Genomic DNA, 225,282 nt, shown 5'->3' with positions numbered 1-225,282 from the left:
CCAGCAACCCCGCGTCCACCATCGAGGGGTCGGACACCGCCGGCAACAGCCCCCACGCCCCGAGACTCTCACCGTAGACGAGCAGTTCGGGACGCTCGCCGGCCGGGAGCCGGTCGATCCGCTCCCGCATGCGCCGCACCAGTTCCGACGTGGTGTCCCGCACCCCGTCGCCTCCGCGCAGAAAGGCCAGCCAGCTGGGCGATTTCGAGTACTGCACCACCACGGTCGTCAGGTCGCCGCCGTAGAGCTGTTCCAGGGCCCCGGTCATCCGCTGGTTCACCCAGCCCGAGCCCGTGGGCACGGCCACGAGAATCGCCGCCGAGTCCAGCCCGCCCGCCTTCTCGGTCTCGGTCACGGCCCGCTGGGTTCGAATGGTGGACGTGGTGGCCGCGTCGAGCGGTACGTACACCCGGTGTGCACCGGGAGACGTTGCCCCGCCCAGGAATTCGGTCATCTTGGCGTTCGGGTCGGGGGTGTTGCGCGCCGAGGCCAGGACCAGGGCGATGGCCGGTACGGTCACCACGACCGCGATCCGGCGCCAGGACAGGCGGGACATCGCGACCGCTCCGGCGGCGATCGTCAGCGCCCCCAGCACCGCGAGAGCCGTGTGCATCAGCGGGTTGCCGGGCAGGCCGACGGCCTCGCGCACCTGGTGGGTGCGGTATCCGGTGCGCACCGCCCCGGCCCCGAGAACGGCTGCGGCCAGGCCGGTTCGGGGGTGGCTGCCCAGTCGGGACCAGGGGAGCCGTTCCAGCAAGGCACCCACGGTGTACCCGATGAGCAGCGCGATCGCCCCGATCGCCACGTCCACGACCAGCGGGTGGGGGAGCATGCGTGGGGGCAGCACCAGGGCCAGCATCAGCGCCGCGGCGGGGAGTCTCATCGGGCCACCGCCGCCCGGCCGCGCGTCAGCAGCCCACCCGTGACCGCGATCCCGGCCAGCACCGGCCCGAACAGCTGCAGCGGTGACTCATGGCGCGGCACCCCGTACCCCTGACGCCAGGAGTTGAACGCCACCGCCCCGCTGTAGACCCGGGCCATCGCTCTGCAGCCCACCCCGTCGCATCCTTCCAGTGTCTGCCGGGCGAACTCGGCGTCCACCGCCCGGCGGGCCCAGGCGCCGAGCGGTTGCCCCCGGTCGTCCGCGTACCGCAGGAGGTCGTAGCCGACGTCGTGCCGCACACAGGCGGGGGTGAAGCCGTACGGCGAACCGCCGATCGGCGAGGAGCAGCCGCCCGCATGCGTCACCAGGTCAACGGGGAGGGGTCCGTCCGGTGATCCCCAGGTGCGCACCGCGTTCGCCGCGCCGGCCTGCCCGGGCCCCACCACGTCCACCGTCCGCCCCCACCCGCCGATGGCGAAAACCACCAGCACACCGGCCAGAACAGCCAGGATCCGCGTCGACACCGTGCCTCCAGGCCACGCGGCCGGACGGTCCGGCAGCGGGGCAGGCGGTGAAGGTAGGAAGGAGGTGGGGTCGGGATCGTCGTGCCGGGGAGCGAGATCGCACCCGCTACCCAGGGGTGATGCGGCCCCTCACGGGTCACTCCGCAGAGGGACGCCGCACCGGCCTGTGCGCCCCTAGGGTCGGGGCATGCGCCTTCATCCGGTCCAGGCTCTGGCCAGGGTCACCGAGCCGGTCGTCGACCAGATCGGTTCCGCCGACGGCCGCCCGGTGCCGCGCTGGGCGCTGCGGCTGGTTCTGCTGATCACGTTCGTGCTGTTCTGGATCGCCTTCGGCACCACCCAGGTCACCTACCGCACCGAGTCCACCGGCATGGGCTCGATGTTCTTCATCGCGATGGTGGTCGCGCTGCCGTTCGCCCTGGTGCTCACCCGGCCCCTGCCGGCGCTGGTGTTCAGCGTGGTCAGCGCCTTCGTCACCGGGGCCTCGCTGCCGTCGCGCCACCCCGGCAGCGACGAGTGGCCCTGGCTGGTGGTGCAGGGCCTGATCATCTTCGCCCTGCTCTACGCCACCGGTGTCCGCGCCGAGCTGCGCAACAGTGCAGGCGCCTGGATCCTCACCTCGGCGCTCTTCTCCTGGGGCGTGGCGCCGCCGCAGCGCACCGGCTGGATCGTGGCGCTCGGGGCGATCGTGCTGCTCGGCGTGCTCACGGGCCGGCTCGGCCGCACCCGCCGCGACCTGCGCGCCCAGACCCAGGTGAGCGAGGAGGAACGGGCCCGCCGCGTGGTGCTGGAGGAACGCGCCCAGCTGGCCCGCGACCTGCACGACATCGTCGCCCACCACATGTCGCTGGTGGTGGTGCAGGCCGAGACCGCGCCCTACCGGGTGCCCGAGCTCGGCGACGCCGCCCGCGACGAGCTGCTCTCCATCTCCGGCACCGCCCGCAAGGCCCTCACCGAGACCCGGGCGCTGCTCAACGTGCTGTGGCAGGAGACCAAGGAGGCCGAGGCCGCGCCCCAGCCCGGTCTGCACCTGCTCGGCGAGCTGGTCGAGAACACCCGCCGGGCCGGGGTGCAGCTCGACGCCCACATCGACGGTGACGTCGACGGACTGCGAGAAGGCCGGTCCCTGGCCGGTTTCCGGATCGCCCAGGAGGCGCTGGCCAACGCGTCCCGGCACGCCCGGGGCGAGCCCGTGACCCTGGAGGTCCACGGTTCGGCCGAGGGAGTCAGACTGTCGGTGGTGAGCGGTACAGACGGCGAGGTGGTGGGTCAGGCGCCCACCACCGGGCACGGCATCGTCGGTATGCGCGAGCGCTCGGCCGCGGCCGGGGGCACCCTCGAGGTCGGGCCCACCGCAAACGGTTTCGCCGTGCGCCTGTTCCTGCCCCGTGACCCGGGAGACCCGTCATGACCCTCGACCCGAAAGACCAGCCATGACCAGGCTCATCGTCGTCGACGACCAGGCGATGGTGCGCGAGGGGTTCTCCGCGCTGCTCGCCGCCCAGCCCGACTTCGAGGTCGTCGGGGCCGCCGCCGACGGGCTGGAGGCCGTGCACGTGGTGAAGACGATGCTGCCCGACGTGGTGCTGATGGACGTGCGCATGCCCAACCTCAACGGCATCGAGGCCACGCGCCGCATCATGGCCCTGCCCGGTGACCGGCACCCGAAGGTCCTCATCCTCACCACCTTCGACCTCGACGACTACGTGTTCGAGGCGTTGCGGGCCGGGGCCAGCGGGTTCCTCCTGAAAGACGCCCGCAGCGCCGACCTGGTGCAGGCCGTCCGGGTCGTCGCGGCCGGCGACGGGCTGCTCGCCCCCACCGTCACCCGCCGCCTGATCGAAGAGTTCGCCCGCCGCCCGGCCCCCGACACGCGTCCCGCCCTGAAGCTCAAGGCCCTCACCCCGCGCGAGACCGAGGTCCTCGTCCTGATCGCCGGGGGCCTGTCCAACGCCGAGATCGCGACGCAGCTGGTGCTCGGCGAGCAGACCGTGAAAACGCACGTCGGGCGCATCCTGGCCAAGCTCGACCTGCGCGACCGGGCGCAGGCGGTGGTCACGGCCTACGAGAGCGGGCTGGTACGGCCGGGCGCTTCCCAGTGACCTGCGATTCACAGTGATGTGGGGCAAGCTCACAGATTGAGATGAAGAACAACCAACTCCTGATCGCCGCCGGAGCGGGCCTGGCCTCCGGCGTCCTCGCCCTGGGCCTGGCCGAGGTCGTCGCCGGCCTGGTCTCCCCGTCGGCCGCCCCGATCATCGCCCTGGGCGACGTCGTCGTCGACAACGTGCCGGCCTGGCTCAAGACCTTTGCTGTCAGCACGTTCGGCACCCACGACAAGGTCGCGCTGCTGACGGTCGCCTACCTGATCGCCGCCGCCCTCAGCGCTCTCGCGGGCGTGCTCGCGCTGAAGGGCCGACTCGGCACCTGGCTCGTCCTCGCCCTCGGGGCCCTGGCCGCGCTCGCCGCCGCCACGCGTCCCGAAGCCTCTGCTCTTTCGGCCCTGCCCAGCCTGATCGGGGCGGCGGCCGGGATGTTCGTGCTCGACCGGCTGATCCGCACCAACCGCAGCCGGCCTCCCGACGACCGCCGGGCCGTCCTGGGTCTCGGTGTCGTCCTCGGCGTGGGCATCGCCACCGGCGGCATCGGTAACTGGCTGGGCGCCCGGTTGCGCGGGGCCACCGCGTCCCGCGAGGCGATCAAGCTCCCGGTTCCCGCCGATCCCGCTCCCGCGCTGCCGAGCGGCGTCGAGGTCGGCGTCGACGGGATGGAACCGTTCCTCACCCCGAACGCCGACTTCTACCGCATCGACACCGCCCTCAGCGTGCCGCTGCTCAAGGCCGAGGACTGGGAGCTGCGCATCCACGGCCTCGTCGACTCCGAGGTCACGCTGACCTGGGCGCAGCTCGTCGCGGGCGACCTGATCGAGCGCGACCTCACCCTGATGTGCGTGTCCAACGAGGTCGGCGGCGACCTGACCGGCAACGCCCGCTGGATCGGCCTGCCCGTCGCCCCGCTGCTCGAGCGGGCCGGGGTCCGGCCGGCCGCCGACATGGTGCTGTCCACGAGCTCCGACGGCTGGACCGCGTCCACCCCGCTGGAGACCCTGACCGACGGCCGCGACGCGATTCTCGCGATCGGCATGAACGGCGAGCCCCTGCCGCTCGAGCACGGCTTCCCGGTGCGCATGATCGTGCCCGGTCTCTACGGCTACGTCTCGGCGACCAAGTGGGTCGTCGATCTCGAGGTCACCCGCTTCGACGCGGTGGAGGCCTACTGGACGCCCCGGGGCTGGTCGGAGCGCGGCCCGGTCAAGACGGGTTCCCGCATCGACGTCCCCTCGAACGGCACGACGGTGGACGCGGGCAAGGTCGCGGTCGCGGGGATCGCCTGGGCCCAGCACCGCGGCATCACGGCGGTGGAGGTCCGCGTCAACGAGGGGGCCTGGCAACCGGCCACCCTGGCGGCGGAAGACAGCGTGGACACCTGGCGCCAGTGGTACTTCGCCTGGGAGGCATCCTCCGGCGAGCACCGGCTCCAGGTCCGGGCCACGGATGGTGACGGCATGACTCAGACCGGTGACGAAGCGCCACCCGCTCCCGACGGGGCCACCGGCTGGCACGAGATCAACGTGTCCGTTCGGTGACTTTGGGCTATTGTTCGTGCCTGAAAGCGCTGAAACAGGCACTGAGAGTGCGCGTGTCTCGCTAGGGTGAACTCGTTCGACGACGACCGATCGACACCTGCTTCACCCCAAGAATCTGTCCCGCCCGCTTTGGCCACACCTGGAAGCCGCCGATACGTTGCGTATGCAAGAAGAGGTGGTGGGCCGTTCGGGTGCGGGCCGAACGGGTGACGGAACGGCAGCCGGTGACCAGACTCCCGTCCGCACGACCGTTCTCGGCCTGCTCGTCGGGTTCGGTGTCCTCATCGCCGCGATCTGCCCGGTGCTCGGGGCGACTCAGGGGCCGGTCCCCAGCTTCGGCCTGTGGGGATCCGGCCTGATCGCGGTGCTGTCCGGTGCGGTCGTCGCCCGGGCCGGGCGGGAGCCGTTCCGGCAGCTGCTCGGCTGGGCCGTGGTGCTCTGGGGCACCGGCCAGCTGATGATCGGCGCCGACCTGCTCGACGGCGCCGTCGCCTACCCGGCCGTGGGTGACATCGTCTCCGCCCTCGCCGCCCCGCTCGGTGTAATCGCCCTGATCCGGGCTCCGCGCAGCTCCCGTTCCGACTGGCCCGGCGTGCGTCTCGGCCTCGACGCCCTGCTGCTGGCGGCCGGCCTCACGCTCCTGGTCTGGCGCACGATGCTCTCCGCCCCCGATGACATCGTTGACGCCGGGGCCGTGGTCAACGGCCTGATCTGCTTCTTCGACCTCGCCATCATCGGCATCGTGCTGCTCGTCTGCCTGCGCGACACCGGTTGCCGCCTGTGGCCCGCCGTCCCGGGCGTCGTCCTCCACGCCGTCGCCGACGTGACCGGCATGCTCCTGGACCCGGGCACGGCGGTCGGCGATCGCGCCCTGCACTGGCAGTCGATGGCGCTCTGGGCGATCGCCTGGCCCCTGGTCGCGATCGGCCTGATCCGCTACCGCCGCTCCAACCCGACCGCCGACTCCGACAGCGTCCGTGATCGCCAGGAGGTGGTGGCTGCCCAGGTCACCGTGCTGCTGACCGCCGTGACGGTGGTCGCCGGAATGCTGGTCGGACGCCACCGCGGGCTGGCCCTCGACCCCGGAACCGTGCTGCTCCTCACCGGTCTCGGCCTGCTGCTCCTGATCCGCGAGCTCACCAGTGCCTACCTGCGTCTGCGCCTCACCGAACGGCTGCGCACCCAGGCCTTCTACGACGCGCTCACCGGCCTGCCCAACCGCCGGGCCCTGATCGACCGGATCACCGAGCTGCGCCACGGAACCACCCCGTGGGCCGTGCTCACCCTCGACATCGACGGGTTCAAGGAGATGAACGACCTGCTCGGGCAGAGCGGGGGAGACCGTCTCCTGGTCGCCGCGGCGGGCGCCCTGCGCGAGTTCGCCTCGTCCGACGTCACGGTCGCGCGCATCGGGGCCGACGAGTTCGCGCTCCTGGCCCCCGGCGACCTCAAGGCCGGTTCCCAGCTGGGCGACCGGGTGCGGGGTGCGGTCGGCGCCGCCCTCGAGCGCGAGTGTCCCGGCGCTGGCCTGTCGGCCAGTATCGGGGTGGGTCGCCTGGTGCGCGGTGACCTCCTGCTTGAGGACGCGTCGGTCTCGGCTCTCGGGGACGGTAACCGGATCGAAGGGCTGGCCGAGTCGGCGGCCGCGCTCGCCGCCGCCAAGGCGTCGGGGCGTAACTCGGTGGAGATCTACACCGGTGCGGTCGCCGCCTCCCGCGAACGCCGGCTGCGCCTGGAACAACGGCTGCGCCTGGCCATCGCCGCCGGATCGGTGCACACGGTCGGGCAGCCGATCGTCGACCTCACCGACGGCCGGCTGATCAGCTTCGAGTCGCTGGCCCGGTGGACCGACGAGGAACTCGGCCCGATCCCGCCGGACGAGTTCATCGCGGTGGCCGAGCAGACCGGCATGGTCGTGGCGCTCGGCGAGCAGCTGCTCAGCGAGACGCTGCTCTCGGCGTCGGAGGCCGGGGTGTTCTCGGCGGGGCTCAGCGTCTCGGTCAACGCGTCCCCGATCCAGCTGCGCGCACCCGGTTTCGTGGATCTGATGCGTCACCACCTGACCCGCCTGGGCATCCCGCCGGACCGGATCGTCGTCGAGATCACCGAGGCCATCCTGGTGGACGAGGGGGACCCGGCCATCCCCGTGCTCGCCGAGCTGCGCGGGCTGGGCGTCGAGCTGGCGATCGACGACTTCGGCACCGGGTACTCGGCGCTGGGCTACCTGCGGCGACTTCCGGTGCAGGTGCTGAAGTTCGACAAGTCGCTCACCCAGAGCCTGAACTCCGAGGCCAAGACCGTCGCGATCGTGGACGGGGTGATCCGGATGTCCCACCGCCTGGGTATCCGGGTGGTCATGGAGGGCATCGAGGAGGAGCACGAGGCCGAGCGCTGCCGTGCGGTCGCCGCCGACCGGGGGCAGGGCTGGCTCTACGGCCGGCCGATGCCCTGGACCCAGGTGGCCGTCGCGGTGGCGGCGCAGGAGTCGTCGGTGCGGCGGTCGTCCTGAGTTCTGGTTCTGGGCGGCCAGGCATGGAAAAGCCCCGGGAACTGAGGTTCCCGGGGCTTTTCCGGAGGTCCTAGAAGCCGCACTCCGAGTTGCCGTCGACCGGGTTGGTCTCGCCCCACGTCGACCAGCTCGGGGCCGGGCGGTCGTCGTTCACCGGGGTCCAGGCACCGTCGATCTGCTCGTAGCTGAGCTTCTCGCCCTCGGTGACCAGGGTGCGCACGGCGTGCACCAGGCGCTCGGCGTCTTCGCTGCGCGAGCCCAGGCCGAGGCTGGCGCGCAGCGCGCCACCCGTGACGCCCAGCCGGTTGAGCAGCGGGTGCGCGCAGAACTTGCCGTCGCGCACACCGACACCGTGCTCGGCCGACAGGTACACGGCGACCCGGGCGGCCTCGTGACCCTCGACCGTGAAGCCGACCACGCCGACCCGCTCGGTGCTGTCCGACCACGCGCGCAGCACGCGCACCTGCGGGATCGACTCCAGACCCTCGAGAAGCCGCTCGGACAGAGCCGCTTCGTGCTCCTCGATCGCACCTTCGGGCAGCTCGGCGATCGCCCGGCAGGCCGCGGCCAGGGCCGCCGCGCCGAGCACGTTGGGGGTACCGCCCTCGTGCCGCGCCACCCCGGTGGTCCAGGTGGCCCGGCCCTCGGCGTTGACCGCGCGCACCGCGCCACCCCCGAGCTGGTGCGGCGGCGCCACGTCCAGCCAGTCGGAGCGACCGATCAGCACGCCGGAACCGAACGGGGCGTAGAGCTTGTGGCCCGAGAAGGCCAGGTAGTCGATGTCCAGCGCCGCGATGTCGACGCGGCGGTGCGGCACCAGCTGGGCGCCGTCGACCACGATGCGGGCGCCGTGAGCGTGCGCGATGCGGGCGATCTCAGCGACCGGGAGGATCTCACCGGTCACGTTGCTACATCCGGTCACCGCGACCAGCGCCGCCGGCCGCTCGGCCAGCGCGGCCTCCAGCGCCGCGACCGTCTCGGCCACCGTGGCCGCCGTCGGGATCAGCCGGTGCGCGCCACTCGTCCAGGGCAGCAGGTTGGCGTGGTGCTCGACGTCCAGCACGATCACCTCGCCGGCGCCCGGACCGTCTTGCGGGACCGAGGCGGCCAGCAGGTTCAGCGCGTCGGTGGTGTTGCGCGTGAAGATCGTGAGGTCGCCCGGTCGGGCCCCGACGAACGCGCCCACGGTCTGCCGGGCGCTCTCGTACAGCGCCGTGCTGACCTGCGAGGCGTAACCGGCGCCGCGGTGCACGCTGGCGTAGTACGGCAGCACCTCGGCCACGTGATCGGCCACGGCCTGCAGGGCGGGGGCGCTCGCGGCGTAGTCGAGGTTCACGGCCCGGGCCGTGCGGCCGGTCGTGCCCGGCGTGCCATCACCGGCCAGCGGCGCGGCCAGGTTGCCACCGACGACGGGCAGGAGCGGGCCGATCGGGAGCCGGGCGGGGGCGCTCGCGCGGGCGGCCTCGGGGGAGGTGTACGTGGCGATGCCGCCGGCCGGGGTGGCCACACCCTGGGTCTGGCGGTAGCGGGAGTTGCGGAAGGTGGACGCAGACATGGCGGTGCTCCTCGGATCTGGGACCCGATGCCGTCCGGGTCCGCGCTTGCAGCGGACCGGGTTCGGCCGCCGCCAGGTCTTCACCCGGAGCACCCCACCGCGGAGGAGGGTTGCCGGCCAGCAAGCCGGGGCTATGCGCTGGCACTCATGACCTGCGTCCACGTTAGGTGACGTTCTGGAAACGCTCAAGGGGTGATCCCCCAGGTCTCGCTCTGCGAGACGCGGGCGGGCCCGGGTTCGCCCGAGGGGCGTAAACGCCTGTGGTGAGCCGGGAATCGGTCGGCGACCGGAGCGTCCGCCATTGAAGGCCTGTGGCACATGTCACTCGTGTTGAAATGGTGGTGACAGCGGGTGTCGCCGCCCGGTGCTGGGATACAGCACTGCTGGTGCGCGAGGGGGGACTCGAACCCGAGTAGCTCGCTCCCCGTCCACCTGTGCAGACGCCGTTCGTGCAGGTCAGGCAGCTTCTGCTGCCGCCTGATCATGCGCTTTATCTCCGTTTCGAGCCCAGTTTGAGCCCTTTCAGGAGGCCAGCGTATTGCCTCGGCAATGGGTGGACGGGGTGCTCCTGGCTTCCCCTGCGGGCGCTACTTCTGGCGACGCTCCAAGCGGTCCAGTCGCTTGATGATGTCCTGGAGTAAGGGGAGGGCGTCGTCGAGCTTCTCCTCGATCGACTCCAGTCGATCGGTCGACAACCGGCGCGGAAGCGCAGCTACGGGATCGTCGGGGATCGTGTCCGCGACGAAGTGCCCAGCCCGTCCGCGCGCCACCAGGTAGCCCTGTTGCACCAGTTCCTGGAAGGCGAGCCGAGTGGCGCCGACGCTCGCTTCGTACTTCTGTGCGGTCGCGTCGATGGAGCCGATGGACTGCCCCGGCTTCAGCTCCCCGTCGACGATCCCCTGTCGGATCGTCTCCGCCACATCGTTCTTTCCCGCCACTCGCTCCTCCTGCATATATGCACCTGCGGTACATGGTCGCAGGAATGGGTTGCCTCTTCCATCTTCATGTATGTACTGTGTGCTTAAAGAAGTGCAGGACTTACATGAAGATCAGGAGGTGCAGCCGATGCAGGTCCCCGATGTCGCCAGAGCGGTCGGGCGCGACGAATCCACGGTGTTGCGCTGGATCTACTCCGGCCAGCTCCCCGCCAGCCGCAAGCTGCGCGGCCCCTGGAACGTCTGCGACGCCGCCGTTGCCGCGCTCGTTGCTGGCGACCCGTACGCCGATCAGGTCGCAGCGTGAGTGCCGCGACCGTCGAAACCAAAGAGCGTCGACCGATCTTCACGATCTCCAGGATCGGCGAAAGCTTGCTGGTGGCCCGACTTCTGGCCGCGATCGCCGTAGTGGGCGAACTGGGGCACGAGAACTTCGACATCGTCCCCGACCCCAGCCACATCCCCGCCGGACTGCCCACGGGCAAATGGCTCTGCCACTTCCTGGTCTTCCCGAAGGAGTAACAGTGAAGCGTCTTTTCACCCAGGCCCGTGAGGTCAGCCCGCAGCACCGCCTGGTCGGCACCGGGGCGCTCCTGGCCTTCGCCGGCGTCGCCCTCATCTACATCGCTTTCCACAGCGGCTGGCTGATGCTGATCGGCATCCCGGCGGGCGCGGGGCTCCTGTACTGGGGTCTCAGTGTCGCCAACCGGGGCCACGATGAGATCGCGGCCGAGCGGCGCTACCGACTGGCGAACCCGCTGCCCGCACCGTCGGACCCAGCGATCACCGAAACCCTCGTCCACCAGGCCGAGGCCGCTGGAGAGGGAGCGACGCGTCGGGAGGAGGCGCAGTCATGACCGTGAAGTCGCTGATCGACTGCCTCTACCGGACGGCCGAGCGGAAGGCGTGGCCCTGCAACGAGTGGTGGGCCGTGGACGTGCTCACCGACTACTGCGGCGGCGAACTCCTCGGCCTGCCCATCGTCCAGGACGCCATCGTGGTCTCCCGCGACGCGATGCACCGCAAGCACCTGGAGATCGACTGGCGCCAGCTCTGGGACGGTCTCGACGGAGCGCAGCTGAGCGCCGATAAGACCGAGATCCTCCGCGCGGTCTGTCTTCTGGGTGGAGTCGACGAGCCGTGGACTGAGCTGACCATTCCGGTGGGTGGCATTGAGATCGTCTTCCGGGCCCTGCCGGAGGCGGTGGCAGCGTGAGCTTCGAAGATGTCCCGCTGTTCGACGAACCAGTTCACGTCCCGGTGCCGAAGTCGACGTGGGTCGGTCGGGGGAAGGCTGCGAAAGCGACGTTCCCCTGCCCGAACTGCGGCAGGACCAAGCAGGTGGGCCTTGTTCCCGATGGCGACCACCTGGTGTTCCGTGCGCATCGCTGGGTCACCTACGAGGAGAGTCAGATCGAGTGCAGCGGCGGAGGAAGGCCTCTCTGCGACGCCAGGCCCACGCCGGCCGTTGGGACTCGTTGCCCGCACGAGCACCGACAGGAGAGTGCTGCGGCGTGAATGACGACAACCAGCTGAGGAGGCCAACTCCCACCGAACTGAGCATTGTCCTGGTGCGGGTCCTGGCCGCGATGGAAGACCTGATGGGAGCGGACGACGACCCACTGACCACCGTGTCGATCGACGCCAGCGGTGAGGTATACCTCCAGATGCGGGACCACAACTTCGGCCGTCGCCTGGTGGATGCCCTGATCCCTGGCGAGGTCGCCTGGAGCGGACGCGTGGCCGCCCGCATGTACGACGAGAACCTGTTCATGCACTGGATCACCGCCAAGGGGCAGCTGACGATGAGACGTCGCGAGCACCCCGTGAAGATCAGCTGCGTCGAAGACCTGACGCGCGCCGAGGCGGAGCAGCTCGACCCGTCGATCGCCGCCTGACCCAACCCACCTGCACGCCATTCGTGGCTACCCCCATGCCAAAAGGAGGACTCATGCTGCAACCCGCACCGCGGCGGCACTGGTGGGGAACCCCAGTGACTGTGGCCCTGATCCTCGTGGACTGCGCGATCGTCGGCACCTGGGTTCACAGCCTGAGGGAAGACGACGTCGAATCGACCTACACGCAGGTCGATTCGGTCCAGCTCCCGGATGACGTGCCCATGCCGCCCACCGAACCCTGGCCGGGAAGGAGGTAGAGCGTGCCCGAGCGGGTCATCGACTTCATCGCCGAGCTGGGTGCTCGGGCGGCCAGGCTGCTCCTTGTCTGGGGGGTCGCGGGGCTGCTGTTCGCTGCGGCCGCAACGCATGCCTGGGAGGTTGCGACTCGCGTCCACCTGAACGTCGTCGGGTCACTCTCGGTGATCGGCACGTTGGAGGCGTCGGGTGTTTTCGCGGCATCGAAGCTACCCGGTCGCAAGGGGCCGTTGAAGGCCCTGTGCATCGCTGTCATGACGGCTGCCGCCATCGCGATGGTCGGCATCAACCTGGCAGCGGCGCAGCTGAATGTCAGCGAGGACCCGAGCCGTCCGGGCTGGCTACAGGCGGTCACGTACGGCCTGTACCTGGTGCCCCCGGTCTTCTTCCTCGGGATGGTCCTGATCGTCGAGACCGAACCGGAGCCCAAGCCGAAGCGGCCAGCCAAGCCAAAGGCCGAGCCATCCGTGACCCGTTCGGCTACCCGACCGACCAACCCATCCGAACTCGATCGGGTACCCATCCCGGACCCATTCGGGAACCCAGCTGAGTACCCATCCGAAGACCCAGCCGAGCCATCCGGTCGGAGCCGGTCTCTGGATGACCTCCGAATCGAGCTGGCGAAGCTGATCAAGGACGGCGTCCTGCCCGACGCTCCGGCGGCGGAGCCCATCGCCAAGGCCCTGGGGGTCGGACTCCCCAAGGCCCGCAAGCTCCGAGACGAACTCAAGACCGAGGAGTCAGCACGTGCCGAAGTACAGAATCCGTGACTCGGTGATCAAGAACAGGGTCCTCGTGGCCCCGTTCCAGAACGCCGCCGACCCGGATGACCTCGACCAGTGTCAGCGTCTGCTGGCCGACCAGATCAGGCTCCGACGGCCGTACTCGCCTCGCGGATTCCTCCTGGAGATCGACACCAGGAACGGCTGGATCACGGTCGCCACCGCCCTCGCCTGAGTTCCGAGCCCCAGATTCGCGGCTCGGTACAGGGAAGAGGAGGTGGGAGGAGGAACTGCCTCCCCCCATACGCGCAGGGGCCTCCTCCTCCCACCACAAAACGCCCGAACTATGACGAAAGGAGTTCCTGGTGCGCACCGAGGTCTGGTACCCGCTGATCTGCTTCGCGATCTTCGCCGGCGTCGTGCAGATGTTCGTCGGCGCTCTTGTGGCTCTGCCCGGCAAGGCCAGTGGGTGGCTCATCTGGGGAGCCGCACTCTTCTCCGGAGCACTCATGTTGACCTCCGGGTCGTGGGCCACGAAGACGTGGATCGGCGACCTGATCGAGAAGCTCGTATCCAGCACCCCGATCATCGGCCTCGGTCTCGCCGTGGGCTTCATGTTGATCATCGTGGCCGGGCTGGCGGCCGGAGTTCCCGACGAGTGGATGGCGTACTCGGCCTCCACGATGCTCATCGTCGCCATGTTCCTGGTGCCCTCCCTCTCGACATCGGTACCCATCCGAGGCGACATCCCGGATGGGTTGAAGACGGTCGCCGACAACGCCACCCAGTTCTCGGTCGAGTTCACGGATGGGTGGTTCAGCTGATGCTCATCGGATTGCTCTTCCTCTCGATCTGGTTGGTCGGCTCCGGCGATCGGGTCGCCACGGCTGCTCGATCGGCTGTCGTCACGAGTGGCCGATCGGGTTGGGGACTGGCTCGCCAGTCGGCTGGCCAGATGGATCGCCAGGTCCGATCGGCTGCCACGCGAAGTCCCGCATCGGCCCCACGAACCGGCCCGGCGGCCATCCGAGGTAGCGGGGGAGCGGCTCCCACGGGGACTTCCAGTAAGGCTGCTCCAGCCCGTTCCGTATCGAGTTCGAACCCCGATCAGTCGGTCGCCGGAGCATTCGGCGGTGGCCTTCTCCTGATCGTCTTCCTCGGTCTCTACGGCACCGTCTCGGGCTTCGCCCAGGGCTGGAGCGAAGGCTCCGAACGTCACCGACAGTCACGCGAAGCGGGTGTTCGCGGCCCCCTCCACCAATGGCTGACCGACCTCGTCGATCGCATCCGTGCCCACCGCCAACAGCAGAACAAGGGAGGAGTGAACGAACCGGCCGAGCCGAACACCGGTCAGCCGGGCCAGCCCTGGGGGACACCCGACCAGCAGTCCACCCAGGAGAAACAGAACGCATCGAGCAGTACCCCGCCGGAGAACGGCGCAAGCCCGAACAGCACCCCGACGCCTGAGGAGGCCAAAGCCGTGACCATCAAGTCCAGCACCCCCGAGATCGCCAACACCGACGCGCTGCTGCGGTTCCTGTCCGCCCGCAACGAGGCGGTCGAAGAGATGACCGCGACGCTCGACAAGGAACTGGCGCTGAGCGTCGGCATGATCGAAGCGTGCGGCTACGACCCCGGTGAGCGAGTCCAGCCGCTGCTCGTCGCCGTCCAGGAGCAGGCCGCCCAGCTGGAGAAGATCCTCACCCCGCTGCACGAGGCGATCGCTGCCGCGCACCGCGAGGTCAAGGCCGCCCAGCAGCGCGCTGAAGTGACCCGCATCGACAACGCCAAGGAAATGCAGCCGCACCTGGCTGCCTGAACCCGCGCCCATAGAAGGGACGGCTACGGCTCGCGTAGCCGTCCCTTCGTGCGTCCCGGAACGGAGGAACGACATGAAGAAGACCCTGGCCACAGCGTTTCTGAGCGGTCTCGTCAAGCGATCACCACGGGCGAAGGCATTCCTCTTCCCGCTCGTCCTGATGGCCGCCGCGCTCGTTGTCGTGTTCACGATGCTGGCCTTCGTCACGGTCACTGCGAAGGTCTCCGCTCGGGCGCTGTGGTGGACGCTGACCGGGCCGAGGCGGAACCTGCTGGCCCCCTTGTGGCTGATCGCCTTGGTCGTAGCTGTACCCGGCCAGCCTGGCTGGTACCTGGGGGCCGCCCTGCTGCTCGACATCCTGACACTGCGGTCTGTCGTCCGCCGCACGCCCGGCCGGAAGGTCCTCGCGGTCCGGGAGCGAGCCCTCGTGGCACGGGTCCTCGCCGTCATCGCGCTGCTGCACGCAGTCGGGGCGTACACCGAGTGGAGCTGGACGACAGGGTTCCTGGCCGACGTCGTCGTCATCGCCTGCGCAGCCCCGGCGTGGTGGCGCGGCCGGCGAATCCGGCGAGGCGAAACGAACCTGAGCGACCTGAAGACGGTGCAGACCATCTGGGAGCAGGAAGTCGTCGCTGCGGTCCCCGCCCTCGAAGGCCAGTGGGTCAAGTACGACCCCGACTTGAACACGGGTGTCCTCCAGCTGGATCGGACGAAGGCCAGCGTGGCGGCCAAGCTCGACGAGGACGTGGAGTTCGCCCTCAAGCGGGGGCGCGGCACCGTCACCATCGCCGACGACCCAACGCTCGGGAACGTGACCCTGGTGCGGATCGCCTTCCAGGAGCCTGAGCAGATCGCCGCCGTTCGCTATTGGGCCGGGTCAACGTTCGACCAGAAGACCGGCACGATCATCGCTGGGTATTCGGCAGGTCAGGTGCCCGTGCGGCTGCCGATCCGCTCGAAGTCCGGCGCGATGCACATGGCCGTTATCGGGCCGTCCGGCAACGGCAAGGGCGGCTTCGCCCGTCTGGTCCTGACCGAGCTGATCCTGCTCGACGACGTGCTGGTGTTCGTCATCGATGGCAAGGGCGGCGCGGGTGTCCCGTCGGTGCGCGACCATGTCACTGAGTACGGCCGCAACGCGAAGCAGTGGGAGAAGATCGTCGACCGGGTGGTCGCGATCCTGCGCTCTCGCAAGCAGCGGTACAGCGACGAAGGCTGGGACAGCTTCCGCCCTGGCCCCGGCGAACCTCAGATCGTGCTGTGGATCGACGAGTCGAAGAACGTGTTCGCGGCCAAGTCCAGCCTGATCGACAAGCTGGAGGAGATCGCCTCCCAGGGAAGATCTCTCGGCATCTCGCTCTGTCTGGCTACCCAGTTCGGTGACCAGACCGGTTACGGCTCAACGGAGATCCGATCCAACTTGATCGGCATCAACGGCAGCCTCTGGGCGGGCAAAGCGATGGACGCGGTGGGCCGCAGCCTCATGGCGCAGAACTTCAACATGAACACCGATGCGCTGCCGATGGCTCCGGGCTGGGCGTTCCTCCGGTCAGCCGGAGACACGCAGTCTCCACCGATGCGCACCGCGTTCATCCCAACCCGTCGCGACATCGAGGACGACGAGGAGTTCGAGGCCCCGTTCGGCACGATCGAGGACTGGCTGACGCGGGCCATGTTCCCGGACCTTCACGTCGCCGACGAAGCGGCGGCCCTGCTGGTCGGTCCGCTCTGCGGACGCGAACCGCAAGAGGCCATGGATGAAGCGGGTCGGCCGGCGATGCCTAGCGGGAAGAAGGATTCGAAAGGTAAGGCAGCCGTGCGCGAGGCTCTCGCCAGTCAGTCGGCCAGGAAGATGGCCGCCGTCATCGCCAAGCAAGTGGGCATGACGCCACGTCATGTCCGAGACATCTTGGAAGATCTTGCACGGGAGGGTTTTTGCTCTAAAGACGGCAACGGATTCTGGGCTACTGAAGACCTTTGGGGTCAGCTGGGGGAACAGGATGAGAGAGAGGCTGCATGAGACGGAGGCCCAAACAGAGGCAAGAGTCCGGTAGGGAAACGCAGGGAGCAGCGAAGGACTACTCTGGGTAAAGAGGCGGCGGAACTCGGGGGAGAAAATGTCGACAGGAACCGGTGTACGGCAGGACGAGATCAACTCGCTCGTCCGACAGATCAACAACTTTCTACTGTTAAGCGACCAGGCTTTCGATTGGCTGGCAAGGGAAGAGGGTCGCGAATTCTCGCCGTCAACCTATGGTCAGCTCATATATTCGCTGCGATATATTCTGCAACACCCTGCTTTAGGGGAGGGGGAGCTCCGGGAGGAGATCCGTCTCGTTGCTAGTGCTCTGCGATCCGGGCAAACTGGGCAGTTATCATGGGGGAATTTCGTAGGCGAATTCAAATCCTCGATTGCTCGACTACGACAAGCCCTCGGCCGAGGAGTGCTGAAAGGCTGGGTGGCTGACGGATATATCGAGTTCGTTCCACGGCTCGATTTTGGCCCAGTTCCCGGTCGCTTTAGGGCCTCCACTCATCTTGCTGACGGGGCGCTCTACATCTCTGACCCTGTACCGCCCGAGGTGGCACGTGAGCTAATAGAGGCACTCCGGCAGGTAGCCAAGGCGGTGGGGCAGGAAGTTATCGCGATAGGCCCACCGCTTCGTGGCTCTTGGTTCCAGCGGTTCTGGGTGCACGTGCTAGGGGTTAGCTCGTCAGACGAGACCCAACGTGCGACACGTCGACTGGCGCAGGGCCTGGAAGACGCCCTGGTTAACGAGAAGGCTGCCGCCATAGACAAGGCGCGATCCGAGACGACACTCAACCTGATGAGGGCGGCAGAGGGGGTCAACAACTTCGCGGCGGTGCTCGGGGACGTGCTGCTGATCAAGATCACGGACAGCCTTGACCGATCGCACGTCCACATCAAGACCCTGACAGCCAACGAGCGACACGTGCTCGAAAGGAACGATTGGACAGCGCTTCGCGACCCAGAGGCTCTCTTGATGAATCTTTCCAGTGTCGCTCAGACGGCGACCTCCGAAGTTCCCAGCCGTGTGGACGGTGCTCCGCCTGCCTGATCGCGGTTGATCCGCCACCTGGGTGACTCGCACCCGATCGCGCGGTTCTGCCCGTAACAACTACAGCGAAGAGCCCCCACCTCCGACGTGACGTCTGGAGGTGGGGGCTCATGTACATCGAACGCAGAATCTTGATCCTTGTCGTCGCAGTGGTGGCCCTGATCGGGGCGGTCCTCTTCGTCGGCCTGGCGCGGAACAACTCCTCAGACGGGTCGTCGAGTGGTGGCACCGGCGGCGGTGGTAGCGATGGAGAGCTTCACGTGGCCGGGAGCATCATCATCATCATGCTGCCGGTGATCGGCGGCGGTACGCCCACCACCTGCGAGGAGATGGGTGAGAACTTCGAGATCACCGTGTCCGACGGAACCGGAGCCCGGCTCAAGCTGCTGGAGCTGACCGACCCGAAGCAGACGACCTCGGGCAGCCCGCCCTCCTGCGACTTCAAGTTCGCAGGTGATATCAGTTCTGACTCCGACGTCTTCGACGTGACGGCAGGGCCGAGCAGCAACAGTCTCTACAGCAACATTGCCCCGTCTAAGCAGACCGTCTCTCGGGACAAGTTGGGGTCCGTGCCCATGACGCTGACGCCGTTCTAGCCGACGGCAGGCGCGACTATCTGACGACGGCCTGGACAAAGAGGTTCTGGATCGAGCCGTCTCCGACGGGCTTGGGCGCGGACATGGTGATGCCGTGCAGTCGCCAACCGTCGGCGAGGTGCTCGTTCACGTCTTCGGTTAGGCGGTCCGGCCCGCGCGAGTGCAGCAGCTTGTACTCCGTGACCTCGTCCATGGCTCCTCCAACGTGATCGAGCGGACGGTTTCCTAGGTGGCGCCCGCGAAGTCGGCCAAAGCCCTTAACTGTCGCCGATTTCGGCGATCTCGCTTCAGCATCCCGGCCAGCATGTCGTTGACCTTCCGCGTGAACAGCAGCTGCTCCGGGGCGTGAACCCTGGCTTCGGTGAGCGCCTCAATCGCCAGATCGTCCTTGCGGCGCAGGTATTGAGCCCAAGCCACCGTGATCAGGTGGGAGGCGCGCCGCTCGGCCAAGTGTGCGGGCAGCCGCTCGGTGTCGACCGCGTCGGCTGCGCGCACTGCCTCCGTCGGGTCACCCAGCTCCAGGTCCAGCCACACCCGGTGGATCGCGACGTTCGTCGGCCCGAAAGCGAACCAGAAGTGGTTGGCCTCGCCCGCCACCTCGGCTACCTCCTGGGCGCGATTCAGATACTCAGATACGTGTTGGCGGTCGTCGAGGCTCGCTGCTGCCACTGCTCCCTTGAGTAGCAGGCTGCCGTAGACGCTCAACGCCTGGGGAGACGCGGACTGGATGTCATCGACCAGCGCATCGGCGGCGCGCATCGGTACGTTGTGCGACTCCTCCAGTTCGCCGGCGTGGCGAAGGACCACCGCCCAACGCCAGGCCGCACCAGCCATCAGCAGCGGGTCGCCGCTTCGATCAGCTGCTGCGCTGGCACGTTCGGCCGCGATCCACGGCAGATGGACCTCACCGATGCGGTCGAGCATCCCGGAAGCCAGCCGGTATGTGAGGCTGAGAAGCCGCAAAGAATCTGGCGTTTCAGAGTGACTCACGAACCAGTGCACGTCGTGCAGCAAGTCGGGAAGTAGCGGCCCGAGGTCGCTCCAGCGTTCAGTCTGGGAGTAGCCGAAGCCCCGCTGGATGTCCTGCGAGAGGGTCCATGCATCCACTTGCCGACCGTCGCTGTCTTCGGTGCTGCCGACTCGGCGCATCATCGCCGACCGGATCGCAGGCACCCACTCGGGTGCGGTGCCGATCGTGCCGTTGTTCGCGACCTGACGAGGCTTGGCGAAGAACGGCGGAGGCAGCAGCAGTGACGGCTCGATGCGCAGCACCCTGGCCACGTCCACGATCGTTGTCAGGCGTTCCACCGACCGACTACCGCGCTCGATCTGGCTCAGCCACTCCTCGCTGCGGCCGAGCAGCCCCGAGAGCACGCTCTGCGACATGCCCCGGCGTTTGCGGTGGTAGGCGATGCGCTCCCCAACGCTGGCGTCCTCCGACAAAGCCATAGCTGTGAGCTTACGACCCCCAACAATCTGTTGGGGAAGCGTTGTGACCTGGGATTTACGTTCTTCTCACAGCGGGCCGCTTCGTCACACGACGTGTCAGGAGGCACTGCACGCTCTACGGAGGGGGACGAGCGATGCTGGCGAGAACCAGAGTCTCGAACGTGACTCACACGTGGTGCCTGGGTCAGCCCAGTGACCACCCGCGAACAGCTCAGCGCCCGACCGTCCCAATCGACGGGGTGGCGCGCGGGCGCTGAGCGCTCAACCCCGGTCCCCGCATGAGCAAGCTGCGTCCAGCCGACGCCCGCTGCTACCTCGTGCGGGGACTGGGCTCCAATCTGCACGTACCAAGCCCATGAGGGAGGGCGCTCGTGCTCGACCGCGAAGAAGCACATCACCAGCTGGTGTCACTGGGACTCCAGGTTCGATTCGTGACCCGGCTCGACCGCCTGGTCATCGGCGCCGAAGCCCCGACCCTGGCCGTTCACCTGCGACCGACCCTGAACGGGGCCGCCGAGCGTGAGCACGCCCGAGAGATCGCGGCGAACCTTGACGGTGTCACCGAGGCCGAGTTCGCGGTGGCATCCGGGTCCAGGTCGGTCCTCCTCCTGCGGCTGCGAACCCCATGAACACCCGTCGCGGTCGACATCCCTCCGTCTGGCCGCGACGGGGCTCAACCCACCGGACGTTCCAGCGGGGGACGGCCGGCGGAGCCAAACAAGGTAACGACGAAGGAGCGGTGACGATGGTTCAGCACGGGGAGTGGTTCAAGTCCAGCCTCAGCCAGGACGGAGGAGGCTGCGTGGAGGCCCGCTTCACGCAGGAAGGCGTGGAGGTGCGGGACAGCAAGAACCCCGGCGGTCCGAAGCTCGGCTTCACGAACTCTGAGTGGGACGCTTTCCTCGGAGGGGTTGCGCTGGGAGAGTTCACCGGGGCCTGACGGTGAACGATGGGCTGGGGCCGAATTGTGGCGGTCCCAGCCCACATTGGCTAACTGAGACGGAGGTTCGAGTGCGGCGAGGGATTGAGAACAGGGACGTGACAGACCTTAATGTGAGGGAGACGCGGCGTCGTCTTGCTCCGACCGAAATCTCTGTCCTCCTCGATATGTTCGAGCGGATGTCGAGTGATTCGGTGGCAGCCGTGGCTGCCTGGACTGAATCGGCTGCGCATAGTGGCGGAGGCCGGTTGGTGCTGGTCGCCCCGACCGGGTCGAAGGCCGACCGAGGACGCAAAACCCCGCAGGCTGCGTACGCCTCTGAAGGGTGGGGAAGGTTCCGGCCGGAGAGGGAATTCGTCGAGCCCGACGATGATGCGGCCGACTGACGAGAACGCCGCCCCAGCAGATAGGACTGGGGCAGCGCCCGTCGGTGGTTGAACTACGCGGCCGTCGCGCTGCCCGAACCCGAGCGCCAACTCAGATGGGCATCGACACTGAGATCGGCCGTGCGCAGGACTCCCCAGAGCCAGCGAACGAACCAGGGGGCCAGCGTTGCGAAAGCCATGACCTCAAAGGTCATCGGTGCTCCTAGCGGTTGATGCTTGGCACCAAGACCATCGGCAGCGAAAGGCTGTTATACGCTAACGGTGACGGCTCTGAAATCGTCATCGCTACCGCGCCTTGCCGGTGGCACGGAGAGGCCGAGTGTTTGCGCACTCGGTCTTTCTCCGTTTGGTGAGGCACTGGTTGGCGCCTGAACATCAGTGAAGCATGGATCTTCGCCGTCGCGCTCACCCATCGCGCAGCCTCGGTCGCTAAGGTCATGCACTGTAGGGCGGCTGTAGACCGGTCGTAAGTTGAAACGAGACAGCCGCTTTCGTCGTGGATGCGTTGGCAATTCGTTGTGGACTTCAAACAATATCCCTCTCTCTCAATAGTTCTCGCTCACGAGGAGGGACCGAGGCGCGTTCGAGCGATGAATGTGTCGCATCGCCCCCAGCATGGCCGGGCCGTTAGTGTCCACCGTAGAGCCCTCTACGGCCTGTGATAGGTGTCACGCAGAAAGCCGCCCCGGCCCTTCGGGTGAAGGGTCGGGGCGGCTGCGGATAACTCAAGACTTCGGGAAAGCGCTACTGGAACTGCTTGGGGACCTCGACGGCTGGGACGTGGGGCAGGCAGCCGAGGTCGTCGTACTGGTCCTTGGCGTACACCCGGTTCGACCAGCCGAGCGCGGTGACCGGATCAGGCTGGGCCTTGCCGTTCGGGAGCTGAACGGCTCCGGCCTGGAACCGCCATGAGGCACACTGGCTCGCGCGTAGAGCGTCGTTCGACTCCGCGATCGCCCTGCTCGATGCCAGGTCGGCCGCCCGCTGCGAAGCCGTGTTCACGCTCTTGTTCAAGGCGATCGCCCCGACGGTGAGCGCGCAGATGCTGACGATGAGGCAGATCAGGCACCCCGTCACCAAGGCTTGGTCTCGCGACCACCAGCGCTCCCGAGTCGCCACCGTCATTCCAGTCTTCCTTCCAGGTCTTCAATCCGGTTGCGGAGCGACTCGATCTCGCGATCCTTGAAGGAGAGCAGCTTTTCGTACTGCTGGAGGATCGCCTGCCGCTCTGCGTGCTGTCGATCGGCTTCAGCGAGGGCCGCCTTCTCGGCCCGCTCGGCGTCTTCGGCGCGCTGCTTGTTGATCATGTTTCGACGAGCCGCGTAGAAACCGATGGCCGGTCCGGCGATGCTCGTGATCGCCGTTGCGATCAAGCTGGCCAGGGCAGCATCCACACGTCACCTGTCCCTGAAGGTGGCGCCGGTGAACGGCGCACGTACTTGGTGGAACCCCGTCGGAGCTGCTTACCCACGCAGCAGCTCCGACGGGAGATTGGGAAAGTGGGAGGCCGCGGCCTCCTCGGCGCGATTACGATCAGCCGACATGAGCAGCTTCGGGGGAAGTGACGACCGTCAGGCGTTCCAGTGCCTGCACTGCGGCACCCATACCCACGGCAAGATCGCGGTCTCGACCTACTTCACCGAGAAGGATGAGCCGGGCACGTACCACGTCAGGTACCAGCTGGTTCAGTGCAGCGCCTGCGGCGACTACTCACTGCTGGTCGCTGACTACCTCGGCTCGTGGTACGACGACACCGACCCTTATGACAACGGTACGCCTGTGTATCCAGCTGCACCGAAGTCGATGGACCGCACGGTCCCGAAGTCGGTGCGGGACTGCTTCCTGGAGGCGCGGGTCTGCCTGAAAGCCAAGGCGTACACGGCGTCGGCGATCATGTGCCGCAAGACGCTGGAGGCCCTGGTTGTCTCGCGGGACGCGAAGAAGTCCGACCTGGCCAAGTCCCTGGCGGAGCTGAAGCGGAAGGGCGACATCGACGAGCGCCTGTACCAGTGGTGCGACGCGCTGCGGCTCGCTGGCAACAAGGCCGTCCACGAGACCGAGGAAGCACCGTCGCCGGTCGACGTCCGCGACATGAACGACCTAGTCGAAGCGATCATCGACTACATCTACGTCTTCCAGGCCAAATACGAAGCGTTCAAGAAGCGCCGCGAGGAACAGGCCGAGAAGGACACGAGCACGCCTGTGCCGACGGCCTGACCTCAGCGGACGGCACTGAGGTAGAGCGTCCCTGACGAGGCGATCGCGACCAGCGCCTTCACCGTCAGAGTCACCTGGGTCGTGGTCTTCGTGACCACCTGCCAGCTGACGGAGCCGAGCAGCGAGCTGGTGCTCGGCTCGACGATGACACCGTAGGTCGTCGTGGTCATCGGAACATCCCAGGTCCCGGTCACGCTGGCGGTGCCGCCGAGCAGGAGAGTAGGGGCCGTCACCGTGCAGTGGCTCGCTCCAGCAGCCGCGAGCCCCTGAGGTCCGGTCGCCCCGGTGAAGCCCACTGCTCCGGTGGCCCCGGCGGGACCAGTTGAACCGGTCATCCCCGATGCTCCCGACGAGCCGGTCGGACCTATCGGCCCGGTCGGCCCAGGAGCCCCGCTACTACCGGGGGCACCGGTCGCTCCGGACGCCCCTTGAGAACCAGGTAGGCCCTGCGGGCCAGTGGCGCCGACCAGCCCGCTCGGGCCCGACGGCCCGGCGACACCGGAGGCTCCAGTTTCGCCGCGTGGCCCGCTGGCCCCGGTTGAACCGACGGGACCAAGCTGCCCCGTCGCTCCGGGAGGCCCCTGTTCGCCGGCCGATCCGGGAAGCCCTTCCGGCCCTGTCGAGCCTGTTGCCCCCGTCCGGCCGACGTCCCCGGTGCGCCCTTCGGGCCCGGTGGCACCGGATGGGCCTGGTGAACCGCTCGGCCCGACGACGGGAGTTCCGCCCTGCTCGTCGACGACCGTGGTCTTGCGGATGACGCCGTAGACCTCGCCGAACATGTTGCTCATCGGCCGACCTCCACGGCGTAAGTGGCGTCCTCCGCGCAGATCATCTTCACCTGCTGGACGAGGCTGCCGTTCCAGAACTCCGACCGGGCGGGGAAACGACGGAAAGAGAGGACCACGCGGCAGTCTTCGCCCATCACCGTCGGGTCGACCCCGTCCAGTCGGACGTAGAACGGGCTGGAAGCAGAGACGTTGACGACGTAGATGCTGGCGCTGATCGGGATCGACCCGAGATCGATGGTGGCCACCTGGTTAGCGGTCAGGGCGCCGTGTCGGGCTCGCATGCGGTCTCCTGGCTTCAGCCCGGTTGGACGGACACAGAGTGGATGAGGTCCAGCGGGTCCTCGGTGCTCACCGGCGAGATCGTGTAGGGGCGTCGGGCGACGCGAGTCGGCCGCAGGAACTCCTCCACCCGATAGCTGAACGTGGGGGCGAAGTCCGGGTCGTTTCCGATCGGCAAGATCACCGCGATCGTGCCGTCCTCGTCGAGAGGAACATCCACCGGCGTTGGGACGAGCAGGGTGGTGCCGTCGTCGGAGTGGACGAAGGACAGCGGGGTGAAGCGGACTTTCCCCCGCGCCGGGGTCAACGTCACCAGGTCCAGGTATCCGGCGACCACGGTGATCGTGGTCATCGAAGCCAGTGGGAAGGCCATGGGGGACCTTTCAGGCTGGAGCGACGGTCGTGACGGTTCCGCTGGGGCTCACGTACTTCAGAATCCCTGCCTGCACGAACAGGTTTCCTGCACCGGTGGTCGCAGCGGGAGCATTGGACAAGCTGGTGAGCGTCACAGCACCCGGCACCTTCACGGCTCCGACGAAGGCCCCGGTGACGGTGATGTTGGCTCCCACCGTCAGGTTTGAGCCGAGAACCGTGTCACCTTCGATGTTCGCTCCGCCGTGCACGGTGATGGCTCCGTCGAAACTGCCGCCCGAGTATGCGGGTGCCGAGACATAGCTGGCTTCCACGCTCTCATTGACGATGACGCTGCCACCGACGCTCAGACTGCCTTCCACGTCGGCGTTTTCGTCGACGTCGAGAGAACCGACGACCGCGCTCTCCTGGACGGTCAGGTTGGCTCCAAGGGACGTGTTGCCGGTGACATCGAAGGTGGACGCCACGGTGACGGGGCCAGTGAAGGAGCCGCCCGCTTTCAGCATGTACAGGGCCAGATCGGGCACGTTGGTCTCCAGAGGGACGGTGGCGAGCTGAACGGTGGTGCCGTCGTCGGCTGGGGTGAGCAGCAGGTAGAACGGAGGCCGCCCGAACGAAGGGGCGTCGAGGCGTTCTTCCACCAGGTAGGCGACGAGGGGGAGCGTGAGCTGGTCCTTGCCGACAGGCAGGTCGACGTCGAGGAGGCCGTCAGCATCCAACGTCACGGCTACCCGGTTCGGAACGAGAAGTTCGTCAGCCGCGATGTAGGCGGTCGGCGTGAACCGCACCGTCCCTGTGCACGGGGCACCGTCGAGAAGGTTCCGGTAGGCGATCTGAATGTTCGCCGATCCGATACGCACATGCTCACGCTGGCCAGTCGCGGCTCCGCTCACGGCAGCCGTCGTGAAGCCCAGCATGGGTCCTGCCACCTGGGCAGGAATGACGACAAGTCCGGGATGGCCGACCAGGGTGTTCGACGCCGGCGGCGCCGCCTTCGTTGAGCCGAAGCTGGCTTCGCCCGCTTGAGCCTGGACGACGCCGGAGGCGATGAGGCCGTTCGCGAAGGCGCCTATTCCGGCGGCTCCGGCCAGTGCGTTGATGTAGCTGACGATCGGCGGCCCGGCCACGGTGTAGATGGCTGCGACGGTTCCGGCGGGCGCCGTGAGCGAGCCAGTGGCGGTAGGACCGACAGTGCTCCGGCCTGCTCCCACGGTCCCAGCGGGCGCAGTCATCGAGCTGGTTGCGGTGGGCCCGAGAACGGTCGCTACGGGAAAGGCCGAGTCGAGGGACAGTTCGTCGACGTCGAACTTGCCGTTCTGGACGGAACCGGTGCCGAGGGTGATCCCGGTCCCGGAGCCAGCAGAGGAAATGGACGAGTCGGTGGCGGTGACGTCCCAAGAGCTGGGTTCGGCAGTTCCATCAAGCCAGACACGAGCCTTGAGAGCCGTGCCGACGACACCGAAACGGCACCAGTACCAGGTGTTCGCAGAGAACGACTTGGTGACGAGGTCGGCGGACGTCCCGGTCGGCAGGGTCGCGTTGGTGTAGCTGGAGCCCTTGCCGATGCTCATCTGTCCGGCGGGACGGTTCAGTTCAACCCAGTAGCCGCCCTGGGAGTCGAGCGATGTGTTGGTCGAGCGGACATACCACCTGGGGTAGCACTCGTCGCCGGTCGGCCAACGAAACTTGAACAGGACCACCGCGTCGGCGGGTGCGGTGATGTTGACCCGGCGGGCGACTCGAGCAGACCCCGATGTTCCGGTTCCGGTGGTGAGACGACCGGCGTTGCCGACGATCGTGGCCGAGCTGCCGGTGGGGGAGGAGCCGGTGGTCCAGGTGCTGGCGGACCAGGCCGTACCGTCGGTCCCGGTGAAGCTGTCGGAGGCAAGGCTGGTCATGACTCACCTCAACGGTCGACGACAGGTCCGAGTGCGGGCGGAACTCAGGTCAGGAGACGGTCCAGGTGATCAGTCCACCCGTGGAGATCGTCAGCGTGAAAGGGCCGGAGGAGGAAGCAATGTCCGCCCCAAAATCCCAGTAGCAGAGAACCGGCCGCACAGAGTCGGACGCTGGACTGGAGTCGTAGAAGACGGCATACCGGGCGGTGAGAGTCGAAGTGGCCCAGGTGACGTCATCGCAGTCGATCGTGAGCGTGTTCGTAGTCGAGTTGTAGGCTACGGTCACCCCGGTCAGGGCGGCCCCGCCGGCGGTGTACCCGGTGCCGGTGATCTCGTTGGTGATGCTCGACCTGTATCTGTGCGTGTCCTGGTTTGGAGTGTAGGAGCTCGTGCACAGCATCACCTTGAGGGCGTCGCTGTCGATGTCGATCTCCTTGTTCGCCAGCGACTGCATGGCGGGCCCGTACATGAAGGCGCTAACGGCCATGATTTTCTCCTACTGGTTAGGCATTTCGGATGATGACGTCATCCACGAACACGCGGGCGTTGGCCGTGCCGTTACGGATGCACAGGCCGACCTTTCCGGGCGCCGTGTACGTGGAATCGGTGACGCTGACGTCCCAGCCGCTGGGTTCGGTGGCGCTGGCCAGCCAGGTGCGGGCGCGAATGGTGGTTCCGATGGCCTGGAATCGCAGCCGGTACCAGGTGCCCGCCGTGAACGTGGCTGACTTCGACGCGAGCGGAGTTCCGCCGTCGTTGTAGGAGACCTGCCTGGTCAAAAGCCACGTGGACTGCTTGGAGGCCAGCCTCATTGAATAGCAATTGTTGCCGTCGACGGGGTCCGTGTCGTGGCGGACGTTGATGTCGAAATAGGCTGTCGAAGAGTCGAACTTGAACGAGAGGGCGATGTTTACATCGGCCGTCGACGTGATGAGCGCCTTGCGGGTGACGGTTGCTGCGCCGCTGTTCGGGCCGGTCGTCGATGTCTGGAGGACGCCCACACCCGACAGGAGCGTGGCGCCACCACCGCTGCCGGAAGAGGCGTTACGGCCCTGACCCCACTTCGAAGAGTTCCAGCCGGTGTTGTCGGTTCCGGTGAAGTCATCGGACATGAGGACGCTGGCGTCGGTACTTCCGCCAGACGGTGTCGGTAGGAAACTCGAACCGGACCAGACGCGAACGGTGGGCTGTGTCGTCGTTGTCAGCGTGCTCGTGTCGAGCCACAGGTCGTTGATTGACCAACCGGCGGTGCTGGGAGCAGCTGACCCGACGAAGCGATACCCGGCTGATGTAGTTGGGTTTCCGACCTGCTCGATCGTTCCGTCGGCTTGAATGCGTCGGATAACCACTACTGGTTGCCCCATCTGCTGGATGACCGATACGCAGCCTCAGCGTTCGGGTACTTGAAAAGTTCGTGCTCCCAGCCGGGATTGCCGGGGTGATAGAAGTACGACTCGTAGGCGAGGATGTCGCTGTTCGCCTTGCACCACTCGAAAGTGTCGCTGATGTAGAGGACGTCATCGCCCCCGCCGGTGCCGTTCTCGGCGGGCAGTGCGATCAGGCCCCACTCATCCAGGGACATCAGCTTGCCGTTAGCGCGGCACCAGGCTGCGATCGAGTTCCGCTGCGGACCAGACCGGTTGTACCAGATGTTCTTTCGTGTCTGGTCGTTTCGGAAGCCGGGGGATAGGTCGTAGCCGTCGAATCCGACGATGTCGATGTGGTTCTTGAGTGCGCCCAGGACCTGCTGCCATGACATGCCGCCCTGGTTGTCCCAGTCGGAGTTCAAGCAGATGTTGACCAGGATGTTGGGTGCCTTGGCCTTCACGCGGTTGACGCAGTTCTTGAAGGCGTCGATGAACGTCTGGGCGCCACCGCCGGCGCCCCACGACCAGGGATACCAGTTGCCGTTGCACTCGTGAGCCAGCCGCAGGACGAGCCGGTTGTTGTTCATCCCCGCGTTGACGATGTTCTGGCCGACGGTGTCCCAGTGGCTGTTGTTGGCGCCCGACGCCGTGGCCTGGTTACCACCAGAGGACTTGGGCTGAGGCGGGATGGTCCAGACGAAGATGCCTGGCCAGCCCTTCCAGCTGTCGTAGAAGGTGTCGTGGCTGTTCCAGTCGGCGGCGCCATCGTTGAAAACCAACATCACGTCGGACAGTCGCCCCCGGTAGGCGCCGAAACCTGCCTGGCCGGACTGCTGCCACTGGTCCCAGCCCTTCGCCGATGAGGCGGCGAACGCCCCTGAGTTCCAGGGCAGCTTCGAACGCTGGGAGTGAACGTCGGCAATCTTCGCGGCGGTACCGTTTCCACCGGTGGTCGGCGGTGTGGGTGTGGACGGGATGGTGACGGCGAACGACTCCTTCGGCCCATCGGTCCACGCCGACTGATCGGCTCCGCCGGTCCGGTTGAAGGTGCCGTAGGCGGTCCATGTGCCGGAGACACCGGCGGTGAGGCTGCCGGTGAGAGCCAGGCTGCCATCCACGCTGACGTTGGCGCGGCGCCCGGTGTCCGCGTTCTGGCCGGAAGGTCCGCGGACGGCGATCTGGGCGAAGGCGAAACTCTGAGCGCCACCCGTCGTCGTGAGGGTCGTCGAGACCGAAACACTGGCGCCGTTGACGGTGATCGTCGGCAACGCCAGCGCGGCGGACTTCGAGGGTTCCGTCGGGTCCGGCTCCGGTTCGCCGGTAGGCGGCGTACTCGGGTCTGGAACGGTCGGCACGATCAGCGGGTCGATGTCGATGTAGTCCAGGCCACAGCGAGCCTGCTCCGGGACCGTGGTATTCCCGATCCAGAAGATCGGCACCGTGGGGTAAGAGTCCGTGACGTCGGCCTGGTACGGCCACTGGTTCCCGGCAGCGTCGAAGAAGACCATCCGGATGGTCTGGTCCGCAGCCCGCTGCACGGACGGCATGTCCGAGCCCGCGTGAGTGTGCGACGCCGGCGGTTCACCCACGCCCAACTTACCGTCGAGAATCGTGGCCAGGTCCGTGCTCACCAGAAGCTGCCGGTCGGTGAGGAGCGCCGACTGTGCCCACATCTGGGTGACGCCGTCCGGCCCCAAGAATCGGGGAATCCTGCCGAACGAATCTGTGCCGATCGAGGTGACGTTTGCGCCGTCGGACACCTGGACCAGGTCGGTGTACTGCTGACCTGAAGCGGCGTCGCTCCAGAACGTGACCTCGGATGTCGGGGACAGGTACAGGACACCGAGGATGGACTCCACAACCACGTCCGTTGGGCTTGCGCCGAAGGTGTACCGAGCCACGGGCGTAGGCCTTTCGGTCAGGAGCCCCAGCGGGCAGAGTTCTTGTAGGCGGCAGCAGCACTGGGGTAGGCACCGGGAATCATCCGGTGCTCAAGGGTGTCGGGGGCGCCCTTGTCCTCGTAGTAGCCCTCGTAGGCGAGGACGTCCTTGATGCTGTTGAAGACGCCGTACATCTGGGTGATGAAGTAGGGGTTGTCGGCGCCGCCGCCCGCGCCACCCCCGACGAGTCCCCACTCTTCGACGCCGATCTGCTTGCCGTTGGAACGGCAGTAGCTGACGATGTCGTTGAAACCAGGTGCCTCGTTGAGTGTCCCGTTCCAGTTCCCGGTATTCGTTGCCGGGTACCAGTCGTAGGTGTCGTATCCGATGACGTCGAAGTACGCGCCGTACTGGTGGTTTCCGAGGAGCTGGTTGTAGACCGACTGCCAGGTCGTGCCGGAGCGTGACTGACCGCGCGTCATGTTGATGCTGATCTTGATGTTCGGTGCGTACTTCTTCACCGACGTCGAGAGGTTCTTCATCGCCGCGACGAACGACTCGACCGTGTTCGGGGCGACCTTTGTTCCGCGCTCGTTCCCCCAGGCCCACTTGTACCAGTAGCCGTTCACCTCCCAGATGCGAAGGATGAACGTGGAACGGTTAAGGCCCATCGCCGTGAGCTTCTTGCCGAAGTCTTCCCAGCGCGTGTTGTTCTGGCCTGCGGCCGTCGCGGAGTTGTTCTGCGCGCCTTCGGTTTCGGGCTGAGGCGGGATCGAATACACGATGTAGCCGGGGAAGTTGGCCCACGACGCCGGTACTCCGTTGAACATGTCGTTCCACGTCTGGCGCTTCGGGAAGTGCAGGAAGCCGTCGACGGACCGCCCACGCCACGTACCGAAAGCGTTCGCGAGGTTCACGGTGTTGTCTGGGTTATCGGAGTCCCAGCGCGCTACACCAGAGTTCCACTGAATGCCGGAGCGATTGACCTTCGGGACGGAGGCCGATCCAGTGGGCGGAGTGGTGCCTCCGTTGCCTGTGTCTGGTGGAGTCAGCGTGACGGTGAACGTCTTCTTCGGCCCATCGACCCAGTCCGACTGCGCGGAGCCGCCCGTCTTGTTGTACGTGGCATACGCGGTCCACGTGCCTGAAGCTGAAGCGGTGAAACCGCCGGTCAGGCTGAGAGTTCCGTCGACGGTCACGTTCGCCCTGTAGGCCACGTCATTCGTCTGTCCCGATGGACCACGAACCGCGACCTGAACGCGGGCAAACGTCTGCGGGCCTCCCGCGGTAGTGAGCGCAGCGGAGACAGTCACCGCAGCGCCGTTAATGCTGGCGACGGGGGTGCTCATCGCGATAGTCATCGTCGGCTCGTCGGGGTCCTCGACCGGGTCCTCGGTGGGCTCCTCGGTCGGGTCCGGGATATTGGTCGAACCACCGTGGTTGGTGGCGTCGAGCTGGTCGACGTAGTCCAGGCCCCACCGTGCTTGGACGGGGAGAGCGGCGTTCCCGTACCAAAACATCGGCGTTGGAGGGTAGGTCGGTGTCACATCGGACTGATACGGCCAGGTGTTGCTCGCATCGTCGAACATGACGCAGCGCATCGTGGCGTCGATCTGCCGCTGAAGAGAGGGAACATCGGCGCCAGAGTGCTGATGCGGGGAAGGCTGGGCTGTCTTATCGAGCTTGGTATCGACGATGCTGCCCAGGTCCGTTGACTCTAGGACGTAGCGATCGGTGTCACCCATGTCGATCCAGACCTGGGTCACCCCGTCGGGACCGTAGAAGCGAGGAAGGCGACCCGAAACGCTCGTGGTCAGAATGGCTACCGTCGAGCCGCCGAACTCCAGCTGGAGATCCGTGTACCGGGTGCCAGCAACGGGGGCGCTCCAGACCGTCAGATCAACCTCTGGCTGAACTCGGACAGTGGCGTCGTCCGCCGGGTAGTTGGTCTGGATGGCGAAGTCGGCCGGCGACCCGCCGAAGAGGTATCGAGGCATGCGGTGGAGGGCCTTTCGCGGGTGGCGGCCAAGAGGCGGCTCAGGAGGGGACGAACGTGACTCCGTTGAGGGAGATGTAGTCGCCCTTGTTCATGGCGTTGCGGCAGCGGACCTGGCCGTCGGCCTCAACGTCGATGCGCGCCTTGTTGCCGGATGAGGCGGTGAGGAAGATCTGGGTCGCACCCGGCCGGTAGCCCGCTGGGAACTTGAACATGACCTCGTCGGCGGACACGGCGGCGGAGCACTCGATCAGCCCGCGACAGGTGACCAGCCCATCGGGGAACTTGGTGAAGGCGGGGCGGCTGTACTCGGTGGCCGAGTGTTCTTTGAAGTGCGCAGTGAAACCGGGACCGGTCGAGATACGCGTGAAGGCGCTGAAGCCAGCAGTTTCAATGGTGATCGGCCAGATCTGCGTCCAGCCGGAAGCGGCGCACACCCAGAGCTTCCCTGGGGTGTACATCAGCTGGCCGAGCTTGCCAGTCGGCTTTCGGTCGCCGTCGCCCATCACGAGGCCCTGGTGCATGACGAACTGTCGCCGGTCGGTGATGTTCGTGGCGGTGATGTTCGTGGCCTTGGCAGGGACCTGCACAGCGGCGATCGGCATCTGCCAGACGCCATTGATGACCCTGGTGAGGGCCGGTGCCGCCGAGCCGCCGGTGAGGTACTTGGGCGTGACCTCGTTCGTCGCCTGGTTGGCCTCCAGCACCACCGTGTCGTTCCGGGCTGTAGCGCCGGATGCGTTGCTCGGTATCGACAGCGTGATCGCCTGGGAAGCTCGGTAGTAGAAGCCGTTGATGGCTGCTTCACCGGCCGAAATGGTCACCGTGCCTGCGGTTCCTGGTGTGACCTGAAGGTCCGGTGCGTCGTGGTCGAGCGTGGAGTTGACGACGCCTTCCTGGTGGCCGAGAGCCCGGTTGAACCGTGCCCACTGCTCTTCAGTGGCGAGCATGGAGGTGGCGAAGGGGAAGGAGCTTTCGCCGGGGTTGGCCACGAGGGCTCCTAACCGCCAAAGATGGCTTTGAAGCGCGCGAATCCCGAGAGTTCGGCGACTTTCGCTGATGTGCCTGTGGCCTTGGCGCTGTACTGGCCCTTCGCCGTGCCGATGCCCAGCTCGACTCGTTCGCCGTCGCCACCGGTGTGCGTGAGCGTGACTGAGCGGATCGGCGAGGTGAACGACAGGAACGGCAGTTCCACGGACACGTAGTCGCCGAGGTCGTAGTCGACGCCGTACACCATGCGGTTGGTGTCGATGGCGACGACGCTTGCGCTGACCTGCCCGGCTCCGTCGCTGAGAGCGTTGAGCCCGACCTGGTTGATCGCGGTCGTGGTGTCGGTGGCGGCTTCGAGGGAGCCACCGTCCGTGTAGATCTCGCTGCGTCCTGGGTACGACTCGTCGGCCCGTGAGAACACGCTGATGTCGGCGGCGATGTTCTTCCCGGTGGAGTCGGCTTGGCCGCCGGAGCCGACGACCGCGAAGGTCGCGGTTGGTCCCTGCGTGACGTAGTCGGCCTTGGAGAGGTTGGCCAGGTCGAAACTGAAGCGCACGTGCCGCTGGACCGTGAGCGGGTACACCTGAAACTGAAGGCCTTGCCCGATCTGGAGGACGCGGTAGCCGAGGATCTGCGTCTCATCGCCGGGGTTGGTGATGGTGCCCTGGCTGTCGACAGCAGCATCCGACGGGGCGAGCTGCGCGTACCGCTTCAGCGCCTCATCGAGCCGGTCGAACCGGAAGGTGCTGGCGGGTTGGACTCGTCCTCGGTGGCCGTTCGCGTCCTGCGTCAGGCCAGGGAAGCGTCGATCGACCAGGGGAGCGGTGACCGCGAGGTTCTTGGCAACCAGGTCCCGCATGATCGACTCGGTGTCGGTGCTAGCAACCTGGTAGTAGTTCGAGCCCGGCGTCACGCCCGTCCGCTGTTCGGGGTCGGGGTAGACGAGGCGCTTGGTGAGCACCACGTTGTCGCAGCCGCCGGCGACCGTGAGGACCGGGTAGCCGGTGGTCGCATCCATCGTCCAGGTGTGCGCCCAGATGGGTCCGGAGAAGAACAGCCGGTCATCCCGGTAGATGACGATCCCGCCTGCTGGGTTCTCGCTGAGCAGGAGGAGCTTCACTTCCGGCGCTTCGCCGGGGACATCCATCGACCATTCGCCGACCTCGTTGAATCGGATGGTCGCGGTCAGCGAGATGTAGTTCGTGGCCTCGCCGATCAGCCGGTAGTCCTTGTCCCGGATGCGCACGGAGATGACGGCCTGGGCCACTGTCCCTCCAGCGAGGTTTGTCGGGTCAGTAGCCGCTGAGGAAGCGGGCCTGCCAGGTGATCTTCAGGTTGGAATCTGCGGCAATGCCGGGGGCAGACACTTGGATCGTGTTGTCGCCCTCGATGAGCGGCCACAACGAGCTGCCCGCCACGAGATCGCCGTAGCGGTTCACGGTGACGATGCCGCCGGTGTCGGGTTCTCCTGGCAGCGAGACGGCGGGCGGTTGCGTCTCGACGACCGATCTGAACTCTTCGCGAGTGTCGATCGTCAGCGTGCGGCCAGCCGCGACACCACCCGTGATCTCGAAGTATTTCCCGGTGCTCATGTTGGTGACGCGTACGGAGTCGCACGGCCCGGTGAACGTGAAGACCGGCCTGCTGGGGGCAGTTCCGACGTTCTTGATGGCGATCTCGCCAAGCGCGGAGAGCGTGACGTCTTCGCTGTCCTCGACCGGGGTGGTGACGGTCGGCAGACCGCCGGCGAGGACTAAGGGCAACAGCGGGAAGAAGAAGGTCGTCGGAGTCGTCGACCCGCCACCAGGATCAGGGTCTGGATCCGTCTGCCCGTTGCCCGTCGAGGAGAACGTTCGTGCGATCTCTTCACCGAGCCAGTACGGCGACGGGCAGTGAAGGCTGAGCACAGTCTTGATCCAGGTCAGGCCCCACGCCTGGTCGTCGTCGGCGCCCTCGAAGCCACCCTTGTAGTAGGCCTTGATGTGTCGGGCTGACCCGTTGTACTGGGTCATGGTCAGCGTCCCGGCGCCCAGGACGGGGTGTGGCTTGAAGTCCACGACGAGTCGGTGGAATAGCTCCAGCAGAGTGTTTCGGTCCTTCGCCCACAAGGCGATCGGCAGCTCGATGTCCCGAGGGGGCAGCCGCCATCCGTGGATGTTCGAGCCGTCGAAGGTGGGCGAGTTCGTCTCGTGGTAGTCGTATCCGAGCATCCCCAGGCCGATGGCTCCGGGAGGGACGATGATGCCCAGGTCGGAGTCCTCGAAGTCGCAGAGCCCGGTGACCCGGCCCGCCGCAGACGTCCAGGTGAACTTGGATGCCTGCGGCGGGTGAATCGGTGGTTCGTTGACGACGTAGCGGGGGTTGTACCGGAACGGCATCAGCCCCTGCTTTCGTCAGATTGCGCCAGTGACCTGAAGTTTCAGGTCATGTTTGGCTTGTTCACGGGCGATGACCTCGGCGATCTTCCGGTCGTCATCGGTTGACACGTTGATGATCGTGTCGCCCTTCACCGGCGCGTCCTTGCCGCCTATGACCGCCTGCCACTGCTCGTTGGTCAGGATCGCCTCGGGCTTGCCGGTGTTGTTGCGTGTCCAGGTGTCGCCGGGCGGGAGCCAGCCGCCGTTGTCGTACCAGTGCGGGTCACGGGACAACCACGTCCGCCAAGCGTTCCCCGGATCTCCGTAGCGAGCCTTGATGTACTTCAGGCCGTACTCGGTTTGCTTGCGCGGGTCAGACGTTTTCGCGCCGCCGTAGTGCTGCCATGTTCCGTCGATGAACTGGAACATGCCGTAGGCGCTGGAGTTCGGGTTCTGTGCCGTGTTCCGGAACCCCGACTCGTGCATGACCAGCTGATACAAGGCGTCCCACTGGGCGCCCTTCCAGCCGTACATGGCCTCGGCCATGTCCTTGACGATCTTCTGGTTCCCGCTCGGACTGGTCGGGCCGGAACCTGAACCGCCGCCGATGCCGACGCCTGCCGCCAGGTCCTTCACTGATCCGGTCACGCCGGAGAAGAGACCCTTGGCGCTGTCCCAAGCCTTCCCAGCGATCTTCGACAGGAAGCCCACCAGGGGAAGATCAGCGATCCCCGCCCGGATGTTCTTCGTGATCTGCCCGACCGCCGGACCGATGACAGCGCCGCCGTTCGGGACGTTGCTGGCCTTCTCGACCACCGCGTCCAGGACGCCCATGAGCCCACTGGCTGCCTCCCCACCGACCGAGGAGTCGTAGACGCCTGCACCTCCGCCGACGAACTGGTCGCCGACGATCGGCAGGAACCACTGCTGCGGGAACTTCGTGACCGACTTGGCCGAGCCGCCGACGAAGATGCCCGTCTTCGTTGATCGGGCCTCGAAGCCGAGCCCACCCAGGTTCCCGGCCATGTGCTGGCCGGGTTGGAGCCCCATGGTGAACGTGCCCTTGCCCTTCTGGAATCCGAAGGTCTTCGGGTTCGAGCTGGTGGTGAAGTAGCGACGGTTCGTTGGGTTGCCCGTGAGCCGCGCCCACACGTCGCCGACGAGGCCGGAGCAGTCGAACGCGTTGGGCCCTACCGCGCCCCACACGTACGGCTTTGGGTCTACCGACGGCAGCCATTCCTTGGTCCGCTTGACCCGAGACTCGACAAGGCCGCCGCCGGCGAAGCCTCGTCGGCCGTAGCCTTCGTTGACGAACACCCCGCCGGGGTCGCCCCCGTAGTCGGTGCCCATCTGGTTGAGCTGGTTCAGCCGGGCCACGCCGATCTTCTTGACCGAGCGGGCCTTGATGACGAACTCACCGTCAGACAGCATCGCCGGGATGGAATCCGACGTGGCTGATCCCGGCCCCCGGACGTAGCCACCGGTGGCGAACTTCTCGCCGCCGATGGACCCGTTGATCTCCGGGATCTGCATCGACTCCGGGAGCTTCAGCTTGGACAGGAGCTTGTTGAAGCCGCCGATCAGGCCGCCGTTGACGACAGCCCTCATGACCCACACGAGCGGCGTGACGAACGCCTTCTTGATCTCCTCGGCCTTGGACTTGATGCCGTTGGCGAGGCCACTCGACAGGCTGGAGCCGATCTTGTGGAACATCGACTCTTTGTCGTCGAGCCCGAAGAAGCTACGGACAGGGTCGACGATGTTGCCCTGGAACCACAGCTTGGCTGATGCCCAGAATCCGGAGAGCTTCTCTCTGACACCATCCTTCAAGCCTTGAATGATGTCGTCGCCCCACTGCTTCGCGACCGTGCTGGGGCTCTGGATACCGAAGAACGTCTTGATCGGGGTCACGACGTGATCGGTGAACCACACCTTCGCTGAAGCCCAAAACCCGCTCAGCTTCTGCTGGATGCCGTCCTTGAGCCCTTGGATGATGTCGTCGCCCCACTGCTTGGCGACGGTCGAAGGGCTCTTGATCCCGAAGAAGCTCAGGACCGGGTTGATGATCGAGTCGGTGAACCAGAGCTTGGCGGACGCCCAGAAGCCAGCGAGTTTCTCGCGGAAGCCATCTTTCAGGCCCTGGATGATGTCGCTGCCCCATCCCTTGGCCACAGTCGAGGGGCTGGCGATGCCGAAGAAGCTGAGGATGGGCGTGACGATGTGCTGGGTGAACCACGTCTTTGCCGAATCCCAGAACCCGAGGAGCTTTTCCTGGAAGCCGTCCTTGAGCCCCTGGATGATGTCGCCACCCCAGCCCTTGGCCACGGTGGACGGGCTCCTGATCCCGAAAAGGCCCAGGATCGGGTCGATGACGTACTTGGTAAACCAACCTGGCAGGTTTGCGAAGAGCGAAGACAGCCCGGTACCGATGCCTTCGGCGAACCCGGAGATCAGGTCAGCGCCACCCCTGCTGAAGTCACCGGCCATCTTGCGAAAGTCGAAGTTCGAAAGGCCTTCGAAGAAGCCGAGGATGCTGTCCATGTGGCTGCTGACCCAGTTGATCAACCCGAAGGAGCTGAGGGACTGGCCTATCTGCCACAGATTCCTTGCGACGTCCGGGTGCTCATCGAAGAACTTCCCGAGGAAACCAAGGAACTCAGAGAGGATCTGGAAAGGCCTCGCGATGTTGCTGAGCGCATCAGCGTCCGGCCACAGCTCCCACAGCAGTCGGAACGTGTCCGCGACAAGGCTGGCCACAGCTCTGACCACGGGCACCAGGTCGTTGAAGAACGCCGTGAGTTCCTTCTGACCGGCGGTGCTGTTCATCCAGTTCGCGAGGCGTTCCAGCCAGCCAGCGAAGTCGTTCAGCAGGGTCATACCTGCTGGACCCATGGCCTTGAGCAGCGCGGCGCCGATCCGAGCGAGCTGTGTCCCTACGTCACCCAGCGAACGCACTGCGTCCGGGAGGGTGTCCTTCAGGAAGCCGACGAACTGCTCGCCTTCCTTGCCGGAGGACACCTGCGCGAACTTCACGGCGACGTCGCCGATGGCGCCGCCGACACCCTCCACCAGGTCACGGATGCCCTGACCCAGCTTCGGGTTGTCCCCGAACATGTCGAGGGCGGTCGTGAGCTTGCCGAACATGGCCGTCGCGGCGATCGCAGTCAGGCCATCGAGGGCCTCACGCATACCGGCGATCTTCTTCGTGAAACGCTGCGCGGCAGGGGATAGGGCATCCCACGCCTCGGTCTGCGCCTTGCCCGCGACCGCTGCGTTCTCCAACGCCGTGTTGACTCCGCGTTGGGCGTCGGCAACACCGCGCTGCGCATCGGCGACGCCACGCTCGGAGTCCTCAATGGCCCTCTGCGCGTTCGCGATCGACGCAGCGTTCTGCTCAGCCGTACGGGCCTGAGCTTCCCGAGCCTGAGTCAGCGCCGCTTCGGCCAGCTCGATGGCCTTCTGGCCGTCGAGCTGAGCCTGCCGTTGAGCGTCCCGAGCGTCTGCGAGAGCTCGCTCGGAGTCCTTCACCCGCTCGTTGGAGTCGCGAAGGCGTTCCTTGGCGTCCTTGACTTCGTCGGAGCCCTCGACGCCCTTCTTTTTCGCCTCGTCGGCCTCGGTCTGAAGTTCCCGGTTGGCGCGGCGGGTCTCGTCGAGGTTCTGCCGGGTGCGGTCCAGGCGCAGCTGCGCCCGTTCCCGGTCGAGGTTGTCGGCGGTCGGGTCGGCGCGTACCCGAGCCAGTTCCTCTTCGGCTTCCTTAACGTCGAGGATGGCCTGGCGCTCGTTCAGGGCGCCGTCGGCCAGCTGGTCCTTGTACTCCCGGAGCCGGTCGGCAGCGTCCTTGCGCGCCTGGTTCAGATCCTCCTGAGCGCGCTTCGCGTCCCGCTGAGCGTCGACAATGCTGCGTTCAGCGTCCTGGACCCGACGGGCGGCATCCTCGTTCGCCTCAGCGGCCTCGCGGTAGGCGTCCTTGATCCCCTGCTGGGCGGAACGGACCTGCTCAGCGGCCTGCTGGGTGGCCTGAGCGGCAGCGGCCTGCGCGGACTTCAACGCAGCCTGCGCACCCGCCAGCGAACTGTACGAGCCCGCCAGGCTCGACTGGGCGCTAGCCAGACCCGACTGGGCGGACTTCACCGCATCGGCGGCGGCCTTCTGTGCCTGGAGGCGGTCCTCGGCCGATTCGGCGTTCTTCTCCATCTCGGCCAGCGCCTCACCGACACCCCGGAACGCGAGCATCGCGACGCCACCCGCAGCGCCGGCCGCGGCGAGACCGGTGGCCAGCAGAGGGAGGGTGCCGACGACGGCGAGGATGCCGGTGGAGAGTCCGGCAGCCATCGCGAGGCCACCGATCGGCCCACCAGCCCCGCCGAGCGAACCGAGCGATGATCCGGCCGACCCGAGGTTCCCCAGAGCACCGGTCAGGGCGGAGATAGCCGACTTGGCGCGGCCCGTGTCGATGTCGATGTTGACCGTGCGGTCGCGGGCAGCGAAGTCCAGCTGGGCCTCAGCAGCCGCCGTGTCGGCCCGCGCCTCCAGCGTGATCTTCCGGTCGCGGACAACCTGAGCCAGCTTCGCCTGGGCGTTCTCGGTCTTGGCCGACAGCTCCAGCTCGGCGATGCGGCGCCGCTCAGTGACCTCGCGGAGCTTCGCCTCGGCGCCCTCGGTACCAGCGTCGACCTCGACCTGGAGGTCGGCTTCTTGGGACGTGAACTTCTGGATCTGGAGCTGGGCCTTAGCGGTGGCGATTTCGAGCTGGGACTTGATGGTCCGCTCGGTCTGCTCCAGCCGCTGGAGCTTCTGCTCAGCCTTCGCAGCATCCAGTTCGAGCTTCGCCCGGACTGTGCGTTCGGTCCGCTCCAGCTTCTGAAGCTGGTCCTCGGCCTGCTTCGCGTCAGCGTCGACGTTCACCGTGACTGTTGGCGCGGTCCGCTCCACCCGCCGGGTGGCCTGCTGAACGCTCCGGCTCAGCTCCCGCCCGAGGCCCCGTTCGAAGGCCTCGTCGAAGCGCTCCTGGAACTTGGTGCCTAGGCTGTCGGCGATCGCCTTCAGCTTCCGGTCGACGTCCTTCTCGAACGAGTCGACGTCACCGGTGATGTTGAGGTGCAGTGTCGAGTAAGCAAGCTGGGAGCCAGCCATCGAGGAACTCCTTCTCGGTGGCTGGCAAACCAGTCGCTACGGTGTGCGTTCTTCGATGCTGTTGGACGCCTGGAAGGTGGCATCGGTGAGGTGAGTCAGGCCTGATCCGCCCGGCTTCAACGCTGCAAGCAGATCGGCAGCGCGAGCGTTGGCTTCGGCCTTCGGGCCAGGAGAATCCGAGCGGCGATCTCGCGGAGCGCCGGGGCGCTTCACCAGCTCCAGCCTCGGCGGACGCTTCCCGTTCGTGGCCTTTGCGTACGCCAGCGAGAACGCCCGGTCTTCCTGATCTGAATGGTGCGCCAGTAGCCAGTCCGTTGTACTCCAGCGGACGCCTGGATGACCGGCGAGAGCCGACTTGGTCCGGCTGTCCTCAGGAAGCTGCCGGATCAGCACGGCCAACCGGCGCGGCGTCAGACGGCTTTGGCCGAACGACGGCGCGAAGTGGTCTCGGAGGTCGACGCCGTACTCCGAGAGGAGGTCCGCTTCGACTTCGTCCCGGTGCTCCGCGAGGAGGTCGCGGAGCCCTCGTCTTCCCCCAGGCTCGTGCCGTTCAGGGACTTGACGTGATCGAAAACCTTCGCCAGCGCGCCCAGCGGCAGCGACTGGAGCACCTCGGCGTCAGCTTCAGGCAGCGTCGCAGCGAGCAGCCGGACCATCCCGCCGATGTTGTCGTCCAGCGCGGCTTCGAAAACTGCGGGCGGCCAATAGTTGGCCAAGGGCATGTTGAAGCCGTCGCCGTCGGGCGTGGTCTGGACGAAGAAGGTCTTCGTCTGGGCTAGTTCGGCCGTGAGGTCGAGGGCGAACAGTTCGTCGGACTCTTCGGCTTCGTCCAGGTCGGTGTCGTCGGGTTCGACCTCGGCGGCGGCCAGTTCGGCCTTGGTGGAGCGGCGCTGACGGGCAGCGGGCATCACGGTCTCCTGTGGGTTGGGAGAGGGGAGTGGTTCAGCTGGCGACGGGCTTGAGGTACTTGAACTCGTCGCGATGGAAGGGCTTCACGTCGACGCTCTCCTCGTGCTCAGGCGCAACGGCAACCGAGTCCACGTAAAGAGCGACATGGACGATGGCGCCACCGTCGGGGAACTCTTCGACCCGTGGCTTCGGATCAGTCAGGACGGTCATTTCCTTCTCGTCGAGAAGGGTGGCTGTCCGTCCGAACTCCAGATTTCCGAACTTGCGCATAGCTACTCCTGTGGGTTGGGAGAGGGGGTGGATGTGCTTGCGGGAAACCCCTGTGCGGAAAACGATCGGATACCTGAGGTAGCTTAAAGCTGCCGCGATCAGTCATGTTTCAGTGCGGATAACGGGTGCATATTGCTTGTTTGGCAAACGTCAGCGCCGTAGAATTTCTGCATGAGGATTGGCTACGCTCGCGTCAGCACGCGCGAACAGAACCCCGAAGCCCAGGAAGACGTCCTCCGGGCCGCTGGCTGCGACAAGGTCTACATCGAGACCATCAGCAGCAAGGCTGTCAGGCGACCGATCTTCGAGCAGGCTAAGGATCAGCTCCGAGCCGGCGACGAGTTCGTCGTCCCCCGCCTCGACCGAATGTCCCGCACCGTCACCGAAGTCCTCAAGCTAGTGGACAAGTTCGAGAAGGAGGACAACGGTCTGATCGTCCTCCAGTTCATGGGCCAGCCGCTGAACACCCGCTCTGCCTCCGGGCGGCTGATGCTCACCGTCTTCGCGGCCTTCGCCGAGTTCGAACGGAACATCATGGTCGAGCGGACCCTCGAAGGTCTGGCCGTTGCCCGCAAGCACGGCCGGACCGGCGGCAGGAAGCCGAAGATGTCGATGGTGAAAATCAAGGCCGCCATCGAGTTCTACGAGCAGTCCGATGCCAGCTGGGACCAGGTCGCCGACGAGTTCAGCATCTCGCTCAGCACGCTGCATACCTGGCGCCGTAAGTACGAGCAGAAGCAGCTGCTGGCAGCCGCCTGATCTCCACCGAACCACCCTTGTTACCGGTGGGGAAGCCCTAGCTTGTGCTCATGAGCTGGGCTTCCCTCGGCAACTGGATCACCGGCGATGAAGCTTCTGGTTGGGTCGAAGCGGTCGGAACCGTGGCCGCGTTCTTCGCCGTGACCTGGTCCATCCGGTCTGAGGCGCGCTACCGCCGCCAAGACCAGAGGGAGCGGCTGCGGGGGCAGTGCTTCAACTTCGCTGCGTCTGCTTCCACATCAGCGCTGATCTTCCGCGCGAGGGAAAGCCAGCAGGCTGCCCCCGGTCGGAACGTGGAGCCCATCATTGTCGAACTCAGCATCAGCGGTGTAACAGGCCTGCATGCACTGTTGCTGCCGATCCTCTACTCAGGCAATCAGTCGCTGAGCGCGGCGGCGTCGCACCTCTTCGACACGTTCTGCGATCTCTCGGATGCTGCCATGACCGGCAAGTCGCCATCGGCCGAGCTGGAGTTCGAGTCAGCCTTGAGCGCCTTCAGAGACGCCATAGGAAAGTTGTGATCAGGCCGCGAGGGACAGGTTGGTCCACATCTTCGTCCACGAGACGCCGTCCGAGCCGACCAAGCCCTTGAACGTCACCTGGTACTGGACCATCTCATCCGTCTTGTACGACAGGTCACCGGTCTCGGTGATCTGAGCCTTCGGCACGATGATCCGCTGAAGGTGCGTGCCGTCGATGACGTCGATGCCCAGAGCGCGTTCCTGCGGGCCCGTCTCGGAGCCCTTGTTCGCCTTCAGGAACTGAGGGACGCCACCGGCTGACGCGGTCGAGGTGAAGTCGTCCAGGTCGATGCCGTGGAAGAGCGACAGGATGTGGTGGCTGGTCTCCAGGAAGGTCACCTGGAACGAAAACTCCTGGCTGGTGGTCTGGATGCGCACCGGGGAGTTTGGGAAACCCCATGCCTTGAACTCGGCAGTGTCCCTGCTTGACTGCTCGGTGATGCCGTCCTCGCTGATGTGACCCAGCTCGGTCCAGTCGGCCGGGTCCCAGGCGGCGGTAGGGTTTACGGGCGCGGTGGCGCCCACCAGGCCGACGTACACGCTGCCCGCGTAGCCGACCCGCACGTTGTCAGAGTTCTTCGCCACGAGGGCTCTCCTTGAAGTTGGGGGAGTGAGCCGTCGGAGCGCTGTCGTGGGTTACAGCGGTCGGACGAGCAGCGAGACGGTGATTCCGGCTCGCGCGATGAGAGGGTCTGCGTCTGGCAGACGGGTGAGGCTCGAAAGCTCGCTGGTGCGAGTGATAGCCACGCCGTCGAGCGTCAGGCCCTGCATGGACTCGATGGCTCCCCGGATCTGGAGTCCGAGGTTGTCGATGTCCGAGAGCGCTTCGGCGTGGTGGTAGATGTTGATGTTGAGCACGACTTCGTCGAGCTGCTTGCGCACCCGCCAGGCTCCGCCGGCGGGGATGAGCTGCACCCAGGGCAGCGAGTCGTGGATGTCCGCGCCAGGTGGTAGCCCAGCGGTCACGGTGACGTCATCGCCGAGGTGCTGGGTGAGGTAGTTGATGACCACCGGTAGCGCGTTCGGGAAGACCACGATCTCGGGGGTGGCCATCGGCGACCTACTTCACGTTGGCGTCCTGCGAAGACGTCGGGTTCTGCTTCGCACCGGTGCGATCGACTGGGGGAGAGGTCGTTCCGGGAGGAAGCTTCGACTTGGCGCGCCCGTCGACCTTGCGGGCGTAGCCATCGCGGATGGCCTGGTCGCCGATCGCTTCGTCGACCTGGATGACTTCACCGGGGATGCGCATCAACCCAGCGATCACGCGCTCCTGAGAGACGCGGATGTACATGTTCAGCTCCTCGCGATGCGCTGGCGGATTTTCTGAAGTGGCCGAGCGCCGTCTTGGTGGGTGTTGCCGACCTCGTAGCTGAGGGCCTTCTCGTACTCGTCTTCGTTGCCGAAGAGGACCTGAGCACCCCAGGACTTGGTCTCGACCCGCAGAGAGTCCTGGAGGTGAGGACCTTCATCTTGGGAGCGGGCAATCGTCGGGCGGATCTCTTCGACGGCCTTCTCGGCCTTCGCGGCGATCTGCGGAACGAGCGGCCCGATGATCTTGGACTTCGCTCGGGAATGCTTGACGACATACCCCTTACGAGGCATGGGTGGTCCTATCCGGCGGAGACAACCGCCAGCACCTCGACGTGATCGGGAGTGCCCCAGGCGTCGTGCCACACCTGCGGTTGGCCGTCGACCGACAGCAGCAGGCCGTTCCAGCGGAGACGACTCGTTGCGGTGACCGAGGTCCCGGCGGGGAACCAGACCTTGTACCGGGTGACGACCTGGTCTCGGGAACCGCTGGACTCCAGCAACTCCGAGGTCGTAGCGGGCTGCACGTTCGCGGCCACCATGGTCTCAACCGCATTCGACCAGTCCTGCTTCTTCCCGCCGTAACCGTTCGCCTGGGCGACCAGCGGGGCGGTCAGGATCGTCACCTGGTCTGGGGTGTGAAGCAGCACGTCAGTACCGCCACGGTTCGTCGCGGACGATCCCGTACGGGGACGCCATCCGGAAGCTGGCAACCCTGGTGGCCGACTTGGTACCGACACCGAGCAGCGTGATCTCGTCGTCGTCCAAGTAGAGGCCGCCGTAGCGGTCCGACCCAGCCTGGGCGTAGTAGTACGAGGTCTCTCCCGTACCAGCGCCCAGCACGCCCTTCGGGTTGTTCAGCACCCTGATGACGGCCGTCACCAGAAGCATCTGGACCAGGTCCGTGTCCACCTCGCCGGCGTTGGCCTTGTCGTCGATCGTGCGGACCTTGGACCGCAGGAGGGCGTGGGCGTAGACGAGGAGCTGGTCGATGCGGTCGTGGTCGGATTCCTGGACGGTGCCGTCCCAGACCGTGGCGATGTCGGACCTGGCGGCGTAGATGTTGGCCAAGGCGGAACCTCCAGCTACGCCACCAGGGGCTTATTTAGTTGTCGGCGCGGACGCGCGGTGGACGTCCCCGACGTTTCGGCAGGGCAGGAGCAGCATCCTGTTGAGCTGCGGATGCCTCTGGCTGATCCTCGAAGAGGTGGTCGCCGACCTGGGCCACGATGTCTGCCGGGACGGTGTTACCGATGTTGAACCAGTGGTTCCCGAGGGCATCTGGCTCTACGCCGGGTACGTCGCCGTGGAAGTAGAACCGGGCCGCCGCGATGCGATCAGCCATGCTCACGCCACTGTAAAGATGGCGAGAGCGCGCGGGTTGCTGAGCACCGGCAGCGGGCAGGAATCCACGTACACGGCCTCCTGGTACGGCGGGGCCGAGTTGACGTCCATGACGCCGACCATGCCCGCGGCCGTTCCGAAGGTGAGCTGGCCAGCCTGTGCGGCCTGGACCCCGGTGACGGTCAGTGCCCACGCGGTGAAGCCCAGCTCGACGCCCGCCGGAGGGACGAAGAAGATCTTGTTCGCCGGGAGGATGCGGGTCAGCGTCCCGTCCACGTCGGTCTGCGCGTCGTACATGAGCCGGATCGGGGGCAGCCGGAACGCCCGAAGCGCCGCGTCGACCTGGCCCTCGTTGACGATCGTGGCCGCGTTGCCGTTGGCGCCCAGGTACAGGCCTCGGATCTGATCGTTCGCGGCCATCAGGTACCAGGAGTCCTCGGACATCACGATGCCGCCCGGCGCGAAGCCGTTCAGGTCGCGGTATGCCTTGGACCAGGTCCGCAGGTTGTCCAGGATCGGAGCCGCCGGGTCCGACCACAGGGTGCTGGCGGTGGCGATGTTGCCCGCAGGGACGCTGAAGTCCGCCTCGGTGGTGACACCGTTCTCGTTGGAGATGGTCACCTTGCCGTCGGCCAGCAGGTCACCGCGCATCAGCTCGACCCGACGCTGCACGGCCTTGGTGGCGGTCGTCGCGTCGTCGTAGATGGCTTCGATCAGGCTGGCGTCGCTTCCGCCGCGCGCCTGGGCTACGGCCAGTCGACGCTTGTCGACCTCGCCCTGGTTCAGCATCACGCTGACCGGCAGCGGCTTGACCTTCTTGCGGGAGAAGGTGTCTCGGGCGATCGTGGCCGGGGGAGCGTCGAAGGCACGCACCTTGGCCGTCCGGGCCGTGATGGTGACGTCGGAGATGTTGACCTCTTCGTCGTTGACGAGTCGGTCGGGGAACAGGGAGTTCAGGGTGTACTGCTGGTCGATCGGCACGTTCCGCACGAAGGTCGTGAGGTCAGCAGGCCGAACCAGACTGTCCCAGACAATAGCCACTGGGGTGAAGGTCCTTTCGGGAGTTCGGTTAGGCCCGGAACTTCACGAGCGGCAGGTCAGCGCGACCGTTCGCGTCGTTGCCAGAGTTCGCCGGGAGCTTCGCCTGGGAGACCACGGCGAAGGAGTCGATGTAGGGCACGGTCGCGACCTGCGCGGTGCTCGCGGGGACCTGCTCGTTGTTGAAGAGCAGGCCGACACAGGTCTGCCGCCCGTCGCTGGCCGCGTCGTCGTACGGGCCGAGCTTGCCGCCGGACGTGACGCGCCCCAGCAGGGTGCCGGACTTGATGAAGCCGTCCGGGTAGTGGGTGTTCGCGGTGAACAGCGCGTAGTTGATGACGCCTGCCGCGCGTGCGACCGGGCCGACGGTGCCGTTGGCCTCGAAAAGCAGCCAGGAACGGTCAGCGTCCTTGTAGGTGATGGTAGTGACCGTGATGTCGGTCGCCATGGAAACTCCCTCTGTGCGACCGAGGTACGGTCACGGATGGTGTTAGGCGGGCTTCTTGCCGAAGCGGCGTTCGATCTCGGCGAGACCTGCCGCGCCCGGAGCAGCGGTCGTCGAAGTGCGCTGCCCAGCACCGAAACTGGTAGGCGCCCACTGCTGGCCCGTGCGGGCGTCGGTGGACTGCTGGGGTGCGACGGCATCCACGAAGGCGACGAGCGCCTCGGCGTTGACCTTGCCGTCATCACCCAGGTACTTCGCCGTGTTCAAGTCGCCGGCCAAGACGGCTGCGCGGTCGGGCTCGATGCCTCGGCCCTGGAGCAGGCCCTCGAACTTCGCCTGGACGAGCTGGGCTCCGTACAGGGCACGCGCTTCAGCCTCGCCGGTGGCGCGGCCTTCGGAACGGGCTGCCTCCAGGTCCTTCTCGGCCTGGGACATGCCTTCCTGGCGGACCTTGTCCAGTTCGGCCTTGAGTTGGTCGTAGTCGGCCCGTTCCTTGGCTCTGGTCTCCCACTTTCGAGAGTCCTTGAGTCGGGAGGCCAACTGTTCAGGCTTCCAGTTGTTCTCGGAGAGCAGGGCCTGGATGGCGCTCAGGTCGACGGCACCGGTTTCCGTGTCGGAGGTGGTGTCGGTCTGGGCATCGTTTTCGGGCATGCGTGTGATCTCCGTGTCGGAGGGGGATGGAGGGGGCGCCGTGCGGCGCGAACCGGGCTGGTCGAGCGGCTACCGGCAGGTATGGGAGGTGGATCGCTACCGTGGCGGGATGCAGGCAGATTGGCTCGCAGCCTGGTCAACGCTGGGCGCGGGCGTGGCCACGCTCGCCACTCTGGTGACGCTTTGGGTGAGCATGAGGCGAGAGCGGACGGCTCGGATCGCCGACGATGAGCAGAGGGAAGTCGCCGCCCAAGAAGATCGCCAGCGATACCTCGATACACGGGCGGCCGAGGAGAGGGACCGCAAAAGGGCGGCCTGCGCTGCGCTCATCGCTGTCGCATCACTCATCCCACCAAAAATGCAAGGGCATCAGGCAGCTTGGCGAGGCGACCCAGTCCGAGAGTTGTTTGGCAGCGAGCCACAGGCGATGCTGAAATTGGTTGACGACCTTGTCGAGAGAATCATGGCCGCCAGCATCACCGCGACCCTCTTCCATGATCCGGCACTGACTCCCGTCGTTTCCGAAGTGACGGACGCGGCCACGGCCGCTATCCATACCTACGGCCGTAAGAAGGAAGCGCAGCGAGGCGAAGCGCTTCTCAGGTTGGAGAAGGCCATCAAAGCTCTACGGGAAGTGGCCGACTCGCTTTAAGGGCCAAACCACCGAGACCAGCCGAAGGTAAGCCCGGCTGGTCTCGGCAGGCCACATCAGTGGCGGCAGGTGACGCGCATGGCGAAGACGGGGCCGACTATGTGATCGAGTTCGCCGGAGCCATGGATGCATCCGGCTCGATCGAGATCAGCAAAGATCTCTTCGACTTCAGCCTCCGGAAGCCCTGAGCGGACTGCGACCATCTGCGCCGTCGGTGCGTTCATGGCTTGGACACGATCGGCGAGGTGATGACGGAGGTTAGCGAGGACCAAGGCCTCGGAGGAGCTGTGCACTTTCTTTCTCCCTTGTGGGTAGCTGATGTTGCTCTACCCCAACCCTGAGACTCACGGTATCACGTCCGTCACTTTCGGTTAGTCAGCAAGTTTCGCTCATCCAGCTGAGCATTCTGGGCGGCCCCCAGATCCACGTCCGGGTTCTTCTGTGCCCAGGTCCCAAGGCCAGCCAACGTCTCGTCGATCTGCGCGATCTGAACAGCCGGATCACCAGCGCCCTTCGAGCGCGGCCGCAGCGTTGGACCGAGCTCACCATGCCGGTCGATCTGGAACCGCACGCGGGACAGCTCCTTACCGCCGGTGCCGTTTGCCAGCCGGTAGAGCACCCCAAGGTCAACCTGGTTCTGCTCATCGCCCGGATCCTGGTCTGGGGTGATCGGCGAGACCGAGCAGTTGCAGCCCGAGTGGATCGGCAGCAGTTCGCCCACCGTGTACGTGCGATCGGCCGCCGCTGCGCACAAGCCGCAGGTACCGCCCCTGGAAAGCTCCGGGTGGATGACGCGGCGATACCCGATGACCACGTCGGGAACACGGGCGAAAGCCTGCTGGGCACCCTCACGGGCTGCCAGGTCGACGTCGTCGTTGGCCATGCGCAGCGCGCGCTGAAGGCCTCGGTCCATCGCCTCGGCACGAGAGAGCGGTACTGGATTGAGAGCTGTTCGGTCGCCGGCCGACTCCAGGATGCGTGCTTCCCGCAGCGCCCGCTGAGCTACTTCCACCGGGTCCACGCCGCGCGGCTGCTCGGGGAGGTCCATGGCGAAGCGAGGGAGCTTCACGTCCATGTCGCCGAGCAGCGCCCGTTGGTGGGCGACGGACAGATCCATCGACCGCTTCTGGGCCGCCCGGACCGCCACCGCCACGCCCTCGCCGTACTGGGTGACCTGGTCGGGAGCGAACGGGTTCGTGACCAGTCGCCAGTAGCGCAGGATCAACGCCATCAGGTTGACCCGGAGCGCTTCCTGGGCCGCCGCGTAGGCCGCGACCATTGCCGTGAACCGAGCCAGGTCCGAGGTCTGCTCAGGCTGCTGCTCTGGCATCGTTACCGTCATCGACCTGCTCCTGGCCGTTCGGGTTGCTGGTGAGGTTCGGGGCGACCCGGCGGACCTGGTTGGCCTCGCCGGCGGTCACGGGCGCGCGAAGAGCCTCGTCGGCCAACTGCTGGTTCATCCTGGAGATCTCCTCCGGGGACATCTGGAGGGTGGTCTCCGCGATCGTCTCAAGCGGAATCCCGGCTGAACGGAGCTGCTGAGCGGCGGCGGCCGACTCAGCGAGGCTGTACCGCTCCGGGGGAGCCCAGATGACCTCGATTTTCGTCGGGTCGGTGCGGTCGTCCAGTCCGGCGAATCGGAAGGCCAGGGACATGGTTTCGGCGAGGGCTTGCTGGCCTCGCGCACGACGGTCCTCGGTCTTCCAAGTGCCCGCCTCTCGCTGAAGCGAGGCGCCCTCAGCCGAGCCTTGGGCGGCGTCTGGGGTGATGAGGTGCAGCGGTGTGCTGGTCTCGACGGCGAAGGTCTTCATGTCGTCGAGGACGGCCATGCGGAACGGGTCCATCGGCACGGGCGTGGTCTCGAACATCTGGATCGCGTTCGAGACCGGCTTGTCCTGGTCGTCCGTGATCTGGCCGAGCGTGACGACCGACCCAGGGTCCTGGGACCAGATCTCGCTGTAGTCGATGTCCTTGCCGTCGCCGTCCTGCATCGGCAGGCCGGAGAACACCCGCATCGAGAACGCCTGGTACTTCTGAACACTCAGCCGGTCGAACAGCGTCTCGTTGATGCGGTTCAACGTGTCGAGGTGCGGCTCGAAGTCGCCGGTGCCGTTCTCGTTGCGGAAGTGACGGACCGGGATGACATCCTCCAAGCCGTTCGGCAAGGCGAACGAGAGTCCGTCGTTCCAGTCCCACGAGGTCGGCTGGTTGAAGCCGGTACCTCGGGTGGCGACGTGCACCTGGCCAGGCAAGAAGACGTAGGCGCGATCCTCTTCGAGGTCGTCATCGTGGTAGAGCTTCAGCGCAGCTCTGGGCGCCCCGGTGATCGGGTCGTCCGAGGTGATGCACTCGAAGGGGTGTTCCTGGGTGATGAACGGCCGACCCGAGTCGTCGGGGTTCGGGCTGACCATGATGTAGCTATCACCGAACGCCAGACCCCAGGTGAAGAAGTCCCTGGTCCGCAGCGCGAGGTTGTTATGCCGGAAGATCTCGGCTGCTCGCTCGTCGCCGTCCACGTCCGACTCGGCGGCGGTACGGAAGCCGACCGGCCGCATCTTGTGGACGACCGCGCTGACGCACAACTCCGCCAGGTTCATGCGCCCGGTGCGCAGGTACTCCCGCATCGCCGGCGCCCAGTTCTGGCTGGCGCGGGGGAGAGGCGGCTCGCCCCGGTGGTAAGCGTCGAGCACCTTGAGCGGCGGGCGCTTCTGGATCTCGCTGGAGGTGCGCGTCCAGTTGTCACCGTCACGGCGTCGAACGAGCTGAGCTTCGAGCTTCGTTAGCCACCATTCCGGACTGCCGGGCTCGGAGGAAGCGGTGATCACGACGCCTCCCTCTCAAGTGCGGATCTAGGTTTGCGCTCGTTTATTTTCTCGGTAAGCGACATATGGGACACGGGACGACGTCATGGCAGGTCATCTGCGGTTTGGTTTAAAGACGCTGCAGCGCAGCGCAAATGCCGCTGCTCGCTCTGCTCACTGTGCTCTTTCTGCTCACTGAGCCTCTGCTTTCGTTTGGCCAGGTACTGGCCTCTGCGACGAGCAGGAGAATGAACATGAGCGGCGTTGCGGCGACCGTGGCCCTTTGTGTCCTCGCTGGATGGATTTCTTGGCTGGCGTTCTGCTACGCCGTCGTCCGCCATGACCCGGACCGTGCCAAGTGCATTCCGAGGGTGGCGGCCATCGTCCGCCTCTGGCGTAGCCCTGGATGATCGGGAGAACACTGGGTATGTGGGTCGTAGCGGAGCCTTGGTGGGGGCCGAGACCGAAGCGGCTGCGTCCTCGGACTGCCGCCCTCCTCGGTGTTGCTCAGCGGATCAAGGTCAAGTGCGGATTAGGGGGCGGCGCGCGACTTGGTGAATCTCGGGATTGGCGCGACCTCAACGGAAACCGGCTTGGCTCTCTCGGGTATCCATCGGGTTTTTCCGTAGTCAACTTCGTCGGCTTAGTCGATGTGGTCACTGCGGCTCGGTTACCCTTGCAGAAGGCCTGCTTTTGTCTTCCATGCGCCTTCGCCTTGTAGGCGTCGAGTCAGTTCACGGGAGAAGAAACATGAGCGCGGTCACCACGAGCCTGGCTGTATGCACACTTGCTGCCTGGATTTCTTGGCTGGTGTTCTGCTTCGCCTTGTTGCGCAAGCATCCCGACCGTGCCCAGTACATCCTAAAAGTAGCTGCAATTGTTAAGTTCTGGCGTCGGGTGAGCTGACTCAGATCGCGCGCTGGGCTCGGAAACCGTTGCTCTTGCGAATCCGCCCCTTGCCGGTCGCAAGGGCGTCGGCCCGGCATTCGAACGCCAGGACAGCAGCCATCGCCGCGTCGATCTTCTTCGACGGGAACTGCGGGTCTTTGCCGATCGCCAGCTTCCCTGTCGCGGACAGCCGTCGACGGGCGTTCAAGATGTGTCGGGTCAGCTGAGAACCGCCATCGTGGCTCAGCTGACCGCCCAGGACGGCCGTGAGGAACCGCTTCAGCGCCTCTTCCATCTGCGACGGTTGGTTGGTCTTCCACTCCAGCGGATGCGATCGGTGGCCCACGCGCATCTTCCTGCCGTACAGGCTATTCCAGCGATCCACATACGTTTCCCAGTACGGCGGGTCGGCGTAGAAGCCGATCACGCGGAACCGCTGCATCGCCGCAGCCACGGCTGCGTCCACCTCGAGACCGGGCACGGACCACTCGTCATCCCGGACGAGCGGCTTCTCCCAACAGGCCAGCAGTTCCAGGTGCCCATCATCGACCCGGCAGGCCACGAGGGCGGTGGAGTCGTCCCTGACGGAACCGTCGAAGCCCAAGGTGACCGTGTCGCCGTAGGACAGATACTTCGTGGCGTCGGCGACCGCATTCCACTGAGGTGAGGTGACCCAGCTGCCCTTGGCATGGGTGATCTGACCCAAATAGAACGCCCGAGCGTCCTGCGGGTCAGTGCCGGGGTCACGGACCTCAGCCATGATGCGGCGCAGATCCACCCATCCGCCGGCGTCGCTGGCCGAGTCGCCGTACGCGATGCGCAAGCCGTTCAGCAGCGACTCGTCGTCGTCGAGTTCCGTATCACCAGGCGCTTCGCGGTGGTCGTAAAGCAACCCGTCATCGCCCTGGGTACGACCCTCCTGGATCGCCGACCAGTAGCGGGCGCTGTCCTCCGCCACCGACTCCAAGCCAGGGAAGTAGGCGTTCGGCGCCTCGACGGACACGCCGCCGGTCTTGCCCAGGTTCCGTCGCAGCGTCGCGGCCAGGCGTACTCCGCCGTTCGCCGGAAGCCACGACTCGGTCTGATCCAGCAGGCAGGCGATCGGGCGGTTACCTTCGCGGGACGTCGCCGCCGCCGTCACCGGTTCGATCCGGCCCTTCGGCATCGCGATGAACGTGTCCATCGGGTCGAGGTCGTACTCGTCGACTACGGAGCCGCCGCGGATCATCTCCAGCAGCGGCACCCAGGCGTTGGCCGTCTGCTCAGCGGATGTCGCGCAGACCTGCGCCCACGGAGTCCGCAACTCAGCCCACGGTCGAGCAACCGGCTGGCCGTGCGCATCCCAACCGTCGGGAACGACCGGGGCGAGACTTTCGGCGATGATCCACGCCGAGAGAAGCGGGCTCTTGCCCCACCCCTTCGGCCTGCTGATCACCGCCCGGCGGTACCGGCGTCGACCAGTGACCGGGTCCAGCTCGAACAGGCCGAGCAGGAATCGGGCCTGCTCGTCGGTCGGCTGGAACGGAACGAAGTCAGTCCGGTCCGGCGTCGCGAGGAACGTCGACATCCAGTCCAGGACGCTCCACCCCAGCGTCGGGACCTCGCCAGGAACAGACGGCCGCCAAGGCATGACGGCCTCCCGTGCGGGACAAGGTCACCCGTGCGGGTGGAGATGAATCAACCGCTCTTGCTCTGGGGCAGCGCCGTCAGCGACCCGTACCGCTCCCGCGAAGACTTCGCCGGCGGCATGAACTGCTCCTTCTCGTCCGCCGTGGCGTACGCGATGCGCAGCTTCTGCCGGGCCTCCGGAGTCGCACCCAACTGCGACATCCGCTGCCGTAGCTCGCCTGCGCACTCGACGGAGCGGCTACCCGTCCAGAACTTCTGGAGCAGCGCCGCCGCGACCTCAAGCTCCGACCACTCGACCTCGGAGAACTCCGACGACAACGGGGACTCGCACCAGCGGCTCCACCAACGCAGAACCGCAGGGTGCCACTCTTCCCTGAAGTCGATCAGGTCATCCGGAAGATCCCGAGGGCCAGCGAAGTCCGGCTGCGGGAAAGTCCGATACGGATGCGGGTCGCGGTTGTTGCGCGCTCGACGCGACGCTGGCTTAGGAGCCGGGCCTGAAATGCCCACGGCTGCAACCTCTTTCACGTGTCGGGATGTACTGAAAAGCTTCCCTGTGGAACGGGTTTCAGCTACGACCTAAAGCCCCTGGAACCCGTGCGGAACCTCAGCGCCAGTACTGCCCGGAATTGGAGGCTGGCCGGGAGGGGGGTGGTGGCCATCGGGCTAGACGGTTTCCTATAGATGTTCCGGCCGTTTCGTCGCTATCGTCCGACCATGGATGCTGCGGTGATCGGCCTGGTGGGTGCTCTGATCGGTGCGGGGGCCGGTGCGGGTACGAGCGCGTGGGCGACGAGAGCGTCGCTGCGTCGTGACGTGGAGAAACACGAGCGCGACCTGGCCGAGGGGCGACGTGCGCGCCTAATGGAGCGGCGCCTAGCGGCCCATATGGAGTTGTACAACAACCTGTCCCATGTGGATGAGGACATCGAGCATCGTGAAGAAGATCCGAACTTCTCCGCAATGGAGGATGCGGCTATCGCGGAGGATGACGGCGCAGAGAAGCCTCTGCCGAGGCTTGGGGTGGTTGATCTGATCGCTTCGGAACCGGCTCGCCAGGCTGCGTTGCGCGTTGCTGTGGCGGCTCGCGAGTACAAGATCCAGACCTTAACCAGTGACGACCGGGATGGTCTTTACGGTCGTTTGGCCAATGAGTACTGGACGGCGTTGGAGGCGTACCGCCTTGCGATCAAGGTAGAGATCGGTGCAGCGGAAGATCCGCTGGCTGGCTGACATGGCTGGACTCAGCTACCGACTGGTCACCTAGATGCTGGCCGGATGCCTTGGTGGGAGAACTGGCGCTACGACCTGGCGATCAACTCTGTCGCGAATGTGATCGTGGCTGCCGCCCTCTACGTGGTTGCCCGATGGGCGGGCGTGGTGCCGAAGGTTGGCCGGATCGATGTGGTGGTGAGCGTCGTCGGGGGCTTCATGGCGTTCGGGCTCGCCATCTGGGCGATCGCGGAACGTGAGCCGCATGATCGTTGGGGCAGCTTTAAGAGCCGCACCTTCGCGAGTATCTCGACGCTGGTCCTGCTTGGTGCCGGTTACATGGGCCGGGGCGATCCGGTCATGGTCGGGCTGACCTGCGGTGGTTTCGTCGTCGTGGTGGTTTGGGAGGTGGCTCGACTCGAACGCCGGCGGCTGGCGGAGATCCGTGCCATTGCCGAGTCGGCTGCGCGACGTCGTTCGGGTCTTGCTCGACATCGTCCTGTCCGTTTGCGGACACCTGGCCCGAGACCACGTTCGCTACGACGGTGAGTTGATCTCTATTACCGCTCGGTCACGGGGATGCTGCCCGAGTGATTGGCTGGCTGTCCGGCATGACCGGGAACCTGGTGGCGGACCTGATCGCCCTGCTGGTGGCGTGGGCTGTGGGCGTACGGTTCGTTGACCGGATCGTCGCGAGCAAGGTTGTCGCATCCCCGGAGTTCAAGGATTCGCGGGAAGGTGCGCAGATACGAACCCGCTTGGACAACTTGTCATCTGAGCCGGTTCTGAATGTCAGCGTGGTGTCGCAGTTCTGGCCCGACGATCAGGATGACATGTTCCTGTTCTCGGAGACGGGTCTGTTCCAAAATGACGGTTCAAAGCTTGCTCCCCCCACCCTCTTGGCTGGAGGGACTGCGTTTACGCAGTGGATCCCGTGCCATGGGGAGGAGCAGACATATGACTTGTCGTTCGACACGGTTCGAGGTGGCCAGTACTGGCGGCGGCTGCGTGGACCCCGGCGTTGGCGGCTGGTAGTCAGGCTGGAAGGCAGCCAGTTCGGTCGTGCGCTTAGGCGTGCTCGGGGGCGGCTCAAAGCCAACCGTACCGACCGGTAGGCGCGGTCGTCGGCCTACGGTTCGCTCATGGATGCAACGACTGCTGGTCTGGTGGGCGCCGCGATCGGTGCTGGCGGTGCTGCCGTGAGCGCCCTCATCGGCGGAGCGCTATCCATCGGCTGGGAAAGCCGTCGCCACCGGCGCGATCTGGCCGAGGCGCGACGTGCGGGGTTGCTGGAGAAGCGCCTCGCTGCTCATCAGGAGCTGATGGAAGGGCTGCTGCGTATCCACCGGTGGGCGGTAACCGAGAACGATCCGTTCGCGCCCGGCGAGGACTGGCGTGAACCCAGCGGCGACTCTTCACCGGACCATGTTCGAGCAGCTTTACCGGCGGTGCAGTTGCTGTCGTCGGAGAAGGTATCGGAGCTGGCTCGTGAGGCTGTGGAGTTGGCCGGCACGATCCACTTGGTGTTCCAGTTTGACGACAGTGAGGACGGTTCACGCCGGGGTGGTGTGACGGCTGGCTTGGGTCGTCTGATTGATGCCTACCGGTTGGGCGTGAAGGAGGAGATCGGGGCGGTGAACGCTCACTGAACTGGCCTCAGGCCGTGGTGGGCTCGTCGCTACCGTGTCCGCTCATGACTGAGTCGAGTAAGCCGGGCGGCGCAGAGTTCTTCGTGCCAGCAGAGGTGGAACGCCTTGTTCGTCAGTACGCAGACCACAGTGGGCTGTCGGCACAGGAAGAGATCGGTCGCGCGGTCAGAGTCCTGAGCGCGGTCCATAGCCTCTCGTACAAGGAAACGTACTGGCTGCGTAAGTGGCACGAGTCAGAAGCGGCCCGCTTGAACGCCGGCCAGGGCCCTCTGGATTACGAATACCTATACGAGCTTGCTGAACGCATCGATGCGGAACCGGACAAGCCAGCTGGTGACTAGGTCTCCGGCTTCGGGCGCGGCTAGCTGGCGTGCGGTGCCGGTTCGGGCACCCTACCAATAGGTAGCCGTCATCATGCGCTGATGCACAACACCTTGTCGGCCGGATGGTGCGGCCCGCTGGAAACAGACCTGCTGCCGTCGTGGATCGAGGCCAGCGCAACCGGTGTCGGGGCGGTCATCGCCTTCGGTGCCCTGCTGTACGTGAAGCGCACCTGGGAAAGCACGAGGGGACAACTTGCGGAGGCGAAGAAGCAGGCGGCCAGTGCAGAGGCACAGCTGGCCCTGGAGCGGCAGCGTGAGGACCGCCGAGAGAGGGCGGAGGACCGTGCACAGGCTGAGCTGGTGTCGGCGTGGGTCCACCGTGGTTCATGGCCGAGCGTCGATAAGCAGCAGCGTCAGGTGCGGGTCCTGAACCAGAGCACACAGCCGGTGTACAACTTCAGCCTGCAGTTCCAGGCGAACCGCCGGTTGTGGCATCGGCCGGATCATCCGCTGCAGATGAAGCGCGCGATGCTTGCCCCGGCCGTTCCCGGTGAGGGGGTGTCGTTGTGGATCGGCGTCGATGACACCGACATGAAGGCCCTCGAAGAGGCTGAGCAGAACAACCAGCCGTTCGGTGTCTGCTTCACCTTCACCGACATCAAGGGCAAGGACTGGACTCGTCGTTGGGACGGCAAGCTCGTGGAGGGGCGGGAGCGCTTCATTCCGATGGCGGAGGAGAAGCCGGCCGTCGTCGGGTGAGTCGAGGAACGCTCGGTGAACTCCTTCAAGCCGTCTCGTCCGTCGCCGCTACCGTGGCCCGAATGACTGATGGGCGGGAGATTCGAAGGCCAGACAAGGAATTCTTCGTGCCAGAGGAAGCGCGGCGCACGACAGGCCAGATTGAGATCGGGGAAGCATCTGGCCCGCTCAGGGACGGGACGGACGCTGAGCAGAGAGCCCGCACATGTCTTGCATGCCGTAAGCCGTTGGCGGCGGGCGATAATGGATCGTCGTTGGATCCGCAGGGTGGGCTGGTGTTCTCGGCTTTTGGCCAGCGGGGTAGCGCTGTCTTTCCGGGCCCCTTGACGTCGATGGGGGTGACGTTGCGTGTGAACGTTTGCGACGGATGCCTAATGGAGGCATCTCGGGTGGGCCTAGTGGTGAAGGCGGTGGCCCAGCCGACCAGGTTGGGTGAGTCGGCGTTGTCCGTGTGGGATTCGGACGCTGAGGCGCAGGCCGAGTATGACGGCAACCCGGAGCGGCAGGCGTTGCTGGCGAAGGCGATGTCGGAGCCGACGGTGCGGGGTGAGCGGCCGAAGCGGCGCCGGTACACGGAGGAGGAACGCCGGGTGCTGGGAGCCAGGGACGCTGAGATCCACCGACGGACCGGAGATGGCCCAGGTGAGTGACGACAAGCCGGCTGTTGGGCCGGGCGAAGACGTGGTGGTGGACCGGGATGCGGCGCGGCGCGTCATCGAGTCGGATGAGCCGTTGATCTTCGACTACCGGGTGCTGCGCCATCCCTCGGTCGAGGGGTCTTCGCAGATCCTGTTCTCGATCTTTGAGCTGTACTACCGCGCGGATGGCCGGTACATGGGGCGGCTCTCTGAACCTTCGGCTGCCCAGGGAGACGCCGTCGACGAGCTGCGGGCTGACCTGGAGGACATGCTGACGGCGTTGGAGAAGCCGGTGCTGGACGTCCACGACTTGGTGGTTGGCGAGGCGCCGCCGGAGGCTCCGATGTGCGAGCCCTGCCTGAGGGCCGCCCAGGAAACCAGACGGGAGATGGCCGATCCTGCGAAGCAGTTGGAGGGGCTCACTCGGTTCATCGAGACGCTGGAAGGGCAGCGGCGAAGACTGATGGCCGAGATCGCTGCGGCCAGGCGCACTGAGATTGAAGCGGCCGGTGGCGAGATGATCCATGAGTGGGGGCCGACGCTGGATCGCTTGGAGGAAGTAGAGCGCCGCGAGGGTGGCTCGGATGCTGCTCAGTGGATGCCCGGCTCAGATTAGGCCTGGGTGGTGTTCCTTCGGTTGCCACCTGAGCGCTGCCCGAGCCCTCATCGCCTTGGTGCCCTTCTCGGACCCTGCGCGCTGGTTACAGTCCTTATGCTCCGGCCCCTTGTACTGGCCAGGGCGGTCATCGTCGTGGCCCAGTTCCCAGGGTTCGTTCGGGGCGATCGGTTGGGTGCAGCGCCAGCAGGCGACACCGCCAGCTGAGACCTTAGTCGCCCAAGCGGAGCGTAAACGACGGTGGTTGGTGTCGTAGCCGCGCAGGTGGGCGGGTGCCCGGTTGGCCCAGCGCCCGCTCATGCTGCACCTCATGGTGTCTTCCGAGGGACTTGCTCAACCTGTACCCGTTCGGCGCCGACGTTTTGCACTTGACCGGGGGACGGAGAAGTACATCATGACCAGCTACAGCGACATGTCGGCCGACGACTGCCTTGGCCTGGCCGAGGAGTTCATGGACCAGGTGCTGGCCCGCAAGGCGCAGCGGCAAGTCGGAGTGAACCGCAATCGCGAGAACCTGGGAATGCCGGTGAGCTCGAATCAGCCGAGTCTGAGCGAATCGCTGGGAAAGGGATTGAGCGACCAGCAGGCTCAACTCGTGGCCCTTGCGCAAGTCCATGCCAGCATGGCGGTCGCGAAGAAGCTGCTGAGGGAGTAGGTCCACCGGCTTCACCCTGGTTCCGCTCTTCGGGCGGGCGGGACACCGTTGGTGTAGTCCCGCCGGTGCGCCTTCGCTGCGCTCAGTGCGCCCGGCGGCTCCGCTTCGCGGAGAACTTTAGCCAGCGCTCTCGGGGCGAGGTGGCTTGGCGGTGATTCGGGTGACGGTCACTGGGCCGTTGCGGCGTGACCATTCGCGTTCTTCGGCACGGCGCTGCTTGGCTTTACGGTTCTTTACGCGCTTGCTGGTGATGACGGTGGTGGTTGCCGAGCCCGTCTTGGCGGTCATGGGTTACCTGCCTTCGAAGCTGCCGGTCGGAACTCCCGAGCATAGCTTCAAACAGACTTTTCCCAGATGCCAATCCTCGCGAAAACTCGCGGGATGCCACACCCTTCAGCGTTATCGTCGGTTCCGTGTGATCAGGTCACGGCCTTCCGGAGGGGATCCAACCCTCACCTGCCCCGTCGGGGGCATAGGTTCAGGTACCCCTCTGACGGGCATGACGCGCACAGATCAACAGTGCTGCGGAGTGAAGCGTGCTTCGGCTCAAGGAAATCATCGTCTTCGGCGGCGGCGGTACCAAATCAGCTGCCGCCCAGCATGAAGCGTTGGCAACACTCTGCTCAGCTAAACCGGGCTCAAGCCGACTGCCGGGATGTCTGCGGGTGACCAGGCCCACATTCGAACATGCGAAAGCCCTCAGTGACGGGTGGGATGCGCTGAGGGCTTTCGATCCGTCGGTGTGCCTAAGCGGGCTTCATCGACAGATGGTTTCGGGGCAGGGGGATGCCCCAGAGATGTTTCACACGTTAGCAAACAGCGTCTTTTGCTGTCCATCCGTCCGGCCCACATCGTCGATCTGGTTGAGTCGCTCGCGCATGAACGCGTCGATCGCCCCTCGTGCGGTTACGCTTCGGCCGCCGGAACGACGCCGGGCAGCGCGCAGGTTCTCATCCCGAAAGCTCCACGTCCGCAGCGTTGTCGTACTGATGAGCTGCCCCCAGCGGAAGGCCACCCACCCGGCGGCGACTTCGTCGGTGAGTAGGTCGGAGTCGGCCGGCGGAGCCTCAGCGAACCACTGCTCGACGTCGAGCTTGAGCCCGCAGCCGGAGCAGCGGGCGGTCCCGGTGATGTTCTTTGCCCAGACGGGTCCGCAGGTTTCGTCGGCGACGACGTGTTCGGCGATGATCACACCTTCACGTCGTCCGGGTGCGGCGGTGCGGATGGCCTTGGCTGCGAGGGCGACGATCTCTTCGACATAGGCCTGGGCGAGCATGGCTTCCTGTGAAAGTAGCCATGTTTCGCTCGTATCGAGGTAGTTGACGAGGGCGCGGATGTCGGCGGCCTCCCCGGTGTGGAGGAAGTCGGGCAGCGGTGCGTCGGGATGGTGATCGTGGTGGTCGAGCACCCAGCGGGTGAGCGAGCTGATGATGTCGGCGCGGACGGCGCCCGCGTGGTCGGACAGGGGGGAGGGTGGCTCGCAGTGCTTGGTGGTGGGCATCCCGCTGGCACGTCGGCGGATGGGTTCGAGGAGCCGGTCGTACCAGGTTTCCAGGTCGGTGAGGCCGTCACGGACGGCGTCACGGCAGCGGAGGCAGGCGAGCCGGGGGAGGTCGGCGAGACCGTCGGAGCAGGCGCAGCAGGGTGCTTCAAGAGTGAGCAAGGCGAGCCCTTCCAGACGTGGGTGTCGGGGGAGGACTCGCCTTGTTGGCCTACTGGAATGAAGTTCCTACGGTGCGGGTGGCTCGTGGTTCCGAAGGTCGATGAGGGCTTCGCCGAGGTCGATGGCGTCGGTCCGGGAGATCGCGAGGGTGAAGGCGCTGGAGTTCGTGCTGTCGTGGCTGACGGCGATGACGATGTCGTCGAGGACGGTGGGCTGGCAGATCCGGGCGGTCCACCGTCCGGATCGGACGACGGCCAGGAGCGGGGCGAGTCCGAGCTGTTCGAGTTCGCGGGCGGTGGTGACGCCCTGCCGGAACGTTGCTCGGTCGGTTCGATCGCGGCGGGTCCGTCGAGGCTTCGTGTCGGTCATCGGGCGCCGACCGATCGCACCTGCTCGATGATCACGACGTCGTTCCGTCGCGGGTCATCGGCCAGGGCTGGGTCGGCGGGCAGATCGGGTCGCACGGCTTGGACCACGGCAGGGAAGCACGAGTCGGGCAGGCCACCACGATGGCCGGCGACCCGATAGCGGCGGATGGCGCTGAAGCAGCGGTTGCACCTGCTACGGCGTCCGTCGGCGTGCTGCCGGACCTGGGCGAAGTCTTCGAGCGGGAGGTCTCGGTGGCAGATGCAGCAGATCTTGGCGCCGCGCTGGAGACGGTGTTCGGCGCGGGCATGTGCTGATGCGATCTGGGCAGCTCGACCCTTCTGCCAGCTGATGCGACCGTGGCGGACAGCGTCCTGAGCATTGTCGGCCTGGGTGCCACCGCGCAGGTGGTCGGGCCGGACGCAGGCAGGGTTATCGCACACCAGGTGCCGGACGACGGGTGTGTCGACGTCGCCGCCGGACATGACGAGGGCGATCCGGGGGACGCTGGCGGCGTAGGTCTTGCCGTCGAGCTTGATGCTGAGGGTTCCGTAGCCTCGGGTGACGCGGGCGCCGGTCCAGTGCCAGCAGCCGTGCTCACCCTGCGGCGTCGGGTCGGTGTACTGCCAGAACCGCTCGGTCAGCTCTGGGGTGATTTCGTAGATCCGCTCGCGGAGGGCTCGCCGTTCGGCTTCGGGGAGCTTGTGGAGCGGGATGCGACGCGTGGGTTCGTCGGTCATGGTCTTCGCCTTGTCGTTGCTGTTCCCCGAGGGGGCACCTTCTCTGCGGGTGCAGTAGTAGCGACGGCCTGCCAGCTCGATAAATGAAATATGCTCTGCTGGAACTACTTTCCATCGTCGGTGTCGGAGATTCCCAGGTAGGCGAGCAAGTCCGATCGGCGCAGGCGGTACCTGCTGCCGAACTTCTCCAGCGTGATCGGGAAGTGCTCTTGAGCGGCGAGGCGGTACGCCATGGTCCGGCTCATGTCGAGGGCCTTGGCGGCGGTCATCAGGTCGACCATGACGTCCAGGTCGAGAACTTCCTGCTTGCTCATCGCCATGGTGGTCCCGATCCCTCGATCATCAGCGGCTACCTTGTTCGCCCGGTCGAGCTGGTGGGCGGACAAGCGCTCATGGTTCCGACCAGGACGCCAGGACGCACTGTCTGCTCGTGGCCCTGAAGCTTCACCGCTGCTGCACTTCAAAGGTGGGGTGCGAGCGGCTCCTGGGTGGAGAGGTAGGTGCCCGCGGCACGCTTAGTGCATCGTCCCCTCAAGGATCTTGACTCCAGGCCGAGCCTAAATACGGTCACGAGTCGTGACCTGGACTGAGCTGATGGACACGCCGGCAGCGCCAGCCGCCCTAGCTGCCCTCGGAGCCGTAGCTGCCGCGCTTATCGCTGCGCTCGGGGCCACGCTCAGCGGGCGGAAGCGACACTTGGATCGGCTGCGTGAGGCAGTCGCCGCCGACGCTGAGCTTGCCGGGAAGGTTCCCGAGGACAGCGAGGCCCGAAAGCTCTTGCTCGGGACGATCGATCACACGGTCGGGCAGCTGACATACGAGCAGCGCCGCACCAGCTACCGGTACTACCGACAGCTTGCTGGGGTGGTGCCGATCGCCTTCTTCGCCCTTGTGGGGTGGGCCAGTTTGGTCACCGGGTTCGCCACCAAGGGCGTGCCCGTGAGTCTGGTGACGATCCCGTTGGTCGCGATCGTCGCTTATGGCGTAGGGCGATTGCAGGCCGTTGTCGTTCGCTTTGTGAACGACGAGCGAGCTGCGGCCGGGGACTCGCCGTTGACGCCGCCGCCGTGGGCGGTCCGGTTAAGCAGGACGCTGGCCCGTTGGATAAAGAACCCAACGCGGTGGCGCGAGTACCCGGACGCCGGGAGCGGCGCCGCGCTGGCTGACGGCCGGGGTCGGCCAGACGCGGTGCAGCCAGAGACGCCTGAGCGAAGTGCCGCCGAGGTTGATCCGGAACGGTCGCCACGCACAACCTGATCAATCCGTGTCTAGTTTGCGCGTGTGGGTGTCATGCTCGATCCGGCAGGGACATGGGCCCGGAAGACGGCCACCCGACCGTGTGCGAGGGGTAGATGCGAATCAAGGCGTTGGCGCGCTTCCTGCTGGTGGTTGCGGGGCTCGCGCTCGTGGTGGTGGCGACCTTCGGCGCCGGTGGCGTCGTCTTCTTCCATCAGAAGTGGGACGCCAGCCCGACCGTCGTGTTCATGATCGCTGGATTGCTTGCGGTCCTCGCCGGCGTCATCGGGGCGGTGCCGAACGGCTCGATCAAGGATGGGTCGATCCGCTGGCCGGAGATCGACTTGCTTAACGCGGTCGAGGCATTGAGCGACAGAGCGGAAAAGCTGGATAAGCGCGTGGCTCTCATCGCCACCGAGTCGTTCGAGCAGATGCTCCGTGTCGATGAGACGTTCCTGGCGATCGAGAACGACCTGCGGGACTTGGTCCTGTCGCTGGAGCCTCACCCGGATGAAGGGTTGGACTCGGATGAGATCCAGGAGCGGGATCGGGAGGACGAAGAGGCCAAGCGGGACCTTGATCATGAGATCTCGTCCATGGCGTATTCCGGCGAGGGGTACAACGACGGCATGTCGATCGGTCAGTTGCGTGAGTTGCAGCGGGCGGCCAACGATCGGGAGAAACGTGCCCGCCAGGTCCGCGCTGCGCACGAGCGCCGTAAGGCGGGTGGCCTGGTCCGTCCGGAACGAGAGACCATGCGTAACGATCTCGCCCTCAAGGACTACGTAAGGCGCCATCGCGATGCCATGACGGCGATGAGCGCTGGAATGTCGCAGAACCCGTTCGAGCTGGACGAGCCGTCGTCCGCGAACCTTACTTCGCCCACGACTCGCGAGTAGCTGACCGTCTGTTGTAGCTTCGCCGCGATCAGCGAAGTCCGACGTGATGCAGCGTGGCCGTGTCTGATCCGACGGGGTGCAGTAGCAACCTCGCCGTTCAACACATGAGATTGAGACGCCGCCGCTAGCCGGAGGTTGGGAATCGCTCCCGCCGGTCAGCGCGCCCGGCGCTTGAGTCTGACCGCATCAGCAGTTCTCAAGCGTGGCCATTACCAACTGGTAGATGGTCGCGCTGAGTGCTGCCTGCTCCCAGTGCGATGGTCTACCCCGCCTGAGGGGCAATGACCCGTGGAAGAACTGATCGGCTTCATCGTTTCGGGCTTCGGCTTGATCTTCTTGATCTTGTCTCAGCTACGCGAGCTTCTTCGTCAGTACTGCCTCTTCATGGAGGAATGGGAGAAGGCCCAGCTCGCTCGGAAGACCCTGTCCTCGCCTTCGGCTACCGTCGTGGACGAGTCGGCGGTAGCCGAGGAGTCCGCCGCACTCCCATCGGACTCCGCCGAAGAGCCTGCCCTTCCGCCGGGCTCCGCCGGCGAAGCCTCGGACCCGACGGATCTGGGGGCAGGTTCGCCTGAAGCTGACCTCGGGGACGACCAGCCGGGCTCGACGAGCTAGCTCGGTCAGACGGCCGCCGGAGCATCAGGGTGCTGATGCTCCGGCGGTGCGGCTTTGACTCAGGCGGAACGGCGGTCGGGCTTGCGGAGCGAAGGTCCGACGCCTTCATGCTGGAGTAGGCCGTGAGCGTGCAGGCCGTCGGCTCCGGTCACCAGTTGGTGATGGGCTGCCGCAGTGACGAGCCCCTGAAGTCGATCACTCCGGAGTTCAGGATGAACCGATCGACGGTCGGCCCTCCCCAGAGGTCCTTCAGTTCCGGGAAGGATCGGTTCAGAGTGATCAGCGTGTGCTTGCGCGCGCTGCTGCGGTGGTCCGCTAGAGCGTAAAGGCGCTCGATGGCCCAGTCAGTCGGTCGGGCCGCGCCCAGGTCGTCCAGAACGAGCAGATCGGTTCCGCGAACCCGGTTCCAGATCTTCTCGTGGTCATCGCGGGACGGTTTGAGCTGGTCGAGCATGTCGACCGTGTTCATGACGACCGGACAGTTGAACCGAGAATCCTTGCCATAACTACGCACCAGGGCATCACCGGCGATCGCGTAGGCGCAGAAGGTCTTGCCGTTGCCGACGCCCCCAGCGATCCAGAGCGTCTGAATCTTCGGGGTGTCCAGCCACCGCCGGAGCCGTTCGGGATGCTGGTTGTCCCGGAGGTTCGGGAAAGTCGCTCCCTGGAACTCAGCTGGAACCTGGGACACCCAGCGTTCGATGCCGTCCCTGATCCGTTCCATCCGGTTGTCGAACAGGTCCCGCTCCCGGTCCGTGGTCAGCGGCGGCCATTCAGCTTCCTGCTGGATGCGGACACGGCCGACCAAGTACTCGATCGTGTGCTGGGCGTCCGTGAGCTTCGGCCAGTCCGATTCGGAAAGGTCGAGCTGGGTGAAGTCCATGGTCACGCTGCTCCTCCGAGCATCAGGCTGTCGCCGTCCTTGCCCGACCCGTCGAGGAACCCTCCGCCGCTCTCGAAGGTCGGTGAAACCTGGGCAGGCCGAAGATGCGCCGGGCCGCTGCCCCTCCGGGGATTGCTGGGGAACCTGCGGTTCCGCTCGGCATCCCGATCGGCGAACTTCTTCGCGTTGATCAGCCAGGTGGTGAAGGCCGCGTCCCAGTTCTTCGCGGTCCGTCCGTTCGCCTGGGCGTGCAGCCGGAAGAGTTCGACCTGCTGGGGGAGATCCAGGCCAGTCTCTTGTGCCCGCTGCTGATGGGACTCGCTGGGTTTCCAGCTATCCCTGAGCTGAGCCGCCCGCCCCGCCTGTGTGTGTTCTTCTTCTTTCGGTTCTTCTTTAGAAGCCTGGAAATCCGCGCGCGGACTATCCGCCTGCGGGTTTCCAGCCTGTGGCTCTGACCTGCGCTTTTTGCTGGAGCGTGACGAACTGGTGCCCGACGCCCGATCGCGCTGCGGAGTGTCGTAGATCAGGTCATCGCCGTGTGCGAAGGTCCCGTCGGGCTTCCGAATCCGCTGGCGCACGAGGTATCCAGCGGTTTCCAGCTCGATCAGGACGGTGCGGATCGCGTCCCGGCCTTCCTTGCCGCGCCGGGCGATGGCATCGGCGTTCGTCGTCCAGTTGTCCGGACGGGAGAGCAGGTCGATCAGGACGCCTCGGGCGCGGTAGCTCAAGTTCTCATCCCGGACCACGGCGTTGCTAATGATCAGGAAGTCGCTTTGCGGTCGCGGAGTGCGGACGATGCTCATGTCTACGCCTCCACCAGATGGAGGGTGTACTTCTTGCAGTCAGCTGCCGATGCTGTTGGCATGGGGTAGCGCTTCTTTCATGCTCTTGGTGCTCCCAGGCCGGAACCGTTTGCGGCGGTGTCCGGCCACACCCCTGTCTAGGGGCCTTCCCGGCTTTCGGCTTGGTGCCCAGAAGAAAGGACTTCGCTACCAGCGCCGGAAAGTGAAGCGACGGATGGGGTTCCCCGGTCCTTTCGGGACCGAGGCCCGCACGGCCGTCGTCGTGCAAGCCAGCGGTGATGCTCGGGGTCTTCCATCCGGTAGTGCTATTAGTGGTGTCGTTCGCACCAGTTGGAGCCCGGCAGAGCCGGTTCCAGGCAGGCGTCCTCTTCGGGGTCGCCGTCGCATTCGCCGCTGTTACACGGCAGCTGCAAGCCCAGGTCGAAGATTTGCTCCTCGGTGAGCCAGGTCGCCATGCCGTCCAGGCCGTCGAGGTCGTTGCTGGCGAACCTGGTCAGCCGAAAACCGTTGCCGCGCGGCGAAGCGACGAGGACGGCGAACGGGTCCGTGGCGGGCTTGGACCCAGCCCTGATCGTGTGCATCATTACTGTTGACTCCTTGATCGGTGTTGCGGCGGCCTCGTCTTCACGGGACGAGGCCGCCACTCATGAGTTGGTCACCAGGTGTAGTCGAGGAAGGCCTCGGAGCCGTCGGTGAACCGGACGTACTCCATTGCGGCGTGCCGACCGTCGCTGCACCGGGCGATGTTTGACGAGATCACCTCGTGCTCGGGCAGGCGGGCGGGCAGGTCTCGGTAGACGATCGTCAGGGCGAAGTCGGGGTCGGTCATGGGAACTCCTTGGTTGTGATCGGTGTTTTCTGAACGGCTGCGCGTGCAGAGGTCAGCCGTTGGTCTGTGTGCTCCGCGCCAGGTAGGCCCGGACGTCACCCACGCGAAAGCGCAGCAGGCGGCCCATCTTCGCGTGGGGGATCAGGTGCTTGCGGTCGTAGACCCAGTCTCTTTCGCAGTTCAGCCACTCGCAGAGCTGCTCGGTCGACAAGTACTGGTCGTCGCCCCAGCCCGACTGCGGCGCAGCGGCCTCCTGCTCGTCGTCCTGGACGACTACCCGGCTCGCGTCGCCGTCGACGGAAACGACCAGCTGGAGCGTGAATCGGAGGTCGCCGTTCTTCCCAATGACCTCGGTCTCGATCGGGAACCGGCTGAGCTGCCGGATCAGAGCGCCCACGGTGAGCTTGTCGTTCTGTTCGTTGTCGACCACGTGGTTTCCCCCGGCTGGTTGTTCGGTCGATGGTCAGGATGGCCGCTGCGACCTCACGATCTGATGAAGAGCTGAATAGTCATGTCTCAGGCGCTCTTCCGCAGCTCGGCTTCAGCGCGGGCGCTCACCCGAGGCTTGCGGCCGACCTCGGACGGCCGGCCGACCTTGGCTTCGTGGCTGGCGAGGTATTCGGCGACGTGTTCGGGGGAGAACCGGATCTCGCGTCCCCAGCGGTAGCAGCCGATCTCGCCGTGTCGAGCGCGCTCGATCACGGTCTTCTTCGTCTCGCCGAAGATGTCGGCGACCGCCTGAGGGGTCAGGAGGGTGGGGATCGGACTGTTCGTCACGGGATGTCTCCTCGTTCGTTTCCTGCACGTACAACATACTCATAAAGATGCAGGAAGTTCAATCAGGTGGGCCGTATCTGTCTCGATCCGCGTCCCGTGTCGCCCTGCCCTCTGAGAAGCGGCATCGAGTAGGCGGAAACGGAAGCGCCCCTGACCTGGCGCAATGGCCAGGCAGGGGCGCTTCTCGTGCGGGTGAGGGGGCGATGAGTGCTCCGGGGCTATGCCACGGGTGTCATCGCTTTCTTTGGGGCGGTCTCGATGCCGGACAGGATCTGCTCGGTGACCTGGATGACAAGGTTGCTGTCGCCGGGCAAGGCGTGGCCGTAGACGCGCAAGGTGAACCCGGCGTCCGTGTGTCCCAGCAGCTTCGAGACCGTCAGGATCGGCACCCCCGCAGCCAGCCACCAGCTCGCGCACGTATGCCGAAGGTCGTGGATGGCCGGTTCGGCCGTCAGCCCCGCCTTCACGGCTGCGGCCTGTGCCCGCGACCACGTATCTCGGTGGAAGACTCCGTAGCGCATGGGCTGGCCCGTGATGGAGACGAAGACCAGGTCGTTCGGCTTCTTGCCGTCCACGGCTCGCCGAAGTGCGACCGCGATCGTCGGCGACAGGGGAATCTCCCGGCGACCCTGCTTGGACTTAGGTCCCCCCACTTCGCGGATGCCGTCGCGCCGATGCTTCACGGCCTCGCGCACCACCACGGTCGGCACCGGGGCGTCGAGCCGGACGTTCGCCACCCGCAAGGCCGCTGCTTCGCCCCAGCGCATGCCCGTGCCGACCAGGACGGTGATCAAGTCGCGGTACTGCGGTCGGACGCAAGACACCAGAGTGGCGAACTGCTCCTTGTTCAGAAACTGCATGTCTTCCCGGCTGCGGGATGCGTCGGGCAGTCGCAGGCCTTTGACCGGGTTCCTGGTCAGGTGCCCCGTCTCGACGGCCTGGGTCTCGATCGCGGCCGACAGCAGACTGTGCCGGTTCTTGATCGTCTTGCCCGACAGGCCTCGATCCTCCAACTGGTTGACCCACTGAGCCCCGACGGCCTTGGTGATCTCGCTGCGGCGGACGTCCCCGATGAGCGGCACGATGTCGCGGTGTGCGTGGGTGACGTAGTCGGCCCGAGTGCCTGCCTGGATGCCGGTGAGCAGTTCGATGTGCCGCAGCACCATCTCTTCGATCGTCGGCTCGGGAGGCGGTGGGGCGACTTGGCCGAGCGCTTCCTGGAGGGCGCGCTTTCCGGCATCGGGGCCGAGCACGTCGAAGACGTGAGCCCAGTGCTTCGCCTCGTTCGCGTCGGTGAAGGAGATCGAGCGCAGCTTCCGCTGGACGTAGTACATGAGGCGATGTGTGACGGAACCGTCACGGTTGGTCCGAGCCTGGACGCTAGCCACGGGCGTCACCGCCTGTGCGGGGGTGCGAAGTCATGGGCTTCGCAGCGGCGTCCGGCCGCCGGAAATGGACTTCGGGCATTGCCGTCGATTGCCGAGGCCAGCTGTGGATCTTGGTAGATCGCCCTGACCTGCAAGAACGTGAGTGCGCGAGGGGGGACTCGAACCCCCACGCCCGAAGGCACAGGAACCTAAATCCTGCGTGGCTGCCAATTACACCACTCGCGCGCTGCCCACAGCCTAGGGGCTGGCGGGCGCTCGGGGCGACGACGTTTCCGCGGGCGGGCCGGGTAGGCTGTCTGCGCCGCCCAAGGTGCCCTAAAGGTGAGGTACCCGGACGCTGACCAGCATGAGGAGTTCTTTCGTGGCCAAGCTCGAGGTCGGCGCCACTGCACCGGCGTTCACCCTGCCCGCTGCCGACGAGTCGACAGTCTCGCTGTCCGACTACGCGGGCAAGCGCGTCATCGTCTACTTCTACCCGGCCGCGATGACCCCGGGATGCACCAAGCAGGCCTGCGACTTCCGCGACAGCCTGGCCGCTCTGCAGGCCGAGGGCTTCGCCGTGATCGGCATCTCGCCCGACAAACCCGCCAAACTGGCCAAGTTCGTCGAGCGTGACGCCATCACGTTCCCCCTCCTGTCCGATCCTGAGCACGAGGTGCTTGAGTCGTACGGCGCGTGGGGCGAGAAGAGCCTGTACGGCAAGACCGTCGTCGGGGTCATCCGCTCCACGATCGTGATCGACGCCGAGGGCAAGGTCGAGCTCGCGAAGTACAACGTGAAGGCCACGGGGCACGTCGCGTCGCTGCGTAAAGCGCTGAAGGTCTGACGGGCCTGAGCGGGCTGACGGGATCCGGCGGTACGGGACATAGGGGACTGAGGGGCTGCCATGAGTGACAAGGGATCTTTCGACGAGGCTCTGAACGGGTCTCCCACCGAGCTGGAGCTCCAGATCCAGGCCCGGCGTGAGCACCTGGCCGCCACCATCGACGAGCTGACCACCCGGGCCCATCCCAAGGACATCGCCCGGCGCACCACCGCCGCCCTGTCCGACAAGCTGCAGACCGTCACGCACACCCCCGACGGCGAGCTGCGCACCGAGCGCGTCGCCGCGGTGGCCGGCGCGGTCGTGGCGATCGCCGGCGTCCTGGTGTTCATCCGCGGCCGGAGCTGATGTGACCTCCTTCTCCACCCCGGTCCCCACCGGCTCGCAGTCCACCGGTGTCCCGGCCAAGCTGCCTATTCGCATGCTGCACGACCGCCTGCTCGTCTCCCTCGACAAAGACGCGGGCGAGCGGCGTTCCAGCGCCGGCATCGTCATCCCGGCCACCGCCTCGGTCGGCCGCCGCCTGGCCTGGTCGGCCGTCGTCGCGGTCGGCCAGCACGTGCGCCAGGTGCAGGTCGGCGATCGGGTGCTGTACGACCCCGAAGACCTGGCCGAGGTCGAACTGCACGGCGAGGCCTACATCCTGCTGCGCGAACGCGACATCCACGCGGTGGCTGCTCCTCGCGTCGAGGACGACCGCACGGGGCTGTACCTCTGAACTCGCCCATGTCTGGTTCCCCCGCCTCTGACCCCGCCGCCTCTCCCATGCCCGGTTGCCCCACGTCGGACTCTGCCGGGCCCGAGTCCGCTGCGTCTGGCCCCGCCGCGTCTGGCCCGGCCTCTGTCCCGGGCTCCGCCGCCTCTGTCCCGGGCTCCGCCGCCTCTGTCCCGGGCTCCGCCGCCTCTGTCCCGGGCTCCGCCGCCTCTGTCCCGGGCTCCGCCGCCTCTGTCCCGGGCTCCGCCGCCTCTGTCCCGGGCTCCGCCGCCTCTGTCCCGGGCTCCGCCGCCTCTGTCCCGGGCTCCGCCGCCTCTGTCCCGGGCTCCGCCGCCTCTGTCCCGGGCTCCGCCGCCTCTGTCCCGGGCTCCGCCGCCTCTGTCCCGGGCTCCGCCGCCTCTGTCCCGGGCTCCGCCGCCTCTGTCCCGGGCTCCGCCGCCTCCGTCCCGGCCCCCGCCGACTCGCCGGAGCCCCGCCCGCCCCGTCCCAATGCCCGCTACACCCCGCTCGACGCCGACGGACCGCTGCCCCTCGACATGATCCGCGGCGTCCCGTCGATCATGCGAAACCCATTGGCCTGGTTGGAGAAGGTCGTCGAGTGTCACGGTGACCTCGTCGCCTTCCCGATGCCGAAAACCCCCGTCCTCCTGGTGAACACCCCGGCCGGGGCCCGGCACGTGCTGCAACGCAACCACCGCAACTACACCAAGGCCACCATCCAGTACGGCGCCCTGTCCCTGGTCACCGGCTCCGGCCTCCTCACCTCGGACGGCGAGGTCTGGCGCCGGCACCGCCGCACCCTGCAGCCCGCGTTCCACCACGGTGGCCTCGACGAGGTCGCCGCCTCCACGGTGGTTGCCGGCGAGCAGCTCCGCACCGCCTGGGACCAGGCCCCTCCCTACGCGCCCATCGATGCCGAGGCCGCGATCATGCGAGCCATGCTCACCGTCGTCGGCAAGACCCTCTTCGCCGACGACCTCTCCTCGGCCGGTTCCGATCTCGTCCATGCCGTCGACCGCGCCCTGCGCCAGGTCATCGCCCGCGCCACCAACCCTCTCGCTGCCGGCCCCCTCTCCCGACTGCCCACCCTCTCGGCCCGCCGGATGCGCTCCGCCGTATCCACTCTCGACCAGGTCACTGCCGACATCGTCGCCCGCCGCCGCGCCCAGGGAATCCGCCCGGAAGACGCTGACCTCCTGGCCGTACTCCTCCGCGCCGCCGGCGACCCCACCGATCCCGGCGAGGTCTCCGACCACCACAGCTCCGGTGCCGGCTCCCGTCAGCCCGGCCCTATGGCCTCGGATCAGTCCGACGATGCCCCACCCGCTCCCTCATCTGCCTCCCCGTGGATGACCGAGCAGGAGATCCGCGACGAACTGGTCACCCTGGTCATCGCCGGCCACGAGACGGTCGCCTCGAGCCTGGTCTGGACACTGCACCTGCTCGCCGAGAGCCCGGACATCCAGCAGCGCCTGTACGACGAACTCGACAGCGTGCTCCACGGGCGCGCCCCCGAATGGAAAGACATCCCCTCCCTCACCTACACCCGCGCCGTGGTCGACGAGGCCCTCCGCCTGTATCCGCCGGCCTGGGTGATCACGAGGCGCTCGGCCGGTCCGGACACCGTCGACGGTGTGGACGTGCCCGAGGGAACCCTGATCATCGTCAGTCCCTGGCTGCTTCACCGCAGCGAGCGGAACTGGCCGGATGCACAGCGTTTCGAGCCCTCCCGCTTCCTCGATGCAGCTCCCGGTCACGGCGACCGCCACCCCGCCTACCTCCCCTTCGGTGCCGGGCCTCGCCTGTGCATCGGCCGTGACTTCGCCCTGGTCGAATCTGTTCTTCTGCTGGCCACCCTCCTGCGGGACCGGGCTGTGCGCCGCCCCGCCGGAACCCCGTCCCCGGCAGTCGAGGCCCTGGTCACCCTGCGCCCCAAGCACGGCATGCCCCTCTCCCTGATCCCCCGAATCCCGCGCTGAACCCCTGCCGCTCCACCGGTGAGTGCCGCTTTGCGTGTGCGGTTACGCCACGGAGACCATTGCGGTTCATCCGGGAGAGGAATGTTTTCCGACTGAGAATCCGAATCTGACCTGGACTTCTCGTGCAGGTCATCTCAACGTCACGGATTCACAACTTCTGCTGCTTTGTCGCCAACTCCGTTGCCGAGAGAGCCGGTCATGGGGGAGGCTTTCTCATGCCTCGTCGGGAGTGAACGTGGGCTGCGTGTCAGGGACGCAGCGCGGGTTTCTCCCGGCGAGGTTCTTGCATGGTGTGAGCCTGTTCGTCCGGCCCGTGAATATCCATGCGTCGCAGTTCGTCGGCAGCGGTTCGCGAGGCAATGTCCTGGCCGGCATCTCTGCGGGTATCTGGTGTGGCCGGCTACGGCATGACTACTCCGGATGAAGCCCGCCCCAAGGGGCGCCGCCCGTCCCGATCCGGGGCTCTGGTGTTCGAGCCCCCGCGCTCGTGTACTCATGACGTGGTCCAGGTGAGGAGCTCGTCTGCACCCCAGGTGTTGATGACCCGCTCCGCTGTCACCCCGCACTCGACAGCCCTCGATGCCCCGATGATCTGCCAGTCGAGCTGGCCAGGAGCATGAGCGTCGGTGTCGATGGCGAAGACACAACCTGCCTCTGCGGCCTGACGCAGCAGACGCCGCGGCGGATCGAGACGCTCGGGACGGCTGTTGATCTCGACAGCGGTCGAATGCTCTTGGCAGGCGGCGAATACAGCTGCCGCATCGAACTCGGACTCGGGGCGCCCCTTGGGGTTTCTGCCCTCGCGAGGCTTGACCATGCGGCCCGTGCAGTGGCCGAGAATGTCGGTGTGCGGGTTCTCGATCGCGGCGAGCATGCGCCTGGTCATGGCTTTGGGCGGCATGGCGAGTTTCGAGTGCACGCTGGCAACCACGACGTCGAGCCGGGCCAGGAGCTCCGGATCCTGGTCGAGCGAACCGTCTTCCAGAATGTCGACCTCGATGCCGGTGAGGACCCGGAAAGGGGCGAGCTGCTGGTTGATGACCTCGATGATGTCGAGCTGCTGCCGGAGCCGATCGGCCGTGAGCCCGTTGGCCACCTTCAGACGCGGCGAATGATCGGTGAGCACCATGTACTCGTGACCGAGTTCCTTCGCCGTCCAGGCCATCTCGGCCGGCGGCGACCCGCCGTCGGACCAGTCGGAATGCGTGTGGCAGTCGCCGAGCAGGGCCGCGCGTAGCTCCTCGCCGCCGGTGGCGAGCGGTTCTACGGCCTCCTGCTCCAGGTTGGCCAGATAATCGGGCACCTGGCCGGCCAGAGACTGCTCGATCACCGCGGCGGTCTTCTCGCCGACACCCTTGAGATCAGTCAGCTTGCCGTTGTCGGCGGCTCCCCGGATCTCCTCGGGCTGCATGGTGAGCAGGGCGGTTGCTGCTCCACGGAACGCCTTGACCCGGTAGGAAGAGGCGAGTGACCGCTCCAGCAGGAACGCGATACGACGCAGATCCGTCACCGGATCGCGGTCGTGCCCCGCAGTGCGACTGGCTGAACGACTCGCTGTCATCTGTGCCTCCCCAACGTTCCCGAACTTCTCCGGTGATCTCATCCTGCCTCACGCCACCGACAATCTTGAACCGGCCCGGACCGCCCTGAACCTCGCTGATCCCCGGATCTTTCCGCCGACGGGTGTCAGAAGCACGTCGACCTGGCTCTTTGAAGCGACTGGAACGGGTCTGTCCAAGATTGTCGGTGCCCGGAGCTAGAGTCTCCTCATCGAAGTCGGGGCTTCGAAAGTTGTTGCTGATCGGGGGCAGTCATGAGTGCAGAGCATCTGGACGGGGCGGTTGGCGGCCTGCCGTTCGACGAGCTTCTATGCCGGCTGCTCGACATGGTCGCCTGTCTGCTCGGATCCCCTCGTGGTAGCGATGTCTCGAACAGGATTCTGCTGGAGCGGATCAGGAACTGCGAGACGCTGACCCGGCAACTCCAGGGTGTGCAGACAATGGTCATCGCTGAGGTGGTTGCGGCAACAGGTTCGGCGACGTGTCCAGGGCAGGGGGATGCTGACGCCTCCGGCGATGAAGGCAGGAATGGCGATAACGCGGCGTCCAAGGGGGTGGCTGGGGCCGGGCGTGGTGCCGCTGATGAAGATGAAGATGAAGACACGGCTTCGGTCATCGGTTCCCGCAGCCGGGTCGCTGCTGAGATAGCCCCACTGCTCTGCATTTCGCGGGCCTGGGCCGGCAGCTTGGTTGTGGCCGCGGTCAGGCTTGAGCAGAACCTGCCGGACATTCTGGGGCTGGTGTGCTCGGGGGAGCTCGACTGGTACCGGGCCAAACTCATCTCCGACCGCCTCCATCACCCGCTCGTCGGTCCGGCCTGGTTCAGGCCCGGCTGCCCTGAATGGCGGCTCTTCCAGGCGGTTCTGGCGAAGGAAGCGCCGAAGAAGACCGCACCGCAGCTCAAGCGGTTCATCGCCGATCTGCTCCTGTCTCTCGATCCTGACGATGCGAATGCTCGCCACCGCCGGGCCAAGGCTGCTCGAGAGGTGAGGTTCGACGCCCTCCCCGACGGTATGGCGGCCCTGTACGGTGTTTTCACGGCCGACGTGGCGCAGATGATCGATGGGGTGCTCGATGCCATGGCCGACGCCTGCCGGGATCAGGCGCAGGCTGACGGTGTTCCCGATCCACGCTCGCACCAGCAGCGCCGTGCCGATGCCGTGGCTGCGCTCTTCGAGGCCATTGCGACGGGTGCCGACATTCCCCTCGTGCGCGACCCGAGCCGACCTGAACCTGAACGTCCAGAAGCAGAAGACGGCGCTGCTGACCGAGCCGGTGCCGAACTTCAGGAGGAATCAGAGGGGTTGGCGAATGGGAATGAACATCATCAGGCTGATGCGCGCAGGGGTGAGTCGGCTCAGGCGCTCAAAGACATCTTGGACGCCCATCAAACCGAACGCGATCGGCAACTGGCCCAGTTCGGCCTGGAGCCGCTTGCCGGAGGTCAGGTTCTCGGCTGGTGGCGGAAGCCGCGCATTGGCAGGAGCCGGCGGGGTCCGCATCTTGTCGTCACGATGACCGATGCGGCTCTGCTTGGCGTGAGCGAAGAACCAGGCATCCTGATGGGGTACGGAGGCATCTCGGCCGAGCTGGCTCGCAAGATCGCCTCTGCGGCGCAGAAGGTCACGGTTCTCAAGGTCCGGCATCCTGTTTCGCGTCCCCGGGCCGAGCAGAGGGGTTACACGGCAGAAGTTTTCCCGGATCCGAATGAGGCCGTCGAAGCGGAACCGTCGGTGAGTGCTGCGAATGGACACGCAGATCCGGCCGCGAAGCGCTACCGGCCGACGCAGCAGATCATCGACCTCGTGATGGCTCGTTACCAGAGCTGTACGCATCCGGGGTGCAGTGTGCCTGCGGTGAGGTGCGATGTCGATCATGTGGTGCCGTTCGGGGCGGGCGGTCCGACCTGTCAGTGCAACTTGCACCCGGCCTGCCGCGCTCATCACCGGTTGAAGACTTTTGGAGGATGGAAGGTGCGCCGGACGCGTCCGGGCGCGGGGCTTCCGGTGGACACAGTGATCTGGATCAGTCCGGCGGGCTTCGAGTACGTCTCGGAGCCGACGTCACTGCCTGGAAATGAACGGACGTTGCTGTCACTTCTCGACGGAAGTGAGCTTACGTGGGGGAGACCGAGGGAAAGCCGGACCGGGGGAGGTGGGGAGCAGAGAGGTGGCCCGGTCGACCGGGAGGTGACCGAGAAGCCCGACCGGACGAGTGCGGCCCGACGCACGGCCGAGCGGTTGAGTCGATGGCGTCGAGCTCTTCAGCGTGCCCTCGCCGAGACCGAGCGGCGGGATCGCCTGCGGGCAAACGGTGCTCGCAGAGACGCCTCGGCCGCGGCGGATGGAAAACGGGGCGCCGAGGTCGGGCATGGCGAACCGACGTTCTGAGAGGACGATCCACACACCGGGACGTGGGGAAGCCGGGACGTGGGGAAGCCGGGGTATGGGGAAGCCGGGACGTGATGGAAACGGTGGGCAGGTCGGGAGGGCGGCCGGGCAGAGCTAGCAATGCAGAGCTAGCAATAGAGAGAGCTAGCAATAGAGAGAGCTAGCAATACAGAGAGGCCACATGCTGCAGGGGCGCTGCAGGTCCGGTCGGCGCAGGAAACGCGTGACTGAGCGATGGTCCTGGCGGGAAGGAGCAGCCTGGGTGATCTCGACCTACAGTGGCGGCGGCGAAGGTTCCGGGCGCGGAGAAGCGGGAGCGGAATGTCTGAAGACTCAGGCCGTGTGCAGGCGGGCCGACCGGAGACGTACGAGGTGGCCGGGGCACCGCTGGTGTCGCTCTCGGTCGGTCGATTGTCCGAGGAGGCGGTTGCCGGGCTTGACCGCTCGCTGAGCTCCGGGGATGCGGCGGCCCACGTCGTCGAGGTGACGCTGATCGGCCCGGGGAAGGGGAACCTGCTGGGCCCGGATTTCTGGGCCGAGTTGCCCAGGGTGTTCACGGCGCTCGATCACGACGATTCGGTGCGGGCAGTGGTGCTGACCGGAGCGGGCGCGCACTTCTCGTACGGGCTCGACCTGATCGCGATGGGCCGGCGGTGGCGGGGGATGTTCAGCGGCGAGCCCGGGCTGGCGGGGCCGAGGAGCAAGCTGCACGACGAGATCCGGGTGTTGCAAGACGCCGTCACGGCGGTTGCGGACTGCCGAAAGCCGGTGGCGGCGGCGGTGAATGGGTGGTGCATCGGTGGCGGGGTCGACGTGATCGCGGCCTGTGACGTGCGGTTCGCCAGTGCCGAGGCCAGATTCAGCGTACGTGAGGTGCGGATGGCGATGGTCGCGGATCTGGGCAGTCTGCAACGGCTTCCAGCGATCATCGGCGACGGGAACCTACGTGAGCTGGCCCTGACCGGAAAGGACGTCGACGCGGACCGGGCCGAGCGGATCGGGCTGGTGAACCGAGTGGCGCCGACGCCGGAGGGAGCATTGACGGCTGCTCGGGAGTTCGCTGTCGAGGTGGCCCGGAACCCTCCGCTGACCGTTCAGGGCGTGAAACAGGTCCTGGACGCGGAGCGGGCGGGTAGGGTGCAAAACGGACTCAGGCACGTGGCCGCGTGGAACTCGGCGTTCCTGTCGTCTGAAGACCTCGTCGAGGCGGTGACCGCGTTCACCGAACGCCGGGATCCCCGGTTCACGGGGCGATGAGAATCAAGCAGCAGGAACTCACCGCACTGAGCAGACCACCGCACTGAGCAGACCACCGCACTGAACAGACCACCGCACTGAGCACACCACCGCACTGAGCACAGGGAGCCCGGACCATGCCCAGCCTGACCCGCGCCGACGACGTCTTCGTGCTGGATCTCGGCGATGACGAGAACCGGTTCAGCCTCGACTGGATCGCTGAGGTGGCGGGGGCGCTCGACGAGGTGGCCCAGGCCGAGGGCGCCCGAGCCCTGGTGACGACGGCGCGGGGCAAGATCTACTCGAACGGGCTCGACCTGGACTGGTTGCGGGCTCAGGACGAGGAACAGCTCGCCGGCTACGTGGTCGCGGTGCACGAGGTGTTCGCGAGACTGCTCGAGCTTCCGGTGCCGACGGTCGCAGCAGTGCCGGGCCACGCGTTCGCCGCGGGTGGGATGTTCGCGCTGGCTCACGACTTCCGGGTCATGCGGGCGGACCGGGGCTGGTTCTGCCTGCCCGAGGTGGATCTGGGCATCCCGTTCACCGACGGCATGGCGGCACTGATCCAGGCCCGTCTCACACCCCAGGTCGCGCACGAGGTGATGACGACGGGGCGGCGGTACGGCGGGGTCGAGGCGCACAGTCTGCAGATCGTCGACCTGGCCGTTCCGGAAGACGACGTGGTGCCGACCGCGCTCAAGCTCGCCGCCGATCTGGCTCCCAAGGCCGGCGCGACGCTGGGGCGGATCAAAACGACGATGTACGGGACGACCCTGGCTCGCCTTCGTGACACCGAGGCCGACGTGACGCTGGGAGGTCTCCACTAGCTCGGCGTATGGCACGCAATCGGCACCCGCGTTGCCTGCACCGTCAGTGCACGGTCGCCAGCGCGAGTCATGGGCACAAGCCACGGGCAAGCCTGCGTTAAGCCTAGCCAGAACGGCGCAGGTGACGAGGTCAGGGGCACTTTGCGGCATTCTCGGCGTGCCGTGCCGGTGCTAGCTTCGACAACGGAACAACCGCTGCGAGCACGTTGGGGAGTTTTTTCTTCATGCACAGTCAGTCATCGAACTGGACGAGGAACGCCATCCTCGTCCTGGCTCCGCTGACCCTGATCGCGCTCGTAGCCGTGTTCGTCGGGCCCTCGCTGTTCGGCAAGAACGACGAGAGCAAGACCAAGCTCGCGTCCGCCAATTTCGCCGCCGAGCCGGCGACGTCGGCCACCACGAGCCCGTCCGTCGAGGCCACGCCGGAGCAGACCCAGACCGCGGCGGCCGAGGTCAGGCGCAAGCGGCTCGGCACGGTCAAGGGTCTGGTCACGATCCCCGGGCCGAAGCGCGTCGAGGCCGGTGCCACGGTCCTGTTCGCGGTCGACGGCAAGCGCAAGCTCCAGGTGAAAGACCGGAAGGCGCCCTACGCCCTGGCTTTCAACACCAAGAACTTCCCCGACGGCAAGTACACGGTCACCGTTTCGAGCGTCGTCGACGGTGATGAGACCCGCATCGCGGTCTACTCGATGACGGTCAAGAACGTGAAGAAGCCGGTCGCCAAGCCGACCGCCTCCGCGTCGCCGAGCAAGGCGCCCACCTCGAAACCGAGCACTCCCGCGAGTAACCCGAGCACCACCACGTCGTCCAGCAGTGGTGGGGGCGGCGGGGGCGGCAGCAGCTCTGGCGGCACCAAGGCCGAGACCTACGCGGCCAAGGTCCTCGAGATCACCAACACCAAGCGCGCCGCCGCCGGCTGCAAGGCCCTCAAGCTCAACTCCAAGCTGACCGCGGCCGCCCAGGGCCACAGTGAGGACATGGCGGAGAACAACTACTTCGACCACAACAGCCAGGACGGTCGCAGCCCGTTCGACCGGATGTCCGACGCCGGGTACAAGTTCAGCGGTGCGGCCGAGAACATCGCGATGGGCCAGCAGACCCCGTCCGACGTGATGACCTCCTGGATGAACTCGTCCGGGCACAAGGCCAACATCCTGAACTGCGGCTACACCGAGATGGGCCTGGGCTACGCGGTCGGCAACGGCTCGCCGTACTGGACCCAGACCTTCGGCACCCCGATGTAAGGCAGGCCGACACGCGCGCCGCGCACAGACGGAAGAACCTCGCTCGAGACCGGAACCGGCCTGTCACAGGTCGTCCCGGTCTCGTGCTTTTGCCCCGTTCACCTGCGAACTCGTCCGGCGCGAGCTTCGATCCCCGCTGCGAGGGCAGACGTGACGAGTCTCTCTCAGGCTCCTCTCAGCACCGATCTGGGCGAGGAGGCGCGCGAAGATGCCGTGCCCCCGTAAACTGGCGCGTCGCGACCGGGTGCAGACAGGCTGCGCCACCGGTGCCGATCAGCCCGGTTGACTGATGCGAGCCGGTGCCAACCGATACGAGCCGAGGGTGAAGGGGAGAGATGCCGGAGCCCACGATGCACATCGGCGAGGTCGCCGAGCGGGTCGGACTCTCCCTGCGCACGATCCGCTACTACGAGGAGATCGGCCTGATCTCCCCGTCGGCGCGGAGCCAGGGCGGGTTCCGGCTCTACCTGGAGGCCGACGTCGCGCGGCTCCAGCTGGTCAAGGACATGAAGCCGCTCGGGTTCAGCCTCGACGAGATGCGTGACCTGCTGGGCGTACTCGACAAGCTCGACGACACCGGGGCCGACGACCACGAGCAGATCGTGGAACGCCTGGCCATGTACCGGGTCGCAGCCGACGCCCGCTGTGACGCCCTACGCGGCCAGCTCCGTATCGCCGAGTCGTTCGCGGGCACACTCCGCAATCGCCTGGCCGCACACCGAAGCTGACCCGCTCGCCGAAGCTGACCTGCTCGCCGAAGCTGACTAGAAAACCAAACCCGGCCGCGTCGTCCTCAATTCTTCTCCCGCCGACGCCTCTCGGCCGCCTCGGGACCGCTGCCCTCGCGTCCGTCCGGCCCATAGACGAGCAGCGCCACGATCGGGATGGCCAGGAACCACAACCACGTGTGGGTGACGAAGAACAGGATCACCGCCAGGATCGGCGTGATCGACACGACCGTGGTCGCGTACGGCTCGGGCAGGCTGAGCACCCCGCGGTTGGGCGTGCGGTTGGGCGCGGGGTCGGGTTCCGGCGGCGGGGCGCCGGGGGTCAGGGTCTGCACAACGGGGGACGCGCCGGTCGCGGACGTCTCGGAACCCGCCTGGGTCTCGGTGAGGGCGGCGAGCTCGGACGAGTTCAGCGCGTGCGGCTGGGGGAGGTCGGTGAAGACGCTCGCCGTCTCGGCGTCGGTCTGAGCCTTCTCGACCGTGAGCGAGCGCTCCTCGTACTCCTTCGAGCTGATCCGCCCCGCCGAGTAGTGGTGCTTGAGCGCGTTCATCGCGGCGAACCGCTCGGCGTGCCCGATGCGGACGCCCGGGTCGACGGACGGGTCGGCAGACGGTTCGACGGACGGGTCGGGTTCCGGCGAAGCGTCCGGCACGGCGTCACTCATGACGTCCATCCTGGCACTCCCGAGCCCTACTGGGGAGGCGGTTCGTCCCCGTTCATCGTCGCCGGGGTGTTCGCCGAGATCCAGTCCATGATCTCCGTCGACGGCAGCGGCGGGGTGAAGAAGTACCCCTGCGCCGCGTTGACGCCCAGTTCGTTCAGTGCGGCCAGGATCTCGGCGCTCTCCACCCCCTCGGCCACCACCGTCATGTTGAGGTTGTGCCCCAGCTCGACCACCGACCGCACGATCGCGGCGTCGTTCGGGCCGTTGAGCATGTCCTGCACGAAGATCCGGTCGACCTTCAGCTCGTTCAGGGGCAGCTCGGCCAGCGTGCTCAGGCTGGTGAAGCCCTCGCCGAAGTCGTCCAGGCTGAGCTGCACCCCGGCCCCCGACAGGTGCTGCATGACCAGGCCGGCCCGATCCGGGTCGGAAGTGAGCGCGCCCTCGGTGATCTCGAGGACCAGGGACGACGCGGCGGCCCCGGTCTCGTTCAGCGCGTCGAACACCATCTGCGGCAGGTCGAGGTGGTTCAGGCTGCGTTCGGAGATGTTCACGGCGACGGTCAGGTCGTCACGCACCCGCCGCCAGACCGTGAGCTGACGCAGCGCGGTGGTGAGCACCCAGCGGGTCAGGTCGTCGATCAGCCCGGTCTGCTCGGCGAGCGGCACGAACTGGTCGGGGGAGAGCAGCCCGCGATCCGGGTGCTGCCAGCGCACCAGGGCCTCGACGCAGGTGACGCGCCCGCCCGGCTGGTCGATCTTGGGCTGGTAGTGCAGGCGCAGTTCGTCGTTGTCGATGCCGGCGCGCAACTGCCCGATCATCGCGAGCCGGTCCGGGTCGTAGTTGTTCTGCTCGTCGTCGTAGCAGACCAGCTTGCTGTGCGAGGTCTTGGCCACGTGCAGCGCCACGTCGGCCCGGTCGAGCAGGACCTCGGCGTTGGTGCCGTTCCTGGGCATGAAGACGACCCCCATGCTGCCGGTGACCCGGATCGGCACGTCGACGTCGTCGAGCACGATGTCTTCCTCGACCGCCCGGTTGATGCGCGCGGCGGCGGCCTCGATCTGGTCCGGCTTCTCGACCCCGGCCAGGATCAGCCCGTAGAGGTCACCGCCCAGGCCGGCCACGGTGTCGACCGCGCGCACGGTGTCGCGCAGGCGCTCGGCCACCGTGGTCAGCACGGCGTCACCGTTGAGCGGGCCGATGGCCTCGTTGGTGTCGCGGAAGCCGTCCAGGTTGAACAGCACCACGGCCGCGCCGCCACCCCGGCGCCCGGGCCCGAGGTGGATGCCCCCGCCACGTTCCACCAGGGTCGCGGTCTGCGATATCCGGTCGGCGAACAGAGCCTTGTTCGGCAGGTCGGTGAGGGCGTCGTGCAGGGCCTGATGCTCGAACCGGGCTGCGGTGCGGGCCAGTTCACGGGTGAACCACCAGACCAGCGCGGCCAGCACCAGGTAGAGCATGAGCAGCCCGGTGCCGAGCGCGAGGTAGAGCTGGTGCAGCCCGGCGTTCATCTGGGCGGCGATCGGCGCGTACGGCAGCTCGACCTGCAGCACACCCATCAGGTCATGCGTGAGGACGTTGTAGAGAGGCGCGAACGCCTCGATCACTTCGGTGTTCTGGTCGCCCGAGCCGGTTTTGACGATGGACGCGGTGGGCTCGCCCTTGAGCGCGGTGAGGACATCGGCCGCGGACTGCCCGTCCAGGTCGGTGCTGTCGCCGACGGCCGGGCCGTAGCGCAGGCCGGAACCGTCCGAGCTGTAGACGATGCGCAGGTCGGGGCCCCGAAGCCGGAAGCGGGAGATGACACCGCTGTCCACCTGGGTGTCGGCGAGCCGGTCGAGCCGGCTGCGTTCCCGAACCGTGACACCGTCTTTCAGCGTCACCGACTCCAGCTGTGTGTCGGTGATCAGCCTCGAGATCAGCGCCGCCTGCAGCCGTCCCTGCGCGACTCCCCGGTCACGCAGCTCCGTGCGGTACTGCGTCGCCATCACGGTGCCCAGTGCGACCACCGGAACCAGGCTGATCGCGGCCAGGGTCACGAAGAACCGGGCCCCCGCGTGCAAGCCCCACCATTGACGTAGCCGTAGCCACAATGCCCCCATGGGGATGGTCATCGGCACTGCGCCAACCGACTGAAGACCAGCCTCGCCAGTAGCTAAGTCCTTCTGAGGGCCAGTCTTGCCGGTGGCTCAGTTGTAGTCGGTGATGTTCACGCGCGAGGGCACGTCGATGCAGCCGGCCTTGGAACCGATCTTCTGCAGACCTTGGACGTCGCCCGGCGCCAGCCCGTTCGGCGACTTCGCGGTGAGGTCGGGGTACATCTGCTGGGCCTTGCTGCGCACATGGTCGAGCCCGGCGGCGTGGGCCAGTTCGTGCAGCACCACGTTGCCCTGCTTGTTGCCCGTCCCGAAACCCGGCTTCAGCTTGTTCATCCCGCTCGGGATGAGCACGGCGTAACCCCGCACCACGGCGGCGCCCTCGCCGCTGCTGCCGTACCAGGTCGCCCAGAGCACGCCCCCGTAGCCGAGAGAGTTCTCGCTGAACGAGAAGTTGGTCTTCTTCGGGTCGATCACCGCCACCACGATGTCGGCGGGCGCCGAGGCCAGGTTCTCCTGACGCGGGATGAACGTGGTGGTGCCGGCGTAGCGGTACTTCATGCCGGTCACCTTGGCCACGCGTGCCACCGACGTCTGGATCTGCTTCAGCATGGCCGGGCGTTTGGAGGCCGGCCAGCCCGCCATGTTCACGCGCCACACGATCGCCTTCTGGCACGGGTTCCAGCGGGCCGTCGTCGACTTGCCGCTGGCCAGCTGCGCGCTGCGCAGCGTGTAGTTGAGCCCGAGGGCCGTCTTCTCGCCGGTGAGGTTGAAGGCCAGCATCGGCGTCACCATGACGAGGGCCAGCAGCGTGAGCGCCAGCGCGACCTTCAGAACCGGCCGGGTGCGTGAGTGGTCCACATCTCTCACATCGAGTGCGGCCTGAGCCTTCTCAACCGGCTTCCCCCACCGGCCCGTGGCAACCGGGCAGGACTCCCCGGACGGCTCAGACCTGGTTGCCCAGCGTGAACACCTCGACCGGGCGCCAGGAGTCGGGCGCGTCCGAACCGGCGATCAGATGAACGGACGCGATGGTCGCCGACACGGGGAGCTGTGGGCTCACGTCGTCGGCGGCCTGCTTGAGGGTCTCGACCGGGTGGCCGTGCCCGAACGTGAGGTGGGGGTGGTCGCCGTCGTGCTCACCGGCGTACGGGGGAGTCTCCGGGAAGTGCCCCCACACCGCCGCGGTGAGCTGACGGAACGCCAGGTCGGGCTGGGGCGCCAGCCAGGTCACCTGGTCGCCGAACCAGCGCACCTCGGTGAACGTGACGTCGAACGGGGTCTGGGTCGCGAACAGGTCGCGCAGGGTGCCGCGGACCTCGTCGTCGATCTGCGCCGGCGGCAGGAACGGGTACAGCACGGTGACGTGGGCCGGCACGCCCTTGACCGCGTTCGCGTCGAGGCCGGCCCGGTGGGTGCCCACCACCGGCTCCACCTCGGGCACGGGCACGATCAGAGCGGACTGCTGCACAGCTGGCATATGACCAGTATCGGCGACATCCGTCAGCCCCTGACCTCTGCCGTGACCCCTATCGCTGTGTGCTGCCCTGCTGGATACGGCGTTGCCAGTAGGCCAGGCGGGTCGCACTGAAGCCGGATGTGGTGAAGCCCTCTTCCACCAGCAGCTTGCCGGGGGCCGTGGCCGGGTCGTCGGGGCCCTCGAACTGCCGGTCGGCCTCCGACCACTTGCGCAGCGGGCCGGAGAGGTACTTGAACCACTCGGCCGCGGCCATCAGCTCGACCGTGGAGACCTCGGTGGTCTCCTCCAGGGCGGAGCGGATGGTCCACAGCCCGAGCTGGGAGAAGTCGATGCCGGCCACGGTCAGGCGGGCGGCCAGCCCGTTGACGTTGCGCCAGGTGTAGTCGGAGGTCTCCGGCGGGGCGGCCCAGTTCCAGGCCTCCCGCATCTGCGAGTTCAGCAGCGGGAGACCCGTCCACAGCACCTGGCCCCAGATGACATGGGGCTTCGACGGGTCGGGACGGATGCCCCGGTCGCGCAGCGAGCGGACGAGGTCGACGAGCCGGGTCTGGTCGTCGGACGCGCGTGTCGACGCCTGCCGGATCACCTCGCCCCAGGCCGTCCAGAGTCGCTCTTCGGAGTCCACGCCCTTCTCGATCGGCGTGGCGAAGGCGTGCACCGTCCCGGCCAGATCGGGATTCGCTGACAGCAGGTACGACCGCATCAACGCGCGGTAGTACCCGGACAGCGGCGGGGGGACGGTACTCACCTTTCAGATGATGACAGCCTTCCGAGGATGCTTCGGTATCGAATGCCCCTTCCGGACCTGTCTGTCGCGGAGTGAGATCGAAGCGTTACGAGACGGCCCTCAGGAAGCGACCGCGAAGTCCTCGACCTTCGCCGCGTTCTCGTCGGTGACCAGGACGCAGTCCACCGACTGTTTCTCCGGCTGGGCGGCCTTGCCGGTCTTGATGAAGCTGTCGGCCTGCTCCACCGCCATCTCCGCGATCTGGCTGGCGGGTTGCAGCACGGTGGCCTTGATCGCGTCCTTCTCGATCGAGTCGACCACGTCCGGACTGCCGTCGAAACCGACGACGACCACGTCGTCCTTACCCGCCGCGTCGAGGGCCGCCTGCGCGCCCAGGGCCATCGTGTCGTTGCCCGCGATGATGCCCTTGATCTTCGGGTGGGCCTGGAGGATGGTCTGGGTCTTGGCGAGCGCCTCGGCCTGGTCCCAGTTGGCGGTCTGCTGGGCCACCATCTTCAGGTCCGGGAACTGGTCGAGGATGTCGTGGTAGCCCTTCGACCGCACTCCCGCGTTGGTGTCGGTCTCCTTGCCGGTCAGCTCGGCGTACTCACCCTTGCCGTCCATCAGCTCGGCGAACTCCTGCCCGCCGAGCGCCGCGCCCTGGGCGTTGTTCGAGACGATCTGCGCCACCGCGATCCCGGTCGAGTTGATCTCCCGGTCGATCAGGAACGACGGGATGCCGGCGTCCTTGGCCTTCTGCACGGCCGTCTCGGTCACGTCGGCCCCGGCGTTGTCGAGGATGATCGCGGCCGCCTTGCGGGAGATCGCGGTGTCGAACTCCTGGCTCTGCTTGGTCGGGTCGTCGTCGTGGCTGAGAACCAGCGTCTCGTAGCCCAGTTCCTCGGCCTTGGCGGCCGCCGCGTCCTGCTCGGCCTTGAAGAACACGTTGTCGGGAGAGGGGGTGATGACGACGATGAGGTTGGACTTCGGAGCGGCGGCGGTGTCGCCGTCGCCTTCCGAGGAGCTGTCGGAGCCACAGGCAGCGGTCAGGGCGAGCACGACGGTCAGGGTCACGGGAAACAGCACCCGGCCGGGCTTCACACTCCTGGCCTTCGCACTCCTGGCCTTCGCACGGTGGAGCTTCACGAGGAGGTCCTTTCACTGAGGGACGTCTGGAGGCGTTGCTGGGCGTGCTCGGTGACCACGGCGACGATGATCACCGCGCCCTTGACCACCGACTGCCAGAAGGTCGAGACGCCGACGAGCACCAGCCCGTCCGCAAGAAAGCCGATGACGAACGCGCCGAGCACCGTGCCGGCGATCGTGCCGCGTCCTCCCGACAGGGCCGTGCCGCCGAGAACCGCCGCCGCGATGGCGTTCAGCTCGTAGGTGGTGGCGGTGTCGGGGTAGGCGGCGCCGAGTTCGGAGGTGAGCAGCAGGCCGGCGAGGGCGGCGCAGGCCCCGCTGATCATGTAGACCGCGATCTTGATCCGGCCGGTGCGGATGCCCGCCAGCTCGGCCGCCCGCTCGTTGCCGCCGACGGCGTAGACCCGGCGGCCGAACGGGGTGCGCGTGGTCACGACGATGGCCGCCACGGCCACCGCGATCATGATCCAGACGGCGACCGGGATGCCCAGCCACTCGTCCACCCCGATGACGTGGAACCCGGTGTTGCCGCGTCCCGGCGTGCCGGCCAGGTTCGGGTAGGTGCCGCCGTTGCTGCGCAGCTGGGCGAAACCCCTTGCCACGTAGAGCATGCCGAGTGTGGCGATGAACGGCGCGACCTTGAACCGGGTGATCAGCACCCCGTTGACCCAGCCGACCAGGGCGCCCACCACGACGCCGGCCAGGATCACCGCCCCGACCGACAGGAACATCGTGGAACCGCCGGGCAGGGCCAGGCCGGTGAAGAGCAGGCCGCCGCAGATCATGCTGGCCAGGCCTGCGATGGAACCGACGGACAGGTCGATGCCGCCGGTCAGGATGACGAACGTGACGCCGATGGCCAGGATGGCGTTGATGGCCACGTGTTTGGTCATCAGGATCAGGTTTCCGGAGCTGAGGTACTCGCCGGAGATCGAGCCGAAAAGGATCATGAGCGCGATCAGCACGATCACCGTGCGGCCTCGCAGCAGGAGCAGGGCGAGCCGGGCGGTTCTGCCCGCCCGCCGCGGCGCCGGGCCGGGCTTCACGACCGGCGTCGCGACGTCGGTGTCGCTCATGACGAGACCTCCTGGTCAGGAACGCTCTGGCTGGAAGAGGCCGTCACCAGGGCCTGCTCGGTGATCGAGTCGGCGTCGAACTCCGCGGTCAGCCGGCCCGCGGCCATCACCAGCACCCGGTCGGCGATCGCGACGACCTCGGCCAGCTCCGAGGAGATGAACAGCACGCCGAACCCGGCCTCGGCGAGACCGGCCATCTCCTCGGCGATCTGGCTCTTCGCGCCGACGTCCACACCCCGGGTCGGCTCGTCGAGCAGCAGCACCACCGGGTCGGTGAGCATGGCCCGGGCCAGGACCACCTTCTGCTGGTTGCCGCCGCTCAGTGAGGTCACCGCCAGGCCGAGATCGCCCACCTTGATGGCCAGTTCGTCGACCTTGGCCCGGGCCGCCCGCGTCTGCGCGCCGCGCCGGAACAACCCGCCCCGGGTGAGACGGCCGATGATCGAGAGCACGATGTTGTCGCGTACCGACAGGGTCTGAACCAGGCCGTCGCGCTGCCGGTCCTCCGGCACCAGGGCCAGCCCGGCGGCGAGCCGGGCGCGCACGGTGGCCTTCGGCTCGGGGCGTCCCTTGACCGTGACGGTGCCGGAAGAGGTTGCCCGCAGCCCCATCAGGGCTTCCATCAGCTCCGTGCGGCCGGCTCCCATCAGGCCGTAGATGCCGACGACCTCACCCGCGCGCACGCGGAGTGACACGTCGTCCACGATTGGTCTTCGCGGTCCGGGAATCGTGAGATGATCTACCTCGAGCAGGGTTTCACCGAGGGGGGAGTGGTTTCGGGTGAACAGGCTTTCGGGGTCGCGGCCAACCATCTGCCGCACGATCCAGGCCGTGTCGGTGTGTTCCATCGACTCGTGGGCCACCAGGCGCCCGTCGCGCAGCACGGTCACGTGATCTCCGATGCGCCGGAACTCGTCGAGCTTGTGCGAGATGTAGATGATCGTGACGTCGTCGCGCAGCAGGTCGCCGATCACCGTGAACAGGATTTCCACCTCGTGGTTCGACAGGGCCGAGGTGGGTTCGTCCATGATCAGGATGCGGACGTCTTCCAGCAGCACGCGGGCGATCTCGACGAGTTGCTGCTGTCCGATGGGGAGTTCGCCGACCAGGCGGTCGGGATTCAGGTGGCCCTGGCCGAGGCGCTCGAGCACGGCGTGGGCCCGGGGGCGCTGGGTCTTGAGGTCGCTGAAGCCGCGTGACTTCAGTTCCTTTCCGGCGAAGAGGTTTTCGGCGATCGACAGGTTGGGAAAGAGGCTGAGCTCCTGATGGATGATTCCGATGCCCAGCGACATGGCGGTGCGGGGGCCGCCGATGTCGACCGGCTCTCCGTTCAGCAGAATCGTTCCCGAGGTGGGCTGTTCGGCACCGCAGAGAATCTTCATCAGCGTCGACTTGCCCGCGCCGTTCTCGCCGACGAGCACGTTGACCCGGCCCTGGTGGGCCTCGAACGTGACGTCATGCAGGGCGTGCACACCGCCGTAGTTCTTGCTGATGCTCTCGGCCCGCAGAATCGCGGAGCTCACGGCGTCACCTCGAGCGTGACCGGCACGATCATCGCCGTTCCCGGCACCAGCGAAGAGAACGCCCCGCTGAACGTGATCTGCTTGCCCTCCAGCTCTTTCCGGTCGGTGGGCAGATGATCGAGCACGTCGGAGCGCACCCGGTCGTTGAGCTGCGTGGCCACGTCGGCGTAGTCGAGCTGGTTGCTGAAGTCGCTGAAGCTGATGAAGCCCACCGCGTCGCGCAGGGCGGTGCCCGCGATCACCTGGCCGGTGCCGATGTTCACGTCGTCGTCGGTGCCCTCGAGCCGCACGGTCAGAGGGGTCGTGGCACTGCCGTCGTCCACCTTCGTCACCGTGCCCGTGCCCTTGACCAGGTACGAGAACGGTCCGCCGACTCCCGGTCGGTGTCCGTACCGCTCACCTGCCGCGTCCGGGTCTTCGCCGATCGCCGCGACAACGACAGACGCGTCGGTCGCCTTCGTGAGTGCGGGAACGACTTTCGAGTCCCAGACGCCGTCGACGTATGCGGCCGGGTCGAACACGTCGCGGTTCGCGGCGGCCTGGGCGTCGCTCCTGCTCTCGATCGTGTAGACGCCGGGAACGTGGGAGCAGGCGGTGGTCAGGGCCAGAACAGCGACCGCCGCACCCCACCGGGCAGACCGCAGCACTCCGCGGTTACCGGCAAACCGCGTGTGAATATCCATTCGGCGCTGATTGGACATGGCTCGATGATGAGTGCCCGAGACACCGCATGTCAATGGATAGGCCCTATTGGCCCGAGTTCACGCCTGGCGGTGCGAGGAGCTGCGGGGCTGTCAGACCGCGGTGACCTGAACCCCGGTTGCGGCCAGGGCCTCGAGTGCGCCGGGCTCGGCGCCCGAGTCGGTCACCACGTCACTGACGGCAGACAGGGGGCTGATGCGGGCGAAGGTGACCCGGCCGAGCTTGGAGGAGTCGGCGATGACCACACTGCGGCGGGCGCGACGCAGGAAGGCCAGGTCGGTCTGGGCCTCCATCTCGTCATAGGTGGTGCAACCCTCGTCGGGGGTGAGGCCGTCGACGCCGATGAAGGCGATGTCGAGGTGGTAGTTCGAGAGCATGGCCTCGGCCGCCGGGCCCACGAGTTCCTGCGACGAGCGCAGGATTCCGCCGATCACAACCACGCGCAGGCCGGAGTTGCCGACCAGCTCGCCGGCGATGTCGATGGCATTGGTGACGATCGTGACGCCGCGCCGCCGGGCCAGCTGGCGTGCGACCTCCAGGGCGGTGCTGCCACCGGTGAGGCCGACAACCGCACCCTCGGGCACCAGTGCGGCGGCGGCCTCACCGATGCGCCGCTTCTCCGTGTGGAAGCGGGAGGCCTTGATGCGGGAGGGCAGCTCGTCGCCGACATCGTTCGACATGGCACCGCCGCGGGTGCGCACCAGCAGCCGGTTCTGGGCCAGCGACTGCAGGTCGCGGCGCACCGTGGCGCCGGAGATCCCGAGGGATGTGGACAGGTCGCCGACGTCGACGCTGCCCTCCGCGCGCACCTGGTCGAGGATCGCGCTCAGCCGTTCCGCTCTCCGCACGCCGATCACCCTAGCCATTCTGTGCAGGGCAGTGCGCATTTGCGCAGCTGACTGCTCGTAACAGGAATGTTCGATTCCGTCATTGACGCTGCTTCGCGGCAAACCGTACGGTTCAGATCACCGTTCGCGCAGTAATGCGCAGTCAAAGCTTCATATTTGCTCACTTCCGCGCAGTCCCTTCTCCGCGCAGTCATCTCCAGGGAGAGTCATGCCGAAGACGAGAAGCAGCAAGTGGAAAGCCGTCGTGCCGGGCCTGGCGATGCTCCTGGCCCTGGCGGCCTGCGGTGCTCCGAGTGTGGGCAACGAAGACGCGTCCGACCGCACCAGCGGCGTGACGATCAACGTGGTGCTGGCCGCCGAGCCCCCGCCCCAGGCCCTGCTCGACGAGTTCACCCAGGACACCGGCATCACCGTGAACTGGGTGAACATCGACTGGGACAGCCTGCAGACCAAGATCTCGGCCGCGGCCGCCGCCAACACCTACTTCGCCGACGCGACGAACGTCGACTGGTCGCGGGTGGGGCAGCTGGGCAAGCTCGGCTGGTTCCAGCCGATGGAAGACTTCGTCGACACCGGGGCGATGAAGGACGACGTGCCTCAGCTCGCGTCGTTCACGAGCGACGGGCACGTGGTCGGGGTGCCGTACGACGCGTCGTTCATGGTGACGACGGTGAACAAGGACCTGTTCGAGAAGGCCGGCGTCACCGAGATGCCCACCACCATCGATGATTACACGCAGGCCCTGCGTACGGTGAAGGGCAAGGGGGTCTCCGAGAATCCGCTCAACATCCCGTTCGCGGCGGCCGAGGGACTGTCCACCTACTGGTACGAGACGACGGCCGCGTTCGGTGGCACGGTGCTCGACACGCAGGGCAACCCGCAATTCTCGACCCCCGACTCGGCCGGGTACAAGGCAGCGCAGTGGATGGTCGACGCGCTGAAGGAAGGCCTGGTGCCGAAGGGCAACATCAACGTCACCGACTCCCAGGGGCAGCAGACGCTCATGGCCCAGGGCTCGGTGGCCAGCACGTTCTCCGACTACAGCGGTACCGTCGACACGATCTACGACGTGAAGGAGTCGTCGAAGGTCGCGGGTGACGTGGCGTACCTGCCGACGCCGGGCGTCGACGGACCGGTGGCGAACCTGTCCAACCCGGACGCGGTGGGCATCCCCAAGCAGGCGAAGTATCCCGAGGCGGCGGCCAAGTTCATCGACTGGTTCACCAGCGTCGAGACACAGTCGGCGTTCGCCGGGCTGGACGGGCCGGACAAGATCTACACGGCCTACCCGCTGCCCTCGCACGTGTCCGCGGTGAGCAAGATGGTCGACGCCGGAAAGCTCTCGGGCGGCGAGGAACTCGTGACCATGCTGGAGAACTCGAAGCCGGTGTTCGAGGGCGGTGCCCCGACCTGGTACCCGAAGTTCTCGAACGCGGTCTACACCAGCCTGCACGCGGCGGCCACGGGATCGATGACCGTCGAGCAGGCCGTGGCGACCATGGCGAAAACCGCCCAGGACCTGGCGAAATCGTGACCACCCCGGTGCTGACCCGACCGGCGGGGGTGACCACGACGTCCAAAAGCCGGCGTTTCGATTTTCTGCCCTATCTGATGGTCACCCCGGTGACCCTCTTCGTCATCGGGCTCGCGGTGGTGCCCGCGGTTTTCGCTGTGGTGCAGTCGTTCTTCATTGTGGACGCGCTGGACCCGCCGATGCGGTGGGCGGGACTGGGCAACTTCTCGAAGTTGTTCCAGGACGCGGCCGTTCGCTCGAGCATGGCGAACACGGTGTTCTACGTCATGGTCGGCGTCACGCTCTCGACCGTGCTGGGCATCACCGCGGCAGTGCTGCTGCAGCGTCCGTTCCGGGGACGCAGTCTGGTGATCGCCGTGATGATCCTGCCCTGGGCCCTGCCCGGGGTGGTCGAGGGTATCCTCTGGCAGGGCATTTTCGAGCCCGGATCCGGTCTGATCAGCGGGGTGATGTCGCTCTTCGGTGCCGACGGGGGGCTGCTGCTGGGGCAGGACCGGCTGCTGACGGTGGCGCTCATCGAGGTTGTGCAGGTCTGGCAGATCACACCGCTGTCGGCGCTGCTGATACTGGCTGCGCTACAGCTGATACCGGCGGAACTGTACGAGGCGGCGCAGCTCGACGGCTGCGGACCCTGGGCCTCGTTCGCCCGCATCACCCTGCCGCTGGCGCGCCCCGGCATCGCCGTCGCCATGGTGCAGGCCGTCATCGCGACGCTGAACGTGTTCGACCAGCCCTACGTGCTGAACGGCGCCGCGTCCACGGGAGCGTCGGTGACCATGCAGACCTACTTCATCAGCTTCCAGAACCTCGACTTCGGAGCCGGTTACGCCCTCACCCTGCTCATCACGCTGGCCACGCTGCTGGTCTCGGTGGCCGTGGTGCGCCTCGTCTACCGGAGGGTGGAGCTGTGAGTCCTCTGCGCCGCATCGGGCTGGCCGGGCTCGTGCTCTGGTCGGTCGTGCCGATCTACTGGGCCGTGCGCACCAGCCTGCAGACCGAGAGCGACGCCCGGTCGACCCCGGTGCAGTTCTTCCCGCTGAGCCCGACGCTCGACAACTACCGGGCCCTGCTCGGCGACAGCGAGATCGCCTCCCAGATCAAGCGTTCGGCCTGGAACATCGTGATCGAGTGCGGTGCGGCCACGATCGTCACGGTGGTGCTGGCGACACTGGCCGCGTACGCGTTCGCCCGCATGACCTTCCCGGGCCGGAAGGTGCTGTTCTACACGATTCTCGCCACCATGAGCCTGCCCGCCTACACCACGCTGATTCCGCTCTACCGCATCATGAGCCAGTTCTCACTGGTGAACACCTACACCGGGATCGTGCTGGTCTACGTCTCCGGCTTCCTGCCGCTGGCCACCTGGGTGCTGCACAACTACTTCTCGAGCCTGCCGATCAGCCTGGAGGAGGCGGCGACCGTCGACGGGGCGAGCCGGCTGCAGGTGCTCCGGCACGTCGTGCTCCCGCTGGCCCGGCCGGGCATCATCTCCACGGCCCTCATCACCTTCCTGTTCGCCTGGGCGCAGTTCCTCTTCCCGCTGGTGCTGTCCAGTGACCTCTCCACGCAGCCGCTCACCGTCGTGATCGCCGGACTCCAGGGGCGGCACGTGGTGCCGGTGACACTGCTCGACGCGGCCGGGGTGCTGGCCATCGTGGTGCCGGTCGGTCTCGCACTCGTGTTCAACCGCTACATCGTCGATGGTCTGCTGGCCGGTAGTACACGCTGAAAGGTGTTCCATGAGTGAGAATTCCATCGTCCTGATCGGTGCCGGGAGCACGGTGTTCACGCCCGGGCTGATGAACGACCTGGCCGACAACCGGGTGTTCGACGGCTGGACGGTGCATCTCGTCGACCTGGTGGAAGACGCGGCGGAGACGATGGCCCGGGTCGGACGGCGCATCGCAGCCGAGAAGGGGGCCGATCTGACCTTCGTCCCGCACACCGACCGGCGCGAAGCACTAGCGGGCGCACGGTTCGTGACGACGACCATCGCGGTGGGTGGGGCCGACGGCTGGCGCCACGACCTGGAAGTGCCCGAGCGGTACGGCATCGTGCAGACCGTGGGTGACAGCGTCGGGCCGGGTGGTGTGCTGCGGGCGCTGCGTCATGTGCCGGAGCTCTCCGCGGTTGCCCAGGACGTCGCCGAGCTGGCGCCGGGCGCGCTCTTCGTCAACTACACCAATCCGCTGACCGCCAACGTCCGGGCCATCACCAGCACGGCGCCGGTCGACGCGATCGGGCTGTGCCACGGCACCATGCACACGCTGTCGAAGATCGCGGCGGACCTGGGCATCCCGGCCCGGGAGATCGGTGCGACCTTCGCCGGGCTCAACCACCTGTGCTGGCTGCTCGACCTGCGGTACGGCGCCGAGGATCTGTATCCGCTGCTGAGGCGGGCGGTTTCGGAGCGTGCGGGTGGTGCGGACGCGCCGTCGACGAACGAGGAGGGGGTGCATCTGCCGGTCTCCGCCGACCTTCTCGCGACGTTCGGGCTCTACCCGGCTCCCGGCGACCGGCACGTGTCCGAGTTCTTCGGGCACTACCTGCGCGGCGCCGACAGCTCCGAGCTGCCGTGGGGACTGCAGGGTGGGCGCGACGACACGATCCGCTACATCGACGAGAAGAGCGACCTCTGGGACCGGCTGCACGCGCAGGCCGACGGCACCGAACCACTGGCGCCGGTGGACGACGGGGAGGCCGAGCGTCTCGTCGACATCTGCGCGGCGGTGGTCACCGGGCGCGAGCACGTGGAGCTGGCCGTGAACGTGCCCAACCAGGGCAAGATCCCGAACCTTCCGGCCGAGGCCGTGGTCGAGATCCCCGCGGTCGTCGGGGCTTCGGGCGTCACCGGGCTCGGTGTCGGCGCGCTGCCGTCGGCGATCGCCGCCGTGCTCACTGCCCGCGCCCAGCAGCAGGAGATCACCGTGCAGGCCGCGCTGACCGGTTCCCGCGAACTGGCGCTGCAGGCGCTGGTGCTCGATCCGCTGGTACCGGGACTGGCCGTGGCCACGTCGATCCTGGATGATGCCTGCGTGGCACACGGTTCGACGATGGACAGGTTCCGGGCTTGACGATCTTTCTGGGAGTGGACGGCGGCGGCACCAAGACGGCTCTGTGCCTGACCGATGAGAACGGCGCGGTGCTGGCCTCCCTCGAGACGATGAGCATCTACCGGCCGGGTCACGTGGCACAGGTGGAGGAGATCCTGGCCTCGGCGCTGAAGGAGCTGGGGGCGGGTGAGGTCGACGCCGCCTTCTTCGGGTTCCCCGGATACGGCGAGATCAGTGCCGAAGTGCCCCTGCTCGACGCCCTGCCGGCCCGGTTGCTCGGCCACGACCGGTACCGCTGCGACAACGACTCGGTCTGTGGCTGGGCCGGATCACTCGGCGGCGCCGACGGCATCAACGTGGTCAGCGGCACCGGCTCGATCGCGTACGGCCGCCGGAACGGCACCGGGCTGCGGGTCGGGGGCTGGGGCGAGGGGTTCGGCGACGAGGGGTCCGGCCACTGGCTCGGGGTCGAGGGGCTGCGCCTGTTCTCCCGGATGAGCGACGGACGCGTTCCGGAGGGGCCACTGCTCGGGCTGCTGCGCGAACACCTGAGCCTGGCGGGTGATCTCGACCTGGTCGACGTGGTGATCAACCGCTGGGGGCGGGACCGTACGCCGGTCGCGGCGTTGTCGCGCGTGGTGGTGGAGGCGGCACGGGCCGGGGATCCAGGGGCTCAAGGACTCTTGGAGACCGCCGGGGCCGAACTGGCGCTGCTGGTGCAGGTGGGCCGGCGGCGGCTGGGATTCGCCGTCGACGAGGCGGTTCCGGTGTCCTACTCGGGCGGGGTGTTCTCGGCCGCCGAGGTCGTGGACGCTTTTACCCGTCACCTGGGCGACGGGTTCGATCTGCGGAAACCATTGCACAGCCCGGTGATCGGAGCAGCGCTCCTGGCTCGCGAGGTGTGACGAGCCAGGAGCGTACGGCGGTCAGCTGAAGGCCGGCACCACGTGCTCGATGAAGCGGGCCAGTGAGTCGCGCTTCTCCTCGTGCGACATGCTGTTGTCGATCCAGAAGCTGAACTCGTCCACGCCGAGCGCCTGGTAGTGCTTGAGCCGCTCGATCACCTCGGCCGGGGTGCCGATCATGGCGGTGCGGTGCAGCGAGTCGAGCTCGAAGTCGGGACGCTCGGCGAACTTCGACTCCGGGCTGGGCTCGAGGAAGCCGTCGTCCGGGGTGCTCTTGTTGCCGAACCAGGCGTCAAAGCTGCGGTAGTACTGGTTGATCGCGGCGGCGGCCGGCTTCCAGCCCTCCGGGTCGCTCTCGTCGTGCACGTGGGTGTGGCGCAGCACCATGATCTGCGGGCGCTCGGTGACCTCGGGGTGCGCGGCGATCGCGGTCTCGAACTTGTCGACCAGGCTCTCGACCTCCTCGTCGCCCTTCATCAGCGGCGTCACCATGACGTTGCAGCCGTTGGCCACGGCGAAGTCGTGGGACGCGGGGTCGCGGGCGGCGATCCACATCGGCGGGGTGGGCTGCTGGATCGGCTTGGGCACCGAGGTCGAGGTGGGGAACTGCCAGATCTCGCCGTCGTGCGCGTAGTCGCCCTGCCAGAGCGCACGCACCGCGGGCACCAGCTCGCGCAGGTGCTTGCCGCCGTCGGTCGCGGGCAGACCACCGGCCAGTCGGTCGAACTCGAACTGGTAGGCGCCGCGGGCCAGGCCGACCTCCATGCGCCCGTTGCTGATGACGTCGAGCAGCGCGCACTCACCGGCGGCGCGGATCGGGTTCCAGAACGGCGCGATGATGGTGCCCGCGCCCAGGCGGATCTTGGTGGTGCGGGCGGCCAGGTAGGCCAGCGTCGGCATCGGGCTGGGCGAGATGGTGTATTCCATCGCGTGGTGCTCGCCGATCCAGACCGTGCCGAAGCCGCCGGCCTCGGCCATGAGCGTCAGCTCGGTCAGGTTCTCGAAGAGCTCACGGTGACTGACCTTGTCGTCCCAGCGCTCCATGTGGACGAAGAGAGAGAACCTCATCGTGACTCCTTCTTTTCTAGCATTTCCTCGACGGTGACGTCGCCGGTGGCCCAGTGCGTGCGGGGCACCTCGCGCACGATGACGCGCACGAACTCCGGCTTGGCGTCGACGGTTTCGACAACGGCTGCGTGCAGCCGGTGGATCAGGGCGCGCAACTGCTCGGGGGAGCGGCCCTGGGTGATCGTGACGTCCACGAGGGGCATCTCAGCTCCTCAGCACGAACGGGTCGGCCACGGGGGCGTCGCTGGTGTTGACCCAGACGCTCTTGAGCTGCGTGTACTCCTTGATGGTCTCCTGGCCGTGCTCCACGCCCACGCCGCTGTTCTTGAAGCCCTGGCGCGGTGACATCGGGGACATGGCCCGGTAGGTGTTCACCCAGATCGTCCCGGCCTGAAGGCGGTTCGCCATCCGGTGGGCGCGGCCCAGGTCCTTCGTCCAGACGCCCGCCGCGAGACCGTACTCGGTGTCGTTCGCCAGGGCGACCACCTCGTCCTCGGTGTCGAAGGGCATGATCGCGACGACCGGGCCGAAGATCTCCTCCTGCACCACGCGCATGCCGTTGTTCACGTCGACCAGCACGGTGGGCTCGTAGAAGTACCCGCCGAGGCCGCCGCCGTCGGTGGCGTGGCCGCCGGTGAGCACCCGTGCGCCCTCGGAACGGCCGAGGTCCACGTACCCCGCGACCTTGTTCTGCTGGTCGGCGAAAGCGAGTGGCCCGAGCTCGGTCTCGGCGGCGAGGGGGTCACCGATCTTGATGGTCGCGGCGCGGGCGGAGACCCGCTCGAGCAGCTCCTCGTAGACGCTGCGGTGCGCGAACACCCGGCTGCCGGCGATGCAGGTCTGCCCGGCGGCCGCGAAGACACCGGCCACGACGCCCATCGCGGCGTTGTGCAGGTTGGCGTCCTCGAACACGATGTTCGGCGACTTGCCACCCAGTTCGAGGGTGGAGCCGAGGAAGCGGGACGCGACCGAGGACGCGATGCGTGAACCGGTGCCGGTGGAGCCGGTGAACGAGATCTTCGCGATGTCCGGGTGATCGACCAGCGCGGCGCCCGCCTCGGCCCCGAAACCGGTGACCACGTTGACGACTCCGGCCGGGAACCCGGCCTCGTCCACCAGTTCCGCGAGGCGCAGCACCGACGCGGAGGTGTACTCGGAGGGCTTGATGACGACGGTGTTGCCGGCACACAGGGCGGGCGCCAGCTTGCTGGTGGTCAGGGTGAGAGGCGAGTTCCAGGGGGTGATCGCGCCGACCACGCCGAGCGGTTCGCGCATCGTGTAGTTCAGCACCGCGCGGTCGGACGTCGGGATGACGTCGCCCTGGATCTTGTCGGCCAGGCCGGAGTAGTAGTGGTAGTACTCCGGCAGACCGGTCATCTGGCCGCGCATCTCGCGCAGCAGCTTGCCGTTGTCCAGGCTCTCGGTGGTGGCCAGCTCGTCGGCGTTCTCGGCGATCAGCTCGGCCAGGCGGCGCAGCAGACGGCCGCGGCCGGTCTGGGTCAGGTCGCGCCAGGCCGGGCTCTCGAACGCCTGTTTCGCCGCGGACACGGCCTTGTTCACGTCCTCGGCGTCGCCCCTCGCGGCCGAGTAGAGGGTCTCGCGGGTGGCCGGGTTGGTGCTGTCGAACCAGGCGCCGGACGCGGGCTCGACCTTCTCCCCACCGATGTGGTGGTTGCGGGTCTCAGACATGCACGTCTCCTCCGATGAGCTCCTCGATGAGCCCTGCGAGTGTGGTGGGTGCCTCGACGGGAAGCATGTGGCGGACGCCCGGCACGACCACGTCGCGGCTGCTCGGGATCGCGGACGCCAGGCGGTGGGTCATGTCCGGGGTGGAGCCAGGGTCGTCGCTGCCCGTGACAGCGAGCGCAGGTACGGCGATCCGGCCGAGGTCGGGCCCGACGACCGCGTCGCCGGTGCAGAAGACCCGGTAGCAGGCCAGGAACTGGTCGGGGTCGTTGGCGGTCAGCATGGTGCGGGTGTGCTCGATGATCTCGGGGGAGACCTCGGTGCCCTGGAACCAGCGGTCGATGGACGCGGTCGCGGCCTTCGCGGGGTCGGCCTCGGCGACCCGCAGCCGTCTGAGAACCGCCTCCCGCTCGGCGGGAGTGCGCCGGCAGACCGAGCTGACGCTGGTCAGCGACGCGACCAGCTCGGGCCGGTGGATCGCCAGGTACTGCGAGACCAGCGCGCCGAGCGAGAAGCCGACCAGGTGCGTCCCCTCGTCGAGGGAAGGGGCGACCAGCGAGGCCAGGCCGGCCAGGTCGAGTCCGGGAGGAACCCGGACCGCACCCGCGTGACCGGGGAGGTCCGGCGTCCTCACCTCGAAGCGTTCTTCCAGGAGAGGGACGACCCCCTGCCACACGGTGTGGTCGAGACCGACACCGTGCAGCAGGACGAGAACCGGTCGGCTCACGGGCTTACTGCTCGGTCGACAGCGAGGCGAGACGCTGCTGCGGACGGCCCTGGGCGGCGGCCGCGAGCGCGATCACGATCTCGCCCGGGTGCGGGGCGTCCGGGATGCGCACCTCGAACGACTGGTGGTGCGAGCGGATGGTGGCGTCCGTGATGTGCTTGAGCGGGATGTCGAACACGATGCCGGCCGGACCGCGCTTCTCCAGCGCGGGCAGCAGGGTGGTGGCCGAGGCCGCGGTGCGGAAGTGGTCACCGAACTTGAGCGTGTGGATCAGCGCCGAGCCGTGCTCGATCTCGCCGTCCAGGCCGACGACCGCGGCCTTGCCGTACGCCTCGACCGTGGCCCCGAGGGCCTCGACCACGCGCGGGGCCAGGAGCGCCCCGATGTCGGAGGCGTGCGCGTCGATGCCCGGCAGCAGGTCCTCGACGAAGCCCTGACCGGCCCACGGGTTCGCGATCACCGCGGCGACCACGGCCACCCGCGCGACCGGCTCGACGGGACGTCCGCCCTCGGTGCGGATCTCGTCGACGATGGTGACGATCTTGCGGATGCTCATGACTGCTGGTCCTTCCGGATCGAGGCTGCCGAGACGGCCGGGTCGGTGCGCCGGTCGCCGATACGGGCGTGCGGGCGGGGGCCGGTGGAGGCCGCCGCGATGATCACGATCTCGTCGGCACGGGGTGCGTCCGAGATGCGCGCGGTGATCGTCTGGTAGTGGCTGCGGGTCGCGGCGTGGCTCTTGTGCCACATCGGCACGACGAGGGTCTCTCCTGCGTCCGCGCGGGTGTCGGCGAAGCAGATGATCGACTCGCCCTCGAGGAACTCCCGCATCAGGTTGCCGAAGAACGGGGTGTGGATCAGCGCGCCGGCGTGCTCGATCTCGCCGTTCGTGCCGACCACCGCGGCCTTGCCGAACGCCTCGACGGTGTGGGCACCGCCCAGGGCGGCGAGGAGCCGGCCGGTGAGTTCCTGCGCCAGCACCGGGGCGATCAGCTCGACCTCGGCGTTCAGATCGTGGTCGGGGCCGGTGCCCGTCCACGGGTTGCTGATCACGGCTGCGGCCGTGGCCCGGAGGGCGGGGACGGCGGGGGCGGCCCCGTTCTCGAGCAGCACCTCCTCCCGGTAGACCGAGATTCGCCGCAACCAGTGGGACGTGGGGCCGGGCTCGAGACTCAGTGAGCCGGGGTTCGGCTCCAGGTCGACACTCATGCGCATCTCCTCGCTGATGTATGCAAGAGCAAGCTACGACTGCCCCTTGCATGTGTCAACAGACCTTCGCCCGTACTGCTGCGAGGTTTCCCGCGTGCTCGCTCAGCCGGCCGTGCAACTCCTCGGCAATCGGGCTGTAACTGCATGGTCATCAGCCGATCGAGAGGGCTGCGCGGGCCGTTGGGCGCGGAGTCGCCTACGCTTGTTCCCATCGCTGACTGTGGCTTCGGTCACGGCCATTGACACTGTCGTGTGACCTACCTAGCATCCCTCATGCATGCAAGACCGAGTCCCAAGGCATAGGCGCCGCAGGAGGGCCAGATGTCCCAGAAGTTCAGCGAGCCCGCTGAGTTCGACGTCGTCGACGTCGAGGCTCAGCCTTCAGCGCGGCAGGCTCCGGCCGCGGCGCCCGACGAGCAGCCCAAGGGCCGTCTCGGCAGCGTCTTCTTCGCCTCTGTCACGGTCTGCGCGCTGTTCGTCGCGTGGGGCGTGCTCTTCACCGACAACCTGAACCAGGTCACCACCGACTCGCTCAACTGGATCACCGGCACGTGGGGGTGGGCCTACCTGGTCGTCACCCTCGCGCTGCTGGTCTTCCTGGTGTTCCTCGCGTTCAGCCCGTACGGCAACATCCGGCTCGGCAAGGACAGCGACCGCCCGGAGTTCGGCAACATCACCTGGTTCGCGATGATCCTGTCCGCCGTGATGGGCATCGGTCTGGTGTCCTACGGCGTGGCCGAGCCGATCTCGCACTTCGCCACCCCGCCGCACGGTCTGGCCGAGGCCGGCACCCCGCAGGCCGCGGTGCGCGCGATGCAGTACAGCTACTTCGACTGGGGCCTGCAGGCCTGGGCCATCTTCGCGGTCTTCGGCCTGGCCATCGCCTACTCGACCCACCGCAAGGGCCGCCCGACGCTGGTCAGCCAGCTCTTCCGTCCGCTGCTCGGCGACCGGGTCGACGGCCCGATCGGCAAGACCATCGACGTGCTCGCGGTGTTCTCCACCCTGTTCGGCACGACCACCTCGCTCGGCCTGGGCGCCCTGCAGGTGAACAACGGCCTGGCCAAGCTGTTCGGGATCCCGGTCAGCAACCTCACCCAGGTCCTGATCATCGCCGCGGTCACCGCGATCTTCACGATGTCGGCCGTCACCGGCGTCACCAAGGGCATCAAGTACCTGAGCCAGGCCAGCACGGTCGCCGCCACGGCGCTGTTCGTGTTCATGATCGTGGTCGGCCCGACGGTCTTCATCGCGAACCTGTACATCGAGTCCGTCGGCACCTGGGCCACCGACTTCTTCCGGATGAGCCTGCAGGGCACGGCCTTCGGCGACCTGCAGTGGATGCAGTGGTGGACCTACTTCATGATGGCGTGGTGGGTGTCGTGGGGCGCGTTCGTCGGCGTCTTCCTGGCCCGCATCTCCAAGGGCCGCACGATCCGCGGCTTCATCATGGGCGTCCTGGTCGTGCCGACGGTCGTCTTCTTCACCTGGTTCACGGTGTTCGGCGGCTCGGCCATCCACGTCGACATGTTCCAGGGCGGTGACATCGCCGCGCAGACCGCGAACGACATCAACAGCGCCTTCTTCGCCACGCTCGAGAACTTCCCGCTGGCGAGCATCACCTCGGCGGTGGCGATCTTCCTGGTGATCATGTTCTTCGTCTCCGGCGCCGACGCGAACACCTACGTGCTGGCGATGATGACGTCCGGCGGCTCGCTCACCCCGCGCCGGCCGATCCTCGTCCTCTGGGGCGTGCTCACCGGGGTCACCGCGGTCGTGCTGATGCTGGCCGGGGGCCTGAACGCCCTGCAGAACACCGTCATCGTCACCTCGGCCCCGTTCCTGGTGATCATCGCCGGCCTGGCCGTGTCGTTCTGGAAGGAACTCGTGAACGACCACCGCGGTCTGACCAACCTCACCACGGACGACTGCGAGCGCATCGACGAGAAGGCCACGCAGAGGAAGGAAAACGCATGACCGACGACCGACGCCGCCTGATCACCGAGAGCTGGCTCGCCGCCTGGGACACCGGCGACGTGGACGCCCTCGACCGGCTGCTGGCCCGGGACTACCGCCGGCGCACCAGCAGCGACGAGGAGGGCCTGGACCGGGACGCGTTCAAGGCCACGATCCTCACCACCCGCGCCGCCTTCCCCGACCTCACCACCACGATCGAGGACCTGGTGCTCGACGGGGACAAGGCCGCCGTCCGGTGGCAGAGCACGGGTACGCACACCCACTCGTTCCTCGGGGTGCCGGCGACCCGGCGCACGGTCCAGGTGTCGGGGGCGACGTTCGCGTCGTTCGGCCCGGACGGTCTGGTGCACGAGGAGCGGGTGACCTGGGACCCGCGTGGTCTGCTCACCGCCCTCGGCGTCATCACCGTCGGCCAGGACGCGTGAATCCCGTTCCGGAGAAGGAGAATCCCATGACCGTCACCGCCGACGTCCCCACCCTCGACCTGCTCAAGCAGGTCAACCGCCGCTTCATCACCGGCGTCACCCTGGTCACCGCGATGGACGGGGACACCCCGCGCGGCCTGGCCGTGAACGCGTTCGCCAACATCTCGCTCGACCCGCCCACCGTGATGGTCGCCGTCCAGCGCACCTCGAACACGCACGACTGCCTGTTCAGCGCCACGCACCTGGCCATCAACATCGCCTCCACCGAGCAGATGGAGGTCATGGGCAAGTTCGCCTCCAAGTCGGGCGACAAGTTCGAGGGCGTGGCCTGGTCGCGAGGGCGGTTCGGCAGCCCGATCCTGGCCGGCAGCAGCGCGCACATGGAGGTCGAGATCCGCGAGCGGCTGCAGGCGAGCACCCACACGGTGTTCATCTGCCGGGTGGTCGCGGCCGAGGTCACCGACCTGCCGCCGGTGGTCTACAGCTCGGGTAAGTTCTTCCACTCCGAGGGTCTCAGCCCCCTTTCCTGACCGGGAGTCCGAGCAATCATGCAGCGCCCCGCGGCCGGCACCGGCTCTCGTCAAGAGCGCGTCATCGCCGAGATGCGCCGCCGCATCATCACCGGCGAGGCGGCCTCCGGCGCCCTGCTGTCGGAGATCGCCCTGGCCGATGAGTTCGGGGTCAGCCGGACGCCGGTCCGCGAGGCGCTGAAACAGCTGCAGACCGAGGGGCTGGTCGAGATCCGGCCCCGGGTGGGCACGTTCGTAGCGGCCCCGTCACGACGTGACATCACCGAGCTGTTCGAGATGAAGGAACTGCTCGAGGGCGCGGCGGCCCGGTTGCTCGCCCTGCGTGGACGGGTGAGGGAGGTCGAGCTGCTGGAGGAGAACGTCCGGCAGGGCGACCTCGCCGTCCGCGCCGACGACCGGGCGCGCTACGCCGAACTGGTCGAGGAGTTCCACGGCCTGCTCATCACCGGCGCCGACAACACCAAGCTCGAGGCGCACTACCGCACGCTGATGAACCAGCTGGCCTACTCCCGGCTGGTCGTCACGTCACTGGGGCAGCCCGGCCGGGCGCCGCAGTCCGAGCGGGAGCACCACGTGGTGCTCGACCTGATCCTGGCCAAGGACGGCGACAGCGCCGAGATGGTCATGCGGGAGCACGTCCGGGCCAGCCGCCGGGCGCTGCTGGCCGGGCTGGAACTTCCCTAGCTCTCGAAGCCCGAGTTCAGGGCGTCGTCCACCGCGTCGGGCGCGTAGGTGCGGAAGGCCAGGTAGGTGCGCGTGGACACCACGCCCTCCACCTTGCCCAGGTGGTCGGCGATGATGTCGGCGAGATCGTCCTGCTTCTCCACCCGCACGATGGCGACCAGGTCGACGTCACCCGTCACCGAGTACACCTCGCGCACGCCCTTGATCGCCGCGACCTCGGTCGCGATCTCGGGGATACGGTCGGGCCGGGCCTGAAGCATCACGAACACGGTGATCACCTGCTCAGGGTAGTACCGGCCCCACCGCCCGTGCCCGCCGGGACTCAAGTGCGGACCTGGAAAGCATAGTGAGGGGTTTTCCACCATTTAGACCGGTGCGTACCGGCAATTAGGGTGAATGGGACCCTGGCGGATCGAGACTGGAGCACGCCGACGATGACGACCCAGCCGCACGAACCGCAGACCGGGCGCGAATCGCAGTCCGGTCTCTCCGTCGACTGGTCGTGGACGGCGTCCGACGAAGACTGGATCCCGCCCGAGATCGACATCTCCAAGCCCAGCGCCGCCCGCATGTACGACTTCGCGCTCGGCGGCAAGGACAACTTCGAGGTCGACCGGCGCGCGGTCAACGAGATCGGCCGCGTCATCCCCGACCTCACCGCCGTCGCCTCCGCGAACCGGGGGTTCCTGGTGCGGGCCGTCGACCTGCTCGCCGAACAGGGCATCGACCAGTTCGTCGACCTCGGCGCGGGCATCCCCACCTCGCCCAACGTGCACGAGGTGGCCCAGGTGAAGGCACCCGGCGTGCGGGTCGCCTACATCGACAACGACCCGATCGTGATGGCCTACAACCGGGCCCTGCGTGCACCTCGCCCGGGAGTGCTGGCGCTCGACCACGATCTGCGCCACCCCCAGTCACTGCTCGAAGACCCGCGCCTGCGCGCCCACATCGATCTCGGCCGCCCGGTCGGCCTGCTGTTCATCGCGGTACTGCACTTCGTGCGTCGCGAGATGGCGATCAAAGTGGTCGAGCAGTACCGGCGCCTGCTCCCGCCGGGCAGCTGCATCGCGATCTCGGCCATCTGCTCCGACGGCATGGAGCCCGGTTACGTCTCCACGCTCGAGAAGGTCTACGACACCTCACCCACGCCGCTCGTCGTGCGGTCGCGCTCGCAGGTCGAGCAGCTGTTCGACGGCACCGAGCTGATCGGGCCGGGTCTGGTCGACGTCACGCACTGGCGCGACGATCAGCCCTACCTGCCGATCCGCGTGCTGTGCGGGGTGGGCCGGGTCGTCTGAAAAGCCCTGTCCACGAATGAGGGACGCCCCGGGAGACAGTCTCCCGAGGCGTCCCTCATTCGTGGTGGCCGGCTTTCTCGGACCGCTCAGGCCGCGCCCTGGATGCGGATCTGCGGCGCCGGCTTCTCGGCGGCGACCTTCGGGAACATGGCCCAGACCGACTTGCCGGGGGCGCGCTGCCCCTCCTGCTCCTCGAGCAGGGTCCAGCCCCAGCAGAGGCTCAGCGACTCGATGAGCTGCAGACCGCGGCCACCGCCGGCGAGCATGTCGCGCGGGCGCCGGACGGGCGGCAGCGGACTCGGGTCGGTCACCGACAGCACCACGTGGGCACCGCTGCTGACCAGGCTGATGCGCACGCTGTCGGGACGCCGGCGCTGGAGCTCGTCGGGCCCACCGGTGCGGGCGGTCATCTCACGCGCACAGTCACGCACTCCGTGCTCGATGGCGTTGGCGATGAGTTCGGTGGCGGCCAGCGCGATGTCGTCGGAGACCGACTCGGCGCCGAGATGGGCCAGCCCGCGCCGCACCATGGCCCGCCCCAGAGGAACCGCGTGGGGGGTGCCGGGCAGGACACAGCTGGCCGAGCCGGCCTCGAGGACGAGGTCGAGCTCGGTGCTCCGGGGAGCAGCGTTCTTCTGGGCAGTGCTCTGCTTCGCGGACGGCGCGACGTCCGCGGACTGCGTCTGTGCAATCACCACGACAGGCCCCATACCTCGTTCCCGACCCCGGGGAGTTCGGCCGTTCGCCGGACCGGTCTCCCTGAGCCACGCGTTGTGCCGGTGCAAACGCTACCGCCAAATGCACGTGCATCTCGAGAGTATCCGATTGGTTCGTGCGGATGCACGTGCATCAGGCGCAAATGTGAGTCCAGTCCGAAATTGACCGAAAGTGGCTTCCGCTAGGACTTGAGGTCTTCGAGATGGCACACTGGCACGGGGTCGCGGCACTGCGGCCGGTTGCACACGAAGAGCGACGCTCATCGGCGATCGGATCCTCTTGACTTCGAATGAGGTGCACACACTGTGACGACGCCGGGTGGACCTACGGTCCGGCGCATTCTGGTGGGCGCCCAGCTGCGACGTCTGCGGGAGTCGAAGAATCTGACCCGTGAGGCAGCGGGCTACCGCATCCGCGCGTCCGAGTCCAAGATTAGCCGTCTCGAACTCGGCCGGGTCGGATTCAAGGACCGCGACATCGCCGACCTGCTCGAGTTCTACGGTGTCGACGACGAGGTCCAGCGCGAGATGCTGGTGGCTCTCGCGCGCGAGGCGAACGCTCCCGGCTGGTGGCACAGCTACGACGACGTGCTGCCCAACTGGTTCGAGACGTTCGTCGGCCTGGAAGAGGCCGCCAGCATGATCCGCAGCTACGAGATCCAGTTCCTGCCGGGCCTTCTCCAGACCGAGGCGTACGCCCGGGCGATGGTCAGCTCGGGTGCTCCCAACGCCACCGTGGCCGAGGTCGAGCGCCGGGTGAACTTCCGGGTGAAGCGCCAGGCGATCCTGCGGCGCGACAGCCCGCCCCACTTCTGGACCGTGGTCGACGAGGCTCGCTGCACCGCCCGGTCGGTGGTGCCAAGGTGATGCGTGAGCAGGTCGAGCACCTGCTCGACATGATGACGCTGCCGAACGTGACGCTGCAGGTCATGCCGTTCAAGTTCGGTGGGCACGTGGTGGACGGTGGGGCCTTCACCATCCTGCGGTTCCCCGAGCCGGAACTGCCCGACACGGTCTACGTCGAGCACCTCACCAGCGCGCACTATCTCGACAAGCCCGACCATGTGGAGCGGTACACGCAGAACATGGACCGGCTCACGGTCGACAGCCTGCCTCCGGACATGACCCGGCGCACGCTGCAGCGACTGCTCGCGGAGTCCTGAGCCCCGCCTTTTCGCGGCTCACGCACCATCTTGTCCGCTGTTGCGGGTGTTACCCCTCTTGTGCGCACAACGTCCCCTGACTCCGTGTTGCCATCCGTCAACGCTCTGTGCAATTCGGACTGGTCAGGCGGCCCGACCTGCCCGTATAGTCCTGAACTGCCCGACTGCTCGCGCAAATGCACGCGCAGAAGAACGTGCAGTAGGACAGCACTTGGAGGTCGAGATGTCGCACTTTCGCAACGGGATGCCGGCGGAACTGATCAACGCGGAGTGGAAGAAGTCCGCCCGCAGCGGGGCCCAGGGCAACTGCGTCGAGATGGCAGCACTGCAAGACGGCCAGGTGGCCGTGCGCAACTCACGGTTCCCGCAGGGTCCGGCCCTGGTCTACACACGCTCGGAGATCGAGGCGCTGATCCTCGGGGCCAAGGACGGCGACTTCGATCACCTGCTGGGCTGATTCGGCGCTCTCAGCCGGTGACGGGTGGTCCGGGGTGGGACAGCCGGGGCAGGAACTGCGAGCGCAGCTGCGAGAGCGTGGCGAGCATCGCGTACTCCGTGGTCGCGGCGTCCTGCGACGCCGTGCCCCGGGCCATCCGTTCCCGCAGGAAGGCCAGTTCGCTGCCCATCTCCTGGAAATCGCGCATGGCCCGGCGGGCTTCGGGCCCGCCGGTGCGCTGCGCCCAGTCGCGGGCCTCGCGGCGGGCGGGCAGCGAGGCGAGCATGGCCACCTCGGCCTGGGTGAGCCAGCCGGTCTGCCCGTAGATGTTCAGGTGCTGGGCCACGAGCTTGCCCTCGCGGCGGCGGGCCAGCAGCGCCAGCGAGATGAAGGCGATGAAGACCGGCAGCTGCAGCACCACGTAGGCCGCGGCGAAACCGGCCAGGCCGGACGAGGCCGACCAGTTCCAGGCGCCGTGCAGCACCACGGCGGTGAGGTAGCCGCCCAGCGGGGCGAACACCTTGACCATCGGGTTGCGGGAACGCACGGCGACGCCGATGCCCAGGCCGATCGCGGCCGTGAACAGCGGGTGCGCGAACGGCGAGACCACGCAGCGCAGAAGGAACACGAAGAGCGTGCCGCCGCCGGTGCCGTCGTCGGCGAAGGTGCGGCCCAGGTAGAGCACGTTCTCCACGTAGGCGAAGCCGATGCCCGCCATGCCGGCGTAGACGATGCCGTCCACCACGCCGTCGAACTCCTTGCGGCGCAGGAGGAGGATGAGCACCACGGCCATCCCCTTGAACGCCTCCTCCACGAACGGCGCCACGAACACGGCGGCGTAGGTCATGTCGCGGCCGGCGTTGTGGATGGCGATCAGTGAGGCGGTGTTGATCACGAGGGCGCCGAAGGTCGACACGCCCGCGCCCCACGCGAATGCGAGCGACAGCAGGGACGGCGGTTCGGCCTCGTACCGGTCGAGCCAGAGGAAGGTCGCGATCACCGGGAAGACCGGGACGGCGGCCAGCACGGCGCCGGTGGAGGCGTTGAGAAGGCCGGTCTCACGGGTGATGGCCAGCAGACTGAGCACGGCTGACCCCACCAGCACCACGATCACGGCGACCCAGAGCAGTGTCACCCACAGCTTGGGACGACGTGGGGCGGCCATGGGGGCACCGGCGGGAATGGGCGTGCTCACGCCCTCGAGATTAGCGGCGCGACGTACCCGGCGGTTCATCCACAGCCGACGAAGGCCTCGAAGCGTAGAGTACCGGCCGTGACATCGGAGAACAGCGAACGTTCGCAGGACCGCATCGTGTGGATCGACTGCGAGATGACCGGCCTCGACCTGGGGAAGGACGCCCTCATTGAGGTCGCGGCGCTAGTCACCGATTCCCAGCTGAACGTGCTCGGTGAGGGGGTGGACGTCGTGATCCGGCCGCCGGACGGTGTGGTGGACACCATGGTGGACGTCGTGCGCACCATGCACACCACCTCCGGCCTGCTCGAGGAGCTGGACAGCGGTGTGACGCTGCAGGAGGCCCAGCAGATGGTGCTGGACTACATCAAGGCCTGGGTGCCCGACGCCCGTAAGGCCCCGCTGGCCGGCAACTCGGTCGGCACCGACCGCGCCTTCCTGGTGCGGGACATGCCCGAGCTCGAGGCCCACCTGCACTACCGGATCGTGGACGTCTCCTCGATCAAGGAGCTGTCCCGTCGCTGGTATCCCCGGGTGTACTTCGCCTCCCCGGCGAAGAACGGCGGGCACCGCGCGCTGGCCGACATCCGGGAGAGCATCGAGGAGCTGAAGTACTACCGCGAGGTGCTCTTCGTGCCCCAGCCCGGGCCGGACAGCGACACCGCGCGGGCGGCCGCGAAGAAGTACGTGCTTCCGCCGTCCTGACCGATTTCGTTCTGAGGGTGGGCTGCTGCTAGAGTTTTCAACGCAGCGAGGGGCCGCAAGGCTCTGCGCAGCCGAGGGTCATTAGCTCAATTGGCAGAGCAGCTGACTCTTAATCAGCGGGTTCGGGGTTCAAGTCCCTGATGGCCCACCCTCAGGCGTCAGGCCCGGTCTTCGGACCGGGCCTGCTGCGTTTTGGCCGGACGCTCGGGGTTTCGGGCCGGCGCTCGAGGCTGGTTCTGAGTCCCCTGTTTCGGCTGCTAAAGTTCTTCTCGCAGCAACGGGCCGCAAGGCTCCGCGCGGCCGAGGGTCATTAGCTCAATTGGCAGAGCAGCTGACTCTTAATCAGCGGGTTCGGGGTTCAAGTCCCTGATGGCCCACCCTCAGGCGTCAGGCCCGGTCTTCCGACCGGGCCTGCTGCGTTTTGGCGCTTCAGGCCTTCGGAGGCATCCGGTGCAGCACCACGTCGTGCAGGGCGCCGTCGGCGGCCACCGCGGTCAGGTACGTGTGGTCGGGTTCCTTGCGGCGGTCGGTCGGGCTTCCCGGGTTCAGCAGACGCAGGCCGTTGGGCGTGACCGTGTCCCAGGGAATGTGGCTGTGGCCGAAGATCAGCAGGTCGGTGTCGGGGTAGGCCTGGTCGCAGCGCTTCTCCCGCCCCTGCGACTGGCCGGTCTCGTGGATCATCGCGATCCGGAGTCCCTCGATCTCCACCCGCGCGACCTCCGGCAGGCGGCGGCGCAGGCCCGGGCCGTCGTTGTTGCCCCACACCCCGACCACCTGCTTCGCGCGGCGCTCCAGCTTGTCCAGCAGTGACTCCAGCACCCAGTCGCCGGCGTGGAACACGACGTCGGCCTGCGTCACCGCGTCCCACACCTCGGCGGGCAGGTCGTGGCCGCGTTTGGGCAGATGGGTGTCGGAGATGATCAGCAGCTTCACGGGCACGCTGCGACACTAGTGCTGTTCGGGTTTCGATGGCGGACGTGGTGGTGGGCGGCGGTTGATGAGGAACCTGAGGCGCGGGGCACAGGGCTGGGTGGACGCGTTCCACCCGCTGCCCACCCTTGCCGTCACCGTTTTCGCGACGGCCTATGCCCTCGCGGCCCAGAACGGGCTGTCCCTGTCCGGTTTCGGCTGGGCGGTGTCGGTGGGGCTGGCGATTCTGGCCGGTCAGCTGTGCGTGGGCTGGTCCAACGACGCGTTCGACGCCCCGCGGGACCTGCGGGCGCAGCGCGACGACAAGCCGATCAGCTCCGGCCGGATCAGCGTGAGAGTGGTTGCCGCGAGCGCTTGTTGCGCCGCCGCCGCGGCCGTTCTGCTGTCGTGGCGCCTGCCGCACGACGCCGGGTTCTTGCACCTGATCGCCGTCCTCAGCGCGATCTCCTACAACGCCGGTCTCAAAAGCACGGTGCTGAGCCCCCTTCCGTACCTGGTCTCGTTCGGTCTTCTCCCGGCCATCGCCTCCCTGGCCGTGACCGGATCGGTGCCCACCACGTCCACCATCGGTGCTGCGGCCCTGCTCGGAGCGGGAGCGCACTTCGCGAACACGGTGGGCGACACCGAGGCCGACGCGCTGACCGGAGTGCGAGGGCTGCCCCAGCGCATCGGGCCGGCCCGCTCGCTGACGGTGATGGCGGTGCTGATCGCGCTGGCGGCGGCCTGGTTGCTCGTCGGGGTGGTGGGTGCCGGCGGGGTCGGGGTCATTCGGGAGGTGACGGCCGGGGTGCTGCTGCTCGGGGGTGTGCTGCTGGGGCTGGCCGGAGCGCTGGGGCGTTCGTTGGTGCTGCGTGGTGACGCGGCCTTCCGGCTCACGCTGCTCGCGGTCTCGTTCGTGGTGGCGGGGGTGCTCGTGACGGCCTGAGGGCCGGTTCGGCCCGGGGTTCGGGCCGGTCCGGGGTTCAGGTTGGGCTTCCTGCGTGCCGATCGGTGAGGACGGGGGAAGGGGCAGCGTGGGGGCTCAGACGATCACCGGTCCCAGGCGGGCCGAGGAACTGGCCGAGGAGCTCAACCGTCCTGGGCGGACACGGCCGACGGTCGTGGTCACGATGGCGCGGGGAGCGGACCGGCCCTACATCGACGCCGAACGTCTGGCGGACGAGCTCGAGGGCCTGGCCGAGGTGTACCTGATCTCGGACCCGGCCGCGTCCTGGTCGTTCTCGCGGGGTATGCCGGAGATGACCCAGGTCTACGGCGGCGCCGGCCGGGTCTATCCGATCGGTCTTGAATGGGTTCACGACCTGCGGCGATCACGGCTGCGATTCGCCTACTCGGACGCCGAGGGGGTCGTGACCACCGAGCGCCTGATCGAAGACGGACTCAAGGCGGCCGCCGCAGCGGGGCTGCTGCTGTCACCCACGACGGTCGCCAGCCGAGGGCCTCTGCCCGAGGTGACCGGTGTGGTCGGTGGCTGCCCGAACCCGTCGCAGGCCGTGGTCACGCTCGAAGACGGTTCCTACGCCACGATCCAGGTCGGGCTGCTGTGCCCCGGCGTGCACTCCGACCGGCTCTTCGAACGTGGCATGAAGGTGCGCGGGGTCTTCGACGAGAAGTCCCGCCGGTTGGATGTTTCCGGCATGCTCGCCTCGCCCGGCGAACGCATGGCCGAGGTCTCCGACGGTGAGGTGCTGCTGGGGCGGGTCGAGTCGGTGGGGGAGTCGTCGTGCGAGATCGCCCTGCTGCCGGGGGTCTCGAGCTTCGTGTCGAGGGCACGGGTGACCGGGGACGCGGCGGACGACCTGCGTGACCTGATGTCGGTCGGGGAGGTGGTGCCGGTGCGGGTCGCGGCCGGCGGCGCCTCGCTGAACATGGTGGACGTGGACGACGAGGCTCCGTCGCGCGCGCTCGCCCTGCTGCCCGGTGGGCCCGGATGGCTGGTGCTGCGCGAAGTGGTCGCTCCGCCGGAGGCCGCCGATCCGCTCGAGGCCCTCGCGCCGGGCGGGGAAGAGGCTCCGGGGGCCGGGGATCCGCCGGTTCCGGTGTGGAAGCCCGCTCCTCCCGCTGTGGTGCACGACGTGCGCAGCTATCTGGAGAAGACCCCGGACGTGGTGTCCCTGCACGACGGTGCCCCGGTGCGGGCGCTGCCGCGTCCCTCACCGGCCCTGCTGGCCGCGCGGGCGGTGCAGGTCCTCGAGCGGCCGGTGCGCAAGGAGGCCTTGCAGAGTACGCAGCGGGCGCTGGAGGAGGCGCGGGCCACCTCACGCGTGACCTTGCTGGAAAAAGCCCGGCTGGAGCAGGAACTGCGGTCGGCGACGTTGGAGATGCAGCATCTCGAGGCGGAACTCAAGCGACGGATCCGGCTGCTCGAGGCCCGGGACGGTGAACTGGAACGACTGCGGCGCCGCAACCGGAAGGGGGCCCAGCGCGATCACCGGGAGACGCTGTCGTCGGACGACCTGTTCGCCGACGCCGTGGAACGGTTCCGCTTCGACGTGACGGTCTGCTGGGCGCGGCGGATCCCGGCGGGGGAGAAGCAGGGACGTCCGCTGGGGTCGTTCACGGTCGGCCCGCGGTTCCTGAGCTCGCTCGAGGAGACGCCCGGGGTGGACCGGGGCAAGGTCGTGGACGTCGCGGTCGAGGTACTCACGGGGCTGGCGGGGACGTCGGCAGGGCGGCAGATGCACGCTCTACGCACCGGGCTCGGGGGCAACGACCAGCCGGTGCGACGCGACGACGGGGCTACGTGTTTCCGCGTGGCCCTGCAGCGGAATGCGCCGCAGGCCCGGCGGCTGCATTTCTGGAAGTCGTCGGAGGAGATCGAGTTCTCGCGGGTGGTGCTGCACGACGACTACGAGCCCTGAGGTCTTGTGTGGTGCTGCCGGGGACCGGTTTCTGTCCGGCTTGGGTCCGGCTTCCGTCTGGCTTCGGTCTGGCTTCGGTCTGGCTTCGGTCTGGTTGAAACAGGCTCAGGGTTTCTCGAGGCGGTCGAGGGCGGCCTCGGCGCGCTCGAGGGCCCGGGTGGCGTCTTTGAGCTGACGTTCCTCGCGCTTGCGGTCACGCTCGGCGTGGGCGATGCGGCGTTCGCCGGTGTCGAGTTGGCGGCGCAGGGAGACCACCTCGGCCTGGAGATGGTTCAGCCGGGTCTGGAGCTCGTCGTGCTCGGAGGTGGCCTCGTCGAGTTCCTGCTCCTTCTGACGCAGGGACTCCTCGGCGCTCTCGAGTTCGGTGCGGGCGGTCTGCACCTGGGCCTCGGCCTGGGTGCGGCGGGCTGCTTGCTGGTCGGTCTTCTCTGCCGGTTCGTGGCTCTGCTTGCTCGTGGTGTTCTTGCTGGGCCGGGAGACGTGCTTCGTGGTGCTGTGTTTTTCGGTGCTGTGTTTTTCAGTGCTGTGTTTCGCGTCGGCGAGCTTGGTGTCACCCCGGCGCATCGTGGGGCGTGAGGCACCGAGCGGGGTGGCCGTGGCCTCGGTGATGTCGACCTCGCCGAAGCCGGCGTAGGTCAGGGCCCGGGTGAGGCGGCCGGAGAACACCGCCTGGGCTGCCTGCTCGTCGGCCACGGCGGCGCCGAGGGTGTCTTCGAGTTCGCGGCGCACGGCGGTGCTGATCTTCGTCTCCGCCCCGGCGGCGATCTCGTCGGCCTGGCGGACCAGCACGGCCACCAGCTGCTGCCGCTGCTTGGTCAGGTCACGCATGCGGGTGGCGTCGAGCGCGGCCTGGGCCTCGCGCAGGTCGTGCCCCAGCTGGTCGAGGTGCGTGACCTCGTCGGCGTCACTCCGGACCAGCTGATTGACCAGCCAGGCCGAGGTGGTCGGACGGCGCAGCTCGCCGATGGCCTTGGCCGTCTCGGAATCGGCATCGTCGCGCGCCGCCCGGGCCAGGCGGGTGCGCTCGGCGGTGAACCGGCCCGGCTCGACCGCGTAGAGCTCACCCGCCGCTTCGTCGAGGGTGGGACTCACGAGCGCTCACTCCAGCCGGGCGGGCAGGCCGAAGTACGGGAACAGCGTGGATTTCTTGATGAATGCGGGACTGTCGAGAAACATGGTCAGGCCGGCGATGCGGCCGTCGACGACCTGCAGCACGTGCAGGCTCCACGGGGCCCATCCACCCTCGGGCGCGGGACGGTACTGGGCGAAGGCGGGCATGCCGTTGGCCGAGGTGGCGACGAGCCGGGACCCTTTGCAGCCGTGCCCGGGCCCCTCCATCCAGGCCACGATCTCGTCGGGACCCTGCAGCCACAGATTGAGCGGCGGCATCGACATCGTCGCGTCTTCGTGGAGCAGCGCGACCAGGCCCTCCATGTCGTAGTTCTCGAAGGCCTCGAGGTAGCGCTGCAGCAGCTCGGCCCCCTCGGAGTCGGTGGGCGCGCCGGGGGCGCCGGCCGTGGCCTTCGCGATGGCCTCGTCGGGCGTGGTGCCGTCGACGGCGAGCGTGGCCCGGGCCCGCTGCAGGGCGCTGTTGACCGAGGCGACCGTGGTGTCGAGCAGCTCGGCGACCTCGGAGGCACGCCACTGCAGCACTTCCCGCAGGATGAGCACCACTCGCTGGCGGGGTGGCAGGTTCTGCAGCAGGGAGACGAACGCCAGCTGCACCGTCTCGCGCTGAACCGCGGCCTCTGCCGGGTCGGAGGTGTCGGGGAGGACCCGGCCGTCGGGGATCGGCTGGATCCAGGTGGCCTCGCCGAGCGGAGCGCTGAGCACCACCTCGGCCGTTTTCTGGGAGGGCCCCAGGTCCATCGGGAGGGCCCGGCGCTCGCGGCCCTTCAGCATGTCGAGACAGACGTTCGTGGTGATGCGATACATCCACGAGCGCAGGGCGGAACGGCCCTCGAACCGGTCGAGCCCCCGCCAGCCCCGGATCATCGCCTCCTGCACCGCGTCTTCGGCCTCGAAGCCGGAGCCGAGCATGCGGTAGGCGTACCCCGTGAGCTCGGTGCGGAACTGCTCGAGCTCCACCACATCGTGCGCGTCGACGGTTGCGGCACCGCCGCCCGCCCCGCCGGCCGGTGTCCTGACCTCGCTCATGCTGACGGTCCCCTTCGAGTCAACAGCCACGTCGTCGATCTGCCCGCAAGCGTAGGGGCGCCACCGACAATCTTCCGGGCCGCGAAGGTGACACGGAAGCCCAACGCTCCTGGTCGTCCTCAATTCGGGGGTTTACTCCTACTCGACGGACACTGCCCCCACATCCGAAACCCCATTGCCAGCCGGGCTCTCCGCAGGGCATGGTCGAGCGAGGGGCATGGATGCCCGGCCGGCCCGGCGGCCCGGTCCGGGATTCCTGGGAGGCCTCCATGCACATCGACACGTCCGGCACCGCCCCGACCACGCCGATCACGGAGGTCACCGGGTTCACCGAGGTGACCACGGTCGCCGAACTGCGGGACATCGTCGGCACCCCGATCCGCCGGGTCGCGGAGAAGGCGCGTGCACGACTCGGTGAGCCGCACCGGCAGTGGATCGCCGCGTCCCCTTTTCTGCTGCTCGGCACCTCGGCCGCCGACGGCTCGTGCGACGTCTCCCCGAAGGGAGACCCGGCGGGATTCGTGAAGGTGCTCGACGACCGCACGATCGTCATGCCCGAGCGGGCCGGCAACCGACGCGTCGACGGCTACCTCAACGTCCTCGGGAACCCCCACGTCGGGATGCTGTTCATGATTCCCGGCCGTCCCGACACCATGCGCGTCAACGGCCGGGCGCGGATCGTGAGCGACGCCCCGTTCTTCGACGACCTCGTGGTGCAGGGGCACCGACCGGTGCTCGCGCTGGTGGTCACGGTGGAGGAGGTGTTCTTCCACTGCACCAAGGCCTTCCTGCGGTCCGGGCTGTGGGAGCAGGAGACCTGGCACTCCGACGACGTGATGTCCCGGGCCCAGATCTCCCAGGCCTTGGAGCGCCCCGACGAGCCACTGGCCGACATCGAGGCCTACTACGCCTCCGCGACGTACTCGCAGAGTCTGTACCCGGTGAACCCGCAGTGACGGGAGTTGGTTCCGAAACGGGCTGAGTGGTATAAATCACAATCGTCACCGGTGGGGCGGAAGAACGCATATGACAGGCTTTGGGGTGAAATCCTGTCACGGGTCCGGCGCGTGATCCGAGTGCTCCGGAACAGCTGAAAAGCTTCTCCTGGGGACCTCAGGTTCGCTCCCGTAAAATCGACCGGGGTCGACGAACTGCGCCGTAGTGCCGGGATGGGGCGAAACTGTGGAAAGCACCGAGACGGCATCCGTGCCGTCCTTTCCGCGCCCGAGAGTCAGCGCCGAAGATCTCGAGATCCGGCGGCTGCTGCGGCTGGCCCGCGTGCATCTGGGGCTGGAGCTCGCCGCTGTTGTCGAGGTTCTCGGCGACGAGGTGGCCCTGCGGGCGGTCGACTGCGGGCAGACGTCACTCACGTTCCTGCTCGACCGGCGCACGCCTCTCGAGGGCAGCTACACGCAGGGCATCCTGAGCGGGAAGCTGCCCGCCCATCTGACCGACACGCACTGGCATCCGGCCAGCCGTGATCTGGCGGGCACCCGCGAGAACGGAATCGGGTCGTACGCCGCGGTCCCGGTGGGCAACGGGGCGCTGCTGATCTGTGCGAGCGGGGTGGCCACGCCGGAGCTCGACGAGCGGGCCACACAGTTCCTCGGGCTGCTCGCCGAGATGATGACCGACCAGCTGCGCCGGGCCCACATCGGCGATCCGGCGCGTATCCACGAGGCGCTCGACCCGAGCCGGTTCCGCATGGTCTACCAGCCGATCGTCGATCTCAGCCACGGTGGCGTGGTCGGTTACGAGGCGCTCGCCCGCTTCGACGACCCGGGTTTTCCCACGCCCGCGCATGCCTTCGAGGCGGCGACCCGGGCGGGGGTCGGGGTGCAGCTGGAGCTGCTGACCATGCGGTCGGCGCTCGAGCAGCTGCCCGCGGTGCCGGCCGGCGGGCGGCTCAACGTGAACCTGTCCGCCGAGGCCCTGATGACGCCGGCCGTCGTCGAGCTGATCCTGCACCACGCCGAATACCCGCTCAGTGTCGAGATCACCGAGCACACCCAGGTGCGCGACTACAACCTGCTCGCCCAGCCGCTCGCGCTGCTGCGGGGGGCGGGGGTGGAGATCGTGGTCGACGACGCCGGGGCCGGGTTCGCCAACTTCGTGCACCTGCTCAAGCTGCGGCCCTCGGTGATCAAGCTCGACATCGAGATCGTGCGGGGCGTCGACCTGGATCCGATGCGGCTGGCACTCACCCGCAGCCTGGTCGGCTTCGCCGCCGAGGCGAAGGTGTCGCTGGTGGCCGAGGGCATCGAGACCGCCGGCGAGCTGCAGACGCTGCGAGAGATCGGGGTCGGGTTCGGGCAGGGGTTCATCTGCGGGCGGCCGGCGGCGCTTCCGGCGGCCTGATCCGGGTTCGGTGCTTGCGGACGTTCCGATCGCCGCCGGTGCGGTGGCACCGGTCGGGCGGGTGGTCGGCTCAGTGGTCGAAGAGCGTGGCCGACAGCACCGCGGTCTTGCTGACCCGGCGCTTGGCCTCGTACTGGGCCTGGTCGGCGGCGCGGAACAGATCGTTCGCGGACACCAGGGGCCACGACCGGGTGGTGCTGGCGACGCCGCACGACACCCCCGCCCCCTCGGGGAGACCGGAGGCGGCCCCGCAGAGGGCGTCGGCGCACGACAGCACGGCCTCGACCGCGTGGTTGGGCACGAGCACGACGAACTCGTCCCCGCCGACCCGCGCGATCAGGCTGCCGATCAGGGGTGAGAAATGCTGGACGAGCAGCCGAGCGACCGAGGTCAGCAGCTGGTCACCGGCCGAATGACCCGCGGTGTCATTCACCCGCTTGAGTCCGTTCACGTCGACGGCGACCGCCGAGACGCGGCGCATCGGCGCGTCGGTGCCGGCCCGGTTGCGGCCCCGGCCGTCCGGGATGCCCACGAGCCCGGCCAGGTGGCCGGGCGTCTCGGGACCGGGTGAGCGGCGGTGCTGGAGCGCCACCTCGGCGGCGTCGTCGAGGGCACGACGGTTGGCCAGGCCGGTCAGAGGGTCGCGGAAGGCGAGCTGCTCGAGGGCCTCGAAGTGGATCGCGCGGGACAGGGCGCCGGCCAGGATCGCGCACAGAGCCTCGGTGTAGGCGAGGTCGAGCGGGGAGAAGTGGTTCAGCCGGGCGTCGCGGGTCGCGTAGAACTCGCCCCACAGCTGGCCGTCGACGATCAGGGGAGCGGCCAGGGCGGTGCGCTTGCCCAGGCGTTTCAGCAGGGCGATCTCCATCGCGTCGCCCATCGGGTCGTCCACGTCGGTGACCCAGACCTTCAGGTCGGACAGCACCTGACGGGCCTGCGGGTAGTCGTCGAAGTGGTAGGTCTCGTCGGTGGGCCAGCGTTCTTCGTCGGGGGCCAGGTCACCGACGTTGATCAGGGTCTGCAGGGTGCTGGTGCCGGGCTGCAGGCGGCTGATCGAGATGCTGCTGGCGCCCAGTGCGTCCAGGGCCGACTCGCTGGCCAGCTCGAGCATCTGGTCGAGGCGGATGGACAGCCCGAGGGCGCGCGCGACCGTCGCGAGGCTCTGGATCCTCGCGGTCGCCTCGTCGGACCGGGCGGTTGCTTCGTCGGGTCGAGATGGCACGGTTGCCCGTCGGGGGTCGGTCGGGGCACTTCGCCCCGAGATCGGCACAGAAGAGGATGATGTCATCACTCGATGGCCGCTGACCTTGAGTCGTCGATCAGTAACCCGGGGACGTCGGGACCCGGGTTGGCTGGTGAGGAGCCTGGAGCGTGAAGTCATGCCTGAGCTGGCCCCCGGGAGGTGCTCCCGGGGCTGGTGGTGCTGGTGCGCCCGGCAGGATTTGAACCTGCGACCGACAGATTAGAAGTCTGTTGCTCTATCCGCTGAGCTACGAGCGCGTGGTGGGACCGCTGCGCGGGACGCCGACCTCTCGACGCCTCGCTGGCTGCCCCCGACGGTGATGATACCGGCGCGTCGGGTCTGATGAAGGGAATATGGAATGTCCGTGCCGACGTGCAACGGGTAAAAGGTGCGAACCGTACTTTTGACTGCCTGTCGCGTTGTGGGAGATTGACCTGCGCATTAAAGAAGTCGTGACGAAGAGTATTTGAATGAATGCGAAGAGTTTATCTGGCCTCTCTTCGGGTTCATTCTTGTTGAATCATCGTGAGCCGGGTCTCGTCGGGCGGCCGGTACGGCCATTCGAAGGTTTCGGCGTGGGTTCGCGGTGATCCCGGCGGTGAGGCAGTAAACATAGGGGCGGAGACCGGGTCGTTGCGGCCCTTCCTCGCGCATTGAACAATTAGTTATCTTTGGTCGACGGAACGTATTGCATTCGTCCGCCCGTGCGGTGACGCCCGGGCGGCGACAGGGAGGTGGACGGCGCTGTGAGCCCGGCACGAGATGGCCGTCGCACAGAAGGCGACGGTGCCGAAGGGGCCGGTAGGGCCGACGCGGCCGGTGACGGGCAGCGTCAGTCCGGGACGGCCGGTGCGCCGGACCGGGGGAGCGAGAGCTTCGCGCCCGGTACCTGGCTGACCGGTTCGCCGGCCCGTGCGGTGGATGTGGATCAGTTGCAGCCCGGGGTGCGTGACTCGCTGGCGGGCGGTGCTGTGGGGGTCGGTTCGCCTGGTGCCGGTTTGCCTGGTGCTGGTTTGCCTGGTGCTGGTTTGCCGGGTGCTGGTTTGCCTGGTGACGGCCTGTCGGAGGGTCGTCTGACTGGTGGTCGCCCGGAGTCTGGCTACCTGGAATCCGGTCATCTGGGGACTGGTCACTCCGAGTCCGGTCGCTCTGCTGGGGCTCGTGATGATCGGGGGCTCGTTTCGTCGGGGACGGGTATGCCGCGGTCCGGTGGGCCTGTTGGGCCTGTTGGTCGGGGCCCCGTCGCCACCGGTTCGGTGCCGGTCGTGCCCGTGGGTATGCCCACCGGGGCAGGGCCATTGCCTCGGGACGCGAGGACTTTCGCACCCACTGGCTTCCCGGGGGGTTCGGTGTGGCCGCGGCATGCTGTTTCTCCGGGCGAGGCTTCGGTGGGGGTTGATCCGGCGGGCGCCGACTCCGTGGGAGCCGGTTCCGGCGGCGCCGATCCGGCCCTTGCCGGGGGCGGGTCCGGGCGGGCCGGGCGTGAGGCTGCGCCGCGAATCCCGATGGCGCCGGTCGCGTCTGACGGGCGCGGTGTGACTGGCTCGGCTCGTGTTGTCGGCTCGGGTGGGCCTTCCGCTTCGGGGGGTGCTGCTGACGCTTCTGGTCCTGCTTCGGCCGGAGGTTCGGGCCGGGGCGGTGGCTCCGCCGCGGCGAATCGTCGGGCTGAGGCGGGCACGCCTACCGGGTCGGCTCAGAATGCCTCGGGTGAAGGCCTTTTCAAGGCCGACGGCAAGCAGCCGGACGAGGACGCCGCCCCGGCAGCGGGCATTTCGTTCGCTCCGGCCATCGGTCGGGCCAGCGAGGGGGGTGCTGCATCTGAGGTGCGGACCCCGAACGGTCTCGCCGGACGTGCCGGCCTCGCTGGTCCGGCCGGGCCGGTGGAGTCTGCTGGTGGCACGGGCTCCGGGTTCTCCGGGGGCGACAATGTCTCGGAGGCAAGTGCTCCGGGTCTCGGTGACGGCTCGGAGCCGGACAACGAACCCGCGCCGCACCGTGGCCCGTTCGCGCCGGCTGTTCCTGCGGCACCGGTCGTGACCCCGCCCGGAAACGGCCCCGGTTCTCCGGGCCGCCTCGAAGCGAGCCCGGGTCCCGGTGAGATGGCCGATCCTCGGACGACGGTTACTGATGTGGCCGGTGCTTCTGGAACCGATCCTCGTGCGTCCGCGCTTCGTGCCGCCGTGCCGGGTGCCCCGGCCGGGGCCGAACGACGGCCGGGCGGTTCCGGGATTGCCGGTGGAGTCGCCGGTCCCGGCGCATCGCGGGTTCCCGGCCGGACCGGTGTCTCTGGTTCCTCCCGCCCGACCGGTGCTGCATCTTCCGGCGCGGCACCGGGTTCTGGCTCGTCCCGCGTGGGTTCGTCCGGTGGGACTGGGGCTTCCGGGGCTTCCCGGGCTTCCGGGGCAGCCGGGGCACGCGGTGCCGGTCGCAGCGCTGCCGGTCGCGGAGCGGGTGGAGACGCAGGAGCCTCTGCGAGCACCGGCGGTTCGCCGCTGCCCAAGCGCCTGGCAGCCGTCGAACGGCTTCGCACCCAGGTGGCCACGCTGTCGCTGACGCTTGACGTGGAAGGCATCGACGCGGTTCGCAAGGAACGCGAAGACCTGCTCAGCCAGCTCGACGACTACATCATTCCGCGACTTCAGCGCCCTGATGCCCCGGCGCTCGCGGTCATCGGCGGTTCGACCGGCGCGGGCAAGTCCACGCTGACCAACTCGATCGTGGGGCGAGAGGTCACCCGCTCGGGTGTGCTCCGGCCGACGACGCGGTCGCCCGTTCTGGTGCACCACCCGTTCGACTCGGGGGCGTTCCTGTCGCAGCGGATTCTGCCGCGACTGACCCGCGTCACCTCCGAGGCGCCGGAGCCGATTCAGCCGATCGACCCGAAAGCCCCCCGTATCACTGGTCTTCGGCTGGTGCCGTACGACGGCCTGGCTCCTGGCCTGGCGCTGCTCGACGCGCCGGACATCGACAGCCTGGTGGAGACGAACCGCGATCTCGCGGTGCAGCTGCTGCAGGCGGCCGACCTGTGGATCTTCGTGACCACGGCCGCCCGGTACGCGGACGCGATGCCGTGGGAGATGCTGAGGCAGGCCGCCGAGCGGGGTGCGGCGATCGCTGTCGTGCTCGACCGGGTGCCGCCCGAAGCGCTGCAGGAACTGCGTATCCACCTGGCCACCAAGTTGCGTGACAACGGGCTGGGAGGGGCGGCGCTCTTCACCGTGCCCGAGGCGTCGCTGGAGAACGGCTTCCTGCCGGAGGACAGTGTCCGGCCGCTGCGTGACTGGTTGCGGCGGATCGCCGGCGACGACCGTTCGCGATCGGTCGTGGTGGAACGCACGCTGGGAGGCGCGTTGCGCAGCCTCCCGGCCCGTGCCCGCGTGCTCGCGAAAGCCGCTGCGGCGCAGGCCGACGGCTGGTCGCAGCTGTACGAGGAGATCGACGGGGTGATGATCCCCGCCCGGTTCGCCATGCTCGACGCGCTCTCCGACGGGTCGTTGATGAGCGGGCAGGTGCTCTCGCACTGGCAGGAGTTCATCGCCCGCGGCGATCTGGCGTCGCGTCTGGGGGGTGGTTCTGCCGGCCGGGCTCAGCGTCTGGGGGCGGCGCTCTCCTCGTCGGACACCGACGACCGGGCCCTGGCGACCACTGTCTGCGACGCGGTGACCGCGTCCGTGCACCACGCCGTCCGTGCGTCGATGGAACGGGTGCTCTCGACCTGGCGGGAACACCCGTACGGCGCGAGCCTGCTCACCGCCCGCGGGCACCAGGTGGCTCCCATGGATCAGGAGACTTTGCTCGCCAAGCCGATCGGGGAGTGGAGAGAGAAGGTCACGCAGCGCGTGCACGAGGCGCTGGCCAAGGCCCGCGAGGAACGTGCCGACCTGAGGGTGGACGAGCAGACGGTGGCGGACGTGATGTTCGCCCTGGCCATCTCGCCCGACCCCGGTCATGCCGTCTCCCCGGTGAAGGCACCCGGGGCGACCCCGGAGCCGGAAACCACGGTGCCGTCGGCCGGTTCGACGGTGGGCGCTCGCCTCGCCGTCGAGGAACTGCTCGGTGAGGGGATCGTGCGCTCGATCCTCGAGGCCGCCCGCACCGATCTGGTGATGCGCTCGGCCACGGTGATCGACGACGAGCGCCTGCGGCTGGAACGTGTGCTGGAGAACCCCGAGGACCTGGGACTGCGGGTGGGGGCGCTGCTCGATGCCGCCTCCGCGGTGAACATCGCCGAATGAGCTCTACCCTGAAGGCTCGTGAACACTGACACGTAGCTGCCCCGGCCGGCCCCGGCCGCCGGGGTGTCCGCGACGACCCTCGCGAGAGCGAGAGGACCGGCAGAACCGATGACTCGAAAGGACGGCGAGGCCAGGTGACCGACGTGATGGGGCGGGTTGCCGCACTGTCCGCGGCGCTCGACTGCGGAGGGCCCTGGCTGCCGCCGGAATCCGTGCAGAAGACCCGTGACCGCATGGAGCACGTGGGCCACCGGCTCGACCTCGGCACGGAGCACACCGTGGTGGCTCTCGTCGGTGCCACCGGTGGCGGCAAGTCCAGTCTCTTCAACGCGATCGCCCGGATGGACATCGCGCAGGTCGGGGCCCGTCGGCCGCTGACCACGTCGCCGATGGCCTGTGTCTGGGGTGAACTCGGCTCGCAGACCCTGCTCGACTGGCTGCAGGTGCCGGAAGACCGCCGGATCAGCCGGGAATCGGTGCTCGACGCCGACGACCAGGCCGCTCTGCACGGCCTCGTGCTGCTCGATCTTCCCGATCACGACTCCACCGAGGCGGTGCACCGGGTCGAGGTCGACCGGCTGGTGCGCATGGTCGACCTGATGATCTGGGTCGTCGACCCGCAGAAATACGCGGACGACTCGCTGCACTCCGGCTACCTGCAGAAGCTCACCAGTCATGACGGCGTGATGCTCGTGGTGCTCAACCAGGTGGACAAGCTCAGCGCCGCCGAGGTCGAGACCTGCGTGACCGACCTGCGGCGCCTGCTCGATAACGACGGCCTCGCCCGGGTCGGCATAGTCCCCGTCTCGGCCAGCCGCGGTGACGGGGTGGACGAGTTGCGCACGCTGCTCGCCGATGTCGTGCAGGACCGGTTCGCGGTGATCGAGCGCATCGAGAGCGACCTGGACATCGCGGCCGAGGAGATCGCCGGCGGCCTCGCCGCGTCCGAACCCGGTGGTGGGCAGCCGATCTCGCAGGACAAACTGATCACCGAGCTGGCTGCGGCCTCCGGGATCTCCGCCCTGCTCGACGTGCTCGGCGCGGAATACCGGCGCCGGGGCCGGGAGAAACTCGCCTGGGCGCCTGCCGTGTGGGCCGGCCGGATCGCTGCCTCGCGGGGCAGGAGCGCCGGTGCCGCCGAGGTTCAGCTGCGCGCGGAGACGGCTTCGCTGAAGGCCCTCGCGTCGCCCTCGCAGCGCCCCGCCGTGCGGCTCGCGGTCGAGGCCATGCTCGCCGACAACGCCGACCCGCTGCCCGAGCGCTGGGCCGAGCAGATGCGCACCCTGGTCGCCCGTGCCGGTGACCCCTCGGTCGCTCCCGAGGACGCGCTGCTCCCCGGGGCGGCCACGATGTCGGAGTCCCCGCTGCGGCCCGTCTCGGCGATCGGCCGGGCTGAGCAGAGCGGCACGCACACGAGAGGACGGCACACCCCGGCCTATGGCCTGCCCACGCTGAAGGGTGGGACCGCCCCCGACCCCGACGGCCTGGCCCGGGTGCTGGACAGCCGTCTCGCCGCCGTCGACCTGCGCTTCACCCCGCCGTTCTGGTGGCACGCGGGGCAGGTCGCCCAGCACGTGCTCGGCGCCGTCGCCGTGGTCGGGCTGCTCTGGATGGCTCTGTACGGTCTCTTCGACGCGATGGGGCAGGAGCTGCCCGGAGCCCTGGGGACGTTCCCGCTCGCCGTCGCGGCCGGAGTCGGCGGCCTGGTCGCCGGGTTGCTGCTGAGGCTCTTCTCCCGCTGGTGGCTGGCCGGGGGAGCCGCCCACCGCCGGGACGAGCTGCAGGGGCGCCTGCGGGATGCGGTTGCCGACGTCGCCACCCTGCGGGTCGTCGCCCCGATCCGGTCGGTGCTCGCCCGGCACCGGGAGACCCGCCAGGTGCTGCTCGGTGAGCGCGCTCCCTCGGACGGCCCGGCCGACCATCCCCAGGGCGCGGGCCGCGCCGACGACCCTCCGCAGGAGAAGAGCGGCGAGCCGGTGGCTGCGCTCTCCAGCTGAAACCCCTCGCGGGGCGCACGTGTTCATGCCCCGATGGTGAACCGCCCGGCCCGCCCGGATCCAGTCGACGGGCGGGCCTGTGGACAGACCCGGGTTCGTATGGTCCACAGGTCTGTACGAACCGGGGTTTGTCCACAGGCGGGCCTCCGGGACTTCGGTCCGATGGGGCCGGGGGCGAATCTGGATCCCTGTTCGGGCAACCGGCCCGGCGATCACCGGTCGATCCGGCCGGCGGGCGAAAGGGGTCTTCGATGAACGACATCCAGGTGGTCCTGCGCGGGAACATCGCCAGTGACCCGCGATTCATCACGTTCGACGACGGCAACTGTGTGACCAGTTTCCGGCTCGCTTCCACGTCGTCGTGGTACGACCGGGAGCGCGAGACCTGGGTCGACCGGCGCACCACCTACGTGAGTGTGAACTGCCGGCGGATCCTGGCCAAGAGCGCCATGCAGAGCCTGCACAAGGGGCATCCCGTGGTGATCACCGGCCGGCTCTGGGAGCGGAGCTGGACCAAGGACGACCGGGCCGGCCGCACCCTCGAGGTGGAGGCCGAGACCGTCGGCCACGACCTGACCTTCGGGGTCTCCGCGTTCACCCGATTCCCGCGTAACCGTCACGTGGGTGAGGAACTCGCAGCACGTGAGGGGCGCCCCGTCGACGAGACCGACCCGGCGGCCGCGGCTGTCTACGGTGCCGTGCGCGAGATCGGGGAGCCGATGGCCGACGTCACCGGGTTCGAGGTCCTCGAGGATGGCGCGGATCTGGACGAGGAGACCGTTTCCGGCGGGAAGGTCTCGGCGCTGGGATAGCCGTCGCGGTCCGGCCCGGGCCAGGCCGTGCGTGAGTGCGGGTGACGTTGAGGCAGGATTCCGGTCATGAGCTCTGCGCACACAACCGGTCGTGACCTCGGCGCCCGGGCCCTGGGCATCGGTGTCGGGGTACTGGCGGACGCGGTGTTCGGGGATCCTCGTCGAGGTCATCCGGTCGCGGTGTTCGGGACGTGGGCGGGGCGACTCGAGCGGCGCCTGTACCGGCCCGACCGGGCCGCGGGTGTTCTCTATGCGGCTGTCGCGACCGGTGTTCCGGTGGCACTGGCGGCCGGGCTGGACCGGTGCTGTGCCGGCCGTCCGGTCGCCCGCGCCCTGCTGACGGCTCTGGCGACGTGGACGGCTCTCGGCGGCACCAGCCTGGCCCGTGAGGGCTCACGGATGGCCGACGCCCTGGAGAGCGGTCGCACACCTCAGGCCCGGGAGCTGCTCACCCACCTGTGTGCGCGTGACCCGTCTCGACTGGAACCGCCCGAGCTGGCGCGGGCCACGGTGGAGTCGCTGTCCGAGAACACGTCCGACGCGGTGGTGGCGCCCTTGTTCTGGGCCGCGGTGGCCGGGCCGGCCGGGGTGATCGGCTATCGGGCGGTCAACACGCTGGACGCGATGGTGGGCTACCGGTCGGAGCGGTACGAGCAATTCGGGTGGGCCTCGGCCCGGGTGGACGACGTGGTCAATCTGGTGCCGGCGCGGTTGACCGGGCTGCTGACGGTGGCCGCGGCGCCGGTCGTACGTGGTTCGGTGCGTCAGACGTGGGAGGTGTGGCGGCGCGACCGGAACCGGCATCCGAGCCCCAACGCCGGGCAGTGCGAGGCGTCGGCCGCCGGGGCGCTCGGGGTGAGGCTCGGGGGGACGAATTCGTACGGGGGGCAGGTGGAGTCGCGTCCGGTGATGGGGGAGGGCAACCGGCTTCCCGAGGTGGCGGACGTGCGGCGGGCGGTGACCCTCGGGCGGAGCGTCGGTGCGATGGCGGCCGTGCTCTGCGCGGGGGCGGTCGCCGCGGTCTGGGTGGTGGCGGGGCGGGCGTCGACGAGAAGAAGAAGCAGAGCGAGTGGCGCGATGGTCGGGACGAACAGGGGGACGCGATGAGTGGCGTGAGTAGGTCGGGGCGGCCGTCGCTCCGGGGCGGGTTGATGATCGCCGGTACGACCTCCGACGCGGGCAAGAGTGTGCTCGTGGCCGGGCTGTGCCGCTGGCTGGCCCGGCAGGGGGTGAGCGTGGCGCCGTTCAAGGCGCAGAACATGTCGCTCAACTCGTTCGTGACGCGCGACGGGGCGGAGATCGGCCGGGCCCAGGCGATGCAGGCCCGGGCCGCCCGGATCGAGCCCGAGGCGGCGATGAACCCGGTGCTGCTGAAGCCCGGCAGCGACCGCACCTCGCAGGTCGTGGTGATGGGGCGGCCGTTCGCCGAGGCCGGGGCCATGGACTACGGCGACCTGACGCCGAAGCTGCTCCCGGTGGTGCTGGACGCGCTCGACGACCTGCGGTCCCGGTTCGACGTGGTGATCTGTGAAGGAGCGGGCAGCCCGGCCGAGATCAACCTGCGGCACCGGGACATCACCAACCTCGGGCTGGCCCGCCCGGCCGGGCTGCCGGTGCTGGTGGTCGGGGACATCGACCGCGGTGGGGTCTTCGCGGCCCTGCACGGCACCCTGGCGCTGCTCGGCGCCGACGACCAGAAGCACATCAGCGGGTTCGTGATCAACAAGTTCCGGGGCGATCCGGCGCTGCTCGACTCCGGGCTGAGCATGATCCGGGAGATCACCGGGCGTCCCGTGCTGGGGGTCCTGCCCTACCTGACAGGGCTCTGGCTCGACGTGGAGGACTCGCTCGACCTCGAGAAAGACCGGGGACCGATGCGGGCGCCACTGGGCGACGACGTGATCCGGGTGGCGGTGCCGCGGCTGCCGAGACTCTCGAACGTCACCGACATCGATGCGCTCGCGGCCGAGCCGGGCGTGGCCGTGCGGCTCGTGCACCACGGCGCCGAGATCGCGGGCTCCGACCTGGTGGTGCTGCCGGGGACCCGGGCGACGGTGAACGATCTGGCCTGGCTGCGCTCGACCGGGCTGGCCGACGCGATCGTGGCGCACGCCGGCGCTGGTCTGCCCGTGCTCGGGATCTGTGGCGGGCACCAGATGCTCGGGCGCACGGTCAGCGACGAGGTCGAGTCCCGCCGGGGGAGTGTGCCCGGGCTCGGGCTGCTGCCGACCCGCACGGACTTCGGGGCGAGGAAGGTGCTGGCACGTCCGCACGGCGAGGCCCTGGGGCAGCCGGTGGACGGCTATGAGATCCACCACGGCGTGGTCACGCTGGACCCGGACGCCGGGGTCGGTGAGTCAGGAGGGCCCGAGGCCGAGGCCTTCCTCGACGGGTGGCGGTCGGGTCCGGTCTGGGGCACGACCTGGCACGGAGCACTGGAGAACGATGGGTTCAGGCGGGCGTTCCTCACCGAGGTGGCGGGCCGGTCAGGGCGTCACCGGTTCGTCGTCGCGCCGGACACCTCGTTCGCGGCCCTGCGCGAGGCCCGGCTGGACTCGCTGGCCGACATGGTCGCCGACCACCTCGACGTCGGGGCGGTGGAACGCCTGATCAACGGGGGTGTGCCGAGTGGGCTGCCGTTCGTGCCACCGGGGCGTCCGTGAGCGCGGCAGACCTGGGAACCGGCGGGAACGCCGCATGACCCCGAGCGGAGGACGGCCTGGTCACCCGAATGTGGCAGTATCCGATGCGACCCGCGCGGAGGAACACCGGTGCAGGAGGTCTGGCCCGTATCGGCCCGGTTTCCGAGTCCGGGGCGGTCCCGCCACTGTGACCGGACGAGATCCGGAAGCCAGGTACTTCGACCAGGTCCCCGTGCCCGTCTGGGCGCGGTGTGCGCGAGCGGTGGGCGTGGAGACCCGCCGGGAGTGGAGGAAGTACCGGTGCCCCCGTACCCCCTGACAGCCGTCGTCGGCATGGACGATCTCGTCCTGTCGCTCCTTCTTTCCTCGGTGGCGCCCGACATCGGCGGTGTGCTCGTCCGCGGTGAGAAGGGCACGGCCAAGTCGACGGCCGTGCGTGCCCTGGCCAACCTCCTGCCGCCGGTGGACGTGATCTCCGGCTGTCGTTTCGGCTGTGACCCGCACGCGCCCGACCCGGAGTGCCCCGACCAGCCGCACGGTCACGAGCACCACCCCCGGCCCGCCCGGCTGGTGGAGCTGCCCGTCGGCGCGACCGAAGACCGGTTGCTCGGCTCGCTCGACCTGGACCGGGCCCTGTCCGCCGGAGTGCGCGCCTACGAGCCCGGCCTGCTGGCCGCCGCGCACCGGGGCATCCTCTATGTCGACGAGGTCAACCTGCTGCACGACCACCTGGTGGACGTGCTGCTCGACGCAGCCGCGATGGGCCGGGTGCACATCGAGCGGGAGAGCATCTCGATCACCCATGCCTCGCGGTTCGTGCTGGTCGGCACGATGAACCCGGAGGAGGGCGAGCTGCGTCCGCAGCTGCTCGACCGGTTCGGCCTGACCGTCGAGGTCCGCGCGAGCCGCGACCCGGACGTGCGCGCCGAGGTGGTGCGTCGCCGTCTGGCCTTCGACGCCGACCCCGACGGCTTCGTCAAGGAGTGGCAGGACGCCGAACGGGAGCTGGCCGGCCGCATCACGAGCGCGCGCGAGCGCCTGGTGGGCGTGGAGCTCTCCGACGGGGTGCTGCGTCAGATCGCGGCCGTCTGCGCGGCCTTCGACGTCGACGGCATGCGCGCCGACCTGGTGGTGGCCCGCACCGCCCGGGCCCACGCGGCCTGGGCCGGGCGCAGCAGCGTGAGCAGTGACGACGTCCGGGTGGCAGCCATGTTCGCGCTGCCGCACCGCCGCCGGCGCGATCCGTTCGACGCCCCGGGCATGGACGAGAACCTGCTCGACGAGGCGCTGCGCGACAACGCCCCGGAAGACCCGGAGCCTCCGACGGATCCGGACGACGGCCCCGAGGGCGGCCCGGAAGGTGGCCCGGGCGGCCAGGATCCGCAGAACGGCCCGGACTCGCAGGACGGCGCGGACCCGCAGAACGGTCCGGACCACGGTGGGCCCGAAGGTGCTGACGACACAACTGGTCCCGTCGCGCAGACATCGTCGGCCGATGCTGGAGCTCAGCAGCCGTCCGCCGGAGAACCGGATCCGGCTGAGGCGAAGCCGCAGGACGATTCCGAGAACACCGACAGCCCGCGGGCACCCGCCCCGACCCAGGACCCGGTGTCGGCCACGTCGCCGTTCAAGGTCCGCTCGTTCAAGGTTCCCGGCCTCGGAAAGGGCACAGCGGGAAGGCGTTCCCGGGCCCTGACCACGTCGGGACGCACGATCTCGACGCGTCCCCTCGACTCCGGGAGCTCGAGCCGGCAGGCCGAGGCGGGACGCGTGCACCTGCCCGCCACTCTCACCGCGGCCGCGGGCCGTCAGCAGGCACGGGGCCGCGAGCCGGGTGGTCCGGTGCTGCTGCGCCGCGACGACATCCGTCTCGGCGTGCGCGAAGGCCGCGAGGGAAACCTCATCCTGTTCTGCGTCGACGCCTCCGGCTCGATGGCGGCCAAGCAGCGCATGGCCGCGGTCAAGGGTGCGGTGCTGTCCCTGCTGCTCGACGCCTACCAGCGCCGTGACCGGGTCGGCCTAATCACCTTCCGCGGGCGGGAGGCCGAGCTGGCCCTGCCCCCGACCGGTGCGGTGGAGGCGGCCCGCATGCGACTGGACCGGCTCCCGACCGGTGGCCGGACACCGCTCTCGGAAGGCCTGCGCCGCGCCTGGTCGGTGATCGGCAACGAGAGGCTCCGCGACCCCCACCGGCGTCCGTTGCTCGTGCTCGTGACCGACGGCCGCCACACGGCCGGGGAAGACCCCACGCGCATCGCCGCCGAGTTCGCCCGTAAGGGCGTCCGCAGCGTGGTGGTGGACTGCGAACGGGGGCCGGTGAAGCTGCACATGGCCGCGAAACTGGCCGCCGGTCTGGGCGGTGAGCTGATCAGCCTCGACGAGCTGCGGGCCGAGTCGCTGGCGGGCATGGTCCGCGAGCAGGTCACGAACGCCGGTGCGCCGGGCACCTCTCGCGCCACCCGCACCTCCCACACTTCCCGCACCGAACGAAGGATCGCCTGATGCCGCAGGGAAAGCCGGTCGCCGTCCCCGAGGACGGTCTGACCACGCGGCAGCGCCGGAACCGGCCGCTCGTGGTCGTCCACACCGGCACCATGAAGGGCAAGTCGACGGCCGCGTTCGGTCTCGCGCTGCGCGGCTGGACCCAGGGCTGGTCGATCGGCGTGTTCCAGTTCGTGAAGTCGGCGAAGTGGAAGGTGGGCGAGGAGAACGCCTTCCGTGCGCTCGGCCGTCTGCACGAGGACACCGGCGAGGGCGGGGCCGTCAGCTGGCAGAAGATGGGCGAGGGCTGGTCGTGGTCACGTAAGCCGGGCTCCGACGAGGAGCACGCCGTGGCCGCGCTCGAGGGTTGGCGCGAGATCCAGCGCCGGCTCGCGGCGGAGGAACACGGGCTGTACGTGCTCGACGAGTTCACCTACCCGATGAAGTGGGGCTGGGTCGACGTCGCCGAGGTGGTCGAGACGCTGCGTGACCGGCCCGGGCACCAGCACGTGATCATCACCGGCCGGGACGCGCACCCCGACCTGATCGACGCGGCCGACCTGGTCATGGAGACCACGAAGATCAAGCACCCGATGGACGCGGGTCAGAAGGGCCAGCGAGGCATCGAATGGTGACGTCCCGATGACGGCCCGGATCGTGGTCGCGGCCCCGGCGAGCGGGCACGGCAAGACAAGCGTGGCCACCGGTCTGCTCGCGGCGTTCGCCGCGCGCGGCCTGGTGGTCAGCCCGCACAAGGTCGGCCCCGACTACATCGACCCCGGCTATCACGCGCTCGCGGCCGGCCGTCCCGGCCGCACGCTGGATCCGTGGCTGGTCGGTGAGGAACGGCTGGTGCCGCTGTTCAAACACGCGGTGGCGAAACCGGTCCCGGCTGATCTCGCGGTCATCGAGGGCGTCATGGGGCTCTACGACGGCGCCGCCGGGCGGGGCGAGTTCGCCTCCACCGCGCACGTCGCCCGGGTGCTGGACGCCCCGGTGCTGCTGGTCGTCGACAGCACGGCGATGGGCCGGTCGGTCGCCGCGCTGGTCAAGGGGTTCGCCGGGTTCGACCCGCGGATCCGGGTGGGCGGGGTGATCCTCAACCGGGTCGGCTCGGACCGTCACGAGATGATCCTGCGGCAGGCGCTGGGCGAGCTGGGTATCCCGGTGCTGGGGGCGATCCGGCGTCACGACGCGCTGGCGACCCCGTCGCGGCACCTGGGTCTCGTGCCTGCGGCCGAGCGGTCGGGCGAAGCGGTGGACGTGGTGCGCGGTCTGGGTGCGGTGGTCGCCGACGCGGTGGACCTGGACGCGGTGCTGGCCCTCGCGCGGTCGGCTCCGTCACTGCCCGGAGGGGCCTGGAACCCGGACGACGAGATCGCCGGGGTGGTCGGCTCCCGGTTCGAGCGGGTGGGGCCCCGTCCCGTCATCGCCATGGCCGGCGGAGCCGCATTCACCTTCTCCTACGCCGAGACCGCCGAGCTGCTGACCGCCGCGGGCGCCGACGTGGTGACGGTCGATCCCCGCATCGACGAGGCGTTACCCCAGGACACCACTGGACTTGTCATCGGCGGAGGGTTCCCGGAGATATACGCAGAGGAACTGTCGGCCAATGAGCCGTTACGGAACGCAGTTTCGGTCCAGGCCGCGGCCGGTACGGCCATCGTCGCGGAGTGCGCAGGGCTGCTGTACCTGGCACGCTCTCTCGATGATCGGCAGATGTGCGGTGTGCTGGCCACGGACGCGAGGATGACCGGCCGGCTCACCCTGGGATACAGAGAGGCGACTGCGATGAGCGACTCGGTCATCACCACCACAGGCACCACCGTGCGTGGTCACGAGTTCCACCGGACGGCCTGCACCCCCGGCGCCGGCATCACGCCCGCCTGGGAATGGTCGGCCGCGGACGGAACCCGGCACCGGGAGGGCTTCGTCCAAGGAACCGTCCACGCCTCGTACCTGCACCTGCACTGGGCCTCGACGCCGGGCGCCGCGCTCGGTCTGGTCGAGGCGGCCCGAGGTACCGCAGCAGCCCGAAGAGAGGTCAAAGCCTGATGTCGACCACCGCAGCCTCCGACACCGGCGCGACCGACGGGCGCAGTCCCGACGAGATCCGCGACCGGTACACCGAGATCGGCCCGATCACGGGCAGCCTCCACCTGGACCTGCAGGGCACCGGCGACCAGATCATCGTGGGTATCGGCTCGCGGCGGGGTGTCGGCATCCGCGACGTCCGGATGGCGATGGGGCAGGCCCTTTCGATGTCCGGCGTCCGGGCGCGTGACGTGGTCGCGATCGCCACCGTCGACGCGAAGCAGAACGAGGAGGCCCTGCTCGAACTGGCCGATGTGCTGGGCGTGCCGCTGAAGCTGCTGCCTGCCGACGTCCTGGCCGGTCAGCAGGTCCCCAATCCGTCACCCGTGACCGAGCGGCTGGTCGGCGTGCCGTCCGTGGCCGAGGCCGCGGTGCTCGCGTCCGAGGCGCAGCTGATCAGCCCCAAGCACACCTATCGCGGTGTCACCGTCGCGGTCGGCCGGCTCTTCGCCGTCCCCCGGCCACAGGAGCAGCCCCGGCCGCACGCCAGCTACGGCCCGCAGACCGGATTCGGTCCGGCGACCGAGGCCCGCGTGTACGACCAGTACGACGAGGCCTACATCGCGGAGGACCTGGGCCACCACGGCGACGCCGAGGTGGTTCCCGGTCTGGTCGACCTCGCGGTCAACGTCCGCGGTGCGGCTCCGGACTGGCTGCAGGACCGGCTGCGCGACGCGGTGGCCGACCTGTCGGCGTACCCCGATCCGCGCGCGGCCACCGAGGCCATCGCCGCCCGGCACGGCCGCCCGGCCGACCAGGTGCTGCTGACCGCCGGAGGTGCCGAGGCCTTCGTGCTGCTGGCCCGCGCTCTCGCACCGCACCGCGCGGTGGTGATCCACCCGCAGTTCACCGAGCCCGAGGCGGCGCTGCTGGCTGCGGGTCACGACGTGCAGCGGGTGGTGCTGGCGCCGCCGTTCCAGATCGATCCGGCGCTGGTGCCCGATGACGCCGACCTGGTCATGGTGGGCAACCCGACCAACCCGACGTCGGTGCTGCACCGTGCGGAGACCTTGATCGCTCTGTCCCGGCCGGGGCGGGTGCTGGTGGTCGACGAGGCGTTCATGGACGCGATCCCGGGGGAGCCGGAGACGCTCGCGGGCACGCCTGACCGCCCGGCGCCGGACGTGCCCGGACTGGTCGTGGTGCGCAGCCTGACCAAGACCTGGGGTCTGGCCGGCCTGCGGGTCGGCTATCTGCTCGGCGCTCCCGAACTGCTGCGCGCATGCGCTGCGACTCAGTCGCTGTGGTCGGTGAACTCGCTGGCGCTGGAGGCGGCCCTGGCCGTGACCACGCCGCCGGCGGCGGCCGAGGCCGAGGGGTACGCGGTGCGTCTGGCGGGTGACCGCGACCATCTGGTGAGCGTGCTCGCGAAGGTGCCCGACGTGGAGGTCCAGGGGCCGGCCGCTGCGCCGTTCGTGCTGCTGCGGGCCGGTGGGCCCGACCCGGTGGGCGTGCACCAGCGTCTGCGGGGCGCCGGATGGGCGGTGCGCCGGGCGGACACCTTCCCCGGGCTCGGGTCCGGCTGGCTGCGCGTCGCGGTGCGGGACCGATCGGTGAGTGACCAGTTCGCTCAGGCTCTGGACGCCGCGGTGCACCCGGGGCGGTAGGGGCCACGGCGGGGCCGGTCCGTGCTGCGGGGGCCGGTCTGTACGACGAGGCTGGCTCGCGGGATGGGGCCGGCCTGCGAGAGGAGGCCGGTTCGCGCGACGGTGCGGGCCGGTCGCCCCGGCTGGGCCGGCGGAGCACGATCGGGCCAGCGGAGCACGGCCGGGCCGGTCGCCTCGGCTGGGCCGGCGGAGCACGATCGGGCCAGCGGAGCATGATCGGGCCGGCCGCCCCGGCTGGGCCAGCAGAGCACGACCGGGACCAGTACAAGCCCGGGAAGAGGGCGGGACCAGTACAAGCCCGGGAAGAGAGCAGGACACGACCGGGGCCAGTACACGCCCGGAAACGCATGACCGGCAGGCAACCACAACGGCCCCGACGAGGAGCCAACACCTGCCCTGAGATCGCCTGGAGCACCGATGACCGACGACCGGCTCGCCGCAACCCTGGAAGCCATCCGACCCGCCGACCCGGCGGCCCTGGAAGCAGCCCGGGACCGGCAGAACCGCCTGACCAAGCCCCGCGGGGCACTCGGCGTGCTGGAAGAGGTCTCGATCCGCCTGGCCGGGCTGGCCGGCACCTGTCCGCCGCCCGATCCCTCGCCCGCCGCGGTGGCCGTCTTCGCCGCCGACCACGGCGTGCACGCGCAGGGGGTCAGTCCGTGGCCGCAGGAGGTCACGGCGCAGATGGTCACCAATTTCCTGGCCGGGGGTGCGGCCGTGAACGTGCTCGCGCGCCAGGTCGGGGCCGCGGTGCTCGTGGTCGATGCCGGCGTCATCACCCCGATCGAGATCCCAGTGACCAGCGAGACCAGCGAGACCAGCCAGATCAGCGAGACCGGCCAGACCGGCCAGACCGGCCAGATCAGCGAGACCGGCCAGACCGACGAGACCCGCGAGACCGACGAGACCGCGACAGCAGCGGTGACCGACGCGGTCGAGGTGACCGACGCGTCCACCATCAAGCCCGGCGACCGCCCCAAACTGCTGCGCGCCGCCGCCCGCCGCGGCAGCGACGACATCTCGGTCCGCCCGGCCATGACCCGCGAGCAGGCGATCCAGGGCCTGGCCAGCGGCATCGCGATCGCCGGCCAGCTCGCCGACACGGGCTACCGCTGCCTGGTCGCAGGTGACATGGGCATCGCCAACACGACCGCGTCCGCCGCCCTGATCGCCGCGTTCACCGGCGCCGACCCCACCGACGTCACCGGTTACGGCACCGGCATCGACGCCGACGCCCACCGGCACAAGGTCGGCGTCGTCCGGGTCGCGCTGGCCCGCCGCACGGCCGAGGCCGAGAGCGAGAACACCGAGAACGACCCGATCGCCATCCTGTCCTCGCTCGGTGGCCTCGAGCACGCCCAGATCGCCGGCTTCATCCTCGGCGCGGCCGCCCGTCGGGTGCCGATCGTGCTCGACGGCGTCATCGCCGGGGCGGCCGCCCTGGTCGCCGTCGCGCTGGCCCCTGCCGCCGTCGACGCCTGCCTGGCCGGTCACCGCTCCGCCGAACCCGGCCACGCGATCGCGCTCGACCATCTGGCCCTCACCCCGCTGGTCGACCTCGAACTGCGTCTGGGCGAGGGCAGCGGCGCGGTGCTGGCCCTGCCGCTGGTCCGTTCGGCTGTCGCCGTCCTGCGTGAGATGGCCACGTTCGACGCCGCGGGCGTCACCGAGAAGAGTTCCTGAGACAATGCCGCAAGTGGACAGGCCCTACATCGCCGGCCTCGACCTGACCGGCCGCCGGGTCGTCGTGGTCGGAGGCGGCACCATCGCCCAGCGGCGCCTCCCGGCGCTGCTCGACGTCGGCGCGCGCATCGAGCTGATCGCGCCCGCGGTCACCCCCGCCATCGAGGGCATGGCCGGGGCCGACGAGATCGTCTGGGTCCAGAGACGTTACGAACCGGGCGATCTGGCCGGTGCGTGGTACGCCATGGCCGTCACCGACGATCCGACGGTCAACGCCGCCGTCGCGCAGGAGGCCGAGGAACAGCGGGTGTTCTGCGTGCGCGCCGACCGCGCCGCGGGCGGCAGCGCCTCGACCCCGGCCAGTGGTGAGTGGCACGGGCTGCGCATCGCCGTCGCCAGCGAGTCGGTCGGCCCGGGCTCGGCGCACGGGGCCGACCCGCTGCGGGCCGCCGTCGTCCGCGACAGCCTGCTCGAATGGCTGCGCTCCGGCGCCGGCGACCGCATCCTCGCCGAGCGCAAGCAGGACACCCGGGCCCAGAAGACGCAGAACCCGAAGCTCCCCGGTGTCGCCCTCGTCGGCGGCGGGCCGGGCGATCCCGACCTGATCACCGTGCGCGGCCGCCGCCTGCTCGGCCAGGCCGACGTGGTGGTCGTCGACCGGCTCGGCCCGCGCTCGCTGCTGCCCGAGCTCAGCCCCGACGTCGAGCTCATCGACGCCACGAAACTGCCGCGTGGCCGGTCGATGTCGCAGGAGGCCATCAACGCGGCCCTGGTCGAGCACGCCCTGGCCGGCAAGTTCGTGGTGCGGCTCAAGGGCGGCGACCCCTACGTGTTCGGGCGCGGCTCCGAGGAGCTCGAGGCGTGCCTCGACGCCGGGGTGCCGGTGCAGGTCGTTCCCGGCCTGAGCAGCGCCATCTCGGTGCCCGGGCTGGCCGGTATCCCGCTCACCCACCGCGGCGTCGCGCACGAGGCCGTCATCGTGTCCGGTCACCTGCCGCCCGACAATCCCGACTCGCTCATCGACTGGACCGCCCTGGCGAAACTGCACGGCACGATCGTCGTGCTGATGGGCGTGGCCAACCTGCCCGCCATCGCCCGCACACTCGTCGAGCACGGCCGTGACCCGCTCACCGGCGTCGCCGTGATCCAAGACGGTTCGATGCCCGCCGAGCGCGTCACCGTCTCGGACCTGGCCGGGATCGGCGAGGTCGCCGAGCGCGAGAACATCCGCCCGCCCGCGATCATCGTGATCGGCGACGTCGTGGGCCGGCGCCCGAAGGAGCCCGGGAACGGGTAGGCAGAAACAGCGTGCAACCAGAAACGGGGAGTCTGGATGAGCGAGATCGCGGACGTGCTGGTGGTCGGAGCGGGACCGGCCGGGGCGAGCGCCGCCCTGGCCGCGCTGCGGCAGAACCCGGAGGCCGACGTGCGCCTCCTCGATCTCGCCGACTTCCCCCGGGACAAGGCCTGCGGCGACGGCATCGCCCCGCACGCCCTGACCGAGCTGGAACGTCTCGGTGTGCCGCGCGCCGAGATCACCCGGGGCCACGGCCCGATCCGCACCCTCGACCTGCGTTCACCGGCCGGCGTGCGGCTCGAGGCCCACCCGCACGACGCCATGCACGTGATCCCGCGCACGGTGTTCGACGCCCGGCTGGTGCAGGCCGCCCGGGCGAAGGGCGCGACCCTGGTGAAACACCGTGCCCGGCACCTGAAGACGCACGACGGTTACGTGAGCGTCGACGGCGAGCACGCCGGCCGCACCCTGATCGTGGCCGACGGCGCCAACTCCACCCTGCGCCGCGCCCTCGACATCCCGCGCAACGGCGACCAGCACCTCGCCGTGGCCATCCGCGGTTACGCCCCCGAACGCCCCACCGACCACGTCGAGCCCACCCAGCTCATCACGATGCAAGACTCCTGGCCCGCCTACGCCTGGTCGTTCCCCCTGGCCGACGGCAGCGGCACCGCGAACATCGGTTACGGGCGCCTGCGCTCGCAACTGCGCACCCGTCACGACGCGACGCACCCCGGTCCGGAAGCAGCCGGACGGCAAGATCTCGAGGACGAGCTCGAACGACTCCTCCCCGGCCAGCCCGCCGAGGGCCTTCGCGCCCATCACCTGCCGCTGTCGACCTGGCGCCCGCACCAGCCCGACGGCCGCGTGCTGCTGGTGGGCGACGCCGCGTCCCTGGTCAATCCGCTCACCGGCGAGGGCATCTTCTACGCCGTGCGCTCGGGGCGCCTGGCCGGGGAAGCCGCCGTCAGCAGCGACGACCCGGGCCGGACCTACCGCGAGGCCCTGCACGCCGCCCTCGGCCGTCACCTGCGGCAGACCACCTGGCTGGCGAACCTGAGCCGGCGCCACCACACGATGGACGCGGCGATGGACGCCGCCCGGGCCCGCCCCGAGACCATGCACCGCCTCATCGACCTGGGCCTGGGCGACGGCCTGATCCCGAAACGGATGGTGCCCCGGGTGCTCGCGCACTACGCCCGGCGGCGACTGGTCAGTCGGCCTTCCAGTACGGATCCCGCCCGGTGAACGCCACCAGCTTCTCGAGGTCGGCGGCCGAGTCCGGCACCGGCACGGCGTAGCCGAAACTCTTCGACGGGCCCCGGAAATCGTCGGTGAGCATGTTCGGCATGAACGCCAGTGCCGCGGCCGCCGCCTCGGCCGGCGGGTGCCACGGCAGACCGGTGGCCCGAGCCAGGTCGTGCCCGTGCACCAGGTATTCGCTCAGGCACATGTTCAGCCCGATCACGCCCGGCATCGGGTCGCCGAACATCGCCACCGGCTCGTCGGCCACCCCGGCCTCGATGCCCGACGCGAACCGGCGACGCGCGTCACGGATCACCTCGGCGGCCTCGGCCGGGTCGGCCGGGGCCTCGTAACCGTCGACGTCCGGAGCCGGGACGCTGGACGCGGGCCGCTCGAAGACGCCCGCGAAGAACTGTGCCCAGGCGAGGGTGTGACTGCGCAGCAGAGCCACGTCGAACTCGCTGCACGGCGTGGGCCGGGCGAACTGCGAGGGCTGGATCTGCCCCACCAGATCGGCCAGCTGATCGAGAACGGCCAGCAGGTGCGGGCCCGGGTTCTGAGTCATGAAAGCCAAGGTAGAGGGCACCACCGGCGCTCTCTTGAAGAACCGCGCCATACCCTCGGGTCATGAAGAGCGTCGACCAGGACAGCCGAGGCATCATCGAGCCCTCGGAGTTCAGGCGTCGCTACCAGCTCAACCGTCACCCGGCGGGGGATGCCCTGGAGGGCCTCGTCAGCTGGTTCTGGGTCGTCACCTGGGCCCTGCCGCCAGGCGCCACCCACACTCAGGAACTCCTGACCCACCCCTGCGCCAACCTCTACGTCACTCCCCAGGAACCCCCAGAGGACCCAGAGGGCCAAAAAGCCCCAGAAGACCGAGAAGACCAGGAAGACCCACCAACCGTCGCCGAACTCGAAGGCGTCCTCCTCCACCGCTCCAGCCGTCGCCTGGCCGGCGAGGGCATCTGCGTCGCAGCCATGACCACCCCCGGCGGCCTCGGAGCGTTCCTGGACAGCCCCGCGTCCACCTACAACGACCGCACCGTCCCCCTGACCCAGGCCCTCGGCACCGACGACGCCCGCCTCATCGAGGAGATCCAGGCGGCCGACGACGAGAGCGCCAAGGTGGCCGTGCTCCGCCGCACCCTCGAGGCCCAGGTGCGACCGCACCGCACCGGCCCCGCGCGAACGGTGGCGGCCGCCGCGCGACTCGCGGAGACCGACCGCACCATCCGCCGGGTGGAACAGCTCGCGCGGCAGTCGGGTACGAGCGTCCGTACGCTGCAACGACTTTTCGCCGAGTACGCCGGGGTCTCACCGACCTGGGTGCTGCGCCGCTACCGGCTGCTCGACGCGGCCGAGTCGGTGCGTCACGGGGAACCGGTGAGGTGGGCCCGCGTCGCCACCGATCTCGGCTACAGCGACCAGGCCCACCTCGTCCGGGACTTCAGCGCGGCGATCGGCAGCACCCCGGCCGCCTACGCCAGCGCCCAGGCCACCTGACCTCCGGACCAGAAGCCCTATTTCCCCTCGAGATCACCCTCCGTGCGCAGGAACACCTCACGCAGCGCGTCGAGCATCTCCGGCGACGGCTCCGCCCACAGTCCCCGCTCGGCCGCCTCCAGCAGACGCTCCGTGATGCCGTGCAGCGCCCACGGGTTGGAGTCGTTCATGAACTTCTGCACCGACTCGTCGAGCACGTAGGTCTCGGCCAGCTTGCCGTACATCCAGTCCGCCACCACACCCGTCGTGGCGTCGTAGCCGAACAGGTAGTCGACCGTCGCCGCCATCTCGAAAGCGCCCTTGTAACCGTGCCTCTGCATGGCCGCGATCCAGCGCGGGTTGACCACCCGGGAACGGAACACCCGCGAGACCTCCTCGTGCAGCGTGCGCGTGCGCACGGCCGAGGGGTGGGTGCTGTCGCCGATGTAGGCCTTCGGGGCGGAACCCGTCAGCGCCCGAACCATCGACACCATGCCACCGTGGTACTGGAAATAGTCGTCGCTGTCGGCGATGTCGTGCTCGACACTGTCGTAGTTCTTGGCCGCCACGGCAATCCGCCGGTACGACGTCTCCATGTCCGAACGAGCCTCACGCCCGTCCAGCCCGCGCCCGTACGCGTATCCGCCCCAGACCGCGTACACCTCGGCCAGATCCGCGTCGTCCCGCCAGGTGCGGGTGTCGATCAGCGGCAGCACCCCCGCACCGTAGGAACCCGGCTTGGAGCCGAAGATGCGGGTGGTGGCCCTGCGCGAGTCGCCGTGGGCGGCCAGATCCTCCTGCACGTGGGCGCGCACGAAGTTCGAGTCCGAGGGCTCGTCCAGTGAGGCAGCCATCTGCACCGCGTCGTCGATCATCTGGACCACGTGCGGGAACGCGTCCCGGAAGAACCCCGAGATCCGCACCGTCACGTCGATGCGCGGGTGCCCGAGTTCCTCCAGCGAGATGGCCTCCAGCGAGGTGATCCGCCGCGAGGCGTCGTCCCACACCGGCCGGATACCCAGCAGGGCCAGCACTTCCGCGACGTCGTCACCCGAGGTCCGCATCGCCGAGGTGCCCCACACCGACAGCCCCACCGACCGCGGCCAGTCACCCTCGTCGGCCTTGTACCGCTCGAGCAGCGACTCGGCCATCGACCGGCCCGTCTCCCAGGCCAGCCGGCTCGGCACCGCGCGCGGGTCGACCGAGTAGAAGTTACGGCCGGTCGGGAGCACATTCACCAGACCGCGCAGCGGCGAACCGCTCGGGCCCGGGTGCACGAAACCACCGTCGAGCGCGTGCAGGACGGCGGTGAGCTCGTCGGTCGTCTTCAGGAGACGCGGAACCACCTCGGAGGCAGCGAATTCCAGCACTGCGGTCAGGGCCGGCACGTCCACGGACGAGGTGTCGTCAAAGCCGGAAACCACCGACTGCACCACCGACGGCACGGCGGAGACGGACCACGAAGCGTCGGCCAGTCCCTGTACCAGCGCAACCGCCCGCTCCTGGGCCTCGTCCACCTCTTCCAGGCCGTCGGACTCCGAAGACCCGGTGCCGACCGAAGCCTCGTCCAGCCCCAGCGCCTCCCGCAACCCCGGCAGGTTCTGCGACCCGGCCCACAGCTGCCGCGCCCGCAGCATCGACGTGACCAGATGCACCAGAACCGATCCCGAGGGGGCCTGGCCGAGAATGTGCAGCCCGTCGCGGATCTGGGCGTCCTTGACCTGGCAGAGCCAGCCGTCGAGGTGCAGGATCATGTCGTCGAACTCGGCCTCGTGCGGCCGTTCGGCCAGCCCCAGGTCGTGGTCGAGCTTGGCCGCGTGCATGAGTGTCCAGATCTGCGTCTGGATCTGCGGGGCCTTCGCCGGGTCGAGCGCCGACACCGACGCGTACTCGTCGAGAAGCTGCTCCAGCCGGGCGATGTCGCCGTACGAATCGGCCCGGGCCATCGGCGGCACCAGGTGGTCGACCAGTGTCGCGTGCGCCCGGCGCTTGGCCTGCGTGCCCTCGCCCGGGTCGTTGACCAGGAAGGGGTAGATCAACGGCAGGTTGCCCAGCGCGGCGTCGGGGGAGCAGGAGGCCGAAAGGGCCAGGGTCTTGCCGGGCGTCCACTCCAGGGTGCCGTGCTTACCCAGGTGCACCACCGCGTCCGCACCGAAACCACCGGAGGGAACAGCCAGATTCAGCCAGTGGTAGGCCGCCAGGTAGTGGTGCGACGGCGGCAGTTCCGGGTCGTGGTAGATCGCGACCGGGTTGTCGCCGAAGCCTCGCGGCGGCTGGAGCAGCAGCACGACGTTGCCGGCGACGATGGCCGCCAGCACGATGTCCCCGTCCGGGTCGCCGGAGGAAAGCGCTCCACCGGGCGGGTCGACGAACATCGAACCCGGTGCCGGACCCCAGGACTCGACGACCGACGCCCGCAGATCCTCAGGAAGACCGTCGAAAAAGGCGCGGTAGGTAGCGGCCGGGATGCGAACAGGATTACGCGCCAGGTCTTCTTCGGAGAGCCAGTCCAGATCCTGACCGCCGGCCTCGATGAGCCCGTGCACCAGGGCGTCCCCGTCCATGGCCTCGAAGCCGGGGAACGCACCGGCGCCCGACGAAGGACCGACGTCGTACCCCGCGTCCCTCATCGCCGACAACAGCGCCAGCGCGGACGCCGGCGTGTCGAGACCCACCGCGTTACCGATGCGCGCGTGCTTGGTCGGGTAGGCGGTGAGCACCAGGGCAATTCGCTTCGATGCCGAGGGCAGTGAGCGAAGACGGGCGTGAGCCACCGCGATTCCCGCGGCCCGGGCAGCCCTTTCGGGGTCGGCCACGTACTGGGTGAGTCCCTCGGAGTCGACCTCCTTGAACGAGAACGGCACCGTGATCAGCCGTCCGTCGAACTCCGGGATCGCGACCTGGTTGGCCGCGTCCAGGGGGATCAGGCCCTCGGTGTTCTCCAGCCAGCGTTCCCGCGAGGTCAGCGTGCTGATGGCCTGCAGAATGGGGACGTCGAGAGCGGCGAGCGCCCCGATGTCCCAGGTGGACTCGTCACCCCCGGCCGAGGCGGTCGCGGGCCGGTTGCCGCCCGCGGCCAGCACGGTGACGAGCAGGGCGTCGGCGGTGCCCAGCCGGGCCAGCAGCTCGGAGTCCGCCGCCCGCAACGACGCGCAGAAGATCGGGAGGGCGCGTCCACCCGCGTCTTCCACCGCGGTGCACAGAGCCTCGACGAAAGCCGTGTTCCCGGCCACGTGGTGGGCGCGGTAGTAGAGGACGGCGATGGTGGGTCGCTCGTCCTCCGGTTCGAAACGGCTGGAGCGAGACAGGACACCCCACTGCGGCGTGCTGCGAGGTGGCTCGAACCCGAACCCCGTCAGCAGCACGGTGTCGGTCAGGAACGAGTGCAGCTCGGTGAGGTTGGAAGGGCCACCCTCGACCAGGTATCCGTGAGCCTGCGCGGCCACCCCGACCGGAACCGTCGAGCGGCTCATCAGGTCGGCGTCGGGCAGGGCCTCACCGGAGAGCACCACCACGGGTACCCCCTTGCCGAGCAGGGCGTTCAGCCCGTCCTCCCAGGCCCGGGTGCCGCCGAGCAGGCGCACCACGGCGACGGCGACGCCCTCGAGCAGGCCGTCCAGGTCGTCCACGGACACCCGGTTCGGGTTCGCCAGCCGGTACGGCACCGAGCTCGCGCGGGCGCTGAGCAGGTCGGTGTCGGAGGTGGAGATGAGCAGGACGGGCTGACGCTCCACGGGAGCTTCTGACACGTTGACGTCCTCTTCCTCGCCGTCCGCGCGGCGGGTCGGTGCGGTGTGGCACAGTTCCTGGCTCGGCACATGAGGTGCCTCACAGTGGCGCGACCGCGCCGGATTCTCACCGGCTTCCTGTCGTTCCACACCGGCTACAGGTGCTTAACGGTGCCAACTGTGCCAGCCCCGGGCCCACTGGCCTACCCTTGGCCGGTGTTCGTCGTCCATGCCTGGTGGTCTCCCGCGTCCGGAGATCCCGCCGACGACGGCTCGCTCGTGCTGTGGGCCGAGGATCCGCAGGTGCGCGCGGTGCCCGCCGAACGCACCGGGCGACGGCCGAAGGTGCGTGAGCACCCGTTCTGCATCCCCGCCGACGAGCTCGCCAAGACGCTCTCCGCCGGAGGCGTAGGCGAGGGCGAGGGCTGGGTGGAGGGCACCGCCGACCTCGTGCTGCCCTCGTTCCAGCATGCGCCGGCCGGTTCGCCCGAGCTGCTCGATCTGCGGTCGGGCTGGGCGTCCGACCGGGCCGAGGGTGAGTCCGCGCGGCTGTTCCCCGAGGTCAGATGGCGGGTGGCCACGGTTTCGGTGCCCGCGCGGCCGGCCTTGGCGTTGTTGCGCGGGTTCGTTTCCGGGCTTGAGGACGTGGTGGTCGCCGGCTCCGACGTGCGTCACCTCCTCGCTCTGCTGGCTTTCGTGGACGACCTGATCACCCGGGGCCGGGTGCTGCCGGTGGTGCTGGAGGCGCCGGACGGCCACGGGGTGGCCCGGTGGCGGCCGGTGATCACGGGGGACGACGGGGAGTGGTTCCGGCACGCGGTCGCCACCCTGCCGCCCTCCTGGAACGCGGTCGCCCCGGCCGGGGAGTGCGCCGCTGCGGCGGTGGACGCGCTGGTGGACGCGTCGGTGCGGGCGCGGCTGGCGCCGTCGCGGAGTTCGGGTGGGCTCGGGCTGCTGGGCTGGCGGCAGGGACTGCGCGGGGCGTATCCGGCGTTCCCGGCCAATCAGCGCCAGATGCGCAACCTGCTCGACGGGGTGGCGGAATGGCAGGCCGAGGCGCTGAACGGCGGCCTGGTGCGGGCCTGTTTCCGGCTGGTGGAGCCGACCGACGACGACCTGACGAGCATCCTGCGCCCGGCCGACGAGGAGCTGCGCCCGGCCGAGGAGTCGGCGCTGTGGCGCCTCGACTTCGGGCTGCAGGACGCCGACCAGCCCGGCATCTTCATCGCCGCCCAGCAGATCTGGGACGCCGAGCTCACCCTGACCCGGCTGCGCCGCAACGCGCCCCGGCCGCAGGAGACGCTGCTGGCCGAGCTCGGCCGGGCGCTGCGGCTGTACCCGCGGCTGCGAGAGGCCCTGCTCGGGGCGAGGCCGGTGGAGCTGCTGCTCGACACCGCCGGGGCGCACGAGTTCCTGACCGAGGCCGCCGGCCTTCTGATCGGCGCCGGTTTCGGGGTGCAGTTCCCCGGCTGGTGGTCGAAACCGCAGCGCCTGGGCGCCCGGCTGCGGGCGGGCACCCCTCCGCAGCCCGGAAGGGTCGAGGGCGCACCCGTTTTCCGGCAGAACGACATCGTGGAGTACGACTGGCGGCTGTCGATCGGTGACCAGCCGCTGACCGCCGACGAGGTCGACCTGCTGATCGAGGCCCAGCAGCCGCTGGTTCGGCTGCGCGGTGAGTGGATGCAGGTCGATCCCGAGAAGCTGCGCAAGGCTCGGACTTTCCTGCGCAAGCAGCGCAAGGTCGGGCCGCAGACCATGTCGATCGCCGACGTGCTCTCGGTGATCGGGGCCGGTTCCGAGGGCCCCGCCGGTCTCGAGGTCACGGGGGTGGACGCGTCGGGCTGGCTGGCGGACTTCCTCGCCTCGTCCGACGAGCGGGTCCTGCAGGACTTCACGGTGCCGGAAGGCTTCGAGGGAACCCTGCGGCCGTACCAGGAACGCGGTGTCGCCTGGCTGTCGTTCCTCGAGAACATCGGCCTGGGGGCGGTTCTCGCCGACGACATGGGGCTGGGCAAGACCGTTCAGCTGCTGGCGCTGATGGCCTCGGACCCGCCCGGGAGCGGCCCGACGCTGCTGGTCTGCCCGATGTCGCTGGTGGGCAACTGGCAGCGGGAGGCCTCTCGGTTCACGCCCTCGCTGCGGGTTCACGTGCAGCACGGGTCCGACCGGCCGCAGGGTTCATCGTTCGAAGAGGCCGTCTCCGCCAGCGATCTGGTCATCACCACGTATTCGTTACTCGCCCGCGACGCCGTGGCCCTGCGCAAGTTCGACTGGCGCCGCATCGTGCTCGACGAGGCCCAGGCGGTGAAGAACGCGGCGACGCAGGCGGCCACGGCGGCCCGGTCGCTGACGGCCTCGCGCCGGATCGCGGTGACCGGTACCCCGGTGGAGAACCGGTTGGCCGACCTGTGGAGCCTGATGGAGTTCGCCAACCCGCGCGTGCTCGGCGACCCGGCGGACTTCAAGAAGCGGTACGCGCTGCCGATCGAGCGGGTCGGTTCGCACGAGGCCCGGGAGAAGCTGAAGGCGGTGACCCAGCCGTTCATCCTGCGCCGGGTCAAGACCGACAAGACCATCATCAGTGACCTGCCGGAGAAGCTGGAGATGGAGGTGGTCTGCACGCTCACCTCGGAACAGGCCGCGCTCTACCAGAACGTGGTCACCGACATGATGGCCCGCATCGAGAACAGCGAGGGCATGGAGCGGCGCGGGCTGGTGCTGGCGACGATGACCAAGCTCAAGCAGGTCTGCAACCACCCGGCCCAGTTCCAGCGCGACGGCAGCCGGGTCGCGGGCCGCTCGGGCAAGCTGGCCCGGCTGGAGGAGACGCTGGAGGAGATCCTCGCCTCCGGGGAGAAGGCCCTGATCTTCACCCAGTACGCGGAGTTCGGCGAGATGCTGCGCACCCACCTGACCGCCCGCTTCGGCCGGGAGGTGCTGTTCCTGCACGGTGGCGTCGCCAAGACCGGGCGCGACGAGATGGTGACCCGGTTCCAGGGCGAGTCCCGAGACGCCCCACCGATCTTCGTGCTCTCCCTGAAGGCCGGCGGCACCGGGCTGACGCTCACCGCCGCCAACCACGTCATCCATGTCGACCGCTGGTGGAACCCCGCCGTCGAGGACCAGGCCACCGACCGCGCGTTCCGGATCGGGCAGTCCCGCACGGTTCAGGTGCGCAAGTTCGTGTGCGCGGGCACGCTCGAGGAACGCGTCGCCACGATGATCCGCGACAAGCGGGGGCTGGCGGCCAGCATCGTCGGCACCGGTGAGGGCTGGCTGACCGAACTGTCGAGCGGGCAGCTGCGCGAGCTGCTCACCCTGGACGCGGGGGCGGTGGAATGAAGGACTACGGGAAGCCTCTCGCGGTGGAGAACGGCCTGACCGCCCGCAGCGGCCGGGGCTCGATCGGCGAGCAGTGGTGGTCGCGCCGGTTCATCGGGGTGCTCGAGTCGTTCGCCCTGGGCACCCGTCTCACGCGGGGTCGCGCCTACGCCCGCAAGGGACAGGTCATCTCGCTGGAGGTCGAGCCCGGCGTCGTGGCCGCCGACGTGCAGGGCTCGCGGGTCACGCCCTACCGGGTGCGCATCGGGCTGAAGAAGTTCTCCCGGCTGACCTGGGCCAAGGTCGAGGTGGTGCTCGCCGAGCAGGCCCTGTTCAGCGCCCAGCTGCTGGCCGGGGAGTTCCCGCGCGAGCTCGAGCCGGTGTTCGCCCAGGCCGGCGCCCCGCTGTTCCCCGGCCGCCTGGCCGACCTCGACCTGCTCTGCAGCTGCCCCGACGGGGCCGTGCCCTGCAAGCACATCGCGGCCGTGTTCTACCTGCTGGCGGAGCGTTTCGACGACGACCCGTTCCTGATCCTGCGCTGGCGCGGGCGGGCGCGCGAAGACCTGCTCGACCGGTTGCGGGAACTGCGGGGCGACGCGCTCGAGGACGAGGACGACGACGAGACCCCGGCGATCGACCGCCTGGCCGAGGCCGAGGCGCCCACGGTGCTCAGCGCGTCCCTGGCTCTGGCCTCTCTCCCGGAAAAGGCGCCTTCTGGGCGCAAGCGGGCGAAACCCGGCCCACCGGGCGGGGATGCGGTGACGTTCTGGACCGCGGGCCGGCTGCTGCCGCTGCCCAGTCATCCCGATCTGCCGCCCGATCTGCTGCTGCGTCAGCTGCCCGCGCCGGGCAACTGGCTGGGCGGCGCCGCCCTCGTGGGCGAACTCGCGGAGACGTACCGGGAGATGTCCGACCGGGATTGACCCCTTTTGAGGCGAAAGTGCTTGTGGACACTCGTACGGCACGAGTGTCGGAGACGGGACTCCGCGCGTCCGGAGGGGCAGTCTTGATCGTGTGACCTCCGGACAGAGACCTCGTAAGCGCTCCGGCAAGAAGGTGCAGTCACCCGCCCCGGCGGCCGAAGAGAAGATCGTGGAGGCGGGACAGGCGCGGGTACCGGCACCTCGGGAAGCGGCCGACGAGGAACGGCGCGCATCCGAGGAACGTGAGGTGGCCGAGGCGATGAAGGCGTACTGGTCGCACGACACGTCTCCGGGTGAGGAGCCGGCCGCGCCGGAACCCGAGAAGATGTGGGGCGACGGCGGGGTCTCGTGGGGGCTCCCGGCCGAGCCGACCGCCGAGCACGCCCGGCTGGCCGAGTCTCCCGGTCCTGGCAGCCCGTGGCGCCAGTGGGGCCCGTACCTGGCGGGCCGGCAGTGGGGCACCGTGCGCGAGGACTACACCGCCGACGGCGACGCCTGGTCGGCGTTCCCGTTCGAGCACTCGCACGCCCGCGCCTACCGCTGGGGTGAGGACGGACTGGGCGGCATCTGCGACCGCTTCGGCTTCCTGAACTTCTCGGTGGGGCTGTGGAACCGGAAGGACCCGATCCTCAAGGAGCGTCTGTACGGCCTCACCAACGGCCAGGGCAACCACGGTGAGGACGTCAAGGAGTACTGGTGGGCGGTCGACGGCACGCCCACGCACAGCTGGATGCAGTGGATGTACCGCTACCCCCAGGCCGAGTACCCCTACCAGCAGCTCCGCGAGGAGAACGCCCGGAGGGGACGCGACGAGCGGGAGTACGAGCTCGGCGACACCGGGGTGCTCGACGGCAACCGCTTCTTCGACGTCATGGTGACCTACGCCAAGGCCTCGCCCGACGACATCTGCATCAGCATCCGGGCCACGAACCACGGGCCGGACGCCGCCCCGCTCGACCTGGTGCCGCAGATCTGGCTGCGCAACACCTGGGCCTGGGGCCGGGACCCGCGCCGCGGCCACATGAACCAGCTGCTGCCGCCCACTCTCGCGGTCGGGGGCATGGAGGCGCTGGAGGTGCAGCACGGTTCGCTGGGCAGCTACTACCTGGCCGCCGAGGGGTCGCCGGTGCTGCTGTTCTGCGACAACGAGACCAACGCGGTGTCGCTGTTCGGGGCCGAGCGCAACGTCAGTCCCTACCCCAAGGACGCGATCAACCAGCGGATCGTGCACGGCGACGCGCACCTGGTGAACCCGTTCGACGAGGGCACGAAAGCCGCCGTCTGGTACTCGTTCGACTCCGTCGCGCCGGGCCATTCGGTCACCGTGAAGCTGCGCCTGAGCCGGCAGATGCCCGAGAGCGGCACGTTCGGAGCCAGTTACGACGCGGTGATGAAGGCCCGGCGACGGGAGGCCGACGAGTTCTATGCCCGCGTGGTGCATCCCGAGATGGACAAGGCCGACCGGCACGTGGCCCGCCGCGCCTACGCCGGTCTGCTCTGGGGCAAGCAGCTCTACCGCTACGACGTCGAGCAGTGGCTCGAGGGCGACCCGGGCAGCGCCCTGCCGGCCCCGGCCGCCCGCCAGGCCAAGGGGGCGCGCAACACCACCTGGCGCCAGGTCTCGCTGGCCGACGTGATCTCCATGCCCGACGAGTGGGAGTACCCCTGGTTCGCCGCCTGGGACACCGCTTTCCACGCGATCCCGCTGGCGCACGTCGACCCGGACTTCGCCAAGGAACAGCTCGTGCTGATGTGCCGTGAGTGGGCGATGCACCCGAACGGCCAGCTCCCGGCCTACGAGTGGGAGTTCGGCGACGTCAACCCGCCCGTGCACGCCTGGGCGGCCTGGCACGTCTACCGCATCGACGGCTACCGCGACCGCGAGTTCCTGATCCGCGTCTTCACCAAGCTGCTGCTGAACTTCTCCTGGTGGGTGAACCGCAAGGACTCCACCGGGTCGAACATCTTCGAGGGCGGCTTCCTCGGGATGGACAACATCGGCCTGTTCGACCGTTCCGCCCCGCTGCCGCCCGGTTTCCGGCTCGAGCAGTCCGACGCCACCAGCTGGATGGCGTTCTACTGCCAGCAGATGTTCAAGATCGCGCTGGAGCTCAGCCGTTACGACAAGGCGTGGGACGACACCGCCACCAAGTTCCTCGAGCACTTCCTCGCGATCGCCCGTTCGATGACGTCGTTCGGTTCGCACGAGGTGTCGCTGTGGGACGAGGAGGACGGCTTCTTCTACGACGTGCTGGTCGGCCCGGACGGCAGCGCCCAGCCGATGCGGGTGCCCTCGATGGTCGGCCTGCTGCCGATTCTCGGGGCGACCGAGGTGCCGTCGTGGATCAACGAGGAGTGTCCCGACGTCACCGCCCGGCTGCGCTGGCTGCAGCGTCGGCGGCCGGAACTGGTGGGGCCGCTGCTGTTCGCCAAGGGGCCGGGGGAGCGGCGCATGCTGCTCTCGCTGCTCGACCAGGACCGGCTGCGGCGCATCCTGGAGCGGATGTTCGACCCCGGCCAGTTCCTGTCGCCCTACGGCATCCGCTCGATGTCGCAGGCCGTGCGCTCGGGCGTGACCACGGTCATCGACGGGCGCAGCGCCTCGATCGAGTACGAGCCCGGTGAGTCGCGCACCGGCCTGTTCGGCGGCAACTCGAACTGGCGCGGCCCGGTCTGGTTCCCGGTCAACGTGCTGCTCGCCGACAAGTTGCGCACCTACGGGCGGCACTTCGGCGACACCTTCACCATCGAGATCCCCACCGGCTCGGGCAATCACTGCACGCTGCAGGACGCGGCCGACGTGATCGACCGCGGTCTGGTGGCGCTCTTCCGGCCGGTGAACGGCAAGCGGCCGGCCGACGGCGACCGGATCGAGGCGAGCGACGACCCGCTGTGGGCCGAGCACCCCACGTTCAGCGAGTTCTTCGACGGTGACACCGGGGAAGGGCTGGGCGCGACGCACCAGACCGGCTGGACGGCACTGGTGGCGCACCTGCTGAACCCCCGGCTCCCACCCGATCCCCGGCAACGCGGCTGGGCCTGACTCGCCAGTTCTGGGTTAGTGTTGGTGATTCGTGGAGGCCTGTCCGAGGGCCTTCCGATTTCATGGGGGAACACATGAAACTGACACGATCGGCTGTAATTTCGTTCGCCGTCCTCGGAATGGCTCTACCTGCGACAGTGATGGCATCGACGGCGTCGGGGGTCGCCGAGCGGCCGCTGGCGGGCTGCGGGCAGTCGGCCACCCCGTCGCCCACGGGAGCCCGGGTTCACTGGGAAACCACCTGCTCCGGTGGCAACATTCGGGTCAAGGGCTACGTCATCGACACCAAGGCCGACGGCAAGTGTGCCCAGGCTCGCATCGAGTTCGGCAGTGGCTCCACGGTGTTCAGTGCCCGGGCCTGTCCGAAGGGGCAGCAGAAGAACTTCGACGTCACCCGCGCCGGCAGCACCGCCTTCGTCACGGCTCTGGTGGACTAGGTCGGTGCCGCGCCGGAACTGAATCACCGTCGGCCCGCCTGATCACCGGCTCGACGGGGGGCCTCAAGGCCGTTGTCTGCCGCCCCGGGGCGATTCTCGCCACGGGGCGGCAGCCCTCGCCGTTCTCCGGTCCAGTTCTTCGTTCTCCGGCCCTGGGTGCCCAGGTCTTCGTGCTCTGGCCTTGGGGGCCCCGGTCTTCGTGCTCCGGTCTTCGTGCTCTGGTCGGCGCCGGTCCCGGGGGACGTAGTCTGTCGTCGTGGTCGCACAGGTGACGGTAGAACGGATCACGGCAGACTCGTGCCCGGGTGTGCTGCGCCCGCACATCGCGGCCGACGGCGCGCTGGCGCGCCTGCGCTCACCCGGCGGGGCCCTGCCGGTGGCCACGCTGAAGGGGCTCCGGGAGGTCTCGGCCGAACTCGCCGACGGCTCGCTGGGGCTCACCTCGCGCGGCAACACCCAGGTCAGAGGGGTGGCCGAGAGCAACCTCGGCCTTCTCGAGCAGCGTCTCGCGGCACTCGGCCTGTTGCCCCACCCGACCCATGAGCGCGCCCGCAACATCATCGCCTCACCGTTGTCGGGGCGCTCACGGACATCAAGGGTGGACGTCGATCAGCTCGCCTTCGCGCTCGACACGGCTCTGTGCGCGCGCCCCGATCTGGCGGCCCTGCCCGGCCGTTTCCTGATCGGCCTGGACGACGGCACCGGCGACATCGCCGCGGAAGAGCCGGACGTGCTGGCGCGGGGGCAGGCCGACGGCCGGTTCGTGGTGGTGCCGTTCGGCGCCCCGGCCGGGGTCGTGGTCGCGGCCGACGCGGTGGCCGACGCGGTGCTCGCGGTGGCCACGGCCTTCCTGGTGGAACGGCAGCGGCAGCAGAGCAAGGCGTGGCGTCTCCGGGAGCTGCCCGGCGGTGCCCAGGCGGTGCTGAACGCGCTGGCGGCGGACGGTTTCGAAGCTGCTCCCCGTGAGGGGCGTGAGCCGGCGCCCGCCCCGGCGCCCGGGGTGATCGAGCAGAACGACGGCCGCTACGCGGTCTGCGCGGTGGTTCCGCTGGGCATTCTGAACGGCGAGCAGATGGACGCGTTGATCGCCTGCGGCGAGCTGGTCACCGACGAGGGGGACGGGGTCGCACCCCTGCGCATCACCCCCTGGCGCCGGGTGGTGGTGCGCGACCTCGAGGAGCCTGCCGCCCTCGCGGCCCGCGAGCTGCTGGCGGCGGTGGGGCTGGTGCTCGAGCCGAACGACGCCTGGGCCCGGGTCACGGCCTGTGCCGGGCGGCCGGGCTGCGCGAAGTCGCTCACCGACGTGCAGGCCGACGCCCGGGCGTTCGCGGCCGGGTGCTCGCCGGAAGGACCGGCCGTGCACTGGGCCGGGTGCGAGCGGGGCTGCGGCGTGCCGCACGGCGGTGTGGCATTGTTGGCGGCGCAGGACGGCTACCGGGTGAGCGGCGAACTGAGCGACACCGACCGCGTGCGGGCGGCGTCCTCCAGCATTGGACTGACCACTTCGGGCTGAGAGACGAGACAGATCCGCGTGAATGGGACCACCGCCTGGCCGGGCACGTACGAGGCGGACGGCGCCCAGATCTACCGGGAGTCGTTCGCCACGATCCGCCGGGAGGCGGCGGCCGACCTGGCCGCCCTGCCGGACGACGCGGGCCGGGTTCTGGTGCGGATGATCCATTCGTCCGGGATGACCGATCTGGCCCGGGACTTCGCGTACAGTCCGAACGCGGTCGCCGCCGCGCGGCAGGCCCTGCTCGACGGGGCCCCGGTGCTGTGCGACGCGCAGATGGTGGCCAGCGGCATCACCCGGGCCCGGCTGCCGCGCGACAACGAGATCGTCTGCACACTGAACGTTCCCGGGGTGCCGGAGCTGGCGGCGAAGCTGAACACCACGCGCAGCGCCGCCGCCCTCGACCTGTGGATGGACAAGCTGGAGGGCAGCGTGGTCGCCATCGGCAACGCGCCCACCGCGCTGTTCCGGCTGCTCGAGCTGATCCGCGACGGCGCCCCGCGCCCGGCCGCGATCCTCGGCATCCCGGTGGGCTTCATCGGGGCGGCGGAGTCGAAGCGGGCGCTCAGCGAGAACCCGCTGGGCCTGGAGTACGTCGTGGTGCACGGCCGTCGCGGTGGCAGCGCGATGACCGTCGGCGCCGTCAACGCGATCGCGAGTGAGAAGGAATGAGCGGCACTCTCTACGGCGTCGGGCTCGGCCCGGGCGATCCGGAACTGGTCAGCCTCAAGGCGGTGCGCCTGATCGGCGCCGCCGACGTGATCGCCTACCACAGCGCCCGGCACGGCCGCAGCATCGCGCGCGGCATCGCCGAGCCGTACCTGCGCGAGGGGCAGATCGAGGAGCCGCTGGTCTACCCCGTCACCACCGAGACCACCGACCACCCGGGCGGCTACCAGGGGGCGATGGACGAGTTCTACGCCGCCGCGGCCGAACGTCTCGCCGCGCACCTCCAGGCCGGGCGCGACGTGGTGGTGCTGGCCGAGGGCGACCCGCTCTTCTACGGCTCGTACATGCACATGCACAAGCGGCTCGCCCACCGGTTCCCGGCCGAGGTGGTGCCCGGCATCACGTCTTTCAGTGCCGCGGCGGCCGCACTGGGCCGTCCGCTGGTGGAGCGCGACGAGGTGCTCACCGTGCTGCCCGGCACGCTGCCCACCGACGAGCTCACCGCCCGGCTGGAGACCACCGACGCGGCCGTGGTGATGAAGCTGGGGCGCACCTTCGAGCACGTGCGGCGCTCGTTCCGGGACGCCGGGAAGCTCGACCGCGCCTGGTACGTCGAGCGCGCGAGCACCGAACGGGAGCGCACGGCGGCGCTGGCCGACGTGGACCCGCTGGTGGTGCCGTACATGTCGATCGCGCTGATGTCGGGGCCGCTGAACGAGGACGCCTCGAAGGCGGCGCTTGCGAGCGAGAAGCCCTCTGCCGAGGGCGAGGTCGTGGTCGTCGGCCTCGGTCCGGGACCCCGCGACTGGACCACCCCCGAGGTGCAGCAGGCGCTCACCGAGGCGGACGACCTGGTCGGCTACGTCACCTATCTCGACCGGGTGCCGGTGAATCCCCGCCAGGAGCGCCACTCCTCGGACAACAAGGTGGAGTCCGAGCGGGCCGCGTTCGCCCTCGACCTGGCGTTGCGGGGGCGTCGTGTGGTGGTCGTCAGTTCCGGCGATCCGGGCGTCTTCGCGATGGCCTCGGCGGTGCTCGAGGTCGCGGACGAGCCCGCGTACCAGGGCATTCCGGTGCGGGTGCTGCCCGGGGTGAGCGCGGCGCAGGCCGTGGCCGCCCGGGCGGGGGCACCGCTGGGCCACGACTTCGCCACGATCTCGCTGTCCGACCGGCTCAAGCCGTGGGACGTGGTCGAGCGCCGTCTCGACGCGGTGGCCGCGGCCGACCTCGTCATCGCGATCTACAACCCGGCCTCGAAGGAGCGCCGGCACCAGGTCGCCCAGGCCCGCGACGTCGTGCTCCGGCACCGTGACCCGCAGACCCCGGTGGTCGTCGGGCGCGCGGTCGGGTCGGACCAGGAGAGCGTGACCGTGGTGCCGCTCGGCGAGCTCGACCCCGAGGTCGTGGACATGCGCACGCTGCTGATCATCGGCTCGTCGCAGACTCGTCGATCGTCGAAACCGGATGGCTCACCGGTGGTGTGGACTCCCCGGCGCTATCCCGCGTGAGGTTCCGGACCCCGGAGGGCAGCAGGGCGAGCAGGGTGGAGCCGGCCATCGCGGCGGCGGTGACGTAGAGCCAGGTGTGCTCGCCGAGCGCCTCCGCGACCGGCCCGGTGATCGCCAGGCCGAGGGGGCGCATCACGAACGAGCCCACGTGGTCGAACGCGAAGACCCGGGCCAGCTTGTCCGGCGGAATCTCCTGCTGGATCGCGAGATCCCAGTTGACGTTGAAGATCTCGAGGCCCAGGCCGTGCAGGAAGGCGCCGGTCAGGATCACGGGCAGCGGTGCGTCGATCGCCAGGACCAGCGGGAAGCAGGCCGTGAGCGAGAGGAAGACGGTTCCCGCGAGAAGCAGACGCCGCGGCCGGTACCGTAGCGTGATCACACCGCCGACCAGGAACCCGACCATCAGTGCGGCCAGCGCGAGACCCCAGGCCTGGTCGCCGAACTCGCGCGTGACCACGATCGGCCCGACGACGCCCTGCACCCCGCCGTAGACCAGGTGGTACAGCAGTGCCTGGGTGATGAGAACCCACAACCAGGTGTGCCGGAAAACTTCTCGCGCCCCGGCGCCCAGATCGCCCAGCAGTGATTGATGGGGGACGACGGGAGCACCGGCCACCCGCATCGCCGTGAAACAGACGGCGGCCACGGCGTAGGTCGCGGCGTCGACGGCGATGGCCCAGCCCGGTCCGAAGAACCCGACCAGCACCCCGGCCAGGCTGAAACCCATGACCATCGCGGTGTTCTGCGAGAGCCGCAGGGCCGAGACGGCGTTGGGCAGGGCGGCCGCCGACACGGTCTGCGGCACCACGGCGCGCGACACCGGCCCGCCCAGCGCGGCCAGTGCCCCGTTGACCCCGCCCATCACGGCCAGCAGGGTGACGGTGGCCTGGTCGGTGATCAGCAGTACGGCCACGACCGCCTGCGACAGGCCGGCCAGAGCGGCCGAGCCGCGCATCAGCAGCGTGCGGGGGAGGCGGTCGCCGATGACGCCCGAGAACAACGTGGTCAGCACCTCGACCAGCGCGTACGCCGCCACCACGAGCCCGAGCTCGGTCGCCGACCCGCCCAGGTGCAGCACGGCCAGGGCCAGCGCGACCGGCGCGATCGCCGACCCCAGACCCGACACCGTGCGCCCCAGCAACAACCACCGGAAGGTGACCGAGTCCCACGCCCCGGGCCCCGCCACGTCCACCGTCGTCGTCATGCCGTACCCCCGCGTCCACCGTTGGTCACCGCCGCCAAAGTAGTTCGCTAGCGAAATATTAGTCAACTAACTTCCGGGCCCGGCGGCTGTTAGGGTCGTCCGGTGGACTACGCCGAGCGGCATGTCGCGCGCTGGCGCGACCACTGGATCGACGTCGACTTCGACGACGCGGTCGAGACCGCCACCGTGCGCCTGTCGCGGATCCGCCGCTACCACCGCGAGGCCCTGAAAGTCGCTGCGGCGCAAGTGGGTCTGGCCGTGCACGAGTACGAGACCCTCCATGCCCTGATGATCCGCGACACCCCCGGCACCGCCTCCCCCCGCGAGCTGGCCCAGATGCTCGACGTCTCACCCGCCGGCATGACCGGACGCCTCGACAGCCTAGAGAAGGCCGGGCACCTCAAACGAACCCCGAGCGCCACCGATCGCCGCAGTGTGGTCATCGAGGCCACCACGAGCGGCGTCGCCATCTGGCGGCGGGCCATGCGGCTGCGCGGCGAGGCCGAGGAACGCCTGTTCGCAGCCCTGTCAGCCAAGGAAATGGCCACCCTCAACCGCCTCTTGCGCAAACTGGCCCTGGTGGTGGACGAGGAACTCCCCGCCGAACCGTAAGGCGCGACCTCGACCGCCCGTGCTGCCCGTGCGGCGCTGACTGTGGCGGCGCTGGCTGGGGTGGTGCTGGCTGGGGTGGTGCTGGTTGACACTCGTCGTCCTTGGTTGCATGGTTAGTTACATGAGTAATGAACCAGTGAAGTGGGGAACCCCGGATGGATGAGGGGCGCCCGATCTTCGTGCAGATCGCGGAGCAGCTCGAGAACGCGATCATCGACGGGTCGCTGGCCGAGGGGGCGCAGGCTCCGTCGACGACGGAGCTGGCGGCCTTCCACCGGATCAATCCGGCCACGGCGGCCAAGGGGATGAATCAGCTGGTGGTTGACGGGATTCTGCACAAGAGGCGGGGGATCGGGATGTTCGTCTCGGAGGGGGCGAGGGGTGTGCTGACGGAGCGGCGGCGGAACGCGTTCGCCGAGCAGTTCGTGGTTCCGCTGGTGACGGAGGCCCGCAAGCTCGGACTCGACGCCGAGGAACTCAAGAACATGATCGACAAGTCGGGGCACGGCGCTACGGGGGAGGGCGAGTGATGAGCACCCGGGAGGAGCGGCCGGTGGTCACGGACGTGGCCACGGTGAGCGGTGCGGGAAAGCGGTTCAACGACGTCGCCGCGGTCGAAGAGGTGACTTTCTCGTTGCGCGGCAACGTGATCCACGGTCTGCTCGGGCGCAACGGGGCGGGCAAGAGCACGCTGATGCGGATGCTCGCGGGGCACGCCCGGCCCACCTCGGGCACAGTCACGGTGCACGGCGGCAACCCGTTCGAGAACGACGGCATCACGCGGCGCATCTGCTTCGCCGCCGAGAACCAGGTGTACCCCGACCCGTTCCGGGTCCGGGACGTGCTGACGGCCGCGCGGCTGCTCTACCCCAACTGGGACGAGGCCTACGCGCAGGAACTCGTCGACGTCTTCGATCTGCCGAGAAAGCGCAGGATGAACGGTCTTTCCCGGGGTATGCGGTCGGCGGTGGGCATCGTCACCGGCCTGGCCTCCCGGGCCGAGCTGACCATGTTCGACGAGCCCTACCTGGGACTCGACGCCACCTCGCGTCAGCTGTTCTACGACCGCCTGATCGCCGACTTCGCCGAGAACCCGCGCACGATCGTGCTCTCCACCCACCTGATCGACGAGGTGAGCGCGCTGATCGAGCACGTGCTGGTGATCGACCGGGGCCGGCTGGTGATCGACGAGGAGGCGGAAATGCTGCGCGGGCGCGCGATCACGGTGAGCGGCCCGGCCGAAAGGGTGGACAAGTTCACCTACGCCATGACCCGTCTGCACGAAGAGCGGCTGCTGGGCCGCAGCCGGGTGACGGTGCTCGGCGACGCGGACGACCCGCAGCACGCCCGGTCGCTCGGCCTCGAGGTGAATCCCGTTTCCCTGCAAGATCTCGTCGTGAAGAGCACGATGTCCGGAGGTGCCCGATGAACCGGGTGGTGAACGCGGCCAGGATCCATCTGATCGGCGCTCAGTTCGTCTGGGTGCCCTGGGCCGTCATGGCCAGTGCGCTGGTGCTGAACCTGCTGATCTTCGGCACCATCGAGGCCAAGGGCGGGGTGGACGACGATCCCAGCACCGGCGGGCTCTTCTCGCTCTACGCCGTGGTGATGGTCGGGTTCGTGCAGGCGATGAACAAGCAGCTCTCGTTCGCCCTCGGTTTCGGTCTGACCCGGGGCGTGTATCTGCTCGGCTGTGCGGTTTTCGCGATCGGCCTGTCGTTCGCCTCGGCCGTCGTGCTGTACGCGCTCTACGGCATCGAGCGGGCCACCGGCGGCTGGGGCATCGACCTGGACTTCTTCGGGGTGTACGGCCTGGGCGGGGGCAACCCGGTGCTGGCGGTGCTGATGTACGCGGCGCCGATGGCGGCCCTGATCACAGCGGGCACACTCTTCGGCGGGATCAACTCCCGGTGGGGCACTTTCGGGATCTACGTCGCGGGGCTGGTGGGCCTGGTGATCGCGGGTGCCTTCGCCGTCGCCGTGACGTACGCCGAGGCCTGGACCCGCATCGGCCACTGGTTCGCCGGTCAGCCGGACGCCGCGCTCTTCGGCGGCTATCCCTGGCTGGTCGCGATCGTCCTCGGCGGGGCCACCTTCGCCATCGTCCGCCGAGTCAACGACTGACCCGACGCGCCACTCGGCACGTCACCCAGCGCGAACCTCAGGCATCCCATGAGATGCCTTGCGTCCTCGGGTATCCCAGCGGAATCGAGATGCCTTGATTACCGATGCGTTCCGCTTCCGGTACCGGTGCGGATGCGCTAAACCAGCCTTACCCCGTCAAGCCGATCTGGTCGAGACGCCGGCCTCCCTCACCCCGGGCCGAACGCCACGACCAGATCGGCGAGGGCATTTCAGGCGATGAGCGTCTCGTACTCCTGTGACGTCAGCAGCTTGGCGGTGGCCTCGGGGGTCACGGTGAACAGCCAGCCGTTGTCGTAGGGGTCGGCGGCGATCAGCGCGGGGTCGTCGACGATCGCCTGGTTCACCTCGGCCACGGTTCCGGTGACCGGCGAGTACAGGTCGGAGACCGACTTCGTCGATTCGACCTCACCGCACGCGTCCCCGGCCGTGACCGTGCTGCCCACCTCGGGCAGGTCGACGTAGACGACGTCACCGAGCGCGTCGAGCGCGAACGTGGTGAGGCCGACCCGCACGGGTTCGGTGGGGAGCTCGGCGCCGGGGGCGATCTGCACCCATTCGTGCTCGGCGGTGTAGAGCAGGTGCTCGGGGTTGGGCACGGTGACTCCTGAAGTCTGAAGGCAGGTCTGGGGCGGGTCTGGGGCAGGTCTGGGGCGAAGTCTAGGAACGCTTGTAGAACGGGTACGGGGTGACGCTGAACGGCAGAAGGGTGCCGCGCACGTCGACCTGCAGGGTTCCGCCCGCGGCGGCCACCTCACGGTCGACGTGGGCGATCGCCACCGGCCGGCCCAGGGTGGGCGAGAGGGCCCCCGAGGTGATGATCCCGACCGTGGCCCCCTCCGAATCGAGGACGTGGTTGCCGGCCCGGGCGGCCCGGCGGCCTTCTCCGGTCAGTCCGGTGAGCACCCGGGCGGGCGGTTCCTGCGCGACCCGGGCGAGGGCGTCGCGGCCCACGAACTCCTTGTCGAGCTTGACCACCCGGCCCAGCCCGGCGGCGTACGGGTCGGTGTCCAGGCTGAGTTCGTTGCCGTAGAGCGGCATCCCGGCCTCCAGACGCAGCGTGTCCCGGCACGCCAGCCCGGCCGGGCGCCCACCGACGGCCTCGACCCGGGTCTGCAGCGCCTGCCACAGCGACGCCGCGTCGGCCGCGGCCACGTAGACCTCGAACCCGTCCTCACCGGTGTACCCGGTGCGGGCCAGCAGCACCTCCAGGCCGGCGAGCCGGGCGGGCGTGCAGGCGTAGTAGCGCAGCGCGGTGACCCTCTCGCGCTCGGCGTCGGTGTCCACCAGCTCGTGGATCACGCCCTGCGAGGCCGGGCCCTGCACCGCGATGAGCGCGGTCTGCTCGGTCTCGTCGGTGACGGTCGCGTCGAAGTCCTGGGCCCGGGCGACCAGCTCGGCCAGCACCACCGCGGCGTTGGAGGCGTTCGCGATCACCAGGAACTCGTCGTCGGCGAGCCGGTAGGTCACGAGATCGTCGATGATGCCGCCGTTCTCGGTGCACAGCAGCGAGTACTTGGCGCGCCCGGTGGCGATCGCGGAGAGCGTGCCGACCAGGGCGTGGTCGAGCGCGGCCCCGGCCTGCGGCCCGCGCACCCGGATCTCACCCATGTGGCTCAGGTCGAACAGGCCGGCGGTGGTGCGCACGGCCTCGTGCTCGGCCAGTTCGCTGCTGTACTTCAGGGGCATGCGCCATCCGGCGAAATCGGTGAGCCGGGCGCCGAGCGCGACGTGGACGTCGTGCAGGGGCGTCGAGCGGGTGCTGCCGTGCGACATAGGACCTTCCGGAATCCGGCCCGGGCACAGCGGTGCGCGGGTCTGGCGATTCCTCCCCGCTCTGTCCTGGGACCTGAGAGCTTGCCCGCGCCGCCCACCGGGGACGCGTCACCTTCGGTAAACCGGCATCCGGCCGGATTTCTCCAGAGTTGCCTCGTCGCGACGGTGTGTTGGCCTGAGAGATTCCTGGGGAGGAGTTGCTCCTACGGCGCCCGGTGAGGGGACTCTCCCGTCGCGCGTCGACGGCGTATTCAGTTGGAGCTGGTCACGCTATCCGGGCCGGAGGGGGTTCACCAAGACGAGGGCGGTGTGAGATCGGTTCAGGCCGGTGCGCGGACGTCCGATGCAGGGCGGGTGAGCGTGACCCAGAAAGCCCCGATCGATCTGCCGGCCGGGGACCTCGTGCACGACATCGCCAGCGAGGCACCCCTGCGGGACCCGGTGCGCCGCCGCCGGGTGCTGCTCACCGCCGTCGCCCTGGTGGTGCTGACGGCCATGGTCGTGGGCCTCCTGCGGATCGTCGGCGTGATGGGTGGCGAGAGCGACGAGGAACGAGAAGCGGCCGCGCTGGAGCAGGTGCAGGAGGAGGTCCTGCCGCAGCTGCAGGAGCTGATGGCCCGGCGCGAGACCTTCTTCGCGGCGGAGCGGGAGTACCTGACGGCCGTCAGCGGGCCCGGCTCGGCCCCGGCCCTGCGGCGGGTCGAGCAGGACATGACCGCCCTGGGGACGCAGCTGGCCGACGTGAAGCCGGGGGCAGCCGTCACCTCGGAGGCCCACGACTACCTGCTCGAGGCCGTCACCGCTCTGCGCACCGACGCGTCCCGCGACGCCACCGCTCTGGGAGAGGGCGACGCCCTGGTCACCCGGAACGACGAGAACGCCCTGACCTCGATCAAGCGCATGAACAAGTCGCTGCTGTTCGTGCTCGACGCCGCCCAGCTGCCGGTGCGGGACTTCGACCTGCCCGGCGGAACGGACAAACACCCCGAGGATCACAGCACCACGATGTGAACGAGGCGTACACTCGTCGCCGTGTCTGGTCTGAACTCGTGCACTCCGCCCGCTGGGCGTCTGGAGGTATCCGGCGCGCTCTGCGCCGGCACGAGGTAGCACTGCCCTCAATCGGTGAGCACCGCCCTGCCCTCTTCCGGGCCGGCGGTCCGCCCGTCATGCGTCATTCTTCACCAGACAATTTGAGGTCATTGCTGTGCGCCCGTACACCGAGAAGCAGATCCGTACGTCCTTCGTGAACTCCACCCTGCGTGAGCGCAAGGAACTCGTCCTGCCCGAGAACTTCGACGGGCTGGACTGGGAGAACCAGGAGTTCCTGGGCTGGCGCGACCGGAAGACACCGGCCCTGGGCTACGTCTTCGCCGAGATCGACGACGAGCTGGCCGGCGTGGTCATGCGCCAGTCCGACGCCGTCACCCGCAAGAAGGCCATGTGCAACTGGTGCGAGGACGTGCAGCTGCCGCACGAGGTCGTCTTCATGAGCGCCCGCCGCGCCGGCCCGGCCGGACGCAACGGCAACACGCTCGGCACCCTGGTCTGCGGCGGGTTCCAGTGCCCGGCCAACGTGCGGGTGCTTCCGCCCCTGGCCTACGAAGGCTTCGACGTGGAGGCCGCCCGGGTGCACCGCATCGAGGCGCTGCAGCTCAACGTCTACGCCTTCGTCACCGCGGTGATGCGGGCAGACTGAGCGCGCACAACCTTTCCCGGGGGTCGCGCGTCGTACCGAGGTGATGGTCACGTCCAGGTCAGCCGGCGTCCCTCCCGGGCTCGGTGACGAGAAGCCCGCCCTCTCCTCGCTCGACGCGGAGACGGCGGTCGAGGTGCTGTTCGACCGCCACCAGTTGCGCATGCTCCGGGTGGCGACGGTTCTGGTCGGGGATCCGGTGGTGGCTGAGGACGTGGTGCAGGACGCCTTCCTGGCCGTGCACGCGAGCTGGCACCGGATCCGCGACAAGGACGAGGCCGTCGGCTACCTGCACCGCAGCGTGGTGAACGCGGCCCGGTCCCGGTTGCGGCGCCGTCCGGTGGTGCTGCGCCTGGCCGGGCTGCGGCACCACGACCAGATGAGCGCCGAGGAGTCGGTGCTGCGGGCCGACCTGCCCCGCCCGCTCACCGCCGCGATCATGGCGCTGCCCCGCCGGGAACGGGAGGTGGTGCTGCTGCGGCACTACCTCGACCTGTCGGAGAAGGAGACGGCCGAGGCGCTCGGGCTGAGGCCCGGTTCGGTCAAGGGATACACGTCGCGCGGGCTGGCCAAGCTCCGCGCGGTGCTCGCAACCACCCACCCCGGAGAGGGGGAACGATGACGGACGACGAAGAGCTCGCCCGGCAGCTGCGCGGGCAGCTCGACGACGAGCTCGGTGACATCCAGGTGCGGGCCGGGTCCCGCGAGCGCCTGCGCCAGGGCATGCGGAAGCGCTCGCGGGTGCCCTGGTTCCGGGCCTCGGTGCTGGTGCCCGTGGCCGCGGCCGGGGTGATCGCGGCCATGCTGGTGGCGATCCCGGCGGCGTTGCGGCGCGACCCGGCCGTCGAGATCGCCCCGGCCGGAGTGCCTTCCGGGGTGACGGCCCCGGTGAGCCCGGCCCCGAGCCCGGCGACGACCGCGGACCCGACGCGGGAACCCAGCACGCGCCCGGCCCCGGCGTCACCGAAGACGTCCGACGGCGCGAAGCTCGCCCCGAGCGACCCGGCCGCCGTGCCCGACGACGGCTCACCGCTCGAACCGGCTCCCGAGGTGTCGGAATCGGCTACGGCGCAGAAGCAGCCGGGGCCGGAGACCGCGGGCGAGGGCCTGGCCGTCCCGACCCCGGAAACCGTCGAGACTCCCTGACGGCGCACAACCTTTCGGGCGGGCGGGGAGTCGTAGGTTCAGTGGTCCCGGCGTGGGGAGGCCGAGAACCGGCCCGGCCGAGGATCACCGGACGAGGAGGCAACACAGTGCGCAGGACGAAACTGGTCGCAGCGGTCGTGATGGCCGCCGGGCTGATCCTCGGTGTCTCGGGCACGGCGATGGCGGTCGGTCACGACAGCACGCCGGTCACGGCTCCCCAGGAGGCCGCGACGAAGAAGGCCGCACCGGTGGCGGCCGAGCCGGAGCAGGCCGCCCCGGCCCCGGCTGAGCCGTCGCGGGCCGCGACGAAGCAGGACGACGACGAGCCCGCGCCGGCGGCTCCGAAGGACGCGGCCGAGCCGGCGACCGGCGTGCCGGGCGCCGACGTGAGCGCGAAGCCGGTGCCCGTGGACGAGGACGACGCGGTCACCGAGGCCCGCCCCGCGGAGCCGGTCGAGGCCAAGCCGTCGTTCACCGGCTGACCACGTGCGTAACCGTTTTCGTGGTCACTCCGCCGGGCCTCGCGCCCGGCGGGGTGCCCCGCTGCTGATGGCCGTCGCCCTGCTGACCGCCTGCAGCCAGGCCGCGAGCACCCCGACCGTCGCTCCGGCGACCGGCGGGACCGGGGCGACCACCGCGTCCCCCGTCGAGCAGGACGTGGTGGAACCGGGCACCAGCCTGGTGGCGACGGCCACCGCCGACCGCATCGAGGTGCACCGTTCGCCCGGCGGCCCGGTGAGCCGCAAGATCACCCGGAACACCGGCCCGATCACGTTTCTCGTCATGGACAGGCAGGACGGCTGGCTGAAGGTGCACCTGCCGACCCGCCCGAACGGTGCCACCGGCTGGATCGCCCGGGACGAGGTCGGGCTGTCGAGAACCCCCTACCGGCTGATCGTCTCGATGGACGACCACGAGCTGGTGCTGCTGAGGAACGACCGCAAGATCGACGAGTTCCCGGTCGGGGTGGGCAAATCCACCACACCGACGCCACCGGGCGAGTACTACCTGACCGAGCTGATCCGGCCGCCGGACCCGCACGGTGTCTACGGGCCGTACGCGTTCGGGCTCTCGGCGCACTCCGAGACGCTCCAGCAGTTCGCCGGTGGGCCGGGACAGCTCGGGCTGCACGGGACGAACGAGCCGGATCGCCTCGGGCACGACGTGAGTCACGGCTGTCTGCGCCTGGCCAACGACGTGATCACCGAGCTGGCGAAAACCCTTCCGCTGGGCACGCCTGTCGTGATCCAGGCCTGAGAGTGTTCTGACGGCAGCGGGTTCCGGCTGTGAATGGTCCGTCCGGGTGTGACCGGCGCCACCGGGTTGCTCCGGCCGGGACCCCGCTGCGCCGACCGGATGCACTGCCGGTATGAAGCGTGACCTTCAACTACTACCCGTACATGATTGAGGCATGGACGAACTCGACCGCATGGCCCGCACGCTGGAGGCCTGTGCCTCCAAGCTGGAGGTCTTCTCGGCCCGCCTGCGTGCCGACGACTTCGTCGCCGACCTGTGTCAGCACCCCGACCTCGCCTACCTGGACGCCCAGCTCGACGGGTTCTACCGGCTCTAGGTCCGAGGGGCTCCGAAAAGCGATGCGAGCTCCGACATCCGGGACACCCAGGGCGGACCGGACCGGGCCGGCGGAGTGCTCAGCAGGGCGATGGCGGCGACTCCGGCCGCCGACGCCGCGAGCATGTCGCTGGGGGAGTCGCCGATCATGACCGTGGATTCCGGCCGCGCGTCCAGGGCCGTCATCGCCCGCAGCAGGGGAGTGGGGTCGGGCTTCATCAGCCGCGGGTCCGGGTCGCGCCCCTCGACGTGCTGCACGAACCCGGCCAGCCCGTGCATCTCGAGCAGGGCTCGCACCGCCTCGGCGCCGTTGTTGCTGACGATCGCCACGCGCAACCCGCCCTCCGCGCACGCCGCCAGGAACGCTTCCGCCCCGGGCGTCACCTCGGCCAGTTCCGCCGCGTCCACCTCCGCGTCACGCACCGACGCGTCCACCCGCCCGATCAGCTCCGGGTAGATCTCGCTGACCCCGTCGAGCAGGTCGAGCGGGTCGTCGATGTCGGCGAGCTCCTCGTCCACCGGCCCCCCGAGGACTCCTTCGAGCTCGTCGAGCAGGGACGCGGCGATCACGTCGGGCGTCAGGTTGCCGAACAGGTCGCAGACCGGGCCGTCGAAGTCGAGCAGCACGTACTGCGTCGTGGCCGCGATCTGCTTGAGCTGGGCTTCGTCCATGGGCACCGGAGCCTAGGCCGTGCTCCTGAGAACCGGGGCTCCTGGGAGAGGGCGAGGTCGTCCGTTTGTCCGAGAGCTTTTCGGTACGCACAGGTAGTCCCGATTGCCGCTCTACCGTTGCTGGTTCGTGGGGGGACGAGCGAGGGCGGGCGCCGGTGCTGAGGAGACTGATGGTGGTCGCGGTCGTGGCCTGCGTCGCCGGTTGCACGGGGGCCGGGGGGAGCACGGTGGCCGCACCTGCCGGGGCCCGGGTCGACGAGGCGGTGGCGGTCGGTGCGGTCGGCGAGTCCGGGGGGCGGGTGTCGGTTCCCGGGGGGCCGATGGTGGACGTTCCGGCCGGCTCGGTCTCCGGCTCCGGTGAGCTCGTGGTCACCCGGGCGGGACGGGTGCCCGCGGCGCCGTCGCCCTACCTGAGTGTTCTCGGGGCCTATCGGCTCGAGCTGCGCGGCGCGCGCCTGACCGGCCCGGTGCGGCTGACCTTCCCGGTGCTCGTGCAGCCGCTGCCGGAGCGCGCCGACGACGCTGCGGCAGCCGTGCTCGGTCGCTTCGACGAAACGGCCGGGCGCTGGAAACTCGTTGCCGCCGAGCATGATCCGGGCAAGCACACGATCAGCGCCGAGGTCTCGCAGCTCACCTGGTGGAACGCGTTCAGCTGGGACTTCGCGGCCCTGCGCAACGCGGTCGCCGACGACTACCGCCGTAGCCTCGCGGTCTCGGCGCCCACGCCGGTGTGCCCGGGGGAGCAGGCCGCGCGGCAGTCGGGCATCCGGGTGGTCGCCCTCAGCGGTGCCGCCGGCGAGCGCGTGCGCTGGTGCTACGGCGTCGACGCCGGGGTTCCCGTCCTGAAAGTGACCAACGCGCGGGGTTACCCGGTCACCGTCCGGTTCCCCGGGGCCTGGCGGTCGGGTGAGCCGGCGGGCGGCGTGGAGCTGGCACCGGGACTCAGCGACGTCCGTCGTTCGGGATCGTCGGCCTCCCTGCTGCTGACCGGGGGTGCGACTGTCGACCTGCGCCCGACCGTGCTCGAGCCCGGAGGCGAGGTCACGGCCCGGCCGAGCGCCGACGGGTTCCTGGCGATGGCGCTGACGTTCGGCCTGAAGGCGTTCGGTTCCGCGACGCAGGGCGTGCCGGGGGCCGCGGGGCCCGGGAAACGTTCGCCCGAGGAGGTTCTCGAGGCGGTGCGGGAGGGCGACTGCCTGGACGACTACGACGAGGGCGACCCCGCGGACCTCGACGCCGCCGTGGAGAGCGTGCTCGAGGCCCACGAGACCGCCTTCGGCTGCCTGCAGAAGGTCTGGCCCGAGCCGGACCGGGCGGGCGGGCGCGGCGGCCGGTTCACCGGTGTCGCCCTGACCTGGCTCACCGCGGGCATCCCGGTGCTGATCGACGGCGTGACCGGGGTCGCCGACGAGGCGGTGTTCACCCCGGTGCAGACGATCCGGGTGCAGGCGGTCGAGCCCCGGTCGGCGTTGCTGCCGCAATAGGCTCGCTGCCCGGGCGGATCGGCCGTCTCAGCGCTCGCCCAGCGCCGACCGCAGAAGCACCATGTGGTCGGCGATGTTCGAGACCGAGACCTCCACGGTGCCGTCCGGCCCGGTGACATTGAGCCGCACGTCGCCGATGCGGGTGCTGAGCCAGGTGCTCAGGGCCCCGGCCAGCACCGACGGGGTGTGGTCGTCGGGCAGTTCGAGCCAGAGCCGGTCGTCGGCGTGCGGTTCACGCTGCACCGGGGCGTCGCGCAGCTCGGGATCGAGCTGGAGCCAGTTCTCCAGGGAGGCCAGAAGGTGCTCTTCCGGCTCACCCCACACAGACATTCTCACGTGCATGGTTCCCCCTCCGTCACGTGAGCACGGATGGTAGTCCGGCGCATCGCGCTACCGGCCGGTCAGGTGCGGGAGAGAGGCGCTGACGTGCGGTTTGCCCGGATTCTGTTACGGTTTCAGCGCTCACCGACCTGAGCACCCAACCTCTCCCCGCTCGATGGAGCTCACGGTGATCGCTCTTCTTCTCGACCTGTCCAACATCCTCGGCGGGCTGCTCATAGCCCTGCCGCTGCTGTTCATGCTGCCCCGCGGTGGTGACGAGGCCGGGCGCTGGATCTCCCGGCTCGACCCGTTCGCCTGGATCGTCGGCGTGGTCGCCCTGGTGACCGGCGGCTACTACCTGATCGTGCACCTGACGTCCGGCCCGCACCTGTTCCACTTCGAGGTGGTCGCGATCGCGGTGGGTGTGATCCTGCTGTGGGACCGGCTCACCGGCAGGCCCCCACTGCGTCGCACCGAGGGCGACGTGCAGGGAGCCGCGCTGATCCTGGCGATCTTCGGCGTCATCGCCGTGCTGGTCGGGATCCAGGGGCTTTTCACGCCGAACTGACGGCGGGACGATCCGCTCGGCGCCGGGATGCCGGTGAGATGCGCCCGGGGCATCGGGGGCACCTCACCGGCGTTCCGGGGGCTCCGAACCAACGGAACCGGGAGAAACCTGACAGATGATGCGGGTGCCGGTCAATCGCCGGACGCGTCCCGCGGCCGGCGGGTTCATGTGAGAAAGACGGGGCCCGGTTTCGGTTATCCGCCCCGGCGCCGAACGCCTGCGGTGCCGGTGGGGACTACGAGCCCGCGCCGAGCTCCCGGAACAGTGGTTCCCACCGCTCGCGCCGCTGCTGGGGCGTCTGCTCCCACCACGGCGTCCCCCGTTCGCCGAGGGCCACCTTCGCCTTCTGCACCCGGTCGCGCGCGACCTGCTCGGCGGCCTCGTCGTGCGCCCGCAGCGCCTGGCCCACGGCCCGGCGCGCGCTCATCAGCTCGCGGCGCAGCGTCTCGTTGACGTCGTCGGGCAGGTCCGGGTCGGTCGCCCGCCACCGGCGTCCCTTGATGACGACGTGCCGGCCGTCGGGGGTGTGCTCGGGTGGCGGGGTCCCGGGACCGCTCACGGCTCAGCCGTTCTCGACGATCCTCGCCGCCACGTCACGCAGCTGCTGCGGGTTCGGCTCGATCGCCTCGGCGATGTCCGGGTGCAGCCCGGCCTTGGTGGCCTCGAGCAGCTCCTCCTCGACCACCTCGAGACTCTCCGTCTTGTCCACCTTGTCCACGGCGTTGCGCAGGGCGGACGTCAGCTGGTCCTCCAGCGGCTCGCGGAGTTTCTCGACCGGGCCGAGGGACGTCGTGGGATCGAGCTTGATGCGCGGCTGGACCGTGTCCATGTCGACCTCCGGGAGATGCTCGTCGGGCGTGCCCAGTATGGGTGGCGATGATCGTTCCGGCATCCCGGCGCCGCCGCCGTCGAGGTGCGGGGCCGGGCCGCACACCCAAGGATGATCAGGTCAGCGCAGGCAAGCGTACGTAGAGGATGATCATGGAACCGATGTCGCTGATCCTGACCGCGGTCGTGGCGGGGGAGTCGAAGACCGAGTCCAGCACGATGCTCGGCGCCGTGGAAGACGACTTCGACAGCCTGCACCAGGTGCTGCACGCCCGGCTCGAGGGGCACGCCCAGGCGCAGGCGGCCCTGGAGCAGTACATCTCCGAGCCCGAGCAGAACAAGGACACGCTGATCGCCGGGCTGGACCGGTCCGGCGCCGCGTACGACTCCGAGGTGCTGCGCCTGGCCCTGAAGGTCATGCAGCGCATCGACCCCGAGGGCAGCGCGAACGGCAACTACGTGGTGGGGGCCTGACCCCCCCGGCTCATCCGTGCCCGCCCGGTCGGATCAGGGACGTCCGGGGTCCTGGACCACGATCGGCTCGGCCACCCCCACGGTGCGGGCGAAGTTCTCCAGGCGCAGCACCGTGGCCTGCGTGATGCGCTCCCCCTTGCGCACCAGGGGCATCCCCGCGGTGGTCCGGACGTCTTCGAGAAGCGTCATCCCGGGGGTGACGAAGTCGACCGTGAGCTCGCGGCGCAGACCCGGTGAGGTGAGTGACGCCGCCGCTCGGCCGACCGCGTCCAGAATGTTCTTCGGGTAGTGGCCGGAGGCCGAAAGCAGTTCCTGAGCCTCGCGGCTCGGCAGTCCCGTGAAGGTCAGCGACAGGTGAGCCAGGGCTGCCCGCAGCACCGTCTCGGACTGTTCGGCCGGTTCCGGGTCACCGGTCACCGGGGCGGCCCACGACAGGTCCGCACCGGGTTCCCCGGTCACCGTGGACGCCGGCGGGCGCACCGGCTGACGGCCGATCCAGCGGGAGGCGTCCTCCAGGCGGGGGATCTTGCCGAGCATGGTGGCGGCCGCTTCGGGATGCCGCCGGAAGGCCTCGATCTCCTCCGGTGACAAGGCTTTTCCGGTCAGGGCCCGGTGCAGCACGTTCGGTGGGACCGCGACCACGCCGACGTGGCTGAGCAGGGCGGCCACGGGCAGGCGCCAGTCGTTCAGGCCGAGCGTGCGGGCGGCGGCGACCACCAGGGTGTGCAGTCGCTGGGTGCGCGCGAAGGCCTCCGGGCTGGTGCCGGCCAGGAACTCGGTGAGCACGTCCACCGCGCCGGTGAGGGTCTTCTCCAGCAGCTCTTTCTCAGCGTGCACCAACTGGTACTGCCGGGCGGCGGCCTCGAGAGCGGCCTCCATGTCGTCACCCGAACAGGGCTTGGACAGGAACCGGAACAGATTGCCGTTGTTGACGGCCGCGATGGTCGACTCCAGGTCGGCCTGGCCGGTCAGCAGCATCTGGACCGAGTCCGGCGCCAGTTCCCGGGCCCGGCCCAGGAACTCGGCCCCGTTCAGGCCGGGCATGCGCATGTCGGACACGATCACCGGGAAGCCGGTACCCGTTCTGGCGGCGCGCTCCAGAACGGTGAGGCCCTCGGCGCCCGACTTGGCCGTGGTGACCCGGAACCGCCCGTGAAGGGAGCGCCGGTAGCCGTCCAGGACGTTCGGCTCGTCGTCCACCATCAGGACGGCCGTGAGTTCGTTGCCGGTCATCATCGCCTCGTTCTCGTCCTCTTCGACGGCAGGGCAGGTCGGTGAAACTGTCGGCAGCACACTTGAAAACTCAATGTGATCACCTCTTACTTAGGGTTGTTGATATCGGGGAGTCGAAGGGGGAACCATGGTCGAGTCCGAGAAAGCCGTTCTGCCGCCCTGCGTCCTGTTCGTCGATGACGAGCCGCATCTGCTCTCGGCCCTGAGGCGTGCACTGAGGGCTCACCGCCCTTCGTGGAATGGGGTTTTCGTCACGTCCGGGACCGAAGCCCTCGCCTACTTGGTCGAAAACAATGTGGACGCCGTTGTTTCCGACATGCGCATGCCGGGTCTGGACGGCGCGGCTCTCCTGGCGGAGGTGCAGGCCCGGTGGCCCGGAACCGCCCGCATCGTGCTGTCCGGGCAGGCCGATGTCGAGGCCGTGATGGCGGTTGTGCGTTCGGCGCAGAAATTCCTGGCCAAACCGTGCGACATCGAAAGCCTGCTGGGCGCGGTCGAGCGAACGCTCGACGTGCGCCGCCAGCTCACGGACCCGAAGCTCCGCTCGGTCATCGGGGGCATCGACTCGGTGCCGATCCTCTCCGACATCTACCACGAGCTGGTAGCCGCCATGAACGTGCGGGAGGTCGACCTGAACCGGATCGCGGATGTCATCGCCGGCGACGTGGCCACCACGGCCGATCTGCTGAAACTGGTGAACTCCGCCTTCTTCACCCTGCCTCGCGAGGTGACGTCGGTGCGCACGGCGGTCTCCCTTCTGGGGCTCGACAACATCCAGGCGCTGGTGGTGGCCGGGCAGGTCTTCCGGGTGAGCGACGAACTGGACGGCCGCCTAGACGTGCGGGCGCTCCAGGTGCAGGCTCTCACCCGGGCCGGCATCGCCCGCTCGGTGGCCCACGTCGAGGGCTGGCCCGCGCACGAGCGGGACATCGCGGCCCTGTCCTGCATGTTGCGCGACGTGGGACGGCTGGTTCTCGTCGAAGGGCTTCCCGACCAGGCCGACGCGCTCGCCCGCGACCTCGCCGCCCGGCCGCTCACCACCCCGGCGGAGGCGGCAGCCCTGGAACGGGAGTACTTCGGGTGCACGGTTTCCCAGGCCAGCGCCCATCTGCTGGGGTTGTGGGCCTTCGCCCCGGCCGTCGCCCACACCGTGGCCGGGTTTCCGCTGGATCCCGGCGACGACCGGGCCCGGCGCGGTGAGCTCGTGCTGGAGTTCGCCAGCCGGTGCGTCGTCGACGAGTACGTGACCTGGCCGGACCTGACAGCTGACCGGGCCCGCGACGATCACCTGCGCCGCTGGACGCAGCTGTGGACGGGGGCCGGCACCGACGCGCGGCAGCTCGCACGGTGACCGGGCCCGTCGTCCGGCCGCGGTCGGGGGAATCGGTGGCCGACCTCCTGCGGTGCGTCCTCGACGGGCTGGAGGGGCGGATCTGCGTCCTCGGCCCGGCCGGGGAGGTGCTCGACGCGAACCGGGCCTGGGACCAGCTGGTCACCGAGGCCGGCTGGTGCGTCCCGCCGGGTGGGCGGGGTGACGTGTTCGGGCTCGCGGAGCAGATGCCCGAGGAGCTGACCGTTCCCCTGACCCGGGCGGTGCGTGACCTCCTGGGCGGCCGGGAGGCCCAGGAGATCAAGGGCAGCCTGCTGGTGCGGGGACGACTGGAACGGGTCGTGGTGCGTCTGCGCGCCGTGCCGGGGCACGAGCAGGTGGCCGGCCTGGTCACCGTGGTGGACATCACCGGGCCCGCGAACTCGCAGCTGGAGCAGCGGCGAACGTTCGACGAGGCACAGATGCTGGCCCTGGTGGCCCGCCACACCGACAACGCCGTCCTCATCATGGACGTCGCCGGCCGCATCGAATGGGTGAACGAGGCGTTCTGCCGGATGAGCGGATACACCTTCGAGGAAGCGTGCGGCCTGGTGCGGGCCGACCTCATGGTGCGGCCGTTCGTGCGCAGCGCGGGATTCGCCATGTTCGAGAAGGCGCTGCGGGAAGAACGGGGGGCCGACCTCCAGGTGCCGATGCAGAGCAAGGAGGGACGCACCTACTGGGTGCAGATGGAGCTGCAGCCGATCGTCGAGGGCAATGTGATGGCCGGCCGCTTCGTCTGCATCGAGCGTGACGTCACGGCTCAGCGCAACGCCGAGGAGCAGCTCCGGGCCGCCACCCGGCAGGCTCGGCTGCTGGCCGCCGAGCTGCACGCCGAGAAGACCCTTCTGGGCGAGGTGCTGGGCGCGATCCCGCACGTCGTCTACTGGAAGGACTCCGAGCAGCGGTACGCCGGCCTCAACCCGGCTTTCCTCACCCTGCGGGGACTTTCGGAGCAGGACGTCCTGGAGCGGACCGAGCGTGAGCTGCCGCGCGCCGACGACCTCACCGACGTCCTGGTCGAGGCGGAGACCGCGGTGCTGCTGAGCGGGGCACCGCGCGAGAACCAGCGGGTCGTCGTGAACCCGTCGGGGCAGGGCTGGCGGACACTCCTGCTCAACGTCCTGCCCCAGACCGATGCCGCGGGTGTGGTGAACGGGGTGATCGGGGTGGCCGCGGACGTGACCCAGCTGTCGGCTCTGGAGCAGCACCTGGCGCAGGCGAGCCGGCTGGAGTCGATCGGCCAGCTGGCGGCCGGCATCGCCCACGAGATCAACACGCCGGTGCAGTACGTCACCGACAACACCCAGTTCCTGGTCGGGGTTTTCGACGAGCTCATGACGGCGTGCACGACGTCCGGCGAGGCCCTGCGCGCGGGGGACACCGACCGCGCGCAGCAGGCGCTGGACGCCGTCGACCTGGACTTCCTGGCCGAGGAGATACCCGCGGCACTGAGTCAGAGCCAGGAGGGACTGGGGCGGGTGGCCCAGATCGTCGGGGCGATGAAGGACTTCTCCCACCCCGGTCAGGGCCGCGGCGATGCCGACCTGAACCGGGCGGTGCGGTCCACGGTGCAGGTCTGCCGCAACGAGTGGCGGTACGTGGCCGAGGTCGAGCTGAGCCTCTCCGACCGGGTGGGCATGGTCGCCTGTTACGAAGGAGAGCTCAAGCAGGTCCTGCTGAACGTGCTGGTGAACGCGGCCCAGGCGATCGGGGAGCAGCGTGCGGCGGGGCGGGAGACGCTGGGGCGCATCCGGGTCAGTACCCGGCGGCGCGCGCAGGGGGTGAGGATCACGATCACCGACGACGGGCCGGGCATGCCCGAGGACGTGCGGCGCCGCGTGTTCGACCCGTTCTTCACCACCAAGCCGGTGGGCAAGGGCACCGGGCAAGGGCTGAGCATGGCCTACGCGGTGGTCGTGCAGAAACACGCGGGTGCGCTCGACGTGCGGTCGCGGCCCGGGGCGGGCGCGACGTTCGTGCTCGACCTGCCCGATCCGAGGCCCGGGGAGCCCGTCGACGACGACCAGGACGGTCCATGATCGGCTCGGCTTGCGGGCACCCCCATTTGCCCCAATCGTGAAGGCAAGAGATCGCACCCGCAGCAGCCGAGGGAGAAGACGACATGCCTTTCACGTTCCGCAAGAGGATCAACCTGCTCCCGTTCCTGCGCCTGAACGTCTCCAAGTCCGGCACCAGCAAGACCTGGCACATCGGTCGCTGGTCGTGGAACTCGCGCAACAAGCGCCACTCCGTGGACCTGCCGGGTCCCGTGAACTACCAGAGCAAGGCTCGCGGCCGGCGCTGATGAAGGGGTGGCACGGCTGCCGTCGCCGGTGATGGGATGGCAGCCGTGGACACCACCGTGACCGAAGCAGTCAGGCACCACACCTTCACCGTCTCCCGCGACTTCGACGCCCCGCCGGAGGCGGTCTTCGCGGCCTTCTCCGACGACGAGCGCCGCCGCCGCTGGTTCCGGATGCCCGGCCGTGACGCCGAGCTGCAGCTCGACTTCCGGGTCGGCGGCACCGAACGGGCCCGGGCCACGTTCACGATGCTCGACGGCCGGACCGAACGCCTCGAGAACCACTCCCGCTGGATCGAGATCCGCCCCGGGCGGCGGCTCGTGCACGCCTACGAGACCTACGTCAACGGCGCGCGGATCTGGGCGTCCCTGGCCACGATCGAGCTGTGGCCCAGCGGAACCGGCACCCGGCTGGACTGGACCGAGCAGGCCGCGTTCCTCGACCCCGACTCCGGCGAGACCGTGGTCGCGGCCGAGTTCCCGCACCTGCGCGGCGCCACCCAGCTGCGGCTCAACGGGCTGGCCCAGGCGCTGGGCTGAAAAAGCCACCGCCCGCCCTCGTTCCGCCGGCAGGCTAGCGGCGGAACGAGGAGCGGGCGGAGGATGTCCGACCCTGGGGCGGCCAGGGCCGGAGTTCTCGAGATCCCTTTTACACCAGGGAGTCCACGGTGATCGCGACGGCCCCGCGAGCGGGGACCGTGACCGATGCGGTGCCGTCGGCGGCGACCTTGACCTTCGTGCCCTCGCAGCTTCCGTCGGCCGCGCCGCCGGTGGCGAGATCGCAGTATGTACCCTCGGCGAGGTTCGTGTCGAACGACTGCGTCTTCGCCGCCGAGGTGTTGTTCATTGCGGTCCAGCCCTTTTCACCCCGGCTGAACGAAATCAGGTTCGAGCCGTCGTCCGACCAGTTCGTGACCGCGGCGTCGCCCACGGTGTTGCGGAAGGCGATCAGGCCGAGCACGGCCGGGTCGCGGTCGAGGCAGTTCCAGGCCGAGCTGGAGCAGTCGGTGTCCGTGACCATGCCGTCACTGCCCGACGGCGGTGCGTCGTCCTTGGCCGCCCAGGTGAAGGACGAGTAGACCTGCGCCGTGCCGTAGTCGTTCGCCAGCACGAACTGCGTTGCCAGCCGGTCGCTCCCGGTGTCCTTCGACTGGATCGAGTCGCCGCTGCGGTCGGTGTCGTGGTTCATCACGAAGGTCAGGGACTTACCCGACGGAATCAGGTTGTCACCGAACGTCTTGAGCGAGGCGATCTTTCCGTTGAAGGCCTGCTTCAGGTCGACCGACGCGTCGAGCCCGAGCACGCTCCCGAGCTCCGCGTAGGAGGCCTGCGACAGCTCGCCCTTGCCCCCGAACACCTCGAGCGCCACGTAGGGGTCGGTGCCGTCGGCGGTCTGGTCGAGCCCGTCGATGATCGCCTTCATGTCGGCCAGCGGGATGTGCTTGGCCGCGTCCACCCGGAACCCCGAAACCCCGTACCCGAGCAACTTGTTCAGGTAGGTGGTGATGGCGCCGCGGACGTAGGTGCTCTCCGTCTTGAGGTCCTCGAGGCCGGAGAGCCGGCAGAAGTGCACCTGCTTCACGTTGTCGTAGTCCTCGACCAGCCCCGACGAGGTCGGGCAGTCACTGGCCTGGTGGAAGTCGTCCTTGGTGTACAGCCCCGGATAGGTCATGGCGCTGTAGGCGTTTCCGCTGTACGACGTCGCGCCGTCCTTGGTCATGTCGGCGCCGGACATGTGGTTGATCACGGCGTCGACATAGACGTTCACGCCCGCGTCGCGGCAGGTCTGCACCATGGTCCTGAACTGGGCCTCGCTGCCCATCCGGCTGTTCAGGTCGTATCCGGCCGGCTGGTACACCTCCCACCAGGGATGGGTGTTCCAGGTGACCTTCACCGAGTCCTGCGGGGGCGCGACCTGCACGCCGCCGTAGCCGTTCGGGCCGAGCACGGTGGTGCACTCCTTGCCCACCGAGGCCCAGTTCCACTCGAAGAGGTTCGCGATCACGTCACCTCGCGTCGTGCTCGCCTTCTCCTGCGTGCTTGAGGACGACGTGGTCGCCGCGGTCCCGGCGCTCACGTTCGCGTCGGGAGACGCCGTGGTGGTCGCCGCGGCGGTGGAGGTCGCCGAGGGGGTCGTCCCGGCGGGTGTGGGGGTCGTCGATGCGGTTCTCGCACCGCGCTCGCCACGGTTCGGCCAGGCGTGGACGGCGGTGGCTGACACCCCGACGACCAGCACCGCCGTGGCGCCGGCGATCGTGGCGATCCGGCGCCGTCCCTGCTTCGCTTTCCCCGCAGTCTGTTTCACGGCGGTGACACTAACAGCGGAAAAAGGCCAATTGGCGGGCCAATTCCCGAACGACCGTCCAATTACACCGGGTGACTTGATACTGGTCGGAGCGGTGTGGCCGGGGCGTTCGTGGTGTGCCCGGCACCGGCTCCGGCGCGGGTGCCCGCCAAGACTTGACGTCCGTTTAGCCCTCGTGGGTTTTCGTAACATTGAAGTGTGACCGTCGTCACGGCAACTCGGCAGAACCAAACTGCCCTCGCGGACATCTCAGTTCTGGGTGAGCGCCTCGGTGGTGCTCACCGACGACACGACGTGAAGCGGCAGGGCTGGAGTGGACCTGCCGTGGCTCGAGGATCCGGGCGCTTCTCAGGGGAGAGCGCCCGGGTGACGGATGGAGGTGCCGGGCGGAAGTGAGGGCCGCCCGGCACCCCATCCGCAAGACGTCACCGGAGTCCGGTCACGCGGGTCGGCAGACCCGCCCGGCCGGACGGGGCGACGAGAAACAGCACGGCTGAACGACACGACGGAACAACGCGGTGGAACAGCACGACGCAGCATGGAGGAGATCGCGGCTCTACGACATCGCCGGAGACCGGTAGACCGTCCCGATCCGCAGCCCGTCCAGCCACTCGGTGAGCCGGGCGGCCGCGGCGTCGAGTGACTGACGGGCGCCCGGGGAGACGTCTTCGACCAGGCGAACGGTCACCGTGCCGGCGTCGTCCTGCACCCAGCAGCCGACCATGCGCCCGTTCACCCAGGCGCTGGTGCCGACGTTGCCGCGGGTGTCGAAGAGCCGGTCCTTGTGCGGGCCCAGGTAGAAGCCGCGGCCCTGCCAGCCCATCACGGTGGGGTCGAGCACGGGCAGCAGCGCGGCCCAGTCGCCCGGGCCGGGCACGACGTCCTCGTCGTCGGGCAGGAGATAGGCGACCGACGCGTCCTCAAGCCTGACCTCGAGGGCCCCGAGCTCGCGCAGGGCCGTGCGCACGGCCGCCCTGGTCGACCCCAGCCACCAGACCAGGTCGCTCTCGGTCCCCGGGCCGAACGAGTAGAGCCAGCGCCGCACCAGCTCGCGGTACCCATCGGCGGCCGAGGGGAGCGGTGCGAGATCGCCGAGCCACGTGGGCGTCAGCGTCCACAGCGGCCGGGAGACGTTCCAGCGCCCGGTGTTCCGCCCGCGCACGACGTCGGCCGACGCCCCGAGCTGCGTGAGCACTCTCGGCCCCGACCACGTCTCGCCCGAGGTGCCCTGCACCTTCACTGCGATCCGGGGCACCGCCTCCCGGATCTGGGCGGCGGTCAGCCCGTCCGGCGTGCGCGCGAGCACGTCGAGAACCTCGGCCCGGGCCGCGTCCAGCCAGACCTCCCCGTCGTCCGCGAGCCCGGTGCGCACCACGTCCTTCGCCATCCGTGACCGCTCGGTGGCGGCCACCCGCGCCGACGCGCTGGGCCACACCGCCGGCAGCAGGTCACGCGGGAACACGAAGAGCGTGCGGCGCATGGCCAGCTGCTTCACCAGCGATCGGTCGTCGTGCAGCGCCCGGTCGACCTCGGCGACCTCGACCCGCGGCATGCGGGCCCAGCACGACAGGTAGGGCGAGGCCGGCTCGGTGGAGTGCAGCGCCGTCAGCGCCCGCGTGACCGCCTCGGGCGAGTCGGCCTGCTGAGCCGGCGCCAGCGCGTGCCGCACGGCCAGGCGCGAGCGGCGTTCTTCGTCGGTGACCAGTCGCACGCGGTCATCATGCCGGAGCGCGACCCGGGCGTCAGATCAGAACCGGACCGGCCGGCGCGTCCGCGCAGACGTTCAGTGCCGCAAGCCTTGATCCCGGCGCCCGACCTGCCGAAGAGAACCTGTCCTTCTCCTCCGCACGTACAGGGGCCACCGTGGCTGTCACGACGACCCAGCTCTGCCCGGCGTGCTCGCGCCCGCTGCGGCAGCGCAGCTTCTGCGAGGCGTGTGGGGCGCGGGCCACCGACCGGCCGGTCCACCGTGCTCCCGCGCCCAGCGGTCCGGTGCGGCTTCCGAGTCCGCGCCAGGTGCCGATGCAGGAGATCCTCAGCCACCGGACCGCGCGCCGTACCGTCGGCGCTCACGTGCGCAAACGCGGAACCTGGGGTGTGCTGGCGGTTCTCGTGCTCGCCGTGGTGCTGGCGCTGGGCGGGCTGCGGCTCACCGGGGTGGTGGGCGGCAGCACCGAGGAGGAGCGGCGGGCGGCGGCCCTGGCGAAGCGGCAGGACGATCTGCGTCCCCAGGTCGAGGCGCTGATGCAGGCACGGGCCGCGTTCTTCGCGGGGGAGCGGCGCTACCTGCCGGCCATGAAGCAGGCCCGCACCCGGATCGAGCGCTACAACGCGAAGCTGGCCGACGTCGAGCAGGAGATCGACGACATCAGCCGGGCCAACTCCTCCCGTCTGAGCACCTGCCACTTCAGCTGTTCGGATCTGGCCGGTCTGGACTATCCCGACTATCCGCGACCGCCGAAAATGGCTGGGCCGGTGGATGATCTGCAGCGGGTCGCCCGCCGGATGACGGAACTGCACGACGAGCTGCTGACGGCCCGCCGCACCGCCGGCATGGAGATGGCGTTCAGCGATCTGCTCGGCGCCGTCGACCTGCTCGGGCAGGACGCGCGGGAGAACCTGGCCTCGATCGACGAGATGAGCAGGACCGCGAAAGACGGTGTCTACGGCGGGGGTTCACGACGCCTGCGGGTCAGGACGCTCAACGGCAACAGTTCGCTGACGGCGATCCGGCAGATGAACTCCAATCTGGTGCGCTTCCTGGAGTCCGCGCAGCTGCCGATCGAGGGGCTGGACCTGCCCGGCGGCAAGGACAAGTTCCGCACCGATCACAGCGTGTCCACAGCCGAGGCGTGATGAAGCCCTCATTGTTGAACGCTCAATATTTGTTGATTCAAGTTTCTTGATCGGTCAGGGTTGAAGCATGAACAACGCCCTGCTTCGCGACCTCGTCGTGCTCGTCGCCCGGATCGCTGTCGGTGTCGTCTTCATCGCCCACGGCTGGCAGAAGTTCAGCACCAATGGAATGGAAGCCACGGCAAGCGGTTTCGACATGATGGGAGTTCCTGCCCCGACCGTCAGTGCCTGGTTCGCCGCCATCGTCGAACTGGCCGGCGGTGCCCTGCTGATCGCCGGCCTGGCTCTTCCGGTGGCCGGCGTGCTGCTCTTCGTCGACATGCTCGGCGCCTTCGCGATCGTGCACGCCGGTAGCGGCGTATTCGTCGACCAGGGTGGCTACGAGCTGGTGCTCACGCTCGGTGTCGTCGCCCTTCTGCTGGCCGCCGTCGGCGCCGGCCGCTTCAGCCTCGACCAGGTGGTGTCACCGCGCCTCGCCAAGGGCGCCGTCGCCTGAGACCCCGAACGACGCCGGGTGCTTCTCACCCGGCGTCGTTCGCGTTTTGCTACGCGGGGGTGGCGCACGGTGACTCAGGGGATGCACAGAAACTTCCCAGAGTGACACGTATTAAGCACAGGGTTGACGCAGCGATGATTGTTCCTTCAACCTTTTATAGGACAAAAACGTCTACAACTGTGCTCAACGATCTTCTGGTGCTGGATCTGTGCGGTGTGCGAGGTGGCGCGCCGGCATCCGACCGAGCCGCACCAGTGAGGTCGCCGGTGCCGCCCAACGACGGGTAAGGCGCACCCTCCCGGTTGAAAGGACACTTGTGAACACTCTTCTGCTGCGTGACATTGCCATCCTGATCGCCCGCGTCGCCTTCGGCGTCGTCTTCATCGCGCACGGCTGGCAGAAGTTCAGCAACGGAATGGACGCCACCGCACAAGGTTTCGAAGGTATGGGGATCCCGCTGGCGACGGCCGCGGCCTGGTTCGCGATGCTCGTGGAGCTCGGCGGGGGCATCCTGATGATCCTGGGCCTGGCCGTGCCCCTGGTCGGGGTGCTGCAGGCCGGAAACATGCTCGGGGCCTGGTACTTCGCGCACTGGGGCACGAACATCCTCTCCTCCGAGGGGGGCTTCGAGTACGTGCTCATCCTCGCGGCTCTGTCGCTGCTGCTGGCCGCCATCGGCGCGGGTCGCATCAGCCTCGACCGCGCCATCTCGCCCCGCCTCGCCGGCGGGGTCACCGGCCTCGAGCGCGGCGTGCCGGCCTGATCGAGGTCGTTCCGGACCGATTCGGACCGTCCGGGTCTTTCGCTTCCCCTGAGCGAAACACCTGACAGCCCGACGGTGGACGCGGTGGACACCATCGCGTCCACCGCCGGGCGGGTGGGGGTTGCGCGGACGGACGGCTCCGGGCCATGATGCTCGCGTGAATCTTCTTCTCGTGATTGCCGAGAACACCCCCGCTCGATGAGCGACCCGGGCGCGGCACAGTCCGCGATCCTCGACCGAACCTGGGCCTCGGCCATCGTTCACGCCCGCCGTGCGGGTGTACCCCCCTCGCTCGCCGAAGCCGCCACGGCGCATCGGCTGGCCGGTGACTGGCGGGGCGCCTGTGCGGCTGCCTCCGTCGATCTCGGTGCTGGTCTTCGCGGTGACATCCCCACCGAGATCCTCTCCGACCTCGGTCATTTCGCTCCCGACCTACTGCGGTGGCACCTTCCCCGGAATCTGCCCGAGGGCACGCCTCGCCCCGGGCTGGTCGTCGCCCTGGCCGAGTATCCGCACGCCGTGCTCGTGGTGCGAGTGGTCCGCGCCGAGCGGCTCGAGATCGACGTGACAACAGGGGTTTCCGCGCGCGCCGCGCCCTGGCGGCTCACGGGTCACCGGTATCTGTGGGACGCCTCCCGGGCTCACGAGTACGGGCTGCTGACCGCCGACGTGGCCGACGCGTCCGACGCGTCCGACGCGTCCGACGTGGCCGACGCATCCGGATCGTCCGGCGATCCGGTGACGCAGGCCCAGGACGCCGGTGACTTCGACAGTGCCTGGCGCCTGGCCGGTTTCCGTCTCGCGGTCGGCGGCCGCTCGCGGGAGACCCCGCACCGACGGCAGGTTCTGACCCGCATGCCCGTCGATCTGCGCCGGCTGGAGTCCGAAAGGCGCCGGCTCTTCGGTGAATCCGTCGTGGCCTTCCGGCCCGGCGGCGGGCTGGCGGTGGTGCTCGGTCCGGGTGCCTCAGGAGTTGACGCGTACGTGACCACGGCCTTCGAGGCCGCCGGTTTGCCGGTGATGCCGCGGGCCGCCTGGATGCGGCCTCTCGATCACGAGCTGCTACGGCTCGGTCTGATCGGCCGGGACGACCTGCACCCGTTGCAGGGCGGTGCTTCTCGCCCGGACGACGGGACCCTGGCCGTCGACTGCCTGGGGGCGGCGCACCGTCTGTGCCGCACGCCGTCCGGGTGGGTCCCGCTCGATCACACCGGCGAGCAGATCCGGACGGAGCTGATGCTGGCGCGTCTGGGCGCACCCATGACCGGCTGCTTCCAGGCGCTGGGCCACGCCGAGAAGATCAGAGCCGAGCACCTGTCGCGGTTCGCCGCAGAGCCGGTGCCGGTCCCTCGCCCGGTTCCGCAGCTGCACGACCGGCTGCGCTCGGGACGCCGTCCGAAAGCGCCCGTTCTGTCGAAGCGTTCGCGCCGCAACACCAAGCCGCTCCTCGGAGCCCACGTCCCGCCGCCTTCCTCGAAGGGAGGACCGGCCCTGACCCACACGGTGATCGCATGGACCTGGCCCAGCGCCTGATCGACCTGACCCGCCGGAGCACGACCGAACCCGGCACCGATCCCTACCTCGGGGCCCTCGCCCTGGCCGTCCAGGCCGACCTGCCGGTGCTGCTCTGGGGCGCTCCGGGAATCGGCAAAACCGCCACGCTGGAACGACTCGCGGCCGACCTCGGGCTGCGGCCGGAGACCGTCGTGGCCAGCGTGCACGACCCCACCGACTTCAACGGCCTGCCCATCCCGGGCGCCGACCCGGCGCGTGACGGGGTGCCGATGGCGCCGCCCGACTGGGCCCTGCGCCTGAGCCGGGACCCATCGGGCGGCCTGCTCTTCCTCGACGAGCTCTCCACCGCCACCCCGGCCGTGCAGGCGGCCCTGCTGCGTGTGGTGCTGGAACGGCGGGTGGGTAGTCTGCCGCTCCCGTCGTCCGTGCGCGTCGTGGCCGCGGCCAACCCGCCGGAGCACGCGTCCGGTGGCTGGGCGCTGACCCCGCCCCTGGCCAACCGTTTCGTGCACCTGCCCTGGCGGCACGACCCGGTGGTGGTGGCCCGCGGTCTGGGCGGATGCTGGCCGCACGTGCGTCCGCCCGAACTGTGGCCCGAGGAGCTGGAATCCGCGGTGTTCCGCGCCCGTCACGCCGTGTCCGGATTTCTCACCGCCCGGCCCGGCTACACGCACCGGCTGCCCACCGACGACGCCGCGCGGGGCGGCGCCTGGCCGTCGCCGCGCACCTGGGAGATGGCGATGCGGTTGCTGGCCTTCGGTTACGCGAGTGATGCGGGCGAGGAGGCGGTCTCGGTGGCGCTACGGGGTACCGTCGGCGACGGTGCCGCGCTGGAGCTCCTCGCCTACCTCGACCGGGCCGACCTGCCCGACCCGGAAGACGTTCTGCGCGACCCGGACTCGTTCCCGGTGCCGCAGCGCGGCGATCAGGTGCAGGCGGTGCTCGACGGGGTGGCCGCCGCCGTGACCCGGGTGCCCGAGCAGCAGCGCTGGCTGGCGGCCTGGCGGGTGCTGGCCCGGGTCGCCCAGGTGCGACCGGTGGACGTGGTGGCACCGGTGGCGCTGCGGCTGGCGGCTCTGCGGTCGCCGGAGTGGGCGGCCCCGGTCGAGCTGCTGTCGATGCGGGGACTGGAGAACCTGCCCGGCCTTCTCGAACTCGCGACCCCGGCGGGAGGTGCGCGATGACCGGTGCCGACCGGCGCGTCCACCCGTCGGGAACCCGACTCGACGAGCGCAAATTGCTGGCCGGGCGGCTGCGGGCCGTGCAGGCACACCCCTATCTGGCCGGGGCACTGTACGCGATGACGATCGTGCCGTCCGACCAGGTGCTGACCATGGCCGTGGACCGCTACTGGCGTTGTTACGTGGCACCGGGTTTCGTGGCCGCCTGCGACGTCGGGCAGCTGGCCGGGGCCTGGCTGCACGAGGTCGCCCATCTGCTGCGCGATCATCACGCCCGCGCCGACCGGCTGTGGGAGAATCTCGACGGCGACGTGCGACTGGATCCGGAACGCGTTGAGAGGGAACGGTTCCGGATGAACGTGGCGATGGACCTGGAGATCAACGACGCACCTCCGGAGGGGGAGGGCGTCCGGTTTCCCGACGACGTGCTGCTGCCGGAGCAGTTCGATCTTCCGGCCGGCCGGCTCTTCGAGGAGTATTTGCGGTCCATTCCCGTTCCGCACGGCCGGTTCTCGTGGCGGGACTGCGGTTCGGGGGCGCGTGGAGGGGACGCGCCCTGGGACCTCGGTCCGGACGGGGCGTGGCCCCTGGTCGGGGCGGCGGCCGAGGTGATCCGGATCCGGGTGGCCGAGCAGATCCGGGGGCATCCGGGCAGGACGCCCGGCAGCTGGAACCGCTGGGCCCAGGACGTCGGCCGGCCGACCCAGGACTGGCGGCGGCTGCTGTCCGCGGCCGTGCGCGGAAGCCTGGGTGTCAGTGGGGGTATCGGCGATCACACCTTCCGCCGGCCCGGTCGCCGGTCGGCGGCGCTGGGCGGGAAGGTGGTCATGCCGGCGTTCACCCGCCGGTCGCCGGAGGTGGCCGTGGTCATCGACACCTCCGGCTCGGTGGCCGATCGGGAGCTGGGAGTGGCCCTGGCCGAGACCGCCGGGGTGATCGAGGCGGTCGGCGGGGCGCCGGTGACGGTCTACAGCTGTGACGCGGCCGTGCGCACCGCCGAGCGCGTGTCCTCGGTGCACCGGATCCGGCTGGCCGGTGGGGGAGGCACGGACCTGCGGCGCGGGGTGCAGCGGGCGCTGACCGGACGGCCGAGGCCGGACGTGCTGGTGCTGCTCACCGACGGGGGCACCGGCTGGCCGGCGTCGTCCCCCGGGATCCCGGTGGTGGTGGGGCTGTTCGGGCCGGAGCCGGAGCCGGAGATCGACGAGGAGCGGGAGTGGTACCCGTCCCGCCGACCTCCGGCCTGGGCCCGCACGGTGCGGATCGGGTAGAGCCGGGCGTCAGCCCTTCACGCCCTGGTAGGGGTAGACCTTGATCGTGCGCCTGCCACCGGGCGTCCCGCCGATCCTGACCTTGCGCAGCGCCGAGTTGTTCTTGTAGTTCGACTCGGTGAGCTTCTTGTCCGGGTTGGCGATCGTCTGGATGTAGTAGACGCCGGCCTTGACCTTGGTGATGTCGAACGACTGGCCGGGCAGGTACTGGCCGTAGGTGTCACCCCAGCCGGTGTTGAGCACTTCGCGAATGCTCAGCAGGTTGGCGTTGCCCTGGCCGCACGCGGTGTAGAGGTCGGTCGAGGCGGGCTGCCACTGGGCGCCCTCCACGTTCGGGTCGACCGAGTCGGTCGGCGCCAGGCAGAACGCCTCCTTACCGCTGATGATCGCCTTCTTCCGGGTCGAGTCCAGCAGCCGGTACGAGGCGAACGCCCGGAAGTGCCAGTGGTTGTGCCCCTCGCGCGGGTCCCACTCCATCTCGCCGGCCGGGGCGTGACCGACCTGCTTGCCGTCGGTGTCGAAGAAGTACTGGTAGGCGTCCAGCACGCTCTTGCCCTTCTGCCGGAACCCGTCCACCACCAGCGGGGAGGGGCCGGCGTTCCAGACCGTGGCGCCGAACGTCAGGTAGGTCTTGTTCTTGCGGCTCGCCCGGTCCAGGCCGATCTGGTAGGCGGGCAGGGAGCGCAGGTCGGGCTTCGGCACGTCAGCCGCCGCTCTGAGGGTGCGGCCGGTGGGACGTTGCGCGGCCGGCACGTTCGGGACCCCGAGCGCGGCCCTCCGCCCGGCCTCGCGGGCGGCGTGCTGCGGCGACAGGTCTTTCGACGACGCGTCGATGCCGGTCATCGAGTGGCCGTGGTCGTGGGAGGAGGCCATGCCCACACCACTGCCCTCCTTGACCGTGCTGACTTTCAGCTTGATCGTGGAGACGGCGTCGGCGTCGCTGATCCCGAGGGCCTTGCGCCACGGCTTGGCCACCGTCGCGGTCACCGTGTAGGTGCCGTCCTTGCCGGTGAAAGACTGCGTGGTGTCGTAGTTCCCGAACACCGGTGTGGCCCAGCCGCCGGGCAGGCCGAAGAGGCCGCCCAGGGCGTAGGGGTGGCTGCCGCACTGACGCGGGTAGGGCGAGTCGGGCACCGCGTCGGCGGAGACCCGGTTCTGCTCCTCCGAGTTCATGCAGAAGTCCATCGTGCCGCTGAAGACGGACGTGCCGGCCGAGTTCTTCACGCCGAGGCTGAAGAACTTCGTCAGCGTCGAGGGACTCGCCGTGATGTTCGCGGGCAGCGTGGTGGTGGTGTCGCCGACGGTCAGCGTCGTGGTGATCGGGTCGGCGTACGAGGCGCCGCGCTCGGTGCGGATCTCCAGCGTCTTCGGCGCCACCGCGTAGAAGCCCAGGCCGTAGAGCCCGACCGGTTCTCCCTTGTAGCGCAGCACCTTCTGCGTCTTGACCGGCACCACCAGGTCGAGAGCAGCGGTGGAGGCGGCCCCCGCGGCCCCGGCGGAGGAGACTCTCTCGGCCGCCCTGACACCCGCCGCGGTGACGACCGAGCCGGTCAGGACGGCGGTCAGGGTCACGGCGGCGACCGGGGTGACGCGCCGGAGCGCGCGGGTGTGGTTCGGGTTCACGGGTTTCCCCCTCAGGGAGAAGAAGTGGCGTCACCCTCCATGACGCGGTGCGTGAACCGTACGGTTGCAGTTAGGGGTGGCGAATCAGTCTCGGGAATGATCTGGGTCGCCCGACGGGACCTCGGAGATCCATCCGAAGGATGAGTCGGCATCCGGCTGCTCGACCCGGCCGGGCGGGGAGGTGCACGCCAGGGCGAGGGGGAGAGTCCGTTTTCGGTTGTCTTGACGTTTCTTTCGGCAGCGGGTGCGGGAGGCGTGCGCCCGCCCCGGGCGCGGCGCGCGGGCAGGCTGACCTTGCGGTCCGGGGTGGCCGGGGCATAGTGACGACTGAGCCGGGATCCTGCCCGGGGCGTGGTGCTGCTGGAGGATTCGTGAGCCAGACCGTCGGTGACTTCCTGCTGTCCCGCCTGCGGGAGTGGGGTGTCGAGCACGTGTTCGGGTATCCGGGGGACGGGATCAACGGCCTGGTCTCGGCCTGGGGCCGGGCCGACGACCAGCCCCGGTTCGTGCAGTCGCGGCACGAGGAGATGTCGGCGCTGCAGGCGGTCGGGTACGCCAAGTTCACCGGCCGGGTCGGCGTCTGCGTGGCGACCTCCGGGCCGGGGGCGATCCACCTGCTGAACGGGCTGTACGACGCCAAGCTGGATCACGTGCCGGTGGTCGCCATCGTCGGCCAGACCGAGCGCACCGCGATGGGCGGCAGCTACCAGCAAGAAGTCGACCTGATGAGCCTTTTCAAGGACGTCGCGAGCGAGTTTCTGGAGACGGTCACGGTTCCCCAGCAGCTGCCGAACGTGATCGACCGGGCCATCCGCACCGCCGTCGCCCGCAGCGCGCCGACCTGTGTCATCATCCCGGCCGACGTGCAGGACCTGCCCTACGAGCCGCCGGAGCGGGCTTTCCGCCAGGTGCCCTCCAGCGCCCCGGTGACGAGCTGGCCCACGGTGCAGCCCGACGACGCGAGCGTCCGGGCGGCCGCCGACCTGCTCAACGCCGGGTCGAAGGTCGCGATCCTGATCGGCCAGGGCGCCCGCGGGGCCGGGCCGGAGGTGATCCAGGTGGCCGACGTGCTCGGCGCCGGGGTGGCCAAGGCGCTGCTCGGCAAGGACGTGCTGGGCGACGACCTGCCGTTCGTCACCGGCGCCATCGGCCTGCTCGGGACCCGGCCCAGCTGGGAGCTCATGCGCGACTGCGACACCCTGCTCACCGTCGGCTCGAACTTTCCGTACTCCCAGTTCCTGCCCGAGTTCGGCCAGGCCCGGGCGGTGCAGATCGACGTCGACGCCAAGTACCTGGGCCTGCGCTACCCCTACGAGATCAACCTGGCCGGTGACGCCGCCGCGACCCTGCGCGCGCTGCTGCCGCTGCTGAACCGCACGAGCGACCGCACCTGGCGCGAGACGGTCGAGAAGAACGTGACGCGGTGGTGGGAGACCGTGGCGATGGAGGCCGGGGTGGAGGGTGACCCGGTGAACCCGATGGCCCTGTTCCACGCGGCGTCGTCGCGGCTGCCCGACGACGTGATCGTCACCAGCGACTCGGGGTCCTCGGCCGACTGGTATGCCCGCGTGCTCCGGATGAAAGACGGAATGCGGGGATCTCTCTCGGGCACGCTGGCCACGATGGGCGCGGCGGTGCCCTACGGCATCGGGGCCAAGTTCGGCCAGCCGCACCGGCCGGTGGTGATGTTCGAGGGCGACGGCGCGATGCAGATGAACGGCCTGGCCGAACTGCTCACCGTGAGCCGCTACTGGCGCGAGTGGGCCGACCCGCGCTTCGTGGTCGCGGTGCTGCACAACAACGACCTGACCCAGGTGACGTGGGAGCTGCGGTCGATGGGAGGAGCCCCGAAGTTCGTCGAGTCGCAGGCCCTTCCGGAGGTCTCGTACGCGGACTTCGCGCGGGGCATCGGGTTCGAGGCGATCACCGTCGAGAAGGCCGAGGACCTCGGCCCGGCCTGGGACCGGGCCCTGACCTGCGGGCGGCCGGCGCTGCTGGACGTGCGGGTCGACCCGGACTTCCCGCCGATCCCGCCGCACGCCACGCTCGAGCAGGCGAGGGCCACCGCGCAGGCGCTGCTCAAGGGCGACGAGAACCGGATGGGCGTGGTGTGGGCCGGACTGCGGACGAAGATGCAGGAGTTCCTGCCCCACAACAGGTCCTAGGCCCGGCCCAGGTCCTGGGCCCTGGACTGGGCGGCACCCGCGCACCCGGAACGGGGCACCGGGGTGACGAGGAAACTGTCACCGGACGACGTGGAGCCTTCCTGATCGACCGCCGCCCCGCTGCCGTCCGTGCCGAAGGCCTCGACCCGCCAGTGCAGGCAGCTGTCCGGAGCGGCCGGACGTCCGTCGGCCCGCAACCCGTTCCAGGACACCCGCACGGTGCCGCGGCCCTGAACGGTCTGCCCGACCCGCTGGCCGTGGATGAAGAGACGTACCCGCTGAACGGGTTTCGTGAAGTCCAGCGTGCCGTGCCAGGGCTTGCCCCGGGCCGCGGAGGACTCCTGGGCGGACGAGAGCAGCTCGGGCCGGGCCCGGGGGAACGGCAGCGCGCGCACCCGCAGGTAGCCGTGGGTGTCGGTGCCCGCCGCGAAGCCGGAGTCCACGGCGTAGGGCGGGCGCAGAACGGTCAGCCGGGGAACGCTTCTCGGGTCGGCGAGGTTCAGCACACGCAGCCGGCCGTCGTCCCCGGTCCACCACAGCACGTTCTCACTCAGCCCCACCCGTCCGGTGCCCGGTCCGGCGTCGACGACGCGAACCCGCTCGTCCCCGGAGCGCACCCGGATCCGTCCGTCCCGGCCCAGCCAGGCCACCCGCCGGCCCCACACCGCCACCGGCCCGGCCGCGTCCCGGGCCACGAGGAGCCGATCGTTGCCGTCGAGCGGCTGCTGCCACACCCGGCCGCGCCCGTCCGACCAGACGGCCTGCTCGCCGAACAGGTCGGTGTCGTCCGTGCCGGTGGAGGAGACCCGCCCCACCGACCCGTCCTGCTCGGTACGGTAGATCGCCCCGCCCACCAGTGAGTACCGCCCCGACTGCTTGATGTGCTCCAGGTCGTCGGCGGCGGGCAGCAGTCGCGTCGGTCGGCCGGCTGCTCCCGCGCGCACCCGGAACCCGTCCTTCCCGCTCGCGGTCAGGATGTAGATGCCGGAAACACTGACGTCGTCGTAGGTCTCGTCACCGCGGGACAGGTCGCGGGCGTCGGCGTCGAGCAGCCGCACCTCACCCCGGGCCGTTCGCACCGGGACGTCCTGGCCGATCAGCCAGTCTTCCTCGACCGTCAGCACCTGCCCGCCGCCCAGTGCCACGACCCGGATCACCGGGCTGGTCGTGGTGGCCGAGGCCGACGGCGCCGGCAGCAGTGCCAGCCCGGCCAGCACCGGAACACCGCACCTGACCGCAACCCCGAACCGAGTCATCGTCACCCCCCGAAAGTCACCGTAGCGTCCACCATTCGTGGGCACCCGTCACCCACTCTGGCTACGCGCAGTGATCATGCCGGTACGGCTTATCTCACGTTCTCCCAGGTCAGATGCTGTTTTAGAGTGCAGGAAGGAAGATCGACGGAACAGGAGTGTCACTGTGAGCGAAGATCATCGCCGAGTCGGCCAGGGCGGCCGGTGAATCACGGCACCCAGCGGGTGCTGGTGGTCGTGGCCTCGGTCGCCCTCGTCGGCTTCATCCTGCTCTCCTTCGGTCTCGTGGCCCTCGCGGTGCTGCGAGGTGAGTGAGCTCCTCAGTCGTGCTTGATCAGGTCCTTGCCCGGCCCGCCGAAGATCTCGTCGCTGCCCGGCCCGCCGTAGAGCTTGTCGTTGCCGCTGTTGCCGTAGATCGTGTCGGCACCCCTGCGGCCGTGGACGGTGTCGTTGCCCTTGCCGCCGAGCAGCCGGTCTCCGCCGGGGCCGCCGTCGAGCAGGTCGTTGCCGTCGTCGCCGGAGAACCAGTGGCTGCCGCCGATGCCGTAGAGCTTGTCGTTGCCGTTGCCGCCACTGGCCCGGCCGCCCTCGTACTGGTAGATCGTGTCGTTGCCGTTCCCACCCAGCACCGAGCCGTTGTCGCCGGGCTCGCCGGAGTGGATGACGTCGTTGCCGTTCTGGCCCCAGATCGCACTCCCGTCCATCACCTTCTCCTTCTGGCGGGTGTCGATGCGGTCGTCGCCCGAACCGGCCCAGAACTCGTTGCCGTAGTAGGCGTCGCCGGTGACGTTGTGGAACCGCAGGGTGTCGTCGCGGTCACCCAGCTTCACGATCGCGGTGACGTAGGGGGACGGGGTGTCGTAGGCCTCGACCTTGCAGATCACCTTGGTCAGGTCGGTGGCGACCGGGTAGTCGCAGTCGTCGCCGGCGCTGATGCCGTAGACGTCGTCGATCGTGTAGGGGATGAGGTACCGCTCGCCCTCGGTGACCTTCTTGCCCATCGTGAAGGTCACCCGGTTGGCCTGCCCGGCGGCGGCCTCGTAGGCCAGGCGCCCGTTCGCCACCTCGGCGAAGGCCTGGGGAGTGTCCGGTGAGGCGGCTCGTGCCGGAGCCTGAACCGGAGCCGGTGAGGCGTGGGCCTCAGAAGCCGGCGTGGCCACGGCCAGGCTGCCCGCGCCCAGTGCGGCCAGGCAGGCTCCCCGAAAAACGATGTGTGTGTGCATGATTCGAACCCCCAGAGCAATGAACCCGCTCGAGTGAGCGAGTGGCGTCACTCTACGCTCCGCGGTGGTCACGCAGAGGGGTGTTCGACGGGATCACTCGATGAGCGGACGTCGCTGTAACGAAAGCGCGCCGGTTCCGATGGGGAGGGTGAGAGTTGCTGCCAACCGGCTGGATTCAGCGCTTGCGCGCGATCCCGCCGGCCATCGCCACGTCCAGGTCGGTCACGGCGGCGGCGGCCTCGTCGGGGCGCCAGCGGTGGATCAGCACCACGCCCGGGTCGAGCGGGTCCATGCCCTCAAAGAACGCCCCGATCTGCGGGTGCGTGCGGGCGGTGACGAACATGCCGCGCTGGTTGTACGCGCCGACCGTGCGCAGCACGCCCGGGTCGTGGTCGGCCGTGACCATCGACAGGATCAGGAAGCTGCCGGAGGGCAGCGGCCGCATCAGCTGCCGCACCGCGTCGTAGGCCACCTCGTCGGGCACGAACTGCAGCACCGCCACGATCGACAGGGCGACCGGCCGGGTCAGGTCGATGTGGTCGGCGAACGCGGGGGAGTTCAGGATCGAGGCGGGATCTCGCATGTCCGCACCCACGTAGCGCACGTGAGAGGCGTCGCCGGGGGTGAGCAGGGCCTGCCCCTCGCGCAGCACGACCGGGTCGTTGTCGACGTAGACGACCTGCGCGTGCGCCCCCACCACCTCGTGCAGGTTCGGCGACGTCGGGATGCCCGACCCCACGTCCAGAAACTGGGTCACGCCCTCGGTGTGGGCCAGGTACCGGGCCGTGCGCTGGACGAACAGCCGGTTCTGCCGCATCGACGTGGGCAGGTTGGGCCAGCCGGCCACGGCCTGGGCCGCGGCCTCGCGGTCGGCGGGGTAGTTGCTGCTGCCGCCCAGGATGAAGTCGTACACCCGGGCGGGATGGGCGACGTCGGTGCGCAGGTCCACGGCGCCGAACCTAGCACCCGAAACGGATCAAAAGGACGTATCGGGCAGCATTTCGAGATCAATGGGCAGGTGTGGGGTGTTTGACGGACACAGTCCGCGAGCGCAGTGACACAGACTTACAACGCGTCAAGCAGCGCCGGACCTCTTCCGCCTGATCCGTGGGTGGAGGTTGAGGCTGCTCGGCACCCGGGGAGGGGCGGGTGCCGGGCCCAACCCGGCGTCAGGGACACCTGGTGACATGAAAATTGTCACCAGGTGTGAGTATTCGTCACCTTGAGGTGACAAAAGCCCACTTTGGCATGCCCTGCTGCCATAATGCGCCCGTGTCGTTACCACCGGTGCATCGCGAGTGGCTGAGGCTGCGCTCCGTGATCGTGAGTCGCGGCGTCTCGACGTCGACCGGGGCTCGCGGGGGCGGGCCGGTGCCGTCGGGGCCCGGTGGGAGAGCCCGGGTGCCGCTCGCGGGAGTCCTTCTTGAGGACGCGCCGGGAGACTCCGCAGTCGATGGCGCACCTTGGCGGTTGGTTACGGTCGCGGTCGCCGGCTCCGGTGACGTGCCTCGGTGCCTGGCGCCCGGGATCCGCGTGCGTCTGAATGCGTCGGCGGCCCGGGGCGCGGCTGCGCGGGGATCGGTCCGGCGGCGGGACGTTGGCGCTGATGCGTATCACGGGGGGCTCGAACGGCTCGGTGTGAACGTGAGTGCGGGCCGCGGCCCGGGGCTGATGGCGGTGCCGGTGTGAACAGCGGTGCGGACGGCAGTGCGGACGACGCTGCGGACGGCAGTGCGGACGGCAGTGCGGACAGCGGTGCGGACGGCGGTGCGGACGTCAGCGTGGGCGGCGGTGCGGACGACGGTGTGGGCGACGGGGTGAAGGACGGCGTGGAGCCAGCAGAGCGGTCCGGCGTGAAAGTCGTTCTGGTGGACGACCATCCGGCGATCCTGGCCGGGGTGCAGGCGTGGATGGCGCTCGCCACGCCCGCGGTGGAGGTGGTCGCCGCCGGGTCGGACCTGTCCGCGGCCTGGCTGGAACCGGGGCGGTCGGTGCCCGTGGTGGTGATGGACCTGCAGCTCGGTGGCGCCCCCGCCTACGCGGACCTGTCGCGGCTGGTCGAGCACGGCCGTCAGGTGGTGGTGTACTCGATGCGCGAGGACAGCGACACCGCCCTCACCTGCCTGGAGATCGGCGCGTTCACCTACCTGACCAAGGCCGAGGGGCAGGCGCACCTGGTCGACGCGGTGCGGGCCGCCCACGAGTCACGGCCGTACGTGTCGCCGTCGCTGGCCGGGGCGATGGGCGTTGACAACCGCCGCATCCGCCCCGACCTGGCCCCCCGCGAGATCGACGTGCTGCTCGAGTGGTTCCGTTGCGAGAGCAAGGATCTCGTGGGCCAGAAGCTCGGCATCTCGGCCCGCACGGTCTCCACCTACATCGACCGCGTGCGCATCAAGTACGCCAACACGGGCCGCCCGGCCGGCACCAAGGCCACCCTGGTGGCCCGCGCCATCCAGGACGGCCTGGTCTCGCTCGACGACCTCTGAACGATCGGGTTTCCGCACCCGGGCCCGCGCGGCATGCAACGGATTCGGCCGGATCGCACGTCTGTGAGATTCCGGCACAATCTCGTCATGACGTTTGGAGGTGGGTTCCCGTGATCGCTGCTCTGACCGGGTCCGGCCTGGCCGCGGCCGCCGGGCTCAACGCGTGGATCCCGTTCGTGCTGGTGGCGATGATCGCGCGGTTCACCGAGCTGATCGACCTGCCCTCCGACTACGACTGGGTGACGTCCGAGTGGGCCCTCGGGGTCGGCGTCCTGCTGCTCCTGACCGAGATCGTGGTCGACAAGGTGCCCGTGGTCGACCACGTCAACGACCTCGTCCAGACCGCGGTGCGGCCCACCGTGGGCGGGCTCATCTCGAGCGCCACCTTCAGCGCGCAGAACCTCGACAACAGCCAGTGGATGCGTGACAACCCGTGGGCCGGGGCGATCATCGGTGTGGCCGTGGCCGGTCTGACGCACGCCACCAAGTCGGCGGCGCGGCCGGTGATCAACGTCGGCACGGCCGGGTTCGGGGCGCCGGTGGCCTCGACGATCGAAGACGTGCTCTCGGTCGTCGTCAGCGTGCTGGCGATCTTCGCCCCGATCGTCATCCTCGTGGTGCTGGTGATCATGGCCTGGGTGATGGTGAGGATCTGGCGGCGCTGGGCGGCCTGGCGGGCGCGGCGGCAGTCGCCGGGTCTGCCGAAGACGCAGGAACTGCCCACCGGCTGAGGGTCGCGAAAGTGCCTGCCCGATAACCCCTGATCGGTAACCCCTGATCGGCCCACGCGCGGCCCCGGGGGCAGGAGGATCATCGAGAACGGCACCGCTCGGCGGTGCCGTTCTTCGCGGCCGGACCGGAACCACAGCCCGATCGGCGCATTCAGTCTGCCTCCCGGCCTGCCGCCCGGCCTGATCCGTCAGATCGTTCCTGGGGGGAACCATGCCCGCACACCGTTTTCCGGGGCGGCGGCTGGCCGTCGCCGTCGCCACTGGACTGGGGGGACTGCTGCTGGCCGGTCCGGCCCTGGCCGCGCCCGCGCCGCCCGGGGCCGCGGTGAGCGTGCTCGTTCCCGGCCAGCCGATGGAGCGCTCGCTGCGCCTGGTGGGTGCGTCCGGTTTCGGCGTCGCCGTGGTGCAGGGTGACGACGACTTCGTGATCGGGTCGCGGTACGACACCACGGTGCTCACCGGCGCCGAGGGGGACGAGCTCACGCCGCGCCCGGCGATCCGGTCGGAGGGCTGGATCAGCGACCGCGTTCTGCTGGGCGTGCACGACGACGAGCTCGGCTGGGCCGTGCAGCGGGGGCAGGGCAACTACGAGCAGAGTGCCTGGCGCGCCCACCGCACGAACATCTTCACCGGTGACGACCACGTCGACGGAACCATTTCGCGTCCGTCGGTTTTCACCGGCAACTGGTTCACCTACTCGTCGTTGCTGCGTTACCCGGCCGACGGCGACAGCATCCCGCTGCTCAAGCACTTCGCGGGCACCGGCGCGGGTGGCGTCGACGGTGAGATGGCCGTGAACCGGTTCGGCGACGACGGCCGGGCGATCGTCGACGTGGCCGCCGACGACTGGACCGTGGTCAAGGTGGTGGCCGACCCGCCGCTGCCCGGGCCGTACGAGCAGGACACGGCCGAGTCCCGCACCTACCGGGTGCAGCGCTTCGAGAACGGCGGGCCGTGGGAGACCCTGGCCGAGACCACCGACGCGATCAGCTCGGTGGCGTTCAGCCGGGACACGTTCAGCGTGGCCTGGGACTCGCAGGCTCCCGGGCAGTCCCGCCGCATCCACACCCGGCGCGAGACCGAGAACGGGCCGGAGGAGACCGTCTTCACCGATTCCGACCCGGACGTCGCGGACGTCGACCTGGCCGCCGGCGCGGGTGGCGTCGGCTACCTGGTGTGGGGTCAGGACGGCGACGGTGCCGGTCAGAGCGAACTGCGCATCGTCAACGGCGAAACTGCCCGCACCGTGCCCCTTCCCGCCGGCAGCGCGGGACTGGCCGCGGTCGGCGACCGGTTCCTGACCGCGGCCGGCGGCAGCGACCAGATCGCCGGCGTCTACAGCGTCAGCCCGGACGACCGGGCGGTGCGCACGGCGACCGTGCCCAGCGCCACCCAGCCCGTCACCGGACTCTCGCTGGCCGCGTCCACCCTCTACTACGCCGACACCACGCTCGACGCCGCCGGCTACCGCTCGATCTGGAAGACCCCGGTCGGCGCCGGGCTGAAGCTCGGGAAGGCCAAGCGGGTCAGCCTGTCCGGTCTTCCCGCCGAGCCGGCCGAGCAGGTGCAGGGGCAGGCCTTCTTCTCGGCCGGGCGCGGCCTGGTGCTCGGCCCGGACACCCCGTACAAGTGGCGGCTCCTCGACCGGGGCAAGGTCACCGGCACCATCGACGCCCTGAACGGGTACGACGTGCGGCCCGTGATCTCCGGGCCCTACGCGCTGCTCGAGCGCACCGTCGTCGACCCGGAGGGAGAGGTCGTCTACTCGATTCCCGAGGCCAACTGGTACGGGAGCGGCCAGCGTGACCTGTTCGGCTCGTCCGTCGTCTTCAGCCTCTACCCCGACTATCCGGAGTCGGACGCGGGGGCCGAGGTGTGGCTCGACGACATCGAGAACCAGGAGCCGGAGCTGCTGGGGCACGCGAAGGGCTGCTGGCCGGGCGCTCCGGTCTCGGTCTGGGGTGAGCTCGTGGCCTGGATCTCGTGCGAGACCGGGGTGATCACCATCCGCAACCTGCGCACCGGCCAGGAGCGCACGGTCGAGGGCGGGCCGCAGTCGGTCTATGCCGCGAGCGGACGGCTGGAACTGGGCGAGGGAGCGGTCTTCTGGACCACCTACTCCGACGAGAGGTCCGTCTTCGAGGGCCACGTGCTCGACCTGCTGACACCCGGGGCCACGCCGGTCGACCTGGCCGGTGACTGGGGTCTGGCGGCGTTCGACGACCACCTGCTCGCGCACCGTACCTCGATCGAGGGGCGCGTCGAGGTACAGCGACTGCCCTTCGAGGCCAGGTACCGGCCGCGGCTGATCGGCAAGCTGGCCGACGCGTCGTTCCGGGCGGCCGCCGAGCAGACCTGGAAGCCGCGGTTCGACGTGACCAAGCCGCTGGTCGACGTGAAGCTGACGATCACGGACGCGGCCGGGCAGGTCGTGCGCACCCTCACGGGGACCGCCCCGGACGGCAGTGTCCGCGACCTGACCTGGGACGGGCGTGACCGTCAGGGCCGGTTGCAGAAGGTGGGTCTGTACCGGTGGACGCTCACGGGTAGTGCCGCCGACGGCGACGGGACGCTGCGGGGCAAGAGGGGCGGTGAGCTCGTCACCGGTTCCGTGCGCATCAAGGGCTGAAATTTCACCCGACGGTGTGTCGTCGTAGCCCTTGGTGATTCTTCACCTGGGTGCTTGTGCACAGCTGTCCCACAGGCCACCGTTGTCCCCGTGACAACGGTGGCCGTGCTGTGAGCGCTTCGATCGGCGAGTCGGAAGCCGGCCCGGTCCGGGCCTACCCGAAGCGCTCGGAGCTGCGCCGGGCCGAGGCCCGGGCCGCCTCCCGGCGTCCTGACGACCGTCGTCCCGCCGACCGGCGTCCGCCGGGCCCGGCCGGAGGTCAGCGCCCGGCCGGAGTTCAGCGTCCGCCCGCACCGGTGACGGCGGCCCGTCGCTCGAGTGGTGCGGCCGGTGAGCCGATGGCGTTCGCCGCCACCGCGTCCGTGCTCCCCCTCCCGCAGGCTGACGCGTGGCGCCCGGCCGGGGTCGATCTGCCGCTGCCCCGTCCGGTCTCCGACGACCCGTTCCGGCGCGCGCCGGAGATGCTGCCCGCCGTGCCGGTGGCGATCCCGCTGCTCGGCCGGGGCCGGGCCGGGGCCGCGCGGTTGCTGGTGATGGCGCTGGTGGTCGGGGCGCAGGGGGTCGGCGCGTCGTACCTGGCCACGCACGGCATCCCGCTGGGCGGTGACGGGGACGTGGCGGCGTCGGCGTTCGTGACGGTGGACGCCGAGGCCGAGGCTCGGCAGCTGGCCGCGGAACAAGCCGTTCTCGATCAGGCTCGCGCCGACGAGGCCGTGCGCGAGACCCAGCGTCAGGCGGCGCCGGCCAAGGCTCAGGGCGCCTACCGGCAGTACCAGCAGGCCAAGGCCGCGGCGGCCCGGATCAGGGCCGCGGCCGAGCGGCGCGAGCAGGCGCTGCGCAACGCCCAGCGCGACCCCCGGTCGGCGGCGCGTCTGCTGGTGGCCGACCGGGGCTGGTCGTCGTCGCAGTTCTCCTGCCTGGACTCGCTCTGGAACAAGGAGAGCACCTGGAACTACCGCGCCACGAACCCCAGCTCGGGTGCGTACGGCATTCCGCAGTCGCTGCCGGGGTCGAAGATGGCCGCGGCGGGCGCGGACTGGCAGACCAACCCGGTCACCCAGATCCGCTGGGGGCTCGACTACATCGCCGAGCGCTACGGAACTCCCTGCGGGGCGTGGAGTTACAGTCAGGCCCACAACTCGTACTGAGTCAGCCGCGGCTGCGGGTCACGCGGGTGACGGGCTCGAAGCCGCGCCGGCGGTACCAGCTCAGGGGCCAGTCGTCTTCGTCGGCGCCGACGATCACGGTGTGCACGCCGTTCTGGTCGAGGTGCTGGAAGGTGGCGGCCAGCAGGGCGTCTCCGTAGCCGTGCCCGCGGTGGGCGGGGAACACGTCGACCTCCTGCAGCCGCGCCCAGCCGGGGTGCGGTGAGAACCAGCCGATCGCGCCCACCCGCTCTTGGTGGTCGTGGGCGGACATCATGACGAGCCCGAGCCGCGCGCAGCGTTCCCGCAGCCCGCGCACCATCGCCCGGGCTCCCCGGGCGTCGACCCCGAACCCGGCCTCCACCTCGATGCGGTGCGTGGTGTACGTGGGCCAGTCGACGGGTTCCAGGGCAAGGGTTTCCGGGGCCTTCAACGGTGGACGCGTCGGTCGCGTCAGGAGCGTCTTGCCGATCTGGTCGGTGGTCACCTCGCGGGCATCGGGAAAGAGCAGGCGCTCGGACCGCAGTGCTTCCCCGGACATGCGGCCGACTCTGCCCTAGTTTGGGCCGATGAGGAAGCGGGCGTTCAGCTACGCCGATGCCGCGCGGCTGATGGGCGGGGGCGACGACCAGCTCGTCCGGGCCCTGGACACGCTGGCCGGGGGTGCGCTGCTGGTCGCCACGGCCGGCGGCAGTGAACTGGCGATCAGTCTGTTCGACGCCAAGTCGGAGTTCACCCGGCTCAGCGAGCAACTGGTGAAGGGCCTGTCCGACCGGGCGCGGGGGCTGGGGCGGCTCGACCAGAACGACCGGATGGCGGCGGCGCAGGCCGTCATCGTGGTGCTGGCCTACTTCGAGGCGGTGCGCGAGGCGGATCTGCCGCTGGACCTCGACGAGCTGCGTCTCGACCGGGCCGACCAGACCCGGATCGTGACCGGCGCGGCCGAGGGGAAGCACCTGGCGGACCTGGCGGCGGGGCTCCTGCACGCGCCCGAGGCGGCACCCTCACCGTTCTGGGTGCCGCAGGAGCACCCCACCCGTCTGCTGAACCGCTACCGCACCAGTTCCCTGGGCCTGCTCAGCTTTCTCGAGGGCTCCGCGGTCTGGGACACCTGGTCGGAGACCGACCGCGACCGGGTGACGAAGCTGCTGCTGGGAACGGTGCCCGCCGTCGCGATCCGTCGCCGGGAGACACTGCTGCGTCGCCTGGCGGTGGAGTTCCCGGAACTGGCCTTCTATCTCGACCGGGCCGACCACGCGGCCACCCGGCAGGCGGTGGCGACCGGCCTGGCGGCTCTGGAGGCGAACCTGCGGGCCGTCGCGCCCCTGCCTCCCGATCCCGGGACACAGACCCGCCGGGCTCTGGCGCTCAGCCACGCCGCCGGTCTGGGGCGCGCCGTGGTGGCCTCCGGCGACGTCCCCGAGTTCCTGAGACTCCCGGCGCTGCGCGACGGTTACATCGACCCGGACTTCCGGTTCGCCTCCGCCGAGCGGCACAACCAGCTGCACCTGGCCGAGTTCTGGGCGGCCCGGCCCGTGCAGCAGAACCTGGGCGGGTTCCTGGCCGCCCACTTCGGCAGCCCGGAGGCGAGCGTGCGTCCGCTGATGGTTCTCGGGCAGCCCGGGGCGGGCAAGTCGGTGCTCACCCAGTTCCTGGCCGCCCGTCTGCCGCCGAGCGACTTCCTCGTCGTGCGGGTCGTGCTGCGCCAGGTCCCCGCCGACGCCGACGTGCAGACCCAGATCGAAGAGGCGGTGCGCATCGCGACGGGTGAGCCGACCAGCTGGCCGGCCCTGTCCCGGTCGGCCGGGAACGCCCTGCGCGTGGTCATTCTCGACGGTTTCGACGAGCTGCTGCAGACCACCGGCGTCGGGCAGTCGGCCTACCTGCGTGAGCTGGCGGCGTTCCAGGAGCGCGAGGCCGACCAGGAGCGTCCGGTGGCGGTCGTCGTGACCAGCCGGGTGTCGGTGGCCGACCGCGCCCTGGTGCCCGAGGCCGGGGTCTCGGTGGTGCATCTCGAGCCCTTCCAGGCCCGGCAGATCGAGCGGTGGGTGGAGATCTGGAACGACCACAACGCCGCGAGTCTCGAGAGCCGGGGGCTGCAGCGTCTGGCGGCCCGGGCCGTGCTGGCGCACCCCGACCTGGCCGAGCAGCCGCTGCTGCTGCTCATGCTCGCCCTGTACGACTGTGACGGCAACAGCCTGCAGCGTGCCGGCGACGACCTGAGCACCCCGGAGCTCTACGAACGGCTCCTCGACCGCTTCGCCCGGCGCGAGGTGGAGAAGTCCGGCCCGGAGCTCACCGCTCGCGAGAGGGACGAGGCCGTGCGCGACGAGCTGCACCGGCTCTCGATCGCGGCCGTCGCCATGTTCAACCGCGGCCGGCAGTGGGTCACCCAGGGGGAACTGGACGACGACCTGCGCGCGCTGGAGTCCGAGAACGTGATGCAGCGCAACGACTTCCGGTCGCCGGTGACTCCCGGGGCGCGGGCGATCGGCAAGTTCTTCTTCGTGCACCGCATGCAGTCGCGGCAGGGTGGCGACGAGCTCACGGCCGTCGAGTTCCTGCACGCGACGTTCGGTGAGTACCTGGTGGCCCGGCTGGTGGTGCGCGAGCTCGTGAACAACCTCGAGCTGCTGGAGTTCGCCGAGCTCAGGGGGCGCCGCACGCCGGAGCCCGAACTCGGCCTGCTGCTGGACGTTCTCGCGTACGTCCCCCTGACGATCCGGGGCACCGTGCTGGACACGCTGGGGGAGCGGCTCGACCGTCTCGGGCCGGAACGGCGTGAGGCCCTGACCCAGTTCCTGCTGCGGACCTTCCGGGCGGTGGCCGCCGGCGAGGCCGGTGCGACGCACACCTATCGCCCGCGGTCACAGAGCCCGGCCGGGCGGCAGGCGATGCAGACGCTCAACCTGCTCCTGCTCGCCCTGTGCACGCGAAAGAAGCTCCTGGCCTCGGAACTTCTCGGCCCGGTCCCCGACGTTCCGCGTCACTGGCGCGGTCACGCCATGCTCTGGTCGTCGCAGTGCACCCCGGAGGGCTGGGGCACCGTTCTCGGCACGGTGCGGGTGGACCGCTCGGTGCGGACCGACGGCTCGCGCGACCTTCAGCTGCGGAGGTTCTCGGCCCGGGTGTGGCTGGCCGAGCCGGTCGACCCGCAGTGGTTCCTGGAGGGCCCGACGGAGAACGCCTGGGCCGAGTCGTCGGTGGGGGAGATGCGGCAGGTGGCCGCCTTTCTGCAGGACGCCCACGTCGCCGGTCTGACCCACTCGCTGGACTGGACGCTGCACGAGGAAGACATCCCCGTCGCCTTCAGCCTGGCCGGGCAGTTCCTGCCGACAGGGCGGGGCGAGGTGAAGTCCGGCAACCGGATCCTCGTCGATCTCTGGCTGTCCACAGCGCTCACCGCGGCCGGCCGGAGCGCGCCCTCGCTCGTCGACGACTGCCGTGACGGCCTGAAACTGATCCAGATGCTGGACGCACGGGCCAGGGGGGCCGACGAGCCGGCGATCGACCTCGTCATGACCCAGATCCTGGTCAACGCCGCGCTGCTGCCCCGGGACGTGCTCGAGGAGGCCCGGGAGCTGATGGCGCCCGAAGGCCTCGACGGCGGTGCCGTGCACTATCCCTTCGAGAGCGCCGACCGCTGGTTCGCCGAGCTCACCCGGCTGCTCGATTCCGACTGACCTGCAACACTTTCCTCATGCTGGCCACCTACCCCACGCCCCTCGACCCCGCGCCGCGACTGGCCGAGGCCATCGGCCTGAACCCCGGCGACCTGTACGTCAAGCGCGACGACCTCATCGGCCTCGGCGGGGGCGGCAACAAGGTGCGCAAGCTCGAGCACACCGTGCGCCAGGCTCTCGACCGCCGGGCCACCGTGCTCGTCACCAGCGGCGCCGCCCAGAGCAACCACGCCCGCCTCACCGCCGCGGCCGCCGCCAAGGCCGGGCTGCGGGCTGTGCTGGTGCTCGAGGGGCACGAGACGCCGGCCGTCGGAAACCTGCTGCTCGACCGGCTCTTCGGGGCCGAGATCGTCTGGGCCGGTGACCTGCGCCCCGCCGATCTGGGCGAGCGCGTGCGGGCCGAGGCGGAACGGCTCACCGGGCTGGGGGAGCGGGCCGAGGTCATCCCGTTCGGTGGGTCGAGTGTGCTCGGGGCCAAGGGCTACGAGGAGTGCGGACACGAACTGCGGCAGCAGCTTCCCGATCTGCACACCGTCGTCACCGCCCTGGGGTCCGGCGGCACGATGGCCGGGCTGGTGCGCGCGCTGGGGCCCGGGAAGGTCTACGGGGTCGACGTCGGAGCGGTGCCCGATCCCCGCGCCGTGGTCGCGGCCCTGCTGCCCGACCCGGGCATCGACCTGCGGATCCGGGCGGCGGCCGGTGCCTACGGCGTCCTCGCTCCAGCGGTGAAGGAGGCCATGACGCTGGTGGCGCGCACCGAGGGCATCGTGCTGGATCCGGTCTACACCGGGCGTGCCGCGGCCGGGCTCGTCGAGGCGGTGCGGGAGGGTCTGATCGAACCCGGCCGTACGACCGTGCTGCTTCATTCCGGTGGGCTTCCAGGGCTTTTCGGGCATCCTGAGGCGAGTGAGATCTACGTCTAGGTAGCGTACTTTCAGGCGATCATCTGAGGTAACCCTCGGCTCCGGCGGTATCGAGGTCCCACCATGACGTCCTACGGGCGTACTGAACGGGGGAGCCATGAGAGTCAATCGGGCCGTGTTACGGCTGACACCGGTGCTGGTCGGGTTGCTGGCCGCCGGAACCTTCACGGCGGTGAGGGCGTCCTCGGCGACCGTCCCGCTGGTCGACTTCACCGTGCTCAACACCTCGACGGCCGTGCGCCGGGGGCCGGGCGAGCCGGTCTACCTCTACGACCTCGGCTTCTACGCGGTCGCCCACGAGACGGTCGAGATCCGCACGCACCGTGGCGCCTCCTACTCCGACCCGATCGCGGCCACCCTCAGCGTGGGCGAGGGGGCGGAGCGCGCCACCACCGACCTCCCCGCGAACATCACCACGAACCCCGGCCGGCTCACCTCCTTCTTCGACGTGAAAGTGAGCGACGCACGGGGCCAGAAGGTCCGGAGCTCGGCTCTGGAGTTCTGCCCGAACTCCTACGGCCGCAGCCGGGTCGAGCCCGACGCGGCGGCCCAGTCGCCGTACCCCCGCTCGTGCGGCGGCTCCCACCCGTTCGCCCTCGGCAGCGTCCTCGGCATCACCAAGGGCTGGTCCACGCCGGTGCTCGGCGACTACGAGAGCCCGCTGTCGTTCGAGGCCCCCGACGGCACCTACACGGTCAAGATCGCCGTGGCCAGGCCCTGGCGGGAGGTGCTCGGCCTGACCCTCGAGCAGGCGACCTCGCAGGTCACGGTCAAGGTATCGACCTACGGCACGTCCACCGCCAGATCGTCGGCCGAGCACTCGCAGCACATGCACCACACGCACCCGGTCGTCGACGAGGCCCGGCTGTCGCCGCAGACGGCCGCCCTGGAGGCCGCCCGCAAGCGCGCTCTCGGCGTGCCCAACGTGCCCGCCCCGAACCCGCCCACCGGCCGGGTGGACGCCTTCGACGTGAACGACGCGCCCAAGGCCGACCTGCGCTCGCTGCCCGCCTACGACATCTCCCGCGAGGTGACCGGGCGCCCGGGGCAGGCCCGCAAGACCTACCTCAACTTCGGCGCCACGGTCTGGAACGCGGGCCCGTCGCCGCTGGTGGTCGACGGGTTCCGCAAGCCCGGCCAGGACGTGCTCGAGGCCTACCAGTACTTCTTCGACGCCGAAGGCAACCAGGTCGGCCACGCCCCGGCCGGTGAGATGCAGTGGGATCCGCGCAACGGTCACAACCACTGGCACTTCAAGGATTTCGCCTCCTACCGCCTGCTCGACTCGACCAGGAAGAAGGCGATCATCAGCGGCAAGGAGGCCTTCTGCCTGGCGCCCACCGACGCGATCGACCTGACCGTGGACGACGCGCAGTGGCGTCCCGCGTCCACCGACCTCGACACCGCCTGCGGTCAGAGCAACAAGAACCTGCTGAGCATCCGGGAGGTGCTGGAGAGCGGGTGGGGCGACACCTACGGCCAGTACCTGCCCGGGCAGTCGTTCGACATCACCCGGGTGCCGGGCGGCACCTACTACGTCGAGACGCTGGCCAACCCCGAGCGCCGGCTGACCGAGTCGGACTACGACAACAACTCGGCCCTGCGCAAGGTCGCCATCGGCGGCCCGGTCGGGGGCGTGCGCACGATCAAGGTCTACCCCTACGAGGGGGTCAAGCGGTAACCCCCCAGGTCGAGGGCCTGGCCGCGATCACCGTGGCGTAGGGCCGGGTTTCGTGGGGCGGGTGCGGCTCGCGCACCAGCTGGGCCCGCACGGTGAGGCCGGCCGCGGTGAGCGCCCGCACCACCTCCTCGGGCACCAGGCGCTGCAGGGGCAGGCTGACCTCGTGGTCGAGCCAGGTGGTCATGTCGGTGGGCTCGTCGCGCACGCTGAACGACAGCATGACGAGCCCGCCCGGCCGCAGTGCCTTGGCGAAGCCCTCGAAGGCCTTCGAGAGGTACCGCGCCGGAACGGTGTTGAACGAGAAGAGGGCCACGATGCCGTCGAGGCTGGTGTCCGTGACCGTCAGGTCGAGGATGGACGCCTCACGGAACTCCAGCTCCGGGTGCGCCTTCCGGGCCTGGGCGAGCATGGCGGGGGAGATGTCGAGGCCGAACGCGTCGAGCCCGAGGTCGCGCAGCACGGCGGTGATGTGCCCGGGGCCGCAGCCCACGTCCGCCACCCGGCGCGGGCCCTGCTGCTCGCGCACCAGTTCCGCGAACAGGGACAGGAACGCGCGGTCGTAGGGACGCCCGTCGAGAGCCTGGCTCTGCGCCTCGGTGTAGGCCTGCGCCACGGTCTCGTAGGTGGCCCGGGTGGCGGTGAGGAAGTCGGGTTCGGTCACGGCAGCAGTATCAAGGGTGGACGCGGTGGTCGCCCGGCCGGTCAGGGGCGTCGGTCAGGGGCGTCGGTCAGGGTGGCCGGCCGGTCGGGCCCGGGGGTGCTGTGGCCGGCGGCCGGCAGTGCGGTGACCGCGACCAGGGCCACGACGAGCAGGAACCGCCCACCGGTGAAAAAATCGCGGCACGAGGGGGTCTGGGGCACGGGCGGTCCTCCGGTTCGTCGGTTCCTGACCTGGTCAGGCTATGAGTGAGCCGGGTGCGGGCGCGTCCCCCGGCGCCGCCAGTTCGGGGTAGCTCGCGTGGGGGACGGCGGTTGCGTGTCATCAGGAGCGATATCGATATGCGGGGTAGTGTCGAGGACATGTCGACGCTGCCGACAGCCGTGCTGACCGAACTTCTGAGCATCCGTCTCCAGGGCTCCTCGCTCGAGCAACTGCTGAGGCGTTACATCGACATCGCCCAGGCGGGGGTGCCGGGGATGGACGACGTCTCGGTCACCCTGCTGCGCAACGAACGCCCCTTCACCGCCAGCTTCAGCAGTGACATCGCCCTGCGCGCCGACGAGCTGCAGTACGGATTCGGTTACGGCCCCTGCCTCGACGCCGCCTCGTCGGGTGAGGTGCTGCGCATCCACGACATGCGCGACGAGCCACGCTGGCCCGAGTATGCCGAAAAGGTGGTTCGGCACGGCATTCTCAGCGCGGTCTCGGTGCCGCTGCCGCTCCAGACCGACCTGATCGGCGCCCTCAACTGGTACGGCCGCGAACCCGGGGCACCCGACGAGACGGTCGAGGCCGGGGTCGAGATCGCCGCCCACGTCGCGGTGGCCATCAGCAACGCGGTCAGCGCCGACGACAACGCCAAGCTCGCCGCCGAGATGCAGACCGCGATGGCCAGCCGGGCCGTGATCGAGCAGGCCAAGGGCGTGATCATGGCGCAGAACCGGTGCGACGCCGAACAGGCCTTCGAGGTGCTGCGCATCGCCTCGATGGGCCGCAACGTCAAACTGCGCGACCTGGCCCGCGACATCGTGACCCGCACGGCCAAACCGGCATAGTCTGGCCACATGGTCACGCTCCAGGTCGCAGCCGCCGGGAAGGCCGTCACGGGGCAGACCCCGGCATGAGCCGCCGCGAGGTCGTCACCCTCGGCACGTCGTGCCAGATCCCCACCCGCGAGCGCAATCACGTGGCCACCTACCTGCGGCTGGGCGACCTCGGCGTGCTCGTCGACTGCGGTGAGGGCACCCAGCGGCAGGTCGTGCGGGCGGGGCTGCGCACGTCGCAGATCGACGCGCTGTTCCTCACCCACGAGCACGGCGACCACACCTACGGCGTGCCCGGCCTGCTGAACCGGCGCCGCGTCGAAGACGTCCCGGGCCCGCTGCCGGTCGCGGCGCCGGCCGAGGCGATCGAACGACTGAGCCTGCTCACCTCTTTCGCCACCAACGGCCCGGAGCCGCTGCACGAGTGGATCCCCGCCGGGCACGGTGAGGTCCTGCGGCTGCGCTCGTGGACGGTCCGCTCGGCGCCTCTGCGTCATCGGGTGCCCACGGTCGGATACCGCTTCACCGAAGACGACTCGCGCACCCTGATCCCGGCGGTCGCGGCCGAGCACGGCGTCACCGGGCCGGACCTGGGGCGTCTGCAGCGCGGCGAGACCGTGCGCGGGGTGTCGCTCGCCGACGTCAGCGTGCCCCGTCCGGGCCAGCGGGTCGCCGTGATCATGGACACGGCGGTCTGCGACGGCGCCCTCGAACTCGCCCAGGGCTGTGACCTGCTGGTCAGCGAGGCCACGTACAACGACGACCAGGTGGCGCTCGCCGAGACGAACGGGCACCTGACGGCCCGGCAGGCGGCCGAACTGGCCGTCGCCGCGGGGGTCCGGCGCCTGGTGCTCACTCACTTCTCGTCGCGCTACGAAGACCTGACCCGGCATCTCGACGAGGCGCGAGAGGTCCACCCGGACGTCGTCGTGGCCTGCGACCTGCAGGTGATCCCGGTGCCCGGGCGTATCGAGCAGACGTCGTCCGGGCCCGAGGGGGCAGCGGCACCCACAGCGAAGACTTAGGCTCGGGGCGTGCGTCCTTCCCCTCACGTACTCGACCTGTTCGCGGTGCCGGAAGACACGCAGCCACTGCCCGGAGGGCAGGGGCACAGCGTGCGAGCCGGTGACCTGGTGCTCAGCCCTGGCCGTGACCCGCGGATCCAGGACTGGCTGAGCCCGCTGCTCGCCCGGTTCGCGGTGCGTCTCGACGTCGATCCCACCCGCCGCCGTCAGGACCTGCGCGTCGCCGTGCCGGTCCCGGCCCGTGACGGGTCGTGGGTGGTCGACGGCTGGGCGGCCAGCCGTTACGAGCCCGGCACCGTCACCTGCCAGAACCTCGACCTGGCCATCGCCGCCGGTCACGTGCTGCACGCCCGCCTGGCCTCGCTGCTGCGTGAGCGCCCGGCCGGGCTCGAGGGTCACACCGACCGCTGGAGCGTGGCCGAGCGGGTGGCGTTCGGTGAGGAGGCGGTGCCGCCGTTGCGCCCGGCGGTCCACGAACTGGTGACGCGTGCGCTCGCGTCTCTCGACGCGTCCTCACTCGGGCCCGACCAGCTGGTGCACCGCGATCTGGCCGGCAACGTGCTGCTCGACGCCGACGGCGCCCCGGTGGTCATCGACGTGTCGCCGGCCTGGCGGCCGGTGCTCTGGGCCGACGCGGTGTGCGTGCTCGACAGCGTGATGTGGCAGGGCGCGGCGCCCGAGGCCCTTGACGAGTGGACGTCCGGCCCGCACCGCGACGCGATGCTCCGCGCGGCCGTGTTCCGGCTGGTCGCCGACGACCCGGAAGACCTCGACGCCTACCTCGACGTGGTCGGCCCGATCGCGGTCGGTGTGTGACGTAGCTCCCCGTCGGGGAAAAGATCGAACTTTCGGCCCGGTCGTGCCATCTCACATAACTGGGACAGCGGGATGGAGACAGGGATGTCGACGGAGATGTGGCGGCCAGGGACGGTCGCCGGCTGGGCGCTGGTGGCCGTGCTGGTCGTCGGCGCCGGGATCGCGCAGGCGGGCCAGGCGTCGCACGACTCGCGGGCGGGCACCGAGCCGGCCGGCACCACGGGCACGACGGTGAACTACGACGAGGGGCCCGAGGGGTTGCACGTCCAGCAGCGGCGGGCGCGGTCGATCACCGAGGCACAGGCGGTGGTGGCTCCCTGAGTCGTTGACTCAGGCGGTGGCCCGGCCGAAACGCTGCGCCAGGGCCGCGGTCGCCGCGCGCAGCTCGTCCGGCCCCTCGATCGTGAAGTCCACGTCGAACCGGGCGATCGTGGCGGCCAGCCCCGCCCACGACCAGGAACCCAGGGTGAGACGGCAGGTTTCGGGGGTGAGGGCCTCCAGCGTCCCGTCGCCCACGAAGGCGGCAACGGTGGACGCGTCGGTGTTCAGTACCGCGGTGCCCCGGCAGGGCCAGTCCTGGGTGCCCGCGGCCGCGCCCCGGAACCGCCCGGTGACGAACGCCGCGGCGTCACCGCCGGGGATCTCGCGCCGGGCGAAGCGCGGGCCGTTCGGGGTGCGCAGGCTCATCCGGTCGGCGCGGAACGTGCGCCAGTCCTGCTTCTCCGGGTCCCAGCCGAGCAGGTACCAGCGGCCGTGACGGCTGACGAGGTGGTGCGGTTCGGCCCGGCGCAGCACGTCGCCGTAGTCGAAACGCACGACCTCCCGGGCCCGCACGGCGTCGGCGAGAGCCATGAGCACCTGCGGGTCCACCTCCTGCGGGCGGCCGATCGGGGTCACGTCGAGCGTGTCGATGCGGTGCCGCAGCCGTGAGGGCATGACCTGCCGCACCGTCGCCAGCGCCCGGGTCGCCGCCTCCGCCACCCCGGCCCCGCTCACCGTGGCCAGGCGCAGCGCCACCGCGAGGGCCACGGCCTGCTCGTCGTCGAACAGCAGCGGGGGCAGATCGGCCCCGGCCTCCAGCCGGTACCCGCCGTCGGGCCCCTTCGCCGCCGCGATCGGGTATCCGAGCTCGCGCAGCCGGTCGACGTCCCGCCGCACGGTGCGGGGGCTGACGTCGAGCCGCTCGGCGAGCACCTGCCCCGGCCAGTCCCGCCGGGCCTGCAGCAACGACAGCAGGGACAGCAGCCGTTCGGACGTTGAGCTCATGACCCCATGATGAGCGCAGTAGAGGCCAGATCCTGACCGCTGTCCGGAGGTGATGCTGCTCTCCCGCCGCGCCTGCAACGCCGGACCTGGTCACAGCGCTCTGGTGCACGTGATCATCACCGAGCCGCAGAAGCCGCCCACCCGTCGTCCGGTCGCCGCCTGGGCCCGCCGGCTCCTGCTCGCCGCCTGGATCGTGGTGATCGCGCTCGCGCCGCTGACGGGTGAGCGCGAAGGGCGGTTCTCCCACCTGCGCAACGAGCTCGCGCAGGGCCGGGTCACCGAGCTGACGGTCCGGGGCGACGGGCTCGGCGAGGGCGCCGTGTCGGGCACGGCGAACCAGACGGTGGTGTGGGAGGGCCGCTGGGGCATCACCCGTCACGACCAGGTCCGGGTCGTCGTCCGTGACCCGGCCGACGAGTTCGTGCCGGACCGGTCGGGCCCCGAGGTCGAGACCCGTGACCTGGCCACCTATCTGAGCCAGACCTACCCCGGCGTGAGTGTGGAGAGGCATCCGCGCGACCACCGTGACGACCGACTGTTCGGGTTCGGCCACCTCCCGGGGGCCCTCTACTCGGCCTACCTGCTCGTCCTGCTGGGCTCGGTGGTCGTTCTCCTCGCCGGGCCGGAGCCGTGGCGGGCCACGCGTCCGGGCTGGTTCTGGGCGGGGTTCTTCGTGCCCTGGGTCGCGGTGCCGCTGTTCCTGCTGCTCTCGGGGCCGACACCGTTCGTGCCCGCCCCGGGGAACGAGCGTCGCCGGCTGACCGGGCCGGCCGCGTTCCTGCTCGGCCTGTTCGTGCCGGGCATCGTCGCGGCCACCTGGCAGGCCCGGATCTGGTGAGTGCTGATCTGGTGAGTGCTGATCAGGTGAGTGCTGATCAGGCCCGGGCGTACCAGTCCGCCAGCCGACCGAAACCCTCTTCGAGCGGCACGGCGGGGGTCCAGCCGAGCACCTCGCGGGTCTCGCGCTGGTCGAACCAGTGCGCGGTGGCGAGCTGTTCGGCCAGGAAGCGGGTGAGCGGCGGGTCGTCGTGCCGGCCGCTCAGGGCCCAGGCGCCCTCGACCGCGGCCCCCGCGACCCAGGCCAGGGGGAACGGCACGCGCCGGGCCGGGGGACGGACCCCGGCGGCCCGGCAGAGCCGGGCGAAGAGGTCGGCCACCGGCCGGGGTTCGCCGTTGGTCACGACCAGCGCCCGGCCGTGCGCGGTGCCGATCCGGTCGAGCGCGGCCACGGTCGCGTCGACGGCGTTGTCCACGTAGGTGGTGTCGATCAGCGCGGCGCCGGAACCGATGAGCGGGAGCCGCCCGGCCCGGGCACGCTGCACGATGCGCCCGACCAGCTGGGTGTCGCCCGGCCCCCAGACCAGGTGCGGCCGCACGGCCACCACCGCGAGCGAGGGGGAGTCGGCGGCCAGCGCGATGCGTTCACCGGCGGCCTTCGACCGGGCGTAGTTGCCCCGAGCCCGCAGCGGGTCGGCGGGCCCGGCGCCGGCACCCACCAGCGCCCGGCCGTGATGGGCCACCGACGGCGACGAGACGTGCACCAGCCTGGGGGTTCCGGCTGCGCGCAGCGCGTCGACGAGATGCCGCACACCGCCGATGTTCACGGCCTCGTACTCCGCCCAGGCCCCGGTGACGTTCACCTTCGCGGCCAGGTGCACCACCGCGTCCATCCCCTCGACGGCCCGGCGCACCGCCGACGGATCGGTGACGTCACCGTTGATCTCGGGGAGCCCCAGCGACGATGCCCGCCGCTGGAAAACCGTGACGTCGTCACCACGTTCGGCCAGCGAGCGCGCGACCCCACCGCCGAGCATCCCGCCGGCCCCGGTGACCAGGATCCTCACGAGAGGGAACCCGCCAGCTGCCGCGCGGCCCACCGTCCCACCGCGACCCGGTCGATCTTGGAGTTGTGCCGGATGTCCGTCTTCAGCGCGGCGATCACGAGCACCGCCGCGAGGTCCACCCCGGCCACCGACCGCACCGAGGCGGCGAGTTCCGGTGCGGCCACGCCGAGTTCGCTGAACGGCGCCTCGATCACGGCCACCATCTGCTGCGTGCCCGAGGGCCCGATGCCGACGAGAGCGGCCCGCTCCACGCCGGGCAGGGTCTGGATGCGCTGCTCCACCCCGTACGGCGTGACGAAACCGCTCGCCGGGTGCAGCACGTGGGCCAGACGGCCCTCGACCCAGAGCCGGCCGTCGGCGTCGAAGTGCCCGACATCGCCGGTGCGGTGCCAGCCGTCGTCGGTGGCCGTGGCCCGCTGCGTGTACCAGAGCTGGTCGTAGCGTTCCTTGAGATGCCGTGCCCGCACCACGATCTCGCCGGTGACGTCGGCCTTGTCGGTGAACTCGTCGTCAAGGTCCAGGGGATGCAGCCGGATCTCCACCCCGGGCAGCGGCCGGCCCACCAGCACGCCGTCGCCGGCCCCGGCCGCGAGCAGCTCGGGCAGGTCGACGTCGGTGAGCAGCAGCGCCTCGGTCATGCCGTAGGGCGTGTGGAGTTCGGCCCGGGGCAGCAGTTTCTGCACCTGGCCGAGCAGGTCGGCGGGCACCGGGGCCCCCGCCGAGAGCAGCAGCCGCACCCCGGCCAGCGCGGCGCGGTCGTCGGCGCCGAGCTCGTGGGCGGTGGCCAGCACGTTGGCCAGGGCGGCCGGTGACGCGAAGATCACGGTGGCGTCGAGCGCGCGGGTGGCCTGGGCCAGGGCGGTCGCGGTGAGGGTGCGGGGGGCGGTGACGTCCATGTCGGGCACCACCGAGGGCACGCCCAGGGCCGGACCGAACAACGCGAACGGCGCGAACGCGGCCACGAAACGGTCGTCGGGACGCAGGCCGTAGGCCGACAGCAGCGCGTCACGCACCCCCGCGAGCTGACGGTGCGTGTAGACGACGCCCTTCGCCGGGCCGGTCGAGCCGGAGGTGAAGATGACCATCGCCTCGTCGTCCGCGGCCGGGGCGGCCGGAAGCTCCGAGAAGGCCGAGCGGGCCAGGTCTTCCAGTGCCGCGGTGACGCCGAGGACGCGGGCCCGGAGCGAGCCCGAGGGCACGCCGACCGAGATCCGCTGCCCCGGCCAGCGCAGCGCCCGTGAGGCCGCCAGGCCCCGGTCGATCGCGATGACGTGCCGGACCGCCGAACCGCGAATGGCCCGGTGCAGCCCGGGCAGCCCGAGACCGGCGTCGGCGATCACCGCGACCGCGCCGATGCGCACACAGGCGTAGAGCGCGACGGTGAGATCGGCGCCCGGGGGCACCAGAAGGGCCACCCGGTCACCGGGTTCCACGCCGGTGGCGAGCAGGCCGGTGGCGACGCGGTGCACGTCGGCCGCGAGCTGCTGCCAGCTCGTCACCCGGAAGCTGCCGGTCTGCGCGTTGCCGTGGCCGGTCGGCTCGACCAGCACGGCGGTCGGGTCCTGCTCGTGCTGTTCCAGCGGGGCCCAGAGCTTTTCGGCGGCGGACGTGTCGGGCCCGGTGGTCGGGGACGTCACCGAGGGGGACCCGAGAATCCCGGGGACCACCTCGTCCTCGAGCCACTGACGCACCGCACCGGCGACGTCCGCGTCCTCGGCGACCATGTGACCGGCCTTCTCGAACCGGTGCACCTTGGCCTGCGGCAGACGCGAGCGCAGGTCGCGCAGATAGAGGTCGGTGAACACCGGGTCGCGCGGGCCCCACAGCATCAGCGCGGGCAGGTCGCGCAGCGAGGGCAGGCCCTCGACGATGTGCTGCAGCGCGGGCCAGCTGGGGTGCGAGGCGTCGACCGGGATGTCTTCGACGAACTCGTCGATGCCGCCCCGGCGCGAGGCCCCGCGGTACGGGTCGAGGTAGCCGGCCTGGACGCGTGCGGGCAGCTGCGGGTGAGCGATCGCGAGGGTGGCCCGGAGGAAGATCGGGGTGGTCGCGGTGACGAGACGCCGCACCCCGGGCGTGCGGGCGGCGGCGATCAGGAACGGCAGCGCCGAGCCCGGGGGCTGATGCACGGCGGTGTTCAGCACGCTGACCCCGGCCAGCCTCGCGCGGTGGTTCACGGCCCAGCCCAGCGAGATGCAGCCGCCCCAGTCGTGCCCGAGCGTGACGACCGGGCCCTCGATCTCCAGGGCGTCGGTGAGACGGCCCAGGTCGTCGAGACGCTGCCCGAGACGGCGCCGGCCGGTGCGCTGCGACCAGCCCATGTTCAGCTGGTCCATCGCGATCACCCGCCAGGGGCGCTCACCGGTGGAGAGCGCGGCGATGACGTGACGCCACAGGTACGACGAGGTCGGGTTGCCGTGCACGCACAGCAGCGTGCCGATCGGCTCCCTCTCCAGCACGGACGCGTTGTCGAGCACGTGCCAGGTGCCGTCGGGGGTGGTGACCGAGCGGACCCAGCGGGGGTCGACCCCCTCGGCGATCGTGATCACCAGATCACCGGCATGACGCCGGCCGTGAAGCCCGCGGCGCCGCAGACCAGCAGCACCTTGTCGCCCTTGTTCAGGTGCCCCTGCTCGGAGGCCAGGCTGAGCGCCAGCGGGATGCTCGCGGCGGCGTTGTTGCCGAACCGGTCGAGCGTCACCGTGACCTGGTTCTGGTCGTAGCCGATGGCGGAGCACAGCGCCTGGGTGACGCCCTTGGAGACCTGGTGCGGGAAGATCCGGGTGATCTCGTCGAGATTCCAGCCGACCTCGGCCACGGTCTTCTCGATCAGCGGCGGGATGTGCTCGATCGCCAGCTTCTGCAGGGCCGAGCTGTCGCACTCGAAGTACGAGCGGGAGTTGTCGCGCACCATCAGGTTGCCGCCCGACATCACCGTCGACAGCTCCCACTGCGAGCCGTCGGACACGAAGCGCCCGGGCAGCAGACCGGTGTTCTCCTCGTCGGTGGCCTCGAGCAGCACCGCCCCGCCCGCGTCGCCCAGCGTCAGGGCGGCGAGCTTGGTGCGCAGCTCGACGGAGCTCTCGATCTCCCAGTTGATCGTGGGGGAGAGCACCTCACCGGCCACCACCAGCACGCGCCGGGCGCGGCCGGTGGCGATCGAGGCGGCCGCGAAGTCCAGGCCGTTGAGGAAGCTGTTGCAGGCGTTCTTGATGTCGGCGAAGGTCGCGTTCCGTGCGCCCATCTTGTGCTGCACGATCGCGGACGTGGCCGGCTCGGACACGTCGTGCGACGCCGACGAGTAGATCAGGAGGTCGACCGACAGCGGGTCGACGTCGGCCTTGGCCAGCGCCGCCAGCCCGGCCTGGGCGGCCAGGTCGGAGGAGGCGATGCCCGGCTGCACGTGACGCCGCTCGCGCACCCCCGTCAGCCGTTCGACCAGGCCCGAGGGCATGGCGAAACCGTGACTGCGGGCAGTGACGGTGTCTTCGATCTCGGCGGACGTGATCACGCCGTCCGGTATCGCATGTCCGGTACTGACCACCGCAGAATTGATCAAGACTGTCTCACCCTGGCGACTGTAAGTAGTGAAGGAAGGGCCCTGACGTCGATGTCTCCGGGTCCGGGCCGTCTGCCATCCTGACATGAATCCAAGCAAGCGCTCATCGTGGGGCAGGCGGGACCAGTGTCCGTCGGCGGCATGTAGAGACGACGATCGGCCCTGGACAGGCGTTCCGCGCCGTTCGTGCCCGTTCGCGCAACGCTGATCAGGAACCCGTTGTGAGCAGTGGTCGGCACACAGCGTGACGATGGGCACTCAGTCCGGGTGAAATCGGCGGAGGAACGTCGGGCGGTGCCGTGCCGGGGCCGATTCCCCACGGGCACCACAGGGGGACGTGGTGCTCTGCACGCTCATGCATCGGCTGGGGGACGCGGTGCTCTTCGTGATCACGCATCGACTGGGGGACGCGGTGCTCTTCGTGGTCACGCATCGGCTGGGGGACGTGGTGTGCGAGTCCGGCACGACCGCCCGGGTCGGGGGCGAGGAGTTCGTGGTCCTGCTGAACGGGCGCGGCGCCGAGCGGGCGGGCACCGTCGCCGATCGCGTCCTCGACGACATGTGCACCCCGGTCACGGGCGGCGCACTCACCGTGCGGGCCGGGGCCCGAACGGGTGGTGGTGCCCGAGGAGAGCCGGGGGCCGATCCGCCGGCCGCAGCACGACCGGGTGGTGCTCGCCGAGGACGTGATGCGTTCCGCCGACGCGGCCGGGTACTGCTCCAGGCGTCGCGGCGGGGTCCACATCGTGCGCCACGACCAGCATCTGACGGCCGCGCCATGACGGCCACCCTCCGGTTGCGGGACCTCCCGACCTGGGTCACCCTGACCCGACGAGCGGTGTGCCCGGGCTCGGGTTCACTCGCCGGGTACAGGACGGAGTGGTGATGACGCTGGTGCCCTCCCGCCCGCCGGCGGACGAGATTGCCCGGGACGCAAGCGAAGTCGCTCTCGACGACCTGGTGCGCGCCCTGCCCGCCGTGACCGGTCCGCAACGTGCCGAGCTGCTCGGGCGCATCACCTCCGCGGCCCTCCCGCTCGCCCTCGCCGCGTCGCACCGCTACCGCCGCGACGCGGAACCGGCCGAGCTGCAGCAGATTGCGGCGCTCTGCGTGATCACGGCGGTACAGACCTGGCGCCCGCACGAGAGCGCCCGGTTCGCCGCGCACGTCGTCGCCGGTACCCACGCCGGTATTCAGCGTTACCTCTGGAACCGCCGTCGCTCTGAGCATTCCCGGCATCGACCCGGCGTGAAACCGGACCGTGCGGCGAGCCGGATTGCCGCGCTGGAAGCAGGGTTACGTGACGCTCTGGCTGCATCCGCTTACCCGGCAAGGGATCTGCCGCCGCAAAGGTGATCGAGGTCTCCTGGCGCGAAAGGTGGGCGTCTTGCGCGGATCGGGGCGGATGCGTGAAGATGATCGCGCATCGGTCCCGAGAGCGAGCGACTCAGGTCAGCTCTGCCCGGATTCGGCGCGATGCCCCCACTCGTATCAGCAGGCGGCCGCTGAACCCTCCCTGGCGGGTTCTCCGGTGACCCCAGGGTCAAGTCCCGGCCCGCACCAGACTTTTCACCGACAGATTCACCGACAGAGGCAGACCAGATGACACCGAGCTCCCCGTCGACGGCTCCCACCCGCACCCTGCGCATCGTCCGTCAGGGTCGCCACGTCGCCAGTACCGAGCGTGAGATCGAGCCGAACGAGCAGATGGCGCTCGCGATGCTGTTCTCCCAGGCCTTCGACGACACCGAGACCCACGACCGGCCGCTCGTGGTCAAGCAGCGCATCGCCCGCGACACGGGCAACCTGCAGCGCCTGCGGCGCACGCTGACCGATGTCAGTGATCCCGGCCGCCGGGCCGAAACCCAGGCCGCCATGCGCACACTCACCGAGCACATCATGGCCGGCAACACCGCGCTCGACGCGATGATCGAGCAGGGCCGCACCCGCCGCTGGGGTCCCAACGACTTCGAGTCCGGCGACCGCGTGCGCTACCTGTCCGCCTGGTACGAGGTGGTCGCGGTCGGTCCGATCGGGCTCACCGTGCGCTTCCGCCGCCCGCGCGACGGCAGCACCTGGGACGTGCCGGCCGAGTACGCGAAGGTGACCGGCCGCCGCCGTGACGGGGTGGAAGACGTCGACGCCGCGTGATCGAGAGGCCCTACCAGCTCGTCTACGTCAGCTCCGCCGCGGTGGACCTCACTGAGCGGGAGCTGGAGACGATCCTGGGCTCCGGCCGTCAGCACAACGCCGCCACGGGGCTCACCGGGCTGCTGGTGCACGTGCACGACGAGCGGGCCGGCCGGGCCTGGTTCGTGCAGCAGCTCGAGGGCAACCGCGACGACGTCGAGCAGACCTACCACCGCATCAGCCTCGACGAGCTGCACAGCGGTGTCACGGTGCTGCACCGGATCGACAGCGGTGCCCGCATGTTCGCGCCCGACCCCGTGCGCCTCGTCACGCTGCAGGCCGCCGAGGTGCGTCGCCGGGTCCGGGTCCCCGGGGGGCCGCTGTCGCAGCTGCTGCACGACCGTTCCCTGGTGCTCGCCCTGATCTCCTCGTGCGCCACCGGCTCCGACCCGAACGAGCCGGGGGGCGACGAGCCCACCGCGTTCCCCGCGCGCGTCACCCCGGGGGCCCCGGGAGACCGGCCGGCCACCACGTCCGTCGTCGAAGAGAGCCCTCGCGACCTGCTGGTGCGGGAGCGGGTGCTCGATCCGCATCGGGGCGCGGTGCTCCCGGTCCGCCGGCGACGACCCTGACGAACGCCCGACCGTGATCGGGTGAACGAGGTGCGGCCGGAGCGCACCTGGCTCACCCGGTGCCCTCCCGGCGAGAGGGTGCGTGCCGAACGTCCGGTCCCGCAACGGGCCGGACGTTTTCGCGGGTGAGCGCCCTGTCAACCCCCGCGGAATGATCAGTTCAGTCGCGGTGCGGCGCGACAACGTTGACCGTTCCTGAGGCCCCTGGTGAGCCTGTCGATTTAGCGAAAACTGTTGGCGCGTTTGAGGACCCCGAAACAATCCAATTCCGCCAATACGTCCTCGCGGCGCGCTCCCGGAGGTTTATGTTTGCCGGGCTACGCGGTGGCCGGACTCGCACCGCGCGGGGGAAGGCTCGCGTGAGCCTGCCGAAGCTCCTGCCGACAGAGGAGATCAGCATGTCCAGCACTGCGTTCGCCCGGGGGTTGAGATTACGCAGGCTCTCCCGTTGCGGCGACGGGAGATTCGTCGTCGTCCCGCTCGACCATCCGGTGAGTGACGGGCCGATCATGTCCGGCGACCGCCTCGACGCGGTGGTCGCGGCCGTGGCCGAAGGTGGCGGTGACGCCGTGGTTCTGCACAAGGGGGCCGTGCGGCGGGTGCGGCCCGAACGGTTCGCCGGCACCGGTCTCATCGTGCACCTCAGCGCCAGCACCGCCCAGGCGCCCGATCCCGACGCCAAGTATCTGGTCGCCACCGTGGAGGAGGCTCTGCGGGCGGGGGCCGACGCGGTCAGCGTGCACGTCAACCTCGGGTCGCTCGACGAGCGCCGCCAGATCGCCGACCTGGCCGCGGTGTCCGACGCCTGCGACCGGTGGAACCTGCCGCTGCTGGCCATGGTCTACCCCCGCGGGCCGCGGGTGGCCGATCCGTTCTCGCCCGAACTGATCGCGCACGCCGCCCTGCTCGCCGCCGAGCTCGGGGCCGATCTGGTGAAGACGCCGTACTGCGGTGACGTCGCGAGCATGAGCGACGTGGTGCAGGCGTGCCCGATCCCGCTGCTCACCGCGGGCGGCGCGCGCATCGCCGACGAGCACGAGCTGCTCACCCAGGTGGGCGACGTGATGCGTTCCGGTGCGGCCGGAGTCGCGATGGGGCGCAGCATCTGGCAGTCCGACGATCCCGCGGCCGTGACCCGGGCCGTCGTCCGGGCCGTACGTCACGCCCCCGCACCACATCTGAACCTGCCCGGTCTGGTCGAGATCACCGCCTGAGCAAGGGAGAACCCGAAATGAAGCTCTGCTGGCTCGATGTCACGGCAAGCAACGGCTCCCGGGCCGCGATCATCGAAGAGGCCCTGCACCACGGGATCGACGGCATCCTCACCGACGACCTCGCGGTGCTGGAGTCGGTGCCGCCCAGTGTCACCCGGGTGCTGTTCCCCCGGGCCGGTGACCTCCCCGACGAGCTGGAGCACGTGGACGTGGTGATCGCCGACCCGTCCCGGCACGGCGAACCGGCGGTGCTGGCGCGCAGATACCCCGGGGTGGAGGTGGGGCCGTTCGTCGAGATCGTCGACGCCGACTCGCTCGAGGAGGCCTGCCGGGCCGCGGCCACGCAGAAGTGGAGCCTGCTGCGGTTCCGTGACCCGACCAAGATCCCGCTGGAGATCGTGCTGGCCGCGGCCGACCGGGCCGAGGGCAGCATCATCACCGAGGTCGCCGACGTCGAAGAGGCCGGCATCGTGTTCGGGGTGCTGGAGAAGGGGTCCGACGGCGTGCTGCTCGCCCCGCAGGCCGTGGGTGATGCGGCGCGGCTGGCCGAGGCCGCCCAGACCGCCACCCCGGAGCTGGAACTGGTGGAGCTGGTCGTCACCGAGGTCGCCCACGTCGGCATGGGCGAGCGCGCCTGCGTCGACACCTGCACCCACTTCCGGCAGGACGAGGGCATTCTCGTGGGCTCGCTCTCGACCGGCATGATCCTGTGCGTCAGCGAGACCCATCCGCTGCCGTACATGCCGACCCGCCCGTTCCGGGTCAACGCCGGGGCGATCCACTCGTACACGTTGTCGGTCAACGAGCGCACCAGCTACCTCAGTGAACTGCGCTCGGGCAGCCAGGTTCTCGCGGTCGACACCAAGGGCCAGACCCGGGCGGTCACGGTGGGCCGGGTGAAGATCGAGACCCGGCCGCTGCTCTCGGTCACGGCCGAGGCGCCGAACGGGGTGCGGGTCAACCTCATCCTGCAAGACGACTGGCACGTGCGGGTTCTCGGCCCGGGTGACGCGGTGCTCAACAGCACCGAGCTGAAGCCCGGCGACCGGGTGTGGGGTCACCTGCCCACCGCGCAGCGTCACGTCGGCTACCCGATCGACGAGTTCTGCCTCGAACAGTGATTCAGCTGTGCAGGGCGCCGTGAGCGGCGCCCTGCACCGGCGGGCACGGTGCTAGGGTCCAGAACCGATTGCCTGCGATGGGAAGGAATGTGCCGGTGCGAGGCCTGGAGACCCGGCGTCCCTACCCCGAGGTGGGTGTCTGGGCCCTGGTGTCGGTCCTGCTCGCCGCCGCGATGACGTGGCCCACGCTGCGTCATCCGCGCGCCACCATCCCGCAGGACATCTACGACCCGTCGCTGCAGGCCTGGCAGGTCTCGTGGGTCGGGCACGCTCTGCTGCACGACCCGCGGAACCTGTGGCAGGCCAACGTCTCCTACCCTCAGCACAACTCGCTGGCGTTCTCCGACTCGCTGCTGGGCTACGCGCCCGCCGGGTTCCTCGGCGACGGCCCGGTCGACGCCCTGCTGCGCTACAACCTGCTGTTCGTCTTCGCCTACGCGTTCGCCTGCTTCGGCGCCTACTGCCTGATCCGACAGCTCGGGGGCAGTGTGGGTGCGGCGGCGGTCGCCGGTGTGGCCTTCGCCTACGCGCCGTGGCGGCTGGCGCACGGGGGGCACCTCAACGTGCTCTCGACCGGCGGCATCGTGCTCGCACTGGCCCTGCTGGCGCGGGGGCACGGCTGGTCACTGACCGGGGGCTACCGGCCCGACCGGGTGCGCGCGCGATGGATCGTGGCGGGCTGGGCGGTGGCGGCCTGGCAGATCACGCTCGGGTTCGGCGTCGGTATCCCGTTCGGTTACGTGCTCGCGGGCGTCTGCCTCGTCAGTGCCCTGGTGTGGCTGGGGCGGCGTCCGCGTCTGCCGCGGCGTCTGCTGGTGGCCGACCTGACCGGGGGCCTGTTCTTCGGCGGGGTCGTGTACCTGATGAGCCGCCCGTACTTCGCGGTGCTCGAGGAACATCCCGACGCCGTGCGGTCGGTGGCCTGGCTCGAGCTGTTCTCCCCGCCGCTGCGTGGGTTCTTCACCGCACCGGCCGAGTCGTGGCTCATGGGCGACCGCACCGAGGCCGCCCGCCAGCTGCTCACCGCGCCCGCCGAGATGGCGGTGCTGCCCGGCTTCGTGCTCGTCGCGCTGGCGCTGGCCGGGCTGTTCGTCTCGCGCTGGAGTGTGCGGGCCCGGCTGTTCCTGGCCCTCGGCGTGGTCGTGTCGGTCTGGCTCGCGATGGGCACGGAGACGGTGGGGGGCGGCAGGTACGGCTACCTGCTGCTGTTCGACCACCTGCCCGGCTTCGACAGTTCCCGCACACCGGGCCGGCTGGTGCTCTGGACCACCGTGCTGCTGTGCATCCTCGCGGCGGGGGCGGTCAGCCGGGTGTCCTCGCCGCTGCCCGTTCCCGGGCTGATCGCGCGGGTGGCCGTGGTGGCGATGCTGGTCGCGGTGGTGGCCGAGGGGCGCAACCAGACCGAGCACCCGGAGGTGCCGACGAGCCCGGTCGCGTTCAGCAGCCTGACCGGGCCCACCCTGGTGCTGCCCACCGGCGAGCTCGAAGACCTGCGGGTGATGCTGTGGAGCACCGACGGTTTCGGGTCGGTCGTGAACGGCAGCAGCGGCTACAACCCGCCTCAGCAGGGTGAGCTGCGTGAGCGGATGAAGGCCTTCCCCGATGCGGGCAGTGTCGGCACGCTGCGCGAGCTCGGGGTGAGAACCGTAGTGGTGACGATGGCAGACGTGGTGGGCACCGAGTACGAGCAGAGTCTCGTTCGCGACCTCTCGGGGCTGGGTGTCACCCGTACCGACACGGCGACCGCGGCGATCTTCACGATCTCCTAGATGCAGGCCGAGAGAGAACCGCCGCTGCCCTTGCTGAACGCGTCCGTCCGCTCTTCACCCGTGCCGTGCGCACCCTCGGCGAACCACGGGATGCCGGGCTGGTCGCCGACCGTCTCCAGGCTGACGAGCAGTTCGTCGATGTCCCCGTCTTCGAGCTTCAGCCGGTTGCCGCGCACCGAGTCGCCGAGGTAGGCGCCGGCCATGCAGTCGGCCTGCAACTCGTGCTGGATGGTGAGGCGGTGGGTGATACCGAGCTGTTCCTGCACGGCGTGCGCGTACTCGTGGCCGATGACGTAGAACACGAAGGCGTCGCCGATGGCCGCGTACTGGTCGGCCAGGAAATTGGCGTCGTAGGCGATGAAGTGGTCGACCGGGCAGTAGAAGGCGTTGTTCAGCACGAACGGCTCACCGCCGCACGAGCCCTCGCCCTCCTCGGTGTAGGGCAGCACCTCGTTGACCGGCACGAACTGCCCGCCCTGGGTCTCGAAGAAGGCCGCCCAGTACTCCTCGACGGTCGAGCGGGCGCCGTTCACGTCTTGCTGGAACTCGTTGTCGACGGGGGCGATCGGGTCGGCCGTGGTGCCCGAGTCGCTGACGCACCCGGTCAGCGCGAGCACGGCGACCACCGGGGTCAGCAGCCGGAGCAGGGTCATACCGACCGAGAATAGGTCAGAGAGGATCTTCGGGCGCGACGAGAGCCGGGGCCCGGAACCGGCGCCGCACCAGCGGCTGCCCGAGCAGGATCCCGCCGACCACCAGCAGCACGCCCAGGGCCTGCTTCGCCCCGAACGCCTCCGAGCCCACGAGCACCCCGACCAGCACCCCGGCCACCGGGTTGAGCAGGCCGATCAGCCCGACCGTGCCCGCGGCCAGCCGTCGCAGGCCCTGGAACCAGACCACGAAGGCCAGGGCCGTGGCCACGAACGTCGTGTACCCGTAACCGGCCAGGCGCTCGGGGGTCAGCGCCGGGGGAGTGCCCTCGAGCACGACCGCCACCGGCAGGATCAGCAGGCCGCCCGCGATCAGCTGCCACGAGGTCAGCGCCAGGATGCTTCCCGACGGGCTCCACCTGGTGGTCAGGATCGCGCCCAGGCAGGACAGGGTCATGGCCGCCAGCGAGGTGACCACACCGCGGTAGTCGACCGACCCGGGATCGCCCAGCAGCATCAGGGCCACGCCGCCGATGCCGACCGCCGCTCCGATCGCGGACAGGACCTGCGGGCGCTCGCCGAGCAGGGGCCAGGCGAGCAGCATCATCATCACCGACGAGGTAGCCATGAGCGTCGACGCGACGCTGGCCGGAAGCAGCTGTGCCGTCGCGTAGATCAGGGTGAAGAAGGCCCCGAAGTTGATCGCGCCCAGCACCACCGAACGCCACCACCACGAGCCCTTCGGCAGCCGGCGGGTGATGAGGAGCAACAGGAGGCCGGCCGGCAGGGCGCGCCCGGCACCGCCGTAGAACGGGTAGTCGGCGGGCAGCGTGTGCCGGGTGACGTAGTAGGTGGTGCCCCAGGCGATCGGCGCGATCGCGGTCAGGGCGGCCCAGCGGGCGTTAGCTTCCACGGAAGACAATATAGCTTCCCGGGAAGGGATAAAGTCGAGTCCCATGACCGACCATGTCGCCCGGGTGCAGCAGGAGTGGGAGCGCGAGCGCCCCGACCTGGACATCGGCCCGATGCTGGTGATCGCCCGGATGCACCGCATCGCCAACGCGCTGACCACCGAGCTGGTCCGGGTCTACCGCGAACACGGGCTCAGCGAGGGCGAGTTCGACGTGCTGGCCGCGTTGCGCC

General features: G+C 69.2%; 224 protein-coding genes, 4 tRNA genes, 2 pseudogenes and 3 riboswitches (2 of these 233 running past the window's edge). Of the genes and pseudogenes, 129 read left to right on the top strand and 101 right to left on the bottom strand.

What is annotated here, in order from left to right:
* Both J2S57_RS05150 and J2S57_RS05145 read right to left on the bottom strand, forming a co-directional pair.
* Positions 1-883, bottom strand: partial view of an alpha/beta-hydrolase family protein gene (locus tag J2S57_RS05150; RefSeq protein WP_307238893.1) — the 5' portion only. It extends 233 nt beyond the left edge of the window; only the first 883 of its 1,116 coding nucleotides appear in the window; its start codon is at positions 881-883; its stop codon lies off the left edge, out of view.
* Positions 880-1,407: a phospholipase A2 family protein gene (locus J2S57_RS05145; protein WP_307238891.1), complete on the bottom strand. Its 528-nt coding sequence runs from the start codon at positions 1,405-1,407 to the stop codon at positions 880-882. Before J2S57_RS05145 ends, J2S57_RS05150 begins: the two co-directional genes overlap by 4 nt.
* Before the next feature lie 187 nt (positions 1,408-1,594).
* Here J2S57_RS05145 and J2S57_RS05140 point away from each other — a divergent pair, with 187 nt between their 5' ends.
* From J2S57_RS05140 to J2S57_RS05125, 4 genes are all read left to right on the top strand, one after another.
* Positions 1,595-2,818 carry a sensor histidine kinase gene (locus J2S57_RS05140; RefSeq protein ID WP_307238889.1) on the top strand — a complete coding sequence of 408 codons (1,224 nt, stop codon included), beginning with the start codon at positions 1,595-1,597 and terminating at the stop codon, positions 2,816-2,818.
* 22 nt (positions 2,819-2,840) lie between these two features.
* A complete protein-coding gene (locus J2S57_RS05135; RefSeq protein WP_307238887.1) occupies positions 2,841-3,509 on the top strand; it encodes a response regulator transcription factor in 669 nt (222 codons plus the stop codon).
* A gap of 41 nt (positions 3,510-3,550) precedes the next feature.
* Positions 3,551-5,053 carry a molybdopterin-dependent oxidoreductase gene (locus J2S57_RS05130; RefSeq protein WP_307238885.1) on the top strand — a complete coding sequence of 501 codons (1,503 nt, stop codon included), beginning with the start codon at positions 3,551-3,553 and terminating at the stop codon, positions 5,051-5,053.
* A 163-nt stretch (positions 5,054-5,216) separates the two neighbouring features.
* On the top strand, positions 5,217-7,562 hold the full coding sequence (locus J2S57_RS05125; RefSeq protein ID WP_307238883.1) for a putative bifunctional diguanylate cyclase/phosphodiesterase: 2,346 nt from the start codon (positions 5,217-5,219) through the stop codon (positions 7,560-7,562).
* Between the two features lie 70 nt (positions 7,563-7,632).
* Here the strand turns inward: J2S57_RS05125 and J2S57_RS05120 are convergent, their stop codons facing one another.
* A complete protein-coding gene (locus J2S57_RS05120; RefSeq protein ID WP_307238881.1) occupies positions 7,633-9,117 on the bottom strand; it encodes an aminotransferase class V-fold PLP-dependent enzyme in 1,485 nt (494 codons plus the stop codon).
* 37 nt (positions 9,118-9,154) lie between these two features.
* Positions 9,155-9,270: riboswitch (SAM riboswitch) on the bottom strand.
* 434 nt (positions 9,271-9,704) lie between these two features.
* Positions 9,705-10,070 carry a GntR family transcriptional regulator gene (locus J2S57_RS05115; protein ID WP_307238879.1) on the bottom strand — a complete coding sequence of 122 codons (366 nt, stop codon included), beginning with the start codon at positions 10,068-10,070 and terminating at the stop codon, positions 9,705-9,707.
* A gap of 112 nt (positions 10,071-10,182) precedes the next feature.
* On the opposite strand from J2S57_RS05115, the gene J2S57_RS05110 reads away from it, so the two are divergent.
* The 13 genes from J2S57_RS05110 to J2S57_RS05050 all read left to right on the top strand — a co-directional run bounded on the left by J2S57_RS05110 (position 10,183) and on the right by J2S57_RS05050 (position 18,422).
* Entirely contained in the window at positions 10,183-10,359 is a 177-nt protein-coding gene (locus J2S57_RS05110; RefSeq protein WP_307238877.1) for a MerR family transcriptional regulator, read from the top strand.
* A complete protein-coding gene (locus tag J2S57_RS05105) occupies positions 10,356-10,574 on the top strand; it encodes a hypothetical protein (RefSeq protein WP_307238875.1) in 219 nt (72 codons plus the stop codon). The genes J2S57_RS05110 and J2S57_RS05105 overlap by 4 nt, the downstream gene beginning before the upstream one ends.
* Before the next feature lie 2 nt (positions 10,575-10,576).
* Positions 10,577-10,909: a hypothetical protein gene (locus tag J2S57_RS05100; RefSeq protein WP_307238874.1), complete on the top strand. Its 333-nt coding sequence runs from the start codon at positions 10,577-10,579 to the stop codon at positions 10,907-10,909.
* Positions 10,906-11,268 (top strand): hypothetical protein, encoded by a 363-nt coding sequence (locus J2S57_RS05095; protein WP_307238872.1) that lies wholly within the window; start codon positions 10,906-10,908, stop codon positions 11,266-11,268. Before J2S57_RS05100 ends, J2S57_RS05095 begins: the two co-directional genes overlap by 4 nt.
* Before the next feature lie 298 nt (positions 11,269-11,566).
* Positions 11,567-11,950: a hypothetical protein gene (locus tag J2S57_RS05090; protein WP_307238870.1), complete on the top strand. Its 384-nt coding sequence runs from the start codon at positions 11,567-11,569 to the stop codon at positions 11,948-11,950.
* 53 nt (positions 11,951-12,003) lie between these two features.
* On the top strand, positions 12,004-12,207 hold the full coding sequence (locus tag J2S57_RS05085) for a hypothetical protein (RefSeq protein ID WP_307238868.1): 204 nt from the start codon (positions 12,004-12,006) through the stop codon (positions 12,205-12,207).
* 3 nt (positions 12,208-12,210) lie between these two features.
* Positions 12,211-12,975 (top strand): hypothetical protein, encoded by a 765-nt coding sequence (locus tag J2S57_RS05080; RefSeq protein ID WP_307238866.1) that lies wholly within the window; start codon positions 12,211-12,213, stop codon positions 12,973-12,975.
* A complete protein-coding gene (locus J2S57_RS05075) occupies positions 12,953-13,162 on the top strand; it encodes a hypothetical protein (protein ID WP_307238864.1) in 210 nt (69 codons plus the stop codon). Before J2S57_RS05080 ends, J2S57_RS05075 begins: the two co-directional genes overlap by 23 nt.
* A 130-nt stretch (positions 13,163-13,292) precedes the next feature.
* Positions 13,293-13,751 carry a hypothetical protein gene (locus J2S57_RS05070; RefSeq protein WP_307238862.1) on the top strand — a complete coding sequence of 153 codons (459 nt, stop codon included), beginning with the start codon at positions 13,293-13,295 and terminating at the stop codon, positions 13,749-13,751.
* Positions 13,751-14,746 (top strand): hypothetical protein, encoded by a 996-nt coding sequence (locus J2S57_RS05065; protein ID WP_307238860.1) that lies wholly within the window; start codon positions 13,751-13,753, stop codon positions 14,744-14,746. The genes J2S57_RS05070 and J2S57_RS05065 overlap by 1 nt, the downstream gene beginning before the upstream one ends.
* Positions 14,747-14,819: 73 nt before the next feature.
* Positions 14,820-16,766 (top strand): hypothetical protein, encoded by a 1,947-nt coding sequence (locus tag J2S57_RS05060; protein ID WP_307238858.1) that lies wholly within the window; start codon positions 14,820-14,822, stop codon positions 16,764-16,766.
* Between the two features lie 97 nt (positions 16,767-16,863).
* On the top strand, positions 16,864-17,826 hold the full coding sequence (locus tag J2S57_RS05055) for a hypothetical protein (RefSeq protein ID WP_307238856.1): 963 nt from the start codon (positions 16,864-16,866) through the stop codon (positions 17,824-17,826).
* Between the two features lie 110 nt (positions 17,827-17,936).
* Positions 17,937-18,422, top strand: a complete 486-nt coding sequence (locus J2S57_RS05050) for a hypothetical protein (RefSeq protein ID WP_307238854.1) — start codon at positions 17,937-17,939, stop codon at positions 18,420-18,422.
* A 16-nt stretch (positions 18,423-18,438) separates the two neighbouring features.
* Here the strand turns inward: J2S57_RS05050 and J2S57_RS05045 are convergent, their stop codons facing one another.
* Both J2S57_RS05045 and J2S57_RS05040 read right to left on the bottom strand, forming a co-directional pair.
* Positions 18,439-18,615 (bottom strand): DUF1737 domain-containing protein, encoded by a 177-nt coding sequence (locus J2S57_RS05045; RefSeq protein WP_307238851.1) that lies wholly within the window; start codon positions 18,613-18,615, stop codon positions 18,439-18,441.
* A gap of 32 nt (positions 18,616-18,647) precedes the next feature.
* Positions 18,648-19,871: a helix-turn-helix domain-containing protein gene (locus J2S57_RS05040; RefSeq protein ID WP_307238849.1), complete on the bottom strand. Its 1,224-nt coding sequence runs from the start codon at positions 19,869-19,871 to the stop codon at positions 18,648-18,650.
* A gap of 431 nt (positions 19,872-20,302) precedes the next feature.
* Here J2S57_RS05040 and J2S57_RS05035 point away from each other — a divergent pair, with 431 nt between their 5' ends.
* Positions 20,303-20,500: a hypothetical protein gene (locus J2S57_RS05035; protein ID WP_307238846.1), complete on the top strand. Its 198-nt coding sequence runs from the start codon at positions 20,303-20,305 to the stop codon at positions 20,498-20,500.
* The gene (locus tag J2S57_RS05030; RefSeq protein WP_307238844.1) at positions 20,497-20,811 is read left to right on the top strand and encodes a DUF397 domain-containing protein; all 315 of its coding nucleotides are present in this window, start codon (positions 20,497-20,499) and stop codon (positions 20,809-20,811) included. Before J2S57_RS05035 ends, J2S57_RS05030 begins: the two co-directional genes overlap by 4 nt.
* A gap of 439 nt (positions 20,812-21,250) precedes the next feature.
* Here J2S57_RS05030 and J2S57_RS05025 read toward each other — a convergent pair whose 3' ends face one another.
* From J2S57_RS05025 to J2S57_RS05015, 3 genes are all read right to left on the bottom strand, one after another.
* Positions 21,251-21,376, bottom strand: coding sequence for a hypothetical protein (locus tag J2S57_RS05025; RefSeq protein ID WP_307238842.1), 126 nt, complete (start codon positions 21,374-21,376; stop codon positions 21,251-21,253).
* A 565-nt stretch (positions 21,377-21,941) separates the two neighbouring features.
* Complete coding sequence (locus J2S57_RS05020) at positions 21,942-22,322, bottom strand: hypothetical protein (RefSeq protein ID WP_307238840.1); 381 nt, start codon at positions 22,320-22,322, stop codon at positions 21,942-21,944.
* Positions 22,319-22,591 carry a hypothetical protein gene (locus J2S57_RS05015; protein WP_307238837.1) on the bottom strand — a complete coding sequence of 91 codons (273 nt, stop codon included), beginning with the start codon at positions 22,589-22,591 and terminating at the stop codon, positions 22,319-22,321. Before J2S57_RS05015 ends, J2S57_RS05020 begins: the two co-directional genes overlap by 4 nt.
* A 148-nt stretch (positions 22,592-22,739) precedes the next feature.
* Between J2S57_RS05015 and J2S57_RS05010 the strand changes: the two genes are divergently transcribed.
* Positions 22,740-23,414, top strand: coding sequence for a DUF4145 domain-containing protein (locus J2S57_RS05010; protein ID WP_307238835.1), 675 nt, complete (start codon positions 22,740-22,742; stop codon positions 23,412-23,414).
* Positions 23,415-23,416: 2 nt separating this feature from the next.
* Here the strand turns inward: J2S57_RS05010 and J2S57_RS05005 are convergent, their stop codons facing one another.
* From J2S57_RS05005 to J2S57_RS04935, 15 genes are all read right to left on the bottom strand, one after another.
* The gene (locus J2S57_RS05005; protein WP_307238833.1) at positions 23,417-23,584 is read right to left on the bottom strand and encodes a hypothetical protein; all 168 of its coding nucleotides are present in this window, start codon (positions 23,582-23,584) and stop codon (positions 23,417-23,419) included.
* Between the two features lie 614 nt (positions 23,585-24,198).
* Positions 24,199-24,483: a hypothetical protein gene (locus J2S57_RS05000; protein ID WP_307238831.1), complete on the bottom strand. Its 285-nt coding sequence runs from the start codon at positions 24,481-24,483 to the stop codon at positions 24,199-24,201.
* 14 nt (positions 24,484-24,497) lie between these two features.
* Positions 24,498-24,833, bottom strand: coding sequence for a hypothetical protein (locus J2S57_RS04995; RefSeq protein WP_307238828.1), 336 nt, complete (start codon positions 24,831-24,833; stop codon positions 24,498-24,500).
* A gap of 31 nt (positions 24,834-24,864) precedes the next feature.
* On the bottom strand, positions 24,865-26,751 hold the full coding sequence (locus tag J2S57_RS04990) for a hypothetical protein (protein ID WP_307238827.1): 1,887 nt from the start codon (positions 26,749-26,751) through the stop codon (positions 24,865-24,867).
* A gap of 49 nt (positions 26,752-26,800) precedes the next feature.
* Positions 26,801-27,238, bottom strand: coding sequence for a hypothetical protein (locus J2S57_RS04985; RefSeq protein WP_307238825.1), 438 nt, complete (start codon positions 27,236-27,238; stop codon positions 26,801-26,803).
* A 16-nt stretch (positions 27,239-27,254) separates the two neighbouring features.
* Complete coding sequence (locus J2S57_RS04980; protein ID WP_307238823.1) at positions 27,255-27,863, bottom strand: hypothetical protein; 609 nt, start codon at positions 27,861-27,863, stop codon at positions 27,255-27,257.
* Positions 27,864-28,099: 236 nt separating this feature from the next.
* A complete protein-coding gene (locus tag J2S57_RS04975; RefSeq protein ID WP_307238821.1) occupies positions 28,100-29,977 on the bottom strand; it encodes a glycoside hydrolase family 26 protein in 1,878 nt (625 codons plus the stop codon).
* Positions 29,978-30,036: 59 nt separating this feature from the next.
* A complete protein-coding gene (locus J2S57_RS04970) occupies positions 30,037-31,995 on the bottom strand; it encodes a hypothetical protein (protein ID WP_307238818.1) in 1,959 nt (652 codons plus the stop codon).
* A gap of 40 nt (positions 31,996-32,035) precedes the next feature.
* Positions 32,036-32,986 carry a hypothetical protein gene (locus J2S57_RS04965; RefSeq protein WP_307238816.1) on the bottom strand — a complete coding sequence of 317 codons (951 nt, stop codon included), beginning with the start codon at positions 32,984-32,986 and terminating at the stop codon, positions 32,036-32,038.
* A gap of 8 nt (positions 32,987-32,994) precedes the next feature.
* Entirely contained in the window at positions 32,995-34,251 is a 1,257-nt protein-coding gene (locus tag J2S57_RS04960; RefSeq protein WP_307238814.1) for a Gp37-like protein, read from the bottom strand.
* 25 nt (positions 34,252-34,276) lie between these two features.
* Positions 34,277-35,362, bottom strand: a complete 1,086-nt coding sequence (locus tag J2S57_RS04955; protein ID WP_307238812.1) for a phage distal tail protein — start codon at positions 35,360-35,362, stop codon at positions 34,277-34,279.
* A 15-nt stretch (positions 35,363-35,377) separates the two neighbouring features.
* On the bottom strand, positions 35,378-40,474 hold the full coding sequence (locus tag J2S57_RS04950; RefSeq protein WP_307238811.1) for an aggregation-promoting factor C-terminal-like domain-containing protein: 5,097 nt from the start codon (positions 40,472-40,474) through the stop codon (positions 35,378-35,380).
* A gap of 36 nt (positions 40,475-40,510) precedes the next feature.
* Complete coding sequence (locus J2S57_RS04945; protein ID WP_307238809.1) at positions 40,511-40,873, bottom strand: hypothetical protein; 363 nt, start codon at positions 40,871-40,873, stop codon at positions 40,511-40,513.
* An 11-nt stretch (positions 40,874-40,884) separates the two neighbouring features.
* Positions 40,885-41,382 carry a hypothetical protein gene (locus J2S57_RS04940; protein WP_307238807.1) on the bottom strand — a complete coding sequence of 166 codons (498 nt, stop codon included), beginning with the start codon at positions 41,380-41,382 and terminating at the stop codon, positions 40,885-40,887.
* Positions 41,383-41,416: 34 nt separating this feature from the next.
* Positions 41,417-41,653 carry a hypothetical protein gene (locus J2S57_RS04935; RefSeq protein WP_307238804.1) on the bottom strand — a complete coding sequence of 79 codons (237 nt, stop codon included), beginning with the start codon at positions 41,651-41,653 and terminating at the stop codon, positions 41,417-41,419.
* A 171-nt stretch (positions 41,654-41,824) separates the two neighbouring features.
* Here J2S57_RS04935 and J2S57_RS04930 point away from each other — a divergent pair, with 171 nt between their 5' ends.
* Positions 41,825-42,412 (top strand): recombinase family protein, encoded by a 588-nt coding sequence (locus tag J2S57_RS04930; RefSeq protein WP_307238802.1) that lies wholly within the window; start codon positions 41,825-41,827, stop codon positions 42,410-42,412.
* 50 nt (positions 42,413-42,462) lie between these two features.
* Positions 42,463-42,933 (top strand): hypothetical protein, encoded by a 471-nt coding sequence (locus J2S57_RS04925; RefSeq protein WP_307238799.1) that lies wholly within the window; start codon positions 42,463-42,465, stop codon positions 42,931-42,933.
* On the opposite strand, the gene J2S57_RS04920 is transcribed toward J2S57_RS04925, so the two are convergent.
* Genes J2S57_RS04920 through J2S57_RS04875 form a run of 10 tightly spaced genes read right to left on the bottom strand, consistent with a single transcriptional unit; the run spans position 42,934 to position 47,719 of the window.
* A complete protein-coding gene (locus J2S57_RS04920; protein ID WP_307238797.1) occupies positions 42,934-43,518 on the bottom strand; it encodes a phage tail tube protein in 585 nt (194 codons plus the stop codon).
* A gap of 51 nt (positions 43,519-43,569) precedes the next feature.
* On the bottom strand, positions 43,570-43,986 hold the full coding sequence (locus J2S57_RS04915) for a hypothetical protein (protein ID WP_307238796.1): 417 nt from the start codon (positions 43,984-43,986) through the stop codon (positions 43,570-43,572).
* 7 nt (positions 43,987-43,993) lie between these two features.
* Complete coding sequence (locus tag J2S57_RS04910) at positions 43,994-44,224, bottom strand: hypothetical protein (RefSeq protein WP_307238792.1); 231 nt, start codon at positions 44,222-44,224, stop codon at positions 43,994-43,996.
* Positions 44,225-44,226: 2 nt separating this feature from the next.
* On the bottom strand, positions 44,227-44,535 hold the full coding sequence (locus tag J2S57_RS04905) for a hypothetical protein (protein WP_307238790.1): 309 nt from the start codon (positions 44,533-44,535) through the stop codon (positions 44,227-44,229).
* An 8-nt stretch (positions 44,536-44,543) separates the two neighbouring features.
* Positions 44,544-44,867, bottom strand: a complete 324-nt coding sequence (locus tag J2S57_RS04900) for a phage head completion protein (protein WP_307238788.1) — start codon at positions 44,865-44,867, stop codon at positions 44,544-44,546.
* Positions 44,868-44,892: 25 nt separating this feature from the next.
* Entirely contained in the window at positions 44,893-45,312 is a 420-nt protein-coding gene (locus J2S57_RS04895; protein ID WP_307238786.1) for a hypothetical protein, read from the bottom strand.
* Positions 45,313-45,346: 34 nt separating this feature from the next.
* Complete coding sequence (locus J2S57_RS04890) at positions 45,347-45,586, bottom strand: hypothetical protein (RefSeq protein ID WP_307238784.1); 240 nt, start codon at positions 45,584-45,586, stop codon at positions 45,347-45,349.
* Between the two features lie 2 nt (positions 45,587-45,588).
* Complete coding sequence (locus J2S57_RS04885; protein ID WP_307238782.1) at positions 45,589-46,626, bottom strand: major capsid protein; 1,038 nt, start codon at positions 46,624-46,626, stop codon at positions 45,589-45,591.
* A gap of 28 nt (positions 46,627-46,654) precedes the next feature.
* The gene (locus J2S57_RS04880) at positions 46,655-47,071 is read right to left on the bottom strand and encodes a head decoration protein (RefSeq protein ID WP_307238780.1); all 417 of its coding nucleotides are present in this window, start codon (positions 47,069-47,071) and stop codon (positions 46,655-46,657) included.
* Between the two features lie 42 nt (positions 47,072-47,113).
* Entirely contained in the window at positions 47,114-47,719 is a 606-nt protein-coding gene (locus J2S57_RS04875) for a hypothetical protein (RefSeq protein ID WP_307238778.1), read from the bottom strand.
* A gap of 40 nt (positions 47,720-47,759) precedes the next feature.
* On the opposite strand from J2S57_RS04875, the gene J2S57_RS04870 reads away from it, so the two are divergent.
* Both J2S57_RS04870 and J2S57_RS04865 read left to right on the top strand, forming a co-directional pair.
* Positions 47,760-48,371, top strand: coding sequence for a hypothetical protein (locus J2S57_RS04870; protein ID WP_307238776.1), 612 nt, complete (start codon positions 47,760-47,762; stop codon positions 48,369-48,371).
* Between the two features lie 59 nt (positions 48,372-48,430).
* Positions 48,431-48,559 carry a hypothetical protein gene (locus J2S57_RS04865; RefSeq protein WP_307238775.1) on the top strand — a complete coding sequence of 43 codons (129 nt, stop codon included), beginning with the start codon at positions 48,431-48,433 and terminating at the stop codon, positions 48,557-48,559.
* A gap of 173 nt (positions 48,560-48,732) precedes the next feature.
* On the opposite strand, the gene J2S57_RS04860 is transcribed toward J2S57_RS04865, so the two are convergent.
* Positions 48,733-49,713: a hypothetical protein gene (locus J2S57_RS04860; protein WP_307238773.1), complete on the bottom strand. Its 981-nt coding sequence runs from the start codon at positions 49,711-49,713 to the stop codon at positions 48,733-48,735.
* Positions 49,682-51,196: a phage portal protein gene (locus J2S57_RS04855; RefSeq protein WP_307238769.1), complete on the bottom strand. Its 1,515-nt coding sequence runs from the start codon at positions 51,194-51,196 to the stop codon at positions 49,682-49,684. The genes J2S57_RS04860 and J2S57_RS04855 overlap by 32 nt, the downstream gene beginning before the upstream one ends.
* 726 nt (positions 51,197-51,922) lie before the next feature.
* Between J2S57_RS04855 and J2S57_RS04850 the strand changes: the two genes are divergently transcribed.
* A complete protein-coding gene (locus J2S57_RS04850; protein WP_307238765.1) occupies positions 51,923-52,078 on the top strand; it encodes a hypothetical protein in 156 nt (51 codons plus the stop codon).
* 1 nt (position 52,079) lies between these two features.
* On the opposite strand, the gene J2S57_RS04845 is transcribed toward J2S57_RS04850, so the two are convergent.
* Both J2S57_RS04845 and J2S57_RS35500 read right to left on the bottom strand, forming a co-directional pair.
* The gene (locus J2S57_RS04845; RefSeq protein ID WP_307238764.1) at positions 52,080-53,627 is read right to left on the bottom strand and encodes a terminase large subunit domain-containing protein; all 1,548 of its coding nucleotides are present in this window, start codon (positions 53,625-53,627) and stop codon (positions 52,080-52,082) included.
* A 110-nt stretch (positions 53,628-53,737) separates the two neighbouring features.
* Positions 53,738-54,199 carry a phage terminase small subunit gene (locus J2S57_RS35500; RefSeq protein WP_442358344.1) on the bottom strand — a complete coding sequence of 154 codons (462 nt, stop codon included), beginning with the start codon at positions 54,197-54,199 and terminating at the stop codon, positions 53,738-53,740.
* Between the two features lie 207 nt (positions 54,200-54,406).
* Here J2S57_RS35500 and J2S57_RS04835 point away from each other — a divergent pair, with 207 nt between their 5' ends.
* From J2S57_RS04835 to J2S57_RS04800, 8 genes are all read left to right on the top strand, one after another.
* The gene (locus J2S57_RS04835; protein WP_307238759.1) at positions 54,407-54,922 is read left to right on the top strand and encodes a hypothetical protein; all 516 of its coding nucleotides are present in this window, start codon (positions 54,407-54,409) and stop codon (positions 54,920-54,922) included.
* 45 nt (positions 54,923-54,967) lie between these two features.
* The gene (locus J2S57_RS04830) at positions 54,968-55,450 is read left to right on the top strand and encodes a hypothetical protein (RefSeq protein WP_307238758.1); all 483 of its coding nucleotides are present in this window, start codon (positions 54,968-54,970) and stop codon (positions 55,448-55,450) included.
* A gap of 41 nt (positions 55,451-55,491) precedes the next feature.
* On the top strand, positions 55,492-56,016 hold the full coding sequence (locus tag J2S57_RS04825) for a hypothetical protein (RefSeq protein WP_307238755.1): 525 nt from the start codon (positions 55,492-55,494) through the stop codon (positions 56,014-56,016).
* A 27-nt stretch (positions 56,017-56,043) separates the two neighbouring features.
* Positions 56,044-56,550: a hypothetical protein gene (locus J2S57_RS04820; protein WP_307238753.1), complete on the top strand. Its 507-nt coding sequence runs from the start codon at positions 56,044-56,046 to the stop codon at positions 56,548-56,550.
* Positions 56,551-56,594: 44 nt separating this feature from the next.
* Positions 56,595-56,891, top strand: coding sequence for a hypothetical protein (locus J2S57_RS04815; RefSeq protein WP_307238751.1), 297 nt, complete (start codon positions 56,595-56,597; stop codon positions 56,889-56,891).
* A gap of 81 nt (positions 56,892-56,972) precedes the next feature.
* A complete protein-coding gene (locus tag J2S57_RS04810; RefSeq protein ID WP_307238749.1) occupies positions 56,973-57,632 on the top strand; it encodes a cupredoxin domain-containing protein in 660 nt (219 codons plus the stop codon).
* A 642-nt stretch (positions 57,633-58,274) separates the two neighbouring features.
* A complete protein-coding gene (locus J2S57_RS04805; protein WP_307238747.1) occupies positions 58,275-58,886 on the top strand; it encodes a hypothetical protein in 612 nt (203 codons plus the stop codon).
* A gap of 394 nt (positions 58,887-59,280) precedes the next feature.
* Complete coding sequence (locus J2S57_RS04800; RefSeq protein WP_307238745.1) at positions 59,281-59,541, top strand: hypothetical protein; 261 nt, start codon at positions 59,281-59,283, stop codon at positions 59,539-59,541.
* A 117-nt stretch (positions 59,542-59,658) separates the two neighbouring features.
* Here the strand turns inward: J2S57_RS04800 and J2S57_RS04795 are convergent, their stop codons facing one another.
* The 5 genes from J2S57_RS04795 to J2S57_RS04775 form a co-directional block, all read right to left on the bottom strand.
* The gene (locus J2S57_RS04795) at positions 59,659-59,829 is read right to left on the bottom strand and encodes a hypothetical protein (protein WP_307238743.1); all 171 of its coding nucleotides are present in this window, start codon (positions 59,827-59,829) and stop codon (positions 59,659-59,661) included.
* Between the two features lie 514 nt (positions 59,830-60,343).
* Positions 60,344-61,204 (bottom strand): hypothetical protein, encoded by an 861-nt coding sequence (locus J2S57_RS04790; protein ID WP_307238741.1) that lies wholly within the window; start codon positions 61,202-61,204, stop codon positions 60,344-60,346.
* A gap of 66 nt (positions 61,205-61,270) precedes the next feature.
* Positions 61,271-61,573 (bottom strand): hypothetical protein, encoded by a 303-nt coding sequence (locus J2S57_RS04785; RefSeq protein WP_307238739.1) that lies wholly within the window; start codon positions 61,571-61,573, stop codon positions 61,271-61,273.
* Positions 61,570-62,310 carry an HNH endonuclease family protein gene (locus J2S57_RS04780; protein ID WP_307238737.1) on the bottom strand — a complete coding sequence of 247 codons (741 nt, stop codon included), beginning with the start codon at positions 62,308-62,310 and terminating at the stop codon, positions 61,570-61,572. Before J2S57_RS04780 ends, J2S57_RS04785 begins: the two co-directional genes overlap by 4 nt.
* A gap of 104 nt (positions 62,311-62,414) precedes the next feature.
* Entirely contained in the window at positions 62,415-62,624 is a 210-nt protein-coding gene (locus tag J2S57_RS04775) for a helix-turn-helix domain-containing protein (protein WP_307238735.1), read from the bottom strand.
* A gap of 262 nt (positions 62,625-62,886) precedes the next feature.
* On the opposite strand from J2S57_RS04775, the gene J2S57_RS04770 reads away from it, so the two are divergent.
* From J2S57_RS04770 to J2S57_RS04760, 3 genes are all read left to right on the top strand, one after another.
* The gene (locus J2S57_RS04770; protein WP_307238733.1) at positions 62,887-63,567 is read left to right on the top strand and encodes a hypothetical protein; all 681 of its coding nucleotides are present in this window, start codon (positions 62,887-62,889) and stop codon (positions 63,565-63,567) included.
* 95 nt (positions 63,568-63,662) lie between these two features.
* Positions 63,663-64,445 carry a hypothetical protein gene (locus J2S57_RS04765; protein WP_307238731.1) on the top strand — a complete coding sequence of 261 codons (783 nt, stop codon included), beginning with the start codon at positions 63,663-63,665 and terminating at the stop codon, positions 64,443-64,445.
* Between the two features lie 288 nt (positions 64,446-64,733).
* Entirely contained in the window at positions 64,734-65,060 is a 327-nt protein-coding gene (locus tag J2S57_RS04760) for a hypothetical protein (protein ID WP_307238729.1), read from the top strand.
* Between the two features lie 148 nt (positions 65,061-65,208).
* Here the strand turns inward: J2S57_RS04760 and J2S57_RS04755 are convergent, their stop codons facing one another.
* From J2S57_RS04755 to J2S57_RS04720, 8 genes are all read right to left on the bottom strand, one after another.
* Positions 65,209-65,943 carry an ATP-binding protein gene (locus J2S57_RS04755; protein ID WP_307250990.1) on the bottom strand — a complete coding sequence of 245 codons (735 nt, stop codon included), beginning with the start codon at positions 65,941-65,943 and terminating at the stop codon, positions 65,209-65,211.
* A 2-nt stretch (positions 65,944-65,945) separates the two neighbouring features.
* Positions 65,946-66,746: a helix-turn-helix domain-containing protein gene (locus J2S57_RS04750; RefSeq protein ID WP_307238727.1), complete on the bottom strand. Its 801-nt coding sequence runs from the start codon at positions 66,744-66,746 to the stop codon at positions 65,946-65,948.
* 308 nt (positions 66,747-67,054) lie between these two features.
* Positions 67,055-67,330, bottom strand: a complete 276-nt coding sequence (locus J2S57_RS04745) for a hypothetical protein (protein ID WP_307238725.1) — start codon at positions 67,328-67,330, stop codon at positions 67,055-67,057.
* Positions 67,331-67,401: 71 nt separating this feature from the next.
* Positions 67,402-67,575, bottom strand: a complete 174-nt coding sequence (locus tag J2S57_RS04740; protein WP_307238723.1) for a hypothetical protein — start codon at positions 67,573-67,575, stop codon at positions 67,402-67,404.
* Between the two features lie 52 nt (positions 67,576-67,627).
* Positions 67,628-68,005 carry a helix-turn-helix domain-containing protein gene (locus tag J2S57_RS04735; RefSeq protein ID WP_307238721.1) on the bottom strand — a complete coding sequence of 126 codons (378 nt, stop codon included), beginning with the start codon at positions 68,003-68,005 and terminating at the stop codon, positions 67,628-67,630.
* Positions 68,006-68,091: 86 nt separating this feature from the next.
* Positions 68,092-68,352, bottom strand: coding sequence for a helix-turn-helix domain-containing protein (locus J2S57_RS04730; RefSeq protein WP_307238719.1), 261 nt, complete (start codon positions 68,350-68,352; stop codon positions 68,092-68,094).
* 218 nt (positions 68,353-68,570) lie between these two features.
* Complete coding sequence (locus tag J2S57_RS04725) at positions 68,571-69,686, bottom strand: tyrosine-type recombinase/integrase (RefSeq protein ID WP_307238716.1); 1,116 nt, start codon at positions 69,684-69,686, stop codon at positions 68,571-68,573.
* 197 nt (positions 69,687-69,883) lie between these two features.
* A tRNA-Leu gene (locus J2S57_RS04720) sits at positions 69,884-69,965 on the bottom strand.
* Between the two features lie 121 nt (positions 69,966-70,086).
* Here J2S57_RS04720 and bcp point away from each other — a divergent pair.
* The 4 genes from bcp to J2S57_RS04700 all read left to right on the top strand — a co-directional run bounded on the left by bcp (position 70,087) and on the right by J2S57_RS04700 (position 73,257).
* Positions 70,087-70,566 (top strand): thioredoxin-dependent thiol peroxidase, encoded by a 480-nt coding sequence (gene bcp, locus J2S57_RS04715; protein ID WP_307238714.1) that lies wholly within the window; start codon positions 70,087-70,089, stop codon positions 70,564-70,566.
* A 60-nt stretch (positions 70,567-70,626) separates the two neighbouring features.
* Positions 70,627-70,911 carry a DUF3618 domain-containing protein gene (locus tag J2S57_RS04710; RefSeq protein ID WP_307238711.1) on the top strand — a complete coding sequence of 95 codons (285 nt, stop codon included), beginning with the start codon at positions 70,627-70,629 and terminating at the stop codon, positions 70,909-70,911.
* 73 nt (positions 70,912-70,984) lie between these two features.
* Positions 70,985-71,281 carry a GroES family chaperonin gene (locus tag J2S57_RS04705; RefSeq protein WP_370882568.1) on the top strand — a complete coding sequence of 99 codons (297 nt, stop codon included), beginning with the start codon at positions 70,985-70,987 and terminating at the stop codon, positions 71,279-71,281.
* A 557-nt stretch (positions 71,282-71,838) separates the two neighbouring features.
* Positions 71,839-73,257 (top strand): cytochrome P450, encoded by a 1,419-nt coding sequence (locus tag J2S57_RS04700; protein ID WP_307238708.1) that lies wholly within the window; start codon positions 71,839-71,841, stop codon positions 73,255-73,257.
* A gap of 493 nt (positions 73,258-73,750) precedes the next feature.
* Here the strand turns inward: J2S57_RS04700 and J2S57_RS04695 are convergent, their stop codons facing one another.
* On the bottom strand, positions 73,751-74,818 hold the full coding sequence (locus tag J2S57_RS04695; protein WP_307238706.1) for a PHP domain-containing protein: 1,068 nt from the start codon (positions 74,816-74,818) through the stop codon (positions 73,751-73,753).
* Positions 74,819-75,070: 252 nt separating this feature from the next.
* Here J2S57_RS04695 and J2S57_RS04690 point away from each other — a divergent pair, with 252 nt between their 5' ends.
* The 5 genes from J2S57_RS04690 (at position 75,071) to J2S57_RS04670 (ending at position 81,241) form a co-directional block, all read left to right on the top strand.
* Complete coding sequence (locus J2S57_RS04690; RefSeq protein WP_307238704.1) at positions 75,071-77,206, top strand: HNH endonuclease signature motif containing protein; 2,136 nt, start codon at positions 75,071-75,073, stop codon at positions 77,204-77,206.
* 234 nt (positions 77,207-77,440) lie between these two features.
* Positions 77,441-78,463 carry a crotonase/enoyl-CoA hydratase family protein gene (locus J2S57_RS04685; RefSeq protein ID WP_307238702.1) on the top strand — a complete coding sequence of 341 codons (1,023 nt, stop codon included), beginning with the start codon at positions 77,441-77,443 and terminating at the stop codon, positions 78,461-78,463.
* Positions 78,464-78,579: 116 nt separating this feature from the next.
* Complete coding sequence (locus tag J2S57_RS04680) at positions 78,580-79,269, top strand: enoyl-CoA hydratase-related protein (protein WP_307238699.1); 690 nt, start codon at positions 78,580-78,582, stop codon at positions 79,267-79,269.
* Between the two features lie 224 nt (positions 79,270-79,493).
* On the top strand, positions 79,494-80,513 hold the full coding sequence (locus tag J2S57_RS04675; RefSeq protein ID WP_307238697.1) for a CAP domain-containing protein: 1,020 nt from the start codon (positions 79,494-79,496) through the stop codon (positions 80,511-80,513).
* A 335-nt stretch (positions 80,514-80,848) separates the two neighbouring features.
* Positions 80,849-81,241 carry a MerR family transcriptional regulator gene (locus tag J2S57_RS04670; RefSeq protein WP_307238693.1) on the top strand — a complete coding sequence of 131 codons (393 nt, stop codon included), beginning with the start codon at positions 80,849-80,851 and terminating at the stop codon, positions 81,239-81,241.
* Between the two features lie 65 nt (positions 81,242-81,306).
* Here the strand turns inward: J2S57_RS04670 and J2S57_RS04665 are convergent, their stop codons facing one another.
* From J2S57_RS04665 to J2S57_RS04620, 10 genes are all read right to left on the bottom strand, one after another.
* Positions 81,307-81,906 (bottom strand): DUF1707 SHOCT-like domain-containing protein, encoded by a 600-nt coding sequence (locus J2S57_RS04665; protein WP_307238691.1) that lies wholly within the window; start codon positions 81,904-81,906, stop codon positions 81,307-81,309.
* A 26-nt stretch (positions 81,907-81,932) separates the two neighbouring features.
* Complete coding sequence (locus J2S57_RS04660; RefSeq protein WP_307238688.1) at positions 81,933-84,017, bottom strand: putative bifunctional diguanylate cyclase/phosphodiesterase; 2,085 nt, start codon at positions 84,015-84,017, stop codon at positions 81,933-81,935.
* Positions 84,018-84,092: 75 nt separating this feature from the next.
* Positions 84,093-84,860 (bottom strand): matrixin family metalloprotease, encoded by a 768-nt coding sequence (locus J2S57_RS04655; RefSeq protein ID WP_307238685.1) that lies wholly within the window; start codon positions 84,858-84,860, stop codon positions 84,093-84,095.
* Positions 84,861-84,945: 85 nt separating this feature from the next.
* Positions 84,946-85,479, bottom strand: a complete 534-nt coding sequence (locus tag J2S57_RS04650; RefSeq protein WP_307238683.1) for a 2'-5' RNA ligase family protein — start codon at positions 85,477-85,479, stop codon at positions 84,946-84,948.
* Between the two features lie 49 nt (positions 85,480-85,528).
* Positions 85,529-86,227 carry a DUF3632 domain-containing protein gene (locus tag J2S57_RS04645; RefSeq protein WP_307238681.1) on the bottom strand — a complete coding sequence of 233 codons (699 nt, stop codon included), beginning with the start codon at positions 86,225-86,227 and terminating at the stop codon, positions 85,529-85,531.
* 99 nt (positions 86,228-86,326) lie between these two features.
* Positions 86,327-87,280, bottom strand: coding sequence for a D-ribose ABC transporter substrate-binding protein (locus J2S57_RS04640; RefSeq protein ID WP_370882567.1), 954 nt, complete (start codon positions 87,278-87,280; stop codon positions 86,327-86,329).
* A gap of 68 nt (positions 87,281-87,348) precedes the next feature.
* Complete coding sequence (locus J2S57_RS04635; RefSeq protein WP_307238677.1) at positions 87,349-88,428, bottom strand: ABC transporter permease; 1,080 nt, start codon at positions 88,426-88,428, stop codon at positions 87,349-87,351.
* Positions 88,425-89,951, bottom strand: a complete 1,527-nt coding sequence (locus tag J2S57_RS04630; RefSeq protein WP_307238675.1) for a sugar ABC transporter ATP-binding protein — start codon at positions 89,949-89,951, stop codon at positions 88,425-88,427. Before J2S57_RS04630 ends, J2S57_RS04635 begins: the two co-directional genes overlap by 4 nt.
* The gene (locus tag J2S57_RS04625; RefSeq protein ID WP_307238673.1) at positions 89,948-90,598 is read right to left on the bottom strand and encodes a DUF2291 family protein; all 651 of its coding nucleotides are present in this window, start codon (positions 90,596-90,598) and stop codon (positions 89,948-89,950) included. The genes J2S57_RS04630 and J2S57_RS04625 overlap by 4 nt, the downstream gene beginning before the upstream one ends.
* 147 nt (positions 90,599-90,745) lie before the next feature.
* The gene (locus J2S57_RS04620) at positions 90,746-91,501 is read right to left on the bottom strand and encodes a DeoR/GlpR family DNA-binding transcription regulator (protein ID WP_307238670.1); all 756 of its coding nucleotides are present in this window, start codon (positions 91,499-91,501) and stop codon (positions 90,746-90,748) included.
* A gap of 208 nt (positions 91,502-91,709) precedes the next feature.
* Here J2S57_RS04620 and J2S57_RS04615 point away from each other — a divergent pair, with 208 nt between their 5' ends.
* From J2S57_RS04615 to J2S57_RS04595, 5 genes are read left to right on the top strand one after another with little or no spacing between them, the layout of a single operon-like run.
* On the top strand, positions 91,710-93,035 hold the full coding sequence (locus J2S57_RS04615) for an extracellular solute-binding protein (protein ID WP_307238668.1): 1,326 nt from the start codon (positions 91,710-91,712) through the stop codon (positions 93,033-93,035).
* A complete protein-coding gene (locus J2S57_RS04610; protein ID WP_307238666.1) occupies positions 93,032-93,946 on the top strand; it encodes a carbohydrate ABC transporter permease in 915 nt (304 codons plus the stop codon). Before J2S57_RS04615 ends, J2S57_RS04610 begins: the two co-directional genes overlap by 4 nt.
* Positions 93,943-94,764: a carbohydrate ABC transporter permease gene (locus J2S57_RS04605; protein ID WP_307238664.1), complete on the top strand. Its 822-nt coding sequence runs from the start codon at positions 93,943-93,945 to the stop codon at positions 94,762-94,764. The genes J2S57_RS04610 and J2S57_RS04605 overlap by 4 nt, the downstream gene beginning before the upstream one ends.
* A gap of 10 nt (positions 94,765-94,774) precedes the next feature.
* Entirely contained in the window at positions 94,775-96,109 is a 1,335-nt protein-coding gene (locus J2S57_RS04600; protein ID WP_307238662.1) for a family 4 glycosyl hydrolase, read from the top strand.
* Positions 96,106-96,993 carry an N-acetylglucosamine kinase gene (locus J2S57_RS04595; protein ID WP_307238660.1) on the top strand — a complete coding sequence of 296 codons (888 nt, stop codon included), beginning with the start codon at positions 96,106-96,108 and terminating at the stop codon, positions 96,991-96,993. The genes J2S57_RS04600 and J2S57_RS04595 overlap by 4 nt, the downstream gene beginning before the upstream one ends.
* Before the next feature lie 21 nt (positions 96,994-97,014).
* On the opposite strand, the gene J2S57_RS04590 is transcribed toward J2S57_RS04595, so the two are convergent.
* Genes J2S57_RS04590 through J2S57_RS04565 form a run of 6 tightly spaced genes read right to left on the bottom strand, consistent with a single transcriptional unit; the run spans position 97,015 to position 101,683 of the window.
* On the bottom strand, positions 97,015-98,061 hold the full coding sequence (locus tag J2S57_RS04590) for an LLM class flavin-dependent oxidoreductase (RefSeq protein ID WP_307238657.1): 1,047 nt from the start codon (positions 98,059-98,061) through the stop codon (positions 97,015-97,017).
* Positions 98,058-98,264 (bottom strand): tautomerase family protein, encoded by a 207-nt coding sequence (locus J2S57_RS04585; protein ID WP_307238655.1) that lies wholly within the window; start codon positions 98,262-98,264, stop codon positions 98,058-98,060. Before J2S57_RS04585 ends, J2S57_RS04590 begins: the two co-directional genes overlap by 4 nt.
* Position 98,265: 1 nt before the next feature.
* Positions 98,266-99,750 carry an aldehyde dehydrogenase gene (locus J2S57_RS04580; RefSeq protein ID WP_307238653.1) on the bottom strand — a complete coding sequence of 495 codons (1,485 nt, stop codon included), beginning with the start codon at positions 99,748-99,750 and terminating at the stop codon, positions 98,266-98,268.
* Positions 99,743-100,474 carry an alpha/beta fold hydrolase gene (locus tag J2S57_RS04575; RefSeq protein ID WP_307238652.1) on the bottom strand — a complete coding sequence of 244 codons (732 nt, stop codon included), beginning with the start codon at positions 100,472-100,474 and terminating at the stop codon, positions 99,743-99,745. Before J2S57_RS04575 ends, J2S57_RS04580 begins: the two co-directional genes overlap by 8 nt.
* Positions 100,475-100,478: 4 nt before the next feature.
* Positions 100,479-101,030, bottom strand: a complete 552-nt coding sequence (locus J2S57_RS04570) for an amino acid synthesis family protein (protein WP_307238650.1) — start codon at positions 101,028-101,030, stop codon at positions 100,479-100,481.
* Complete coding sequence (locus tag J2S57_RS04565) at positions 101,027-101,683, bottom strand: amino acid synthesis family protein (RefSeq protein ID WP_307238648.1); 657 nt, start codon at positions 101,681-101,683, stop codon at positions 101,027-101,029. Before J2S57_RS04565 ends, J2S57_RS04570 begins: the two co-directional genes overlap by 4 nt.
* A gap of 321 nt (positions 101,684-102,004) precedes the next feature.
* Between J2S57_RS04565 and J2S57_RS04560 the strand changes: the two genes are divergently transcribed.
* The 4 genes from J2S57_RS04560 to J2S57_RS04545 are packed head-to-tail and all read left to right on the top strand — an operon-like array spanning position 102,005 to position 105,299.
* A complete protein-coding gene (locus J2S57_RS04560; RefSeq protein ID WP_307238646.1) occupies positions 102,005-103,660 on the top strand; it encodes a BCCT family transporter in 1,656 nt (551 codons plus the stop codon).
* A complete protein-coding gene (locus J2S57_RS04555; protein ID WP_307238644.1) occupies positions 103,657-104,085 on the top strand; it encodes an ester cyclase in 429 nt (142 codons plus the stop codon). Before J2S57_RS04560 ends, J2S57_RS04555 begins: the two co-directional genes overlap by 4 nt.
* Before the next feature lie 26 nt (positions 104,086-104,111).
* Positions 104,112-104,615 (top strand): flavin reductase family protein, encoded by a 504-nt coding sequence (locus J2S57_RS04550; RefSeq protein ID WP_307238641.1) that lies wholly within the window; start codon positions 104,112-104,114, stop codon positions 104,613-104,615.
* A gap of 18 nt (positions 104,616-104,633) precedes the next feature.
* Complete coding sequence (locus J2S57_RS04545) at positions 104,634-105,299, top strand: GntR family transcriptional regulator (protein WP_307238639.1); 666 nt, start codon at positions 104,634-104,636, stop codon at positions 105,297-105,299.
* Here J2S57_RS04545 and J2S57_RS04540 read toward each other — a convergent pair.
* Positions 105,296-105,577 (bottom strand): Lrp/AsnC family transcriptional regulator, encoded by a 282-nt coding sequence (locus J2S57_RS04540; protein ID WP_307238637.1) that lies wholly within the window; start codon positions 105,575-105,577, stop codon positions 105,296-105,298. The two genes, J2S57_RS04545 and J2S57_RS04540, sit on opposite strands and share 4 nt — an antisense overlap.
* 156 nt (positions 105,578-105,733) lie before the next feature.
* Between J2S57_RS04540 and J2S57_RS04535 the strand changes: the two genes are divergently transcribed.
* On the top strand, positions 105,734-106,597 hold the full coding sequence (locus J2S57_RS04535) for an SAM-dependent methyltransferase (RefSeq protein ID WP_307238634.1): 864 nt from the start codon (positions 105,734-105,736) through the stop codon (positions 106,595-106,597).
* Positions 106,598-106,683: 86 nt separating this feature from the next.
* Here J2S57_RS04535 and J2S57_RS04530 read toward each other — a convergent pair whose 3' ends face one another.
* Positions 106,684-107,295, bottom strand: coding sequence for an ATP-binding protein (locus tag J2S57_RS04530; RefSeq protein ID WP_307238632.1), 612 nt, complete (start codon positions 107,293-107,295; stop codon positions 106,684-106,686).
* 324 nt (positions 107,296-107,619) lie between these two features.
* Between J2S57_RS04530 and J2S57_RS04525 the strand changes: the two are divergent.
* Positions 107,620-108,476 (top strand): annotated as a pseudogene (locus J2S57_RS04525) (Sco1979 family transcriptional regulator).
* Between the two features lie 223 nt (positions 108,477-108,699).
* Entirely contained in the window at positions 108,700-108,933 is a 234-nt protein-coding gene (locus J2S57_RS04520; RefSeq protein ID WP_307238630.1) for a DUF397 domain-containing protein, read from the top strand.
* 10 nt (positions 108,934-108,943) lie between these two features.
* On the opposite strand, the gene J2S57_RS04515 is transcribed toward J2S57_RS04520, so the two are convergent.
* A complete protein-coding gene (locus J2S57_RS04515) occupies positions 108,944-110,107 on the bottom strand; it encodes a PrsW family intramembrane metalloprotease (RefSeq protein ID WP_307238629.1) in 1,164 nt (387 codons plus the stop codon).
* Between the two features lie 78 nt (positions 110,108-110,185).
* Between J2S57_RS04515 and orn the strand changes: the two genes are divergently transcribed.
* From orn to J2S57_RS04500, 3 genes are all read left to right on the top strand, one after another.
* The gene (orn, locus tag J2S57_RS04510) at positions 110,186-110,812 is read left to right on the top strand and encodes an oligoribonuclease (protein ID WP_307238627.1); all 627 of its coding nucleotides are present in this window, start codon (positions 110,186-110,188) and stop codon (positions 110,810-110,812) included.
* A 75-nt stretch (positions 110,813-110,887) separates the two neighbouring features.
* Positions 110,888-110,960: transfer RNA gene (locus J2S57_RS04505), tRNA-Lys, on the top strand.
* 156 nt (positions 110,961-111,116) lie between these two features.
* Positions 111,117-111,189, top strand: a tRNA-Lys gene (locus J2S57_RS04500).
* A gap of 52 nt (positions 111,190-111,241) precedes the next feature.
* Here the strand turns inward: J2S57_RS04500 and J2S57_RS04495 are convergent.
* A complete protein-coding gene (locus J2S57_RS04495; protein ID WP_370882566.1) occupies positions 111,242-111,745 on the bottom strand; it encodes a metallophosphoesterase family protein in 504 nt (167 codons plus the stop codon).
* Positions 111,746-111,809: 64 nt separating this feature from the next.
* Between J2S57_RS04495 and J2S57_RS04490 the strand changes: the two genes are divergently transcribed.
* Both J2S57_RS04490 and J2S57_RS04485 read left to right on the top strand, forming a co-directional pair.
* Positions 111,810-112,667: a UbiA family prenyltransferase gene (locus J2S57_RS04490; protein WP_307238622.1), complete on the top strand. Its 858-nt coding sequence runs from the start codon at positions 111,810-111,812 to the stop codon at positions 112,665-112,667.
* Between the two features lie 88 nt (positions 112,668-112,755).
* Positions 112,756-114,603, top strand: coding sequence for a hypothetical protein (locus tag J2S57_RS04485; protein ID WP_307238620.1), 1,848 nt, complete (start codon positions 112,756-112,758; stop codon positions 114,601-114,603).
* 105 nt (positions 114,604-114,708) lie between these two features.
* Here J2S57_RS04485 and J2S57_RS04480 read toward each other — a convergent pair whose 3' ends face one another.
* Both J2S57_RS04480 and J2S57_RS04475 read right to left on the bottom strand, forming a co-directional pair.
* Positions 114,709-115,695, bottom strand: a complete 987-nt coding sequence (locus J2S57_RS04480; protein WP_307238618.1) for a coiled-coil domain-containing protein — start codon at positions 115,693-115,695, stop codon at positions 114,709-114,711.
* Positions 115,696-115,701: 6 nt separating this feature from the next.
* A complete protein-coding gene (locus J2S57_RS04475) occupies positions 115,702-116,760 on the bottom strand; it encodes a sigma-70 family RNA polymerase sigma factor (RefSeq protein WP_307238616.1) in 1,059 nt (352 codons plus the stop codon).
* Between the two features lie 269 nt (positions 116,761-117,029).
* On the opposite strand from J2S57_RS04475, the gene J2S57_RS04470 reads away from it, so the two are divergent.
* Both J2S57_RS04470 and J2S57_RS04465 read left to right on the top strand, forming a co-directional pair.
* Entirely contained in the window at positions 117,030-117,716 is a 687-nt protein-coding gene (locus J2S57_RS04470; RefSeq protein ID WP_307238613.1) for a pyridoxamine 5'-phosphate oxidase family protein, read from the top strand.
* 250 nt (positions 117,717-117,966) lie between these two features.
* Positions 117,967-119,118: an EAL domain-containing protein gene (locus J2S57_RS04465; protein ID WP_307238611.1), complete on the top strand. Its 1,152-nt coding sequence runs from the start codon at positions 117,967-117,969 to the stop codon at positions 119,116-119,118.
* 70 nt (positions 119,119-119,188) lie between these two features.
* On the opposite strand, the gene J2S57_RS04460 is transcribed toward J2S57_RS04465, so the two are convergent.
* A complete protein-coding gene (locus J2S57_RS04460) occupies positions 119,189-120,337 on the bottom strand; it encodes a GGDEF domain-containing protein (protein WP_307238609.1) in 1,149 nt (382 codons plus the stop codon).
* Between the two features lie 202 nt (positions 120,338-120,539).
* A tRNA-Arg gene (locus J2S57_RS04455) sits at positions 120,540-120,615 on the bottom strand.
* A 2,304-nt stretch (positions 120,616-122,919) separates the two neighbouring features.
* Here J2S57_RS04455 and J2S57_RS04450 point away from each other — a divergent pair.
* The 12 genes from J2S57_RS04450 (at position 122,920) to J2S57_RS04395 (ending at position 140,454) form a co-directional block, all read left to right on the top strand.
* Positions 122,920-124,593, top strand: coding sequence for a dynamin family protein (locus J2S57_RS04450; protein ID WP_307238607.1), 1,674 nt, complete (start codon positions 122,920-122,922; stop codon positions 124,591-124,593).
* A 134-nt stretch (positions 124,594-124,727) separates the two neighbouring features.
* Positions 124,728-126,590, top strand: coding sequence for a GTP-binding protein (locus J2S57_RS04445; RefSeq protein ID WP_307238605.1), 1,863 nt, complete (start codon positions 124,728-124,730; stop codon positions 126,588-126,590).
* A 251-nt stretch (positions 126,591-126,841) separates the two neighbouring features.
* Positions 126,842-127,402: a single-stranded DNA-binding protein gene (locus J2S57_RS04440; RefSeq protein ID WP_307238603.1), complete on the top strand. Its 561-nt coding sequence runs from the start codon at positions 126,842-126,844 to the stop codon at positions 127,400-127,402.
* Positions 127,403-127,468: 66 nt separating this feature from the next.
* Positions 127,469-128,509 carry a cobalamin biosynthesis protein gene (locus J2S57_RS04435; RefSeq protein WP_307238601.1) on the top strand — a complete coding sequence of 347 codons (1,041 nt, stop codon included), beginning with the start codon at positions 127,469-127,471 and terminating at the stop codon, positions 128,507-128,509.
* Between the two features lie 44 nt (positions 128,510-128,553).
* Complete coding sequence (locus J2S57_RS04430) at positions 128,554-130,065, top strand: cobyric acid synthase (RefSeq protein ID WP_307238599.1); 1,512 nt, start codon at positions 128,554-128,556, stop codon at positions 130,063-130,065.
* A 312-nt stretch (positions 130,066-130,377) separates the two neighbouring features.
* A complete protein-coding gene (locus tag J2S57_RS04425) occupies positions 130,378-132,546 on the top strand; it encodes a magnesium chelatase subunit D family protein (RefSeq protein WP_370882565.1) in 2,169 nt (722 codons plus the stop codon).
* A complete protein-coding gene (gene cobO, locus J2S57_RS04420) occupies positions 132,546-133,160 on the top strand; it encodes a cob(I)yrinic acid a,c-diamide adenosyltransferase (RefSeq protein ID WP_307238595.1) in 615 nt (204 codons plus the stop codon). The genes J2S57_RS04425 and cobO overlap by 1 nt, the downstream gene beginning before the upstream one ends.
* A 7-nt stretch (positions 133,161-133,167) precedes the next feature.
* On the top strand, positions 133,168-134,580 hold the full coding sequence (locus tag J2S57_RS04415) for a cobyrinic acid a,c-diamide synthase CobB (protein WP_307238593.1): 1,413 nt from the start codon (positions 133,168-133,170) through the stop codon (positions 134,578-134,580).
* A complete protein-coding gene (gene cobC / locus J2S57_RS04410; RefSeq protein ID WP_307238591.1) occupies positions 134,580-136,226 on the top strand; it encodes an Rv2231c family histidinol phosphate aminotransferase CobC in 1,647 nt (548 codons plus the stop codon). Before J2S57_RS04415 ends, cobC begins: the two co-directional genes overlap by 1 nt.
* A gap of 417 nt (positions 136,227-136,643) precedes the next feature.
* Positions 136,644-137,909, top strand: coding sequence for a nicotinate-nucleotide--dimethylbenzimidazole phosphoribosyltransferase (locus J2S57_RS04405; RefSeq protein WP_307238589.1), 1,266 nt, complete (start codon positions 136,644-136,646; stop codon positions 137,907-137,909).
* A 4-nt stretch (positions 137,910-137,913) separates the two neighbouring features.
* Positions 137,914-139,206: a uroporphyrinogen-III C-methyltransferase gene (cobA, locus tag J2S57_RS04400; protein ID WP_370882433.1), complete on the top strand. Its 1,293-nt coding sequence runs from the start codon at positions 137,914-137,916 to the stop codon at positions 139,204-139,206.
* A 36-nt stretch (positions 139,207-139,242) separates the two neighbouring features.
* Positions 139,243-140,454, top strand: a complete 1,212-nt coding sequence (locus tag J2S57_RS04395; RefSeq protein ID WP_307238585.1) for an NAD(P)/FAD-dependent oxidoreductase — start codon at positions 139,243-139,245, stop codon at positions 140,452-140,454.
* Here the strand turns inward: J2S57_RS04395 and J2S57_RS04390 are convergent.
* A complete protein-coding gene (locus J2S57_RS04390) occupies positions 140,420-141,016 on the bottom strand; it encodes a TIGR03086 family metal-binding protein (RefSeq protein ID WP_307238582.1) in 597 nt (198 codons plus the stop codon). The two genes, J2S57_RS04395 and J2S57_RS04390, sit on opposite strands and share 35 nt — an antisense overlap.
* A 62-nt stretch (positions 141,017-141,078) precedes the next feature.
* Between J2S57_RS04390 and J2S57_RS04385 the strand changes: the two genes are divergently transcribed.
* A complete protein-coding gene (locus J2S57_RS04385) occupies positions 141,079-141,954 on the top strand; it encodes a helix-turn-helix transcriptional regulator (protein WP_307238580.1) in 876 nt (291 codons plus the stop codon).
* 17 nt (positions 141,955-141,971) lie between these two features.
* Here J2S57_RS04385 and cobN read toward each other — a convergent pair whose 3' ends face one another.
* Complete coding sequence (cobN, locus tag J2S57_RS04380) at positions 141,972-145,682, bottom strand: cobaltochelatase subunit CobN (protein ID WP_307238579.1); 3,711 nt, start codon at positions 145,680-145,682, stop codon at positions 141,972-141,974.
* Positions 145,683-145,717: 35 nt separating this feature from the next.
* Positions 145,718-145,859: riboswitch (cobalamin riboswitch) on the bottom strand.
* Positions 145,860-145,877: 18 nt separating this feature from the next.
* Between cobN and J2S57_RS04375 the strand changes: the two genes are divergently transcribed.
* The 7 genes from J2S57_RS04375 (at position 145,878) to J2S57_RS04345 (ending at position 157,075) form a co-directional block, all read left to right on the top strand.
* Complete coding sequence (locus J2S57_RS04375) at positions 145,878-149,003, top strand: DEAD/DEAH box helicase (protein ID WP_307238577.1); 3,126 nt, start codon at positions 145,878-145,880, stop codon at positions 149,001-149,003.
* Positions 149,000-149,905: an SWIM zinc finger family protein gene (locus J2S57_RS04370; protein WP_307238575.1), complete on the top strand. Its 906-nt coding sequence runs from the start codon at positions 149,000-149,002 to the stop codon at positions 149,903-149,905. The genes J2S57_RS04375 and J2S57_RS04370 overlap by 4 nt, the downstream gene beginning before the upstream one ends.
* 325 nt (positions 149,906-150,230) lie before the next feature.
* On the top strand, positions 150,231-152,948 hold the full coding sequence (locus tag J2S57_RS04365; protein ID WP_370882564.1) for an MGH1-like glycoside hydrolase domain-containing protein: 2,718 nt from the start codon (positions 150,231-150,233) through the stop codon (positions 152,946-152,948).
* Positions 152,949-153,088: 140 nt separating this feature from the next.
* Positions 153,089-153,385 (top strand): hypothetical protein, encoded by a 297-nt coding sequence (locus tag J2S57_RS04360; RefSeq protein WP_307238569.1) that lies wholly within the window; start codon positions 153,089-153,091, stop codon positions 153,383-153,385.
* Between the two features lie 256 nt (positions 153,386-153,641).
* Complete coding sequence (locus J2S57_RS04355; RefSeq protein ID WP_307238567.1) at positions 153,642-154,898, top strand: ferredoxin-like domain-containing protein; 1,257 nt, start codon at positions 153,642-153,644, stop codon at positions 154,896-154,898.
* A gap of 18 nt (positions 154,899-154,916) precedes the next feature.
* Positions 154,917-155,570: a precorrin-8X methylmutase gene (locus tag J2S57_RS04350; RefSeq protein ID WP_307238565.1), complete on the top strand. Its 654-nt coding sequence runs from the start codon at positions 154,917-154,919 to the stop codon at positions 155,568-155,570.
* Positions 155,567-157,075 carry a precorrin-2 C(20)-methyltransferase gene (locus J2S57_RS04345; protein ID WP_307238563.1) on the top strand — a complete coding sequence of 503 codons (1,509 nt, stop codon included), beginning with the start codon at positions 155,567-155,569 and terminating at the stop codon, positions 157,073-157,075. The genes J2S57_RS04350 and J2S57_RS04345 overlap by 4 nt, the downstream gene beginning before the upstream one ends.
* Here the strand turns inward: J2S57_RS04345 and J2S57_RS04340 are convergent.
* A complete protein-coding gene (locus J2S57_RS04340) occupies positions 156,993-158,279 on the bottom strand; it encodes an MFS transporter (protein WP_307238561.1) in 1,287 nt (428 codons plus the stop codon). The genes J2S57_RS04345 and J2S57_RS04340 overlap by 83 nt on opposite strands.
* Before the next feature lie 102 nt (positions 158,280-158,381).
* On the opposite strand from J2S57_RS04340, the gene J2S57_RS04335 reads away from it, so the two are divergent.
* From J2S57_RS04335 to J2S57_RS04320, 4 genes are all read left to right on the top strand, one after another.
* Positions 158,382-158,891, top strand: a complete 510-nt coding sequence (locus tag J2S57_RS04335; RefSeq protein ID WP_307238559.1) for a MarR family winged helix-turn-helix transcriptional regulator — start codon at positions 158,382-158,384, stop codon at positions 158,889-158,891.
* A 155-nt stretch (positions 158,892-159,046) separates the two neighbouring features.
* On the top strand, positions 159,047-159,421 hold the full coding sequence (locus J2S57_RS04330) for a GntR family transcriptional regulator (RefSeq protein WP_307238556.1): 375 nt from the start codon (positions 159,047-159,049) through the stop codon (positions 159,419-159,421).
* The gene (locus J2S57_RS04325; RefSeq protein WP_307238554.1) at positions 159,421-160,320 is read left to right on the top strand and encodes an ABC transporter ATP-binding protein; all 900 of its coding nucleotides are present in this window, start codon (positions 159,421-159,423) and stop codon (positions 160,318-160,320) included. Before J2S57_RS04330 ends, J2S57_RS04325 begins: the two co-directional genes overlap by 1 nt.
* Positions 160,317-161,015, top strand: coding sequence for a hypothetical protein (locus J2S57_RS04320; protein WP_307238553.1), 699 nt, complete (start codon positions 160,317-160,319; stop codon positions 161,013-161,015). The genes J2S57_RS04325 and J2S57_RS04320 overlap by 4 nt, the downstream gene beginning before the upstream one ends.
* A gap of 230 nt (positions 161,016-161,245) precedes the next feature.
* Here the strand turns inward: J2S57_RS04320 and gcvH are convergent, their stop codons facing one another.
* Together gcvH and gcvT are read right to left on the bottom strand one after the other, a co-directional pair.
* Positions 161,246-161,632: a glycine cleavage system protein GcvH gene (gcvH, locus tag J2S57_RS04315; protein WP_307238551.1), complete on the bottom strand. Its 387-nt coding sequence runs from the start codon at positions 161,630-161,632 to the stop codon at positions 161,246-161,248.
* Positions 161,633-161,693: 61 nt separating this feature from the next.
* Entirely contained in the window at positions 161,694-162,809 is a 1,116-nt protein-coding gene (gene gcvT, locus J2S57_RS04310; protein WP_307238549.1) for a glycine cleavage system aminomethyltransferase GcvT, read from the bottom strand.
* A gap of 153 nt (positions 162,810-162,962) precedes the next feature.
* Positions 162,963-163,051, bottom strand: a riboswitch (glycine riboswitch).
* Between the two features lie 118 nt (positions 163,052-163,169).
* Here gcvT and J2S57_RS04305 point away from each other — a divergent pair.
* From J2S57_RS04305 to J2S57_RS04275, 7 genes are all read left to right on the top strand, one after another.
* On the top strand, positions 163,170-163,820 hold the full coding sequence (locus tag J2S57_RS04305) for a hypothetical protein (RefSeq protein WP_307238547.1): 651 nt from the start codon (positions 163,170-163,172) through the stop codon (positions 163,818-163,820).
* 196 nt (positions 163,821-164,016) lie between these two features.
* Entirely contained in the window at positions 164,017-164,508 is a 492-nt protein-coding gene (locus tag J2S57_RS04300) for an FBP domain-containing protein (RefSeq protein ID WP_307238545.1), read from the top strand.
* 43 nt (positions 164,509-164,551) lie between these two features.
* Positions 164,552-165,127: an RNA polymerase sigma factor gene (locus tag J2S57_RS04295; protein WP_307238543.1), complete on the top strand. Its 576-nt coding sequence runs from the start codon at positions 164,552-164,554 to the stop codon at positions 165,125-165,127.
* A complete protein-coding gene (locus J2S57_RS04290) occupies positions 165,124-165,651 on the top strand; it encodes a hypothetical protein (protein WP_307238541.1) in 528 nt (175 codons plus the stop codon). The genes J2S57_RS04295 and J2S57_RS04290 overlap by 4 nt, the downstream gene beginning before the upstream one ends.
* Positions 165,652-165,758: 107 nt before the next feature.
* On the top strand, positions 165,759-166,133 hold the full coding sequence (locus J2S57_RS04285; RefSeq protein ID WP_307238539.1) for a hypothetical protein: 375 nt from the start codon (positions 165,759-165,761) through the stop codon (positions 166,131-166,133).
* 67 nt (positions 166,134-166,200) lie between these two features.
* Positions 166,201-166,908 (top strand): L,D-transpeptidase family protein, encoded by a 708-nt coding sequence (locus J2S57_RS04280; RefSeq protein WP_307238537.1) that lies wholly within the window; start codon positions 166,201-166,203, stop codon positions 166,906-166,908.
* A 154-nt stretch (positions 166,909-167,062) separates the two neighbouring features.
* Complete coding sequence (locus J2S57_RS04275; RefSeq protein WP_307238535.1) at positions 167,063-167,224, top strand: hypothetical protein; 162 nt, start codon at positions 167,063-167,065, stop codon at positions 167,222-167,224.
* On the opposite strand, the gene J2S57_RS04270 is transcribed toward J2S57_RS04275, so the two are convergent.
* Positions 167,221-167,895: an HAD family hydrolase gene (locus J2S57_RS04270; protein ID WP_307238532.1), complete on the bottom strand. Its 675-nt coding sequence runs from the start codon at positions 167,893-167,895 to the stop codon at positions 167,221-167,223. The genes J2S57_RS04275 and J2S57_RS04270 overlap by 4 nt on opposite strands.
* A gap of 170 nt (positions 167,896-168,065) precedes the next feature.
* Here J2S57_RS04270 and J2S57_RS04265 point away from each other — a divergent pair, with 170 nt between their 5' ends.
* A complete protein-coding gene (locus J2S57_RS04265) occupies positions 168,066-169,379 on the top strand; it encodes a hypothetical protein (RefSeq protein WP_307238530.1) in 1,314 nt (437 codons plus the stop codon).
* Between the two features lie 27 nt (positions 169,380-169,406).
* Here the strand turns inward: J2S57_RS04265 and J2S57_RS04260 are convergent, their stop codons facing one another.
* On the bottom strand, positions 169,407-169,709 hold the full coding sequence (locus J2S57_RS04260) for an effector-associated constant component EACC1 (protein WP_307250988.1): 303 nt from the start codon (positions 169,707-169,709) through the stop codon (positions 169,407-169,409).
* A 178-nt stretch (positions 169,710-169,887) separates the two neighbouring features.
* Here J2S57_RS04260 and J2S57_RS04255 point away from each other — a divergent pair, with 178 nt between their 5' ends.
* A complete protein-coding gene (locus tag J2S57_RS04255; protein ID WP_307238528.1) occupies positions 169,888-170,268 on the top strand; it encodes a hypothetical protein in 381 nt (126 codons plus the stop codon).
* Between the two features lie 235 nt (positions 170,269-170,503).
* On the opposite strand, the gene J2S57_RS04250 is transcribed toward J2S57_RS04255, so the two are convergent.
* Together J2S57_RS04250 and J2S57_RS04245 are read right to left on the bottom strand one after the other, a co-directional pair.
* Positions 170,504-170,827, bottom strand: a complete 324-nt coding sequence (locus tag J2S57_RS04250) for a hypothetical protein (protein ID WP_307238526.1) — start codon at positions 170,825-170,827, stop codon at positions 170,504-170,506.
* 3 nt (positions 170,828-170,830) lie between these two features.
* Positions 170,831-171,097, bottom strand: coding sequence for a hypothetical protein (locus J2S57_RS04245; RefSeq protein WP_307238524.1), 267 nt, complete (start codon positions 171,095-171,097; stop codon positions 170,831-170,833).
* A 161-nt stretch (positions 171,098-171,258) separates the two neighbouring features.
* Between J2S57_RS04245 and J2S57_RS04240 the strand changes: the two genes are divergently transcribed.
* Positions 171,259-171,570, top strand: coding sequence for a hypothetical protein (locus J2S57_RS04240; RefSeq protein WP_307238522.1), 312 nt, complete (start codon positions 171,259-171,261; stop codon positions 171,568-171,570).
* 33 nt (positions 171,571-171,603) lie between these two features.
* On the opposite strand, the gene J2S57_RS04235 is transcribed toward J2S57_RS04240, so the two are convergent.
* Positions 171,604-172,803 (bottom strand): response regulator, encoded by a 1,200-nt coding sequence (locus J2S57_RS04235; protein WP_307238520.1) that lies wholly within the window; start codon positions 172,801-172,803, stop codon positions 171,604-171,606.
* Positions 172,804-172,930: 127 nt separating this feature from the next.
* Here J2S57_RS04235 and J2S57_RS04230 point away from each other — a divergent pair, with 127 nt between their 5' ends.
* From J2S57_RS04230 to J2S57_RS04215, 4 genes are all read left to right on the top strand, one after another.
* Positions 172,931-174,154 (top strand): HDOD domain-containing protein, encoded by a 1,224-nt coding sequence (locus J2S57_RS04230; protein WP_307238517.1) that lies wholly within the window; start codon positions 172,931-172,933, stop codon positions 174,152-174,154.
* A 35-nt stretch (positions 174,155-174,189) separates the two neighbouring features.
* Positions 174,190-176,214: a PAS domain-containing sensor histidine kinase gene (locus tag J2S57_RS04225; protein WP_307238515.1), complete on the top strand. Its 2,025-nt coding sequence runs from the start codon at positions 174,190-174,192 to the stop codon at positions 176,212-176,214.
* Between the two features lie 83 nt (positions 176,215-176,297).
* Positions 176,298-176,480, top strand: a complete 183-nt coding sequence (locus J2S57_RS04220; RefSeq protein ID WP_307238513.1) for a DUF4236 domain-containing protein — start codon at positions 176,298-176,300, stop codon at positions 176,478-176,480.
* A 45-nt stretch (positions 176,481-176,525) separates the two neighbouring features.
* A complete protein-coding gene (locus tag J2S57_RS04215) occupies positions 176,526-177,017 on the top strand; it encodes an SRPBCC family protein (protein ID WP_307238511.1) in 492 nt (163 codons plus the stop codon).
* 109 nt (positions 177,018-177,126) lie between these two features.
* Here J2S57_RS04215 and J2S57_RS04210 read toward each other — a convergent pair whose 3' ends face one another.
* Together J2S57_RS04210 and J2S57_RS04205 are read right to left on the bottom strand one after the other, a co-directional pair.
* Entirely contained in the window at positions 177,127-178,782 is a 1,656-nt protein-coding gene (locus J2S57_RS04210) for an alpha-amylase (protein ID WP_307238509.1), read from the bottom strand.
* Between the two features lie 556 nt (positions 178,783-179,338).
* Positions 179,339-180,493 (bottom strand): winged helix DNA-binding domain-containing protein, encoded by a 1,155-nt coding sequence (locus J2S57_RS04205; protein WP_307238507.1) that lies wholly within the window; start codon positions 180,491-180,493, stop codon positions 179,339-179,341.
* 152 nt (positions 180,494-180,645) lie between these two features.
* Between J2S57_RS04205 and J2S57_RS04200 the strand changes: the two genes are divergently transcribed.
* From J2S57_RS04200 to J2S57_RS04175, 6 genes are all read left to right on the top strand, one after another.
* Positions 180,646-181,638: a hypothetical protein gene (locus tag J2S57_RS04200; RefSeq protein ID WP_307238505.1), complete on the top strand. Its 993-nt coding sequence runs from the start codon at positions 180,646-180,648 to the stop codon at positions 181,636-181,638.
* A 67-nt stretch (positions 181,639-181,705) separates the two neighbouring features.
* Positions 181,706-182,134 carry a DoxX family protein gene (locus J2S57_RS04195; protein ID WP_307238503.1) on the top strand — a complete coding sequence of 143 codons (429 nt, stop codon included), beginning with the start codon at positions 181,706-181,708 and terminating at the stop codon, positions 182,132-182,134.
* A 316-nt stretch (positions 182,135-182,450) separates the two neighbouring features.
* Positions 182,451-182,897, top strand: a complete 447-nt coding sequence (locus J2S57_RS04190; protein WP_307238501.1) for a DoxX family protein — start codon at positions 182,451-182,453, stop codon at positions 182,895-182,897.
* Between the two features lie 198 nt (positions 182,898-183,095).
* Complete coding sequence (locus tag J2S57_RS04185; protein WP_307238499.1) at positions 183,096-184,430, top strand: hypothetical protein; 1,335 nt, start codon at positions 183,096-183,098, stop codon at positions 184,428-184,430.
* A complete protein-coding gene (locus J2S57_RS04180; protein WP_307238497.1) occupies positions 184,409-185,596 on the top strand; it encodes an AAA family ATPase in 1,188 nt (395 codons plus the stop codon). The genes J2S57_RS04185 and J2S57_RS04180 overlap by 22 nt, the downstream gene beginning before the upstream one ends.
* Complete coding sequence (locus tag J2S57_RS04175) at positions 185,593-186,864, top strand: vWA domain-containing protein (RefSeq protein ID WP_307238494.1); 1,272 nt, start codon at positions 185,593-185,595, stop codon at positions 186,862-186,864. Before J2S57_RS04180 ends, J2S57_RS04175 begins: the two co-directional genes overlap by 4 nt.
* A 9-nt stretch (positions 186,865-186,873) precedes the next feature.
* Here J2S57_RS04175 and J2S57_RS04170 read toward each other — a convergent pair whose 3' ends face one another.
* Entirely contained in the window at positions 186,874-188,487 is a 1,614-nt protein-coding gene (locus J2S57_RS04170; protein WP_307238492.1) for a lysyl oxidase family protein, read from the bottom strand.
* 371 nt (positions 188,488-188,858) lie between these two features.
* Between J2S57_RS04170 and J2S57_RS04165 the strand changes: the two genes are divergently transcribed.
* Positions 188,859-190,652: a thiamine pyrophosphate-requiring protein gene (locus J2S57_RS04165; protein ID WP_307238490.1), complete on the top strand. Its 1,794-nt coding sequence runs from the start codon at positions 188,859-188,861 to the stop codon at positions 190,650-190,652.
* On the opposite strand, the gene J2S57_RS04160 is transcribed toward J2S57_RS04165, so the two are convergent.
* The 3 genes from J2S57_RS04160 to J2S57_RS04150 all read right to left on the bottom strand — a co-directional run bounded on the left by J2S57_RS04160 (position 190,649) and on the right by J2S57_RS04150 (position 194,077).
* Entirely contained in the window at positions 190,649-191,914 is a 1,266-nt protein-coding gene (locus J2S57_RS04160) for a hypothetical protein (protein WP_307238487.1), read from the bottom strand. The genes J2S57_RS04165 and J2S57_RS04160 overlap by 4 nt on opposite strands.
* Positions 191,915-192,225: 311 nt before the next feature.
* A complete protein-coding gene (locus J2S57_RS04155; RefSeq protein ID WP_307238485.1) occupies positions 192,226-193,128 on the bottom strand; it encodes a calcium-binding protein in 903 nt (300 codons plus the stop codon).
* 175 nt (positions 193,129-193,303) lie between these two features.
* Positions 193,304-194,077, bottom strand: a complete 774-nt coding sequence (locus tag J2S57_RS04150) for an SAM-dependent methyltransferase (protein WP_307238483.1) — start codon at positions 194,075-194,077, stop codon at positions 193,304-193,306.
* 736 nt (positions 194,078-194,813) lie between these two features.
* Between J2S57_RS04150 and J2S57_RS04145 the strand changes: the two genes are divergently transcribed.
* From J2S57_RS04145 to J2S57_RS35495, 4 genes and pseudogenes are all read left to right on the top strand, one after another.
* A complete protein-coding gene (locus tag J2S57_RS04145; protein WP_307238481.1) occupies positions 194,814-195,617 on the top strand; it encodes a response regulator transcription factor in 804 nt (267 codons plus the stop codon).
* 110 nt (positions 195,618-195,727) lie between these two features.
* Complete coding sequence (locus tag J2S57_RS04140) at positions 195,728-196,348, top strand: DUF4126 domain-containing protein (protein ID WP_307238479.1); 621 nt, start codon at positions 195,728-195,730, stop codon at positions 196,346-196,348.
* 211 nt (positions 196,349-196,559) lie between these two features.
* Positions 196,560-198,977 (top strand): FlgD immunoglobulin-like domain containing protein, encoded by a 2,418-nt coding sequence (locus tag J2S57_RS04135; RefSeq protein WP_307238477.1) that lies wholly within the window; start codon positions 196,560-196,562, stop codon positions 198,975-198,977.
* Positions 198,978-199,858: 881 nt separating this feature from the next.
* A pseudogene (locus tag J2S57_RS35495) lies at positions 199,859-200,125 on the top strand (aggregation-promoting factor C-terminal-like domain-containing protein); the annotation flags it as partial.
* 1 nt (position 200,126) lies between these two features.
* Here J2S57_RS35495 and J2S57_RS04125 read toward each other — a convergent pair.
* On the bottom strand, positions 200,127-200,663 hold the full coding sequence (locus tag J2S57_RS04125) for a GNAT family N-acetyltransferase (RefSeq protein WP_307238472.1): 537 nt from the start codon (positions 200,661-200,663) through the stop codon (positions 200,127-200,129).
* A 28-nt stretch (positions 200,664-200,691) separates the two neighbouring features.
* Here J2S57_RS04125 and J2S57_RS04120 point away from each other — a divergent pair, with 28 nt between their 5' ends.
* The 3 genes from J2S57_RS04120 to J2S57_RS04110 all read left to right on the top strand — a co-directional run bounded on the left by J2S57_RS04120 (position 200,692) and on the right by J2S57_RS04110 (position 206,409).
* Positions 200,692-203,805: an NACHT domain-containing protein gene (locus J2S57_RS04120; RefSeq protein WP_307238470.1), complete on the top strand. Its 3,114-nt coding sequence runs from the start codon at positions 200,692-200,694 to the stop codon at positions 203,803-203,805.
* Between the two features lie 17 nt (positions 203,806-203,822).
* Complete coding sequence (locus J2S57_RS04115) at positions 203,823-204,728, top strand: pyridoxal-phosphate dependent enzyme (RefSeq protein WP_307238468.1); 906 nt, start codon at positions 203,823-203,825, stop codon at positions 204,726-204,728.
* A 97-nt stretch (positions 204,729-204,825) separates the two neighbouring features.
* On the top strand, positions 204,826-206,409 hold the full coding sequence (locus J2S57_RS04110) for a lysyl oxidase family protein (RefSeq protein ID WP_307238466.1): 1,584 nt from the start codon (positions 204,826-204,828) through the stop codon (positions 206,407-206,409).
* Here the strand turns inward: J2S57_RS04110 and J2S57_RS04105 are convergent.
* Positions 206,399-207,070 (bottom strand): class I SAM-dependent DNA methyltransferase, encoded by a 672-nt coding sequence (locus tag J2S57_RS04105; protein WP_307238463.1) that lies wholly within the window; start codon positions 207,068-207,070, stop codon positions 206,399-206,401. The two genes, J2S57_RS04110 and J2S57_RS04105, sit on opposite strands and share 11 nt — an antisense overlap.
* Positions 207,071-207,111: 41 nt before the next feature.
* Positions 207,112-207,270, bottom strand: coding sequence for a hypothetical protein (locus J2S57_RS04100; RefSeq protein WP_307238461.1), 159 nt, complete (start codon positions 207,268-207,270; stop codon positions 207,112-207,114).
* A gap of 159 nt (positions 207,271-207,429) precedes the next feature.
* On the opposite strand from J2S57_RS04100, the gene J2S57_RS04095 reads away from it, so the two are divergent.
* The 4 genes from J2S57_RS04095 (at position 207,430) to J2S57_RS04080 (ending at position 210,275) form a co-directional block, all read left to right on the top strand.
* Positions 207,430-208,125, top strand: a complete 696-nt coding sequence (locus J2S57_RS04095) for a GAF and ANTAR domain-containing protein (RefSeq protein ID WP_307238459.1) — start codon at positions 207,430-207,432, stop codon at positions 208,123-208,125.
* 65 nt (positions 208,126-208,190) lie between these two features.
* Positions 208,191-209,138 (top strand): ribonuclease Z, encoded by a 948-nt coding sequence (locus tag J2S57_RS04090; RefSeq protein ID WP_307238457.1) that lies wholly within the window; start codon positions 208,191-208,193, stop codon positions 209,136-209,138.
* A 9-nt stretch (positions 209,139-209,147) separates the two neighbouring features.
* Positions 209,148-209,954, top strand: coding sequence for an aminoglycoside phosphotransferase/kinase family protein (locus J2S57_RS04085; RefSeq protein ID WP_307238455.1), 807 nt, complete (start codon positions 209,148-209,150; stop codon positions 209,952-209,954).
* A gap of 84 nt (positions 209,955-210,038) precedes the next feature.
* Complete coding sequence (locus tag J2S57_RS04080; protein WP_307238454.1) at positions 210,039-210,275, top strand: hypothetical protein; 237 nt, start codon at positions 210,039-210,041, stop codon at positions 210,273-210,275.
* A gap of 9 nt (positions 210,276-210,284) precedes the next feature.
* On the opposite strand, the gene J2S57_RS04075 is transcribed toward J2S57_RS04080, so the two are convergent.
* Positions 210,285-211,220 carry a helix-turn-helix transcriptional regulator gene (locus J2S57_RS04075; protein WP_307238452.1) on the bottom strand — a complete coding sequence of 312 codons (936 nt, stop codon included), beginning with the start codon at positions 211,218-211,220 and terminating at the stop codon, positions 210,285-210,287.
* 52 nt (positions 211,221-211,272) lie between these two features.
* Between J2S57_RS04075 and J2S57_RS04070 the strand changes: the two genes are divergently transcribed.
* A complete protein-coding gene (locus tag J2S57_RS04070) occupies positions 211,273-212,058 on the top strand; it encodes a hypothetical protein (protein ID WP_307238450.1) in 786 nt (261 codons plus the stop codon).
* Positions 212,059-212,095: 37 nt separating this feature from the next.
* Here the strand turns inward: J2S57_RS04070 and J2S57_RS04065 are convergent, their stop codons facing one another.
* The 3 genes from J2S57_RS04065 to J2S57_RS04055 are packed head-to-tail and all read right to left on the bottom strand — an operon-like array spanning position 212,096 to position 216,575.
* Complete coding sequence (locus tag J2S57_RS04065; protein ID WP_307238448.1) at positions 212,096-213,064, bottom strand: NAD-dependent epimerase/dehydratase family protein; 969 nt, start codon at positions 213,062-213,064, stop codon at positions 212,096-212,098.
* Positions 213,061-215,613, bottom strand: a complete 2,553-nt coding sequence (locus J2S57_RS04060; RefSeq protein ID WP_307238446.1) for an alpha/beta fold hydrolase — start codon at positions 215,611-215,613, stop codon at positions 213,061-213,063. Before J2S57_RS04060 ends, J2S57_RS04065 begins: the two co-directional genes overlap by 4 nt.
* Positions 215,610-216,575 (bottom strand): 3-oxoacyl-ACP synthase III family protein, encoded by a 966-nt coding sequence (locus J2S57_RS04055; protein ID WP_307238444.1) that lies wholly within the window; start codon positions 216,573-216,575, stop codon positions 215,610-215,612. Before J2S57_RS04055 ends, J2S57_RS04060 begins: the two co-directional genes overlap by 4 nt.
* A gap of 403 nt (positions 216,576-216,978) precedes the next feature.
* Here J2S57_RS04055 and J2S57_RS04050 point away from each other — a divergent pair, with 403 nt between their 5' ends.
* The 7 genes from J2S57_RS04050 to J2S57_RS04020 all read left to right on the top strand — a co-directional run bounded on the left by J2S57_RS04050 (position 216,979) and on the right by J2S57_RS04020 (position 223,489).
* Positions 216,979-217,509 (top strand): diguanylate cyclase domain-containing protein, encoded by a 531-nt coding sequence (locus J2S57_RS04050; protein ID WP_307238442.1) that lies wholly within the window; start codon positions 216,979-216,981, stop codon positions 217,507-217,509.
* Positions 217,509-217,979, top strand: a complete 471-nt coding sequence (locus J2S57_RS04045) for a hypothetical protein (RefSeq protein ID WP_307238440.1) — start codon at positions 217,509-217,511, stop codon at positions 217,977-217,979. Before J2S57_RS04050 ends, J2S57_RS04045 begins: the two co-directional genes overlap by 1 nt.
* 246 nt (positions 217,980-218,225) lie before the next feature.
* Complete coding sequence (locus J2S57_RS04040) at positions 218,226-218,774, top strand: hypothetical protein (protein WP_307238438.1); 549 nt, start codon at positions 218,226-218,228, stop codon at positions 218,772-218,774.
* Positions 218,771-219,385, top strand: coding sequence for a BLUF domain-containing protein (locus J2S57_RS04035; protein WP_307238436.1), 615 nt, complete (start codon positions 218,771-218,773; stop codon positions 219,383-219,385). The genes J2S57_RS04040 and J2S57_RS04035 overlap by 4 nt, the downstream gene beginning before the upstream one ends.
* 398 nt (positions 219,386-219,783) lie before the next feature.
* Positions 219,784-220,599: a 2-amino-3,7-dideoxy-D-threo-hept-6-ulosonate synthase gene (locus J2S57_RS04030; RefSeq protein WP_307238434.1), complete on the top strand. Its 816-nt coding sequence runs from the start codon at positions 219,784-219,786 to the stop codon at positions 220,597-220,599.
* A gap of 17 nt (positions 220,600-220,616) precedes the next feature.
* On the top strand, positions 220,617-221,720 hold the full coding sequence (locus J2S57_RS04025; RefSeq protein WP_307238432.1) for a 3-dehydroquinate synthase II family protein: 1,104 nt from the start codon (positions 220,617-220,619) through the stop codon (positions 221,718-221,720).
* Positions 221,721-221,815: 95 nt separating this feature from the next.
* Positions 221,816-223,489, top strand: a complete 1,674-nt coding sequence (locus tag J2S57_RS04020) for a hypothetical protein (RefSeq protein WP_307238430.1) — start codon at positions 221,816-221,818, stop codon at positions 223,487-223,489.
* Here J2S57_RS04020 and J2S57_RS04015 read toward each other — a convergent pair.
* Both J2S57_RS04015 and J2S57_RS04010 read right to left on the bottom strand, forming a co-directional pair.
* A complete protein-coding gene (locus J2S57_RS04015; RefSeq protein ID WP_307238428.1) occupies positions 223,486-224,142 on the bottom strand; it encodes a neutral zinc metallopeptidase in 657 nt (218 codons plus the stop codon). The two genes, J2S57_RS04020 and J2S57_RS04015, sit on opposite strands and share 4 nt — an antisense overlap.
* A 16-nt stretch (positions 224,143-224,158) precedes the next feature.
* Complete coding sequence (locus J2S57_RS04010; protein ID WP_307238426.1) at positions 224,159-225,052, bottom strand: DMT family transporter; 894 nt, start codon at positions 225,050-225,052, stop codon at positions 224,159-224,161.
* A 43-nt stretch (positions 225,053-225,095) separates the two neighbouring features.
* On the opposite strand from J2S57_RS04010, the gene J2S57_RS04005 reads away from it, so the two are divergent.
* Positions 225,096-225,282 carry the start of a MarR family winged helix-turn-helix transcriptional regulator gene (locus J2S57_RS04005; protein WP_307238424.1) on the top strand. 302 nt of this gene lie beyond the right edge of the window, so the window shows 187 of its 489 coding nt (coding positions 1-187); its start codon is at positions 225,096-225,098; its stop codon lies off the right edge, out of view.

The organism is Kineosporia succinea, assembly GCF_030811555.1.
Classification (GTDB): domain Bacteria; phylum Actinomycetota; class Actinomycetes; order Actinomycetales; family Kineosporiaceae; genus Kineosporia; species Kineosporia succinea.
This window is presented reverse-complemented; position numbering and strand designations above follow the sequence as displayed.

What these genes read in the sequence shown, in the direction of transcription:
- J2S57_RS05140 (WP_307238889.1), top strand. Translation starts at nt 1,595, where the DNA reads ATGCGCCTTCATCCGGTCCAGGCTCTGGCCAGGGTCACCGAGCCGGTC.
- J2S57_RS05135 (WP_307238887.1), top strand. Translation starts at nt 2,841, where the DNA reads ATGACCAGGCTCATCGTCGTCGACGACCAGGCGATGGTGCGCGAGGGG.
- J2S57_RS05130 (WP_307238885.1), top strand. Translation starts at nt 3,551, where the DNA reads ATGAAGAACAACCAACTCCTGATCGCCGCCGGAGCGGGCCTGGCCTCC.
- J2S57_RS05125 (WP_307238883.1), top strand. Translation starts at nt 5,217, where the DNA reads ATGCAAGAAGAGGTGGTGGGCCGTTCGGGTGCGGGCCGAACGGGTGAC.
- J2S57_RS05120 (WP_307238881.1), bottom strand. Translation starts at nt 9,117, where the DNA reads ATGTCTGCGTCCACCTTCCGCAACTCCCGCTACCGCCAGACCCAGGGT.
- J2S57_RS05115 (WP_307238879.1), bottom strand. Translation starts at nt 10,070, where the DNA reads ATGCAGGAGGAGCGAGTGGCGGGAAAGAACGATGTGGCGGAGACGATC.
- J2S57_RS05110 (WP_307238877.1), top strand. Translation starts at nt 10,183, where the DNA reads ATGCAGGTCCCCGATGTCGCCAGAGCGGTCGGGCGCGACGAATCCACG.
- J2S57_RS05095 (WP_307238872.1), top strand. Translation starts at nt 10,906, where the DNA reads ATGACCGTGAAGTCGCTGATCGACTGCCTCTACCGGACGGCCGAGCGG.
- J2S57_RS05085 (WP_307238868.1), top strand. Translation starts at nt 12,004, where the DNA reads ATGCTGCAACCCGCACCGCGGCGGCACTGGTGGGGAACCCCAGTGACT.
- J2S57_RS05065 (WP_307238860.1), top strand. Translation starts at nt 13,751, where the DNA reads ATGCTCATCGGATTGCTCTTCCTCTCGATCTGGTTGGTCGGCTCCGGC.
- J2S57_RS05060 (WP_307238858.1), top strand. Translation starts at nt 14,820, where the DNA reads ATGAAGAAGACCCTGGCCACAGCGTTTCTGAGCGGTCTCGTCAAGCGA.
- J2S57_RS05055 (WP_307238856.1), top strand. Translation starts at nt 16,864, where the DNA reads ATGTCGACAGGAACCGGTGTACGGCAGGACGAGATCAACTCGCTCGTC.
- J2S57_RS05050 (WP_307238854.1), top strand. Translation starts at nt 17,937, where the DNA reads ATGTACATCGAACGCAGAATCTTGATCCTTGTCGTCGCAGTGGTGGCC.
- J2S57_RS05045 (WP_307238851.1), bottom strand. Translation starts at nt 18,615, where the DNA reads ATGGACGAGGTCACGGAGTACAAGCTGCTGCACTCGCGCGGGCCGGAC.
- J2S57_RS05040 (WP_307238849.1), bottom strand. Translation starts at nt 19,871, where the DNA reads ATGGCTTTGTCGGAGGACGCCAGCGTTGGGGAGCGCATCGCCTACCAC.
- J2S57_RS05030 (WP_307238844.1), top strand. Translation starts at nt 20,497, where the DNA reads ATGAACACCCGTCGCGGTCGACATCCCTCCGTCTGGCCGCGACGGGGC.
- J2S57_RS05025 (WP_307238842.1), bottom strand. Translation starts at nt 21,376, where the DNA reads ATGGCTTTCGCAACGCTGGCCCCCTGGTTCGTTCGCTGGCTCTGGGGA.
- J2S57_RS05020 (WP_307238840.1), bottom strand. Translation starts at nt 22,322, where the DNA reads ATGACGGTGGCGACTCGGGAGCGCTGGTGGTCGCGAGACCAAGCCTTG.
- J2S57_RS05010 (WP_307238835.1), top strand. Translation starts at nt 22,740, where the DNA reads ATGAGCAGCTTCGGGGGAAGTGACGACCGTCAGGCGTTCCAGTGCCTG.
- J2S57_RS05005 (WP_307238833.1), bottom strand. Translation starts at nt 23,584, where the DNA reads ATGACCACGACGACCTACGGTGTCATCGTCGAGCCGAGCACCAGCTCG.
- J2S57_RS05000 (WP_307238831.1), bottom strand. Translation starts at nt 24,483, where the DNA reads ATGCGAGCCCGACACGGCGCCCTGACCGCTAACCAGGTGGCCACCATC.
- J2S57_RS04995 (WP_307238828.1), bottom strand. Translation starts at nt 24,833, where the DNA reads ATGACCACGATCACCGTGGTCGCCGGATACCTGGACCTGGTGACGTTG.
- J2S57_RS04990 (WP_307238827.1), bottom strand. Translation starts at nt 26,751, where the DNA reads ATGACCAGCCTTGCCTCCGACAGCTTCACCGGGACCGACGGTACGGCC.
- J2S57_RS04985 (WP_307238825.1), bottom strand. Translation starts at nt 27,238, where the DNA reads ATGGCCGTTAGCGCCTTCATGTACGGGCCCGCCATGCAGTCGCTGGCG.
- J2S57_RS04980 (WP_307238823.1), bottom strand. Translation starts at nt 27,863, where the DNA reads ATGTCCGATGACTTCACCGGAACCGACAACACCGGCTGGAACTCTTCG.
- J2S57_RS04970 (WP_307238818.1), bottom strand. Translation starts at nt 31,995, where the DNA reads ATGCCTCGATACCTCTTCGGCGGGTCGCCGGCCGACTTCGCCATCCAG.
- J2S57_RS04955 (WP_307238812.1), bottom strand. Translation starts at nt 35,362, where the DNA reads ATGCCGTTCCGGTACAACCCCCGCTACGTCGTCAACGAACCACCGATT.
- J2S57_RS04950 (WP_307238811.1), bottom strand. Translation starts at nt 40,474, where the DNA reads ATGGCTGGCTCCCAGCTTGCTTACTCGACACTGCACCTCAACATCACC.
- J2S57_RS04940 (WP_307238807.1), bottom strand. Translation starts at nt 41,382, where the DNA reads ATGCCCGCTGCCCGTCAGCGCCGCTCCACCAAGGCCGAACTGGCCGCC.
- J2S57_RS04935 (WP_307238804.1), bottom strand. Translation starts at nt 41,653, where the DNA reads ATGCGCAAGTTCGGAAATCTGGAGTTCGGACGGACAGCCACCCTTCTC.
- J2S57_RS04930 (WP_307238802.1), top strand. Translation starts at nt 41,825, where the DNA reads ATGAGGATTGGCTACGCTCGCGTCAGCACGCGCGAACAGAACCCCGAA.
- J2S57_RS04925 (WP_307238799.1), top strand. Translation starts at nt 42,463, where the DNA reads ATGAGCTGGGCTTCCCTCGGCAACTGGATCACCGGCGATGAAGCTTCT.
- J2S57_RS04915 (WP_307238796.1), bottom strand. Translation starts at nt 43,986, where the DNA reads ATGGCCACCCCCGAGATCGTGGTCTTCCCGAACGCGCTACCGGTGGTC.
- J2S57_RS04910 (WP_307238792.1), bottom strand. Translation starts at nt 44,224, where the DNA reads ATGTACATCCGCGTCTCTCAGGAGCGCGTGATCGCTGGGTTGATGCGC.
- J2S57_RS04905 (WP_307238790.1), bottom strand. Translation starts at nt 44,535, where the DNA reads ATGCCTCGTAAGGGGTATGTCGTCAAGCATTCCCGAGCGAAGTCCAAG.
- J2S57_RS04890 (WP_307238784.1), bottom strand. Translation starts at nt 45,586, where the DNA reads ATGGCTGATCGCATCGCGGCGGCCCGGTTCTACTTCCACGGCGACGTA.
- J2S57_RS04880 (WP_307238780.1), bottom strand. Translation starts at nt 47,071, where the DNA reads ATGGCGACCGACATCACGGTCACTACCATCACCTACAAGGACGCTGAC.
- J2S57_RS04875 (WP_307238778.1), bottom strand. Translation starts at nt 47,719, where the DNA reads ATGCCCGAAAACGATGCCCAGACCGACACCACCTCCGACACGGAAACC.
- J2S57_RS04860 (WP_307238773.1), bottom strand. Translation starts at nt 49,713, where the DNA reads ATGACGGTAACGATGCCAGAGCAGCAGCCTGAGCAGACCTCGGACCTG.
- J2S57_RS04850 (WP_307238765.1), top strand. Translation starts at nt 51,923, where the DNA reads ATGAGCGCGGTCACCACGAGCCTGGCTGTATGCACACTTGCTGCCTGG.
- J2S57_RS04845 (WP_307238764.1), bottom strand. Translation starts at nt 53,627, where the DNA reads ATGTCGACGTTCCTCGCGACGCCGGACCGGACTGACTTCGTTCCGTTC.
- J2S57_RS04835 (WP_307238759.1), top strand. Translation starts at nt 54,407, where the DNA reads ATGGATGCTGCGGTGATCGGCCTGGTGGGTGCTCTGATCGGTGCGGGG.
- J2S57_RS04830 (WP_307238758.1), top strand. Translation starts at nt 54,968, where the DNA reads ATGCCTTGGTGGGAGAACTGGCGCTACGACCTGGCGATCAACTCTGTC.
- J2S57_RS04820 (WP_307238753.1), top strand. Translation starts at nt 56,044, where the DNA reads ATGGATGCAACGACTGCTGGTCTGGTGGGCGCCGCGATCGGTGCTGGC.
- J2S57_RS04815 (WP_307238751.1), top strand. Translation starts at nt 56,595, where the DNA reads ATGACTGAGTCGAGTAAGCCGGGCGGCGCAGAGTTCTTCGTGCCAGCA.
- J2S57_RS04810 (WP_307238749.1), top strand. Translation starts at nt 56,973, where the DNA reads ATGCACAACACCTTGTCGGCCGGATGGTGCGGCCCGCTGGAAACAGAC.
- J2S57_RS04800 (WP_307238745.1), top strand. Translation starts at nt 59,281, where the DNA reads ATGACCAGCTACAGCGACATGTCGGCCGACGACTGCCTTGGCCTGGCC.
- J2S57_RS04795 (WP_307238743.1), bottom strand. Translation starts at nt 59,829, where the DNA reads ATGACCGCCAAGACGGGCTCGGCAACCACCACCGTCATCACCAGCAAG.
- J2S57_RS04785 (WP_307238739.1), bottom strand. Translation starts at nt 61,573, where the DNA reads ATGACCGACACGAAGCCTCGACGGACCCGCCGCGATCGAACCGACCGA.
- J2S57_RS04780 (WP_307238737.1), bottom strand. Translation starts at nt 62,310, where the DNA reads ATGACCGACGAACCCACGCGTCGCATCCCGCTCCACAAGCTCCCCGAA.
- J2S57_RS04775 (WP_307238735.1), bottom strand. Translation starts at nt 62,624, where the DNA reads ATGAGCAAGCAGGAAGTTCTCGACCTGGACGTCATGGTCGACCTGATG.
- J2S57_RS04765 (WP_307238731.1), top strand. Translation starts at nt 63,663, where the DNA reads ATGCGAATCAAGGCGTTGGCGCGCTTCCTGCTGGTGGTTGCGGGGCTC.
- J2S57_RS04755 (WP_307250990.1), bottom strand. Translation starts at nt 65,943, where the DNA reads ATGGACTTCACCCAGCTCGACCTTTCCGAATCGGACTGGCCGAAGCTC.
- J2S57_RS04750 (WP_307238727.1), bottom strand. Translation starts at nt 66,746, where the DNA reads ATGAGCATCGTCCGCACTCCGCGACCGCAAAGCGACTTCCTGATCATT.
- J2S57_RS04745 (WP_307238725.1), bottom strand. Translation starts at nt 67,330, where the DNA reads ATGATGCACACGATCAGGGCTGGGTCCAAGCCCGCCACGGACCCGTTC.
- J2S57_RS04740 (WP_307238723.1), bottom strand. Translation starts at nt 67,575, where the DNA reads ATGACCGACCCCGACTTCGCCCTGACGATCGTCTACCGAGACCTGCCC.
- J2S57_RS04725 (WP_307238716.1), bottom strand. Translation starts at nt 69,686, where the DNA reads ATGTACTACGTCCAGCGGAAGCTGCGCTCGATCTCCTTCACCGACGCG.
- bcp (WP_307238714.1), top strand. Translation starts at nt 70,087, where the DNA reads ATGAGGAGTTCTTTCGTGGCCAAGCTCGAGGTCGGCGCCACTGCACCG.
- J2S57_RS04710 (WP_307238711.1), top strand. Translation starts at nt 70,627, where the DNA reads ATGAGTGACAAGGGATCTTTCGACGAGGCTCTGAACGGGTCTCCCACC.
- J2S57_RS04705 (WP_370882568.1), top strand. Translation starts at nt 70,985, where the DNA reads ATGCTGCACGACCGCCTGCTCGTCTCCCTCGACAAAGACGCGGGCGAG.
- J2S57_RS04700 (WP_307238708.1), top strand. Translation starts at nt 71,839, where the DNA reads ATGCGAAACCCATTGGCCTGGTTGGAGAAGGTCGTCGAGTGTCACGGT.
- J2S57_RS04695 (WP_307238706.1), bottom strand. Translation starts at nt 74,818, where the DNA reads ATGACAGCGAGTCGTTCAGCCAGTCGCACTGCGGGGCACGACCGCGAT.
- J2S57_RS04690 (WP_307238704.1), top strand. Translation starts at nt 75,071, where the DNA reads ATGAGTGCAGAGCATCTGGACGGGGCGGTTGGCGGCCTGCCGTTCGAC.
- J2S57_RS04685 (WP_307238702.1), top strand. Translation starts at nt 77,441, where the DNA reads ATGGTCCTGGCGGGAAGGAGCAGCCTGGGTGATCTCGACCTACAGTGG.
- J2S57_RS04680 (WP_307238699.1), top strand. Translation starts at nt 78,580, where the DNA reads ATGCCCAGCCTGACCCGCGCCGACGACGTCTTCGTGCTGGATCTCGGC.
- J2S57_RS04675 (WP_307238697.1), top strand. Translation starts at nt 79,494, where the DNA reads ATGCACAGTCAGTCATCGAACTGGACGAGGAACGCCATCCTCGTCCTG.
- J2S57_RS04670 (WP_307238693.1), top strand. Translation starts at nt 80,849, where the DNA reads ATGCCGGAGCCCACGATGCACATCGGCGAGGTCGCCGAGCGGGTCGGA.
- J2S57_RS04665 (WP_307238691.1), bottom strand. Translation starts at nt 81,906, where the DNA reads ATGAGTGACGCCGTGCCGGACGCTTCGCCGGAACCCGACCCGTCCGTC.
- J2S57_RS04660 (WP_307238688.1), bottom strand. Translation starts at nt 84,017, where the DNA reads ATGACCATCCCCATGGGGGCATTGTGGCTACGGCTACGTCAATGGTGG.
- J2S57_RS04650 (WP_307238683.1), bottom strand. Translation starts at nt 85,479, where the DNA reads ATGCCAGCTGTGCAGCAGTCCGCTCTGATCGTGCCCGTGCCCGAGGTG.
- J2S57_RS04635 (WP_307238677.1), bottom strand. Translation starts at nt 88,428, where the DNA reads ATGAGCGACACCGACGTCGCGACGCCGGTCGTGAAGCCCGGCCCGGCG.
- J2S57_RS04615 (WP_307238668.1), top strand. Translation starts at nt 91,710, where the DNA reads ATGCCGAAGACGAGAAGCAGCAAGTGGAAAGCCGTCGTGCCGGGCCTG.
- J2S57_RS04600 (WP_307238662.1), top strand. Translation starts at nt 94,775, where the DNA reads ATGAGTGAGAATTCCATCGTCCTGATCGGTGCCGGGAGCACGGTGTTC.
- J2S57_RS04590 (WP_307238657.1), bottom strand. Translation starts at nt 98,061, where the DNA reads ATGAGGTTCTCTCTCTTCGTCCACATGGAGCGCTGGGACGACAAGGTC.
- J2S57_RS04585 (WP_307238655.1), bottom strand. Translation starts at nt 98,264, where the DNA reads ATGCCCCTCGTGGACGTCACGATCACCCAGGGCCGCTCCCCCGAGCAG.
- J2S57_RS04580 (WP_307238653.1), bottom strand. Translation starts at nt 99,750, where the DNA reads ATGTCTGAGACCCGCAACCACCACATCGGTGGGGAGAAGGTCGAGCCC.
- J2S57_RS04570 (WP_307238650.1), bottom strand. Translation starts at nt 101,030, where the DNA reads ATGAGCATCCGCAAGATCGTCACCATCGTCGACGAGATCCGCACCGAG.
- J2S57_RS04565 (WP_307238648.1), bottom strand. Translation starts at nt 101,683, where the DNA reads ATGAGTGTCGACCTGGAGCCGAACCCCGGCTCACTGAGTCTCGAGCCC.
- J2S57_RS04560 (WP_307238646.1), top strand. Translation starts at nt 102,005, where the DNA reads ATGTCCCAGAAGTTCAGCGAGCCCGCTGAGTTCGACGTCGTCGACGTC.
- J2S57_RS04555 (WP_307238644.1), top strand. Translation starts at nt 103,657, where the DNA reads ATGACCGACGACCGACGCCGCCTGATCACCGAGAGCTGGCTCGCCGCC.
- J2S57_RS04550 (WP_307238641.1), top strand. Translation starts at nt 104,112, where the DNA reads ATGACCGTCACCGCCGACGTCCCCACCCTCGACCTGCTCAAGCAGGTC.
- J2S57_RS04545 (WP_307238639.1), top strand. Translation starts at nt 104,634, where the DNA reads ATGCAGCGCCCCGCGGCCGGCACCGGCTCTCGTCAAGAGCGCGTCATC.
- J2S57_RS04535 (WP_307238634.1), top strand. Translation starts at nt 105,734, where the DNA reads ATGACGACCCAGCCGCACGAACCGCAGACCGGGCGCGAATCGCAGTCC.
- J2S57_RS04520 (WP_307238630.1), top strand. Translation starts at nt 108,700, where the DNA reads ATGTCGCACTTTCGCAACGGGATGCCGGCGGAACTGATCAACGCGGAG.
- J2S57_RS04490 (WP_307238622.1), top strand. Translation starts at nt 111,810, where the DNA reads ATGAGGAACCTGAGGCGCGGGGCACAGGGCTGGGTGGACGCGTTCCAC.
- J2S57_RS04475 (WP_307238616.1), bottom strand. Translation starts at nt 116,760, where the DNA reads ATGAGCGAGGTCAGGACACCGGCCGGCGGGGCGGGCGGCGGTGCCGCA.
- J2S57_RS04470 (WP_307238613.1), top strand. Translation starts at nt 117,030, where the DNA reads ATGCACATCGACACGTCCGGCACCGCCCCGACCACGCCGATCACGGAG.
- J2S57_RS04440 (WP_307238603.1), top strand. Translation starts at nt 126,842, where the DNA reads ATGAACGACATCCAGGTGGTCCTGCGCGGGAACATCGCCAGTGACCCG.
- J2S57_RS04435 (WP_307238601.1), top strand. Translation starts at nt 127,469, where the DNA reads ATGAGCTCTGCGCACACAACCGGTCGTGACCTCGGCGCCCGGGCCCTG.
- J2S57_RS04430 (WP_307238599.1), top strand. Translation starts at nt 128,554, where the DNA reads ATGATCGCCGGTACGACCTCCGACGCGGGCAAGAGTGTGCTCGTGGCC.
- J2S57_RS04425 (WP_370882565.1), top strand. Translation starts at nt 130,378, where the DNA reads ATGGACGATCTCGTCCTGTCGCTCCTTCTTTCCTCGGTGGCGCCCGAC.
- cobO (WP_307238595.1), top strand. Translation starts at nt 132,546, where the DNA reads ATGCCGCAGGGAAAGCCGGTCGCCGTCCCCGAGGACGGTCTGACCACG.
- J2S57_RS04415 (WP_307238593.1), top strand. Translation starts at nt 133,168, where the DNA reads ATGACGGCCCGGATCGTGGTCGCGGCCCCGGCGAGCGGGCACGGCAAG.
- cobC (WP_307238591.1), top strand. Translation starts at nt 134,580, where the DNA reads ATGTCGACCACCGCAGCCTCCGACACCGGCGCGACCGACGGGCGCAGT.
- J2S57_RS04405 (WP_307238589.1), top strand. Translation starts at nt 136,644, where the DNA reads ATGACCGACGACCGGCTCGCCGCAACCCTGGAAGCCATCCGACCCGCC.
- cobA (WP_370882433.1), top strand. Translation starts at nt 137,914, where the DNA reads ATGCCGCAAGTGGACAGGCCCTACATCGCCGGCCTCGACCTGACCGGC.
- J2S57_RS04395 (WP_307238585.1), top strand. Translation starts at nt 139,243, where the DNA reads ATGAGCGAGATCGCGGACGTGCTGGTGGTCGGAGCGGGACCGGCCGGG.
- J2S57_RS04390 (WP_307238582.1), bottom strand. Translation starts at nt 141,016, where the DNA reads ATGACTCAGAACCCGGGCCCGCACCTGCTGGCCGTTCTCGATCAGCTG.
- J2S57_RS04385 (WP_307238580.1), top strand. Translation starts at nt 141,079, where the DNA reads ATGAAGAGCGTCGACCAGGACAGCCGAGGCATCATCGAGCCCTCGGAG.
- J2S57_RS04370 (WP_307238575.1), top strand. Translation starts at nt 149,000, where the DNA reads ATGAAGGACTACGGGAAGCCTCTCGCGGTGGAGAACGGCCTGACCGCC.
- J2S57_RS04365 (WP_370882564.1), top strand. Translation starts at nt 150,231, where the DNA reads ATGTGGGGCGACGGCGGGGTCTCGTGGGGGCTCCCGGCCGAGCCGACC.
- J2S57_RS04360 (WP_307238569.1), top strand. Translation starts at nt 153,089, where the DNA reads ATGGCATCGACGGCGTCGGGGGTCGCCGAGCGGCCGCTGGCGGGCTGC.
- J2S57_RS04345 (WP_307238563.1), top strand. Translation starts at nt 155,567, where the DNA reads ATGAGCGGCACTCTCTACGGCGTCGGGCTCGGCCCGGGCGATCCGGAA.
- J2S57_RS04340 (WP_307238561.1), bottom strand. Translation starts at nt 158,279, where the DNA reads ATGACGACGACGGTGGACGTGGCGGGGCCCGGGGCGTGGGACTCGGTC.
- J2S57_RS04330 (WP_307238556.1), top strand. Translation starts at nt 159,047, where the DNA reads ATGGATGAGGGGCGCCCGATCTTCGTGCAGATCGCGGAGCAGCTCGAG.
- J2S57_RS04325 (WP_307238554.1), top strand. Translation starts at nt 159,421, where the DNA reads ATGAGCACCCGGGAGGAGCGGCCGGTGGTCACGGACGTGGCCACGGTG.
- J2S57_RS04320 (WP_307238553.1), top strand. Translation starts at nt 160,317, where the DNA reads ATGAACCGGGTGGTGAACGCGGCCAGGATCCATCTGATCGGCGCTCAG.
- gcvT (WP_307238549.1), bottom strand. Translation starts at nt 162,809, where the DNA reads ATGTCGCACGGCAGCACCCGCTCGACGCCCCTGCACGACGTCCACGTC.
- J2S57_RS04295 (WP_307238543.1), top strand. Translation starts at nt 164,552, where the DNA reads ATGGTCACGTCCAGGTCAGCCGGCGTCCCTCCCGGGCTCGGTGACGAG.
- J2S57_RS04290 (WP_307238541.1), top strand. Translation starts at nt 165,124, where the DNA reads ATGACGGACGACGAAGAGCTCGCCCGGCAGCTGCGCGGGCAGCTCGAC.
- J2S57_RS04280 (WP_307238537.1), top strand. Translation starts at nt 166,201, where the DNA reads ATGGCCGTCGCCCTGCTGACCGCCTGCAGCCAGGCCGCGAGCACCCCG.
- J2S57_RS04275 (WP_307238535.1), top strand. Translation starts at nt 167,063, where the DNA reads ATGGACGAACTCGACCGCATGGCCCGCACGCTGGAGGCCTGTGCCTCC.
- J2S57_RS04270 (WP_307238532.1), bottom strand. Translation starts at nt 167,895, where the DNA reads ATGGACGAAGCCCAGCTCAAGCAGATCGCGGCCACGACGCAGTACGTG.
- J2S57_RS04265 (WP_307238530.1), top strand. Translation starts at nt 168,066, where the DNA reads ATGGTGGTCGCGGTCGTGGCCTGCGTCGCCGGTTGCACGGGGGCCGGG.
- J2S57_RS04260 (WP_307250988.1), bottom strand. Translation starts at nt 169,709, where the DNA reads ATGTCTGTGTGGGGTGAGCCGGAAGAGCACCTTCTGGCCTCCCTGGAG.
- J2S57_RS04245 (WP_307238524.1), bottom strand. Translation starts at nt 171,097, where the DNA reads ATGGACACGGTCCAGCCGCGCATCAAGCTCGATCCCACGACGTCCCTC.
- J2S57_RS04240 (WP_307238522.1), top strand. Translation starts at nt 171,259, where the DNA reads ATGTCGCTGATCCTGACCGCGGTCGTGGCGGGGGAGTCGAAGACCGAG.
- J2S57_RS04235 (WP_307238520.1), bottom strand. Translation starts at nt 172,803, where the DNA reads ATGACCGGCAACGAACTCACGGCCGTCCTGATGGTGGACGACGAGCCG.
- J2S57_RS04230 (WP_307238517.1), top strand. Translation starts at nt 172,931, where the DNA reads ATGGTCGAGTCCGAGAAAGCCGTTCTGCCGCCCTGCGTCCTGTTCGTC.
- J2S57_RS04220 (WP_307238513.1), top strand. Translation starts at nt 176,298, where the DNA reads ATGCCTTTCACGTTCCGCAAGAGGATCAACCTGCTCCCGTTCCTGCGC.
- J2S57_RS04195 (WP_307238503.1), top strand. Translation starts at nt 181,706, where the DNA reads ATGAACAACGCCCTGCTTCGCGACCTCGTCGTGCTCGTCGCCCGGATC.
- J2S57_RS04185 (WP_307238499.1), top strand. Translation starts at nt 183,096, where the DNA reads ATGAGCGACCCGGGCGCGGCACAGTCCGCGATCCTCGACCGAACCTGG.
- J2S57_RS04180 (WP_307238497.1), top strand. Translation starts at nt 184,409, where the DNA reads ATGGACCTGGCCCAGCGCCTGATCGACCTGACCCGCCGGAGCACGACC.
- J2S57_RS04175 (WP_307238494.1), top strand. Translation starts at nt 185,593, where the DNA reads ATGACCGGTGCCGACCGGCGCGTCCACCCGTCGGGAACCCGACTCGAC.
- J2S57_RS04155 (WP_307238485.1), bottom strand. Translation starts at nt 193,128, where the DNA reads ATGCACACACACATCGTTTTTCGGGGAGCCTGCCTGGCCGCACTGGGC.
- J2S57_RS04135 (WP_307238477.1), top strand. Translation starts at nt 196,560, where the DNA reads ATGCCCGCACACCGTTTTCCGGGGCGGCGGCTGGCCGTCGCCGTCGCC.
- J2S57_RS04125 (WP_307238472.1), bottom strand. Translation starts at nt 200,663, where the DNA reads ATGTCCGGGGAAGCACTGCGGTCCGAGCGCCTGCTCTTTCCCGATGCC.
- J2S57_RS04120 (WP_307238470.1), top strand. Translation starts at nt 200,692, where the DNA reads ATGAGGAAGCGGGCGTTCAGCTACGCCGATGCCGCGCGGCTGATGGGC.
- J2S57_RS04115 (WP_307238468.1), top strand. Translation starts at nt 203,823, where the DNA reads ATGCTGGCCACCTACCCCACGCCCCTCGACCCCGCGCCGCGACTGGCC.
- J2S57_RS04110 (WP_307238466.1), top strand. Translation starts at nt 204,826, where the DNA reads ATGAGAGTCAATCGGGCCGTGTTACGGCTGACACCGGTGCTGGTCGGG.
- J2S57_RS04095 (WP_307238459.1), top strand. Translation starts at nt 207,430, where the DNA reads ATGTCGACGCTGCCGACAGCCGTGCTGACCGAACTTCTGAGCATCCGT.
- J2S57_RS04090 (WP_307238457.1), top strand. Translation starts at nt 208,191, where the DNA reads ATGAGCCGCCGCGAGGTCGTCACCCTCGGCACGTCGTGCCAGATCCCC.
- J2S57_RS04080 (WP_307238454.1), top strand. Translation starts at nt 210,039, where the DNA reads ATGTCGACGGAGATGTGGCGGCCAGGGACGGTCGCCGGCTGGGCGCTG.
- J2S57_RS04075 (WP_307238452.1), bottom strand. Translation starts at nt 211,220, where the DNA reads ATGAGCTCAACGTCCGAACGGCTGCTGTCCCTGCTGTCGTTGCTGCAG.
- J2S57_RS04070 (WP_307238450.1), top strand. Translation starts at nt 211,273, where the DNA reads ATGCTGCTCTCCCGCCGCGCCTGCAACGCCGGACCTGGTCACAGCGCT.
- J2S57_RS04050 (WP_307238442.1), top strand. Translation starts at nt 216,979, where the DNA reads ATGCATCGGCTGGGGGACGCGGTGCTCTTCGTGATCACGCATCGACTG.
- J2S57_RS04045 (WP_307238440.1), top strand. Translation starts at nt 217,509, where the DNA reads ATGACGCTGGTGCCCTCCCGCCCGCCGGCGGACGAGATTGCCCGGGAC.
- J2S57_RS04040 (WP_307238438.1), top strand. Translation starts at nt 218,226, where the DNA reads ATGACACCGAGCTCCCCGTCGACGGCTCCCACCCGCACCCTGCGCATC.
- J2S57_RS04030 (WP_307238434.1), top strand. Translation starts at nt 219,784, where the DNA reads ATGTCCAGCACTGCGTTCGCCCGGGGGTTGAGATTACGCAGGCTCTCC.
- J2S57_RS04025 (WP_307238432.1), top strand. Translation starts at nt 220,617, where the DNA reads ATGAAGCTCTGCTGGCTCGATGTCACGGCAAGCAACGGCTCCCGGGCC.
- J2S57_RS04015 (WP_307238428.1), bottom strand. Translation starts at nt 224,142, where the DNA reads ATGACCCTGCTCCGGCTGCTGACCCCGGTGGTCGCCGTGCTCGCGCTG.